The organism is Arthrobacter sp. RT-1 (assembly GCF_003367205.1).
Lineage (GTDB): Bacteria > Actinomycetota > Actinomycetes > Actinomycetales > Micrococcaceae > Arthrobacter.
The window spans coordinates 57,672-221,634 of sequence record NZ_QRGQ01000040.1 but is presented as its reverse complement, the minus strand read 5'-3'; the positions used below and the strand labels follow the sequence as shown (position 1 = coordinate 221,634).

The window sequence follows — 163,963 nt, the reverse complement described above, 5'->3', positions numbered from 1 at the left end:
GGTCGTGGTCCTGGCCCTGAACCTGGTCTCGGTCAAGGTCTTTGGCGAAATGGAATTCTGGTTCGCCCTGATCAAGGTCGCCGCCCTGGTCATCTTCCTCATCGTCGGCACCTACTTCGTCATCTTCGGCACCCCCGTGGACGGCCAACAGGTCGGCTTCAGCCTCATCTCCGACAACGGCGGAATCTTCCCCAACGGCCTGCTGCCCATGATCATCCTCATGCAGGGCGTCCTGTTCGCCTACGCCTCCATCGAACTGGTCGGCACCGCCGCCGGCGAAACCGAAAACCCCGAAAAAATCATGCCCAAGGCCATCAACTCCGTGGTCTTCCGCATCGCCGTGTTCTACGTCGGCTCCGTCATCCTCCTGGCCCTGCTGCTGCCGTACACCTCCTACGAAAAAGGCGTCAGCCCCTTCGTGACCTTCTTCGGCTCCATCGGCATCCAGGGCGTGGACGTCATCATGAACCTCGTCGTCCTCACCGCCGCCCTGTCCTCCCTCAACGCCGGGCTCTACTCCACCGGCCGGATCCTGCGCTCCATGTCCGTCAACGGCTCCGCCCCGCGCTTCGCCTCCCGGATGAACAAAGCAGGCGTCCCCTACGGCGGCATCGCCATCACCGCCGGCGTCTCCCTCCTGGGCGTCCCGCTGAACTACCTCGTCCCCGCCGACGCCTTCGAAATCGTCCTCAACGTCGCCTCCGTCGGCATCATCATGACCTGGGCCACCATCGTCCTGTGCCAGATCCAACTCAAACGCTGGGCCGACAAAGGCTGGCTCAAACGCCCCTCCTTCCGCATGTTCGGCGCCCCCTACACCGGCTACCTCTCCCTGCTCTTCCTGGTAGGGGTCCTGGTCATGGTCTTCATCGAATCGCCCCTCACCATGCTCGTCACCGCCATCGCCTCCATCCTGATGGTCTTCGGCTGGTACGCCTGCCGCAAACGCATCCGCGACATCGCCGAAACCCGCGAAGGCTTCACCGGCATCTCCCCGGTGGTCGCCAACCCGCCGGCGGAGACGTTCAAGAAGTAGTGCACGCCGGCTAACACGCCGCAACGCCCGACGGCGGCACCTTTGGTTCTGGAGCTACAGAACCTCAGGTGCCGCCGTCGGGGTTTTAACGGGAATCGCTGTTATCGCTACTTATGCCATGAGGGCTCCACCACCATCGCCGAACCGCCGCCGCGCCTTGTTGGTTCGGCTGCAGCGACAGTACGCCCGTCCGGCAGGAACTCAATGGCCGTGGCGGCGCCGAGCTCGGCAACTGAGCTGAAGGCCGGGTGTCCGTACTGCTTGAGCTGGTCACCATAGGCGGCAATGAATGCCGGTTCCGCCTGTGGGGTTGCCGAGTTGCGTTGTGAGGCGCGGGGCGCAGCAAGTGCGTCAGAGATGCTCATGCCCAGGTCGATCCGGTTGATCAGCGTTTGCAGCACCGTAGTGATGATCGTTGCACCGCCCGGCGACCCGAGCGCAACGAACGGTTTGCCGTCCTTCAGCACGATGGTGGGCGACATGGAGGAGCGTGGACGTTTACCCGGTTCGATGCGGTTCGCATCCGTGGGGTTGGCGGGGACATTGAAGTCCGTCAGTTCATTGTTCAGGATGAAGCCGCGACCGGGGACTACGATGCCGGACCCGCCGGTCTGCTCGATGGTGAGGGTGTACTCCACCACGTTGCCCCACTTGTCGGAAACGGTGAGGTTGGTGGTTGAAAGCCTCTCAGTATCCGTTTGGTTGCTCTGTGCAGCGGCCGGCAGATCGCACACGCCATTGTAGGAAGAGACGTCTCCGGCTGGCACCGGCTTCGGCGCCGCCTTCAACGGATCAATTTCGCACGCCCGTTCCTTGCCGAAGACCGGGTCGAGGAGTTCTTCCATAGGAACGTCCACGAAGGCAGGATCGCCAACATACTTGCCGCGGTCGGCGAAGGCGAGGGCGCTGGCTTCAAGGTAGTGGTGCAGGACCTTTGGCTTGTCGTTGGCAAGAGCGGGAAGGTCGAACACCTCCAGGATGTTCAAGGCCTCCCCGACGGTCGTGCCGCCACTGCTGGAAGGTGCCATGCCGTAAACGTCATAGCCGCGGTAGTTCACGTGGGTGGGGTCCTGGTCGAGGGCCTCGTAGTCATCCAGGTCTTCAGTGGTCATGACGCCTGCAGGTCCGGGCAGGGTATTCGGATCCGGGTTTGTCGGTGCGTTCCGGACGGTGGAAACGATTTCCTCCGCAATCGGGCCTTCATAAAAGGCGTCCGTCCCTTCCTGGCCCAGAACACGATATGTCTCCGCCAGGTCGGGGTTATTCAGGACGGAACCGACTACGGGAAGCTGTCCTCCGGGGAGGAAAAGCTCCACAGTCGCGGCGAACGGCCTGAAACGCTCATCGTTTTCATCTGTCTGCTGGCGGAATGTCTCGTCCACCACAAAGCCGTCCGTTGCTACTTCAATGGCGGGCTGCAGGGTTTCGGCGAGGCTGAGGCTTCCCCAACGGTCCAGCGCCCGCTCCCAGGTTGCCGGGGTACCGGGTACCCCGACGGAAATTCCGCTAGTTGCCTGCTTTGTGAATGGGTACGGCTCGGTCGTGCCAGGTTTAAGGAAAGCATCTGGAGGCATGGCGGCCGGTGCGGTCTCGCGGCCGTCGATGGTGCTGACCTTGCCCCTCTTCGCGTCGTAGAACACAAAGTAGCCGCCACCGCCGATGCCGGCGCTGTAGGGTTCGGTGACGCCGAGGGTGGCGGCTGCGGCGACTGCGGCGTCGACGGCGTTGCCACCCTTGCGGAGGATTTCGATGGCGGCGGCGGAGGCGTCCGGGTCAACGGTGCTGACGGCGCCTCCGTAGCCGGTTGCTGTAGGCCTTTTTTCGACGTTGTCGGCCTGCCGCGGATGGGCAGAGGCCGGGCTCGCCAGCGCTCCAGTGGTCACGCTCATCGCCAGCGCCGCCGTGACGGCACCGAGCCGGCGTCCCAGATGTGGCATGGTTGCTCCTGATTGGGTTCGGGTGAGGTGCGTCACACGCTACTCCTCGCCCCCTGTACTCTCAACGGCTGCGCCTACCCCTGCTGCATGCCTTCGGAGCTGACGCTCCGTTGTCGTACAGGTCTGTCCTCTTGACGTGCGTGGGGTGCGGGTTTATTCTCGGCCCCATCCTGCCGTTCAACGTTCAAGGGGGAGCGCCAGCAGGGCACGTTTACTGTTCGTCCTGGCTCCGTCAGTTGCCACAGGACGTGTCCAGGCGCACCGGTCAAGGAGGACCGCGATGAGCAATCCGGAAGCAAAAATTGTCGTAGGTGTGGACGGCTCCGATTCCTCGGTCCAGGCCCTGCGACTGGCCGCCCGGCTGGCGCCCGCCCTCAACGCGCGAGTCCATGCTGTGGCTTGCTGGGATTTCCCGCAAATCTACGCTGGCTACGTTCCGCCCGACTTCGACGCATTTGAAGCAGCCGCGCGGCAGACCTTGGCCGAGGCTCTCGGCAAGGCGTTCGGGCCGGATGCCTCCGTAGAGATTACTCAGGCTATAGTCCGCGGCCCGGCGCCGGCCAAACTGGTCGAAGCCGGCGCGGACGCCGCACTCCTGGTGGTGGGGCGCCGCGGGCACGGCGGCTTCATCGGCATGCACCTGGGGTCGGTGAGTTCAGCATGCGTTTCGCACGCCGCCTGCCCTGTCCTGGTGGTGCATGCTGACAGCAACCACCGGCCCCACCATCTCTGGAGAGGCTCCAAGGGCAAGGGCGCCGCGAAGCTCTAGCCCCCGAACCTTCCTGGCGTAATGCAACGCCCCTGCAACTCCCGGCTGGAGCCGATCCCCTATGCTCAGCAGAGTGCCCCTCTGCGCAGGCGCCCGCAGGAGTGGCACTAACTGCGCAGTTCAACGTCGAACCATTCGGGAGAAACAGCATGACCAACTGGCGGATCAGGGATTTCCACTCCTCCGACCTTGACGGGATCCTGCACCTCTGGGAGACCCTGAAGGCAAGCAACGTGGAACCCGTCTATGCCCTTTCCGAGGTCCTGGCATCCTGCGAGAAGGACCACGCCGTGGTGGCGGTGCAGGGCGACCAGGTGGTGGGTGCCGCCGTCGGACGCGCCGCGCACGACCAGGGATGGATCGTTTTCCTCGCCACCCTGCCCGAATACCGCGGCCGGGGGATCGGCACCTCGCTGCTGGCCGCCGTCGAAAACCGCATGGCACCGCACGGCCTCAACAAGCTCTCCGCACTCATGCCCGAATCGGAAACCCGCGTGGAGGCATTCCTGGGCCGCGGCTTCGCCCTGAAGAAGAACCTGCGCTACTTCGAACGGACCATTCCCGTCCAGCGCCAGGAACTCGGCGCCCTGGGCCAGCTGGGCGGCCGCGTCCTCGCCCGCGATCTCTGGGAAAACGTGGCCGGCATGCGCAAGGAGAAGGAACTGCTCGAACGCCGCCTGGTGCTCCCCCTGGCCGAGGCCGACCTCGCCGACGAATTCGGTGTGGTTCCGCCCCGCGCCGTCGTACTTTTCGGCCCGCCCGGCACCGGCAAGACCACCTTCGCCAAGGCCATCGCCTCCCGCCTCGAGTGGCCCTTCGTGGAAGTCTTCCCCTCCCGGCTCGCCGCCGATCCGCAAGGCCTGGCCGGCGCCCTCCGCGAGACCTTCCTGGAGATCGCGGAGCTGGAACATGCCGTGGTGTTCATCGACGAGGTGGAGGAAATCGCGTCACAGCGCTCGGGTGAGCCGCCGTCCCCGCTGCAGGGCGTCACCAACGAACTGCTCAAGATCATCCCGGCCTTCCGCGAACAGCCCGGCCGCCTGCTGGTCTGCGCCACCAACTTCATCCGCGCCCTGGACACCGCCTTCCTGCGCCACGGCCGATTCGACTACGTCATCCCCATCGGCCTGCCGGACCGGCAAGCCCGCGAAGCGATGTGGCAGCGGTTCATCCCCGCTCCCGTGGTGGACGCCGTTGATGTTGACCTGCTGGTGGAGCGCACCCAGGGCTTCTCGCCCGCCGACATCGAGTACGCCGCCCGCAGCGCCTCCCAGCGCGCCTTGGAAAAAGCAGTGTACGACGACGGCGGGCTGGCCTCCGGAGGGCAGCTTTCCGTCCGGGAGGCGGTCCGGAAAGGCCCCGCCACCCAGGACTACCTCGACGCCATCGCCGAAACCCGCACCACCGTCAGCGAGGAAGTCCACCAGGACTTCCTCGAAGACATCGACGCCCTGGGCCGCGTGTAAGGCAGTAACGTGTGAAGCATGTCCTCCAACCCCCTCCGGCATGCCATGGCGCGCATGGGCGGCCGCGATCCGCACGAAAAGCACCGCGCGGCCACACCGCTTGAACTCTTTTTCGACCTGACCTTCGTGATCGCCTTCGGCGTTGCCGGCAGCCAGTTCGCCCATGAAATCGCCGAAGCGCATTTCGTTGCCGGCCTGATGGGGTTCTCCTTCGCGATGTTCGCCGTCATCTGGGCGTGGATCAACTTCACGTGGTTCGCCAGCGCCTACGACACCGATGACTGGATCTTCCGCGTGGTCACGATGGTCCAGATCGTTGGCGTCCTGATCCTTGCCATGGGAATCGAGCCCATGTTTTATTCCCTGGTAGAAGGCAGGCATGTGGACAACGCGGTGATCGTGGGCGGCTACGTGATCATGCGGCTGGCACTGGTTGCCCAATGGCTGCGCGCAGCCAGGCAGGATCCGGCCCGCTGCGAGACATGCCTGCGCTACGCGAAATACCTTGCGCTGGTGCAACTCGGCTGGATCGCGGTGCTGATCATCGAGGCGGACGTTCCCACCACGTTCTTCATGATTGTGCCCCTGATCGTCCTGGAGATGTCCACCCCGTACGCCGCCGAGCGCAAGGCCCGGACACCCTGGCACGCCCACCACATTGCCGAGCGGTACGGGCTGCTGGCCATCATCGCTTTGGGTGAATGCCTTATCGGTGCGATCGAGACGCTCCGCGCCATCGTGGCCAACCACGGCTGGAGCGTGGACGCCGCGCTTGTTGGCTTTGGCGGCACAGCCCTGGCTTTCGGCATGTGGTGGATCTACTTCATGCTTCCCGCCGGACGTGCGCTGCACCTGCGGCGCCACCGGTCATTCCTGTTCGGTTACGGCCACATGCCGATCTTCGCCGCGATTGCCGCCACCGGCGCCGGTCTGCACGTGGCGGCGTACTTCATCGACCACGAGGCCCACATCAGCGGCGCCGTGGCGGTGGCCAGCATCGCGGTTCCGGTGGCGCTGTTCAAGGGCTCACTGACCTGGCTGTACAGCGTGATGGTGGGCCCGGACCGCACCGTCATCACTGTGGCGGCAGGTGTGCTGGCGGCGCTGGCCGCATCAGTTGGCATGGCGGCGGCAGGAGTTTCCGTCCCGGTATGCCTGCTGGTGATCGTGCTGGCGCTCGGCATGTCGATCGTCATCGATGAGCGCCGCGGTTCCGACCGGCTGCATCACGCGCTGGAGAAGCTGGAGACTACTGCTCCCCGCCCGTCCTAGCGTCCAGCGCCGCCCCACCCGCGGCATCCGGCTCCCCGTAGGACAGGTTCTCGTAGTCCGTGGTGTCTTCCTCATCCAACTGGTCGTCCAGCTCCTCGAGCAGCCACGGGTTCACGCGCGCCAGGATCTTCCGGACCTCCTCCACCTCCACGGCCGCGTACAGCACGGGACGGGCATCCCGGTACTTCGTGACCGGCGGCTTGTCCGGCCATTTTTCGGCCAGTGCCTGGACCCGTTCGGGCAGTGAGTTGTGGGCGTTGTCCGCGATCTTGACCAGGGCGGCGTCGTGGTGCTCTGCGATCTCGCGGATCCCGGCCTGGTAATCGTCCGGGTTCTCGTGCAGCCGGTTGGTGACGCGTTCGATAATCTCCACGGCCCGCTCGGACACGCCCATATCCAACAGGGCCTGCCGTGTTATCGGGGTGTCCTCGGCAATGTCGTGCAGATATCCGGCAATCCGGATGTCGTCATCGAAATCGGCAAGGGCATCACCGACGGCAAGGACGTGGTCCTTGTACGGGCGCTTGAGCTTGTCCTTTTGCCGGTTGTGGGCCACCTCGGCGAGGACCTTTGCGGTCTCAACCGTGAATCTGGGCGCCGGGCTCTGCTCCGCGGCATGCTGGTCTGACATGTCCTAAGCCTAGGCTGAACCGGCCGCCGAGGCTCACACAGCACCAACGGTTCCGTGCGATGCTACTGCTTGCCGTACTTACGGTGGACCGCCTGCTTGCTGACTCCCAGGCAGAGCGCGATGGCCTCCCACGAGAGGCCGGCCTGCCTGGCGCTCCGTACCAGCGAGGATTCCGTCCGGTGGACTTCCTTCTGCAGCTCGGCGATTGCCCGCAGCGCTTCCGCAGGCCCCATTCCATCCATCGATCCGACCAGTGTCTTCATCCGGTCCACCTCCATGCCGTCAACATTAGTTGACGAACGTCTTGGCGTCAACAAAGGTTGACGCCGGATCCTGGTTTATGCGCGGCCCGCTTTAGGCGGACCAGATCCACGGCTTCCGGGGGAGCATGTCAGGATCGAACGAATTTAAGGCATGCTCCAGCGTTCCGGCCTGCAGTCCGAGCGATGTGAGCAGCCGGTCGCGGACGGCGGCAACAGGGATACCTGCGCGGGAAAGGTCGCCCAGCGTCACCGCGCCATCGCGCTTGGCCAGGCGGGCGCCGTCGGTATTCACCACCAGGGGGACATGCACATATTCCGGAACGGGAATATTCAAGAGCGATGCGAGGTAAGCCTGCCGCGGCGTGGACGGGAGGAGGTCGTCGCCGCGGACCACCTGGTCGACGCCCTGCTCGGCGTCGTCCACCACCACCGCCAGGTTGTAGGCGGTGACACCGTCATTGCGCCGCAGCACGAAGTCATCCACTACCCCGGCGAATGTGCCGTGCAGGCGGTCCTTGACGGTGTACTGCTGCACATCGGAACGCAGCCGGACGGCGGCCGGCCGGGTGGCACGCTTGAACTCCAGCTCGGCCGGATCGAGGTTCCGGCAGGTCCCCGGATACGCCCCCTGAGGTGCGTGCGGAGCGGACGGCGCCTCCTGGATTTCCCGGCGCGTGCAGAAGCATTCATACGTGAGGCCGGCGTGGTGCAGGCGCGTAATGGCGTCAGCGTAGAGCTGGCCGCGGCCAGTTTGCCGAACCACTTCACCGTCCCAGGTCACGCCGATGGCTTTCAGGTCCCGCAACTGTTCCACTTCCGCCCCCGCCCGTGCCCGGTCCAGGTCCTCGACCCGCAGCAGGAAGGTGCGGCCTGTGGAACGGGCGAAGAGCCATGCCAGGATGGCCGTCCGCAGGTTGCCCACATGCAGCTCGCCGGACGGACTGGGGGCGAATCGGCCGGCGGAGGTCATGGATCCAGCCTAAGGGGAACAGCACAAGAGCCCCTCAGCTACCGATGCCTTCGGAAAATCCGACGATCGGTGGCTCAGGGGCTCTTGCCGTGGGGTGCGGAATGACGATGCGTGAACAAGAGTCAATCAGCGGCGGCTTCCTTGCGGGAAGCGGGGTGCAGCGCCCGGGTGGTGTGCCGGAAAGCCTGTAGCCTGCGGGATCCGGCGGTAGCCTTTGCCCTGTTGCCATCATTTGAGCAGCAGACCTACAGTTGGTGCAACTGCCCGGGATTTTGTTGATCACTCTGACTAACCCCTGGGCGCTAACCAGACGGGAAATGATCAGATTGCAGCAACTGGACGCGACCGATCAGCGCATCCTTCGCGCACTCGACGAGGATCCTCGCGTTCCCATCATGGTCCTGGCCCAGCGGCTGGGCCTGGCCCGCGGAACGGTGCAGTCGCGGCTGGAGCGGATGGCGGCGTCGGGTGCGCTGCGGCCCAACAGCAGCAGGGTGCTCCCCTCGGCGCTGGGGCGTGGGGTGGCGGCCGCCGTGAGCGCGGAACTGGACCAGAGCCACCTCAACGAGGCCATCGCCGCGCTTCGGGAGATCCCGGAAGTTCTCGAATGCCACGCACCTGCCGGGGACACGGACCTGCTGATCCGCGTGGTGGCCACCAGCCCGGACGACCTTTACCGGGTATCCGAGGAGATCCGGCTGTGCCCGGGCATCGTGCGCACGTCCACCAGCATGTTCCTGCGGGAGGTCATCCCCTACCGCACCACCGGGCTGCTCGCGGCAGACTGACGGAAACGGCCACGCCCCGCACCCGCTGCTGCTCCGGGGCGCTGCCTACACGGGTGGTCCCGCGTTGGACTTCAGGTTCTTCATCACCAGCGTGGACGTCAGGCGCTCCACACCCGGCAGGGACGTCAGCTCGGCGTCGTAGAAGCGCTGGTAGGACGGCAGATCCTCCGCGATGACCTTCAGCAGGTAGTCCGGCGACCCGAACAGCCGCTGCGCCTCCACGATGTTGGGATTGTCCGCCACCCTGGTCTCGAAGATCTCCATGGTAGGACGGTCCACCTGCCGCAGCGTGACGAACACAATTGCCTCAAAGCCCAGCCCCACGGCCGCGGGGTCGATGTCCGCCTTGTATCCGCGGATCACCCCCGATTGCTCCAGGTCCCGCAGCCGCCGGTGGCACGGCGCCACGGTCAGTCCCACCTTGGCGGCAAGCGCCGTGGCGGTCATGCGGCCGTCCTCCTTGAGGTGGCGCAAAATATTTCTATCAATATGGTCCAGCACGCAAGAATCCTACTGCCTGAATAGTGGGGCGGGCGAAAAAGGGACAGCACTTCTGCGCCGAAAGTCCCTAAGGTTTCTCCTGAGACATCCGCTGACAGGAGAAACCCATGAATCCGGAGCTGTTCCTGGCCTTTGTGCTGGTGGCCGCCGCCCTGGCCTGCACGCCCGGCGTGGACTGGGCGTACTCCATCACCGCAGGCCTCCGTCAACGCAGTTTCGTCCCCGCCGTTGCCGGGCTTTGCGGCGGGTACGTCCTGCACACCGTCCTGCTGGTGGCCGGGCTGGCCGCCGTCCTGACCGGTATGCCGGGCGTCCTGGGCTGGATCACCTTGGCCGGCGCCGCTTACCTAATGTGGCTTGGCATCAGCACGCTCCGCTCCTGGCGCGGCGCCTCCTTCAGCGCGGCAGACGCCGTCGGCCGCCCTGCCGCCACCCAGCTTCGAACGTTCCTGCAGGGCATGGGCACCAGCGGGATCAACCCCAAAGGCCTGCTGTTCTACGTGGCGCTGATCCCGCAGTTCGTCAGCGCGGAGGCCTCCCTGCCGGTCCCTGTCCAGTCCGGCCTCCTCGGCATGACTTTCGTTGCGCTGGCAGGCGCCGTCTACACGGCCGTGGCACTGCTTTCACGCACCCTGCTGCAGAGCCGGCCGGGTGCGGCTCGGGCTGTCACCCTGGCCAGCGGCATCATCATGGTGGTCCTGGGCGTGGTCCTGGTCAGCGAGCAACTCCTGCCACTGCTCGCCTCCGCGGTTTAATCCTCGCTGAGCTTTTTCCAGTCCTGTTCCCAGATCCGGCGCATTTCTTCGTCCTTGCGGATGGGAACGGGCGCCGCAATCTCCCGCTGCGGCTCGGGGTCAGGGCGACGGCGGCCCCAGTCACGGGGGTTCAGTGAGCGCCGGCTGGACTCCAGGAGCAGCAGCGCCCTGTCAGTCAAGGCGTCGTTCCGCAGCGCGAGGTGCGTCTTGCGCCGCCGCAGGACCTCGGCGATGGCCTGGTGCGCCGCCTCATAACGGCCTTCCCTGCGGAGGGCGCGCGCCCGGACCAGCAGCAGCGCGGCGGACAGGTCATCAGCGTTCAGCAGTCCTTCGGTCCAGTCGATCACCGTGCGGCTGCGGCCCAGCGTCAAGGCAATGGAGCAGCGGGCAAGTGCCATGGGGAGCGACGGCGGCAGGCCGGTGAGGGCGTCCAGCGCCGCCTCCGTGCGGCCGGTTTCCCGGAAGGAGTGGGACAGCGCCAGGAACACCGACTCCTCACTGAAGAGGACGGGGATCTCCACCCGTTCGGCCAGTTCAATCTGAGTGACGATCCTGGTGAGGTACGTGGACGAGTAGCGGTTCGCTTCGTCCTCGTTCCTGGTGGTCAGTCCGCGCTGCAGGAGCTCTGAGGCACGCAGGTACCCGCCGTGCTTGTAAACGAGCAGCCCGGCCATCAGGTAGCACAGGCCCGCCCATCCGGGATAGGCGCGGGCCAGCGTGATCAGCCGCTCGGGTTCCCGGCTGGTGAAGACGGCTTCGTGGACTGCCTTGGCCGGCTTGGGCAGGAGCATCTTCAGGCGCGGGACGTCCCCGTCCACGGACAGCAGTGCCGGGTTCCGTCCGCCCAGCACGCCCGTGAGCAGGCCTCCCACTCCCCCCGCAAGGTCATGGACCGGTGTGCGCAGCTGGGCATGGCCAAAGGGGGTGAGGTCGCGCCTGTCCCAGTAGATCGGTGCAGTATCCCCGGCGGTCATCTTTCCATGCTAACCGGGACAATGCCCGGGCGTTGGCGGCTGCAGCTGTCTGAAGAAGAACGGCCGGAAACTTCCGTTGGGACTTGTCCAACAGCCCGGCATCGGCGAAGGTAGTAAGCACCCTTAGCAGTTGTAGACTATCCAAGGAGAATACTTTGCAGATCGATAAGGCCCAGATCCTCGAGCTCCTCAGGTCCCAGGGCGACACCGATAAGGCCGCACAGGCCGAGACAGAACAGCCGGACCAGGTGGACACCGACCAGCACGCGGGGCTCCTGTCCAAGCTGGGCATTAATCCTGCGGACCTGCTCGGCAAGCTACCCGGCGGGCTGGGCGACAAGCTCGGCGGCCTGGGACTCTAGGAAGCGCCTCAGTGGACGTACGGCCGGTCGGGTTCGGTCGTGGCCGTGACGGAAGACGGTGACAGCAGCAGCTCAACCTTGCTGTCACCGTCCGGGTTGGAGGTGAACTCCCCTGTTGCCGTGACCCAGCTGTCGGCTGCGTGCTGCTCCTGCCAGCCGGGACGGTACACGGGGACGCCCACGGGCTGGGCATCCACGGTGCAGCAGGTGACCACGAACCGGGTGACGTAGAAGACGTTCTGCGGATCGTCCTTTGCCGCGGTGACGAACCCGGTGACGGTTGCGGTCTTGCCGGTGAAGTAGTCGTCCCCGGGGCTGCGCCGGAGCAAGGATGCCCATTCCCTGACACCGAACGACGACGGGTCCTCCTCCACGAGCCTGCTGGTCATGGCCGGCCCCAACGTGCCGGAGAGGTTGAGGTCCCGTTGCCGGGCGGCCTCGGAGGACAGTGTGGCCGGTGGCAGGACCAGCAGCCCCACCACGGCGGCGAGGACGGCCAGGAGGCTGCCCGCCGCACGGAGCCGGCCGGGACTTCCCGTCCCCGCACCAGGGTGACCGTGAGTGTGGCCGTCGGCGGCGCCGTCTTCATGGCTGTGGCCGTGAACGACACCGTCCGCGCCCTCGGGCGGCACAAGGATGAAGGCAGCAACTGATGCCGCGGCGGCCAGCACTGCCATGCCCACGGTGAAGGGAACGTAGCGGGGATGGATGTACAGCTCGAGTTTTCCGGTGAGCGCAAGCCCCAACGTGGCGGCGATCCCGGTCAGGCTGAGCATGACGCCGTGCCTGCCCGTAAAGCCCTTAGCCAGCAAGATTCATCACCACCCCCAGGACGGCCGAACAGGTACCGATTACCAGCACCAGGCGCAGCAGGGTTCCGGCCGTGAACGTGGTGCGGAGCAGTGCCAGCATCTTGACGTCCAGCATGGGCCCGAGGACCAGGAACGCCACGATCGACCCGGGCAGGAACGTGGCCCCAAAGGACAGGATGAAGAAAGCGTCCACCGTGGAGCAGATGGAGATGATGAACGCCAGTGCCATCAGTGCCAGCACAGACCACACGGGATCACTCCCGAGCCTGACCAGGACCTCCCTGGGCACCGCCACCTGGATCAGCCCCGCCAGCGCGGAACCGGCGAACAGGGCCGGCATCATGGCGTTGCTTTCCCGCGAGAACAGCTGCAGGCTGCGCCGCACCTTGCCCCCGGACTCGTGCCGGCCGACCTCCACGGCGCACGCTTCCTCGAAGCTGGGCTTCAGGACCCCGGCCGGCCCGCGTCGGCTGTAAAGCCAGCCCACCAGGTTGGCGATCACCAAACCGCCTGCAAGCCGCCCGGCGAGGATTCCGTTATCCCAGCCGAAGGCCTGGTGGGTGGTGATGATGGTGACGGGGTTCAGGATGGGCGCCGCGAACAGGAACGTCATCGACTCGCCGACGCTCAGGCCCTTCAGCATGAGCCCGCGGGCCATCGGAACGTTCCCGCATTCGCACACCGGCATCAGCATGCCCAGGAAGGACAGGACCAGGCGGCGCAGCACCGGATTCGCGGGAAGCCTGCGGTACAGCACGTCGGGCGGCAGCCATACCTGCACCAGCACCGAGACCAGGATGCCCAGGAAGACGAACGGCAGGGACTCGATCACCACGCTGATGGAGAGGGTGAAGAAGTCCCTCGCCGCACCCTCGAGGCCGGCAAATGCCCCCGGGGCCAGGGAACGGACGGCGAACCCCAGTAGAGCCACGATGGCCAGGGCCAGCAGGATGTTGAGCCGGCGCCAGCCCAGTTCCCTGGCCCCGGCAGCCGGCTCAGGCGGGGCCGGGCGCGTTTCCACGGCGGGCGGCGACGGCTTTGTCGCCCGGGGCTCCCGTCGGGGCTGGCTCATGCAGGAATGCTAGGGGCACTGCCCACACGGCGCAAGGAGGAGGGCGGGGTCAGGCCCGTTCCATGAACCATTCGGTGAAGGAGCTGGCACGGCCCGAGCCGTCGAACCGCACCACCCAGAGGTTGTCGTATGAAGGATTGTCCCCCGAATAGATCGTGACGCCCTGGACGAAGGCCGTATCGCCGTCGGCTCCCAGCAGTTCCCAGCTGAACGTCCAGTCCGCTGGCTGGTCCCGGGCGGCCAGCCAGCCCTCGACAATCCCGTCGTGCCCCAGCCAGGGGTGCGGGTCGCCGGGCCGGGTCTCATAGCGCGCGTCCGGCGTGAACAAGGCGCGGATATCATCAGGCTCGTTGCTCGCCCACGTGGCCTGGTACCTTTCCATCCACTCCGGAACGTGGTCCCGGGCTGAAGCCGTCTCGGTCATCTCCCCGTTCTACGCCGATGCCGGGCGGGCTGCAAGCGCTCAGCCGCTGACGGCCGCGATCCACACCCCGATGACCCAGGTGCTGGCTGCCAGGCAGGCCAGGCCGAATTCGGCGAGCATCCCCAGCCCGGTGGCTTTGAGGGCCGCCCAGCTGGATGTGGCGGCGGTGCCGATGTTCCGGGTGCGGAGGACTTCGCTGAGCAGCAGGCCGGCGGCAAAGCCGACGAAGAGTCCCACCACGGGGATGATGAACATGCCCGCCACGCCGGCCACCAGGGCAACAACGATGCTGCGGCTGGGAATGGCATGCTGCTTCAGCTTCCTGCCCGTGAGCACGGCGCTGGCGGCCATGCCTGCTGCCACGAACAGCATGGCGACCGCGAAGACCACCCAGCCGGCCGTCCCTGCCCCGCCCCAGATGGCCCACGCCAGCAGGCTGGCGCCGATCAGGATGCTGCCCGGCAGGACCGGGATGACCGTCCCCGCCACCCCCACCAGGATGGCCAGGCCGCACAGGATGGTCACCGCCGTCTCGGAATTCATGGTCCCCAGTTTAGGGGGAAGCCGCTCAACGCCCGACGGCGGCGCCTCCTGCGCGAGGAGGCGCCGCCGTCGTTATTTTCCCGGCTGGAAGGGGCGCTTACTCCGCTTCCACCGCGGCCGCAACAGCCGCGGTGACGGCGGGCGCGACGCGCGGATCCAGCGGGCTGGGGACGATGTAATCCGCCGACAGGTCCTCCGCCGCAAGGTCGGCGATGGCCCGCGCTGCCGCGAGCTTCATGGCCGGGGTGATGCGGCGGGCGCCGGCATCCAGCGCACCCCGGAAGATGCCGGGGAAAGCAAGGACGTTGTTGATCTGGTTGGGGAAGTCGCTGCGCCCGGTGGCCACGACGGCGGCGTACTTCACGGCCACCTCGGGCAGCACTTCGGGGTCCGGGTTGGAGAGGGCGAACACGATCGAGTCCTGGTTCATCAGGGCCAGGTGCGCCTCGTCCAGCTTCGACGAGGACACGCCGATGAAGACGTCGGCGCCCGTGAGCGCCTCGGCCGGCCCGCCGGTGATGCCGCGGGGGTTGCTGCGCAGGGCGATGTCGGCCTTTTTGCTGGTGGTGTCCGCGGCAAGGTCCGCGCGGCTGCTGTTGATGACGCCGCGTGAGTCCAGCAGGACAACGTCGGTGATGCCTGCGGCGAGCAGGATTTCGGCGACGGCGATGCCGGCGGCACCCGCACCGGAGACCACCACGCGGAGGCCTTCGAGGGGGCGTCCGGTGACCTTGGCGGCGTTGGTCAGTGCTGCCAGGGCCACGACGGCGGTGCCGTGCTGGTCATCGTGCATGACCGGGCAGTCCAGGGCTTCGATGAGCTTTTCCTCGAGCTCGAAACAGCGCGGGGCGGCGATGTCCTCGAGGTTGACGGCGCCGAAGCTGGGGCGCAGGCGGACCAGCGTTTCCACGATCTCGTCCACGTCGCTGGTGTTCAGGACCAGGGGGATGGAGTCAAGGTCACCGAAGGTCTTGAAGAGGGCGGACTTGCCCTCCATAACGGGCAGGGAGGCGCTGGCGCCGATGTTGCCCAGGCCCAGGACGGCGGTGCCGTCGCTGACCACGACCACCAGGCGCTCGGCCCAGGTCAGGGTGCGGGCAAGTTCGGGCTGCTTGTGGATGGCACGGCTGACTTCGGCCACACCCGGGGTGTAGGCGATGGAGAGGTCGCGCTTGTTGGACAGCGGGACCGTGCTGGTGATGGACAGCTTGCCGCCCTTGTGGGCGTCGAAAATCTCGGCTTCTGTCAGGGCGGTGGCTGCTGAATTGTCAGTAACTGTGGCTGCGTCAATGGACACGTCGTTGTCTCCTGGTGCTCGCCGTGCGCGCACGGCACATGGGGACCCAAGCCCGGGCGGACTCAAGGCAATGGAAATGGTGCGACAGGAAACCCAGGGGTGGCGGGTCCGTGGGAACGTCGGGGATGTTCACTCCCTGTTGCTCCGGTGGACCCATGGTAGGCAGGCGCTCGGCAGGTGATCGGCCGATTTGACCGTCAGAAGCTGGCCTAAACGTTTATCCAGGCCGTACTGTGACGTACGCCACGCAATTATGGCGTACTTATTGCCGGATTGGACTAGACCGGTTACGCAGTCTGATGGAGTGTGAACCCTGCCTGGGCACCGGGGGAAAGCCGTGCGCAGGCCTTTTTGAGGTCTTCTTCGGCTTCGAAGAGGGATAGCCGGCGGTTCCGGACGGACTGGACCAGACCAGTGACGGTCAGCAGCAGAACGCGCGCTGCAATAGCGTCCCCGGATGCGGTGGCCACTACTTTCTCGCTGAGGGCGTCGATCTCGCGCAGCAGCGCCGTGGTGTCGCGGTCCTGAACATAGACGCCGCGGCTAAGGCACTGTTCCACGGCCGGCTGCATGACGCGCATGTGGAAAATTTCCATCACCAGCCCCGCCAGGGCCCGGCCGCGGAAGCGGTCCGAGGCGCCCCGCGAACCGGCCTGCAGTTCGTCGAGCTGCTGGCGGTAGAGGGCAAGCATGAGGTGGGTGGGGGAAGGAAAATACCGGTAAAGGGTGCCCAGCGGCACATCAGCTTTCGCCGCCACTTCCGAGAGTTCCACCGAGTCCAGTCCCTTGCGGGCGAACCCTGCAGCCGACTCCAGGATGCGGGTATAGCGGAGCCGCTGGCGCGGAGCGGACGGCCTTGCGGCCATGGGCGGATGGTCTGAAATGGTCTCGGGCATCAGCATTCCGGGGTTGTGTTCCTATGGTGCAGCAGCCAGGAGCGTCCCATCCCGAACCGCCTGCAGTCCGGTTCAACTATACGGCACAGTAGCGTGCCGTAATTAGTCAGCGGGCTTACTTCCGGGGCAAACCTCGGTCAGCGGACGCCCTTGATCTTGACGACAAACACCGCACCCAGGAGGCCCATGACAGCCGCAGTAATGAACAGCGTGAAGTACCCCCCGAAGTACGTCACCGCGAGGAACGCGAGGCCGGTCGCGAACACCTGCGGCAGCGAGGCGGCCACGTTAATGACCCCCATATCCTTGCCGCGGTCGGCGGCCTGCGGCAGCACCTGCGTCAGCAGCGCAAAGTCAACGGCCTGGTAGGCGCCGAACCCCACGCCGAGGATGGCGGCGCCAACCAGGGCGCCGGTCCAGACCGGGAAAAACGCCATAGTGAGGCCCGCGAGGGCAATGAGGACTGAGGATCCGATCACAAACGGCTTCCGCCGGCCCAGCCGGTCGCTCCACGGCCCCGCGATCACCGCAGTAACCATCACCAACGCCGCATAAATGCCGGTCAGGATCAGGACTCCCAGCGCCGGGTTCTCAAGCTTGAGGACGTCCCTGAGGAAAAAGATCAGGTACACAATGGTCAGCTGGTTGCAGACGTTAACCAGGAAGCGGGTGAGCCATGCCCACGCGAAGTCCGGATGACGGGCCGGGCTGATCCAGAAGCCGCGCAGGAAACTGCCCCATGAGAAAGCCGGCCGGAGCTCCCTGGGCAGTGGCGGATCATTCCGGTGGAACAAGTACGGCAGCACCGAGAACACCAGGGCGGCAGCACACAGGGCGTACCCCACCATATAGTTTCCCGACACAACCGCCCCGAAGACTGCGCCCAGGAGGATGCCCGCTGTTTGGCCCAGGGCCGCAAGTCCCCCCACTCCGCCGCGCTGCAGCACCGGCACCCGGTCCGGGATGGCGGCGGTGATGGCCGCATAGGCCGCGTTGGCGCCGAGCTGGACCAGGCACCAGAACAGGACCATCAGGGCAACAGCCGTGGCCCCGGACAACGCCAGCAATGCTGCCGCGGCCAGGACGGCACCGGCCAGCACCCAAGGGGCGCGCCGGCCGAAACCCGAGACCGTCCGGTCAGACAGCGCCCCGAAGAGCGGATTGGCCACCAGGGATACGGCGGCACCGCACCCGAGTACGAGGGAGGCGATGGCTTCCTTGTTTGTTTCGTCGATGCCAATGGCCTGCTCGGCGATAAAGATGTTGATGGGCCCGAAGAAGGCGGCGTTGATGCCCACGTTGACCAGCACCAGCCCGGCGACCCAGCGCGCGGTGACCTTTTGCGTCGGCTCGGCGAGCGCCGCCGTCGTACTCTGCGCCCCGGCTCCCTGATCCAGCGGTGCGGGAGTATCTGACAGGCTCATGACGTGCTCCCCGGGGACGGCTGATAGGCGACGGGATCAGACTATCGTGGGCGGTACCACTCCGCCGTGTCCGATGGCGGAATAGCACTCTGCAACGTCAGCCCAAGCACTGAGGAGAACCATGAGCGCAGCGTCCACTCCAGCGGAAAGCACCGCCGTCAACACCGCCGACCTCTACGACGAGCGCGGCGACGAACTGGCATCAGTCTCACTGCAGTTCCAGTCCCTCGGCGGGCGTTCCCACTTCAGCGGGCCCGTCCGGACCATCCGCTGCTTCCAGGACAACGGCCTCGTGAAGTCCACCCTGGCCACACCGGGCAACGGCAACGTGCTGGTGGTGGACGGCGGCGGCTCGCTGGGGACAGCCCTGATGGGGGACATGATTGCCGAAAGCGCCGTGGCCAACGGCTGGGCCGGCGTCGTTATCAACGGAGCCATCCGGGACCGTGAAGCGATCGCGGGACTGGACCTCGGCGTGAAAGCCCTGGGCAGCAACCCGAAGAAGAGTGCCAAGGCGGGCGCCGGTGAAGTGGACGTTGACGTGCTAATCGACGGCGTGACCATCCGGACCGGAGCCATGATCTGGTGCGACCCGGACGGCATCCTCGTGGAGCGCTGACGGGACGCCGCCAAAAAAGTTCGTCGGGACGGGGAATAAGAAGCGGGCGTAGGATAGTTACTGAAAGCAACTATCCTGCGCTTTTCCTACTTCCTTTCCCTGGAGTCCTGCATGTCCAAAACCCCCACGGCGCGTCCCGCCGGAGAAGCGCTGACGCAGCGCCAGATTGTCACCGTGATGGTGGGATTGATGCTGGGCATGTTCCTGGCGTCGCTGGACCAGACCATCGTGTCCACGTCCATCTACACCATTGCCAACGACCTGGACGGGCTGTCACTCCAGGCCTGGGCCACCACCGCGTACCTCATCACCTCAACGGTCAGCACGCCGCTGTACGGAAAGTTGAGCGACATCTTTGGCCGCCGGCCGCTGTACCTCACCGCGATCGCCATCTTCCTGGTGGGCTCGCTCTATGCCGGCTCGGTCAACTCCATGACCGAACTGGCGTTCGCCCGCGGCGTCCAGGGCCTGGGCGCCGGCGGACTGCTGGCACTGGCGCTGACCATCATCGGCGACATCGTCTCGCTCAAGGACCGGGCGAAATACCAGGGCTACTTCATGAGCGTGTTCGGCATCTCCTCGGTGCTGGGCCCGGTGGTGGGCGGCGCGTTCGCCGGATCCGCCAACATTTTGGGCTTCGACGGCTGGCGCTGGGTGTTCTTCATCAACCTGCCCATCGGCCTGGCCGCGCTGGCCGTCGTCTTCCTGTTCCTCCACCTGCCCGCGAAGCACGTCAAGCAGAAGATCGATTACTGGGGCGCGGCCGCCATCACCCTGGCGATCGTTCCGCTCCTGCTGGTGGCCGAGCAGGGCCGCAGCTGGGGCTGGACATCCCTGAACTCTTTCCTCTGCTACGGGCTGGGCGTGGCGGGCATCGTCTGGTTCCTGCTGGCCGAGAAGCGCGCGGGCGACTATGCCCTGATCCCGCTGCGGCTCTTCCGCAACGTCACCTTCGGCCTGTCCTCGCTGCTGAACTTCATCATCGGCATCGGCATGTTCGGCGCCATCGCCATGCTTCCCCTCTACCTGCAGCTCGTCAAAGGACTCACGCCCACCGAGGCCGGGCTCATGATGATCACCTTCACCGTGGGCATCCTGACCGGATCCATCACGGCGGGACGCACCATCTCGGCATCGGGCACCTACCGGATCTTCCCCATCATGGGGACCGGCATCCTCACCGCGGCAGCGCTGGTCATGGGACTGTCGCTGCACGTGGATACCGGACTGTGGGTTCCAGGCGTCATCGCGGTCTTCTTCGGCATGGGCCTGGGTTTCTGCATGCAGCCGCTGACCCTTGCGATGCAGACCTCGGTCCCGCCGCGTGACATGGGCGTGGGAACGTCGTCCGCGGCGTTCTTCCGCTCCATGGGCGGCGCCGTGGGAACGGCCGTGTTCATCTCGCTGCTGTTCAGCCTGGCGGCCAGCCGGATCGCCGACAGCATGAAATCCGCCATGACCGATCCCGCCTACCTGGCAGTCCTCCAGGACCCCGCCGTCGCTGCAGACCCGGCGAACGCCAAGCTCTACGAGTTCTTCCAGAACGGCGCCTCGAACGAATCCCTCAACGACACCAGCTGGCTGCACACCGCCAACAGCGTCCTGACGCGGCCCATCACCGAAGGCTTTGCCTATTCCATCGACGTGGTCATGTTCACAGCCGCCGCGCTGACCGGCATCGCCTTCCTCATCAGCTTCGCGCTGCCCAACAAGAAGCTGACGGACCAGAACGCGGCCAAGGAACCGGTGGCAGCCCACTGACGCCCGCCACCCCTTACCGGGGCGGCAACCAAGGACACACGACGACGGCGGCCCATCCGCCGTCGTCGTTTTGCCTTGTGGGGCTGGAGGGTCCCAAGTGGAACCCTGGCCGGTGACGTGCCACACTGTTTAGCGCGTGTGCGCCGGCCCTTCTGGCCGGTACCGCAGCCGACGACGTCCGCACCGCATCCATCAAACCCCCAGACCCAGGGAGAACCATGCCCACTGCACAGGAGCAGACGACCGCCCGGATACCGCAGCGGGTGATCTGGCTGGCCCTCGCGGGGGCGGTGGGCGGATTCCTCTTCGGCTTCGATTCGTCCGTGGTGAACGGTGCTGTGGACGCCATGAAGGATGAATTCGCGCTGTCCGAGGCTGTCACAGGCTTCGCCGTCGCCATCGCCCTGCTGGGCTGCGCCGCCGGCGCCTACCTCGCCGGCAAGGTGGCCGACCGCTACGGGCGCATCCCCGCCATGAAGCTCGGCGCGCTGCTTTTCCTGGTCAGCGCCCTGGGGACCGGGTTCGCCTTCAGCGTCTGGGACCTGATCTTCTGGCGCCTGGTGGGCGGGCTGGGCATCGGCCTGGCCTCCGTGATCGCTCCGGCCTACATCTCCGAGATTTCGCCGCGCAAGGTCCGCGGCCGCCTCGCATCGCTGCAGCAGCTGGCCATCACCACCGGTATCTTCGCCGCGCTCCTGTCCGACGCCCTGTTCGCTACCAGCGCCGGCGGTGCCGGCCAGGCGTTCTGGCTGGGCATCGAGGCCTGGCGCTGGATGTTCCTCGCCGCCGCCCTGCCCGCCGTGGTGTATGGCTGGGTGGCCTTCACGCTCCCCGAATCGCCGCGCTTCCTGGTGTTCCTCGGGAAGGAGGACGAAGCGCGCAAGGTCTTCGACTCAATTGCTCCCGCTGAGGACACGGACCGGCACATCCGCGAAATCCAGGAGGCCATCGAAGAGGACAAACTCGCCGGCCAGAAGGGCTCGCTGCGCGGCCGGACCTTCGGCCTGCAGGCAGTGGTCTGGGTGGGCATCATCCTCTCCGTGCTGCAGCAGTTCGTGGGGATCAACGTGATCTTCTACTACTCCACCACCCTGTGGAAGGCCGTTGGCTTCCAGGAGCAGGACTCCCTCACCATCTCGGTGGCCACGTCCGTCACCAACATCCTGGTCACCCTTGTCGCCATCGCCCTCGTGGACCGGATCGGGCGCCGGCCCATCCTGCTGGCCGGTTCCGTGGGTATGGCCGTTTCGCTGGGTGCCATGGCCCTGGCCTTCGCATCGGCCACCGGCAGCGGCTCCGATATCTCTTTGCCGGGCCCGTGGGGACCCGTTGCCCTGGTTGCTGCAAACGTGTTCGTGGTCAGCTTCGGCGCCTCGTGGGGCCCGCTGGTGTGGGTCCTCTTGGGCGAGATCTTCCCGTCCCGGATCCGTGCCCGCGCCCTGGGCCTGGCCGCGGCTGCACAGTGGGTGGCCAACTTCGCGATTACGCTCAGCTTCCCGGTTATGGCCGCCGGTTCGCTTCCGCTGACCTACGCCATGTATGCCCTGTTCGCCGCGGCGTCCTTCTTCTTCGTGATGTTCAAGGTGCCGGAGACCAACGGCATGTCCCTGGAACAGGCCGAGACGCTGTTCGTAGCCAAGGGTTCCGCCAAGGCCTAGCGACGCCCTCTCACCTTTCGCGGGTTTTTACCTAACGCTCTCTCACCGTTCGCCGCTTAAGCCCAAACCCTCCCTCACATCCGGTGAGGGAGGGTTTGGGCTTCCTGCAGTTCTAGAGGGCGAGCTTCATGCCCTCATGGCTCGCTTCAAAGCCCAGCCGTTCGTAGAACCTGTGGGCCGCTGTCCGAGTCTTGTGAGTGGTGAGTTGCATCAGGGAGCAGCCCTTCCGCCGTGATTCCCCGATGCACCACTGCACCATCAGTTCGCCGATACCGTGGTTCCGGTACGTGGCGGCTACCCGCACGCCCTCAATCTGGGAGCGCCAGGCACCCCGTCTGGAGATGCCGGGAAGGAAGCTCAGCTGGAAGGTGGCGATCACCGTCCCCGCGGCTTCACCCGGCAACAGCATCTCCCCCACTACCAGCAGGTGGGCGGGATCGGCGTCGATCGCTGTGAAGGCCCGCTCGTAAGGGTCCAGGGCGCCGCCCACCTCGCGGCCGGCACCCAAGGCGTCGTCGGCAAGCAACCCCACGATGGCCGGCAGGTCACTCCTGGTGGCGAGGCGGAGACGGAAAGTCCCGCCGTCGACGTCGGCAGTCAGCAAAGGGGGCAGGGCATCAAGGCTGTCGGTCACCTGCCAAGCCTTGCACAGGAGTGCGGGAGGGTTCCCCAAATGGGTGCGAAAGGTGATGGGGCGTCCCCCAAAAGGGTGCGAAAGGTGAGAGAGCGTCTGCCGAAAGGGTGCTGGCGGTGAGAGAGCGTCAGGCGAAGTAGACGCCGATCCGGTTGCCGTCGATCTCCTCGATCCGGATGTCGATGTCGTACACGTCGCGGAGCATGGCCTGCTGCATGATCTGCCGCGGGCTGCCCTGGTGGACCAGCCGGCCGTCCTTCATGGCCAGGATGGTGTCCGAGTAGCACGACGCGAAGTTGATGTCGTGGACCACCAGGACGATGGTCTTGCCCAGGTCGTCGGCCAGCCGGCGCAGGAGCCGCATCATCTCCACCGAGTGCTTCATGTCCAGGTTGTTCAGCGGCTCATCCAGGAGCAGGTACTGCGTGTCCTGGGCCAGCACCATCGCAATGAAGGCCCGTTGCCGCTGCCCGCCGGAGAGCTCGTCCACGAACTTGTCCGCCATGGGTGTCAGGTCCAGGTGGGCGATGGCCTCCTCCACCTTGGCCAGGTCCTCAACGGTGGGCCGGCCGCCGGAATGCGGAAACCGGCCAAAGGCCACCAGGTCGCGCACCGTGAGGCGCATGGTGAGGTGGTTTTCCTGCCGCAGGATGGCCATGGTCCGGGCCAGCTCGCGGCTGTCCGTGGAGGCGATGTCCAGCCCAGCCACGGACACGGCGCCCTCCTCCAGCGGCTGCAGCCGGCTGATCAGCGAGAGGAGCGTGGATTTCCCGGCGCCGTTGGGTCCGATGATCGACGTGATGCCGCCCTGCGGAATGGTGCAGCTGACGTCCTCGAGGACCGCCTGGCCGCCGTAGCTCTTGGAGACGTTGCGGACCGCGATGGTCATTTCAGGGAGCCTTTCAGCAGGAGGTAGAGAAACAGGATGCCGCCGGTGAACTCGATGACAACGCTCAGGGCGGTGCCGAAGCCGAACACCTTCTCCAGGACCAGTTGCCCGCCCACCAGGGCAATGGCGCCGATGAGCACAACGATGGGCAGCAGCCAGGTGTGGCTGAACCCGCGGCACAGCTGGTAGCCCAGGCTCACCACCAGGAGGCCGAAGAAGGTCACCGGCCCCACCAGCGCGGTGGACACGGCCACCAGCAGCGAACAGCCCAGCAGGACCAGCATGACCGCCCGGCGGTGGTCCACGCCCACGTTGATGGCCACCTCCCGGCCGAGCGCCAGGACGTCCAGGGTGTGCCGTCCGCGCCATACCGCTGCGCAGACGGCGGCGATGATCCCCGCGGAGACGCCCAGCAGTGCCGGGTCAACGTTGTTGAAGGATGCGAAAAACAGGTCCTGGAGGATGATGAATTCGCTGGGCTCCATGAGCCGCTGCAGCAGCGAGGAAAAGCCGCGGAACAGGCTGCCCAGGATCACGCCCACCAGCAGGAGCAGGTGCAGGGAACGGGTGGCTCCGGTGAACATCCAGCGGTACAGCAGCGCGCTGAACACCACCATCAGGACCACTTCGACGCCGAACTGAAGGGTGGGCGGGGCTGCCACAACGGACGCCGCCCCGAGGGTGAAGGCCAGCACCGTCTGGATCAGGATGTACAGGGAATCGAAGCCCATGATGGACGGCGTAAGGATCCGGTTGGCGGTGACCGTCTGGAACAGCAGCGTGGACACGCCCACAGCCACGGCCACCAGCAGCATGGCGGCCACCTTGATGGCCCGGCGCGGGAGGATGTAGCCCACATTGCCTTTGAGTTCGAAAAAGAGGAAGAAGCAGACGACGACGGCGGTCAGCGCCAGCAGGATCCCCAGGACCAGGCGCGGCGAGGCGTTCCTGATGCGGCTTCCGAGCGTGGGCTTGGGGACAGGGCTGTGAGCCGTACGGGGTTTGGTGGCGAGCGCTTCAGGCATTGCGCTTCCTCAGGATCAGGACGAGGAAGAGGATGGCGCCCAGCACGGACATGACCATTCCCACGGGGACCTCGTAGGGGTAGCGGATGGTGCGGCCGATGATGTCGCAGACCAGCACGAAGGCGGCGCCAAACAGGGCGGTCCAGGGAACCGCGCGGCGGAGGTTGTCGCCGAAGATGAGCGACACGATGTTGGGCACCACCAGGCCGAGGAACGGCACGGCGCCCACCGTGGTGACCACGACGGCGGAGATCAGCGAGACGATGACGAGTCCCAGGCGCATGGTGCGGGCATAGTTCAGGCCCAGGTTGGTGGTGAAGTCCTGGCCCATGCCGGCCACGGTGAACCGGTCGGCGGCCAGCAGCCCCACGAGCATCAGGACGGCGACGATCCAGAGCAGCTCGTACCGCCCGCGGAGGACGCCCGAGAAATCTCCGATCATCCAGTTGCTTAGGGTCTGCAGCAGGTCGTAGCGGTAGGCGAAGAATGTGGTGACGGCGGCGATGACGCCGCCCAGCATGATGCCCACCAGCGGGATAAGCAGGGTGTTGCGGGCCGGCAGCCGGCGCAGGATGGCCAGGAACAGCGCCGTGCCCAGCATGGCGAAGGCACTGGCAACCAGCATTTTGGCCAGCACGGGAGCGGAAGGCGCAAAAACTGTTACCACCAGGATCCCGAGGGTGGCGGACTCGACCGTTCCCACCGTGGACGGCTCCACGAAGCGGTTGCGGGCCATGAGCTGCATGATCAGCCCGGCAACGGCAACGGCCATCCCGGCCAGGAGCACGGCGAGGGTCCGGGGCACCCGGGAAACCCAGAAGATCTCCACCGTGGCCGGGTCCGCGGCCAGCAGTGCCGGAAGTGACACGTCGCTGACGCCCACGAACATGCTGGCGGCGGCGAGGGAAAGAACGGCAACTGCGGCCGCAGCCAGGCCCGCATGGTGGCGGGCCTGGCTGCGGGTTGCCGGCGCGGCGGGGCGCACGGCGGTGGCGGTCATGGCGTGTTAGCTCAGGAGCGGGGCTTTAGGCCACGGATTCGGCGACGGCGTCAACCATTGCCTTGACGTTGTTCAGCCCGTAACCGACGACGTACCAGCCCATGGGGTCAAGGCTGATGACCTTGTTGTTCCTGGCGGCGTTGGTGGACTGCACCAGTTCGTTATCGAGGATGGGGTTGGCGGCAGACGCCTCGGCACCGACGGCGCTGTCGCGGTTGATGACGTAGAGGATGTCCGGGTTGGCCTGCTTGATGTACTCGAAGGAGATGGCTTCACCGTGGCTGCCGTCCACCTTCACGTCAGCGGCCGTCGGTACGCCCAGGACGTCGTGGATGATGCCGAACCGGGAGCCTGCGCCGTAGGCGGTCACTTCGCCGCCCGAGGTCAGGACGATGAGGCCCTTGCCGGCATTCGCTGCCTTGGCCTTGGTCTCGGACACGGTGGCGTCCACGGCCGCGAGCTGCTCTTCCACTTCCGCGGACTTGTCGAAGATGGTTCCAAGCTTTTGGGCCTGCGTCTTGAAGCTTTCCATCGGGTTGGCCGCATCGATGGACAGGTCGATGGTGGGGGCGATCTTGCTCAGTTCCTCATATGCCCCGGCGGTGCGGCCGGAGATGATGATGAGGTCCGGGTCGCCGGCGCTGACGGCTTCGAAGTCCGGTTCCTTGACCGAGCCGATCTTGGTGTACTTGGCGTCCGAGTACTTGGACAGGGCCTCCGGGTACTGCGCTTCGGGAACGCCTGCAGGCTCCACGCCCAGCGCGTCGAGGGTGTCCAGCACACCAAGGTCGAAGGTGAAGACCTTCTCCGGGTTGACCGGCACGTCGGCGGTGCTGCCCTGCGCGTGCTCTACGGTGATGGTGGCGGCTTCCTCAGCGGGCGTGGCGGTCGCGCTTCCGCCGCACGCGGTCACGGTCAAAAGAGCTGCTCCCGCAGCCAGTGCCCCCAGGTAGCTCGACAGCTTCTTCTTCACGTTTTTCTCCACTCAGGTAATACGTCACAACTCTGTTGCCTAATAGGGCTGAGCCTATAAGTAAGGAAAGGCTAACTTCAAAACGAGAAGGGCAGATTGGGGCCAAAGTGGGGGACATCACACAGGACGACGCCGGCACCTGGGAAAGTGCCGGCGTCGTCCTTATGCAGTGCGTCGTGGAGTGGGACCTTTGGGTCAGACGGGGGTGCGCGCCACCTCTGCCTGCCGCTCCTCCACCAGGGTGGAGACGGCGTTGAACAGCGGGTGGCCGGGCTCCAGGCCCGTGATCCTGGCGGTTGCGTCCGCCGGGCCGGCCGAGGCGAGGATGGCAGCCAGCTCCGTCACCTCGACGTCCGCGGGGTCGTTGAAGCGCAGCGCCGCGGCGATCGCACCGAGGAGCGCCTCAGGTACTACGCCGCGTTCGGCGAGCTCGGCGGCAGGCCCGATGAACCGCTCGTGCCTGCTGAGTTTCCTCAGGGGTGCCCGGCCCACCCGGTTCACCGTGTCCGGCAGATACGGATTGGAGAACCGGACCAGGATCTTCTGGACGTAGGCTTCCTGCTCATCGTTGCTGAAACCGTGCTTGGACACCAGCAGCTGCTTGGTCTCCTCCAGCACCGCCCGGACGTCCTCGGCAACATCCTGGTCCGCCATGGCATCGGAGATCTTTTCCAGTCCGGCCTCGAACCCGAAGTAGGCGGCAGAGGCGTGCCCGGTGTTCACCGTGAACAGCTTCCGCTCAATGTACGGCGAGAGCTCGTCCACGAAGGTGGCACCCGGAATCACCGGCGCCGCCCCCTGGAACGCGGTCCGGTCAATGACCCACTCGTAGAACGTCTCCACCGTGACATCCAGGCCCTGGCCGGCTTCCTGGTTGGGGACGATCCGGTCCACCGCGGTGTTGGCGAACACCGCCTTGCCGTCCAGCGCCCCGGCGGCGGCCCCCGGCTGGGAAGCCACTTCCTTGGCCAGGATGTCCGTTGCGTTGATCGCGTTCTCGCAGGCCATGACCTGCAGCGGAGCGAGTTCTGCGCCCCTTGCAACGATGCCCCGGGCGATCACGGGCGCCACGAACTTCAGGACGTGCGGGCCCACCGCGGTGGTGACGATGTCCGCCGTCGCGATCTCTTTAACGAGCTCCGCTTCCTGGGTGTTGGAGTTCAGCGCCCGGAAGTTGTTGACCGTCCGCACCGCGGGATTCTCCCCCACTTCGTGGACCGCGTAGCTGTCCGCCGCCGCCAGCTGCCCGATCAGGGCGTCCGCGACGTCCGCGAACACCACCTCGTAGCCGGCGTCATGCAGGAGCAGGCCCACGAAGCCGCGGCCGATGTTTCCGGCACCAAAATGTACTGCCTTCACTATGCGTTGACCTTTCCGAAGAGCTCCAGGACTTCGTCCTCGGACGTGGCAGCTTCCAGCCGGGCCACCTGTTCCTTGTTGGTGAAGACCTTCGCGATGGAGGACAGGATGTGCAGGTGTTCGTTGTTGATGCCGGCGACACCCACCACGAATTTGACCTGCTTGCCGTTCCAGTCGATGCCTTCGGGGTAGCGGATCACCGACACCGCGGACTTGCGGATGTGGTCCTTCGCTGCGTTGGTCCCGTGCGGGATAGCGAGGTAGCTGCCCATGTAGGTGGACACCGATTCCTCGCGTTCGTGCATGGCCGCGATGTAGCCTTCATCCACTGCGCCGCGGGCCAGCAGGAGCCGGCCGGCTTCGTCAATGGCGGCGTCCCGGGTGGTGGCTGAGCCGGTGAGGATCACGCTCTCGCGGGCGAGGATTTCGGAGTTGCCTGCTGCCTGGGTTTCAGCGGTTCCGCCGGCTACCGTTCCTGCCGCTACCGCCGTTGCGGGGCCGGAGGCGGAGGCTCCGCCGGGCGTTCCCGCACCGGCGTCCTGCCCTTCGGTTGCCGCGGCGCCGCCGGTGTTGCTCCCCCTGACCAGCTCCACGATTTCGTCGTAGCGGGGGCTGTTCATGAAGTTGTCAACGGAGTAGTGCACGGCACTTGAAGTGGCGGGCTTGGCGCGTTCGGTCAGGTCCTGGTGCGTGACCACCACGTCGTAGCTGTCGTTGAGGTTGGCGATGGAGGCGTTGGTGACCTTGACGTCGGGGAAGCCGGCCGCCTTGATCTTGTTCCGCAGTACGGAGGCGCCCATGGCACTGGAGCCCATGCCGGCGTCGCACGCGAACACGATGTTCCGCACCGGTCCGGCGAGCACGCCCACGCCGCCGCCGGCGGCAGCACCTGCGCCGGCACCCGTGAGGGTGGAAGCAACGGAGCTCTTCTTGCCCTTCATCTGCTCCATGCGCGAGGTGGCATCGTTCAGGTCAACCTCATCGCTGTGCTTGGTGGTCTTCATGATGACCGAGGCCACCAGGAAAGACGCCGCCGTGGCAAGCAGGACCGCCAGGATCACGCCCACGTAGCTGTCCCGGGAGGTCTGGGCGAGCACCGCGAAAATGGAACCCGGCGCGGCAGGCGCCACCAGGCCGGAGTTGGTGATGGCGAGCGTGGCGATGCCCGTCATGCCGCCGGCGATGGCCGCCAGGATGAGCAGCGGACGCATCAGCACGTACGGGAAGTAGATTTCGTGGATGCCGCCGAAGAAATGGATGATCGCGGCACCCGGAGCGGAGGCCTTGGCGGCGCCGCGGCCGAAGAACATGTACGCAAGCAGGATGCCCAGGCCCGGACCGGGGTTGGCCTCCAGCAGGAACAGGATGGACTTGCCCTGCTCCAGGGACTGCTGCACTCCGAGCGGCGTCAGCACGCCATGGTTGATGGCGTTGTTGAGGAACAGCACTTTGGCCGGTTCGATAAAGATGCTGGTCAGCGGGAGCAGGCCGTTGTTCACCAGGAACTGCACCACGTTCCCGGCCCCGGCGCTGAAGGCGGACACCACCGGCGCAATTGCGTAGAAGCCAAGCATGGCCAGCAGCGCGCCCCAGATACCGGCGGAGAAGTTGTTGACCAGCATCTCGAAGCCGGGGCGGATCTTGCCGTCCCAGATCGAGTCGATCTTCTTCATGGTCCAGCCGCCCAGCGGGCCCATGATCATGGCGCCGATGAACATCGGGATGCCGGCGCCAACAATCACGCCCATGGTGCCGATGGCACCCACCACGCCGCCACGGACGTCATAGACCATCTTGCCGCCGGTGTAGCCGATCAGGAGCGGCAGCAGGTACGTGATCATCGGCCCCACAAGGCCGATGTTCTTCACACCATCTGTCTCGCCGAAGCCACCCAGTTGGGGAACCGGCAGCCAGCCCTTTTCGATGAAGAGGGCCGTGATGATGCCCCAGGCGATGAAGGCGCCGATGTTGGGCATGATCATTCCGGACAGGAACGTCCCGAATTTCTGGACGCCAACCCGCATGCTGGTGCGGGGTTTTGCAACTGTCTCTGTTGCCATGTGATTTCCTAACCGTCATTCCTGCTGCTCCGCAGGATGGTCCGTTGATTACGACGACGTACTGCTGGTGGAACGGGGGTACCGCCAAAGTGGTGCTGGCTCACGCCGGGCTGGTGGAGATCCGGTGCAGCCATTCGAGGAAGAGTTTGAGTTCCGAGCTGGAGAGCTGGTCTGAGTGCGAGGCCTGAAGTGCGGCGTTCAGGGCGATCGCAGCCACCACCACCGAGGATTTCCCGGTGTCACCCGGGGCCGTGCCGCTGGCGGGCTCGGCGGACACCGCGAAAATCATGGCGTCCCGGGTCATGGTGGACAGTTCGAGGTTCCGTTCGGAGGCGGGCTCCGCAATCAGCATCAGCGTCACGCCCACGTTGGCCGCCAGGATGGACCTGGCCGCTTCCCGTGGCTGGACGTTCAGCTGGCCCGCCGCCGCTGCCTTGTTCAGCATCTCCTCCATCAGTGCCTCGGCATCGGCAACGATGGCGGGGCGGCTTTCCGGGCGGATGTTGCCGAACATCACCAGGTACAGCTCCGGCTGGTTGAGCCCGAACTGGACGTGGTTGTCCCACATTCTCCGGATATCCTCGAGCGGCTGTCCGGAGGGGGCGAAATCCCTTTCGCCCGCGACATATTCTTCGAATCCCGCGGCGACGACGGCGTCGAAAAGACCTTCCTTGTCACCGAAGTGGTGGTACAGAGTGGGAGCTGTAACCCCCGCCAGCTGCGTGATCTGGCGGGTGGAGACGGCTGCTCCCCCGGAGTTGGCAAGCAGCTCCGCGGCAGCACGCAGCAGCCGCATCTTGGGGGGAAGCTGGCCATCCAAACTCATAACCGCTACCCTAGCACCTATAGCATTGCTATATGAACTGAATCACATACAATTTTTTCAGGCACGTTTCCCGCCTCCGGACGTAGCAGTCCCTGGTGGACCCGGCACGGCGCCGGTTATCCTGACGCGCCTGGCTACCGGCAGAGAATGAGGACCTTCAGTGCAGAACTTCCCAGGAGTAGGCGTCAGCCCAGGCCGCGTCATCGGCACCATCCGCCAGATGCCCAAACCGATCAGCGAACCTCCCGCCGGCGAACAGCTCCCGGCAGGCACCACGCCAGAGGAAGCCACCGCAGCACTGAAAGCGGCCTCCCAGGCCGTTCACGACGAACTGAAGGCCCGTGCGGCCCACGCCACGGGTGACGGCAAGGCGGTCCTGGAAGCCACGGCACTGATGGCCAAGGACACCATGCTGATCAAGGGTGCGGCCAAGCTTGTTGCCCGCGGGACGTCCGCGGAGCGTGCCATCTGGGAGTCCGGTTCCTCCGTTTCCGAAATGCTTCACAACCTCGGCGGCTACATGGCCGAGCGCGCCACCGACGTCCTGGACGTCCGCGCCCGGATAGTCGCCGAACTGCGCGGTGTGCCCGCGCCGGGCATCCCGGCCTCCAACAACCCCTTCATCCTGGTGGCCGAGGACCTGGCGCCGGCCGACACCGCCACCTTGGACCCGAACAAGGTCCTGGCCCTTGTCACCGCAGGCGGCGGCCCGCAGTCTCACACCGCCATCATCGCCCGGTCCCTCGGCCTGCCCGCCGTTGTGGCCGCAGTCGGCGTGGATGAACTCCAGGACGGCACGGAAGTGTACTTGGACGGCGCAGCCGGGGCTGTGACTTCCGAGCCTGACGAGCCCCTTCGCGCTGCAGCAGAGGCCTGGGCGGCCACGGCTTCCCTGCTGGCCGAGTTCAGCGGCACGGGAGCGACGGCGGACGGCCACCTGGTCCCGCTGCTCGCCAACGTGGGCGGCGGCAAGGATGCCGAGGCGGCCGCCAAACTTGGCGCCCAGGGCGTGGGGCTGTTCCGCACCGAATTCTGCTTCCTGGAACGGGACACCGAACCCAGCGTTGAAGAGCAGGCCCTCGCCTACAAGAAGGTCTTTGATGCCTTCCCGGGCAAGAAAGTGGTCCTGCGCACGCTCGACGCCGGCGCGGACAAGCCGCTGCCGTTCCTGACAGACTCCACGGAGCCCAACCCTGCCCTGGGTGTCCGCGGCTACCGCACGGACTTCACCACGCCCGGCGTGCTGGACCGCCAGCTGGAAGCGATCGCATTGGCGGAGAAGCAGTCCGAGGCGGACGTGTGGGTGATGGCACCCATGATCTCCACCGCCGAGGAAGCCGCGCGCTTCGCCTCGATGTGCGCGGACGCCGGCATCAAGACTCCCGGGGTGATGGTTGAGGTTCCCTCGGCAGCCCTGACCGCGGAAGCGATCCTCCGGGAAGTGGGCTTCGCCAGCCTGGGCACCAACGACCTCACGCAGTACGCCATGGCGGCGGACCGCCAGCTTGGCCCCCTCGCCAACCTGAACACGCCGTGGCAGCCTGCCGTCCTGCGCCTGGTGGGGCTGACCGTTGAAGGGTCCCGTGCGGAAGGCAACAACAAACCCGTGGGCGTCTGTGGTGAGGCCGCGGCCGACCCCGCCCTCGCCGTCGTCCTTACCGGGTTGGGCGTGGCCACCCTGTCCATGACCGCCCGTTCCCTCGCGGCCGTCGCCGCGGTCCTGAAGACGGTGACGCTTTCCGAGGCTCAGCAGCTGGCCAAGCTGGCGCTGTCCGCACCGAGCGCCACCGAGGCCCGGGCCTGGGTCCGGGAGAAACTGCCGGTCCTGGAAGAACTCGGGCTCTAAACCGCCAGCGCGGCCATCAGGCCGTGACGCCGAACCCGTCCACCGCCCGGACCCAGCCGCTGATTGTTTCGGCGGCGGTCTCCGGCGCGGTGTACTGGACGACGTGGCCCTGCCCCGGAATCTCCGCCACCGTGCCCTGTGGAGCGGCCGCAGCCAGCGTGTCACACCACGGGCGGCGGGCGATGGGGTCCTTGCCGCCGCGCAGCACTAGCACCGGCTGGTGGACCGCGGCCAGTTTCTCCTCCAGCGGGTACTCCATCATCACCGGCAGCTCCGTCAGGTACCACCGCGGGCCTGCGCGGAAATAGTCACCGAACACGATGATGTTGGAAATCAGCGATTCACTGAACAGTGCGTCGCGGGTGAGCGCCAGCGCCTGCGCGGCCACCGACTTCCGGGCTGTGTCCACCACGGGGCCCATCAGGACTGCCCCGGCCACCAGGTCCGGTGCCTGAAGTGCCATCTCCACCGCGAACTGGGCGCCCATCGAATGGCCCACCGGCACAACACTCCGGACCCCTGCTTCAGTGAGGACGCCGCTCACGAACGCGGCGAAGTCAGCCACCTGCAGCTGCCGCCGGGGACGCGTCGACGCACCGAATCCCGGCAGGTCGAAGGAGTAGACATCCGCGCCCTTGGCCAGTTCCACGTGCAGCCGGGCAAGGTAGCGGTGGGAGACCCCGATGCCATGGAGCAGCACGTAGGCGGGCCTCGCACCGGTCCGCGGCGCAGCGCCCGCAGGCCCGGCGGAAGCGTACAGCCGTCCCTGCAGGCCGTTGTATTCCACGTCGCGGCCGCCACTCAATACCATCAGCCGAGCATACCTCCCGCGGCGGCAGGGCCCGGGTAGGCTGAAATGATGGCACTGATAGCTCCCCGGATGACAGGCGCCCTTCCCCCGGAAGACGCCCACAAGCTAAACCAGGCACTCGCGGGCAGCGATGACATCACTGTTTTTGTGGATGGCACTGTCCACCGGCTGCCGCCCCTGGCGAGGGACGCCGTCGTCGATCTCCTCCACCGGTTCAGCCGCGGCGAAGCGGTGACCGTCAGCAGCGTTGAGGAAATGCTGACAACGTCCAAAGCCGCAGAGCTGGCCGGAATCTCGCACACGTACCTACGCAACATGACGGACCGCGGCGAGATCCCGGTGGAGTACCGGGGCAGCCACCGGCGCATTCCCCTGGCCGCCATCCTGGCCTGGCTGGAGCGGCAGAAAGTGGAGCAGCAGAAGAAGGATGCCCGGAAGAAGGCCGGCGGCCAGGAAGCCCCGGACCTAGAGGTTCGGGAAGGCTAGATCCTGGGGCGGGCCGACCAGCGGCGCATCTTCAACGCGGCATGGAGCTCCAGGCGGGGCAGCCCCTTGAGCGGGTCCACACCCAGGAGCTGGCGGATCCTGCCCAGCCGGTTGTAGATGCTGCTGCGGTGCAGGTGGAGCTTGGCGGCCACATCCTGGACTGACCCGTCGTTGTCATACAGGAGCTCCAGGACCGGAATGAGTTCGCCGTTGCGGTCGTGGTCCTCCAGGATCCGGAAGTAGACGGAGCCTGAGTCTGCCCAGGCGCCAACCCCTCCCCCCGCCGAGGCCAGCAACTGGTAAACCCCTGCGGCCCGGCAATCCACCAGCTCTCCCAGCTGCGGGTCCACCGCCGCGGCCTGCGCCGCCATCTTTGACTGCCGGTACGCCTCCGCCAGCTGGCGGGTGCGCCCGAAGCCTTCACTGATGCCCAGAATGATGCGGTGGACCGGTCGGCCTGACCGTTTGGCCAGCTCCAGCTGGTAGTGCACCAGGACCTGGGCGTGGTTTGCCCGCCCCGTCGATTCGCGGAACAACACCACCGAATGCGTTTCGGTGCCGGCACTGAACAGTACGGCGTCCACCCCCACCGTGGCCTGCAGGGCAGTTGAGCGGTGAATCAGCGTGGAAGCAATCGGATCCGGCCCGGCCGCCCAGCCGTCCGCGTCCAGCACCGTGACCACCTGCCACGGCCCCCGGCCCTGGACTTCCTTCCACCCCGCCACGGCGGCCACCGCGTTGGGTTCGCCGGCGCACGCTGCCAGGAACTCACGCTCGCGAGCGCGCCGGTACTCGGACTCAGCGGTGTTGGAATCGAGCAGCAGCCCGGACAGCATCTCCAGTTCATGGTTAACGCCCGGCAGCTGGGTGAGGATCGCCGTCGGGCTTTCCTCCACGCTGTCCTGCTGCACCCACAGGTACCCCACGCGGAAGCCGCGCACCATCAATGGAACGCACACCCGGCCCAGCATGCCCAGGTCCTCGTTGGCGGGAACCACCACAGGCCGGACCGCCGTTGCGATGCCGTGCGAGAGCTGCCACGCGCTCACGTCCGCCGGCACCTTCTTGCTCAGCAGAAAGTTCACACGCACGCGGTCAGCGTGCGACTGGTTGGAGCTGTAGGCGAGCAGCACACCGTCCAGGTCCTCCAGCGAAAGCCCGCGGCCCAGCTTCTGCGCCACCTGCTCCACGAGTTGCTCCACACCCTGCTGCTGCATGGGCCAACAGTACTGCCTCTGAAGCTGCCGAGCCGAACGGACAGGAGGCGACACCTGACGCTCTGGAACTCGACAAGTGTCGATCCCACCCCAGCAAAAACCGCGGAATCACGCGGTTCCCCTCCGGTTCCCGCACTGCAGCCATGTCAGCTGGCTCACAACCGGATTTATCGTGGAAACACAGAATCCTTCCGCACTTTCCGGCTGATCCGGCCGAGAACCTGGAGCCCACGATGATCATCGGCGTCCCCAAAGAAATCAAGAACAACGAATTCCGGGTGGCCATCACCGCCGCCGGCGTCCACGAGTTCCGCACCCACGGCCACACCGTCCTGGTGGAGCGCGGCGCGGGCCTCGGTTCAGGCATCACCGACGAGGAATACTCGATCGCCGGCGCCGAAATCGTGAACGAGGCGGACGACGTCTGGGCCCGCGCGGACATGGTGATGAAGGTCAAGGAGCCCATCAAGGCCGAGTACCACCGGTTCCGCAAGGGCCTGATCCTCTTCACCTACCTCCACCTCGCCGCCGAGCCCGAACTCACCCGCGAACTCATCAACTCCGGCGTCACCGCCATCGCCTACGAAACCGTCCAGGAAGGCCGCACCCTGCCGCTCCTCGCCCCCATGTCCGAGGTGGCCGGCCGCCTCTCCGTCCAGGTGGGCGCCTCCTCGCTGATGGCCCCCGCCGGCGGCAAGGGCATCCTGCTGGGCGGCGTCCCCGGCGTCCGCCCCGCCAAGGTAGTGGTCCTCGGTGCAGGCGTTGCCGGCACCAACGCAGCAGCCATGGCCCTGGGCCTCGGCGCCGACGTCACCATCATGGACATCAACATCCACCGCCTCCGCGAACTGGACGCCCAGTACCAGGGCCGGCTCAAGACCGTGGCCTCGAACAAGTACGAGATCGAAAAGTCCGTGGTGGACGCCGACCTGGTGATCGGCTCCGTCCTGATCCCCGGTGCCAAGGCGCCCAAACTGGTCACCAACGACCTCGTGGCCCGCATGAAGCCCGGCTCGGTCCTGGTGGACATCGCCGTGGACCAGGGCGGCTGCTTCGAGGACACCCACCCCACCACGCACCAGGAACCCACGTACAAGGTCCACAACACCATCTTCTACTGCGTGGCCAACATGCCCGGCGCCGTGCCCAACACCTCCACCTATGCGCTGACCAACGTCACCCTGCGCTACGCCGTTGCCCTGGCAAACCTGGGCGTCAAGGCCGCCTTCGACCGGGATCCCGCCCTGGCCGCAGGCCTCAACATCGCCGCCGGGCACGTGGCGCACCACTCCGTGTCCGAGGCCCACAACCTGCCGCTCGTAGCGGACTGGCACGAACTGGTCTCTGCGTAGCAGTCCTACGCCAGTTCGCGTGCTTGTTCAATGATTCTTAAGGACTCAATGGCATCCTGAGGGTCTACGGGGAGGGGCAGGCTGGAGGCCGCGCCGCCGTCGAGGATTTTGTCCGCGAGGAGCCGGTAGAACTCGGGATAGGCGCCGCGCTCGGTGGGCAGGGCGTCCAGGTGGCCATCACGGCCCAGGAGCCCTGCCCATTCCGGCGATTCCACGCCGTACTCCTCGTCCAGCGGGCTGCCGCCGGCCACGATGTAGGGTTCCTGGGGGTCCACACCGTGCTTGGTATAGCCTCCGACGGAACCGAGGACGCGGAACCGCGGGGCCTGCTGGGCGCACAGCATGTTCATCGTGAGGTGGCTCAGCACCCCGGTCTCGTGCCGCAGCACCAGGAACACGTCGTCCTCAGCGCGCTCGTCCGACCTCCGAGCCCGCAACTCCGCATGGACCACTGACGCCGGACCGAAAAGCTGGAGGGCCTGGTCGATCAGGTGGCTGCCCAGATCGTACAGCGCACCGCCCCCCTCGGTCGCCGTGGCGCGTGCCTTCCAGGCTTTCGCGATAATCGGGGACCAACGCTCAAACCGCGACTCGAACCTCGTCACAGTACCCACAGCCTCCACCGCCAGCAGCTTGCGCAGGGTCAGATAATCGCCGTCCCACCTGCGGTTCTGGAATACCGTCAGCACCCTGCCAAGTTCCCCGGCGAGCTCAACCAGTTCCCGGCCCTCGGCGCTGGTGACCGCGAACGGCTTGTCCACCACCACGTCCAGCCCCGCCTCCAGGGCGGCTTTGGCCAACGGGTAATGGGTGGCCGGAGGTGTTGCCAGCACTACGAGGTCCAGGTCATCGGCGCGCTTCAGCACGGCCGGACCGTCGGGCACCGTCTTCACCCGCGGAAAGCGGGCCGTGGCAGCCGCCTGCCTGCCGTCGTCGGACGTGGCGATGACATCCAGGGAGTAGCTGCCGTCCGACGCGATCAGCGGCGCATGGAAGACGCTCCCTGCCAGGCCATATCCAACGACGGCGGTACGGATGGTTCGCGGTGCAGCTTCAGTCCCGGTCATGGGACTACGCTACTCCGCAGCAGCGAGGGAGCGTCCGGGAAAAATCGGAAATAAATGCGAGAGCGTCGACGAAAAACCGGCGAAAGGTGAGAGAGCGTCCGGGGGTTTCGGGGTACGGCGAAGGCCGGCACCCCTGGCTCAGGGATGCCGGCCTTTGCGTCAGTGCGGCTGGAAGCCTACTTCTTTTCCCAGCCCAGCGTGGTCCAGTCCGGAACCTGGGACAGGCTCTGGAATAGGGACGGGCCGTAATTGGCCAGGCCGGTGCGGACGAAGGAGATCTGCGGGCCGTTCATGACCACGCCCATGGAGAAGTACTTGGCCATGTGCTCCTTCTCAACCTCCATGGCCGCCTTGTTGCGCTCCGCGTTGTCCTCGATGGAGGCGAGGTCGGCGATCTTCTTGTCCAGTTCTGCGTCACCGAGGCCGTTTTCGTTGGTCTTGGAGTCGTAGTACTGCTTGACCGCCGACGTGGCGTCCGCGCCAACCGTGTAGCCGGAGACGCTCATGTCGAATTCGCGGGCGCCGATGACCTTGCCGAAGTCGGCGGAGGCGCGCTGGTCAATGCCCACGTCCATGCCGCCGGCCTGAAGCTGCTTCTGCAGGGTCTGGGTGAAGGCGAGAGTGGTGGGATCGTCACCGAAGTTGCTGATCTTGAAGGCCGCCGGCTTGCCGTCCTTCTCCATGATGCCGTTGGCGTTCTCGGTGTAGCCGGCGTCGGTCAGGACCTTTTTGGCGGCTTCCGGGCCCGTTTCCTTGACCGGGTAGTTGTCCTGGTAGTACTCCGAGAAGGGCAGGAGCATCATGGAGCCGGAGCTGGGCTCTTCCCAGTTCAGGCCGTTGAAGCGGACCTTGCGGAGGGCTTCACGGTCCACGGCGGCGAAGATGGCCTTGCGGACGGCAACGTCGGTGACCCGCTGCGCATTGATGTTCATGCCGCCGGCGAAGAGGCGCTGGCCGCGGCGGACCTCGGAGTTGCTGGTGCCCTCAAGCTGCTTGTAGAGCGCGATGGTGTTGGCGGACATGGCGTCGATCTCACCGTTTTTGAAGGCCGCGATCTGGGCGCTGGTTTCCAGCTGGCGGAAGGTCACACTCTCCAGCACCGGCTTGTTGCCCCACCACTTCTCGTTGGGGACCAGCGTCACGGTCTTGGCGGCGGCATCGTACTGGTCCACCTTGAACGGGCCGGCCATCCATTCAGGATGCATGTTGCCCACAAAGCCTTCGTTGAAGATCTGGGGCGAGTTCACGGCAGGGTGGATCAGGCCGAAGAAGAGGTCTTCCACCGGATACACCGGCTGGGTCATCTTGACGATGACTTCCTTGTCGCTGCTGCCGGCTTCCACGGACTCCACGAATTCGTAGGCGCCGGAGCTAACGATGTCGTAGCCCGCATCGGGGCTCTTCAGGATGTTCCAGGTGTTCTGGAAGGCCTTGATGTCGATGGGCGTGCCGTCGTTGTACGTGGCCTTCTCGTTGACCTTGATGGTGATGGTCTGCTTGCCGTCCACCACCTCGCTGTCCACGGACTCACAGAAGTCCGGGTTCGGCGTCGCCTTGCCGAGGAAGTCCACCTTCCAGCAGCCGCCGATGCCGCCACCGCTCACAGCCACCGGGTTGATCGGCGCCATCAGGGCGGAGTTATCCGAGCTGTTGCCGTTGTTGGAAAAACCGTTGAAGTCCGGGCCGATGCTTCCCAGCGGGAGCGTGACCTTTCCGCCCTGCTCAAGATCGGCTGCCGGCTTCTCATTGATGCTGATGAGCTTGGACAGGTCGCTGCCTGCCTCCTGGCCCTTGGCCGTCTCGGGCCCGGTGGCACCGCCACCACCGCCACAGGCCGTCAGCGCCAGAGTTGCAGCAATGGCCGCAGCTCCGCCGATCCTGGTCAGATTCCTCATGGTTTTCCCTTCGTTGTTGCTAGTGGTGGTGCTTGTGATGGGTCGGATAATCCTAGGGCGCATGGTGGTCCGCGGGTTCGTGGACCACCAGCATGTCTTCGTCCAGTTCCCCGTCCGGGAAAAAGCAGGCAAAGCGCTGGTCCGGAGAGGGTACAGGAGCCGCTTCCAGGGCCTGCGTGGCCGCCGATGGTGCGACGGGTTCCAGCGGCGGCTCCACTGTGAGGCACTTTTCCTGCTTCGCCGGCGGAAGTGCAGCAAAGACGGGACACCGCGTGGCGAAGTTGCAGCCTTTCGGCGCATCCAGGGGCGAGGGCAGGTCGCCCTGGAGGATGATGCGTTCGCGGGTGCGCTCCAGCTGGGGATCGGGCACCGGGATAGCGGACAGGAGGGCCCGGGTGTACGGGTGGCGCGGGTTGTCGAACACCCGGTCCACCTCGCCGATTTCCACGATCTTGCCCAGGTACATGACGGCTACCCGGTTGGAGATGTGCCGCACCACGGAAAGATCATGGGCCACCAGGAGGTAGCTCAGGCCCAGTTCGGCGCGGAGCTTGTCCAGGAGGTTGATGACGCCTGCCTGGACGGAAACGTCGAGGGCGGAGACGGGCTCGTCCAGCACCACCAGCTTGGGGTTGACGGCAAGCGCCCGGGCTATCCCGATCCGTTGCCGCTGTCCGCCGGAGAACTGGTTGGGGAAGCGGTTGACGTGGTCCGGCTGCAGTCCCACGAGCTTCATCAGTTCCATGATGCGCTTCCTGATGGCCGGCCTGTCCATGCCCACGTTCTGGAGCGGCTCGGCGAGCACCTCGTAGACCGTGAACCGGGGGTCCAGTGCCCCGGTGGGGTCCTGGAACACCATTTGCAGTTCCCGCCGCATGGCGCTCTTGGTTTTGGCATCGACGGCCTGCTTGTTGCTGATCCCGTCGATCACCACCTCGCCGTCCTGGTCCTTGTGGAACTCCATGATTTCCAGGAGGGTGGTGGTCTTTCCCGAGCCGGACTCCCCCACGATGGAAAAGCATTCACCCTCGCGGATATCGAAGCTCAGGCCGTCCACGGCCTTGACGGTGCCGATGCGGCGCTTGAACAAAGCACCCCTGGTCAGCGGGAAGTGCTTGCGGACATCCTTGAGCTGCAGCACGGTTGAGCGTTCGGTCCGGGGGATGGAGTCGAAGCGCGACACCGGAACCGGCGGGGCGGCAAACACGTCCTGCACGTCTACGTCTGCGCCCCCGAGCGATTCCGCCTTGATGCACGCGGCCCGGTGCTGGACCCCTCCCGCCACCGGGGCCAAAGCCGGTTCCCCGGCCAGGCAGGCGTCCGAGACCAGCGGGCAACGCGGAGCGAAGGAGCAGCCGGTGGGCTGCTGGAGCAGGTTGGGCGGCATACCCTCAATGGGCACCAGGGACGTCTTTTCCGCCACATCCACCCTGGGAACCGCGCCCAGCAGCCCCATCGTGTACGGCATCCGCGGGTTGTAGTAGATCTCGTCAACCTCGCCGGTCTCCACCGGCTTGCCGGCGTACATCACCATGATCTCGTCGGCCATGCCAGCCACGACGCCCAGATCGTGCGTGATCATGACGACGGCGGCGCCCGTTTCCTCCTGCGCCGTGTGGAGAACCTCCAGGACCTGCGCCTGGATGGTGACGTCCAGGGCCGTCGTCGGCTCGTCCGCAATGAGGACCCGCGGATTGTTGGCAATGGCAATGGCAATCATCACGCGCTGGCGCATGCCGCCGGAGAATTCGTGCGGGAAGGCTCGCAGCCTGTCCCTGGGGCTGGGGATTCCCACCATGGCCAGGAGTTCGACGGCGCGGGCTTCTTTGGCCTGCCTGCTCATGGTGGGGTTGTGGATGGTGAGCGCTTCGGTGATCTGGGTGCCCACGGTGTAGACGGGCGTCAGGGACGAGAGGGGGTCCTGGAAGACCATGGCCAGCTCGTTGCCGCGGTATTCGCACATGGCCTTGTCACTGAGGCCCAGCAGTTCGCGGCCCTTAAGCCTCACGGAGCCGGAAATCTCGGCCGTGGCGGGCAGCAGCCCCATGATGGCCAGGGACGTCACGGATTTTCCCGAGCCGGACTCCCCCACGATGCCCAGCGTCTTGCCGGGCAGGAGGTCAAAGTCAACACCGCGGACGGCATGCACCACGCCGTTTTCGGTGTTGAAGCGGACGTTGAGGTCCCGGACGGACAGCACGGCATCCGTTGCCGCGTGGAGCCCGGCGATGTGCAGCCGCTCAACCGGCCCGGTGGACTCTGCCGGCCCGGCAGTGGTTTCGCTGCTCATGACGCCTTCTTCTTCATGGTTGCCGTCTCTGCGCTGATTCTCCGGGCTTTGGTTTTCCTGGCTTTGCCCGAGGAACTGGAACTGGGGTCGAAGGCATCCCGCAGGCCGTCGTTCATCATCGCCAGGGAACCGGTGAGGAGGAACATCACCGTCAGGGGTACCCAGAACATCCAGGGGAACGTCTGGACCTGGGAGGTCGCACCGCCGATCAGCACGCCGAGGCTGACGTCCGGAACCTTGATGCCGATGCCGATGAAGGAAAAGGCGACTTCCGCAAGGATGGCTCCGGTGACACCGCGGGTGATGTCCAGAACCAGCAGGGAGCCGATGTTGGGGACCAGGTGCCGCCACACGATCCGGCGCGGCGGGACGCCCATGTACTGGGCTGCCTTGACGAAGTCCCGCTGCATGAGCGACATGGACAGCGAACGGATCAGCCTGGCCGTTCCCATCCAGCTGAAGACCAGCAGGACGATGATCAGCAGCAGCCAGGAGGGCAGGTCCCGTTTCAGGCCTTCCCCTCCCCCGCTGGTGGCAACCGCCACCACCAGCAGAGCGGGCATCATGATGAGCGCTTCAAGGACAAAAAGCATCACCTTGTCCACCTTGCCGCCAAAGTACGCCATGGTGCACCCGTACACGGCGGCGATGAGGACCGACACCAGGCCCACGATCAGGCCGATCAGGATGGAGATCCGGGTTCCTTCCACAGTCATCGCATAGAGGTCGATGCCAGCCTGGGAGGTGCCCAGGTAATGCTCCGCCGACGGCGGCATCCCAATGTTGAAGGGATCGATGGTTTCCTTGTCCCACTGCGTGAAGTAGCCGCCCACAAAGGAGAAGAGCGTCAGGGCAAGGAAGATGGCGAGGCCCGCCACGGCGGTTTTGTTGCGCATGAAGCGGCGGAAGATGATCGTGTTCTTGCCGATCACCACATCGGCGTTTTCCAGGTGCGCGTCCTGCGCAGCGGCAGCGGGGTCGACGGCATTGAGGTTGGTCATGGCTACTGCACCCGCACTCTGGGGTCAACGAGGGTTGTGGCAAAATCAGCCAGGATGGCCCCCAGGGCGAAAATGACGGAACCGTAGGCGAGCGTGGCAGTGGCCGCGTTGACGTCCTGCAGCGAGATGGCATCGATGCTCCACGAGCCGACACCGGGCCAGGCGAAGATTTTCTCCGCGAAGAAGCCGCCGGCAAAGATGGCCGGGATGGTGAAGGCGATGCTTTGGGCAACGGGAATGAACGAGACGCGGAGCGCATGCCGGGTGATGGCCTGGTTGCGGGTGAGCCCCTTGGCGCGCGCGGTGCGGACAAAGTCGGCGTTGACGTTGTCCAAAAGGTACTGGCGCTGCGCTATTTGGTAGGAACCCCAGCCGACCAGCGTGATCGCTATGGTCGGAACCGCGTAGTGCGCCAGCATGTCCACGAACTGCTCCCACCCCGGTTCCATGCCGGGAGTGGAAATGCCGGTGACGAAGAAGATCCGCTGGCCTACTGTTTCGTTGATGTTGATGGCGCCCAGCTGTACGAGGAAGTATGCGATGGGGGCGGGCACAATGTAGGCGAGGTAGCTGTAGGACGTGATCACGCGGTCCTGGAACTTGTACTGCCGGGCGGCCGAATAAACGCCCAGGGCCACGCCGATGATCAGGGTCAGAATGATGGACGCGAGGAACAGCCGCGTGGAGATCCATACCCGGTCACCGAATTCGGCGTTGATGAACGCCCCATTGGGGCTCCTGCCCCAGTCCCACCTTGTCACGATGGCGGTCAACCACTCAACGTACCGCTCCCAGGGGCTGAGCTCCGGGTCCAGGCCCTTCAGGCGCATGGAAGTGGCCACCTGCTCCGGCGTCGGACGCGGAATGCGCTCCTGTTCCAGCAATGCCGGCTTGAGTGTACTGACGGCAAGGAAATATCCGGCCGACGTGGTCAGGAAGATCATGACCAAATAGGTGATGCCGCGCCTGGCGAGGTACTTGAGCATGGTGTGCGCTACTTCGGATTCGCCGCCGCGCGCTGACTGAAGTGGCACGCTTGCTTCCGCCGGCGTGCCGGAGTGCGGGACAGTTCAACAATCACGCGCAGGATCCTTCCGTCTTCCCGGGATTGGCGGGGGTTGTGCCGCCTCACCGGGTGTTGTGCCAGCGGGTAGCTGGCTGTCCCGCAGCCTTGGCAGGGCCGTCCTGACGGACTATGTCGCGGGTCACATTTCTTGAGGAAACTATCACAAGCCTTGAGCCAAAACGTGGGTAACCGCAGGAAAGCTACCCGCGCGTATCAGATTGTTATGAAGAATTCTGTGAAGTCCATATGACTGGACGCCGCGGCTCCGTCCGGCGTAATCTACGCGTCTTTGACCACCCTTGTGACAAGGTCGGCCCAAGAGGCGGCCAGCCTTTCCGGTGCCACGCCGCGGTCCCGTACCAGGTGGAGGAGCCGCTCCGGATCCAGCGTTGCGCTCAAAGACCCTGCCATGAGCCAGGGGTCCGAGTCGAAACCCGCCTCGCGCAGGAGCACCTCGATGTGCCGGTGCCACAGCGCCGCGGCCGGCACGTCAAACCGGCCCCGCGAGGCGTTCTCAGCGGCAAGCACCAGGTCGCCGAACTCCACCACGTAGGCGATCCGCTCAGAACCGAACGCGATCAGCCGCTCACGTCCGGGCGCGCCGGGACCCAGCGGAGGAGGGCCAAACAAGAACCGGGCCTGGAACGCGGATTCGGAATCGTCGAGCAGCGTCAGCATGAGCCCGGCCCTGCTGCCGAAGCGGCGGAACACTGTGCCCTTGCCCACCCCGGCACGTTCCGCGAGGCGGTCCATGGTCAGGGCTTCGGCCCCGCATTCCGATATCAGTTCACGGGCAGCCACCAGCAGGCGTTCCCGGTTCCGGACGGCATCACTGCGCTCGGCGGGCGTTGCCGGCGTCATTCCCGGCCGCAGTGGGATGGAGCTCACAGCCACATTCTAGCCCCTGGGAATAATAAGCGGACCGTGGTCCGTTTAGTCTGGTGAAGGCATGACAAGCCTCAGCTTCAACCGGCACGCGGCCCCTCCCGCTGCCCCTACCCCAGGAGTATTCATGACTAAGAGCACGGTCCTCACCCTCGTCGGCAGCCTGCGCGCCGGGTCCACAAATCAGAAGCTGGCCGAGGCCATCCAACTGAACGCCCCTGAGCAGGTGGAGGTTGTCATCCACGACAGCCTGGGCAACATCCCCTTCTACAACGAGGACATCGACGTCGAAGGCCAGGTTCCTGCCGCCGCCGCCGCCCTGCGTGCCGCTGCCAGCGAAGCCGACACCGTCCTCCTGGTAACCCCCGAGCACAACGGCACCGTTCCCGCAGCCCTGAAGAATGCGATCGACTGGCTGTCCCGCCCCTTCGGCGCCGGAGCCCTCGCCGGCAAGCCCACGGCCGTCGTCGGCACTGCCTTTGGCCAGTTCGGTGGCGTGTGGGCGCAGGATGAGGCGCGCAAGGCCGCCGGCATCGCCGGCGCCCAGGTCCTCGAGGACGTCAAGCTCGCCGTTCCCGGGTCCATGGTCCGGTTCGCCGAAATCCACCCCAAGGATGACGCCGAGGTTGTGGAGCAGATCAAGGGCGTGTTCGATGCCCTTGCCGCCGCCGCTCCCGCAGCCTAGGCACACCCACCGGCGCCCGGTACGCAGCTACGCGTACCGGGCGCTGCTGCATCCAGGTACTGCCGTGACCAACTCTTGTCCCAACCGGTACCTCACGGACACACTCCGCCGGAAAGGCCAGCCGTAACGTTAATCCACGGAACGTACCGGAACGGGATCGCGGTGCAGTCATGGCAGCAGAGTGGAGCGCCGGGAGGCGAAGGACGGGCTTGCGCCTAACGGCAAAAGCCTGCCTGGCACTGCCGCTGCTGCTCGGCGCCTGCATTGGCGCACCGCCTGCAGGTCCAGGCGCGGGAGCCTTCCCTCCATCCGCCCCCGGCAGCAGCGCCCCGGCTGCGGCACCCCCGGCGGCTCCAGCGCCACAGCCCCAGGACCAGCCCTCGGCAGGACCGGAGCCGGAAACGCTCCCTCCTGCCGAGGGCGTACCGCCGGCAGGCCCTTCCACAACGGCGGAAGCGGCGGAGGGCTGGCCCGTTCCCGAGGCCGGACGGGCGCCCGCAACGCAGGCCGCCGCACCACCGGCGCCGGCCCCGGCCACCATTCCTGCCGTGCCGCGCACCGTGACGGCTTACTACGTGCTCCTGGACGACGGCGGCAGCAACGGCGTGCGGTTCGGCTGCAATGACAGTCTGGTGGGCATGGACAGCCCAGCCCCCGATTCCGATCCGCTTCCGGCCGCCATAGGTGCGCTTCTGCAGGGAACGGGTGGAGCGGGAATGCCTGGCCCCGGGGCGGGACCGGTCCGGGAGATGTACAACGCCTTGGCGGACTCCGGGCTGAGGTTCCTCTCCGGCTCTTTCGATGGAACGACGGTCACCGTGTACCTGGCCGGCGCGTTGAGCCTTGGCGGGGTGTGCGACATCCCGCGGGTTGAGGCGCAGTTGACGCAGACAGCGGTTGCGGCAGTGGGTGCAATCCGGGCTGAAATCTACGTCAACGGGCAGCCGCTGAAAGAAGCACTGAGGCAGGACTAGCCACCCGCCCGCAACCTGTCGTACGCGCATTGACAACAAGTGTTGCTTTTGGAGCAACATCCGGCTGTATCCTGTGGATGTGAGCCACGAAACACTTGATGCAGCAGGGACGCTGCCAGCGGAAGCCATCGATGCGATTGAACGGGCTGCAACGTCAGCGCACCGGCATGAGGACCTGTTCTCGGAGCGTGCCGCGAACATCCGGCAGTCGGCGGTGCGGGACGTTTTCGATATTTCCATGCGGCCCGGCCTGGTCTCCCTTGCGGGCGGCAGTCCGTATCTGCAGTCGCTTCCGCTGGACCGGCTTGCGGCCACCGCCGCCAAAATCATTGCCGAGGACGGCCTCACGGCGCTGCAGTATGGCGCCGGACAGGGGACCGAAGAACTGCGCACCCAGATCTGCGAGGTGATGGCCGCTGAAGGTATCCTCGACGCCCTGCCGCAGAACGTGGTGATCACCGCCGGTTCACAGTCGGCCCAGGATGTTGCCACCAAATTGTTCTGCAATCCCGGCGACGTGGTGCTCGTGGAAGACCCTACCTACGTGGGTGCCCTCAACACGTTCGAGGCATACCAGGTGCAGGTGGAAACGGTGGACATGGATGAATCCGGCCTGGTCCCCGAGCTCCTGGAGGCGCGGATCGCGGCGCTTCAACTGGCCGGCAAGAACATCAAGTTCCTTTACACCATCCCGAACTTCAACAACCCGTCAGGGATCACCCTCGCCAAAGAGCGCCGGCAGCAGGTGGTGGATATATGCCGCACTGCGAATATTCTGATCCTCGAAGACAACCCCTACGGTCTGCTGCGCTACTCCGGCGAGCACTTGGCCCCGCTCCGGGCCGACAATCCCGGGGACGTCATCTACATGGGTTCGTTCTCGAAGATCTTCGCGCCCGGCCTGCGCATCGGGTGGGCGCTGGTGCCGGAACACCTGCAGCGGCGCTACTACCTCGCGGCCGAGTCTGTGACGCTGTGCCCGCCCGCCCTGAACCAGATGCTGGTCTCCGCCTACCTTCGCGAGTACGACTGGAGGGGCCAGATCGAGACCTACCGCGGCCTGTACGCCGAGCGGTGCGCGGCGATGCTGGCTGCGTTGCAGGAACACATGCCCGCAGGGGCCACGTGGACCAGCCCGGAGGGCGGCTTTTTTGTCTGGGTGACGCTGCCGGAAGGCGTGGACACCTACCCGCTGCTGCACAAGGCCATCGACGCCGGCGTGGTATTTATCCCCGGCGCCGCCTTCACGCCGTCGGACGAACCGTCCAACAAACTGCGACTCGCCTTCAGCGCCGTGCCTCCCGAAGCCATCGCCGAGGGTGTCCGCCGCCTGGCGCCTGTGCTTCAGGAAGCCATAGCTGCGCTGTAGCGTTGGCCTGACCAGTGCCGCATAAACGAAGCAAAGGAGCATCACATGAGCGGAATCATCGTTGTAGGGGTTGACGGCAGCGGAACCGCGAAGAAGGCAGCCGAGTCCGCACGCGACCTCGCCGCTGCCTTGGACGCATCACTCCACGTTGTGTCGGCCTTCGACAGCGACCGCACCGAGATCTTCGGCAGCGGCAGCGACCAGTGGATCGTCTCAGACGCCGACGCGGCCGAACACGTGGCCCGTACCGTGGCGGAGTCCCTCGGTGGCGGCGTCAAGGTCACGTATTCCGCAGCCCGCGGCCGGCCGGCGGATGCCCTCATCAAGGAAGCGGTCCGGATGGAAGCCCGCATCATCGTGGTGGGCAACCGCAGGATGCAGGGCATAGGCCGCGTCCTGGGCAGCGTGGCCAACAGCGTGGCGCACAACGCGCCCTGCGACGTCTACATCGCGAACACGTACGACGCCGACTAGCAGTAACCCCGGACACTCCCCCGGGTGGCGAAAGTCGCTGCGGGGGGTGTCTGGTTTCACGCCCGATACCCGGGTTCAGCCGTTAGCGCAACGATAAAATTGAATAGGCCCCCAATGGTGCGGCACCCAGCAACCACTATCGAGGGGCATATCTTGATCACTCTCCAGCGCCGGCAGCTCGTAGGCCACGACATCCTCCTGGCCCGCCACGGCAACCACATCTGCTCCATGCGGGTTGACCGCAGCAATGGCACCGTCGTGGCACTGCTGGATGACGGCAGTGTGGACTCCGCGCCGAACCTCATTACGCCCGGGCTGCAGCTTCCCGAAACCGTGGGAAGCGTGCTGCGCGAAGACTGGAAGCTCTTCACGGCGTGGGCCGGCATGGCCGCTGCTATGGGCGTCCTCATGACGGCCGCGGCCGTGCTCCTGGGAACTACCGCAGATCCGGCCACCATCGAGATGTTTTCGGCGTACCCGTATTCCTCGTTCTAGGGCCTGCCCGGCCGGGACTTGTACTGCCTAGGCCACCATCAGGCCCTGCAGGATCCACCAGATGCCTGCCATCACCACTCCGCCGAAGAGTGACCCCGTCACCACCTGTGCCACCGAATGGGCCCGCAGTACCACACGGGACCAGCCGACCGCCGGGATCAGGAGAAGCAACGGAGTCCAGGCCGCCCCGAGCATCAGCACGGCGATGACGGTTGAGCAGGAGATGGCGGCAGCGTGCCCGCTGATCTTCCAGAACGGGCTCACTCCGGCCAGCACCACGACTCCGCCAACCACCGCAAGGACCATGGCAACAACGCTCCGGGGCGCGCCGACAGCCTCCAGGACCACCAGCCCTGCAAGGATCGATGCCAGTGCCATCAGCAGGACAGGAGCCCGCTGCTTCCGGTCACTGACATGATGGTCGGTAACCTTCCCCAGCCGGACCAGGACCAGCAGCAGAAGCAGCGGAAGCACGCAGACAAACAGGGCCGCCAACGCGCCGTACGCCATGGTGGCCGGAAAACCGCCCTCGGTCAGCGGACTGACCAGCAGCTGGATGCTCACCACCACGGGAGGCTGAAACGTCTCCGTCAGCCACCGGGCGGTCCTGTTCTTCGCCCGGATGGTGCCGGCGCTGATGCCCACGCCGTCAGTCAAGGAGGAGCGCAGGCTCTTCCAGGATGGCCGCGACGTCCGCCATGAAGCGGGCGGAGAGGTCACCGTCCACAACGCGGTGGTCGAACGAGCCGCCAAGCGTGGTGATCCAGCGCGGAATCACTTCACCGTCAAGGACCCAGGGTTTCTGCTTGATGGTGCCAAAGGCAACGATGGCCACCTCGCCCGGGTTGATGATGGGCGTTCCCGTGTCGATGCCCAGGGCGCCGATGTTCGTGATGGTCAGCGTGCCGCCCTGCATCTCCGCGGGCTGGGTTTTTCCGGCCCTGGCGGTGGTGGCCAGGTTATTCAGCGCCAGCGCCAGCTCCTTCAGGGACAGGTCCTGTGCGTTCTTGATGTTCGGCACCATCAGGCCCCGCGGCGTGGCAGCCGCGATGCCCAGGTTCATGTAGTGCTTGACGTGGATTTCCGCGGCGTCAGCCCCGTCCGCGTTGTCCACCCAGGTGGCGTTGACGCTGGGGTTGCGCGCCGCGGCCCAGATGACGGCCTTGGCCAGGATGAGCAGCGGGGAGACCCTGATGCCCTCGAAATCCCTGGATGCCTTGAGCCGCTTGACGAACTCCATGGTGCGGCTGGCGTCCACGTCCACAAAGATGCTGACGTGCGGCGCGGAGAACGCGGATTCCACCATCGCCTTGGCCGTGGCCTTGCGGACGCCCTTGACCGGAATCCGTTCAATCCGCTGGTCCTGCGGCTTGCCCGCTTTGCCCCAGAAGCCGTCCGCCTTGTCCAGCTCTGCGTCGCGCTGGGCCTGGTAGCTGACCAGGTCCTCGCGGGTCACCTCGCCCCGTGAACCGGTGGCCACCACGTCCGCAAGGTCGATGCCGAGGTCCCGGGCAATCTTGCGTACGGGAGGCTTGGCCAGGACCCGGTTGACCAGGCCCGTGATGGTGCCGCCCAGGGTGGGGCGGTTGTCCATGTCGCCTGCGGCCGGGCCGGCCGAAACCTCGGGTGCTGCTGTCACGGCGGCCGGCGTGTGTGGCTGGACGGGCTCCACTTCCGGGGCGTTGAGTGTCACGGCAGCGGAGGGCTGGGCTTTCCGCGGGCGGCGCTTGACGGCGTCGGCCTTCGGTCCGGAACCCACCAGCGGACCGCCGGCCAGGGCACTTTCCTGCGCGCCGCCGTCGGCCCTTGCTCCCCCATCGGCGGGCAGCGTGCCGTAGAGGGGCTGCACGGGCGTTTCCGGGGCGCGCACGTCTGCGGGCGTGGGGTCGCCTGCCACGTCATCGCTGACGCTGATGATGGCCGTCCCGACGTCGATGTTCACCCCTTCGGGGACCAGCAGTTCGGTGACTGTCCCGGCAAACGGGGAGGGCAGTTCCACGATGGACTTTGCGGTTTCGATTTCGCACAGGACATCGTTGATGGCGACGGCGTCACCGGGCTTGACCTTCCAGGAGACAATTTCCGCCTCGGTGAGGCCCTCGCCGACGTCCGGCAGGTTGAACTTGTTGAGAGTCATGGTGTCCTCAGTAGGAGAGGGCGCGGTCCAGCGCCTCGAGGATGCGGTCGATGTCCGGAAGGTAGTCTTCCTCCACCTTGGCAACGGGATAGGGCATGTGGAAGCCGCCCACGCGGATCACGGGGGCCTCGAGTGAGTGGAAGGCACGTTCGCTGATCCGCGCGGCAATTTCGCCGCCGATCCCGCCGAACGTCGGGGCCTCGTGGGCGACGATCAGCCGGCCGGTCTTCTGTACGGAGGCCGTCACGGTATCGAAGTCCAGGGGCGAGATGGAGCGAAGGTCGATGACTTCGACGCTGCGGCCGTCCTCCTCCGCGGCATTGGCGGCCGCGAGGGCAACGGGAACCAGGGGGCCGTAGGCCACGATGGTGGCGTCGGTACCTTCCCGGAGGACGTGGGCCTTGAACGGATCCGCTGACGGCCCCGGGTTCTCCACATCCACGTCGCCCTTAAGCCAGTAGCGCCGCTTCGGCTCAAAAATGATCACGGGATCCAGGCATTCCACGGCCTGCTGGATCATCCAGTAGGCGTCATGCGCGTTGGACGGGGTGATGATGCGCAAGCCCGCAGTGTGGGCGAACAGGGCCTCCGGGGATTCGGAGTGATGCTCCACGGAACCGATGCCGCCGCCGTAGGGGATCCGGATGACCACGGGAACCGTGAGGTTGCCGTTGCTGCGGGCATGCATCTTGGCGAGCTGGGTGGTGATCTGGTTGAAACCCGGGAAGACGAAGCCGTCGAACTGGATCTCGCACACGGGGCTGTAACCCCGCAGCGCCAGGCCAATGGCAGTGCCGATGATGCCGGATTCCGCCAGGGGGGTGTCCACCACGCGGTCGGGGCCGAATTCACCGATGAGCCCGTCTGTTACGCGGTAGACGCCGCCCAGCGGGCCGATGTCTTCGCCCATCAGGAGTGATTTCGGGTTGCTGGCCAGGGTGGCGCGGAGGCCTTCGTTGATGGCCTTGGCAATGGTCATGGTGGTCATCAGTGGCCTGCCTTTGCTGCTGCCTGTCCGGCCGGTACCGCCGGGGGTTCCTCACCGGCAAACCCTGCGGAGTATTCCTCGAACCATGCCAGCTCTTCGGCCACCAGCGGGTGCGCCTCTGCGTAGGTGTTGGCGAAGGCGGAGCGGATGTTCGGGGTCTCAAGGTCATGGGTAGTGCGCCGGACGTAGGAGGCGAGTTCGTCGCCGTCGGCCTTGACCTGGGCGAAGAAGGCGTCGTCCGCGAGGCCTTGGGCGCGCAGGTATTTCTCCAGCCGCAGCAGGGGATCCTTAGCCCGCCAGGCGTCCTCTTCGGAGGACGGGCGGTATTTGGTGGGGTCATCGGCGGTGGTGTGGGCGCCGACGCGGTAGGTGAAGGCCTCGATCAGGACCGGGCCCTTGCCTTGGCGTGCGTGCTCCAGGGCCCACTCGGTGACGGCGTGGACGGCGATGACGTCGTTGCCGTCCACCCGGATGCCGGGGAAGCCGTAGCCCTTGGCACGGTTGGACAGCGGAACGCGGGTCTGCACGTTGGTGGGTACCGAGATGGCCCAGTGGTTGTTCTGGCAGAAGAACACCACGGGAGCGTTGTACGAGGAGGCGAAGACCATGGATTCGTGGACGTCACCCTCGGAACTGGCGCCATCCCCGAAGTAGGCGATGACCGCGGCGTCCGGCACCTCCGCCTTGGAGCCGGCGGCTGCGGCAAGCTTCTGGTCCCGCTGGATTCCCATGGCGTAGCCCACGGCATGGAGGGTCTGGGCGGCCAGGACCAGTGTGTAGAGGTGGAAGTTGGTGTCCTTGGGGTTCCAGCCGCCATTGGAGACGCCCCGGAACTGGCGAAGGAGCTCAGCCAGGTCCACGTTCCTCGTCAGCGCCACCCCGTGTTCACGGTAGGTGGGAAAGATGTAGTCCTGCGGCTGGCTGGCCCTGCCCGAACCGATCTGGGCAGCTTCCTGCCCGGTCAGGGGCACCCACAGCGCCAGCTGGCCCTGGCGCTGCAGGGCGGTGGCCTCCACGTCGAACCGGCGGATGGCAGCCATATCGCCGTAAAGCCCGCGCAGGGCATCGGGCGTGAGCTTGTCGGCGTACTCGCTGTACACCGGATCGGAACCCAGCTTTCCGTCGGGACCCAGCAGCTGCACCATCTGCGCCGGGGGCTCGCCCATAACGGCTTCCGCATCAGCTTCCCGCTGGTCGTCAACCGCTGTTCCGTCGAACTCGGTGGAAGGCAGATGTGTGCCCATACCGTCTCCTTGCTTGCCGCATCCGGATGCAATGCAATGTCGCTGGGATATATGCCTCAGAAGGAATACATTCCCGGTGCGGCATATACATTGGCTTACTGATCCTAACTTTATCTTCAGTAGGTAGCCGCAGGACTACTTGTTAAGCGCTAGGAACCCCGCGGGGCCTTTGTATAGTCGGCACATAACCGAAGGAAGCGCGTGTTGGCCTCTTGCTCACCGACGCTAACCCTGACCCCCTCGCCGGGAAAAGCGCGCACCGAGAGCCCCTGGGCTCCCGCCAGCTCTGCAAATTGGCTACTGTCAGCCCCCAGATCCAGCCAGACGAAGTTTCCCTGCGCATCCGGAACAGCCCAGCCAAGGTCCCCCAGACCGGCAGTAACGCGGGCCCGCTCGTCCACCAGCGTTTGTACCCTTTCTACAACCTGAGGGAAATTCTGGAGGGAAACAATGGCCGCCTTTTCGGCAATCTGCGACACCGCGAACGGCGTCGCAGCCACCCGCAGGTGCTGGGTCAGCGCTGGATTGGAGACGCTGTAGCCGACGCGCAGGCCAGCCAGGCCGTGCGCTTTGGAGAAGGTCCGAAGTACCACCACGTTGGGGTATTTCCGGTAAAGGGCGATCCCGTCCACCGCACCGGGTGCCCGGACGAACTCCTGGTACGCCTCATCAATGACCACCACGACGTTGGAAGGCACCGAGCGGATGAAGGCTTCGGTCTCGGCGGCGGTAAGGGCCGGGCCGGTGGGATTGTTGGGCGTGCACAGGAGTACCACCCTGGTGCGGGCCGTAACGGCTGCCGCCATGGCGTCCAGGTTGTGCCGGCCGTCGGAGGTTACGGGAATCCGGACACTCTCCGCCCCGGCCAGGCCCACGCTGATGGGATAAGCCTCAAAGGAGCGCCAGGGATAGATGACTTCATCGGCCTTGCCGTCGTCGTTCTGGCCAGCGAACGCGGCGAGGATCTGGTTGAGGGCACCCAGGCTGCCCGCTCCGGTGACGATGTCCTCGGCGGGGACATTGAGGAAACCCGCGAGCGCCGCCCGAAGCTTGGTGCTGACCGGGTCCGGATAGCGGTTGAAATCGGTCTGCTGCGCGATCGCCTCGATAACTGCGGGGAGCGGCGGGAGCGGGTTCTCGTTCGAGGACAACTTGTAACTGGTGAGTCCGTCGACGGCGGCGGGCGGCTTTCCGGCCGCGTAGCGGGGCAGCCGGCCTACCACCGGACGCGGCGGGATTCCACCGGCCAGGGTCTCTGATGAGGTCATGCGCACTAGCCTACTTCTCGTGCGATAACGGTTCCGGGTGGTGCAGTGGCTTCTTCCGGCGTGGGAAGAAGGCCCTACCGTACCCAGCCCCCGTCCAGCGCGCTGTGCGAGCATGGGGCCATGGGTTCCTTCATTCTTCGGGTCATCATCAACGCCGCTGCCATCTGGGCAGCGAGCTGGGTCCTGCCCGGCCTGGAAATCTCCAGCCAGGCGGCCTCCGAGGCTGTGGCCAGGACCGGTGTTACGGAAGGCACGGACACCATCGGCCTGGTCCTGGCCTACCTCTTTATCGGTGCAATCTTTGGCGTGGTGAACGCGTTTGTCCGGCCCCTGGTGCGGTTCCTCGCACTCCCCATCACCATCCTCACCCTGGGACTCTTCACCATCGTCATCAATGCCGCGATGCTGTACCTGACGTCCTGGATCAGCAGTTACACACCGGTGGAATTCACCATCGATTCCTTCTTCTGGACCGCCGTACTGGCGGCCATCATCATTTCCCTGGTATCGCTGGTGGCAGGTGTGCTGCCCGGGGGGCGGAAGCGTTAGCCTGCCGGATTCCACCGGGGCTACCGGCCGCCATGTCCCCGCCCGTAGGCGCGGGGGTCCTGCGGGGTGAGCGTGGGCATGGGGCCCTTAGCCCTTGACAGGGAAAACCGGGTGGCCGTGGCGGTCCCGCCCGCTCCAAGGACGCCTGTCAGCACTGCGGTGGACTGTAGCAGCGACGGGTCGCTGCTGTCCGCGACCATCCGCGCGGCATCCTGGTACCCCTCGAAGCTGTGGCCAGGGCCCAGCCCCTTATCCTCCTGAGCGGAAACGGGGGAGGCCATGGATACGGTGACCCGGTTGCGGGTTTCGGGGTTCGCCAGACCATCGCTTCCGGGCACCCAGTCGGCCTCGTGTTCAAGGTGCAGTGAGCTTACTCCCGATCCCGGCCTGGTCCCGGCCACCGGCGAGCCGGCTGTCAGCACATACTTGACGTCGTACTGTTCCAGGACGCGGGGATCGGAAGCCAGGTTCATGGCATGGATCCCGCCCTGGCTGTAGCCCACCGCCACCACGGCCGCACCACGTTCTGCCCCGGCGGTTTCCAGAGCAGCAAGGACGGCCCGGTTGATCTCCTCCGAGCCGTACAGCATCGCCTCCGCGATGCCGGCTTCGTCAAAGGGGTTGTCACCGCCCGCGTACATTCCTGCCGCCTGGGTGCCGGGAAGGACCACCACGTACGTTGCAGCACCGCCGTTATCGACCTCAAGGACCTCGATGTGTCCGGGACCGCGGGCATCGACGTTCCGGATGCGCTCCAGGAGGCCGGCCGGTGATGCATCCAGTTCCACCTGGGCGGACTCTTCCTTCCGCGCGGCGAGCGGCCTGGGTATGAAGTTCGCGACCAGGAACATCAGGGCGTCCCGGACGAAGGGTTCCTGATCGATCCTTGCCCGGACATCGGGAGCCGCCAGCCCCAGCATGGTGATGATGGATTCTGCGGTCCGCCGGTCCGGGACTCCTGCTGCGGCCATGGTGGCCCACGAGGTGCTGAACTCCTCCACACTCGTGATTCCGAGGAACCTCCCGGCGTTGGCACGCCACTCCGCGTCCTCATAGTCCCGGAGGCAGGCACGTATCTGGCTGCTGATGCGCTGTAGCTCTGCCCTGGCAGCTTGGACGCGCCACTGGCCGTTCCGCACTGCGGCCAGATGGGCGGACGTGGACCATGCCGGCTGCCGGTCAACCCAGCAAAGGTGGTCCAGGATCCGCCCGGTCTCCTGCTCAACGGCAACGAGGTCAGTGGCCAGGGTATCCAGCTTCTCCGCGCCTGCCGTCAGCTCTTCGAGCTGGACGCTGATGCCAGTGGGGCCGCCCCTGATGCTCAGATGTCCCTCCCTGGAGGGGCCGAACAGGCGAATGCGGTCAGTGTCCATGGGTTGTCCGCCTTGCGTCAGTGCCGGCTATTGGCGAGTGCAGCCGCGACGCTCTCCTGGGCATGCCGTGCAACGGCGGCCTTGGCTTCCGCCAGGCATTCCGAAGCCTGGCGCAGGGCAGCGTCCTGGCGGGCGACGGTGTTCCGGTAGGCCTGCCCCGCCGGTGACTGCCAGTCGAGCAGCTGGATAGCCCTCAGGCCAGCGATGACTTCCTCAACCCTTGCCACGCAGGACCCGAGCCGTCCCGCCAGTGGCATGAGGTCGGCGGCGACATGGTCTGCCGCTCCGGGCATGCCGTCCCCCAATACATTCCACATCCGCACTCCCCACCCTGGGCAGCCCACGGGTTGCTGCCCTCGCATTGCTTTACTGATGCCACAACGCTAAGGAAGACCCGGCAGCAACCCCAGCACCGCCGTCGGCTATGTGGACAAGTAACGTGCAAAGGCAGGCTTAAGGAGCCGCCGGAGTTCGTGAAAGAATCAGCACATGCCTGAAACTGCCGCCACAGCTGATACACGTACGCCCTCAGGACGCCTGGCCCTTGCCGCGTCACCGGAAAAAATCGCGCTCGGTCCCCTGGACGGCCGGTACCAGTCCGCCGTCGCGCCGCTGGTTGATTACCTGTCCGAAGCTGCACTGAACCGTGACCGTGTGGCTGTGGAAGTGGAATGGCTCATCCACCTGACCAGCAACAACGTCCTCCCGGGCGCCGGGAAGCTCACCCCGGAACAGGAGGAGCAGCTCCGCGCCATCGTCACCGAATTCGACGCCGCGTCAGTCGCTGAACTGGCCGAAATCGAAGCCGTCACGGTTCACGACGTCAAAGCCGTGGAGTACTACATCGGACGCCGCCTCCCCGGCATCGGCATTGAAAACCTGACGGCCATGGTCCACTTCGGCTGCACATCCGAGGACATCAACAACCTCTCCTACGCCCTGGGAGTCAAGGGCGCTGTGGAGGACGTGTGGCTGCCCGCTGCCCGCGCGCTCGTGGCCCAGATCAGCAGGATGGCCGAGGACAACCGCGCCGTTCCCATGCTGTCCCGGACCCACGGGCAGCCGGCCACGCCCACCACCCTGGGCAAGGAACTGGCGGTCATCGCACACCGCCTCACGCGCCAGCTGGAGCGGATCGCCCGGACGGAGTACCTCGGCAAGATCAACGGTGCCACCGGCACCTACGCCGCCCACGTTGCGTCGGTTCCCGGCGCAGACTGGCAGCACGTCGCCAAGTCCTTCGTGGAAGGGCTGGGGCTGACCTGGAACCCCCTCACCACGCAGATTGAAAGCCACGACTGGCAGGCAGAACTGTACGCCGACGTCGCGCGTTTCAACCGCATCCTGCACAACGTCTGCACGGACATCTGGAGCTACATCTCCATCGGCTACTTCGCCCAGATCCCCGTGGCCGGAGCCACCGGTTCCTCCACCATGCCACACAAGGTCAACCCGATCCGCTTCGAGAACGCCGAGGCCAACCTCGAAATCTCCAACGGCCTGCTGGACACCCTGGCCGCCACCCTGGTGACCTCCCGCTGGCAGCGCGACCTCACGGACTCCTCCAGCCAGCGCAACATCGGCGTGGCCTTTGGCCACTCACTGCTCGCCATCTCCAACGTCGCCAAAGGCCTGGAACGCCTGGACGTCGCTGAGGACGTGCTGGCCGGGGATCTCGACACCAACTGGGAAGTCCTGGGCGAGGCCATCCAGATGGTCATGCGCGCGGAGGCGATTGCCGGCGTCGAAGGCATGGAAAACCCGTACGAGCGGCTCAAGGACCTCACCCGGGGCCAGCGCGTGGACGCCGCCCGCATGCAGGAATTCGTGCAGAGCCTGGGCCTTTCGGCCGACGCTGAGGCACGCCTGCTCGCTCTGACGCCCGGGAAGTACACGGGCATCGCCGACCAGCTGGTGGACCACCTCAAGTAGGCCGGCCGGCAAACATCAAAGGAAGTACGACGGCGGCGCCGGGCTCTGGCGGGCCCGGCGCCTTCGCGTTGCCAGGCCCTGCATGGTGCCGGTCCGCTGACCTGTTGCCGGGGTGCGAAACTGGAGAGCATGAAGCTGCTGCTGATCCGTCATGGACAAACCCCCGGCAACGTCCTTGGCCAGCTGGATACCGACCATCCGGGGCCCGGGCTCACCGAACTTGGCGAACGGCAGGCCGAGGCCATGGCCAGGTCGCTGGCCAACGAGCCGATCGGCGCGCTGTATGCCTCCACCCTGATCCGCACACAAATCACCGCGGCGCCGCTGGGCAAGCTGCACAGCCTGGACGTGACCGTGCTGGATGGCCTTCATGAGATCGAGGCCGGCGCCTTGGAAAAACTGACAGACCACGAATCCCACAAGCGGTACATGGGGACGGTGTTCGCCTGGGCGGCCGGGGATCTTGATGTCCGCATGCCGGCGGGGCCGGACGGCCACGCGTTCTTCGACCGCTTCGACGCTGCCATCACCCGGGTGGTGGACCAGGCGGCTCAAGGAAACCATGAAACTGCAGCGGTAGTCAGCCATGGTGCCGCCATCCGCACCTGGGCCGGGCGCCGGGCGGAGGACGCTGACCACGAGTTCGCCGCACGCCACGTACTGGCGAACACCGGAATCGTCGCCCTGGAAGGCGACCCCGACGCGGGCTGGAAACTGCTCCACTGGGACGGCAGCCCTGTCGGCGGGCTGGCCCTCGCAGATCCCACGGCAGAAGATCCTACCGGTGGGAACGTAACGGGCCCTTAGCCGTCACGGCTCAATGCCGCGGGACAAGCCGTGCGGCAAACGCCGCAGCCTCCTCCGCCGTCGGACGTTCCCGGCTGTCCATGGCCGTCAGGGACCGCAGGAACGGCCTCCAGCGGGGCGCCACGACATCAGGAACATCAGGGCTGCGAAGCGTCCTCGCCACCAGGGATTCGATGGCAGTCCCGGGAAATGCCTTGGTCCCGGTCAGCAGTTCCAGGAGGACCAGCCCCAGGGAGTAGACATCCCACGACGGCCGGGCGGCCCCGCCTGCTGCCTGTTCCGGGCTCATGTAGTGCACTGTTCCGGAGGAAATGCCCGGCTCGGGCGCTGAGCCGGCTGCCGCTGCGATTCCGAAGTCGATGATCCGGACAGGACTTCTCCGCAGGCCGCTCAGCATCAGGTTGGCAGGCTTGATGTCGCGGTGGACCAGGCCCTTTGAGTGAAGGTGGGCGAGCGCAGTGAACAGCCCGTGGGCCCAGACTGCCACGTCGCCGGGATTGTGGCTGTTGATCCGGACTGCCTCGGACATGCTGGATCCCAGCGCCAGCTCCTGCACCAGGAACGGCCGCCCGCCGTGCGGTCCGTAGTCCGGCAGGGAACCGTGGGCAATGAACCTGATGATGGAGGGATGATCCAGCGCCGCCAGGATGCCGGCTTCGTTGCGGATCCGCTCGTGCTGCTTGGCTGAGTGCACCGAAGCCATCTTGACGGCCACATCCGGTCCGCCTGCGAGGTCCACGGCCCGGAAGACTTCTGCTGCGGAACCGCGCCCAAGGCGTTCCTTGAGGTAAAAGCGCCCCGCCACGACGACGCTTCCGTCAGGGTTCTCGGCGCGGCGAGGCCGGTGCGCACGTCCCCGTTCCGGGTGTCCCTGTTCGCTGGGTGCTTGTTTTGCGGGAGCCAGGGCGGGCGCGGTCATGGGTGCCGTGGCGGGGCGCAGGCTTCGGCCAGGACGGCCGCTTCATCGGCTGAGTCAGCGGGCAGCCAGGCATCGAGCTGGAATCCGCAGCGGCAACGCCATACCGGCGGCAGTTCGATGAGGACGGCATTGTCCGGCGGAAAGCTGTAACCAGCGCCCACCTGCCCGATGGCAGGAGTGGCAAGTTCCATGGGCGTCCCGCAATGGACTTCGGTAAAAGTGGTCAACGCGCTCACGACTCCCTAAGGAAGAAACTTCAAGGTTGATCGTAAGCTTACATATTACTAGCCAGACTAGCTAGTCCGGCTAGTTACTTTTTTGATGCCCGTCCCTGACGGAGAGGGCATCCGTCATCTGCTGCAGGAAGTCGACCACGACGTGGGCCTGGTCCGCCGTCAGACCTTCGGCAACGGTCATCATCCGGCGATGCATCGCACCCAGCGTTTCGCGCACCTCCGTGTCGGATTGCACGGTGGGAATGACGACGATGGAGCGGCGGTCGGAGGGGTGGGCCTCGCGGCGGACGTGCCCGCTGGCCACCAGCCTGTCGATCAGCGAGGTGGTGGACGCGCTGGTGATGCCGAGGAACTGGCTCAAATCCTTGGGAACAACCGCCTTCCCGGAAGCCTGGGCGCGGAGGAGGAAGCGTAGCGCCAGGATGTCCGTTTCGCCCATGCCCATGGAGTCCCTGGTGGAACGGCGGACGGCAGTCTCCGCGGCCCGGTAATCGCGCAGTGACTTCAGCACGGCAGCACCGTAATCCAACTGCCCGTCCGGACCGTACCAGTAGCCGGAGCCTTCGTTACCCGTGGATCCCATGGATTGATCTTAGACCAACTGATAAGTAGGCAAGCTAGCAATATCGGCCCACGTTATCCAACCGCTTACGCAGAAGAAACACCCGCGTAACCGCTGGCTTCTAGCCTTTTAATGCATATCCCTTCGGCGAATCGAGGCAGACATGCAGACCAATCCGCGGCTGAACATCCGGCAGGTATCCTGGTCCAACCCTGTCGGCGCCGACCTGCGCCGCGCGCAGCAGGCTGAACTCGATGCGCGCTTTGGTACCCCTGACCATGAACCCGGCACACCGCCGTCGGGCGCTGACTGCGCCGTGTTCCTCGTGGCGTATGACAAGGGATCAGGCCAGCCCGTGGGCTGCGGCGGCCTCCGGCTCCTGGATTCCACCACCGCTGAAATCAAGCGCCTGTACGTCCTTCCCTACACCCGCGGCTCGGGCGTGGCCAGCTCCATCCTGGCCGCACTGGAGGCAGAGGCACACAAACAGGGGATCACCAGGATCAAGGCCGAAGCCGGTTCCGCACAGCCGGACGGCCGCAATTTCTACCAGAACTCCGGGTTTGAGCCGGTCCCGAATTATGGTCCCTATATCGGGGTGGAACACTCCTACTGCTACGCCAAAAGCATTGATGCACGGAGCGCCGCGCACACGGCCATGGCATAAGGGCCGGGCGTCATAAGTGCGTACGGATTCTGCGCCTCGGCTAATCTCGGCCTATGGAAACAGCAGACATCACCTTCCGCACCCGCAAGTGGGTACGTCCTGAGGACCTCAACGCCAACGGGACCCTGTTCGGTGGAAGCCTGCTGAAGTGGATCGACGAGGAAGCCGCGATCTACGCCATCCTCCAGCTGGGCAACGGCAGGGCGGTGACAAAGTACATCTCGGAAATCAACTTCGTCAGCTCGGCCGTCCAGGGCGACCTCATCGAGATGGGCCTGACGGCCACGCGGTTCGGCAGGACATCGCTGACCATGCGCGCCGAAGTCCGCAACATGATCACCCGGCAGAGCATCCTCACCATCGAGGAGATCGTCTTCGTTAACCTGAATCCCTCCGGAAAGCCCGAACCGCATGGCTACACGGAGATCACCTATGACCGCGACCGCATTCCCACCCACCACCTGACGGAAACAGTGACCCAGGACTGACGTTTCACCCGGCGTTCACCCGCACGCCGCCTACCATTCCCTCCACTGGACCACAGTGAACAGCCGGGCTGTTTATCGAATCGATAGCAAAACAGCCCCACATTCCGCACGGCCGGCTATAGGCTGTGCGGACATGCTCCGGTTCCAGTGCAGAAATGAGTCATGATCGTGCGTAAATTGCAGTCCTTGGTTGCCGCCGCCGTCGCCGCCGCCCTTCTTGCCGGATGCGGCGGTGCCGCAACTCCGCCCGCTTCCTCCGCGGACGCGTCCTCCGCTCCCGCCGCGGGTTCCGGCGAAACCCTGGTGGTGTACACCAACTCCAACGGCGAAGGCCGCGGCGAATGGCTGACCGCCAAGGCAGCAGAGGCCGGCTTCACCATCGAGATCGTGGGTGCCGGCGGTGCGGACGCCACCAACAAACTGATTGCCGAGAAGAACAACCCGATCGCGGACGTGGCCTTCGGCTTGAACAACATGTACTTCTCGCAGATCAAGGCCGAAGACGCCCTGGAACCGTACACCCCCTCCTGGGCAGGCGAGGTGGACAAGGAACTGGGCGACGGCGAAACCTACTGGCCCCTGGTGAAACAGGCCATCCTCTTGGGCTACAACTCAGACAAGATCTCCAAGGACTCCGCCCCGCAGGACTGGACGGACCTGTGGACCAAGGATGAATTCAAGGACCGCTACGAGCGCGTGACCGGACTGGGCACCGCCACCGCCCAGCTCGTGTTCGCCGGCATCCTCAGCCGCTACCGGGACGACTCCGGCGACCTGGGCATTTCCGATGAGGGCTGGCAGCAGGTTGAGCAGTACTTCCAGAACGGCAGCCCGGCCGTTGCCAAGACCGACCTTTTCGCACGCATCGCTTCCGGCGAGGTGGACATGGGACAGATGCCGTCCTCGATCATCGCCGAACGGGAAAAGTCCTTCAAGGTGAACGTTGACACCGTCATTCCCTCCGTGGGCGTCCCGCTCGCGGTGGAGCAGATCGCCCTGGTGAAGGGGACCGGGAAGAAGGAGCAGGCGCAGAAGTTCATCGACTGGTTCGGCAGTGCTGATGTCCAGGGTGCGTTTGCCCAGCAGTTCAACTCCATGCCGGTGAACAAGTCCGCCGAAGCGAAGGCCAACCCCGAGGTGGTGGACTTCTTCGCGGACCTCAAGCAGCAGGACATCGACTGGGAGTTCGTGCAGGAGAACATGGGCGCCTGGGTGGAGAAGATCGAGCTCGAGTACATGACGTAGTCGGGTTTCCCGCCGCCAGCTTTCCCGCTCCACCAGACAGGTTTTGCCATGATCCGCTTGGACAACATTGAAGTTTCCTTTGGTGACTTCACCGCCATACCGCACCTGGACCTGCACGTCCGGCCGGGCGAATTCTTCACCCTGCTGGGCCCGTCAGGCTGCGGAAAGACGACGGCGCTGCGCACCCTGGCCGGTTTCATCCAGCCGTCCGCGGGCACTGTCCACGTGGACGGCAAGGACGTCACCCGGCTGCCGAGTGATAAGCGGCAGGTGGGCATGGTGTTCCAGAACTATGCCCTGTTTCCGAGCATGAGCGTGTGGGAGAACATAGCCTTCGGCCTGCGGGTCCGGAAGGAGAAGCAGGCCGACAGTGACCGGCTTGTCCGGGACATTGCCCGCCGGGTGGAACTCAGTGATGAGCAGCTGGCCAAGAACGTGGCCGAGCTGTCCGGCGGGCAGCAGCAGCGGGTGGCCGTGGCGCGGGCACTGGTGCTGCGGCCCAAGATCCTGCTGCTGGACGAGCCGCTGTCCAACCTGGACGCCAAGCTCCGCCACCAGCTCCGGCAGCAGCTCAAGGACCTGCAGAGCGAGTTCGGCATTACCACCGTGTACGTCACCCATGACCAGGACGAAGCCCTGGCCATGAGCGACCGGGTGGCCGTGTTCAACAAGGGAGTGGTGGAGCAGGTGGGCACCCCGCAGGAAATCTACGACCATGCCGGCACGGAGTTCGTCTGCAACTTCATCGGTGACAGCTCCACCCTGACACCGGAGTTCGTGGCCGAAGTGAACCGTCTTTCCGGCGCGCAGCTCAGCACGGAAGCCACCTCCTACCTGCGGGTGGAGAAGGCGTCACTTGCCGCACCTGCCGGCGGCAGCCCCGCCGTCGGACTTCCCGGTACCGTGGTATCCCGCACCTACCATGGCCTGCACAGCCGGTATGTGGTGCGCAGCCACGGCGCGGAGATCCGGCTGCTGGTCAAAGAGGACGGCGGAGCCCACCCGGAACCGGGAACGGAAACCACTGTCTACCTCCAGCCTGCCCATATCCTGCAGTACCACCGGGAAACAGGCGTCGCCCTGAGGCAGCAGGAGCAGGCGGTCGTCCTGCCATGAGCAGCGCGTCCGTCCGCGGGATGGTCCGCTCCCCGTTCGTCCTGGTGGTGGGTGTGGTGCTGACCTGGTTCATCGCCGCGTTCCTGGTATGGCCCAACGTCAACGTCCTGATGGCCACGTTCTTTCCGGACGGCAGCTTTTCCGGGCGGGCGGCCGAAAAGCTCTTCTCGTCCCAGAGGGCCATGAAGGCGCTGGGCAACAGCTTCCTGCTGGCAGTGGCCCTGTCCATCACGGTCAACCTGGTGGGCATCTTCATCGTCCTGGTGACGCATTACTTCCGGATCCGGGGCTCGCGGATCCTGTTCCTGGGTTACGCCTCCACGTTTATCTATGGCGGCATCGTGCTGGCCGCGGGATACAAGTTCATCTATGGGGACAAGGGAATTGTCACCTCGCTGCTGGTGAAGGTGTTTCCCGGCATGGATCCGGGCTGGTTCTCCGGATTTTTCGCGGTCCTGGTAGTGATGACCTTTGCCACCACCACCAACCACATGCTCTTCGTGGCGAACGCGCTCAAGGGCATTGATTACCAGACCATCGAAGCGGCCCGGAACCTGGGCGCCTCCACCTGGACCATCCTCCGCCGGATTGTGCTTCCCATGCTCAAGCCCACGCTGTTCGCCGTAACCATCCTGTCCTTCCTTACCGGGCTGGGGGCACTGAGCGCCCCGCAGGTGCTGGGCGGGCGCGATTTCCAGACCATCACCCCGATGATCCTGACGTTCACCAACAGCCCCACCTCACGGGACCTCGCTGCGCTGCTGGCCGTGATCCTTGGCCTGGCCACCATCCTGATGCTCGCGGTGATGTCCCGCCTGGAGAAGGGCGGCACCTACTTCTCGGTGTCCAAGGTGTCCTCCGAGCTGCAGAAGCAGGAGATCACCAACCCCGCAGCCAACATTGCCGTCCATGTGCTGGCATACCTGCTGTTCGCCGTGTACACACTGCCCGTGGTGCTGATCGTGCTGTATTCGTTCGCGGACGGCGCCGCCATCCAGACCGGTCAGCTCGCCCTGGGCAACCTGACCCTGGACAACTACGTGCGGGTCCTGACCCAGCAATCCGGGCTGCGGCCGTTCATTGTCAGCGTGGTGTACAGCGCACTGGCCGCGCTCATCGCCGTGGGCGGGCTGCTGTTCGTGGCCCGGCTGCTGCAGAAATACAAAAACTGGGTGGCAACAGCTTTCGAATACCTGCTGCACATTCCCTGGATCCTGCCTTCGGCACTGCTGGCCCTTGGCCTGATCATCAGCTACGACCACCCCAATCCGTTGGTGGGCGGTGCGGTGCTCACCGGCACCACGGTGATCCTGCTGATCGCCTTTGTCACTGTCAAGATCCCGTTCACGCTCCGTATGCTCAAGGCTTCCTTCGCCTCGGTGAACTCCTCGTTGGAGGAAGCGGCGGCCATCATGGGTGCCAGGACGCTGTATGTGTTCCGGCGGATCCTGCTGCCGTTGGTGCTTCCGGCGGCCGCCGCCATCACCGCACTGAACTTCAACAGCCTGCTGGACGACTACGACACCGCCATCTTCCTGGCCCACCCCCTGGTCCAGCCGCTGGGCCTGGTCATCAAAGCCAACACCGACGGCGCCGAAGGCGTGGCGGGGGTTGCCAACACCTTCGTCTACACCGTGCTCCTGATGGTGATCACCGGCGTCACCATGTATCTCGTCTACGGCCGCTCGAGCAGGGGCAAGTCACGGAAGAAGCGGCTGCCGGCCGTTCCGCCCGCCTCCCCGGTTCCCGGTCCGGGTCTTCCCGGAACCCCGGTATCCACAGAGGATGCCGCACAGCCGGCAGCTCCCGTCCGGTGATCAGTCCGCGGAACCGCTGACGACGGCGGAACGTCCGTTCCGCCGTCGGGCGAGGCTGAGGAGGCGGTCACGCAGGGGCTGGCCACCGTCGGCGAGGGCGACGCGCCCCAGCGCCGAGGATGCCAGGCTCAGGACGCGGGTCCGCAGCCGCCGCTGCCGGTCGTAGGCACGCAGTGCCTGGTCTTCGGGCAGCGTGTTGAGAAGGTCAGCCAGTGTCACCGCGTCCACAAGCGACTCGCACGCGCCGCGACCCAGGGTGGGGAGCATGGCGTGGGCGGCATCGCCGACGAGCACGCTCCGCCCGCGGACGTAGGAGCCAAGGCGCGGAACTGTCCAGATCCGCTGGACCAGGCATGCTTCGGGAGTGGCTGCGGCCAGCGTGCGGCGGATGGCGGGGGCGTGGGTGGCATAGCGTTCCCGGGCGTGTTCCAAGGCTGATGCTGCGTCAATCCCGTACGGGCCCACCCCGGACCGGTAGCTGGCGTACCAGAAGGACCCTCCCCGGGCGGCAGCCATACCGAACAGGTCGCCGCGGCCCCAGTACTCTCCCACCTCGCCGGGACTGACCGGAGCTGGGAGAGTGCCGCGGAGGGCGAGGTACGGGGTGAGGCGGGCATCTGTCGCGGCGCCCCAGATCTCCCGGCGGACTGCGCTGTGCACGCCGTCGGCGCCGACCACAAGGCTGCCGTCGGCAGGAAGTGACCTGACGTTGCTGGTAATCCGGAGGACGGTTCCCGGGACGGCGCCGTCCAGCAACCGGAGAAGGTCAACCCGGGATATACCGAACATATCCCCCACGCTGACGGTGACCCACGGCTCGCCCTGGGCGTCACGGACGGATCCGCTGCCGATCACCGGGCTGACCGCCCGCGCCTCTTCAAGGATTCCCAGCCGCTCCAGCGCACGCTGGGCGTTCGGCCACATGCCCAGCGCGTTTCCGACAGCGGGCAGTTCGGGGCGCTTCTCATACACCGTCACCTGGAACCGGGCCGGGTCCAGGCAGGCGGCCAGTGCCAGTCCGGCGATTCCGCCGCCAATGATCGAGATGGTTTCCATGCCCGTGATTCTACTACTTTTGTAGTGGATGGCTAGGGGGCAATTAGACTGTGGCCATGCCCGACAGACGCACCGAATTGATGGACGCCGCCCTCGCCGTGGTGGCGGAGAAGGGCATGAAGGGCCTCACCCACCGGGCAGTGGATGCCGCCGCACACTTGCCCGAGGGCACCACTTCCAACTACTACCGGAACCGCGCGGCCCTCGTGGAAGCGGTGCTTGACCGCATGCTGGAGCTGGACGCCGCACTCCTGCAGGACCAGGGCCCCGCCGGTCCGCCGCAGGACATTGAGGAACTGGCAGACCAGCTGGCCACCCTGATGCTGGCGCTGGCCGGGCGGCACGCGGGGCTCAGCCGCGCCCGCCTGGCCATCTCCCTCGACAGGCCCGAGTCAGTGACAGCGGGACACTTCCGGCTGGTGGGCGGCCTGGAGCAGGCCCTCGCAGCGCTGGGAGTGGCGGATGCGCCGGCCCGGGCACGGGACCTGGCGGACTACGGCGACGGCGTGCTGCTGCACCTGCTCACAGTCAGGCGCGGTGAGCGACCGGACGCAGCAGCCATCGCCGCAGCAGTCCGGCGGCTGCTGGCTTAGCGGGCGCCGGGCCAGCCGGTGTAGGCCTCGGCAAGGTAGGCCAGTCCGTGCCGTGAGGAGACGACGGAGTTGAGTTCGCCGAGCTGGCGTGCACGGGAGAAATCGTCGGCGTCGGCGGGGGTGTGGAGCATGGTGGTCATCCAGTAGGAGAACTGCTGCGCCTTCCAGACCCGTTCCAGGGCGCGGTCGCTGTACGCCTCAAGCAGGCGGTCCGATCCGGAGTTGTAATGGGTGTCAAGTCCTTCGAAGAGGACCTTGACGTCATGGATGGCAAGGTTCAGGCCTTTCGCGCCGGTGGGCGGGACCGTGTGGGCGGCGTCGCCCACGAGGAAGAGGTTGCCGTGGCGCATCGGGGTGTGGACGAAGCTGCGGAACGGCAGGACCATTTTCTCGATGACCGGCCCTTCCTTGAGCTCGAAGCCGTTGCCGTTCACGCGGCTGCGGAACTCGGCCCAGATGCGGTCGTCGTCCCAGTTGGCGACGTTTTCCTTGGGGTCGCACTGGAAGTACATCCGCTGCACGGTTTCGGTGCGCTGGCTGATCAGTGCGAAGCCGTTGGACGAGTTGGCGTAGATCAGTTCGTCGGAGCTGCGCGGAGCCTCGGCCAGGATGCCGAACCAGGCGAAGGGGTATTCGTGGAAGTACCACTTGCGGTGCGCCTCGGGGATCTGGAACCGGCAGTGGCTGCGGGAGCCGTCGGCACCCACCAGGAAGTCTGCCTGGATCTCGTATTCCACGCCGTCGGAGTCGGTGAACCAGACCTTCGGCTTGCCTTCGAGGTCGTGGACGGTGGTGTCCCTGACGCTGTACCGGACGTCGCCGCCGTCGGCCGTCCTGCGCGCGGCGAGGTCCAGGAAAACGTCCGTCTGCGGGTACAGCCAGACGGACTCCCCCACCAGGTCCTTGAAGTCGACGCGGTGGCTTTCACCGTTGAAGCGCAACTCAATGCCGTCGTGCCGGTCCCCGTCCCGCAACACCCGGTCCGAGACGCCGCTGTCCACCAGCAGGTTGACCGTCCCGTGCTCCAGGATTCCGGCCCGGACCGTCTCGGAGATCTCCTTGTGGCTGCGGACTTCAATGACGGTGGACTCGATGCCGGCCTTGGCCAGCAGGTGGGACAGCATCAGCCCGGCGGGGCCGGCGCCCATGATGGCTACCTGGGTGGTGATGATCTTGCGTGCTGCCATGATTCTCTCGCTTCGTTGCGGGGCCGCTGGGGCCGGTTCGGTGCGTCTGGCTAACAGTGTGCGCCGCCAGGGGTGACCGTCGTTACATCGATTCCGTTGAATGGTTCCGGGTCAGGAGTCGGCAAGGTTCCGGGCAATGCCGCGGGCGGCTGTCTGCAGGGCGGGCACCAGCGCCTGCAGACGCATCTCGCGCAGGGGAACCACGACGCCGAGGGATGCCACCGCGCGTTGCCTGCGGCTAAGCACGGGGACGGCGATGCCCCACGTGTCCGGGTCCACGACGCCGGCCAGCTGGGCGAAGCCCTGATGGGACGTTTCGCTGAGCAGCGCGCGGATGGCGTCCCTGGTGACCTTTCCGTCGGGGTCGACGAACTGCTCCAGGTATTGCGCCTGGAGTGCCTTGTCCTGGTGCGCCATCAGCGCCAGCCCCGCAGAAGAGATGTGGACGGGCATCCGCCCGGCCACCTGGGCACGGTTGGCCACGGAACCCCGCCGGGACAGCCGCTCCACGAAGAGCGCCTCCCAGCCGTCCAGCACGGCGAAGTTCACGTTCTGGTTGAGCACCTGCTGGATGTCCTCCATGAACGGCATGGCCGCCTGGCGCAAGGCAAGGGTTGGGGACGTGCGGTTCACCAGCTCCCACAGCCGCAGCCCCGGACGCACCATGCCCTCAGGCCCCGTCTCCAGGAGTCCATGCCCCGCCAACTGCCGGACCAGCCGGTGCGTGGTGGTGAGCGGCAGGTCCGCCCGGACCGCAAGGTCGGACAGCTGGAGCGTGCTGACTTCCGGCGGAAAGGCAGAGATGAGCCGGACGATCCGGTCCACCACCGAATCGCCGGACCTCGAATTCGCCACGCAGCACCAGCTTCCGATGAATGGTTGAAGCCTCAGGGTACCGCCCGCCGCTGCAGGCGGCTAGGCCGTCGTCGTGCGTTGACGCACCCGGCGCCACGCTCCCGGGCAAGCACCACGGCAATCCCGACGGCGGCCCCGATCACCGTTTCGATGATGCGGTCCCGGAGCAGGATGCCGGGCGCCGAAGGCACCACCAGCAGCGTGGAGATCAAGGCCAGCGGGGTGACGAACACCTGGGCCAGCAGGTACTGCCGGATGATGAACATCTCCGCGCCGAACTGGCACAGCGCCATCACGAGCACTGTCTGCCATGGTTGCAGCCCCAGCAGCACGATGCCGGCCAGGATCACCAGGCCCAGCACCGTGCCGATGATCCTTTGGATTCCGCGGCGCACCCGGTGGCGGGTGGTGTGCCCCACGAGCGGAACCACGGCAGCCACCATGGCCCAGTAGTTGTGGCCGAATCCAAGCCGTTCCCCTGCCCAGGTGGCCAGTGCCCCGGCGAGCCCGGCGGCCACCAGGTAGCCAAAGCCTTCCAGCCATGCCGCCCGTTTCTCGTCCGGGGTGCGCCGGATGGGCCGGGGCCTGGCCCACGGCGTGCGGTGGCTGGGCAGCACGCGGGAGGAGAATCCGATCAGCAGGCAGAAGCCGGTAGTGAGGACGGAAACCAGCATGCCCTGCCACAGCGGGGGCTGGTTGGGGATGGAGGCAATGGCGGCGAAGGCAAAGATGTGGAACAGCGAACCCGCCGGGCGCAGCCGCAGCCACGAGATGGCAACCGAGCAGGCCCCGGCAACCACGGTGGTGGCGAGGACCAGGAGCCAGGTGGTGGGGACGTCCAGGCCCCAGGCCGCCTCCGTCCTCGCAGCGAGGGCCGCCAGGAGGATCACCAGCAACATCAGCAGCCCGGCGCGCAGCTGCAGCGCGAAGCGGATGCCGTGCGGCTCGCCGCGGCCGTAGATTCCGGTGAACGCCCCGAAGGACGCGAAGATGGCGAGGTCCAGCCTCCCCAGGAGGACCAGGATGAAGAGCGGAACGAAAACTCCCACGGCGCATCTCAGGGCAGGGTGGTGGTCCTTGTTGGCGGGAGCAATGCTGAACATCTCAGCGAGCATCTTCACGTGGCAATAGCGCCTTTCCTGCGGTACCTGGTTGGACGGGCGGCCGCGCTGACGTTCCTTCACGATCTTACGGCGCCGGCTCCGGAAACTGCCCGCCGCGTTCCCTTGAATGGAATCAGGAGGCAATGCTGCCGAAACAGCACCCGGCGATGCTTATGCCATGACGCCACGCGCACAGAATTCCCCAGCCGCCGAGCTGAGCTGTGAAGTCTGCGGCCTGATGCCCGAACCTCCCAAAACCCGCTTGACCCTGGCCAACGTGGCCGTGATGCTGCCGATCGAACTCCTGGTCCACGCCCTGGTGGTGGACACCCAGCTCCCCTACGTGGCCAAAGTCCTCGTACTGGCCGTCACCGCCACGGTCCTGGTGATCTGGGTGGCGGAGCCGTCCGCTGCCCGGATCCTGCGCGGCTGGCTGCACGCCCCCGCACTCCGCCACCGCCGGAAGCTTGGTACGGCACCGGCTCTGTGGCGGGCACGGACAGTCCTGCGCGACGAGCCGGGGTCGCTGCAGAAAGTCACCAAGGCACTGGCCCGCCTGGACACCAACATCCTCAGCATCCACGTCCATCCGGTGCCGGGCGGGGTGCTGGACGAGTTTGTCCTTGCGGCTCCCGGCTCCGTCAGCGAACGCGAGTTGCTGGAGGCCCTGCACGAATCCGGCGGCACCCGGGCGCACGTCTGGCCCACCACTGCCTTGGCTATGGCCGACGGCCAGACCAGGGCGCTGAGCCTGGCCGCCCGGATTGCCGACGCCCCGGAGGAGCTTCCCCTGGCCGTGGCGGAACTGCTGCGGGCGCGGATCCTCAGCCCGGCAGAGGCCGTCCTGGAAAAGCACGACGCCGGCACCCGCCTGAAGATCCCCACCGCCTGGCACGGGCCCATCATTTTCGTCCGGCCCGGCGAACCGTTCACGCCCGCGGAGTCCGCCCGCGCCCACCGGCTCGCAGAGCTCGCCGAGATCCTGGCGCACCGCCCGGCTGCCTCCGGTCCCAACTAGGTAGCGCTAACTGCCGTATTGAGGCCCCAAAACGGCAGTTCGCGCTACCCAGTTGGGTGCTACATCCGCAGGGTGAGGGCGGAGGGGACCATGGTCATCAGGACGTGCTTGCCCTGTCCCTCATGGTCGCCGTCCAGCTGGTAGTCGTCGTTGTGCTCCAGGCTGATCTCTACTGACTTGCCCTGGAAGTACTCCACCGCGGTGTCCTTGCCCCGTCCCTTTCCGATGATGCCTGCAAGTACGGACAGCCAGCCCAGCCGGCCGTGGTGCGGCGCCAGGACCGCGATGTCCAGCAGCCCGTCATCCATTTTGGCGTCCGGGAAGATCTCCAGGCCGCCCTGGACCTTGCCGCAGTTGCCCACCATGACGCTGCGGACGCCCCGGCGCACCACGGTTTGGCCGTCGATCACCACGGTGGCCTTCACGGGTTTGCCGGGAAGGTTGCGGATACCCGCGTCAACGTAGGCGAGCCAGCCCACCTTGTCCTTGAGGTCCTCGTTGGTGTCCGCCATGATGGTGGCGTCGTACCCCACCCCGGCCATGACAAGGAACAGCTGCTCCTCGTCGGGGTCGCTGCGGCGGGCGCGGACCACGTCGATCTTCCGCTCCGTACCGATCAGCGCACCGGCCATGGCGCCGTCGTAATCCGTGACGTCCATGCCAAGATTGCGGGCCAGCAGGTTGCCGGTACCCAGCGGCAGCAGGCCCATCGGGACGTCGCCGCCGGCAAGGACCTCGGCGACGCACCGCACGGTCCCGTCGCCGCCCGCGGCGATGACGATGTCCGCTCCCGCGGCTAGGGCGTCCTTCGCCTGGCCGACGCCCGGGTCTTCCTTGGTGGTCTCGTACCAGAGCGTCTCGCCCCAGCCGTTTTCGACGCAGTGCTTGGCCACCAGGCCCCGCACGTCGATGTCCACCGGCTTGGCGGGGTTCACGATGATGGCGGCGCGCTGAAGCGTGTTGGAGCTGTGGGTGGTCATGGTGTCCTTCGGGCGTTGATCCGGGCGGAGCGGATGATGGTGAAGATCCCCAGGGCCTCAACCGCGGCGATGACAGCAATCATCCAGTACAAACCCTGTGCCGCCACCAGAACCATGCCGAGCAGGCTGGTGGCAATGCTCACGATGACCGGCAGCAGCCAGGCGGGCCGGGACGAACGGCCCGCGGGAGGCGCGTCGGAGGTGGTCTGGGGGTCGCTCATGCGGTACGGCTCCTTGGGCTGTTTCCGGTGAATCCTGTTCCTTGCAGGCTACAGCGCCTTGACCGCCCCCAGCACCTGGGCCAGCGAGTCCTTTGCGTCTCCGAACAGCAGTGACGTCTGGGGTTCGTACAGCAGGTCGTTTTCGATCCCGGCAAATCCCGGACGCATCGAACGCTTCAGGAACACCACCTGCCGGGCATCCGCCACCTCCAGGATGGGCATGCCGTAAATCGGCGAGCCGGAGGAGGTCTTCGCCGCCGGGTTCACAACATCGTTGGCGCCCACCACCAGCGCCACGTCCGCGGTCTTGAACTCCGGGTTGATCTCACCCATCTCCTTGAGCGACTCGTAGGGCACATTCGCCTCGGCCAGGAGCACGTTCATGTGCCCCGGCATCCGCCCTGCCACCGGGTGGATGGCAAAATCGACGTCGATGCCGCGGGCCTCCAGGGCCTGCGCCAGTTCCGCCGCGGTGTGCTGCCCCTGCGCCACAGCCAGGCCGTACCCCGGGACAATGATCACGCGCTGCGCATAGCCCAGCAGCACGGCCACGTCCTCGGCGCTGGACGACCGGACAGGACGCTCGCTCACGGCGGTGGACCCCGCCGTCGAACCTCCCCGGAAGGCGCCGAAGAGGATGCCTGCCACGCTCCGGCCCATGGCCGCTGCCATGGCCCGGGTGAGGATGGTGCCCGAAGCGCCTACCAGGGTGCCGGCGACCACCAGGAGGACGTTGCCCAGGACCACGCCGGACGCGGCGACGGCCAGCCCGGTGAACGCGTTCAGGAGCGAGATGACGATGGGAACGTCGGCCCCGCCCACGGGCAGCACCAGCAGGACGCCGGCCGCCAGGCCCAGGAGCAGCAGCACCACCGCGAGCGCCGCTGAACCGGTCAGGATGACGCCGACGGCGGTGCCCACGGCGGCGAGCAGCACGGCAGCCATCACCACGGGGAGCCCGGGGAACACCACCGGGCGGGTGGTCATCAGTTCCTGCAGTTTGGCGAAGGTCACCGCGGAACCGGCAAAGGAGACGGCACCCACGAGGAGGGTGAACACGATGGCCAGCCGAACCCAGGGATCGGCCGTGTGGCTGAGTTCCAGAAGCGCCACCAGGGCAGCGGCCCCGCCGCCCACGCCGTTGAAGGCCGCCACCAGCTGCGGCATCTGCGTCATCTTCACGCCCCGGGCCACGGGCGCAGCCACCACGGTACCCACGGCAATGGAACCGAGGATCCAGGGGATGTTGTCCAGGCGCATGGACAGGAACACCGTGATGACGCCGATCAGCGCGCCGAGCGCGCCGATGAGGTTTCCCCGCCGGGCTGTCCGCGGGGAACTCAGGCCACGCAGCGCCAGGATGAAGAAGACCGCTGCGACGAGGTACAGCAGCGAGGTCCAGACGGGATCGAGGATGCTCACTTGCTGTCCGCCTTCGCCGCGGTCCTGGCAACCTCTTTCTTGGCGTGGAACATGTGGAGCATCCGGTCCGTGACCACGAACCCGCCCACCAGGTTGGCGGTGGCCAGCACCACCGCGAGGAGGGCCACGGCCAGGGCCAGGGGATCGGCGGCCTGCCCGGCCACGATGATGGCCCCCACCAGGATGATGCCGTGGATCGCGTTGGCGCCGGACATCAGGGGTGTGTGCAAGGTGCTGGACACCTTGGACACCACCTCGAAGCCAACGAACACGGCCAGGACCGTAATGGTCAGCAGGCTCATCCCGTCCATCAGAGCACCCCTTCCTGCCCGGCCCGGGTTCTGGCGCCGAGGAGTTCCGCCGTGGGCAAGTGCCGGACAGCGCCGTCGTGGGTGAGGCAGGCCCCGGCCACCACCTCATCATCGAAGTCCGGGGTCACCACGCCCTCATGGATCATGAGTGCCAGGAGGTTGGCCACGTTCTTTGCGTAGAGGCGGGAAGCGTCCGAAGCCATCGCCGAGGCGGGGTCCTTCAGGCCCACCAGCGTGACGTGCCCGGCGCCGTCGGCGGTGGGGACGGCGATGTCCTGGCCTGGTACCACGCCCTCCACGTTGCCGCCTGACTCCGCGGCGAGGTCGACGACGACCGAACCGGGGCGCATGCCCTGCACCATCTCGCGGGTCACCAGGAGCGGGGCGCGCCTGCCGGGGACTGCCGCCGTCGTAATCAGCACGTCCGACTGTGCGACGTGCGGTGCCAGCAGCTGCCGCTGTCGCGTGCCGGCATCGGAGCTGAGCTGGCGGGCGTACCCGCCCGCAGCCTCCGCTGTTTCGAGGTCCAGCCGGATGAAAGTGCCGCCCATGGAGGCCACCTCGTCCGCGGAGGCGGGGCGGATGTCGTTGGCGAAGACGCGGGCGCCCAGGCGTTTGGCGGTGCCGATGGCCTGCAGGCCGGCCACGCCGGCACCGAGCACCAGGACGCGGGCCGGCGGAACAGTGCCGGCGGCGGTCATGTACAGGGGAAAGAACCTGGGCAGCCGGATGGCTGCTTCCAGGACGCAGCGGTAGCCGGCCACCAGGGCCTGCGAGCTGAGCGCGTCCATGGACTGGGCGCGGGAGATGCGGGGCACGAGTTCGAGGGCGAACGCCGTGACGCCTGCCTCGGCGAGCGCCTCCACCGTGGGCAGTTCGGACGACGGCGATGCAAGCCCCACGGTCACCGCTCCCCGCTTCAGGGACCTGGCGGTGTCCGGGTCGAGGGGGCGGACGTGGGCCAGGGCGTCCAGCCGGGCAAGGTCCAGCCCAGGGACCACCTGCGCCCCGGCCTGCCGGTAGTCGTGGTCAGGATGTCCGGCGGCGGAACCCGCGCCTTCCTCCAGCAGGACTTCCGCGCCCAGGGCGGTCAGTTGCTTGACGGTTTCCGGCGTGGCTGCAACACGCCATTCACCGTCCCGGCGTTCCCGCGGAATGCCCAGTTTCACCCGCTGACTCCCCTCGCAGACAAGTGCGGCGGCGGCCTGCGAAGCCGGGTCCCGGAATTTGTCCGGAGACGGGACCTTCGCGGAGCGGCGCTGCTGCACGTAGTTGGCTAGAGTCTATGGCCCGCACTGCTGCGGCGGGAGTGGGTCGGCCGGCTTGGATGGGAAACAGTTACATTAGGCGCTTCGCCGCTGATGCGGGCGGGACGGCCCGCCGCCAGCCAGCCGGTAGGAATCCTGGAGCAGTTCCCCGAGGAGCCGGGCGTCGATCCGGTCAAGCCGCACCAGCACTAATTGGGGTGAACGCTCGTGGTGGGGTGTCCAGAAGTAGGTGTCCGGCTCGGTCCCGGCCAGCGCCTCCCGCTCCTCCGTCTTGACCGTGAGGACACCGGGTTCCCAGATCCGGGCCATCAGGGTCCTCGCAAACCACGCCGGCTGGCCCCAGCTCAGCCGCTCGGTGACACCTGGCAGCGCGAGCGCGGCTTCCCGGACATCATCTTCCGTGACCACCCTTTATCCCCGGGCGCCGAGATCTGCTGAGACCAGTTTGGCCGTGGCCACGATCTCGCGGGCAATCGAGGCCAGGTAGGCATCCCTGTCCGGCTGGGCGGCGACGGACTGCGCCTGCAGGGAGACGTTGACGGCGGCCACTACCTTCGTGGGTCCGTCGTAGACCGGGGCCGCAACGGACATCAGCCCCAGTTCCAGCTCCTGGTCCAGCAGGCACCAGCCCTGGGCCCGGACCGTCTCCAGCTCTGCCAGCAGTTCCGGAACGGTTCCCAGGCCCCGCGGAGTAAGGGGTTTGATGTCAGCCGCGGACAGGTAGGCGTCCAGTTCTGCCGGCGGAAGATGTGCGAGCAGGACCCTGCCCATAGAGGTGGCGTAGGCCGGGAAGCGGGTGCCCACGGTGATGCCGATGGTCATGATCCGGCGGGTGGTCACCCGGGCGATGTAGGCGATGTCGGTGCCGTCCAGCACGGCCGCGGAGGTGGATTCGCCGAGCTTCAGCGAGAGCTCCTCAAGGTGCGGCTGCGCGAGCTGGGGCAGCGAAAGCCCGGAGAGGTACGCGTAACCGAGCTGCAGGACCTTGGCGGTGAGCGCGAACGTCTTGCCGTCTGTCCGCACGTAGCCCAGCTCCACCAGGGTGTGCAGGAACCGCCGCGCCGTGGCCCGGGTCAGGTCAGTCCTGCCGGCCACTTCCGTCAGGGTCATCACCGGATGGTCGGTGTCGAACGCGCGGATCACGGCCAGCCCGCGCGCCAGCGACTGTACGTACTGGTCGCTGGCTTGCGGGGCGCCCGCTACTGCTGCTTCGGTCATGGTTACCAATCCTAGGGCCGCCGGGTTTCGACGGGCTCAACCAGCGGCTGGAGCGGCCTTGAGCGGGACGGGGACGAGTTCCTGGAGTTCCTCGAGGGTGCAGCCGAAGGTTTCGCGGACGCTGACGCCCTCGGGTCCGGTGAGGAACACTGCCTTGTCCGTGTAGACCCGGGTCACGCAGCCCACGCCGGTGAGCGGGTAGGTGCAGGACTCCACGATCTTGGACGCGCCCTCGCGGGTCAGCAGGGTCATCATGACGAACACATCCTTGGCCCCGGTCGCCAGGTCCATGGCACCGCCGACCGCGGGGATCGCGCCGGGCGCGCCGGTGTGCCAGTTGGCGAGGTCACCGGTGACGGAGACCTGGAACGCGCCCAGGACGCAGATGTCCAGGTGCCCGCCACGCATCATCGCGAAGGAGTCGGCGTGGTGGAAGTACGAGGCTCCGGGGAGTTCGGTGACGGGGATCTTGCCGGCGTTGATCAGGTCGCCGTCGATTTCGTCACCCTGCGCTTCTGGTCCCATGCCGAGCATCCCGTTCTCCGTGTGGAGGGTGATGTCCTGTTCAGCGGTGAGGTAGTTGGACACCAGGGTGGGCTGGCCGATCCCAAGGTTCACGAAGGACCCGGGGGCGATGTCGCGGGCCACCAGGCGGGCCAGGTCGTCGCGCCCCAGCGGGGTGGCGGAGGTCTGGAGGGACGTTGCGATGCTCATGTCAGGCCGCCTTCTCGGTGGTGCCCGCCGGGATGCGGACAATGGTGTTGACGTAGATGCCGGGGGTGACCACGGTCTCCGGGTCCAGCGACCCGGCGGGGACGATCTCGGACACCTGCACGATAGTCTGCTTCGCTGCGGCGGCCATGATGGGGCCGAAATTCCGGGCGGTCTTGCGGTAGACCAGGTTGCCCTTGCCGTCGGCCTTGAGTGCCTTGATCAGGGCGACGTCGGCGTGGATGGGCGTTTCGAAGACCTGGCCGCGGCCGTCGATGATGCGGGTTTCCTTGCCTTCGGCCAGCATGGTGCCGTACCCCGTGGGGGTGAAGAATCCGCCGATGCCGGCACCGGCGGCGCGGATCCGCTCGGCCAGGTTGCCCTGCGGCACCAGTTCCAGCTCGATTTCGCCGGCTTTGTACTTGGCGTCGAAGTGCCAGGAGTCGGACTGCCGCGGGAAGGAACAGATCATTTTCCGCACCCGGCCTTCCTTGATCAGCAGGGCAAGGCCCTGGTCGCCCTGGCCGGCGTTGTTGTTCACCACGGTCAGGTCCGTGGCGCCGCAGTCCATCAGCGCATCGATCAGTTCGAACGGCTGCCCGGCGTTGCCGAAACCGCCGATCATCACCGTGGAGCCGTCCTTGATGCCGGCCACGGCCTCGTTTACGGAGTCAACAAAAGTCAGCATTGCCTAGCCCTTCACGCCAGTAGTTACGTTTTCGAGCACCACGGCCAGGCCTTGCCCGACGCCGATGCAGATCGCCGCGACGCCCCAGCGCTCCCCGGAGGCCTGCAGCGACCGGGCAAGGGTGCCCAGGATCCGGGTTCCGGACGCGCCCAGCGGGTGGCCCATGGCGATGGCGCCGCCGTGCCGGTTCACGATCGAGGGGTCGATGCCCCAGGCGTTGATGCAGGCCAGGGACTGCGCGGCGAACGCTTCGTTAAGTTCGACGGCGCCCACCTGGTCCCAGCCGATGCCCGCCTTGGCGAGGGCCTTGTTCGCCGCCTCCACCGGGGCGAACCCGAAGTACTGCGGATCGTTGCCGTGCGCACCACGCCCGGCAATGCGGGCCAGCGGTTCGAGCCCCAGCAGCCCGGCGGCAGCCTCGGACCCCACCCAGGCCGCGGAGGCGCCGTCGGACAGCGGGGAAGCGTTGCCGGCCGTGACCGTGCCGCCCACCTCTGCGCCCTCGGGCTCTGAACGGAACACCGTCTTCAAGGCAGCCAGCTTCTCAGCCGTGGAACCGGGACGGATGCCCTCGTCCCGCACCAGGTCCGTGCCCGGAACCGGGGCCACCAGGTTGTCGTAGAACCCCTCGTCCCACGCGGCGGCGGACAGGTTGTGCGAGTTCGCGGCGAACTCATCCTGCGCTTCCCGGGTCACCCCGTATTTTTCACGGAGCCTTTCGGTGGCCTCACCGAGGGAGATGGTCCACTCCTTGGGCATCGCCTTGTTCACCAGGCGCCAGCCCAGGGTTGTGGAGGCCAGGGTCATGTCCCCGGCCGGGTAGGGCTTGTCCGTCTTGGGCAGCACCCACGGCGCACGGGACATCGACTCCGCGCCGCCCACCAGCACCAGGTCCGCGTCGCCGGCGTTGATCTGGCGGGAGGCGATGATCGCGGCATCCAGGGACGAGCCGCAGAGCCGGTTCACCGTGGTGCCCGGGATCGAAACGGGCAGCCCGGCCAGCAAAGTGCCCATCCGGGCGATGTTGCGGTTTTCCTCGCCGGCGCCGTTGGCGTTGCCAAAGACCACCTCGTCGATCCGCTGCGGATCCAGTCCCGGAGCCCGCTTCACGGACTCCCGGATCACATGGGCTGCAAGGTCGTCCGGGCGGACGGCGGCGAGGCCGGAGCCGAACTTGCCGAAAGGGGTGCGCACGGCGTCGTACACAAAAGCCTGGTTCATGACTGTTCCTCTGATTCTGTCCGTTCCCCAACTAGGTCGCAGTAAGTGTCGTTATGAGGGCTCAAAACGACACTTAGTGCTACCTAGTTGGGTGGGGTGTGGGTGTCTGTGGCCGCGGGTGCGGTGTCCATGTCGCGGAACACCTGCTGGGCCGTTTTGAAGGCGGTGTTGGCGGAGGGGACCCCGCAGTAAATGGCGGTCTGGAGCAGGATTTCCTTGATCTCATCCCGGCTCAGGCCGTTGGTGAGGGCAGCGCGGATGTGCATGGCGAGCTCTTCCCAGTGCCCGTGCGCCACCATGGCGGTGATGGTGACGGCGGACCGCATCTGCCGGGAAAGGCCGGGCCGGGTCCAGATGCCGCCCCACGCGATCCGGGTGATCATGTCCTGGAAGTCGTCGGTGAATTCGTCCTTGTTGGCGTTGGCGCGGTCCACGTGCGCATCGCCCAGGACTTCGCGGCGGACCACCATGCCGCCGTCGTAGATCTCCTGGCCGGTGGCACCCGGCTGGACAACACCATGCCGCTCCATGCCGCTCATTTCGCGGCCGCCCGGGACTCGGTCCAGGAGATGAGGTTGCGGAGCAGGTCGGCCACGTGCCCGGGGGCTTCGAACGGGGCCAGGTGGGCCACGCCGCTTAGGGTCGCGGCGTTGGCGATGCCCCCGCCGGCGGTGATGCCCGCGGCAATTTCCTCCGCGAACGACGGCGGCGCAACAGTATCGTCCGCACCGGCCAGGGCCTGCGTGGGGACGCGGATGCTGCCGAGGTCTGCGCGGACATCAAAGGCGGCCAGGGCTTCGCAGCAGAACGCGTAGCTGAAGCGGTCGGCGTCGCGCAGGGCGTGCAGGAGGCGGCTGCTCCGGGCCGGTTCGCGGTCCATGAACCCCTTCGCGAACCAGCGCTCGGCCGAGCCCTGGATCATCACGGGGGTACCCTGGGTGCGGACCGTTTCGGCGCGTTCCAGCCAGCCTTCGGGAGTGCCGAGCTTGGCTCCGGAGCACTGCACGGAGAGGCTCTTGAGACGCTCGCCGTGCTTGATGCCGAGCTGCAGCCCGGTGGCACCGCCCAGGGAAACCCCGGCGTAGTGGAAGGCGGCGCCGGGGGCGATGGAGTCCACGAGGTCCACCACAGCGTCCGCGAGGTCGGCTACGGTGAAGGTTTCGGTTGCGGCCGGCGAGACGCCGTGGCCGGGAAGGTCCCAGGCCACCACGTCGTAATCGGTACCGAGCAGGGTGGCCGCCTCGGTCCACAGGAGGGTGGAGGTGCCGAGGGATGGTCCCGCGACCAGCAGCGGCCTCTCGCCCAGCGCGCGTTGCGGGGACAGCAGCACTGCCTTCAGTGTGGGTTTAGCCACGGTTGGCTCCGTTCGGGGTAGCGGTTGCAAAATCGGCGTAGGCGGCCAGGATGCGGCGTGAGATCCCGCCGGCCTCGCCCAGGTAGCTGGCGGGATCCAGGAGTTCGTCCAGCCGGAGGTCGGGAAGCAGCCCGGCGGGCACGGCCTCGCGGAGCAGTTTGCGGTAGGTGGCGCCCTGTTCCGCCGAGGGTGCCTGGAGGGTCCGGTCCACCACGTCCTGGAGCTGCTGCTTGCCGGTGCGGCCGTCCTTCTCCTCGAGCAGGGGTGAGACCGCGGCGCTGACGCCCTCGGCCAGCAGCAGCGGACCGGCGAGGTCCAGATTGCGGCGCATGGCTTCCGGGAAGACCTGCAGCCCTTCGGTGAGCTCCCGGAGGTGGCCGGCAGCGCCGAGGGTGAGGGCGAGGAGATGCCGGAGTGCGGGCCATTCGGTGTGCCACGCACCGTCGGGGCGTTCGTCGTTGAAGTTTGCGGCGGCGAGGTGCAGCTGTGCCACCAGCTGCGGTCCCTGCAGCGCCGCGCTGCGAACCAGCACGGACAGCACGGGGTTCTGCTTCTGCGGCATGGCGGAGGAGACGCCGCGGCCCGCAGCCCGCGGCTCGGCCAGCTCGGCCACCTCCGGCCTGCTCAGGAACAGCACGTCCGCCGCGATCTTGCCGAAGGCGTCCAGCACCGACGCCAGGGCATGTCCCAGTGAGGTGACGGCCAGCCGGTTGGTGTGCCACGGCGCGGGAGCGGCGGCGAGGCCCAGCTGGGAGGCAAGCGATTCGGCGAGGGTGAACGGTGTGGCGGGGGAATCGGCGGTCAGGACGGTGCCGGCGGCCAGCGTTCCCGCCGCGCCGCCGAACTGGACCGGAAGCTCCAGGTTTTCCAGCTGGCGGCCGGCCGCAGCCACGCCCTGGAACCATTGGGCGGCCCGGAGCCCGAACGTGAACGGCAGCGAGTGCTGCGTCAGGCTCCTGCCCACGCACAGCGTATCCGCATGCTGTTCCGCCAGGGCGGCGAGCGCCGCCGTCGTCCGCTTCACGTCCGCGAGCACCGCCCCCACGGTGGTGTGGGCCATCAGCATCAGCGCGGTGTCCAGCACGTCCTGGCTGGTCAGCGAGGTGTGCACAGCCTTCCCCGCACCGATGCCCTCCGTGTCCAGCGCCGTTACGTGCTTGCGGAGGTCGGACAGCAGGGGGATCACGGGGTTCCCGCCGCCCTGGGCGCGGAGCGCCACATCGGCCAGGTCGTAGCGTCCCGCCTCAGCAGCGGAGGCCACGACGGCGGCGGATCCGGCGGGCGCCAGGCCCGCCTTTTCCAGCACCGCGGCCCAGCCGGACTCGACGGCGAGAATCGCCGCCAGCACCGGGCGGTCCCCGGTCAGCGCAGCCACCAGGGGCGACGCCGAGACAGGGCTCAGGAGTCCGGCGTCGCCACCGGCACCGCTTCCGAAGCTGGCAGGGACGCCGCTGGTCACTGGAAGTCCAGGAAGACTGTTTCGCCCTCACCCTGGAGGCGGATGTCAAAGGTCAGTCCGCCGTCGGGATCCCGCCGGGCGATCAAGGTCTTCCGGCGCTCCGGCTCAAGCGAGGCCAGCAGCGGGTCCTTGGCCAGGGCCTCCTGGTCCTCCGGCAGGTAGATGCGGGTGAAGAGCCGGTTGGTGAGGCCGCGGGCAAAGATGGCCACCGAGATGAACGGCGCGGCGCCCGGCGAGGTGGGGCCGGGGTTGACCGTGGTGAACGTGTACACGCCGGAGTAACCTACGGCGCCGCGGCCCCAGCCCGTGAAGGAGTACCCGTCACGGTGGAACGAACCGGTCTTCTGGACGATGTTGCCCTGGGCGTCGGGCTGCCAGATCTCCAGGATGGCGTCCGGCACTGTCTCCCCGGCGCCGTCGTACACGGTGCCCTGGAGGCGGATGGAGCCGGGCGAGCCGGGGGCGAGGAGTTCGTTGTCCTTTTCGAACGGCAGGGCGTACCCATAGAACGGGCCTACGGTCTGGCCGGGCGTGGGGACAAGCTGCGTGGTCTGGTTGCTCATGTTCCTATTCCTCGTCACCCTCTGCGCCCAGCGCTTCGTTCTCGGTCCAGGTCCGCTTGGGCCCGGTCAGGACGATGTCCCAGTTGTAGCCCAGCGCCCATTCGGGCTCGGTGAGGCTGTGGTCATAGTTGGCCACCAGCCGGTCGCGGGCGTCCTGGTCCACGATGGTCTGGTAGATGGGGTCCAGCGGGAACAGCTGGTCCCCGGGGAAGTACATCTGGGTGATGATGCGCTGGGTGAACTCGGTGCCGAACAGCGAGAAGTGGATGTGCGCGGGACGCCAGGCGTTCAGGTGGTTCTTCCACGGGTAGGCGCCGGGCTTGATGGTGGTGAACCGGTAGGAGCCGTCCGGACCGGTGATGCAACGGCCGATGCCGGTGAAGTTGGGGTCGATTGGCGCGGGGTGCTGGTCCCGCTTGTGGATATAGCGGCCGGAGGCGTTGGCCTGCCAGATTTCCACCAGCTGCCCGGCTACCGGGCGGCCGTCGCCGTCCAGGACCTTGCCCGCGACGATGATCCGCTCGCCCTGGGGTTCGCCGTTGTGCTGGATGGTGAGGTCCGATTCCAGCGCGTGCACGTCCTGGTGCCCGAAGGCCGGCGAGTACAGCTCGATGGTTTCCGGGTCCGCGTGGTGCAGGCTCTTGGTGGGGTGGCGCAGGATGCTGCTGCGGTATGGCGGGTAGTCCAGGCGGGGCTGGGTCTCGGCCGGGGCACCGTCTTTGAGTGCCCGCTTGTAGGCGTCGGCCAGGCCGTTGATCTCGTCGCTGAGGTCCTGCTGTGTTTCCACGGCGCGGTCCAGCTGCGCGTGTCCTGCCTTGGGTTCGGCAGCCGGTACAAGCTCGTCCGTCTGCGCGGTTGTTTCGTGCGGCACGGCTGGCTCCTTTCTGGTGTTCGGTCTTGTTTTGGAAGGTGTGCGGTGGTCAGTGCCGCTGGGGGGACGTGTGCTGGCGGTGGTCGTACTGGACGGCATGCCGGACCGGGGCGTTGGGGGCCCCGTACCCGTCGTAGTTGCCGCGGCGCTCCACCATCTCGAAGAACACGCTGCCCACGGTGGCGGTGTAGAAGTGCAGAAATTCCCCGCTGGCATCGCGGTCGTACAGGAGGTTGAGTTCCTGCAGGGTGGCCAGGAACCCGGGTTCCAGGTCGAACCGGGCATCGAGGTCCTCGTAATAGTTGGCCGGAATCTGCAGGAACTCCAGGCCCCGCTCCCGGGCGGCCCGGGCGGTGGCCACGAGGTTGTCCACGGCGAAGGCGATGTGTTCCTGGTAGGTTTTCCGGACTTCGCTCTGCGCCTGCTGCGCCGGTGCCAGGTTCAGCACCAGCCGCACGGCGCCGTCGGTGGTCTGCATGACCTGCGAGCGGACCAGCCCGCTGGGGCTGGGAACCTCGGCGAAGGGCTGCGGTTCCAGGGCCAGGGCGCTGGTGTAGAAGAGCACGGCTTCGTCAAAGTGCTGCCACGGCTGCGCCAGGTTGACGTGGTCGATGACGGCGCCGGCTCCGCTCGAGGAGCGCTCCAGGCCCTCGCCGAGCTCACCGGCCTGCCCGAATTCCGCAGTCCAGGTGGCGGTGCCGTCCGGGCTGCCCTGGCACAGGAAGATTTCGGTGGAGTCCGGGGCCGAGATGCCCTGGAACACTTCCTCGTCGGCCTGGACCTTGCGGGCCACCACCGGCGCCTTGAGCTGCTGGGCCCGGGCGGAGGCAATGACCGGGGAATCGACGTCGAAGCCTAGCGCGGCGATGGCGGGTTCGGCATGCGAGGCCGCCTGCTCGTTGATGATCACGCGGGCCTGGCCCATGGTCCAGAGCTGGACGTCCTTGGTGCGGTGCCGGCCCTCGAATGCGAAACCGAGCTGGCCCAGGAGCTTTTCGAGCTGCGCGGTATCGTCCGCCTTCACCTCGGCGAAGTTGAAGCCGGCCGGTTCGTTCACCTTGGGCAGGGTGGCCAGTTCCATGGGATACCGACGGCGGATGGCGGCACTGCCGCCCCCTTCGGCTTCGGCCGTGGCGGCGAGCCATTTGGCGCTTTGTTCCTCCAGCCAGATCAGCGAGCGCATGGCGTCCACGGCGGTACGTTCGACATCGGACTGGCGGAAGACGTCGTTGAAGACCTCCAGGGAGACCGGGCCGGTGTAGCCGGCGCGGACCACGTGGCCCATGAATTTGGCGAGCTCGAACTGGCCCTCGCCCGGAAACACGCGGTAGTGGCGGCTCCAGGAGAGCACGTCCATAGTGAGTTTCGGGGCATCTGCCACCTGGACGAAGAAGATCTTGTCCGCGTTGATGTCCTCGATGGGCGCCGTATCCCAGTCGCGGGACAGGATGTGGAAGGAGTCTAGGCAGGTCCCAAGGTTGGGATGGTCCACCATCTCCACCAGGCGGTAGGCGTGCTCGTAGTCGTTGACGTACTTGCCCCAGGCCAATGCTTCGTAGGCCACTTTGATACCGTGGTCGCCGGCCAGCTCGGCAAGCTGCGCCAACTGGGAGGCCCTGAGTCCGTCGTCGTCAATGGTTGCCGTGGCAACGTTGGAGCAGACCAGGATGGTGTCCATGCCAAGGCGGGACATCAGCCCGAATTTTGCCTCGGCCCGCCGGAGGTTGGCCTTGAGCAGGTCCGGGGTGACGCCGTCGAAATCGCGGAACGGCTGGTAGAGGTCAAGCCCCATGCCCAGGTCCGCCGCCATCTTGCAGACGTCCTCGGGACCCAGGGTGGAGGTGACCAGGTCCTGCTCAAAGATCTCGATGCCGTCGAACCCGGCAATCGCGCAGGCCTGCATCTTTTCCTTCAGCGTGCCGGAGAGGCAGACGGTGGCGATTCCGGTGCGCATCAGGCTGCCACCTCCTCGGCGGCCACGAGTTCCAGGAAATGCGAGCGCATGCGTTCCGGATCCGGTTCCAGTCCGGTGAAGATCCGGAAGGCGTCGGCGGCCTGGCCCACTGCCATCCGGCCTCCGTCCAGCACGGCGCAGCCCTTGGCCCGGGCGCCCCGGACCAGTTCGGTGTCGATGGGGCGGTAGACGATGTCCGCAACCCAGTGCCGGGCTTCCAGCAGGCCAAGGTCCAGCGGGACGCCGGGGTGCGCGGCCATGCCTACGGGGGTGCAGTGCACCAGGCCGTCGGTGAGCGGCATCAGCTGCGGCAGCTCCGCCGTCGTATGGGCTGTGACGGTGCTGTCCGGGAAGAAACCGGCGAGTTCGGCGGCGCGCTCGGCGGCGCGCTCAGGAGCCACGTCCACCAGGTCGAGTGCCTTGACGCCGGCGGAGAGCAGGGCGTAGGCGACGGCTGAACCGGCACCGCCGGCACCGAGCTGGACCACGCGGTCCAGCTTCGCGCCGGGCAGGCCGGAGGCGAGGGCGGCGCCGAAGCCGGAGAAGTCGGTGTTGTGGCCGATGAAGCGGCCGTCCTCGATCACCACGGTGTTGACGGCGCCAAGCTTCAGGGCGTCCGGGGAGATGACATCCAGGTACTGCAGGACCAGCTGCTTGCAGGGGTGGGTGATGTTCAGTCCGTTGAAGCCGAGGGTGCGGGCGTTCTGGAGCAGCTGGCCGACGGATTCGCCCGGCAGGCCGAGTTCCAGGAGGTCGATGGGGCGGTAAAGGTAGCGCAGGCCCTGCACATCACCTTCGCGTTCGTGCATGTAGGGGGTGAGTGACGGCGTCACGCCATCGCCGACCAGTCCCACGAGATAGGACTCAGTTCGATTACTCATCCGTGCAGCTCCTTTGGTAACGGCACCGGAAGCGTAGGTCCGCGCGTGGCGGAAGGTGCGGTTCCGGTGTTGGAAATAACAGTACAACAATTGTTCATCTATCGCACTAGTGTTCGTAATGCGAACAGTTAGCGTTGCGGCAGCCGTGCGGCCAGCTCCGCGGCAGCGTCCTGCAGCAGCGGCACGTGCGCTTCCAGTGCCTCCAGGCTCAGGCGGAAGACCGGAACCGCAGTGGCCAGGGAGGCAAAGGCATGGCCCTGGCCGTTCAGCAGGGGCACGGCAACGGCGCGCATGCCGGCCTCGTTCTCCTCGTCCATCACTGCATAACCCCGGCGGCGCGTGCGTTCAATCTCGTCGCGGAACAGCTGCCTGTCGGTGATGGATTTGTCGGTGAGTGCCTCCAGCGGCAGCTCCGCCAGCAGCCGCTCGCGCTCCGCATCCTCCGCGAAAGCCACCAGGGCCTTGCCCACGGCGGTGGTGGAGAGGGAGCCCAGATGCCCGGGGTCGGAGGTGACGCGGAAAATCTGCGGGCCGTCCACCTTGTTGACGGTGAGGTGGTGGTTCCCGTCGCGGACGCTCAGAATGGTCGCCTCGCCCGTCTGCTCGGTCACGCGCCGCAGCACGGGCATGGCCGTGCCGGCAAAGCCGTGGTGGTTTGAAACCCGCTGTCCCAGCTGGAAGATCCGCAGCCCAAGATGGTAGCGGCGGCCATCGGGTTCATAATCCACGAACCCGTCCCGGGCCAGCGAGCCAAGGAGCCGGTAGGTGGTGCTGAACGGCAGCTCCGCGCGGCGTGAAATCTCCGCCGCGCTGGCGCCCCGGGGCTCATCCCCCAGGAGGACCAGGAGGCTCAGGGCCTTGCCCACCATGTCAGTACGGTCGGCCTTTTTCCCTGCCGCCCCGGACTCGCCGGCTTCAGCGGGAACATCATCGGCCACTGTGGTTTGGTTCACACTCATAACTCGATGTTGCCACAATGTGAGAGCTATTTCTAGATCGTGATTATTTTCTTGACAGGTGACAGTCCTCACAGCCATCATTGCTGTATCGCACAAGCAGCTCTCACCATGCGGCTACTTGTCCCGGATCTACTGTTCGATCCAGCGCATAGCGCGCCCCCCGCCCGCACCCAGGCGGCTGCGACCAAGTTTTAATTCGCGACAATGTCGTCACACAAAGGAACTCCATGAGCCAGACACTTCCGTCCGCCGGAGCGGGCACCGCCACCCATGGCGGGACGCCCAAGAAGGCGGCCCTCGCCAGCTTCCTGGGCAGCGCCGTCGAATACTACGACTTCTTCATCTTCGGCTCCGCAGCCGCGCTGATCTTCCCCACCGTCTTCTTCCCGGACGCTGATGCCAACGCCGCCATCATGTCCTTTGCAACCTTTGGTTTCGCCTACGTGGCCCGCCCTGTGGGCGCCGTGATCCTGGGCCACTTCGGCGACCGGGTGGGCCGGCGGAAAGTCCTGATGTTCACCCTGCTGCTCATGGGTGCCTCCACGTTCCTCATCGGCTGCCTGCCCGACTTCAACACCGTGGGCTGGTGGGCTCCGGCACTGCTGGTGCTGGCGCGGCTCTGCCAGGGCCTTTCCGCCGCCGGCGAGCAGGCCGGCGCGTCCTCCATGACCCTTGAGCACGCCCCGGACAACCGCCGCTCCTTCTTCACCTCCTGGACCCTCACCGGCACCCAGGGCGGCCAGATCCTCGCAGCCCTGGTCTTCATCCCCGTCCTCGCCCTCCCGGACGAGATCAAGTACGGCATCGGCTGGCGCATCCCGTTCTGGCTCAGCGCCGTCGTGGTGGTTGTTGCCTTCTTCATCCGCCGCACCCTGCACGAGCCCCCCGCGTTCGAGGAAGCCCAGAAGTCCGCCCAGATTTCCAAGCTCCCCGTGGCCGACCTCCTCAAGGCCCACTGGCGCGACGTCCTGCGCGTTATCTGCTGTGCCTTCATCGCCGCCGTTTCCACCGTGTTCGGCACCCTCGCCATCAGCTACGCCAAGACCGTTGCCGGCGTTGACGGCACCACCACCCTCTGGCTCGTGGTGGGCGCCAACCTGGTGGCCCTGGGCACCCAGCCACTGTTCGGCATGCTGGCGGACAAGATCGGACGCAAGCCGGTGTTCATCTACGGCGCGCTCTCCAGCGCTGCCCTCACCCCGCTATTCCTGCTCAGCCTCGAATCAGGCAGCGTCCCCCTGATGTTCCTCGCCGCCATCGGCTTCTTCTCCTGCGGTTACGCCGCCTCCAACGCCGTCTGGCCGTCCTTCTACGCCGAGATGTTCAGCACCAAGGTCCGCTTCTCCGGACTGGCCATCGGCACCCAGCTGGGCTTCCTGATGGCAGGCTTCGCACCGGCCATCGTTGCAGCCATGGGCGGCATCAAGCCCGGCGGCTGGGTCCAGATCAGCGTCTTCACCGCCGTCATCTGCTCCATCGCGGCCATCTCGGCCCTGACTGCCAAGGAAACCTTCAAGGTTCCCACCCAGCAGCTCGGCCTGAAGTAGGCCGCGGGCGCGCACCTTCCCGCCCGGTTGCTTTTTGAAAGCCCGCCGTTCCGCCTGCACTGGCCCAGGAACGGCGGGCTTTCGCGTGTCCGGGCCGCCGGCCGGGTGGGTACCAACCGGGCAGGAAGGTACGACGACGGGTGGCAGCCGGAGCCGCGGCACACCTTCCCGCCGCTGAACAGGTACTTCATCAATTCTCGAATTAGAGGCAGGGAAGGCTACCCTAAGTAGTCCCCTCTTTTTCCTGCCCTCCCCCGGGCAGCCCTGCTAGGCGGTTTCTGTGCGTTCCTTCCTTCGTCCCCGCGTCCTTGTGGCAGCCCTGGCCACCCTTACGCTGGCCGGCTGCGGCTTCAGCGGCAACCAGGCCCAGCCTGCGCAGAGCACCGCAGCAGCGGACACCAGCCAGCGGATTGTGGTGGACAACTTCCGGGCACCGGTAGCCAACTGGGCCGTCGAATCCGACGCCGCCTACATCCTTTCCCTCTCCGGCTGCCTCGAAACCCTCACCAAATACGACCAGGCCGAGGGCAAAGTAGTTCCCTTCCTGGCCACAGAGTGGAAGCAGACCTCCCCGCTGGACTGGGACTTCAGCATCCGGCAGGACGTTTCCTTCCAGGACGGCAGCGCACTCACCGCGGAGTCCGTGGTGGCCGCACTGAACCACGTCCTGGACGCAAAGGTGCCCGCCCGCGCCTTCAACCGCACCATGATCAGCAGCGTCACCGCGCTGGACGCCACCACCGTCCGGGTGAGCACCCCCGCCGAGAACCCCCTGGTCCCGTACCGCCTGGCCAGCGTCAACACCGGCATCCTGGCTCCCGCTGCCTACAAGGACGCCGAAGTGAACCCGTTCGGCCACTGCACCGGCCCCTTCACCCCGGTGTCCGAAAAGGCCAAGCAGTCGCTGACGCTGGACCGCAACGAAAACTACTGGGGCGGCGACGTCCAGCTGGCCGGCGCAGAAATCAGGTTCATCACCAACGGCGCCACCCGCGCCGCCCAGGTGCAGACGGGCGAAGCGGATATCTCCCTGTCCATTCCCGTGGCCAGCCTCGCCGCCCTGAAAAGCGCTCCCGGCGTCACTGTGCTGGGCGCCGATTCGCCGCGCACCGCCACGCTGTACATGAACAACGGCCGCGCGCCGCTGGACAACGTTGACGTCCGCAAGGCGATCCGGGACTCCCTGGACCTGGATGCCCTGGCTGCAAGCGTCTACGAAGGCGCTGCCCTTCCCGCCACCGGTCCGTTCGCGCCGTCCGAGCCCTGGGCCGGCGAAGACCAGGAGAAGCACAAGCAGGATCTCGACGAAGCCCGCAAGCTGCTGGCGTCCGCCGGCTACACCGCGGACCGTCCATTGGAAATCATCGCCATCGTGGAGCGCGCGGAATTCGCCGACGTTGCCGCGGTCATCCAGGAGAACCTGAAGAACATCGGCATCCCGCTGTCCATCCAGGCCAAGGAATACGCCTCGGCGGAACCGGACGTCATGGCCGGCAACTACGACATGCTGCTCAGCCAGCGGAACCGGCTGATCGACATCGCGGACCCCATCGGCTTCCTCACCGCGGACTACACCTGCAAGGGCACCTACAACCTGAGCCACTTCTGCGACGCGGAGTACGACAGGATCATCGCCGAAGCTGCCACAACCATTGATGCCAACGAACGCTACAAGCTGTACGCGGAAGCAGGCCGGATCCTCAAGGACAAGGCGGTCAACGCCTGGCTCGTGAACGAACAGGCCACCGACGCGGTCCGCACCAACGTCCTCTCCTACGTCCAGGACCCGCTGTCCCGCTACGTCCTGACTGCGAACACAGCAAAGTCCGCCTCCTAGTCCTCCGGGATACACCGCATGCTGCAGTTCATCACCAAACGGACCGCCACCCTGCTGGCCGCCGTTGCCGTGTCCTCCTTTGCGGTGTTCCTGATCCCCTACGTCACCCCGGGCGATCCTGTCCGGAAGATCATCCGCTCGCGGGTGGCGGGGGATGCGGTGGATGAGTCGGCTGTCCGGGGCCTCGCCGAGAGCCTGGGCCTGAACGACCCCCTGGCCGCGCAGTACTTCCGCTGGCTGGGCGATTTCTTCACCGGCGACATGGGGCTGTCCTTTGTCAGCCGGACTCCCGTGGCGGAGCAGGTGCTGCCGGCACTGACCGTCACGTTGAGCCTGGTGGCCATGTCGCTGGCGCTGGCCGCGGCGGTGGCCCTTCCGCTCGGCATCATCTCCGGGCTCCGGCCGGGCAGCATGGCGGACAAGGCGATTACCGCCGTCACCCAGGCCTTCATTGCGATGCCGGAATACTGGGTGGCGCCCGTCCTGGTCCTGGTGTTCGCCCTCAAGCTGTCCGTGCTGCCCACCGCCGGCTGGAACGACCTCTCATCGGCTGTGCTTCCGGCCCTGACCCTGGCCCTGCGGCCCATCAGCTTTTTCACCTCCGCGGTCCGCGCCGGAATCATTGACGCCGCCGGCGCCGATCACGTCTCGGCGGCCCGGGCGCGCGGCCTGAGCCATGCACAATCCATCCTGCGGCACGTCATTCCGAACGGACTGGTGCCCCTGTCCACGCTCTTCGCCGTGTGGTTCGCCGGGCTGTTGGGCGGTTCGGTGATCGTGGAGGTGATCTTCGCCGTGCCGGGCATGGGAAGGCTGCTCTTTGACTCCGTGATCAACAGCGATATCCCGCTCGCCCAGGGCGGGGTGGTAGTGGTTGTGGCCCTCGCCGTCGGCGTGACCACCCTGGCCGACTTCGTCCACCGCTTCCTCAGCCCCACAGTGGGAGACTCCCTTGCGTAGCCGGAGCATAGTCACCACCCTCGCCGCGGCAGTCCTTGCCCTGATCGTCCTGGCGGTGCTGCTGGCGCCGTGGATCTCGCCCTACCCGCCGGCGGAACAGAACCTGGCGCAGCGCCTGGCTGCGCCCTCGGCCGCCCACTGGCTGGGCACGGACAACCTGGGACGGGACACCCTGAGCCGGATCCTGGAGGGCGGCCGGTTCTCCATGTCGGTGGCCGCACTGGCCACCGTGCTGACCTGCCTGCTGGGGGTGGCGGTCGGAATCGTCAGTGCGCGGCGGCGCGGCTGGGTGGATGAATTCCTGACCCGCACCAATGACGTCCTGCTCGCACTGCCGGAAATGGTGGTGGCGCTGTTCATCGTGGCTGCGCTCGGCACCGGGTTCGGTCCCCTGCTGCTGGCGCTCACGGTCACCGGCTGGACGCCCTTCGCCCGGCTGGCGAGGACCCTGGCGTATGACATCTCCGCCCGCGGCTTCGTGGACGCCGCACGCGTGGTGGGCTGCACGCCGTCGTTCATCATTTTCCGCCATGTCCTGCCCCACCTCGCCGCCCCCGTCCTGGGCCAGGCGACGCTGCGGTTCGGGCACCTGCTGATCAGCGTGGGCGCCCTCTCCTACCTGGGGCTCGGTGTCCAGCCGCCGCAGTCCGACTGGGGCTCCATGCTGGCCGCCGCCCAGCCCTTTGCCGACCGCGCGCCGCTCGGCATCCTTGCCCCGGGCCTTGTCATCTTCACCGTGGCCCTCTGCGTCACGCTGCTGGGCCAGCGCGCGGCGCGCATGGCAGCCGCTCCCCTGCTGATTCAGGCGGCGGCAGACGCATGAGCACGCCGCTGGTCCTCGAGGACCTGGAAGTCAGCCTGACAAGGGACGACGGCGGGCGGCAGGGAAGGCCGCTGCTGTCCAGCGCCTCGCTGTCCGTGGATCCGGGCGAGTTCGTGGCGCTGGTGGGCAGTTCAGGATCGGGCAAGACCCTGACCGCCATGTCCTGCCTCCGCCTGCTCCCGCCGCAGCTGGAGATCACGGCCGGTTCCATCCGGCTCGACGGCCTTGACCTGGTGCAAGCCACGGAAGCGGAGCTCAATACGGTCCGCGGGGGCCGGCTGGGAATGCTGTTCCAGCAGCCCAAGCGGATGTTCAACCCGAACCGGACCATCGGCCACCACCTTCGGGAGCCCCTGCGCCTTCATGGCGGGCTCCGCGGGCCGAAGGCCAGGGCCAAGGCAGTGGAGCTGCTCGAAGAGGTGGGCTTTTCCGATCCCGTCAGGGGGTTCCGCGCCTACCCCCACCAGCTCTCCGGCGGCATGGCACAGCGCGCCATGACGGCCCTCGCATTGGCCGGGCAGCCGGAGATGCTGCTCGCCGATGAGCCGACGTCCGCCCTGGACAAGGTGCTGGAACGCCAGGTCCTGCAGCTGCTGGACCGCGAACGCCGCGAACGCGGGCTGGGCATCCTGTACATCACCCACAACCTCGCCTCCGTGGCCGCCTACGCGGACAGGGTCCTGGTCATGAATGCCGGCAGCATTGTGGAGGCAGGCCCGGCCCACGAGCTGCTAACCCGCCCAAAAACCGCGTACGCCCGGGACCTCCTGGCGGCAGCGCAGCTTGCCCCGGAGTCCCGGCGCCGACCGTCCTCGGCGGAGCGTGATGTCCTGGTCCTGGACGGCGTGGGCAAGCGTTTTGGTCCGCGGCGGAAGCCGGGCGGTGCCGCGCTGGACGACGTCTCCCTGTCCCTCCGCCGCGGCGAGATCCTGGGCGTGCTGGGCCAGTCAGGTTCGGGAAAAAGCACGCTGGCGAAAGCCATTGTCGGCCTCGAAGCTGCCAGCACCGGGACCATTACCCGGCAGCTGGACGGCGCCGAAGCCCAGCGGCCCACGGCCGTCCAGCTGGTGTTCCAGGAACCGCACAGTGCCTTTGACCCCCGGATGACGCTGCGGGCCAGCCTGCGGGCGCCACTGCTGCCGCGACGCGGGCTGACACCCGCCCAGCGGGAGGAACGGATCGCCGCCGCCCTGGCCGAGGTGGAGCTGGACGCCGGGCTGCTGGACAAACGCCCCGGCCAATGTTCCGGCGGACAGCTTCAACGGGCCACCATTGCCCGCGCCCTGCTGCTGGAGCCGCAGGTCCTGATCTGCGACGAAGCCACCTCGGCACTGGACGCACTCACGCAGCGGACCATCCTGAACCTGCTGCTGCGGCTGCAGCGGGAGCGCAACCTGTCCCTGATCGTGATCTCCCACGACATGGATGTGGTGCGGTACATGTGCGACAGGGTTGCCGTCCTGCTCGAAGGCCGGGTGGTGGAGGTGGCCGAAACGCGTGACTTCTTCGCGGCACCCCGGCACCCGCACAGCCGGTCCCTGGTGGCAGCCTCCATCCCCTGCCGTGCGGACGGCCTGTGGACCATGCTGGACGCCCGGAACCATGCCGCACGGGCGGGGCTGGAGCGGCAGGCCGCGGAAGGCTAGGACCGGCCGGTCGCCAGCACCGACGCCAGGTCAAAGTTGACGGGCTCCTCCAGCTGCGCGTATGTGCAGGACTCCGGGTCCCGGTCCGGCCGCCAGCGGTTGAACTGCGCCGTGTGGCGGAACCGGTCACCCTCCATGTGGTCGTACCGGACCTCCACCACGAGCTCGGGCCGCAGCGGCACAAAGGACAGGTCCTTGCCGGCGCTCCAACGGCTGCCCTCGGCGTTGCGCGGCGTCCGCCCGCCCTCTTCCTGCTTGCCCCACGCCCAGGGGTGGCCCTCGAAATCCGTGACCAGCGGCTGGAGCTGTTCGTACAGTTCCTTGCGCCGCTTCATGGGGAAGGCGCCGATGACGCCCACACTGGCCAGGCCGCCGTCGTCCTTGTACAGGCCCAGCAGCAGCGAACCGATGCTGTCCGGGCCACTCTTGTGCACCCGGTAGCCTGCCACCACGCAGTCCGCGGTGCGCTCGTGCTTGATCTTGAACATCACGCGCTTGTCCGGCTGGTAGGTGCCGCCCAGGGGTTTGGCCACAATGCCGTCCAGGCCTGCCCCCTCGAACTGGCTGAACCATTGCCCCGCGATGTCCTTGTCAGTCGTCGCGGCGGTGAGGTGGACCGGGGCCTTGCTGCCCGCGAGCGCCTTCTCCAGCGCCGCCCGCCGTTCAGCGAATGGCCTGCCCGTGTAGTCGTCGTCCCCCAGCGCCAGGAGGTCGAACGCCACGAAGGAGGCCGGTGTCTGCCCGGCCAGGAGCTTGACCCGGCTGGCCGCGGGATGGATGCGCTGCTGCAGGGCGTCGAAATCCAGCCGGTCCCCTGAGGCGCCCACCAGCACGATCTCGCCGTCGATCACGCACCGTGGCGGGAGGTTCTCCTTCAGCGCCGCCACCAGCTCGGGAAAGTAGCGGGTCATGGGCTTTTCGTTGCGGCTGCCGATCTCCAGGTCGTCACCGTCACGGAAAATGATTGACCGGAAGCCGTCCCATTTGGGCTCGTAGCTGAGGTCGCCCTCCGGGATGCCGCTGACGGACTTGGCGAGCATGGGCGGGACGGGCGGCATCACGGGAAGTTCCATGCTGCCCATTCTTGCCCGGCGACCGCCCTTCACGGAACCCCGCAGGTGGCCGTGCCAGCGGCTCAGCCGGCCAGCAGCCAGACGATCAGGACCAGCGCCGGCGCGGCGGCCGCCGTCGAGAGGAGGATGGTCTCCCGTGCCACCGCCACTCCCCGGCCGTACTTGCTGGCGAAGAGGAACGCGTTCTGGGCGGTGGGCAGCGCGGCCATGAGCACCACGCCCAGGAGCGTCTGCTGGTCCAGGTTGAACAGGAAGCGCCCGACGACGAACGCCACCGCCGGCATCACCAAGGACTTGAGTGCCGTGGCTGTAAGGATCTCCGCCGTATGCCCGCCGCTTTTCAGCATGCGCGTGCCGCGCAGCGACATTCCGAATGCCAGCAGCACCACCGGCACGGCGGCTCCGCCCAGGAGGGTCAGCGGTGCCATCACCGGCTCGGGAAGCTCCACGTTGAAGGCAGCGAGGACCACACCCAGGAGGGAGGCGATGATCATGGGGTTCCGGAACGGCTGGGTGAGCAACAGCCGCGGCGAGAAGCGGCCCGCGGCAGAAAGATCCAGCAGCGTCAGGACCAGCGGGGCCAGCAGGAGCAGCTGGACCAGCAGCACCGGCGCCACCGGGGTTGCGTCGCCCAGGGCGTAAAGCGTGATGGGAATGCCGATGTTGTTGGCGTTGACATAGGAACTCGCCATGGCGCCAATGGCCGTTTCCGCCAACGGACGGCGGAACCACAGGCGGCTGACGATGACGTACAGCAGGGCGGTGGCCGCGGCCGTGATCAGCGCGAGCGGCACGTAGGCGGAAAAGACCACCGAGATGTCCGATTCCAGCACCACCGTGAAGAGCAGGACGGGATTGGTGATGAAGAAGGCGGTCCGCGTCAGCGCCGACACCGTCGCCTCGCCACCCAGCCCGCACCGGGCGGCAAAATATCCCACGGCAATAACGACGCCGATCACCGCCAGCCCGATCAGCACGCCGCCCATCAGAGGCACTTCCTTCCCGTCGATCCGCCTCCCGCCGGGAAGGCGGGAGGCAGTACTACAAGTTACAAACTTATCCGACAAGCAGGCGCGCGCAGGCACCGCTGGACCCGGGCCCTCGACACGGCACCACTACGGACGGTAGAGGTTAACGATGGTTACCCTCGGTTTTCACGCATCGCATGAACAGATCAGTCCCGGCCAGTTGCTCAAGGACGTCCAGCACGCGGAGCGCGCCGGCTTCGATGCCGCCATGTGTTCGGACCACATTGAGCCCTGGTCGGCACGCCAGGGGCATTCGGGCTTCGCCTGGTCCTGGCTGGGCGCCGCCTTGGCCACCACCAATTTGAGGTTCGGGGTGGTGACGGCACCGGGCCAGCGCTACCACCCGGCCATCATCGCCCACGCCTCCGCCACGTTGTCCAGCATGTTCCCGGACCGGTTCTGGTTCGCGCCCGGCAGCGGGGAGAACATGAACGAGCACATCACCGGTGACGGATGGCCCGCAAAGGATGTCCGCCAGCGGCGCCTGGAGGAGTGCGTGGACGTGATCCGCCGCCTCCACCGCGGCGAGGAGGTCACCCACCGCGGGCTGGTGACCGTGGAGCAGGCACGGATCTGGGACGTTCCGGAGAATCCGCCGCCGCTGATTGCTCCCGCTGTCAGCGTGGACACCGCCCGCCGTGCCGCCGCCTGGGCCGACGGCCTCGTCACCGTCAACCAGCCGGCCGCGAAACTACGGGAGATGCTGGCCGCGTACCGGGACAACGGCGGGCGGGGAAAGGCAGCGCTGCAGGTCCACCTGTCCTGGGCTCCGCGTGAAGCTGACGCCGCAGCCATCGCCCTGGACCAGTGGCGGACCAACACCTACGATCCGCCCATCCCCTGGGACCTGCCCACCGCCGGGCACTTCGACCTCGTGGGCGAACACGTGACAGAGGACCAGGTCCGCAAGACCGTAAACGTGTCATCGAGCCTCGACCAGCACGTTGAGTGGCTGGCGGAGTACGCCGGGCTGGGCTTCGACGAGCTGTACCTGCACTTCGTGGGGCAGGAGCAGGCTCCCTTCATCGACGCGTTTGCGGCGGAGGTCCTGCCCCAGCTGCGCGCAACCGGTGTCCCGCAGCTTGCCGGCGCCTCCAGCGAACCGGCCGCCGGGGCGTCCGCATGAGGATCGCCGAGACTTCCGACCTCTGGTGGAAAAACGCTGTCATCTACTGCCTGGACGTGGAGACATTCTTTGACGACGACGGCGACGGCCTGGGTGACTTCGCGGGCCTCACCCAGCGCGTGGACTACCTGGCCGCCCTGGGCGTGACGTGCATCTGGCTCATGCCGTTCTACCCTTCCCCCGACCGGGACGACGGCTACGACGTGACCGACTTCTTTGGCGTGGATCCCCGGCTTGGCACGCTGGGAGACGTGGTGGAGTTCATCCGGGCCGCCAAGGACCGCGGCATGCGCGTAATTGCCGACTTCGTGGTCAACCACACTTCGGACCAGCACCCATGGTTTGTCGAGGCACGGAAATCAACCGACAACCCGTACCGGGACTTCTATGTGTGGCGGAAGGACACTCCCCCGGACACGTCCTCCGAGGTGGTGTTTCCCGGGGAGGAGGACTCCCTCTGGACGCAGGACGAGGCCACCGGCGAGTGGTACCTGCACATGTTTGCCAAGCACCAGCCGGACCTCAACGTCACCCATCCCGGCGTGCGCGACCAGATCGCCAAGGCCATGGGGCTGTGGCTGGAACTGGGGCTGGACGGTTTCCGACTGGACGCCGTGCCGTTCTTCCTGGAGACCCGGGGCCAGCCCAAGGACGAGGCGGCCAACCTGGATCCGCACGAATACCTCGCCGCGCTGCGCAGCTTCGTCAGCCGGCGCAACGGCAGCGCCGTGCTCCTGGGCGAAGTGAACCTGCCGTACAAGGAACAGGTGGAGTACTTCGGCGGGCCGGAGGGCAATGAGCTGAACATGCAGTTCGACTTTATGTCCATGCAGCACATCTACCTGTCGCTGGCCCGGCAGGACGCCCGTCCGCTGGCGGAAACGCTCAAGAGCCGCCCGCCGCTCCACCCGGACAACCAGTGGGCCATGTTTGTGCGCAACCACGATGAACTGACGCTGGACAAGCTCAACGACGGCGAGCGGGAAGAGGTTTTTGCCGCCTTCGGGCCGGAGAAGAACATGCAGATCTACGGCCGTGGCCTGCGACGGCGGCTCCCCCCGATGCTCGGCGGCGACCAGGAGCGCCTCCGGATGGTGTATTCCCTGATGTTCTCCCTGCCCGGCACCCCCGTGCTGTTTTACGGCGAAGAGATCGGCATGGGCGAGGACCTTCGGCAGAAAAGCCGTGCTGCGGTACGTACGCCCATGCAATGGACCAGCGAAAAGAACGGCGGATTCTCCACCGCAAAGGCCTCCGACCTGGTGGCACCCCTGGCCAGGGACGAGTACGGGCCGGAGCACGTCAACGCCGCAGCCGCGAAGCGGGATCCGAACTCGCTGTTCAACTTCATGTCCACCCTGATCCACCGGTACCGCGAATCCCCGGAACTGGGGTGGGGGGAGTTCGCCGTCCTCGACCAGCCGGAACCCGCCGTGTTTGCGCATACGTGCAGTTCCGACGGCGGCACGCTGGTCCTGCTGCACAACCTGGGCGAAGGCGCGGCAAACATCCAGGCCTGCCTCAGCCCGCCGGACGGCTCCGGGCGGGGGTACAGGGACGCTGTCCTGCTGGACCTGTTCGACGGCGACAATATTCCCCTGGAGCCCGACGGCAGCTTCAGCGTCAAGCTGGAACGCTACGGCTACCGCTGGTACCGCCTGCACCGGAAAGGCGACCGGCTGGCTCCCTAACGCTCCGGCACTTAACGGGGACGCCCGGCGTCGGCCTTTATGAAAAGATCAACCATGCGCGCCATGCAACACTCCAGCAAACTCCAGAACGTCCGGTACGAACTCCGCGGGCCCATCCTCCAGGCTGCCAAGAACATGGAGGCCGAGGGGCACCGGATCCTCAAGATGAACCTCGGGGACACCGCCCCGTTCGGACTGGAGACGCCGGAGTCCGTGGTGGTGGACATGATCCACCACCTGCGGGGCGCGCAGGGCTACAGCGATTCCAAGGGCATCTTCTCGGCCCGGACGGCCATCTCGCAGTATTACCAGACCCGGGGCCTGATGCAGATCGGCGTGGAGGACATCTTCATCGGCAACGGCGTCAGCGAGCTCATCTCCATGTGCCTGCAGGCGTTCATGGAGAACGGGGACGAAATCCTGGTCCCCGCACCGGACTATCCCCTCTGGACGGCCGCCGTCACCCTGACAGGGGGCGTGCCCGTGCACTATCTCTGCGACGAGGCCGAGAACTGGTGGCCTGATATGGCCGATGTCGAGGCCAAGATCACCAGCCGCACCAAGGGGATCGTGATCATCAACCCCAACAACCCAACGGGTGCCGTGTACCCCCGGCACGTGCTGGAGCAGTTCGCGGCGCTGGCCCGGAAGCACAACCTGGTCCTGTTCTCGGACGAGATCTACGAAAAGGTGCTGTACGAAGACGCCCAGCACATCCACACCGCATCCGTGGCCGAGGACGTGTGCTGCCTGACGTTCAGCGGCCTGTCCAAGGCCTACCGCATGCCCGGCTACCGGGCGGGCTGGGTGGCGGTCACCGGGCCGCTGGCCGCCACCGCCGCCTACCGAGAGGGCCTGGAGTTGCTGGCGTCCCTGCGGCTGTGCCCGAACGTTCCCGCCCAGCACGCCATCCAGACGTGCCTTGGCGGTTACCAAAGCATCGAGGCGTTGGTCCGGCCGGGCGGGCGGCTGCGGGAACAGCGGGACCTGGCGTTTAAGCTCCTCACGGCCATTCCCGGCGTTACCTGCGTCCCGGCGTCGGGGGCCATGTACCTCTTCCCCCGCCTGGACCCGGACCTGTACCCAATCGCAAGCGACGAGCAGTTCGTCCTGGACCTCCTGCAGGAACAGAAGATCCTGGTCTCCCACGGTTCGGCGTTCAACTGGCCGGCGCCGGACCACTTCCGGTTCGTGATCCTGCCGTCCGTGCTGGACATCGAGGAGGCAGTGGGCCGGATCTCCACGTTCCTGTCCGGCTACCGCAACCGCGCGGCGGCCTAGCCGGAGCGCTGCCTGCGGGCGTCGGCCAGCTGCAGCAGGGTCCCGGCTTCCGCCACGATTAGTTCCTGGGTGGAGGCGGAAACGGTGACGCTGCGCCTGCTGTCCTGCTCCTGGTTCCGGATGCCGACGGCGATGGCGCTCATCAGGTCCGCATCCTCTGCAGTGGCCAGGTCACTGCCGATGAGCTGGACCAGCACCTTCAGCCCCGCCAGCCGACGCTGCGGATCAGCGTCACTAAGGGCTGAATCAATGGCCCATTGCGCGCGTTTCCACCACTGGTCCCGCCGGTCTGCCCGGTCCCGCTGCCGGTACGCCAGGAAGGCGACCAGCACCACACCGAACGTTGCCAGCGGCGCCAGCGCCGCCGCAGCCAGCACCGACGTCCAGATCCCCTGCACGATCTCCATGGGACTACCTTAGGGCCGCCCCCGCCGGCCCCGCGGACAACTGCCGTGCCGGAGAAACACCGCCGATTCGAAGAACTAACCGGTACCTAACCGCGGGGAAACCAGCACGCAACATTGCCCGGCCACACTGGTAGTGCAGGCAAGAGCCGGCACCAGCCCCAGCCAGGAGGCCCGCCATGATGAAGAAAGCGACCACGCATGTAACCAGAGTCCGCGCGCTGGACCAGCTCCACCGCGGTGATGAAATCGAAGCCCGCCTTTCCGTTGGGCCTTCCTACGACGATGTGGTGATCCGCCGCGGCAGCGTCCAGGAAACGGCGCCGGGCATCGGCGTCGTCTGGATCATGGACCGGGTCACGGGCCTGCGGAAAGCGATCAATACGGACGAATGCAGCGTGTGGCGGGTCGCCTGAGGCCGGCCGCCTTTAAACCTTTCCGGGGCACTACACACCGCGGAGGCGGGCGCAGTCAGTAAGGACTGCCCGCAACCGCGGCGGAGTGACGCTCAGCCGCCGGCCACCGACTGGACGATCAGCACCTCCTGGCCCGGCACTACCTCGGTGTCCAGCCCCCGCAGCCGCCGCACCTCATCGCCGTCCACGTAAACATTGACGAAGCGGCGCAGTGCGCCGGTTTCGTCGCGCAGCCGCCTGGCAAGCACCGCGTAGCCGGAGGTCACGGAATCCAGCAGCTTTTCCACCGTCATCGGCCCGTCGGCGGGCGCAGTCAGTACGGACTGCCCGCCGGCCAGTGGCTGCAGGACGCCGGGCAGCACCACCGTGATGTCAGTCACCGGCCACCGCTGCGGCCCGCACGCAGAGAACGTCCGGCAGGTGGGCTGCCACTTCCCTGAACGTTTCGCCCTCGTCAGCACTTGCGTAGACGCTGCCGCCGCGCGTGCCGAAGTACACGCCGGCAGGCTCCGCCGTGTCTACGGAGGCAGCGTCGCGCAACACGCTGTTGTACTCCGCCGTGGGCAGCCCGGAGGACAGCCGCTTCCAGGTGGATCCGGCGTCGTCCGTGCGGTGGACGGCGAGTTCGCCGTCGGGTGGAATGCGTTCCCCGTCTGCTTTCAGCGGCACAACCCAGGCCGTTCCCTCGCGGCGGGGATGGGTCAGCATCACAAAGCCGAAGTCGGCCGGCAGCCCGTCGGCGATCGAGGTCCAGGTGTCCGCATTGTCGTCCGTGCGGTACACGCCGTGGTGGTTCTGCGCGTACAGGCGTCCGTCCACGGCGTGGTCGGCCGCGATTTTGTGGACGCATTGGCCGAACTCGGGATTGGGGTCCGGCATGAAGTAGGCGGAGATCCCCTTGTTGCGGGCCTCCCAGGAGGTGCCGCCGTCGAGCGAGCGGTACACGCCGCCCGTGCTCATGGCTACGTGGACTGTTTCCCCGGCCGGGTGGACCACGATGGAATGGGCGGCCGCGCCGCCGTAGCCTGCACCCCATTCGCTGCGGTGCGGATGGTCCCACAGGCCCCGGTTCAGTTCGAAGTGTTCGCCGCCGTCCGTCGATTTCCACACGGAGATGGGTTCCGCTCCGGCCCACACCACTCCCGGACGGGAAGCGGCATCGGGATAGATCTGCCAGATGCGCTCCAGCGCGGCGCCGGTGTCCTCCGGAAATTTGATGGCGCCCTGTTCCGGCTCGGACCAGGTGGCACCGAGATCATCGGAGTGTGCAACGGTGGGACCCCAATGCTCGTTCCGGACGCCCACCATGATCCGGGTTCGGCCGTCCCTGGTGTCAATCCCGATGCTGGGAACCTCGCTCATGAGGAAATGCGGGCCGGTAAACGACCAGTCGCGCCTGTCCTGGCTGGTGGCCAGCCACAGGCCTTTTTTGGTGCCGATCGCTAAGACAAAACTCTCTGCGGTTGCCATGCCCACCATGCAACCACCGCGGTGGGCTGCCCGCAACGACTTTTGGCTAGTCCACGAACTCCGACTGCGTCTCGATAAAGTCCCAGTCATCCTCCGTCAGCACCGCTGCCGGATTGTCCGGGTGGGGCCCGCCCGCTTCGGCGATACCCTGCAGCACCGGAAGCGGCAGTTCCTCCGCACGAAGGTTCTCCCGCAGCCATTCCTTGGTCTCAAGATCCAGGTCCAGCCACCACATGTAGATTTCCATGACGTCCACGCACCCTTTCGTTTGCTTCAACGTTAGGCGCGGCGCTTTTCGTGGACAAGGCTCATCCTGTCCGGCAAGTAGCCCGGGCCAATGTTCGGGTATTCACAAGTAACCGGGCCTCCGGACGCACGCAAAAGACGAGTACCACCTACTGGCGACCGGGCCCCACCGTCGCTCCTAGCCTGAAACCTCAAGCAAGCTGACCGTGTGCTGGGGCATCGGCGTCACCGCTGGCCCTCCTCAACATGGTCCGTTTCACATCACACTGGGGAGAAGAATTATGAAACGCACCATCATCACTGCGGGGGTGTTGGGGCTGGGGCTGGTCGGCCTGACCGCCCCCGCCATGGCAGCATCCGACAACGTCAGCCTTTGTCACGCGAAAGCAGGGGGCGGTTACACCTCCAACAGCATTGACGATTCCGGGCTCCATGGCCACGATCGCCACGGCGATGACATCATCCCGCCTAACGAGCACCTGTGGGGCGGACAGAACTGGGACGCTGCCGGGATCGCAATCCATGCCGGCGGTTGCGTTGCCGCCGCCGTCGTAGTGCCTCCGGTCGTCGTGCCGCCGGTTTTGCCTCCTGTGGTGGTGCCGCCGATCGTCGTCGAGCAGCCGCCCGTCGTCGAACCGCCCGCCGTCACGCCGGTGGTGGACCCGCCTGTTGAGGTGCCGGCCGTCGTCGTTGAACCGCCCACAGCCGCTCCGATTGTCAATCCTCCGGCTGCTGCCGTGGTGGTTCCCGCACAGCCGGCCGCCGCCGCGCCGCAGGCAGCTCCGCGCGGTGGTGCTGCGGCAACCGCAACCACCAGCCTCGGAACCAACCAGGGGTACAACGCCCAGACTGCGGTCGGCGGCGCTGAAAGCTCCCCTGCGTGGCTTGGCGGGCTCGGTGCGCTGATGGCGGCGGGAGCGGCTGTGGCATTGCGCCGCCGTTCCGGCTCCTCCATGGCGAACTGACTCCGCCCGTGCCGCAGCCAGCGGCCACCTGACAAGGAAGGCGTTCCGCCAGTGCCCGGCGGGACGCCTTCCTTCCTTTTCATTCCGAGAACAGCGATGAGGAGCACAATGTCCCGGGAACGCAGCCGGCACTCCGCCCCGGTCCAGCCCCGCTGGCGCCGCTGGAACCGCGGCGACCTCGCCATCCTGCTGTGCGGCGTCCTTGCCTTCCTGTCCATCACGTTCGGCGGGCCGCTGCTCCAGCTGACCCAACCGGCCGCCGTCGGCAGTTCAGCGCCCACTGCCGCCGACGTTCAGTTTTTGGAGCCGGCGCCCGTCGCGGTAACCGGCCCGCCGGAAGGAACGGTTGCTGCCCCGGTTGCTCCCGCGACGCCGGGGGAAGGCACGACGGCGGCACCGCCTGTGCAGGAGCCGGCCCTTCCAGCCGCGGCAGCCCCGGTACGCATCCGCTATCCGTCTGCAGGCTTCGATGTGCCGGTGCACCCTTTGCAGCCCGACAGTGCCGCACAGGCGAGCCAAACGATTGTGCCGCCCGAGACGAAGGACGGTTACTGGCTTACACCGTTCGGGATGCCCGGAGCCGGGTCGGCCAACACAACCTATGTGATCGGCCATAGTTGGGATGGCGCCGAGGCGCCTTTCAACCACCTGAGTTCCGCCGCCGCGGTGGGCCACCGCTTCGACGTCGACACGACGGCTGGAACCATGACGTACCAGGTGGAGAACGTCACGACGTACCTGAAGTCCAGCCTGAAGGACAGTCCTGTCTGGGACATCGTGCCCAACCGCCTGGTCCTCATCAGCTGCTACACCGAGGACCCGTGGGGAAAGAACGTGGTGGTGACGGCCTCACCTGCGGTTTCTTAAGGAATCGAGGTTCCGTACCTGTTCAGCGGTCTGTCACCGGGCGGACAATGGGCTATGACATCCGAACGATTCAGCGGCACGGCCCCGCTGCTGGTGGGGATCATGCCCCAGCAGCACCCGGAGGTCCTGCAGACCGCGGCGGTCCTCGCCGCCCGGTTGGGCACACCGCTGGTGTGCGCCTACGTGGATGAAGCCAGCTACCTGGTGGAATGGGACCCGGCGCGCTCAGCACACCGGCTTTCCCTGCACCCGGATGCTGACGATGATGACATCCGCGCCCTGACAACCGGACTGAAGGCGGACGTCCAGGCCGCGGTGGAAAAGGTGCCGTCCGGGAGCGGCACCGTAGAGTGGACGCTCCGCACGCTTTCCGGCGATCCGGCCCGGGCATTGGGCCGATTGGCGGCGGAAACCAACGCGCCGATGATTATTGTCGGTACTTCGGAACGCGGCTTTTCCCATCGCCTCTCGGAAGCGCTGAACGGATCGGTGGGGGCCTGGCTGAGCCATCACCAAAGCAGGCCGGTACTGGTGGTCCCGTACAAAATGCCCGCCCACGAGGACAGGCCTTAGGCACTGTCGGCACCGCTTTTCAGGCCCTCGAATAATAAAGCGAAAGTAGTTATTCGCAGTGCTGGCGGAGGGCGCTACCAGCCAGTAAGCTGATTCAAGCAGGCCGGATCCACCTGAGGTGGATCCCGCGTTTGCCCAAAAGCTGCTCCGGAGTGCGTATCCCCCAATAACGCACTCCGGAGCTTTTTTGTGCCCAAAACCGGGGTTATAGGACAAAACGTGTGTAAATCCCGGGTGTGTCATGTGCGACCTGCCCATCCTTTGCGGTGCCAGAGGCCTTCGTCTGCGGTGAGGCCGGTGCTGTAGAGCTCGGGCCCGGGATCTTGGTCGGTGGTGGTCCCGGCTTCGGTCTTGGCCGGGCGGTAGTGCTTGGCTTTGATGAGTTTGACCGGTGGCAGGGGTTGTGCGCTGTGGAGGTAGAGGTACCACTCGATCGCGCGTTTGCGGTGCTCTTCGCTCATGCCCCGGTGTGCGCGGAGCAGTAGCCGGAGTTGGGCGTTGGTGCCGCCTTCGATGCGGTTGGTTGTTGAGGCGATCTGCAGGCCGGCGAACTCGGCGCGCAGGTAGGTGAACAGTGTCCCGGCCTGGCTGAGCCGTTCCAGCAGCCGGTAGGCCTTACGGAGCCGGTCGTGGGTGTACCACCAGGCCTGATTGGCCCTGACCCACGCCGGCACGACGGCGTTGCCGTTGCGGTAGGTGCGGGCTTTGACCAGGTGCCCATGATTCTGGTGCCAGTCATTCAGACTGCCCAGCCAGGCCGCGGCTTCGGCCGCGGTGGTGATCCGGGTCAGGGCCCGCCCGAGGCGCAGCAACGCCTTGCCCGCCTCGGTCCGGGGGCGGCCGGTCAGGTACGTGCGGACGTTCCGTTGGACGTGCACCAGGCACCGCTGGATCGCGGTCTCACTCCAGCACTCGGACAGGGCCGCTGCGATCCCGGAGCCGCCATCGGTGACCACCACGGTGGGGGCGGGGAACCTGGCGAGCAGGGCAGCCCACGCGGCCTTTTTCTCGGTGTCGCACCACTGCCAGCCCAGCACGTAATCCCCGGCCACAGCGATCAAGCAGCACCACGAGCCCACATAGATCCCGTCGACCTGAATCTGGTCATGGACCTCACCGGTGACCGGGATCTCGGGGGTGATGTTCCAGCACCACCCGGTGCGGCGCCGGAAAGAACGCGCCGTTCCGAACGAGGTGGCCGCGGACTGATTCGACGTTCCCAGCAGCCAGCCCAGAAACGCATCCAGTTCGGCCCGCCGGCTCACATCAGGACGCTCACCCGAACGGCTCGCCCCGCACTCCAGACACCGGTACCGCTGCTTACCCGCAGCCGTTTTCCCGTTCCGAACCAGCCAGCGGCCACAAATCAAACACTCCAGAGATATGCAAGCACCCCAGCCACCCTAAGCTTCAAAAGCTTAGCCACCCCGGATATCCCGCACGCTCGCTGGGAACTAAGCCCCTCCCATACACACGTTTTGTCCTATAACCCCAAAACCGGCGACCCCCCGCATACCCCCTAGGGGTACTTGCCGTTATACCCCCGAGGGGTATAACGTGGACGTATGAACCCTACGGAAGAAGCAGTCGCCGCGCCCGAGGCGGACTCCGCACCGGACCACGGGTACACCGGCAACAAGGAGGCCTACCTCCGGCGCCTGAAGCGCATTGAAGGCCAGGTGCGCGGAATCGCCCGGATGGTGGATGAGGACAAATACTGCATCGACATCCTCACCCAGGTCTCCGCCGTCACCAAGGCCCTGCACGCCGTCAGCCTGGGCCTGGTGGAAGAGCACATCGGCCATTGCGTGGTGGGTGCCGCCTCCGAACCGGACCCGGCCGCCCGCGCCGAAGCCATTGATGCCAAAGTCAAGGAAGCTGCCGACGCCATCGGCCGGCTGCTTCGCTGAAGCTACCCCCAACGCCATCGCCGGCTACCGCCGGCCAGACCCAAAGGAGCCAGCCATGAGCACCACCTCCCCCACCACCACAACCGTCAGCGTCTCCGGAATGACCTGCGGCCACTGCATCTCGGCGGTCAGTGAAGAACTCGAAGCCCTCGCGGGGGTGGAAGCCGTGGACGTCGAACTCAATGCCGGCGGCATCTCCACCGTCACCATCACGTCCGCGCAAGAGCTTTCGCCCTCCGAAATCGGCGAGGCGGTGGCAGAGGCCGGCTACCTGGTCGTCGCCAACGAAGCCTAGAAAGGTCCCGGGACAACGGATATGAGTTCCCAGGAACTGCTCCACCCGCCGGGCACCCGGGTGGTGGAGCTGGATATCGAGGGCATGACCTGCGCCTCCTGCGTCAACCGCGTGGAAAAGAAGCTCGGCAAACTCGACGGCGTGCAGGCCTCAGTCAACCTCCCGCTGGAATCCGCCCACGTAACGGTGCCCCCAGGAATCACCGACGAGCAACTGATCAACACGGTCAACGCGGCCGGGTACAAGGCAAGGTTGCACTCGCCCAGCTATCCGAGCCATAGCGCCGGCCAGGCCACCGATGCCCGAGAAGTAGTACCTGCCGCTGAGGACCACATGGCCCACGCCGCTGCATCACGGCTCCGGCCCCGCCTGATTTTGGCTGCCGTCCTGACGGTGCCCGTGTTCCTGGTCTCCATGTTCCCGGCGTTCCAGTTTCCGCACTGGGGCTGGGTGGCGGCTGCCTTGGCGCTGCCGGTGGTGACGTGGGCGGCCTGGCCCTTCCACCGGGCGGCCGCCATCAACGCACGGCACCTGGCCTCCACCATGGACACGCTGGTATCCATCGGTGTTGCCGCGGCATACCTGTTCTCCGCCTGGCAGCTGTTCCTGGATCCCCGCATGACCGAACACCCGGGCATGGAGGGGATGGAGACCGGTGGCCTGTACTTCGAGGTAGCGGCGGTGGTCACCACCTTCCTGCTGCTGGGCCGGTACCTGGAGGCCACCGCCAAGCAGAAGGCAGGCGACGCCCTGCAGGCCCTCCTCAACCTGGGCGCCAAGGATGCCACCGTGCTGCGCGGCGGCATGGAACACCGAATCCCGGCGGACCAGCTCCAGGTGGGTGACGTCCTGGTGGTGCGGCCAGGCGAAAAAATTGCAACCGACGGCCTAGTGGTCGATGGGCATTCGGCGGTGGACGCGTCCCTGGTGACAGGTGAGTCAGTACCGGTGGAAGTGGGACCGGACAGCCCCGTGACCGGCGCAACCATCAACACCTCCGGCAGGCTGCTGGTCAAGGCAACACGGGTCGGCTCAGAAACCACCCTGGCGCAGATGGCACGCCTCGTGTCCCAGGCGCAGACCGGCAAGGCACCCATCGCACGCCTCGCCGACCGCATCAGCGCCGTCTTCGTTCCGGTGGTCCTGGCCATCGCCGCGGCCACCTTCCTGCTGTGGCTCCTGCTGGCCGGCCCGGACCTTGCGGACGGGCTGCGGCCCGCGTTCACCGCCGCCGTCGCCGTCCTGGTCATCGCCTGCCCCTGCGCCCTGGGGCTCGCCACTCCCGTGGGTCTGCTGACGGGCACGGGACGGGGTGCGCAGCTGGGCATCCTCATCAAGGGACCGCAGGTCCTTGAGGACACCCGGTCCGTGGACACCATCCTGCTGGACAAGACCGGGACCGTGACCACGGGCGTCCTCGCCGTTGATGCCACGGTGGCATTCGAGGGCTTCCGGGAAGATGAGGTCCTCCGGCTGGCCGGAGCCGTGGAATCGGCGTCGGAGCACCCCGTGGCCCACGCCATTGCGGCAGCGGCCAGGGACGTACAGGCAGCGAACGACGGCGGTTTCCTGCCTCCCGTGCAGGACTTCCGTTCCGCCCCGGGCGGGGGAGTGTCGGGAATCGTGGGCGGGAAGATGGTGACCGCCGGCAGAACCGGGTGGCTGCAGCACAACGGCATAACGCCCGCCAGTGGTCACCAGGCGGTACTGGCGGCAGCGGAATCCGCCGGCGCCACCGCCGTCTGGGTTGCCGTGGATGGGACTCCTGCCGGCATCATCAGCCTGCGGGACACCATCAAGGAAGGCTCGGCCGCAGCGGTGGCCAGGCTGAAGCAACTGGGGCTGCGCCCCATCCTGCTGACGGGTGACAACGCTGCAGTGGCCGCCCAGGTGGCGACCGCCGTCGGCATCGATCCAAAGGACGTCCATGCCGGTGTCCTGCCGGAAGGGAAAGTCGAGGCGGTCCGCACACTGCAGGCCCAAGGCGCCACCGTGGCCATGGCCGGTGACGGCGTGAATGACGCTGCCGCCCTGGCCCAGGCGGACCTCGGCATTGCCATGGGTTCGGGAACGGACGTGGCCATCGAGGCGGCGGACCTGACGGTGATGGGCAACGACCTCGCGCAGGTGGCCCAGGCCATCGAGCTGTCCAGGAGGACCCTGGCCACCATCAAGACCAACCTTTTCTGGGCGTTTTTCTACAACGCCGTGGGCATCCCGGTGGCCGCACTGGGGCTGCTCAACCCCATGATCGCCGGGGGCGCGATGGCAGCCAGTTCCGTCCTGGTGGTGGCCAACTCGCTGAGGCTGCGCAGCTTCGGAAAGCAACAACAGGGCGCGGCGAAAAACTAGTCAGGCCGCGCCGTACCGCACTGCGGCGCGGGCCTTGGCTTTGGCTGCCTCGGCTTCCCGGTCCTTGGGAGGCGCCTGGGAGACCAGGGAATCCAGGAGGTGCTGGGTGATGTGGGCGATCTCGTGCACCGCCTCCTCGAAGGCTTCCTGGTTGGCCTTGGAAGGCTTGGTGCTGCCGCTGACTTTCCGCACATACTGCAGCGCTGCGGCGTGCACTTCCTCGGAAGTGGCGTGCGGCTCGAAGTTGTGGAGGGTTCGGATATTCCGGCACATAAGGCCATGCTAGGCTCTGGAGCGCCTGGGATCGACCCCTCCTGCACAGGATGCGGGCACCTGGCCATGGGGAGCACGGCATGGGCAGGGGTGCCCATCGACACTGTTTTGACGGCCGGGGTAGGTTTTAGGCAATGGATCTTCCGGACAAGCCGGGGGCCGCTGGGGATGCCGACCTGGTTCGGATCCACTCACCACACAAGGAGAAATTGATGGCTATTTGGGGTGCAGACGTTGAGCAGCTTCGTACGCTCGGCAGCAGGCTACAGCAGGGCGCGGATGTCATCGAATCGCAGCGCAGCAATCTCACCGCTCTTCTGGACAACACACAGTGGCTGGGACCGGATGCTGACAAGTTCAAGGAGCAGTGGAGGGGCGAGCACACCACCAGGCTGAACCAGGTCGCTGAAGCACTCAAGGAAGCCAGCAACCGGGCAAAGCAGAACGCCGACCAGCAGTTCCAGGCCTCCCAGGGCTAGCCTTCGCGTTGGAAACACTTGGCAGGGCCGGACACCGCGTGGTGTCCGGCCCTGCTGGTTTTAACCCTCCGGCCGGCCCTCGCGGTGCGGCACTTAGGGGACGGGTTCGACGTCGTTGGCGTGCTCCAGCGGTGACGTCGCCCGTGCCCTGGCTTCCTTGTTCGCCGTGGTTGTGACTGCACCGGGCAGGGGCGGCACCGGGGCCCGCAGTTCGTCAAGCCGGACCAGGATGACACCGCCCACAATGAGGACGCCGCCCAGGAGCTGGACAGCCCCCGGCAGTTCCCCCAGCAGCAGCCAGGCCCAGATGACGGCAAAGAGGACTTCGGTCAGTGACACGAAGGACGCCACCTTGGAACCCAGCGCCCGCGCGGCCATGATGCCCGAGACGTAGGCCAAAACCGTCGCCAGGACCACCAGGCCGGCCAGCGGGACCCACCACGGGGTGGTCCAAGGACCAAGTTTCGTGTCTGCGGCGGTGAAGGCCATGGGGAGCAGGCCGGTGGCTGCGGCTAGCCACATCACAGCTGCACCCACCATCAGGCCGCCCGAGGCCAGCACGATGGGCGGCAGGGTGTCGTTTTCCTTCGCGGTGATGAAGAAGTAGATGGCCAGGCAGACCGCCGCTGCAATGCCCCAGAGCACGCCCACCGGATCCACCTTGACCGCACCGGTGAGGTCCAGGACCAGTACCAGGCCGGCCAAGGAGAGCAGGGTTCCCCCGAAGGTGAGTGCCCGGGGACGCTTCCGGCTGGCGGCCCAGAGCCACAACACGATGATGACGGGTGCCAGGTACTCGAGGAGGAGGGCAACACCCACGGACAAACGGGCCACGGCATTGAAGTAGAACAACTGGCATGCGGCCACGCCGATCAGTCCGAACAGGAGGATGGTCACCCAGTTGTCCCGCAGCTGGTGCCAGCGCCCCCGCAGTGCGGGAATGGCCGGAATGGCGAGGATCAACGCGGCGCCCGTGAGCCGGGCCGTCACGGCGGCTCCCGGCGTCCATCCGGTTTCCAGCAGCGCCTTGGCGAATGAGCCGGAAAGCCCGAAGACGGCGGAGGAGAACAGCGCCACCCCGAGCCCGGATGCCAGGAACCCCCGCCGGGCAGTGGGCGTTTGGTGGTTCTGGGCGTGGTTGTTGGCGGCAGGCACCGTCGCCTCCTGTCAGGAGTAAAGTGGGGTAATGGTCATGACATTACGCTTCCGCACTGTAAGGAGTCAAGATGGTTTTTGCCCCTGACACTGAGGTGGCACTGCGCACCGTGGTAAATCTCATCAACTCCGCGGCGAACGGCAGGGAAGAGCTTGCGGCACAGGCGGACCTGGACAGTTTTTTGGCCGCCGAAGGCTTTTCGGGTTCCAGGACCCGGGACGAGGCGGAGCTCGCGAGCGTCCGGGAGCTTCGGCGCCAGTTGGCGGCAGTGTGGACCGCCAGTGAAGATACTGCGGTGGAAACTGTGAACCGGCTGCTGCGCGAGGCGAACGCCTTGCCCCAGCTGGTCAAGCACGATCGCTGGGATTGGCACCTGCACGCCACTACGCCGGAGGCGCCGCTGGCAGACCGGATGAGCACGGAAGCGGCCATGGCGCTGGCGGACGTCATCCGCGGCAAGGAGATGGACCGGCTGCGCACATGCGAGGCCGAAGACTGCGACGCCGCCGTGCTGGATCTCAGCCGGAACCGGTCAAAGCGTTACTGCGACACCGGTAATTGCGCCAACCGGATGCACGTGGCTGCCTACCGGGCGCGGCAGGCAGCAGCAGGCTAGCAGTACTGCCATTCAGGGTGGCGGGTCAGCGGTCCGAGGGCGCTTCGGGTCCGGCCTCGGAAGCGGGCGGATTCTGTGCTCCAGGGGCGCCGAAGCCGTGGGATGGCTTTTTCGAGCTGAGGTTGACGCCCGAGCCCTTGCCCAGGTGCTCGGCATTTTCCTTGTAGCTCATGGACAGCATGGCCGCTATCACCAGGGTGACGATGAACGCGATGCCGGCGCCGGTGAAGGCAAGGTCGAAGCGCGGGGTCTTGGCGCTGCCACCGGAGGCAAAGATCAGGACTGCCACGAAGGTGACGACGGCCCAGAACGCGGAGAACATCAGCGGCCCCTTCACCGAGGTCCGCAGCCTGCGCGGTTTTCCTGGATGCTGGTCTGCCACGGTGAATCCTCCCTGCAGGCGGCACGCTGCCGTCCTGGTTTACGTAGTGCGGTGGTTCGCCCGGCCCTATTTTTCTACAACGAGTAGAACCGCGCCTTCCTAGTTTACGGCTTCCCGGCCCCGCCCCGGGCATCGTGCTTGAGCGTCAGGCCGGAGAGTACCCACAGGACGCCCGAAATGATTGCCCCGCCGCCGGCCACTCCGAGCAGGGCATGCGCACCCAGGTTGATGAAGAAGGGCAGGACGGCGGCGGTTCCCAGGCCAATGATGCCGGACGCAATCCAGTCCCGTGCCAGGACGTGCCGGCCGCGGAACCGCAGGCCGCACCACAGCTCCAGGGCTCCGGCCACGCCTAGGCCGAGAGCTGCTATGACACCAAAAAGCAGGTCGCTGTGCATCAGCACCAGGGCGAAACCTGCACCCGTCAGCACTGAACCCGCAGCGGAGAGCAGCTTGCCCGGCGTGGATTCCCGGGCGAACCCGGTGGCGGGAGCGCCCCAAAGGGAAACAACGCCGGTGGCCAGCAGGTACAGTCCACCGGCCCAGCCCATGACCTCGACGGAGGGCGATGGCCAGAAAATGGTCACTGCACCAAACACGAGGGCCGCCGCCGAGCGGAGCAGCACCGGCTTCCACAGGTCGGGCCGGGGTGCAGTTCCCGCTGCTGCGCCTGCGGGTGTTATTGGTTGCGTCACCGGTCCAGTTTAGTGGGGCGGACCGCTAGGCCGAACCCAGGACCATCCACCGGTCCGACCTCGCGCGCACCCCGAGAGTGACGGCGCGGGCCGCCATATAGCCCACCGCGAAAGCGGCCCACAGCCAGCCCAGGCCCGCTGCGCCCGCGGCACCGGACACGGCAACAGCGGCGAGCAGCGGCGCATACACGGCAAGGTTGACAAGCCCCGCCAGGGCCAGGTACTTGGCATCACCTGCGCCGATCAGCACGCCGTCCAGCACAAAGACGTAGCCGGCGATTGGCTGCCCGGCCGCAAGGATCCATAAAGCGACAGCCAGCACGGACTGGACCTGCTGGTCGGACGTGAACAGGGCTCCTGCCCAGGGGGCCACCGCGGCGAGCAGCAGGCCCGTCGCCACTCCAAAGCCGGTTCCCCAGCGGATCATGGTGCCGGTGAGCAGGCGCGCCTTGCCCGCGTTGGAGGCGCCCAGTTCCTTGCCGATCAGTGCCTGCGCGGCGATGGCCAGGGCATCCAGTGCGAAGGCCAGGAACGAAAAGATGGTCATTGCGAGCTGGTGGGCAGCGAGGTTGACTGCGCCCTGCGCGGTAACCACCAGCACGGTCACGAGGATGGCTGCGCGCAGGCTCAGCGTGCGCAGCATCAGCCAGGATCCCACGCGGGTCATGCTGCGGATGCCCCGCCAGCTGGGCAGGAGGCTGACGCCGTGGCGGACCGCGTTGCGGCGCACCATTACGAGGTAGACCGCCGCCATGGCCCACTGCGCCACGCTGGTTCCCACCGCCGAGCCCGTGACAGACCAGTCCAGTCCGTAGACCAGCCACAGGTTCAGGACGATATTCAGGCCGAAGCCGGCGGTGGCCACCACCAGCGGGGTCCGCGTATCCTGCAGTCCGCGGAGAACGCCCGTGCCGGCAAAGATGAGCAGCATGGCCACCAGGCCAGGCATGGACCAGCGCAGGTAGTCCACGGCGAAGGCCCGCACCTCGCCTTCCGCGCCCATCAGTCCAATCAACGGCTCGGCAGCCACGAAGCCGGCAACCGCAAGGCCCACGCCGAGCAACAGTGCCAGCCACACGCCGTCGCGCCCGGCCGCCAGGGCCTTGCCCAGTTGCCCATCGCCAATGGCACGGGCGACGGCCGGGGTGGTGGAATACGCGAGGAAGACCATCAGCCCGACGGCGGTGTGCAGCACCGCGGACGCCAGTCCGACGCCGGCCAGCTGCGCCACGCCAAGATGCCCCACGATGGCGGAATCCGCCAGCAGGAACAGCGGCTCGGCCACGAGTGCCCCGAAAGCAGGGACGGCGAGGCGGAGTATTTCCCGGGCATGGCCACTGCGGGACTCCACGGGAAGGGAGGGCGATTGTTGCGGCACCGTGCCAGCTTAACCTTCCGTGACATTCACCCGCCGGTCGTGCGGCCGGACATGACAAAGCCCACAGTTCCACCTGGATAGTTGACTCTTCAACCTTTCGTGCGGAAGACTGGATACCTCAAGCCGCTGTGATCCGTCCCTGCTTGCACACCTGTCCAGCTCCGACCAAAATCCGAAACGGTGGATCTTCCATGAACCAGTCCCGACTTACCACTACCGCCATCACCGCCCTCCGCATCGTCCTGGGCTTCCTCTTTGCCGCCCATGGCTGGCAGAAGTTCAGCGAGTGGACCATCGCAGGCACCCAGGCCTCGTTCGCCAAGATGGGCGTGCCGGCCGCCGAGATTGCAGCCCCGGCCGTCGCCGTCCTGGAACTGGCCGGCGGAATCGCCCTGATCCTGGGCATCCTCACCCGGGTGGTTGCCGCCCTCCTGGCCCTGGATATGCTCGGCGCCCTGTTCCTGGTGCACGCCTCAGCCGGCGTCTTCGCCACCAACGGCGGCTACGAACTGGTCCTGCTCCTGGCCGCTGCCGCATTCGCACTGGCACTCACCGGCGCGGGCCGCGTCTCCGTGGACCGCGCCCTCTTTGGCCGCAGCAACTCCAAGCTGGCAGTCCTGGCCTAACCACGGCCACCAAAACACCGCTCGACGGCGGCTGAGCACCTAGGGTGCCTGGCCGCCGTCGGCGTTTAGGCGGCGAAATATCGAACATTGAGGAACAGCCCGGACCATTAAGGCGCAGGAAAGATTGGGAAAACGCTTGCCAGCCTGCTGTTGCTGCTGGTAAACCTGTGACTGTTGCAGTGAGAGCTGCATCACCGCACCCCAGGTCTCAGCCTTTCTTCAACTGGTCACTTCCGGGAACCTTCTCCTGCGTCGCGCGCATCTGCACTGCTGCGCTTTTCTTTTGAATCGTTCCAAAGTAAGGCCGGGGCCGCTTCACCACCGCTCGTCGAAGGAGATGTCCGTGAAGAAACCCCCGCAAGCAAAACCAGGCCCCGAGGCAGGGCCGCCGCAGCGCCGCAGGATCCTTACCTCGGGCACCAAGGCTGCCACCGCGGCTGTTGCCTCTGCCGCGATCGCTTTGACCGGCCTCCCGCCGGTCCACGCGGACACCACCGCACTGCCGCCCGTGGGCAGCGGGTTCAAGTTTGATTTTGGCCCCGGTTCCACGGCTGAGGGCTACACGCACGTGGACGCCGACAGCCAATACTCCGCAGCCGGGAAGTTTGGCTTCACCGATACCGCCGTCACCTCGGGAGCAGACCGCGGCACAGGTGACCCCCTCCGCTCGGACTTCGTCCAAGCCCAGGGCAGCACCTTCCTGGTTGACCTGCCGAATGGCGACTACACCGTCAAGCTGACAGCAGGCGACGCTGCGGAAGCAACCAACATCGCCATCACCGCCGAGAAGATGGCCAAAGTCCAGCTCACGGACAAGCCGGCAGGCCAGTACCTGGAAATGGAATTCCCCATCTCGCTGGTGGACGGCCAGCTGAACCTCGATTTCAGCGGCACAGCGGCCAAGATCAACTCACTGGTCATCTCCGCCCGGGCTCCCCGTACCGCCACCACCGATCCGGGCGTCTACCTGGCCGGTGATTCAACCGTGCAGACCTACGACCCCGGCTTCGTACCGCAGGCCGGCTGGGGCCAGATGATCGACCGGTACTTCGACGGTGCGGTGACCTTCCGCAACCACGCCATCGGCGGCCGGAGCTCCAAGAACTTCATCAGCCAGGGACGGCTCGATGAGATCCTCCGGGTCATCAACCCCGGCGATTACCTCATGGTCCAGTTCGGGCACAACGATGCCACCATCGGCGTGGACGACCGCTACGCCTCCCCCGAGGACTACAAGGAGTACCTGCGGACCTACGTCCATGGTGCCCGGCAGCGCGGTGCCACCCCCATCCTGGTCACCCCCGTGGGCCGCCGCGACTTTGACGAGGCCACCGGCAAGTTCCGGGTGAGCTTCCCCGAGTACGTAGCCAAGATGCAGGCACTGGCCACCGAGGAGAATGTGGCCCTGGTGGACCTCTCCGCCTCGAGCCGCGCCTACTACGACGCGATCGGTCCGGAGGACACCAAGTCCGTGTTCCTCCACGTCGACGCCGGCGTCTACCCCAACCGCCCCACCGGAACAGTGGACAACACGCACTTCCAGGAATACGGCGCCATCCAGATCGCCCGCCTGGTGGCCGGCGGAGTGAAGCAGCTCAGCGTTCCGCTGGCCTCCCGCGTCAAGGAAATCGCGCCGCCGTCGTCCGTTCCCGCCACGCCGCAGGGACTCGTGGCCGGCAGCGTTTCCAACGCGGGGGCGCTGCTGAAATGGCAGCCCGTTGAGGGTGCGGACATCTACAAGGTGTACCGCAAGCTGGCATCCGAGCCGGACAGCGCCTACAAGCTCACCACCACCGCAACTGTGCCCACCGCCAACCTGGCGGGACTGGCCGAAGGCACCGCCTACAGCGTCCGCGTCGCGGCCATGAACGGCAAGGGTCTTTCCGAACCCAGCGATGCACTGTCCGTGACCACGAAACAGGCGAAGTATAAGTTTGACTTTGGCCCCGTGGGCGCGCCCGTCGAACCCGGCTATAACGAGGTGAACCGGACCATGGGCTACACCCCGGAACGCGCCTTCGGCTTCAAGGACATCTCGGTCCTCAGCGACCGGGACCGCGGCGCCGTCACCACCAACCTGCTGCGGGACTTCGTCCTGAGCGGCTCGAGCTTCGAGTTCCAGCTGGACGTGCCCAACGGCACCTATGCCCTGAAGACGTACCACAGCGACTGGATCGGCTCCACGCGGACCGATGTGGCCGCCGAAGGCATTCCCTTCGGCCAGGTCTCCTCCAGCCGCGCTTCCTCCGCCACCAAGATCATCAACCAGGTCCTGGTCTCGGACGGGCAGCTGAACCTGGCCATCAGCGGCTCGGGCCAGCGGCTTAACGGCCTGGAGGTCACCCCGCTGCTGGTGGGCCCGACGAACCTGCACACCACAGCGGTCGACGCGGCGGCCGAACCCCCTGCTGTCGACCTGGCCTGGGATGCCGTGGCCGATGCCGCCAGCTACAAGGTCTTCCGCCAGGCATCCTTCGAGTCCGAACCCCAGGTCATCGCGGAAAACGTGGCCGCCCCTGCCTTCCAAGACACCACAGCCTTCGCCGGCCTGGCCTACAAGTACTTCGTCACCGCCGTGGACAGCACCGGCCTCGAATCGGTCCCCTCCAACATGCTGGAGACCGCCCTTGTGGACCCCGGCACGCCCGTCCCCGCGCCCACAACCAAGGTGGACATCAAGGCTGTGGAGAAGACCAGCGTGACCTTGAAATGGCAGAAGGTGGCCAACGCCGCCGCCTACCAGATCTACCGTTCCACCTCACCTGACGGCCCGTTCGAATACGTGGGCCGGGCCACCGAGGTGAACTACACCGACTACACGGTCCTGACCACCATCAAGTACTACTACCGCGTCACCACCGTGAACAAGGGCGGTGAATCCGCGCCTTCGCACGTTGTGGGAACGGAAAAGGTCACCGTGGTCAACCGGCAGATGGAGCAGCTTGACCGGGCACCCGTGGCACTTCTGACGGACGGCGGAGTGCGCGTTGGCTGGCGCATGCTGGGCCTGGACCCGGAGCAGGTGGGCTTCCACGTGATCCGCGACGGCGTGCAGCTCACCGACGAGCCCATCCGCAACAGCACCACCTTCCTGGACCCCTCGGGCACAGCCGCCTCCCGCTACGTCATCAAGAGCGTGGGTAACGGCGGGGAACAGCTCACGGGCGAGTTCACGCCGCTGGCCCGGGACTACCTGTCCGTGAAGCTGGACAAGCCGGCAGACGACTACACCAAGGACGGGCAGCCCTACAGCTACTCGGCGGGTGACGCGAGCGTCGCCGACCTTGACGGCGACGGCACCTACGAAATCCTCCAGATGTGGTCCCCGTCCAACGCCAAGGACAACTCCCAGGCGGGCTACACCGGTCTTGTCTACGTGGACGCCTACCGGATGGACGGCACCAAACTCTGGCGGATCAACATGGGCCCGAACATCCGTGCGGGCGCCCACTACACCCAGCTGCTGGCCTACGACTTCGACGGCGATGGCAAGGCCGAGGTTGCCATGAAGACGGCGGACGGAACGCGGGACGGTGCCGGCACCGTCATCGGGAACGCCGGGGCCGATTACCGGAACAGCAGCGGCTACGTGCTGACCGGGCCCGAGTTCATCACCGTCTTCCACGGCGCCACCGGCACCGTCATGGACACCGTGGCGTATGAGCCGCCGCGGGGAGACGTGGGGGCCTGGGGTGACACCTACGGCAACCGTGTGGACCGGTTCCTGGGAGCCGTGGCCTACCTCGACGGCGAGCGTCCGTCCATGATGTTCAGCCGCGGCTACTACACCCGCGCCGTCCTGGTCACGTACGACCTCTCCGGCGGCAAGCTGGTCAAGCGCTGGACGTTCGACTCGGACATCAGCGGACCGCAGTACCGGGGCCAGGGCAACCACAACCTGTCCGTCGCGGATGTGGACGCCGACGGCAAGGACGAGTTCGTCTTCGGATCCATGACCATCGACGACAACGGCAAGGCGCTCTACAGCACGGGCCTGGGCCACGGCGACGCGATCCACACCAGCGATCTCGATCCGTCCCGGCCGGGACTGGAGACCTTCGCCGCCCACGAGGATATGGGCTCAAGCGGCAACAAGGGTGCTACGTTCCGGGATTCACGGACAGGTGAAGTGCTCTGGAGCATCCCGGCCACCAAGGACACGGGGCGCGCTGCTGCCGGAGACATCGACCCCCGCCACCCGGGTGCCGAAGGCTGGGCCGTCGGCGGGGATGCGGCGTGGAACTCCCCCGTTGGTGAGCTCCGGTCGGCCAAGGGCCAACTGATCGCCAACAAGATCCCTGCAGCCAACTTCCTGGCCTGGTGGGACGGCGACCTGCTGCGCGAAATCGTCGACCACGACTGGGATGCCACCACCAACACAGGTACGCCCAGCATCGCCAAGTGGAACTGGGAGACCGCCTCCAGCGACCGGCTGCTGACAGCAACCGGTGCCAAGACCAACAACAGCACCAAGGGCAACCCGGCCATCCAGGCCGACTTGCTGGGTGACTGGCGGGAAGAGATCGCCTGGCCGTCAGCAGACAGCACCGAACTGCGGATCTACACCACCTCTTCCGGTACTGACGTCCGCCTGCGGACGCTGATGCACGATCCGGTGTACCGCCTCTCCGTGGCACGGGAGAACATCTCCTACAACCAGCCGCCGCACCCGGGCTTCTTCATCGGGGAAGGCATGGAGCTTCCTGCCCAGCCGGACATCGTCTACACCCGCGCCGGTTAGTCCCAATAAACACTGATCTGCCCCGTCCGCCGATTCGGCGGGCGGGGCAGTTCTGTTTGTCTCTTTGCCGGGGCGACCGGCGGGTAACCGGGGGCGTCAGTATGATCACAGCATGACGTCCACCGGCACCCCGAATTCCGTAACCCTCCGCTTCCTGGCCGCGCCGATGGACGTGGGCCACAGCGGGTCGGTGGACGCCGGCACGGTCCTGGAGTGGGTGGACAAGGCGGCTTATGCGGCGGCCGTGGGCTGGGCGAAGTCCTATTGCGTCACGGCCTACGTGGGGAACATCCACTTTGCGGATCCCGTCAACAGCGGCGACATGGTGGAGGTGGAGGCGACCATCGTGTACACCGGGCGGTCCTCCATGCACATCCGGACTGTTGTGTCCTCGGGAGATCCCAAGGGCGGCGCGGCCACCATGCGCAGCCAGTGCATGGTCATCTTCGTGGCTGTCGGAGAGGATGGCAAACCGATCCCCGTGCAGCAGTTCGAGCCCGTCACGCCCAAAGAGATTGAGCAGCGGGACCACGCGCTGGCCCGGATCAAGGTCCGCGAGCAGATCGTCGAAGCGATGAACCGGCAGGAATATACCGATGCCGGCACGGCCGAGCGGGTGACACTCCGGTTCATGGCCGCCCCGACGGACGTGAACTGGGGAGGCAAGGTCCACGGCGGAATCGTCATGAAGTGGATCGATGAAGCCGCCTACGTTTGTGCCACCCGCTACTGCGGCCGGGACACCGTGGCGGTGTTCTCGGGCGGAGTCCGTTTCTACCGGCCCCTGCTGATCGGGCACGTGGTGGAGGTGGAGGCCCGCCTCGTGTACACCGGAACCAAGGGTATGCACATTGCGGTACACGTCCGCTCCGGCGACCCCAAGGGCGGCGGGCTCAACCTCACGACGTACTGCCTCACCGTGATGGTGGCGCGCGACGACGAAGGCAACTCAGTGCCGATTCCCGCCTGGGTGCCTGTCAGCGACGAGGATAAGAGGCTGCACGCCCACGCGCGGGAACTTCTCGAGATCAGGGGTACGGCGCCGGGCAACCGGCTCCCCAACCACTTACTGACCCAGGGCTGACCCGGTTCCCTAGAAGCCGCCACCGCCGGCGTCAGCCGCCATGTTGGCGAACCGGGAGTAGTGGCCCTGGAAAGCCACCACGATGTCCTTGGTGGGGCCGTTACGGTGCTTGGCCACCAGGATGTCCGCTTCGCCGGCGCGCGGGGATTCCTTGTCGTAGACATCCTCGCGGTGGAGCAGGATCACCATGTCGGCGTCCTGCTCGATCGAGCCCGATTCACGGAGGTCCGACACCATGGGCCGCTTGTCCGAGCGCTGCTCGGACCCACGGTTCAGCTGGGACAGCGCGATGACGGGGACCTGGAGCTCTTTGGCCAGCAGCTTCAAAGCACGGGAAAACTCGGAGACTTCCTGCTGCCGCGACTCCACCTTCTTGCCGGAACTCATCAGCTGCAGGTAGTCGAGGATGACGAGCTTGAGATCGTGCTGCTGCTTCAGGCGGCGGCACTTGGCGCGGATTTCCATCAGGGACATGTTGGGACTGTCGTCGATGAACAGCGGGGCATCATTCATGCGCCCCATGGTGGTGGCGATCTTGGACCACTGCTCGTCCTTGATGGTGCCCTTGCGGAGGTCCTGCAGACCGATGGTGGCCTCGGCCGAGAGGAGGCGCATGGCGATCTCGTTCCGGCCCATTTCGAGCGAGAACATGACCGTGGACAGGTTGTTCTTGATCGCGGCGGAGCGGGCAAAGTCCAGGGCGAAGGTGGATTTACCCACGGCCGGACGGGCGGCAATAACGATCATCTGGCCCGGGTGGAGCCCGTGCGTGAGCTCGTCGAGTTCAAAAAAGCCCGTGGGCACACCGGTCATGCCTTCACCACGGTGGCCGGACGCTTCGATCTCGTCCACGGTGGACTCCATGACGTCCTTGAGGACCACGTAGTCCTCAGCCGTCCGGCGTTCCGCCACAGCGTAGACCTCGGCCTGGGCCTGGTTGACCAGGTCCTCCACCTCGCCGTCCGAGCCGTAGCCCAGCTGGACGATCTTGGTGCCGGCGTTCACGAGGCGCCGGAGGACGGCCCGTTCGGCCACGATCTCGGCGTAGTACCCGGCATTGGCAGCGGTGGGAACGGTCTGGATCAGCTCGTGCAGGTAGGCAGGGCCGCCGATCCTGTTGATTTCTGCGCGCTTGGTGAGCTCATCGGAGACCGTTACGGCATCGGCTGGTTCGCCCCGGCCGTACAGGTCAATGATCGCTTCGTAGATGGTCTCATGGGCAGGCCGGTAAAAGTCCTGGCCGCGGAGGATTTCCACAACATCGGCGATGGCATCCTTGGAGAGCATCATGCCGCCCAGCACCGATTGCTCGGCGGCGATGTCCTGGGGAGGCTTCCGGCTGGTGTCTGATCCGCGGGTGGTCTCGACCTGGTCCAGATGCGCGATTGACAAAGCTGCCGTCCTCCATTTGTACCGGGGCCTGGGTTGCCCGGTTATTGCTGTCCTGTTGAGGCCTCATCCGGAAAAGTCCGTGCTCCGCCACCCGTACAGGTGTATCGGCAGGGTCTGACAATGCTGCCGCCAGTCCCTGGAACCGGAAATTATGGAGTTATCCCCACTGTCCACAGGTTTTCCACAGAGGCCTGTTCCGTGGGCCCACACAGGGCCCGGGACTGCAGTTTTCCCGGGGATCCCGGAGCCGCTGACTGCCCTAAGAACAGGTACCCCGCTACGCTAGCCCCCCGGGACCCGGCAGCAAAGCCGGAAGCCCCGAAGGACTGTGGATAACCTGTGCAGTAACCGGCATAGCTTGTGCACAGCCTGTGCGAAAGGCTGTGGATAATAAAAAAGTTTGCCTCCCTGCACCGCGCTGACCTGCGGAAACGCTCATCGGGGGATGTGGAGTAAATATTTCTTCTGTGGAATTTCATCCACAGGCCACGACGCGCCGGGGGCCCTCTACTCAGCCCGATCCATACCCGTGACCAAGTTCATGCCGGGGAAGTGGCCGTCCTCATATTCCCCGTCAAGCGTTTGCCCTGCAGCCTTTCCTCCTGTATGCGCACCGGTGAATATTGCTGTGGATAAAGTGGATCTGGCATAAGCTCTATGTATGGGCGAACTACTGCTGGTGCTGTTGCCTGCGATTGTGTTGGTGGCGCTCATTTGGGGGCTCTTCACGGCGCTGAGCCCCCGCGACGCCGGCATGTCGGACGCGGAAAAATACCAGCGCGACCTCGCGGAGCGCTCAGCCCGGCACTATGCAGCCCAGGTCGAGGCTGCCACTGCAGCGCGTGCAAGGCTGGAGGCCAAGACCCGCCCCAGCCAGAACACGCAGCAGCACACCCAGCAGCAGGACCATGCCCGGATGGACATGCTGAACCAGGCGGCCACCGCGGGTTCGGGCCATAACGGAGTAATGCCTGCCGGGGGTGCCCAGCTGAACCATCAGCTGGCCATGCAACTGCAGGCCATGGTCCGGAGCGGCCAAAAGGTGCAGGCCATCAAACTGCTCCGCCAAGCAACGCAATCAGATCTGGCCACCGCCAAAAAATACATAGAACGGCTCTAGAACAATGGAATCGCTTGTGGTCCCTGTCCTCATCCTCCTGGCTGTTATCGCCGGAGTTGCACTGGCAGTCCGCGCCATGGGCAGGCGGAAGGCAACACGCACGGCCGAACCGGCACAGCCGGCGGCGACGTCCGCAGAGTTGGCGCGCACTGCCGCCGCGAAGCTGTCAGAGGACGAACACCGGCGGCTCTATGCGCTGATAGCGCAGGGGCAGGCCATGGCCGCCATCAAGCTGTACTACGAAGCCACCGGCGATGGCCTGCGGGCTTCCCGCGATGCGGTGGGCGCACTGGCAGCCCACCCGCAGCCTTACCGAAGCCCCGAGGTGGCCGGCCCGGAGCAGGACGATGACGAGGACGATGAGCCCCAAAGGTTCCCGTACCGGTACCGGGCCATCGCCAGCAAAGGCGACGTGACCCGCGAGGTGAGCAGCAACATGCTCAATGACGAGATCTACGGCAGGATCCGCACCCTGGCACGCAACGGCGACACGGAGGCCGCGGCCACGGCACTCACCCGGCACTCCGACATTTCCATGAAGCAGGCCCGGGAGTTCATCGAACTGCTGGACGACTAAGGCCGGCGCCCGGAGGGGCCGGGACGCCGCGCCTAGAAGTCGAACAGCTCGCCCAGCCAGCCTTCCTTCTTCTTTTGCTGGTGCCGGCGGTCATAGTCACGGTCGTGCCCCTGTTTCCCGTACTTGCGGTCGTCGTAGCGGGGCTGCTCCCGCCGGGGCTCGAAGTTGGGGTAGAGCGGTGGCGGCGTGGGCCCGGGTGCCGGACGCGCCGGCATTCCCGGAGATGCAGCAGGCATGTCCGCGGCCCGGTCAAGGATTTTGTCGAGCTCGCCACGGTCCAGCCAGACGCCGCGGCACTGCGGGCAGTAATCGATCTCCACCCCGCTGCGCTCGGTCATCAGAAGGTCTACGGAATCCACTGGGCATTTCATGTCCCGCACAACGACCGGCGCCTCCCGAAAGTTCGCCACCGCCAGGCGTCAGCGATTTCCGGAAATGCCGGCCAATAGCTGCTCGAAGGGCAGGGACTCCATCGGAGCCGCCTTACGGCCTGGCTGGGGTCCTTCCAATAGCCGGGTGAACTCGCCGGCCGCACGGTTGATTCGCTCCCCCAGGGACGATCCGCCGCCGTCCACACTGCCCCAGTCCTGGGGGCCGGCGAAGACACCGGTTGCCGCCATTCGCGTGCGGAGGTAGGTGAACAGCGGGCGCATGGCGTAGTCCAGGACCATCTGGTGGCGGTCCGTACCGCCGGTCGCGCCGAGCAGGACCGCCTTGCCGTCCAGGGATTTGGGGTCCAGGACGTCGATGAATGACTTGAACAATCCGCTGAAGGATGCGCTGAATACCGGGGTCACGGCGATAATTCCGTCGGACGCCTCCACGCCGGCTATCACGTCGGCGAGGCGGGGAGCCGCGTAGCCGGTCACGAAGTTGTTGGCGATGTCCACGGCCAGGTCCCGGAGCTCCACGACGTCCACTTTCACGTCGTATCCGGCCGCGGCCAGTTGCCGCTCAGCCGACGCGGCCAGCTGGTCAGCCAGCAGGCGGCTCGACGACGGTACGCCAAGTCCTGCGGAAAGAACTGTGATGCGGCGGGTTTCCATGGCATTCTCCTGTTGCTCGTTCACTTCACCTTACATGCATTTGCATCTATACCGTGAACTGTTGCTGCCCCGGAAGTATTCCCGCGGGGATTGTTCCCTGTGCTGCCGCGCGTCTGCCAGACTACCTGGATGAATGAGAACAAGACCGGGCCCACGGAAGTGCCCGTGGAGGAGTTCCTGGCGTCCGTGGAACACCCGGTCCGGCGCGCTGACGGGTTTGAACTGCTGGAGTTAATGAAGTCCGTTACCGGGCAGGACCCCGTCATGTGGGGTCCCAGCATCGTCGGCTTCGGCAGGTACCACTACCGGTACGGCAGCGGACGGGAGGGCGATTCCGCCGCGGTCGGATTTTCACCGCGCAAGGCGAACCTCGCCCTCTACGGCCTCACCTACGGCCCGGACACGGACAGGCTGCTCCCGGTGCTCGGCAAGCATAAGACGGGGGCGGCGTGCCTCTACATCAACAGGCTGGACGACGTTGACCGTGACGTCCTCGCCGGGCTGATCCGGAGCGGGTACCAGCATGTGATGGCAGAACTTCATACCCCGTGAAACAGCAAGAGAAAACCCCCGCCACCGGGTTACGGCGACGGGGGTCTTTCCTGCAGTCAGCGACTACTTGCCAGCTACGACCTCAAGGTCGATCACAGCAGCAACGTCGTCGTGCAGACGGACGTTGGCCTGGTAGGAACCTACCGACTTGATGTGTGCCGGCAGTTCAACCTTGCGCTTGTCGATGCGGCCAAGGCCTGCGGCCTCAACAGCGTCAGCAACGTCGGCCTGCTTGACCGTGCCGAACAGGCGTCCGGTCTCGCCGGCCTTGACGACCAGCTTGACCGGCTTGGCGGAGAGTGCAGCGGCCTGCTTCTGAGCGTCTTCCAGGGAAGCGTGCTCGCGGGCGGCGCGGGCAGCCTTGATGGACTCAACCTGCTTTTCGCCACCCTTCGACCAGGTCAGGGCGAAGTTGCGGGGCAGCAGGTAGTTACGTGCGTAACCGTCCTTGACCTCGACAACGTCGCCAGCAGCACCGAGACCGGTTACTTCGTGGGTCAGAATGAGCTTTGCCATGTTAGTTAATCCCTTCCTTAGCCGCGGCCAGCGCCGGAGTAAGGCAGCAGAGCAACTTCGCGGGCGTTCTTGATTGCCTGTGCGATCTTGCGCTGTTCCTGGACCGTAACGCCGGTGACGCGACGGGCGCGGATCTTTCCGCGGTCGGAGATGAACTTGCGCAGCAATGCTACGTCCTTGTAGTCGATGACAGTGATGTCAGCGGCCTTCAAGGGGTTGGACTTTGGTTTGGGCTTACGGAGTTCAGCCTTAGCCATCGTGGAGCTCCTAATCTAGGGAGCCCGTGGATGTTGATCCACGGGATGGTGGTGGTCCGACGGCGGCAGCCGCTCAGGTGCCGTGAGGCACTTGGTGCGGTCCCGGCGTCGGGCCTTTATTGGTTTTGTTTAGAAGGGAGGTTCGGAGTCGGGGCCGTTGCCCCAGCCGCCTGCGTTGGAGACACCGGGCGTCGCCCAGGGATCGTCCTGTGCAGCCTGCTGGTTGCCGCCGCCCCAGCCGCCACCGGAGTTGCCGCCCTGGTTTCCACCAGAGTTGCCGCCTCCGAAGCCACCACCGCTGTTGCCGCCGCCGAAGCCGCCCTGTCCACCCTGGCCGCCGGAGCGCTGGGTGCGGTTGACCTTGGCATTGGCGTAGCGCAGGCTGGGGCCGATTTCGTCGACCTCAAGCTCGATAACGGTGCGCTTTTCGCCTTCTTTTGTTTCGTAGGAACGGCTCTTCAGGCGGCCGGTAACAATCACGCGCATGCCCTTGGTGAGGGACTCGGCGACGTTCTCGGCTGCTTCACGCCAAACGGCGGCGCGGAGGAACAGGGTTTCCCCGTCCTTCCACTCGTTGGACTGGCGGTCAAAGGTACGCGGGGTGGAAGCGATGGTGAAGTTCGCTACTGCCGAACCGGACGGTGTGAACCGCAATTCCGGGTCATTGGTGAGATTACCGATGACCGTAATGGTGGTCTCGCCTGCCATCTACTGCCTCCTTGTTCGATCCTGGGTGAAGAGTGCGTTTCCTGCGGGGTAAAGAATGAAAATCGGTGCTGAAATTACTCAGCAACAACCTTCTGCTCTTCGGGGCGGGTGATCTTGGTGCGCATGATGGTCTCGTTAAGAGACAGCTGGCGGTCAAGTTCCTTGGCGGTTTCCGGCTTGGCGGTGAAGTTCACCACGGCGTAGATACCTTCGGACTTCTTCTTGATGTCGTAAGCCAGCCGGCGACGGCCCCAGATGTCAACCTTTTCGATGGTTCCACCATCGTTGGTGATGACGTTCAGGAACTTCTGAAGCGACGGCTCAACGGTACGCTCTTCGACCTCGGGGTCGATGATTACCATCAATTCGTAAGGACGCATATGTGAACCCACCTCCTTTGGGCTAAGCGGTTACGGCATTTCCGTAACAGGAGGTTCATTTGCGATGCCGTGCGATGCCCCGCCGCCGGAACGGAGGCAGGACGCAGCACAGACTTCAATATCTTAGTGCATTTGGACCGGATAGGCGATTCGCGCTTGACACGAGCCTAGGGCGGAAGCTTGCCGAACGGCAGCAGGGGCAGCCCGTATGTGGAAAACCGTCCGCCCGGGGCCGAGGGCGGCTCCGGGCGGGCGGTTTTCAGTCAGGGTCAGGCAAGGTGGGCGGGAATTACGACGCCGGGCCCGCCTTCACGGGCACGTCCTGCGGTTCGCCGGCATCCCCGGCGGCAGCGGCCGGACCGGACCTGCGGTAGCGCCATACCCCGATGGCCACCACAACCGCGGCCAGGGCGACAGACAGCAGCAGCGATTCCCGGGTGGACTCCAGGATGACCATGCCGATGAGCAGAGCCACGATACTGCCGATCGCCAGCCACGTCAGGTAGGGGAACAGCCACATCTTCAGTGCAAGGTCCTTGGCGGCACTGCCCATACGCTTGCGGAGGACCAGCTGGGATGAGGCGATGACCAGCCAGACGAACAGGGCGATGGCACCTGAGGTGTTCACCAGGAACAGGAAGACAGTGTCCGGTGCAATGTAGTTCAGGCCGACTGTCACGAAACCGACCACCGTGGAGGCCAGGACTGCCGAAGCCGGCACGCCCCGCCGGGAGATTTTGGTCCAGGAGGCCGGCGCATCTCCGCGCTTGGACAGCGAGAAGAGCATCCGGCTGGCCGTGTAAAGGCCCGAGTTCAGGCAGGACAGGACGGAGGTGAGGACCACGACGTCCATGATGGTGCCGGCACCGGGGATGCCGAAGAGTTCGATGACGGCAACGTAGGGGCTCTTGGCGACACTCGCATCGTTCCACGGCAGCAGGGTGACAACGATGGCAATGGAACCGATGTAGAAGACCAGGATGCGCCAGACCGTGGACTTCACGGCCTTCTTGACGGCGTCCACCGGGTTCTCGGATTCGCCGGCTGCGATGGTGGCGATTTCCGCGCCGAAGAAGGAGAAGACCACAACCAGGATGCCGGCCAGGACCGCGCCGGGACCGTTCGGCATGAACCCGCCGTTATCGAGCAGGTTGGTCAGGCCGGGCGCCGGGACGCCGGGCACCAGGCCAAGGATGGCCGCGGCACCGAACAGCAGGAACAGCACGATGGCCGCAACTTTGATGGAGGCAAACCAGAACTCGAACTCGCCGTAGGACTTCACCGAGCCGAGGTTGGTCAGCGTGAGCAGGACCATCAGGATCAGGGCCCAAATCCACTGGTCAATGCCGGGCACCCACCGGTGCATGATCGCTGCGCCGGCCGTAGCCTCGATGCCCAGCACGATGATCCAGAACCACGCGTAGAGCCAGCCGATGCTGAATCCCGCCCAACGGCCCAGCGCCTTGTCTGCGTAGGTGGAAAACGAGCCGGTTTCGGGGTTCGCTGCGGCCATTTCGCCCAGCATGCGCATCACCAGGATCACCACGACGCCGGCGGCCATGTAGGCCACCAGGATTCCGGGACCAGCCTGCTGGATGGCCGCGCCGGAGCCCACGAAGAGGCCGGCTCCGATGACTCCGGCTATCGCGATCATGGAAAGGTGCCGCGGCTTGAGCGACTTTGCTAACTGTTGGTCAGCGGGCATGGGTGCGCCGTCCTTTGGGTCATTGCGAATGGATGGGAACCTGCGCCGGGGGCAACAGGCTGGGGGGCCTCCGGGCAAGGCGGCGTCCAGTGCTGCGGGTCACATGTTTCTCCCACCCTAGACGCGGGGGAGGCGGGGAGCTCATGTGCATCGGCACAGACGGCGGGAGGCCAAATCAGATCTTCCCACAGGCGCAGGCAGTTCCGTGAACCAAAAGATTACCGGGAGGCAACTGCGAAACGTCGAGGAAACGAATGCGCGAATCTTGATGGAATCCAGCAGTTATTCAACTGCCAGCCCGTCCTTGCGCGGCGCTATATTCACTTCTAACGGCTGGGTACCGTGCTGGAGGTGATGAGCCGACAGCTTGCCGAACCCCCGGTCACGGAAGTGACCGGACGGCGCGGCTTCGTATTGGAACTAGTAGCGCTGGATAACGGTCTCCTTCTGATGGGGAGACCGCATGTCCTTAATTGGCCGAAGCAACGAACTGGACCGGATCCTTTCGGTCATCCGGGGCCCCAAGGAGTCCGCCCTGGCGGTGGTGGGTGGACGCGGGGCGGGAAAGTCGGCCCTGCTGTCCGAGATTCCCACCCTGGGCGATTACCGAACGGTCTTCCTGGGCGCCAGTGCTGCAGAGTCGGACTGGCCGCTCTCGGGGCTCACGGCCCTCCTCAACGGCATGGACGAGCCCGTCCTGAACCGGATCAGCGATGAGCTCCTGCGCGACGCCGCCGGAACCATGACCGTGCCAGTGGTGTCGAGCATGCTCCTCAACGCCCTGTGCCAGCGCTCATCGTCCCGGACCGTCATCGTGATCGATGACGCAGACCAGCTGGATCCCGGCAGCCAGGCCGTCATCGGTTTCCTGGCCCGGCGGCTTGCCGGAACGGACATCGCACTGTTTCTCAGTGTCCGCGAAGACATCCAGGACAGCCCCTTCAGCGGGCTGCCGACCCTGCAGCTTGCTGCCCTGAGCTACTGCGACAGTGTGCGGATGCTGGAGGCAATGCCCGGGCGGCACACCACGACGGCGGCGGCCCACGCGGTTGCCGCAGCCACCCTGGGAAACCCGCTCGCCGCCGTCGAGCTTTACCACCGGCTGCTGGAACGGCAGGCGGAGGGCAAATATGCCCTGCCCGTCCCCTTGCCCTGCAAGGGCAGCTTTGAAGCCGAATACGCGTCAGCCGTGGGCACGCTGACGCCGGGCGCGCGCCACGTCCTGGACCTGCTCTCGCTGTCCTGCCGCAGCGACATCGCCACCCTGGAGAAAGTCAGCCCGGATGCCTGGGCCGGGGTGGACGAACTGCTGGCCACCGGTATGGTCAGCAGGTCCGGGCCACACCTGGCGATCCGGGACCAACTGCTCCGCGGTTATGTCTTCGCCGGCATGACGCCGGCCGTCCGCACAGCCGGCCACCGGGCCCTGGCGCAGGCCTCCGAAGCCACCGACCCCTACGCGCGCCGCTGGCACCTGAGCTTCACCACCCTCGAACGGCAGACCCCCTTTGGGCTGCTCCGCAGCGCGGTTGGCCTGATCCGGGGAGGGGAAGTGCCCTTCGCGGTGGAGTACATCGAACGGGCCCTCACCATCAACCCGTGGGAAGCCGAAACCGCTGCCCGCCTCACCACCCTGGCGGAGCTTCTGTTCCACCGGGGCGAGTTCGTCTACGCCCGGCGTTACCTGGACTGGGCGCAGCGGGTCACGCACCACCCCGCCTTGATCCTCCGGCTGACCGGCCTGTCATTCGAGATCGAGTTCATCCAGGGCGGGACCGTCCGTTCGAGCATGGTGCAGCGCCTGGTGAAGGAATGTGGCCAGCATGACCCGGCATATGCGGCCGGCCTGCTGGCCGGCGCCGCCCTCTACTATGCCGAACGCTGGGAGCCGAAGGACGCCGCAGAACTTCTCCGCTTAGGGGCGGACTTCCACGGGTCAGCATCGGCTGAGAGCCTGGCCATTGCTGACCGGGCCAAACTGCTGACAGCTGCCGCGGGCGGAGACACCGGCAACGTCAGCAGGAGGCACGAGCCGGCGGGAAGCGCCCGCATGCCCAGCCTCCTCGTTCAGGGGCGTTCCCTCAGCTACGCGGAGCGCTACGATCATGCGCAGGAAGCACTCGCCATGGTGCGGAGCGATGTGGGGGCAAGCAACACCATCTGGCGGGAAACCGCACTGTTCCTGGCGGTGGACAATGAGATCCGGGCGGGAAACGTGCGTGCGGCAGTCAAACTCATTGATGACCTCGAACGCCATGAACCTGAAATGAAGTACCACCGTGGCATGCGTCATGTCTTCCGGCTCTGGCGTGCCCATGCCCTGGGCGACGAGGCGCTGGCGCAGGGGTACGCCCTTGAGGCGCAGCGCTACTCGGGCGCGGAAAGCCACCCGGCCATCAGCGCCCAGCTGGCTGCCTGCCAGGGCCACTTTGCCCTCCTGCGGGGAGACCTCGCGGAATCCTTTGCCCAGCTGTCCCGCGCGACGGAGATCGGCATGGGTTTTGGCAATCCAACGCTGCTGCGGTGTGAGCCGGACCTTGTGGAGGTCCTCATCCGGCTGGGCCGGCACCGCGAGGCCACGCAGGCCCTGCAGCGCCTGGAAAGCCGATCCGTTGGGCTGCGGTCACCCTGGCTGTTCAGCGCTGTTGCCCGCAGTCGCGCGATGCTGGCCGACGGGGAGCAGTCGCTTCAGCTGTTCAACCAGGCCCTGGAGAGCAGAACCGGCCACGACTCGCTCCTGGAACGTGCCCGGACTTTGTTGTGCTACGCCGAACGGCTCGGTGCCTTGGGCCAGCTGCGGGAGGCCAGGGACCGGCTGTTGTGCGCAAAGGTGCTGTTTGACGAGGCCGGAGCGCATGCCTGGACCCACCTTGTTGACGCCCTCCTTCTGGACGAACGGGTGGAGCCGTCCCGCAGTGCCGGCAACCCGGCGTTGCTGATGCTCGCAGACCATGAACGTGCCCTTGCACACATGGTGGCCCGCGGCATGCGCAATAAGGAAATTGCCGCCAAGCTGTTCGTCTCCGTCCGGACCGTGGAAGTGCGCCTTACTGCCATCTACCGAAAGCTGGGAGTGGAATCGCGGGCACAGTTGACCGCCTTGGCGGCCAGCAAGGAGACGCCGTCCCGGCAACAGTACGTCTTGCCGGTTCTCTAGTCCCATCCTTCCCGGCCGCAGGACGCGGGAGAGTCGCTCGAAAGTGTCACCTCACGCGTGGACGTGATTGCCGCCGTCGCCGTCCAGTCCCTGCCGGCAGGGTAGAAGGCACAGGCTGATCCGGAACGATGTTTTCCATAACAAGGGGCGCCACCTGCTTGGCGAAGGCCCATCCCCGGTCAAAGTCGGTCTTGTGCTGCCACAAGAATGCCCCCCGGATGGTCGGGAACTCCTTCTCGACCATCCGCCATGCTGCACGGACCTCATCCAGGGAGGAGTAGTTCGTCCCGCTGTCCATGCCGAAGCCCACCACGATCTTGCTCGCGTCCCCACCGGCGACTTTTTCCACCCATTCGCGCGTGCTCTTGATGATGTACGCCGGGTCCGCCAACTCCCGGCCGTCGTAGAACTGGGGCCCGGCGTAGGTCATGAGGTCCTTTGACAGGGCTTCCTGGATCATGGCCTTGTCCTGGGTCTTCCAAGGGGCAGGTGGGCAGGTGATGCCGAACTCCTGGCCGAACCGGCGCTTCAGCTCTCTGAACATCCACAGGTATTCGTCGGTGTTCGGCGTGGCGTCGGATTCGAAGGTGTTGAAGTCCACGCCGTCGATCGCCGGCCGGGCCGTGGTACCTCCCAGCTCGGTGTTGATACGCACCACACTGTCAACGAAGCGCCGGCTCACCTCACGGGAGGAAAAACTGATCTCCTGGCCCGCGCCACCAGCGGAAAGCACCACACGCTGACCCCTGGCGCGGACAGTCCGGATGTCGGCGGCGATCTCATTCATTCCCCACGCGATGCCCCCAACGTCACCGGAGCGGCCGGCCGCAAACAGGTAAAGCACGTTGTACGCCTGGGGTACCTGCGTGAGGTGGATGCCGAAATTCCAGCGTGTCCAGTAGACGCCGACGACCTTGCTGGGCAATTCGGCTATGACGCCCTCCTCCTGGTTTCCGCCCGGACGGGCGCCCGGAGCTCTTCAGCCGTCCATTTCCAAGGCTGTGCTGACAGCATCCCCGCGCACCTCTGTGGTGGCGCACAGGCCCCTCTCGTTCATTGCGTCCACGATGGCCTGCAGCGCATCAAGGGATTCGATTCCCGGCCCGTCGTGCATCGTGATGATCGAGCCATCCCGCATCGATCGGATCGTAACATCGGCTATTTCCTTTGTGGTCGCACCCTCGTTATCCCGTGTGTTCACGATGTTGTCGTCAGCGTTTCCCCAAGACATCACGAGACGCAAGCCGAGATCCCGGGCGATCCCGTCCACCCGGCTGTTGACCGCGCCGTAGGGCGGGCGGTACAGCGTGGGGCGGGGGACGCCGGCAGCCGTGAGCGCCGCGTTTGTCCGCTCCAGCTCGCTACGCACCCATTGCGTCCCCCAGGTTTCCTTGCTGCCATCGGGTTTCTCACCGGTGGTGAGGTTGGCGTGGTCCCAGGTGTGATTACCGATGACGTGGCCCTCGGCAAGGGCGCGGGCCACGATGCGCTCACGCCCCTTTACTTTGTTACCGTTCCAGAAAAGGACAGCATCAATGCCGAAACCATCAAGCGCATCGAGCACCCTCCCGGTGTTCTCGCGGGGGCCGTCATCGAAGGTAAAGGTGACGTGGCCGGCCGAGCAGCTGCTGTTCAGTGGGCGCTCGACAAGAGGGGCGCTCTGCGATGCATTGGTGGCAGCAGCAGCCGGGGTTGAGTGTTCCTGGACTACCGTATGGATTGCTCCGGCAAGGGCAAGGGCGAAGGCAACCGAAGCGGCCACAGCCGTCGTCGTACGACGGGTTCGAGTCATGGCGTGTCGCCCTCCCCACAGGCCACGCCATCCCTATTGCTGTCCAGCTTCAGCGTGTCCTTGCCCGGGTCAACCTTGATGCCTTTCACGAATATGGTGCGCGTCTCCCGGCAGGTCCAGGTGCCCACCATGCCGTGGGCGGCGTGGCTGGGTGGAACGACCGGCAGGCACTGACCGGGGTCCCCATAGCCGACCACGCAGCCGCCGTTTCCGCCGGCCTTCAGTTTCTTGGCGTCGACCTCTGGTGCCTCGCGCATCTTCACGCCGGTGGCCTGCCCCTGGTGGCCGGCATTCACTGCCTGGGCCTCAGGCTCGACGACGGCATGCGGCCTGGTGACGGGCTCGCTGACAGCCCCTTCGCTGCCCGGCGGCGGCGCGGCCGTTGCCAGCATTCCGCCTGCGGTGGCCCAGGTGGCGAGGAGCGTTACGACGCCGACCAGGGTTCCGGCCGCACTCCTGCGCCAAGTGCTCGTGCGCTGCTGCTTAGTCACGGTTTGTCCACTCATGGTCTTCTTCCTCATCGGATGTTGATCCAGCGAGCCACCGAGGGGACTCCCTTGTCGTCCAGGACTGTGAGCATGTACGGCCCCGGCGGCAGGAGCGCCCGGTTGGTGGGGATGGTGGCGGTTTTAGCGGCCCCGCCTGACAGAGGCAGGTCCACAAGACGGGAGTTGGTGTCCGTCTGGTGCGTGGCCGACCCCGGGCTCGTGAGGGAGGCGCTGATGACGTTGCCCGTTGTGCCCAGCGCGAAGGCCTGCCCATACTTTGCGTTGGCCGGGGCACCTGTAATCGTCGGGCGAGCACCCTTGAACAGATAGGGCGGCTCGTAGACGCTGAGCCGCTTCTCGTAGGAGTTGTCGACCGGATTGGACCCGATGGCGACGACGCGGCCGTCGGGCAACAGGAGCGTCGAGGAGTGGTAGTTCCTCCCCACCGGGTCGGCAGCCACCTCAGCCCAGCTGTTGCCGGCCGGCGAGTAGATCGCGGCGCGCCGGACGTCACCGGTCCGGTTGCCTGTGGATCCATGGCTTGCCAGGACGCTGCGATCCGGGAGGTTCGTAAGGTTCACGTACATGCGGCCCTCGGTCCCAGGCAGATTGGGGCCAGGTACCCAGGCCGGGTTGGCCTGGTTCATATCCACAATGTCCACGGTGTTGGTGGCACCGCCGAATTCCGTGCTGCCACCACCTGCGATCATGAACTTCTGGTTCTGGGCCGGCGGCAGCAGCACGGAGCCTGCCTGGTCACGCAGCTGCGGCACGCGCAAGCCGGGGATGTCGCCGATCCGCGCCCGGCGCCAGTCGTAGATAAAGGACCCTGAACCGGGCTGTGCATCACCGAAAGTATGGCCTCCGGTGTAGAACATCCGGCTGTCCGCCATCAGGAACATGTGCGGGTACGTGCCCAGGTACCGGTTGGTCTGAGGGACTTCGTTGCGTGCGAGCCAGCGGTTCTGCGAGAAGCTGAAGATCTCGGTCGCGGTCGAGCCGCCGCCGTTCTGGTCGTAGCCGCCGGCCATCCAGATGTCACCGGTCTCGAGCTTGGTGAGCGTGGGGTACCAGTGGCCGTCGATCGCGTCGTTCGTCTTTGTGTAGGCATTCGTGGCCGGGTCGAAGACGTACGACGACTTCAAGCCCTTGTACGACGCGCTTTCCGGGGTACCCGCGTAAGCTTCCGTGCCGCCCTGGACGAGAATCTTCCCGTCCGGAAGGGTCACATGCCCGGAGCAGAACATGTCCGACGGCGTGGGAATGCTGGTGTAGGTGTTGGTCGTCGGATTCCAGATGTGCGTCTGGAACGTGCCCGGCAGGAATTGGCCCTCCCAGTCGTTGCCCGAGCCCGAGATCAGCAGGATCCGGTTGTCGCGCAGGAGGGTGGCGTGCATCGCGCGTCCCGGCATGCTCGACGGAGTGGTCCAGCGGCCCGTGGCTGCGAAGCCGGTGGTCGGGGGTGGCGTCGCTGCCCCGCCTGTCATGGTGAACCGCGCGGCGGCGTCGCCATAGCGCTCGTAGTGCTCCACCACCACTGTGTGGGGACCAGCGGCCACGTTCCGGGTGGCCATGTAGGTGGACGCGCCCTGGTCTTTCCAAGCGTCGATGATGGTTGTCCCGTCCAGCTTCACGCGCACGCCGTCGTCACTGGTAATCGTGAACGTCTGGTCGCCGGCGGGGAGGTCGAGCGTCCGGGTCCACCGGGTCGAGTCCTCTGTCCCATCCAGCCCCGCTCCGGCCCCGGTTGCTCCGGGCCAGGAGAAATTGATCTCGGCGTCACACCGGGTCAGGGCGGGAGTGCCGCCCAAATCGATGTTATTGAAGTACTGGCCGGTGAAGCCGGTGCACTCACCGGGCGGCGGGGGTGGTGGCGGCGGGGGCGGCGGGGCGCCGCCGGAGGCAGGAGAAGTCACCGTGGCACCAATCTTGGCGTTGGCGATGAGCCAGTTGCGCGACTCCCCGTGGCCTGACAGCACGAAGCCGCCCTCGGGAATCGCCAGGCCCGGCGCACCGGTGGCCTGGCGATCATTGAAGTCCGTGACCTTGCCACCGACGACCGCTGCCTCGGCACCCCACTGGTTGGCAGGAGAAGCGGTCTGGCTCGCAGTCCTGGTGTACCGGACCAGGAAGTCCGCCGCACGATAAATATTGGTGCCGTTGATGGCATGGGACTGGCCGTTGATGGTGGCCGTCGAGTCGTTGACCTCCGTCGGAGGGGGAGGGGGTGGCGCAGTCCCGTCGCCCGGGACAGTCACCGTGATGGGCGGCGTGCGACCGGCAGGGCCACCGGCGGTGCGGGTCCACTCCTCGTCCAGGACGTGGGACTCGATCTTGTAGGTGCCGGTGGTGGGCAGCGTATAGGTCCTGGTGCCGGGGTGCTCGTAGTCCCCGTCACGCGTCGTGACCGTGCGGTTGGCCGGCACGGTCCAGGTGCCGCGCCAGGTCCCGTTGAGCCGGGTTCCGGTCGACGGCGCGAGGGTCTCTGCCATGAGGACCTTGCCCTCATGGTTGTTCGGGTTCTGCTCGATGAAGCTCGGGTGGTACAGCCACCACTCGACCTTCACGATGTTGCCACGCGCCTCCTGAAGTTGGCGCGCCGTCGACTCCAGGGCGACGGCTCCGGCGAGAACAGCACCATCCTTGGGGGCGACCAGCTGGACGTCGATACAGACGGTGGGGCCTACCTCCACCCAAGGGCACGGGGCCGCGTGGGCTGACGTGACCAGCGCCGACGGCACGGTCAAAACCGCCAGGCTCAGTACGGCAGCGAACGCGGCGGCTCGCTTTGGACGCGTGTTCATTTTGTCTCTTTCTTGGTGAAGACGAGCCACATATCCGTCTCGGAGTGCTCGCGGGCGGGCATGGTTGCGGTGAGCTTGTAGTGAGGGCTGTCCCGCAGGGCCTGGAGCAGCACGGCCTGTCCTGCATCCTGGTCGGGTGCACCGGTGCTGGCGGAGCGAAGGATGACGGATTGGAACCGCTGATCCTCCACAGCCACCCTGATGGCCTCCTCCCCTTGGGGGTAAAGGGAGAAGGTGGTTTCCCAGGTGATCTCCGGGCGGTCACGCAGGTGGTACTTCAGGGAGTCCGTCGCCGAGGAGATGTAGATGCCCGGCCTGGGGCTGTCCCCCATTACGTTAAGTACGGGCTGGACGCTGACCCAGGAGGCGAACATGGCCTCAGAGCGGGAAACGCCGAACAGCAGGGCCGCCAGCAGCAGCACCGAGACCGGGAGCAGCTTCCATGTGCGCCTGGACAGCTTGGCCAGCGCGTAGCCGGCCAGCGGAGCCAGGAAGAGCGCGGAGTAGGCCATGTGCTTGTCGAAGGAGACGCCCTCGCCAAGAATCAGCTGCGCGGCGGGCAGCGCCATGCCGCCACCGAGCAGCCCCAGTCCCAGCAGGGCGTGACCCTTCCCGCGCCGGGCAAGCATAAGTCCTCCCGCCAGTGCGACAAGGATCAGGATGCCGATGTCGAGCGCCATCCACGCCAGGAGATCCTCCGTGGAGTGGGGGCTGAGCGCGGATCGATCGGCGGTGGTGAAGGCGATGCCTGCCGCGATTTGGGCGGACCAGGCGAGCCATGCGGCAGCAGGGATCGCCGCCGCAATGATCCCAGCCACCCCTGCCCGCCAGCGCGGCGAGGTCAGGAACACCACGCCGAGCACCACCGGGATGAAGATCGCGCCGGTGTACTTCATGACGGGGACCAGGCCGAGGATGGCGCCGGTGGCCACTGCCGATGGCCAGCCCTTCTGAACGCCTGTCCAGAAGGCGCCGGCGAGCATGGCGATGACCAAAGCGTCAAAGGTGGCCAGTGCGCCAGCGAACACGACCGGCCCGGTCAGAGCGAAGACGGCAGCGGCGAGCATGCCCTCACTCCGGTATCCCAGGTCGGCCAGCGCCCGGTAGACGAAGATCGTCGCCGCCAGCACGCAGAGCAGGCTGAACACCCTCACCAGGAGGAGCCCTCCGAGGGTGTCCAGGACGGCAGCGAGCACGGGGTAGACAAACGGTACGCCGGAGAACGAGTCGCCGTACGCCTCGACGCCGTCGCCTGTCAGCCAGTGCCTGAGGTAGTCGTGCCCGGCGTTGATGTAGAGCGCTTCATCGATGAAGGCTGTGTTGGACAGCCGCAGGCTGAGTGCGGCCAGCAGGGCCAGCAGCGCGATGAGCGGGGCAAGGCCCACCCACCGTGGTGTGCCCGCGACCCGCAGCCTGGGCGGCAGGGCCTGGCTGACGGCCTCGTTCCAGGGTGGGCGGCGGTAGGCGTCGACCGTGCGGGTGAGGGCCTCAGTCACGTGGATTCCCTCCTCGGAGGCAGAGTGCTGTCGTGCTTGTGCTTGGGCAGGATGCGGCGGATGGCGATCGCGAGGATCAACAGCGTGAGAGCTGTCAACGCAGCGACCCCAGCCATGAAGCCGTCGTGTGTGACCTCTTCAAGGAGGCCCAGAAATGTGTCCATCAGGTCAGCCACTCCTTCTCGCCACCGCGCAGCGCAAGGCGAAGTGCCTGCCAGTACGCAACCGATTGGTATGTTTCGTAAATCCACAAAGGAATGATGAGGGTGGCGTAGATGCGCGCTCTCCATCCCGCGTTCCAGGTGGCTACCAGCTGGTCAAGCATGAATACCGGGATGATGAGCAGCCAGAATGGGTAGAACGCCACCCCCTCAAAGGCCAGGGCGTAGCCCCAGGTCATCAGCATCAGCAGGGGGATGACGCTGCGGAAGTATGTCCACGCCTGCACCGCCCAGGCCTTGCGGGTATGTTCCACGAACCCATACGTGAACAGGGTCTCCAGCGTTCCCCGCTGCCAGCGCAGTCGCTGGACCATCCAGTCGTGCCACGTTGGCATTACGTCGGTGACCACGACGCAGTCGATGGCACAGCGGGGGTCGTAGCCCACCCGCTTCAGCGCCACGGTCAGTTCATAGTCCTCAGTAAGGGAGGATTCGTCGTAGACCAGTCCCTTCACTCCGGGGATGAGAGTGCTGCCTCGCATCCCGGCCACCTTGCGCAGGGATTCGACTGTGAACATGGTGGCGGCGCCCGATAGCACATGGATGCGCCCGGCACGGCGGTGCACTGTGCGAAGCCCCTGCGTGTACTCGATCTTTTGAAGGAGGGCCACGCGGGATGGGTGGTCGGCGGCAACATAGGAGCCACTGATCCCGCCCCTTAACGGCCAGCACTCAAAGTAGGCCATGCCGGCAGACACGAAATCATGGTTTAGGCGGCTGTCTGCATCCATCATCAGTACGACGTCATGAGGCAGAAGAGCAGGAAGGACCATGGCAAGCCCCTGATTGAGCGCGCCCGCTTTCCTGGCGGTGTTGTCCCGCGTTTCCAGGACCTCCACCCCCATTGCCCTGGCGATGTCCACGGTGCCGTCGGTGCAGTTGTCTGCGGCCACGAGGATACGGTCCGGGGCCTGGGTCTGGCGGCGCAGGCTGTCGATCGTCTGTGCGATCCCGATCTCTTCATTGTGTGCAGGGATGATCGCTATCACCCGCGCAGGCGGCCGCAGCTTGTCTGTCGCTTGGGCGAGTGGGCTTTCGCTGCGGTCATTGCCCAGGTTCACGACGGCATCGTTGGTGGTGGTCATGAGAGCTGCTCCTCGCGAACTGAAGGGGCGGGCAAGAGGCGGCCCGCATCCGGACGAATGCGATAGATGACCCGGGACGTAAAGGCGAAGCGGATCAGGAACGCGGCCGCGAGGGTGGCGGCCTGCGCGACGAGGCCGGGAACGAGCAGGACGCTCACCAGGAGTACAAGCACCGGCATCCGCACGAGCGTCTCGATGTTGTTGAAGCCGAAAGCCGCCAGGATGCGCTGCCGCAACGGGCGGCCCCCGCGATTGTCCTGGAAGACCAGCCGCTCCTGCATCAGGAAATTACTCAGGATGGTCAGCTCGGTGGCCACGATCGCAGCCGGAAGGTAATGCGAGCCCAAGCCGAGCATCGCCGCCATGATCGCCAGGTTCAGGACAGTGCCGAAAGCACCCACGGCCGCGAATCTGGTCATCCGGCCGACCAGAGGATTCGTGGTCATTTTTCTCACTTGTGGGAAGACCCTCACAGCTGCAGGGACGGGGCCGCTGTGCGTGTCCTGAAAGAGAGGAGGAGCCATTTTCACCGTAGTCCTGAGCTCGAAAATGCTGCCGGGCAGTCTTACTGCCTCCAAGCTAGGCATGGCAGGAGCCCAATCATCCGCGCGGGTGGACCACGGTGCGGGTAATAGGTGGTTCATTGGGGAAGCTGCGGAAACTGCGGGAATCGGCCCGACACGAACGGCGCTGGTCAGTCCTCAAACAGCGGGGAAAGCCGGGTGTCGCCTGAGCAGAACCTCACGAGGGCAAGGCAAGGCACCGCTTATCCAAAGAGGGAGCGTTTGAGGATGCCCATGCGCACGGCCGTAGGACACCGCACTCAAACGCCTGGTGCGGCGCGTTGTGGCTACCCGCACTCGGCGAGCTGTTGGCCCCACATCATTTTGGAAAGTTACTGGCCGGGGGAACCGTAAGCCGTCCGGAAAAACAGCTCCGTCACGGCCGCCAGCCGCCGCGGATCCTCCACGCCGCACAGCTCCCGGGCGGAGTGCATGGACAACAGCGGAACCCCAACGTCCACCGTACGGATTCCCAGCCGCGTGGCCGTCAACGGACCAATGGTGGAACCGCAGGGAATCGCGTTGTTGGAGACGAATTCCTGGAACGGCACGCCGGCCTCGGAGCAGAGCCGGGCCCAGAACGCGGCGCCAGGCGCGTCCGTCGCATACCGCTGGTTCGCATTGATCTTCAGCAGCGGCCCGCCATTGAGCACCGGGTGGTTGGCGGGGTCGTGCCGTTCCGCATAATTCGGGTGTACCGCATGCCCGGCGTCTGCCGAGACGCAGAACGACGCCGACATCGCCTGCCGCCGCTGGCTCACCGAGGCCCCCAGGCCGTCGGAGATGCGTACCAGAACATCCTCCAGAATGGGCCCGCAGGCGCCGGAGCGGGAGTTGGAGCCGATCTCCTCGTGGTCAAAGGCGGCAAGGACGGCGATGGGCCCGGAAGCAACCCCACCGGAGGCGTGCGAAATCAGCGCAGCAAGCCCCGCATGGGTGGACGAAAGGTTGTCCAGCCGCCCGGATGCGAAGAACTCACCTGAACCCCCGAAAACCGCAGGGGCCTGCGTGTCCGCAACAACGACGTCGTACCCGCCAATGCGTGCAGGATCCACGGAAGCATCAGGCACAGAAGAAGCCAAAACGTCCAGCAGGTCAAAATCAGCCGGGTTGCCCAGCCCCCACACGGGGTTCATGTGCCGCTGCTTATCAAGGGTGAGCCCCTCGTTGACGGCCCGGTCCAGGTGGATGGCCAGCTGCGGAAACCGGAGCAGGGGGCCGGTTTCCGTCAGGTGCTCGGTGCCGTCCAGCATCACCAGCCGGCCCGCAAGCTGCAGTTCCCGGTCAAGCCAGGAGTTCAGGAGCGGACCGCCGTACACCTCCACACCGGCCTGGAGCCAGCCGTGGGCGCCGGTGGTCGGCTTGGGTTTGAGCTTGAAGGACGGCGAATCGGTGTGGGCCCCCAGGATGTTGAATCCGGTGGTGGGTCCTGCGCCCCCCGGAACCACCCACGCGATCAGGGCGCCGTCGCGGATGATGAAGAACGAGCCCGGCCCGCCCTCCCACGGCTCCAGCTCATCAAGCCGCGTAAACCCCGCCTCCTCCAGCCGCCGGCCCGCCTCGCGGACCCCGTGAAAGCTCGACGGCGATGCGCTGACATAGGCGCCAAGGTCCCTGATGTGGTCTGCGGCGGAGGAATCGAAAGGCATGCTCCCGAGTCTAGATGGTTACGTTAAGCCCCGCCGTGTACCCCTGCGCCGCCGATCCGGTCATCGTGGCGAGCTGGTAAATGCCGCCGTCGTTCCGAAAGACGCTGTCCGACTGCAGGGTGGTGCGACGCATCGCGGCCACGCTGTCCTCGTACCCGGACGTGGCGTAAACGTCTTCACAGGCCGCCTGCGTGAGGGCAATCTGGGAAACGGCCAGCACCTGCCCTGCCGTGGTGGCATTGCTCATGGACTCGAACACCTCAAAGTGGATGTGCGGCCAGCGGCGCGGATAGGCGCCGGGGAAGATCGATATGAAGGTGGCCTGACCGTTGGTGTCCGCTTCCTGGACCCCGCGAAGGTAGTTTTCATTGGCCAAACCGGAGTCGTACATGGAGTACTTCCCGTCCCGGTCGCAGTGCCAGGCATAAACGGCCGCCCCGGCCAGCGGCCGGCATCCGTTCGCGTTGTCCAGGAGTGTCAGGGTGAAGGTCAGCGGGACGCCTTCCGCCTTGCCGGAAAAGGCACCGAAACTTGACGTGATGTCGCGGCGGACCACTCCGGAGGCTGTCAGTGCATCCGGTCCGTTGGAGCCATCGGCCGGGAAGGGCCCTGCCGTTTCCTTTGGAATGTCAACGCCGCACTCTGTAATCGCCCGGGTAACCGTGGGGCTGGCCGGGGCGGAGGATATCCCGCCAGGTGCCGGGGCGGCCGGGGAGAGGGAAACGGACGACGGCGACGGGCCGGCGGGTGTGCCTTGCCCGGGCGTGCAGGCAGCCAGGGCTGCCACGGCGCCGCCCGCGCCAAGGAACCTCCCCAGGAAACGGCGGCTCATCATCGTTGACAGGTCGAAGTCGAGTCCCCGGTCATGGTTCGGATGCGGCTGCCTGGCGTCCGCGCCGGGATCTTCGGGCGTGCGGAAAGTGGTCATGACTCCATCAAAGGCCACCACGCGTGCCTTGCATAGGTCCGTATCAGCCGTGCATAGATCTGTATCAGTAGTCCGGGTTGCTGGGGACCACCAGGCCGGTCTCATACGCATAGACCACTGCCTGGACGCGGTCGCGGAGGTGCAGCTTGGTGAGGATCCGGCGGACATGCGTCTTGACGGTGGCCTCGGACAGGAAGTAGCGGTGGGCAATTTCAGCATTGGAAAGACCTTCAGCCATCGCCTCCAGCATTTCCGTCTCCCGCGGCGTGAGGTCTGCCAGCAGGGGGTCCGGTGCGGGCGCGGCAGGTGCCGGCCGGGCCGAGCCGCGGACGTACGTTTCGAGCAGGCGCTGGGTGATCCGGGGCGCCACCACGGCGTCGCCGCTCGCCACTACGCGGACGGCATTGATCAGGTCCGACGGCGCCGCATCCTTCAGGAGGAACGCGGACGCACCTGCCTGGAGACCGGCGAAGGCATACTCGTCCACATCGAACGTGGTCAGGATGATGATCCGGGCGCAGGAGCCGGTGGCGGTAATGGCCCTGGTTGCCTCGATGCCGTCCAGGACAGGCATCCGGACGTCCATCAGCACCACATCCGGGTTCAGCTCGCCCACCAGCCGGATGGCCTCGGCGCCGTCGGACGCCTCACCCACAATCCGCAGGTCCTCCTCGCCTTCCAGGATCAGGCGGAAACCCATCCGCAGCAGGGGCTGGTCATCCACCAGCAGGACGGTGATCGGGGCGTTTTCGGTCATACCTTGCCTTGCAGTTCGTGCGGATAGGGACTGAGTTCCGGCTGGTCATCGCCCGGCCAGCACAGCACGGCGTGGACGCGCCAGCCGCGGCCGGTTGGACCGGCCTCCACCGTGCCGGCGTAAATGCGCGCACGCTCCGCCATCCCCGCCAGCCCCTGGCCGGTTCCGTAGGAGCCGGCCTGGACGCCTCCCTCACTGGGCTGCTGCCCCGGAAACCCCGCGCCGTCGTCGAGCACTTCAATGGTGACCGTGGAACCGGACCGGACGATGCTGACGTCCACCCGGCCCAGCGACCTGGCGTAGCGGAGCACGTTGGTGAGCGACTCCTGGACGATTCGGTAGACCGTGAGCTGGAAGGCGGCGTCATCGGGCAACGCCGGGCCGCTGTGGGAGTAGTGCAGCGGCAGCCCGGCCGTGCGGAACCCTTCCAGCAGCTTGGCCAGGCTGTTCCCGGCGGCGATCGGCAGCCTGGGGGCGGTTGCGCCGGCATCATCCCGGAGGACGCCCAGTACGCGCCGCATGTCGGCAAGGGCGGTGCGGCCGGTCCGGGACAGCTCGCCCAGCACGTCACCGGCGCGTCCCGGGTCTTTCCGGACCACGACGGCGGCGCCGTCCGACAGACTGATCATCACCGTCAGCGAGTGGGCAACGACGTCGTGCATTTCCCGGGCGATCCGGTTCCGTTCGTTGACCGAAGCCAGGCGGGCTGTCCGTGCCGCCCAGGCCGCCACCTCCTGCTCGTGTTCCCGCCGTTGCTTCACGCCGATGCCGATGCCGGTGGCGATGACGTTGGACAGCGCGATGCTGGCACCGGTGGCAATGCTGGTCAGGAGGTTGAAGTCGCCCTGGTTGGCCCCCACGTCGTGGACGAAGGAGCTTTCCATGGGGTGGGTGTGGGTACCCACGGCGGCCAGCAGGTAGAGGAGAGCCAGCGGCGCGGTGGCCACCGCCATGGTGATCAGCGCGAACCGGCGGGTGTGGACCACGGCCACGGCATAAAGCGAGAACCACAGCCCGGCGGAGACGTTGGAGCCCCAGGGATGCAGCAGCGTAACGGCCACCTCCACCACCGCCACGAAGGCCACCAGGCCTACCGGGTGGGCCCGGCGAAGGAACATCGCCGCCGCCACCGCCGCCAGCAGGGCTGCCGCGGGCCAGTTGCCGGAGATGACGGCATCAACCACTGTCGGCGTCACCAGCAGTGCATAACCCAGCGCCACCACCGCATCCATGACGCGCGGGTGCTGGTAGAGATACCGCCGGACAAGTCCCCGGCGGCGGGCCGTGAGCTCGGCAAAGGACGCGTCAGCCTGTCCGGCTGCCGCGTCCATTGCAGGTCCCCCCTGGTTCATACGGGTCAGACGTCGCGTTTCTTCAGCACGATCATGGCCGGAATGAGGAACAGCAGCACGTAACTCAGGAAGATCAGGCCGCCCTGCCATGGATCGATCACGCCGTCCGTGTGGCCAATGGACAGGAACCGTCCGCCGGCGTCGCTCGGAATGTACTGCGGGACGTACTTCCAGAAGTCGCCGGGGATGAGCGTGAGGAAACTCGCGGCAATGGACAGGACGAAGAAGATGCCCACCAGGACGGTGATGCCGCCGGCCGAGTTCCGCAGCAGGGTTCCCAGCGAGAGTCCGATCAGGGCAACGCCCGCCACATAGAGGCCGCCGGTGAAGATGCTGTACAGCACACCGTCGGTGGACCAGTCCAGGTCGAAGCCGATGCCTTGGAACACCGGCATGGCGATCAGGAACGTGGCCACGCCCGCGATGGTGGTGATGACGTACGAGATCACGGCAAGAATGATGGCCTTGGCCACGAAGGCCGGTGTGCGGCGCGGAACGGCATTCATGGTGGAACGGATCATGCCGGTGGCGTATTCGGAGGACATGAACAGGACTGCCAGGGATCCGAGGACCAGGATGCCGATCTGCAGGCCGGCGTTGGGCAGGTTGTAGAGGTCGAATCCGGATCCCGGCGGGAACGTCTGTTCCATCATTTCAGGGGTCAGGGTCTGGCCCTGGTCCCTGGCATTGCGGATCATCTCGTCCAGGAATGTGTAGCGGATCAGGACGGCCAGGGCTCCCACGCCCACGATGGCCACCAGTGTGAGCAGCAGCAGGATGCGGGTGGACATCAGGGACCAGAGTTTGATCCATTCGGAGCGGAGTACGCCGCCGAAAGTGACGCCGTGGGACCCTGCCGAGGAACGGGCGGGGGCGGCAGCGGTTGGTGTTTGGGTGCTCATGGTCCTTACTTTCCTGCCGTCGCCGGGGAGGCCAGGGCAGGCCCTCCGGTCAGGTGCGAGTGGTATTCAACTTCATCCTTGGTGAGGTCGAAGTAGGCGTCTTCCAGGCTCGAAACCTGCGGCGTGAGTTCGTACACCAGGACACCGTTGCGGAGCGCCACCTCCGCGATTTCGCGCGGCCCGATGCCGGTCACCGTCAGGGTTTCCGGTTCGCTTTGGTCCACGGTGACGCCGTCTCCTGCCAGCAGTGAAGAAAGCTGCGGGGCGGAGTCCGTGCGGACCAGCGTCCTGGACTGGCGGGTGCCGGCGATGATTTCCTGGACAGGGGCGTCGGCGATGATGCGGCCGCGGCCGATGACGATCAGGTGGTCGGCGGTCTGGGCCATTTCGCTCATGAGGTGCGAGGAGAGGAAGACGGTTTTGCCCTGGTTCGCCAGGTAGCGGACCAGGTTCCGTACCCAGAGGACGCCTTCGGGATCCAGGCCGTTGACCGGCTCATCCAGGATGAGCGTTTGCGGGTCGCCAAGGAGGGCGGCGGCGATGCCCAGCCGCTGGCCCATGCCCAGCGAAAAGCCGCCGGCTTTCTTCTTTGCCACGGCATCAAGGCCGGTCATCTCAATGACCTCATGGACCCTCGCCTTGGGGATGCCGTGCGTGGCAGCCATGGCCAGGAGGTGGTTGTATGCGCTGCGGCCCGTGTGGACGGCCTTGGCATCGAGCAGGGCACCCACCTCGTGGAGCGGCGCCTTGTGGTGTGCGTAGGGCAGCCCATTTACCGTGACGGATCCCGACGTCGGCCGGTCCAGTCCCATGATCATGCGCATGGTGGTGGATTTACCGGCGCCGTTGGGGCCCAGGAAGCCGGTGACTTGCCCTGCCCTGACAGTGAAACTGACTCCGGCCACGGCGGTTTTCGCGCCATAGACCTTGGCCAGGTCTTTTGCCTCAATCATGGATATGTTCCTTCGGACGGCAGCGCAGGGCTGCGGATGGGTTCAGGTACGCGGTGTACCCCTTACGCTACCGATGCCGATGCCCCATTTCGCCTGTCTCAGGGATGATTCAGGGGCAACTCAGGGTAGTCCCCGTGGATGACCGTCAGCCCAACAGGCGGCCCGCTCTCCTAGGAGTGGGGCGTGTAATAGGCCAGGGCCCGGGGAACCACGCTGTACTTCACGCTGCGCACACCGGCCAAGGCCTCGCCGTCCACCGCCAACGCCATGGGCGCCCCGCCGGCATCGATGCGGACCTCTGTTGCCTCCCTCAGGTGGGTGATCCGCGAACCTGCCACCGTTCCGGTCAGTACCGACCACAGGAGCCGGAGCCGCGCGAACGATTCATCGGCCGTGATCAGCCTGACGTCCAGGACCCCGTCGTCCAGGACCGGGCGGAGCAGCGGCGCGTGGTCCCGGGGATAGTAGCGGCCCCGCCCCACGTAGGCGATCCACACCTTGTGCAGGACACCGTCCACCGTGAGAGTGACGGGCGTCCCCGCGGCGAAGGTCCTGATCATCGCCACGACGCCGGCGAGCGGTTTCCCGAGCGTTGGCTGCAGCTGCTCGCGCCGCCGCACCAGGTCCGGGTAGAGGCCGATGCTGGACGTGTTCAGCATGATCAGCTCCGCAACTTCAGGCTGTCCCGCCAGCCCGCGCTCCACGGCGACAATGCCGATGTCCGCCAACGCGGCCTCGCCCCTGGAGGCAGCCGCAACGGCTTCCTTGAGGCTTCCTGTTCCTGCATCGCGGGCAAAATGGTTGAGCGTCCCGCCCGGCAGGACCAGGAGGGGGATGGACCGTTCGACGGCGGCCGCGGCCGCTGCGCCCACCGTGCCGTCGCCTCCCCACACACCGAGGGCGCGGGTGCCCGGCCAGTCCGCAGTTGCAGCGATTTGCGCCAGCAGCTCATCCTCGGGCTGAACGGTGTTGATATGCGCCTTCGGGAATACTTCTTTGAGTGCGGCGGCCGTCTCTTCCCTGAACGAGCCACCCAGGGTGTTCACTACGATGCTCAGGCCCTCGCCTCCCGGCAATTCGGGCGCAGGCGTCCAGGTCCGCGCGGGCTGCGGGAACGGTGGACGGACCGGCCACCACCTGCGGGTTACCAACGCTGCTCCTGCCCCCAGCGCTGAGCCAAAGAAGACGTCCGAGGGCCAGTGCGCCCCGGTGTGGACCCGGGAGTAGGCCACCCCCAAGGCGGCCGGCGCCAGGGCAGCGCCTAGGGCGGGCCGGACCAGGCCCACTCCCACGGCAAACGCCACGGCTGACGCGGAGTGTCCCGACGGCATGGAGGAGCTGGTGGGTTGGGGATGGACAAACCTGAACACCGGGAGGTGCTCTGGCAGCGGCCGGGTGCGGGGAAGCAGCGTTTTGAAGACGCCGTTGGTCACAGCCGATGCCACAGCCTGGGCCAGCAAACCATGCAGGGCTGCCCGGCGGGTCTTTCCCGGGAAAGCGGCCATCACGGCGGCCGCCGCAATCCAGAGCTTCCCATGATTGCCCGAAGCCGAGAGCCTGCGGAAAAAGTCGTCGTGGTTGCCGCCCGGCAGATCGGAAACATGCTTTACAAGGTATTTATCCAGCCGGCCGATCCATCGATGGCTGTTACGCCATGTGCTGTGCATGCCCTCACCCTACCGCCACCGCCGGCACGGACGCCCCATCACCTTTAGGGCTTAAAACCCCAACGCTCCATCACCTGTTGCGGCGAAACCCGGAACGCTCTCTCACTTATGGCGGCGAAACTCGGAACGCTCTCGCAGGTCCAGCGGCTTACGTGGTTTCAGCCGCCTGCTTCGTTTTGAGCGGCTTGGCTGCACCGGCGAGCAAGAGTGCCAGGAGAATCGGGGCCAGGATCGCAAGCAACGCCAGGTGGATGCCAGTGAGGTCCCCGAGGTACCCCAGTAGGGGAGGACCGGCGAGGAACGAGATATAACCGAGGGTGGATACAACGGATACCCTTGCGGCGGCGTGCTTCGGGTCGTCGGCCGCGGCGGACATTCCCATTGGGAATGCCAGCGCTGCTCCGACGCCCCACAGCGCGGCACCAGCTGCGGCCAGCCAAACGTTCCCGGCGAGGACGAAGAGGCAAAGACCGGCGGCGGCCGCCGCCATGCTGGCCCGCAGTACGGCGACGCGGCCGTACCTGTCGATGACCTGGCCGCCGAAGAACCGCATGGCTGTCATGGCCAGGACGAAGAGGGCAAACATCAGTGCACCGGTTGACTCTGAGGTTCCGAGTCCGTCGACCGATGCTTTGGCAATCCAGTCGTTGCCGGCGCCTTCTGTCAGGGTCGCCCCCAGGACCACAACACCGATGAGCAGGGTGCGGCTGTCCCGCCATGCAGAGGGTCCCTTGGCGGGCTTGGCTTCGCCGGCGGGGGTGGCAGTTGGGATGTGTGGCAGGAAGTAGCGGGGAGCGATCATGGTGACCACAACGACGATGCCGACGATGACCAGCAGATGCACGGGAAGGTCCACCCCCAGGTTAGAAAGTCCCGCGCCGATAAGCGCGCCCACGAAGGCGCCGCCGCTGAATGCTGCGTGGAACTGCGGCATGATGGTGCGGCGCATTTTGTGTTCAACGTCGGCCCCCTCAATGTTCTGGGACACATCCCACAGGCCGATGGCGATGCCGAAGAAGAACAGGGAGACGGCCGTGCCGGGAATCGATGCGACGGCCAGTGACAGGGCGATGCCGGTACCCGCTGCGGCGGCCAGCAGCCCGCCTAAACGGACAGTATTGGCCGTTCCCAGCCGGCCCACCACCAGGCCGGCCGTGGGCAGCGCGAGCAGTGAGCCGACGGCGGTGCACAGCAGGAGCGTCCCCATCTGGCCGGAGGTGATCTGCAGCGTTTCGGTGACTGCCGGAATTCGTGCAGCCCAGCTCGCAAAGACCAGGCCGTTGATGCCAAAGACCACGAATGTGGCCACCGCTGCTGCCTTTAATCCCGCTTCATGTGCCGTGCCGGTATTCAGGCTCATACATTCACTACTTCCACTGAGTATTTATCGAGTTGTGCGCGCTCTTCGGCGCTGAAATCTTTGTCCGTCACCATTACATCTACCCGCTCCAGGCTTGCCACAAGTACCCTTGCTTGCGCGCGCCACTTGGCCGCAGCGGCTGCCAGCACCACACGTGCGCCGGCTTCGAGGCCTGCGCGTTTCACCGCCGCATCCTCCAGGTCGTGCGCAAGCAGGCCGTCCTTGAAATCCACCGCGCAGGGCGTAACAACGGCGGTGTCAAAACGCAGGGACCGGATGTTTGACTCTGCCAGCGGGCCGCGGAAGCACAGTTCCCCGGGGACCAGGTTTCCGCCGGGCAAGAGGAGCGATGGGCGGACACCGGCACCGCCTTCCTCACCGGCTGCAGCATTGAGCGACCGCAGAGACATGGGCATCAGCGTCAGGTCCCTGCCAGCCACGGCGCGTGCCACCTCCGTGGCCGTACTGCCGCTGTCCAGCCATACGTGTTCACCGTCCCGCAAAAGCTTGGCAACGGCCGTTGCAATCCGCTTCTTGACGTCCTGGTCCTCCAGCTCACGCTGGCCGTAACCCGGGTGCCCGCCGTGGGCTATGAGGCTCCTGGCTCCGCCGTGGATGCGCCGCAGGACACCGTTGGCGGCCAGGACTTCAAGGTCGCGCCGGATCGTCGCCCCGGACGCATCACAGGCGAGGATCAGCTCATCCACGCTGACCTCGGATCGTTTGCGCAGCATCTCTGCAATGGTGCGATGCCGCTCGTCCGTCTTCATGATCAAATGATAGCAACCAATGATTGTTTAATCATCAGCATGCGCAAGTCCGGTGTCGGTACAAAAACCTGCGAAAGCTGAGAGGGCGTCGCGGGAAAACCCGCGAAAAGTGAGAGAGCGTCCGGGGTTAGCGGGCGCGCACCACCCGTTGCTCGTCCCAGACCGGCTCGTCTGATTCGTACACTTTTCCGTCGGAGCCGAACACCAGGAAGCGGTCGAACGTGCGGGCGAACCAGCGGTCGTGCGTGACCGCCAGGACCGTCCCCTCGAAGTGGTCAATGGCCCGCTCCAGCGCCTCCGCGGAGTGCAGGTCCAGGTTGTCCGTGGGCTCGTCCAGCAGCAGCAGGGTGGCTCCGCTAAGCTGCAGCAGCAGGATCTGGAACCGTGCCTGCTGGCCGCCCGAGAGGGACTCGTACTTCTGCTCCGACTGTCCTGCCAGCCCGTAACCGTCCAACGCCCCGGCGGCGGCCTCACGGCCAAGACCGGAACGGTGCTCGTCGCCGCGGTGCAGGATCTCGAGGAGTGTCTTGCCCAGGAGATCCGGGCGCACGTGGGTCTGGGCAAAGAATCCCGGCCGGATGCGGGCCCCGAGTTTTACCGTGCCCTCGTGGGGAACTTCGGCGATCTCGACGTCGGACACCGGCAGGTGCTCGCGCTCGGGGTCGGTGCCCCCAGTGGCCAGCAGGCGGAGGAAGTGGCTTTTGCCCGAGCCGTTGGAGCCGAGGACGCCCACGCGGTCGCCGAACCAGACTTCTGTGGAAAACGGCTTCATGAGCCCGGTCAGTTCCAGCCGTTCGGCCACGATGGCGCGTTTGGCAGTCCTGCCGCCCTTGAGCCGCATGTGCACGTTCTGCTCAATGGGCAGCGCCTCGGGCGGGCCCGCCTCGAGGAACTTCGCGAGGCGGGTCTGGGCCGCGTGGTAGCGGTTGGCCATGTCCGAGCGGAAGGCAGCTTTGTTCTTGTACATATTGACGAGTTCCTTGAGCTTGACGTGCTCCTCGTCCCAGCGTTTGCGGAGCTCCTCGAAACGGGCGTTCCGGTCAGCGCGCGCCTCCACGTAGGAGCCGAATCCGCCGCCGTGGATCCAGGCCGCAGCGCCGTTGATTCCGGGCTCCAGGGTCACGATGCGCCCGGCGGCGTTGTTCAGCAGTTCACGGTCGTGGCTGATGAAGAAGACGGTTTTCCTGGACTCGTTGAGCTTGTCCTCGAGCCAGCGCTTACCGGGCACGTCCAGGTAGTTGTCCGGTTCGTCCAGGAGCAGGAGGTCGTCCGGTCCGGCGAAGAGTGCCTCCAGGACCAGGCGCTTTTGCTCACCGCCGGAGAGGCTCGACGCCGGGCGGTGCTGCGCGCGGTCAAAGGGGAGTCCCAGCGCGGCCATGCAGACCTCGTCCCAGACGGTCTCCACGTCGTAGCCTCCGGCGTCGCCCCAGTCCACGATGGCCTGCGCGTAGCGCATCTGCGTGGGTTCGTCGTCGTGCTCGATCATGGCCAGTTCGGCCTCGTCAACCTCGCGGGCGGCGGCAGCCAAGGCAGGCGGTGCTGCGGACACGAGCAGGTCACGCACGGTGGATTCGTCCCGGACCTGGCCCACGAACTGGCGCATGATGCCCATGTTTCCGGACCGTCCGATGACGCCCTCGTCCGGGGTGAGGTCGCCGGCGATGATCCGAAAAAGAGTGGTTTTTCCCGTCCCGTTGGGTCCGATCAGCGCCGTCTTGGTGCCGTCCGGAACCTTGAAGGTCACCCCGTTCAGCAGCTGCGTGCCGTCGGAGAGAAAGTAATCGATACCGGAAACGTCAATATGGGCCACGCAGTCCATCTTCCCACGCGGCCCGTCGGGTTGACGGTCAGCCGGCGGCGGTGAGGAACTCCTTCAGCAGCGGCCCGGATGTTGTTGCTCCCAGTCCGCCATCCTCCACGAAGACGGCCACGGCAAGGTCTCCGTGCACGGCCACAATCCAGGCGTGGGTCTTGGGCGGATTCTCTTTGCCGAACTCGGCGGTGCCGGTCTTGGCGCCCACGGGCTCACCCGGAACGGACGAGAGGAACCCGGCGTGTCCGGAGGTGACGACGGCGCGCATCATGTCCGCGAGGGAAGCGGCCTCGGCCGCCGTGATCGGCTGGCCGGACGCCGTCGAGGGTGCTTCAGCTGTCGCCGTCGCAGACGGCTGGGCGGCCGGAGCTGTGGAACCGCTGGTGGTCCCGGCGGCGGCAGCACCGCCGTCGGGGTTCAGGACCAGCTGCGGCGAGACAGGCGCGCCCTTGGCCACAGAACCTGCCATCATCGCCGCCGCCAACGGCGACAGAAGTACCTTGCCCTGGCCGATCATGGAGGCGGCATGCTCGGTTCCGGCTGCTTCGGCGGGGACGGAACCGAGGAATGCCTCCGCCCCAAGTGCGGGTGCCTCCACGGCCAGGCCCATGGCCATGGCTGCCGCTTCGAGCTGCCCCTGAGACACCTTGTCACGCGCGGCAATGAAGGCGGTGTTGCAGGAATGCGCGAAGGCATCGCGGAGGGTGACGGAACCGAGGGAACCCTCGGGATACCCCTCCGCATTCTTGAACGTCCGGCCGTCCACCGTGAGGGTAGGCGTGCATTCAACCTTGGATTCGGGAGTGAGGCCGTTGCGGAACATCGCCAGCGAGTCCACCATCTTAAAGATCGAGCCCGGGGCGTACTGCCCCAGCATTGCGGTGTTGTAGCCGTTGCTGCCCGGCCCGGAGGCGGCCGCAAGGACCGCTCCGGTGGAGGGGCGCAGGGCCACAATGGCGGAGGCGGGACCCACTTTTTCCAGGGTGCTTTCGGCGAGCGTCTGCAGCCCCGGGTCCAGGGTGGTCTTCAGGGGCGTCCCCGGCGTCGGCGCCACCTCAAAGAGCACGCGCCTGGGGTCGGTGGCTGACGACTGGATCTGTTCGCGGGTCAGGTCTGCACGCTGGGCGCGGATGACGACGGCGTCCGTCCCCCTCAGCTGCTCGTCGTACTGTTGCTGCAGGCCGCCGATGCCCGTCACATCGCCCGGCGTCAGCGCTCCTTCCGAGGCTTCGATCTGCTCAGCGGTCGCCTCACCAACGGAGCCGAGCACAGCGCGGGCAAAAGTCCGGCTGGGCGCCAGCGGCATGGACGCTGGAATGGCCCGTGCGCCCGGGATGGCGGCAATCTGCTCATTCGTGATGGTCCGGCCCTCTTCACGCAGGGTGATTGCCGGCACGAAGGCGGAGGCACCGGATGCCTTGACCTGCTCCACATATCCGGCGGGATCGACACCCACCAAAGCGGCCAGCTTTCCAGCTGAATCGGCAGGATCGGCGGCACCCAGCTGCGGCTTGTCGATACCTACATTCACCACGGGGCGGTACGTGACCAGCGGGACGTCGCCGGCACCGAGGATATCGGCGCGCTGCGGAGACTGGGCACCCTTGGTCAGGATTTCGGAATCCGCGAGGCCCGGCACCAGGAGGGCTGGCTCCCAGACCGTGAGCCACTTGTCGCCGGACTTCTTGAATTTGGCCGACACCGTGTACTTCCACTGCGCGTCACCGAATGACCAGGTGTAGTTCAGGGGCGACGACGCGTTGTCGCCGTCCAGGGTGAGTTCGCCGGCTTCGACGGTGGGCTTTTGCGGATCAAGGGCAGCAAAAACGGTCTTGAGCTGGTCGTTGGCAGCTCCGGCATCCTTGCCGTCGAACTCCACCGACGCGATATCCAGACCCGAAACGGCGGTGGCCAGCTGTGAGGCTGCCGCCTCGGCACCACTGCGGCCGTCGTCGCACGCTACCAGCGATGTTCCGAGAATGAGCGCAGCTACGGCTGCCGAAAGTTTTGTTTTTTTCCCCATCGCGCCATTATGCCCCGGTTTCGCCACTCCTTTTGCCCACATTGGGGCGGGTGCCTTTCGGCTCACTTTCCTCGCGAAGCCGACATTCCCAGCGCCGGCACTCCCATCCCGAATATGTCCTTAAGGGCATGTGTCGCGGCGTGCAGTCCGGGCATTCCGGTGACCCCCGGACCCGGCGGAGTGGATGACGAACATAGGTACACGCCGTGCAAGGGGGTGCGCCATGGGGCACGGGAAACCACCGGCCTTTGGACCAGGCCCCGCAGGTCCATGGTCCCCACGCTGAAATCACCGCCAATGTAGTTCCGGTTGTATTCGGCCAATCCAGCGGCGGTGACCGCATTCGTCTGCACTATGAGGTCGCGGAAGCCCGGCGCGTAGCGCTCCAGCTGCGCGGTGATGGCCTCGGTCATGTCCTTGGTTGAACCTGCCGGAACGTGGCAGTAGGTCCACACTGTGTGGCGTCCTTCCGGCGCCCGGCCGGCGTCGAACCGTGAGGGCTGTGCCACCAGGACGTACGGCCGTTCCGGATGGCGGCCCGCATTGACCTCATTCTCTGAATGGGCCAGGTCCCTCCTGGTACCGCCTACATGGACCGTGCCGGCGTCGGCCAGTTCGGGCGCCTGCCAGGGCACGGGCCCGGACAGGATGAAGTCCACCTTGCACGAGCCGTTTCCGTAGCGGAATGACTCCAAGGCCCGCCGGTAGCCGTCAGGCAGCGACTGGCCGGCCATGGCGACCAGTCCGCGCGGCGAAACGTTGAGCAGCGTGGCCTTGGCAGGGGGAAGGTCTGCAAGCCTGTCTATCGGAGCGTTCGTATGGATGGCGCCCCCGTGCGCCTTAACATCCTCGGCAAGTGCGGCAGCGATTGAAGCGGAGCCTCCCAACGGGATGGGCCATCCCTGCGCGTGCCCGAGGGCGCCCAGCATGAGTCCGGCGCCGGCGCCGGCGAGGGAGGGCTGGCGGGAGATGGCGTGGGCGGCAACGCCGGTGAGCAGGGCGGGAGCGTACTCCTCGCGGAACCTGGCGTTCCAGGCCCCCGTTCCCTGTTCCATGGTCCGCAGCCCAAAAATACCGGCGGCTGCAGGGTTGCGCGGTATCCGAAAGAGCTGGTTTTGCGTAAAGTCCATGATCCCGTCCACGTTCCGGACCAGGGGCGCCATGAGCCTGCGATAGGCGGCGCCGTCCCGCCCGAGTTCCGCTGCCGTCCGGTCCAGGGACCGGTAGGCAAGTGCGGCGCGTCCCCCGTCCAGCGGCGAACCGTAGGAGATCTCCGGGGTGACCATTTCCACCCGGCGGGCCAGTTCGAATGCCCGGAAGAAGGGCGAGGCGAGGGCCATCGGATGGACAGCCGAGCACACGTCGTGGAAGTGGCCGGGCTGCATCAGTTCGGTGGTGCGTGTCCCGCCGCCGATGGAAGCGGCTGCCTCGAAGACCTCCACCGAAAGTCCGGCGCGGGCCATGACTGCCGCTGCCGACAGCCCGTTGGGGCCGGCTCCCACCACCACAACATCAGGCATTCGAAGGTTCCTTCCAGGGCAGGAGTGAATCCGCCGGCCGGCGCAGGCTCAACCGAATCCGGTCCGGCGCGCCGGCAAAGGGCCCGCCATGGGGATCATCGGTGTGGTGCCGCCGGATGGGATCATAATTCGGGTCATAAATGTCCCACGTAACGCGGGCCATGAGATAGGCCACCGCAAACATGTGGGCAGCCACGGCGAGGACGTAGTAGGGCATATCCAGGTTGTGCTGGGAGGAGCCTGCGCTGGTCACCTGTCCAAGGTACATCCACACGGCGGCCCAATGCAGGCCCTCAATTCCCTGCCAGACAAGGAAGTCGCGCCACCGGGGCCGCGCCAGCGCCAGGAGCGGGATCAGCCACACCACAAACTGCGGGGAATACGCCTTGTTGGTGAGGATGAGGGCGCCCACCAGAAGAAAGGCCACCTGGGCAAGGCGGGGCCGCCGGGGAGCGCTGAGGACAATAACGGCAATGGCGGCACATGCCACCACCAGGAGTGCGGGCGAGAGCAGGTCCACAGCGGCCGGACTCAGCTCTGGCCAGCGCAGCCTGCCGGCCACCAGGTTGTAGGCGAACCAGGGCGAACTGTAGCCCGCATCGCGGTCAGCCGTGTACCGGAAATAGTGGGCCCAGCCGTCAAAGTTTGTGGCCGCGAACGGCAGGTTCACTGCAATCCAGCTGCCGGCCGCCGCCCCGCCCGTGACCAGCAGGGCGCGCAGCCGGCCGGTGCGAAGGGCGAGCAGCAGGATGGCTGCCAGGAACAGCAACGGGTACATGTTGCTGGCCGTGGCCAGTCCGATCAGGATCCCGGCCGGCACCAGCCGCTGCTGCGCGAAAAAGTACATGCCCACAGCGAGCAGGCAAACCGTCCACAGGTCCCAGTTCACGGCGCCCGCGAGAATGATCCCCGGGGCCAGTGCCACCATCGCTGCGTCCCAGGGCCGGCGGGCTGACATCCTCGCTGTTGCCAGGACGGCGATCATGGCCGCCCCTGCCAACAGTGCCGCGTTGATGTCGAAATACGCCAGGACCCGTCCGTCCGTCACGCCGGTTCCCGGGACCAGCCACGCCGTCAGCCCGGCGATCAGTCCTATGAGGACGGGGTATTCGAACTGATTGGTGAGGATGGGGAAGCCTCCCTCAGCCAGGCCGCGGTGTGAGAAAAGCTCGGGAAAATCCGAATAGCAGGTGGCGTAGAACTGGGTGGGGGACTCCCAGCCATGGGCGCGGCAATAGCCTTTAAGCAGGACACCGACGAGCGCGGCGGCAAGGGTGAGGAGGATCAGGACCCGTTCCACGGTGAATATCCCGGGTGAAATAACGCCGGGGTCCGATCTGCGGCCCAGCGGACCGCCAATGACTTCCGTGAAGTTCCGCAGCAGCATGTCGCTGCGGCTGGGAACCACCAGTCGGGACCGTCCTCGGCGCCCCGGGGGCTGGGTCTCCTCCATGGAGTTGAGCTTACCCGTGTGGCTGCAGGATGAGGTTTAACGCCGGAAGGGCCTGTATCGTCGCAAGGTGTGCCGGGCAGTATTTTGCCGGCAATTGTCCTTCCAATCGTGAACGAATGTACGGCTGCTTGCCGCAGGGAACCAGCAGTCTTCAGGGGGTTATAGGTGGAGAGCCAAAGGGTCAGCGGCCATGCTGCCGGACGACGCTCCGGGCTGGCCGCAGTGCCGGGCCCGGCTGCTGCGCAGTGGTGGATGCCGGTGTCCCTGGGCCTGCTGGGCTTCTGCGCGGCGTTCCTAGGATCGTGGATTCCCTCGTTCTGGGATGACGAGATCGCCACCATTTCCGCGGCCGGCCGGTCTCCGGGAGAGCTGCTTCTGCTGCTGCAGTCGGTGGACGCGGTTCACGGCCTCTACTACCTGATCATGCATTTCTGGACGTCCGTCTTTGGTTTCTCGGAAATTTCCATGAGGATGCCGTCGGCGTTTGCGGTGGGGCTTGCCTGCGCCGGGACGGCCCTCATCGGGCGGAAACTGGCGTCCGAATCCCTGGGTTTTGCCGCCGGCCTGGTGCTGGCCGTCCTTCCCCGCATGGTGTGGGCCGGAACCGAGGCCCGGCAGTCTGCTTTCACCGCCCTGCTGGCCGTGGCCCTCACGCTCTTGCTGCTCCGGGCATGGGAGTCCAACCGGATCCTCGACTGGGTCCTCTACGCTCTCTGCGCAGTGGTGGGCGTATGGATGTTCATGTTCTTCGGCTTGGCCGTCGCGGCGCACGCAGCCGCAGCAGTCATACTCCGGCGCCGGGTGCTGGCCACTCTGGTGGCCTGCTCCGCGGCCGGGGCTTGTGTGCTGCCATTCCTGATCTACGCCCTGGGGCAAAAGGCACAGGTGGACTGGATCCAGAACCGTTCCCTGCTGCAGAACCTGATGACCGCGGCCGTCAAACAGTACTTTTACGGCGACGACCGTCCCACCGGGAACATGCCTCCGCAATGGGTTCTGGCGTTTGTGGTGCTCCTCGGCGTGGTGGAGATTGCCTTGCTGGCGTGGGGCCTTTGGTCCGCCCGGCACAGCACTGCCCTGCGTCCCCTTCTGGTCCTGTGCTTGGCAGGCGTAGCAGTCCCCGTTGCCGGGCTCCTGCTGGTCAGCGTCGTGGCCCAGCCCGTCTACGTCGCCCGGTACCTGACGTTCACCGCCCCTGCGTTTGCCCTGCTGGTAGGACTGGGCATTTCCAGGCTTCCCGCCAAGCACACATGGCTCCGCCCCATGGTGGTAGCTGGAGTTATCTGCTGCAGCCTGGTCCCGCAGCTCACACTCAAGAGCCTGGTGAATGAGCCGGCCGATACCGAACGCCGGATTGCGGCGCTGCTGGATCAGCAGGCGCCGCAACCCGCCGCCATGGTGTTCGGCGAGCCGTACCTCCGTGACATGGTGCTTGCCTATCCGGAACGTTTCGACGGCATCCAGGACCTGTCCCTGGAGGAAACGCCGGCAGAGTCAGGGACGTTGTGGGGCCTGGACGCCCCCGTCACCGCCGCTGAACTGTCCGGCCGCGGCGAAGTGCTGTTTGTCGGGCTCGGAAATGCCGCCCCCAGCGACCTCTCCGCCTTCACCGCCGCGCAGTGCCGGGAGACCGGCAACCGGCCCTTCCAGCGGCTGGTCCTGATCTCCTTCACCTGCTCCTGAAAGTCCCGGCCGCAGAGGTCCCGCCGCACATGCGGCAGGACCTTCGCGGCCGTACATGTCAGCGCAGCCCGCTCATCTGTTGGTGCATCAGGACAAATACGTCATTCCGCTGCCGCTCCAAGAGGTCTTGGTTGAACAGCATCCTGCTCCTGGTCCGCCGTGGCGCAGTGAACAGCAACTTCCGGAGTTTTCGGATCATCGGTTCTCACCTCCCTACGGGGTGACAGCCAGCCTTATAAATGGGCATAACAAAATAAGGCCGCGTTGAAAAGGAATTAGCGCCCACATAATTGCGCTACAAATTCGCCGAACCATTCGAGGGTATTTTGGCGGAAACGGGATTTCCGGCAGGCGACCGAGACCCATCGGAAAACTGGTTCCGAATTATGGGATGCGGGAGTCCGCGCTCACAGGAAATGCCCGGAACCGCCGCAAGCTGCACGCCACCCAGAAAGGGGAGGCAGGCCTAGGGACGCGAAATTCCGCCAGATATACCGTGAATACCTTGCCGCCCCACCAGGGGACGGAGGACAAGGGCAGGCGTCAGCAGCCTGGCTGGCCCCCGAACAGGTGCGCATTGTGCGCGGGGGCCGGGTGCGCGGTGATGGTGGTCTTCCGTCCGCCAGTCAAAGTCATCATTTCTCCCAACCTCCTTTTCCTCTGTTCGCTGCAGACAAAGCGTGCAACCGGGGCGCTGACCCCGGCAGTTGGCTCTGGGGTCAGGAATAAAAGTACACCAGGATTCTTCCGGTGACTACTGCTTTTGGGGAATTCAGCAACCCTAATTTACAAAAAGGGAATTAAAGGCCCCAGCGGACAATTGCGGGCGTCCTCTTATCCCACCCCAGTGTGCAGACTTTTGCGGTCCCCAGGATGAAGTGCCGGCCCTCCGTGGGCGCCAGTTCCAGCCACCGGGCCGTGAGGATCCGCGAGAAATGGCCATGCGCAACGATCAGCACATTGTCCATTCCCGATTCCAGGACCCGGCCAATGATCTTATCCGCCCTGGCCGCAACCTCGTCCAGCGTCTCGCCGTTGGGAACACCGTGCGTCCAGATGAGGTAGTCAGGGTTGTCCTTGCGGATCAGGTCCGAGCTGATGCCTTCGTAGTCGCCGTAGTTCCACTCCACTGCCAGCGGTTCGTGCTGCGCGTCCGGAAATCCCGCCAGTTCCGCGGTCCGCCGGGCACGCCGCAGCGGCGAGGTGAGCACCAGGTCGAAGTCGACGGCGTCGAGCACTTTACGGGCTTCCACAGCCTGCTGTTCGCCTTCGACCGTGAGCGGGAGGTCCGTGAGCCCGGTGTACTGGCCGCTCTTGGACCACTCGGTCTCGCCGTGCCGGAGGATCCAGAGCTGGGGGCGGGGGGCAAGGGCGGGATCGGTCACTTGGTCTCCTCAGACGGGGAAGGTTCGACGGCGGCGGGAGACTTTCCGGCCTCCGCCGCGGCAGGAGCTGATTCGGGCTGTTCGGCCCACCAGCGGAGCAGCCGTGCCTCCGCGTCCTCGACGGGCAGGGGACCGTGTTCCATCCGCTCATTGAGCAGGAACTTGTACGCCCTGCCCACCACGGGTCCGGGCTTGAGGCTGAGCAGTGCCATGATCCGGGCGCCGTCCAGGTCCGGCCGCACAGCATCCAGGGACTCCTGCTCCCGCAATGCGGCGATGCGGTCTTCAAGGTCGTCGTAGGCAAAGGCCAGACGCTCGGCCTTCCTCTGGTTCCGTGTGGTGACGTCTGAGCGGGTGAGCCGGTGCAGGCGTTCCAGCAGGGGCCCGGCGTCTGTGACGTAGCGGCGGACCGCCGAATCGCTCCAGCCGGCGTCGCCGTAGCCGTAGAAACGCATATGCAGCTCCACCAGCCGGGCCACGGCCTTGGTGGTGTCGTTGTCGAAACGCAGGGCCTTCATGCGTTTGGTGGTGAGCTTTGCCCCCACCATGTCGTGGTGGCGGAAGCTGACCGCCCCGCCAGGTTCGAAGCGCCGCGTCGCCGGCTTGCCGACGTCGTGCATCAATGCTGCGAACCGCAGCACAAAGTCGGGCCCGGGCACCGGGCCGTCACCGTCCGTCTCCAGCTCCGCTGCCTGTTCCAGCACCTGCAGGGAGTGCTGGTAGACATCCTTGTGGCGGTGGTGCTCGTCGGACTCAAGGCGGAGGGCGGAAACTTCGGGCAGCACGAACTCGGCGAGGCCCGTGTCCACCAGCAGGTCCACGCCGACCCGGGGCTGTGCCCCGCAGATAAGCTTGACCAGTTCGTCGCGCACCCGCTCGGCGGAAATGATGGTAATGCGTTCTGCCATGCGGGTCATGGCTTCCCGGACGTCGTCGGAAACTGACACGCCCAGCTGCGCCGCGAACCTGGCGGCCCGCATCATCCTCAGCGGGTCATCGGAGAAGGAGGCCTCGGGCGCTCCCGGGGTGGCCAGCACGGAGGCGTGCAGGTCGCGGACGCCCCCAAAGGGGTCCACGAGCTCCATGGCGGGCAGTTTCAAGGCCATGGCATTGATGGTGAAGTCCCGCCGCAGCAGGTCGTCGGTCAGGGATGAACCGAATGCCACCACGGGTTTGCGGGATTCGGGATCGTACGCCTCCGCCCGGTAGGTGGTGATCTCAATCTGGAATCCGTCCTTGCGCATGCCGATGGTTCCGAAGGCACGCCCGATCTCCCAGAAGTTGTCAGCCCACTTCTTGATGAGGGCCACGGTCTGGTCCGGGGTGGCGTCCGTGGTGAAGTCCAGGTCGGGGGAGGTCCGCCCCAGGAACAGGTCCCGCACCGGCCCGCCCACCAGGGACAGTTCGTGGCCGGCGTCCACAAAGCGCTGGCCGAGCTCCAGGACCACCGGGTCCACCTGGAAATCGACGGTGTGGGAATCAGTCTTGTGATGTGCGTGCGCCATAGTTACTTAAGCTTGGCAGAAACCTGCGGCCCGGCAGGCCAAAAAAGCGTCAAGATCCCGTGGATTCGGTCCGCCGCCGGGAAACTGCGTCATATGCCGTCCATGTTGGTGTCATGTTCCGGTCATCACGAGCGGGCAACAGTCGTTAGAGTGGACTCCATGGCCCATCCAGTACCGAGCGCTCCAGGCAGGAGGACGAACGCACCATTGCCGTCGGCAATCGGTGCGCACGTTGCGCCTGCCCAGCATTCGGCGCCGGCTTCACTGCCGACGGTGGAGGAAGTCTCCGCCGGC

Annotated in this window: 156 protein-coding genes and 3 pseudogenes (1 of these 159 running past the window's edge); 55 read left to right on the top strand and 104 right to left on the bottom strand. The window is 66.2% G+C overall.

Annotation, left to right across the window (positions count from 1 at the left end; genetic code table 11):
* Positions 1-1,036, top strand: a 1,036-nt coding sequence (locus DXK94_RS19210; RefSeq protein ID WP_147294407.1) for an amino acid permease, incomplete at its 5' end; no start/stop codon positions are given.
* A gap of 107 nt (positions 1,037-1,143) precedes the next feature.
* Here the strand turns inward: DXK94_RS19210 and ggt are convergent.
* The gene (ggt, locus tag DXK94_RS19205; RefSeq protein WP_115526140.1) at positions 1,144-2,973 is read right to left on the bottom strand and encodes a gamma-glutamyltransferase; all 1,830 of its coding nucleotides are present in this window, start codon (positions 2,971-2,973) and stop codon (positions 1,144-1,146) included.
* A 280-nt stretch (positions 2,974-3,253) separates the two neighbouring features.
* On the opposite strand from ggt, the gene DXK94_RS19200 reads away from it, so the two are divergent.
* From DXK94_RS19200 to DXK94_RS19190, 3 genes are all read left to right on the top strand, one after another.
* Complete coding sequence (locus DXK94_RS19200; protein WP_115526139.1) at positions 3,254-3,742, top strand: universal stress protein; 489 nt, start codon at positions 3,254-3,256, stop codon at positions 3,740-3,742.
* A 149-nt stretch (positions 3,743-3,891) separates the two neighbouring features.
* The gene (locus DXK94_RS19195) at positions 3,892-5,208 is read left to right on the top strand and encodes an ATP-binding protein (RefSeq protein WP_079597983.1); all 1,317 of its coding nucleotides are present in this window, start codon (positions 3,892-3,894) and stop codon (positions 5,206-5,208) included.
* An 18-nt stretch (positions 5,209-5,226) separates the two neighbouring features.
* Positions 5,227-6,480: a low temperature requirement protein A gene (locus tag DXK94_RS19190; protein ID WP_115526138.1), complete on the top strand. Its 1,254-nt coding sequence runs from the start codon at positions 5,227-5,229 to the stop codon at positions 6,478-6,480.
* Here the strand turns inward: DXK94_RS19190 and DXK94_RS19185 are convergent.
* The 3 genes from DXK94_RS19185 to gluQRS form a co-directional block, all read right to left on the bottom strand.
* A complete protein-coding gene (locus DXK94_RS19185) occupies positions 6,458-7,111 on the bottom strand; it encodes an HD domain-containing protein (RefSeq protein ID WP_115526137.1) in 654 nt (217 codons plus the stop codon). The genes DXK94_RS19190 and DXK94_RS19185 overlap by 23 nt on opposite strands.
* Positions 7,112-7,173: 62 nt before the next feature.
* Positions 7,174-7,389: an AsnC family protein gene (locus DXK94_RS19180; RefSeq protein ID WP_115526136.1), complete on the bottom strand. Its 216-nt coding sequence runs from the start codon at positions 7,387-7,389 to the stop codon at positions 7,174-7,176.
* A gap of 76 nt (positions 7,390-7,465) precedes the next feature.
* Entirely contained in the window at positions 7,466-8,344 is an 879-nt protein-coding gene (gene gluQRS, locus DXK94_RS19175; RefSeq protein WP_115526135.1) for a tRNA glutamyl-Q(34) synthetase GluQRS, read from the bottom strand.
* 317 nt (positions 8,345-8,661) lie between these two features.
* Here gluQRS and DXK94_RS19170 point away from each other — a divergent pair, with 317 nt between their 5' ends.
* Entirely contained in the window at positions 8,662-9,132 is a 471-nt protein-coding gene (locus DXK94_RS19170; protein WP_115526134.1) for an Lrp/AsnC family transcriptional regulator, read from the top strand.
* 45 nt (positions 9,133-9,177) lie between these two features.
* Here the strand turns inward: DXK94_RS19170 and DXK94_RS19165 are convergent, their stop codons facing one another.
* Entirely contained in the window at positions 9,178-9,633 is a 456-nt protein-coding gene (locus DXK94_RS19165; protein ID WP_079597989.1) for an Lrp/AsnC family transcriptional regulator, read from the bottom strand.
* Between the two features lie 107 nt (positions 9,634-9,740).
* Here DXK94_RS19165 and DXK94_RS19160 point away from each other — a divergent pair, with 107 nt between their 5' ends.
* Entirely contained in the window at positions 9,741-10,388 is a 648-nt protein-coding gene (locus DXK94_RS19160; RefSeq protein WP_079597990.1) for a LysE family translocator, read from the top strand.
* Here the strand turns inward: DXK94_RS19160 and DXK94_RS19155 are convergent.
* Positions 10,385-11,362, bottom strand: a complete 978-nt coding sequence (locus tag DXK94_RS19155) for a hypothetical protein (protein ID WP_079597991.1) — start codon at positions 11,360-11,362, stop codon at positions 10,385-10,387. The two genes, DXK94_RS19160 and DXK94_RS19155, sit on opposite strands and share 4 nt — an antisense overlap.
* Positions 11,363-11,517: 155 nt before the next feature.
* On the opposite strand from DXK94_RS19155, the gene DXK94_RS19150 reads away from it, so the two are divergent.
* Complete coding sequence (locus DXK94_RS19150; RefSeq protein ID WP_115526133.1) at positions 11,518-11,724, top strand: hypothetical protein; 207 nt, start codon at positions 11,518-11,520, stop codon at positions 11,722-11,724.
* 8 nt (positions 11,725-11,732) lie between these two features.
* Here the strand turns inward: DXK94_RS19150 and DXK94_RS19145 are convergent, their stop codons facing one another.
* The 7 genes from DXK94_RS19145 to DXK94_RS19115 all read right to left on the bottom strand — a co-directional run bounded on the left by DXK94_RS19145 (position 11,733) and on the right by DXK94_RS19115 (position 18,192).
* Positions 11,733-12,500, bottom strand: a complete 768-nt coding sequence (locus DXK94_RS19145; protein WP_115526132.1) for a TIGR03943 family putative permease subunit — start codon at positions 12,498-12,500, stop codon at positions 11,733-11,735.
* A 25-nt stretch (positions 12,501-12,525) separates the two neighbouring features.
* The gene (locus DXK94_RS19140; RefSeq protein ID WP_115526131.1) at positions 12,526-13,608 is read right to left on the bottom strand and encodes a permease; all 1,083 of its coding nucleotides are present in this window, start codon (positions 13,606-13,608) and stop codon (positions 12,526-12,528) included.
* 49 nt (positions 13,609-13,657) lie between these two features.
* Positions 13,658-14,032 (bottom strand): nuclear transport factor 2 family protein, encoded by a 375-nt coding sequence (locus tag DXK94_RS19135; RefSeq protein WP_115526130.1) that lies wholly within the window; start codon positions 14,030-14,032, stop codon positions 13,658-13,660.
* Positions 14,033-14,071: 39 nt separating this feature from the next.
* Complete coding sequence (locus DXK94_RS19130) at positions 14,072-14,575, bottom strand: DUF456 domain-containing protein (RefSeq protein WP_079597996.1); 504 nt, start codon at positions 14,573-14,575, stop codon at positions 14,072-14,074.
* Positions 14,576-14,672: 97 nt separating this feature from the next.
* Positions 14,673-15,872, bottom strand: coding sequence for an NADP-dependent malic enzyme (locus DXK94_RS19125; RefSeq protein WP_079597997.1), 1,200 nt, complete (start codon positions 15,870-15,872; stop codon positions 14,673-14,675).
* A gap of 287 nt (positions 15,873-16,159) precedes the next feature.
* On the bottom strand, positions 16,160-16,768 hold the full coding sequence (locus tag DXK94_RS19120; RefSeq protein WP_115526222.1) for a TetR/AcrR family transcriptional regulator: 609 nt from the start codon (positions 16,766-16,768) through the stop codon (positions 16,160-16,162).
* Between the two features lie 137 nt (positions 16,769-16,905).
* Entirely contained in the window at positions 16,906-18,192 is a 1,287-nt protein-coding gene (locus DXK94_RS19115) for an MFS transporter (RefSeq protein WP_115526129.1), read from the bottom strand.
* 121 nt (positions 18,193-18,313) lie between these two features.
* Between DXK94_RS19115 and rraA the strand changes: the two genes are divergently transcribed.
* The 3 genes from rraA (at position 18,314) to DXK94_RS19100 (ending at position 22,230) form a co-directional block, all read left to right on the top strand.
* Positions 18,314-18,811, top strand: coding sequence for a ribonuclease E activity regulator RraA (gene rraA, locus DXK94_RS19110; protein ID WP_115526128.1), 498 nt, complete (start codon positions 18,314-18,316; stop codon positions 18,809-18,811).
* A 111-nt stretch (positions 18,812-18,922) separates the two neighbouring features.
* Positions 18,923-20,572 (top strand): MDR family MFS transporter, encoded by a 1,650-nt coding sequence (locus DXK94_RS19105; RefSeq protein ID WP_115526127.1) that lies wholly within the window; start codon positions 18,923-18,925, stop codon positions 20,570-20,572.
* Between the two features lie 218 nt (positions 20,573-20,790).
* The gene (locus DXK94_RS19100) at positions 20,791-22,230 is read left to right on the top strand and encodes a sugar porter family MFS transporter (RefSeq protein WP_115526126.1); all 1,440 of its coding nucleotides are present in this window, start codon (positions 20,791-20,793) and stop codon (positions 22,228-22,230) included.
* A 112-nt stretch (positions 22,231-22,342) separates the two neighbouring features.
* Here the strand turns inward: DXK94_RS19100 and DXK94_RS19095 are convergent, their stop codons facing one another.
* The 8 genes from DXK94_RS19095 to DXK94_RS19060 all read right to left on the bottom strand — a co-directional run bounded on the left by DXK94_RS19095 (position 22,343) and on the right by DXK94_RS19060 (position 30,996).
* A complete protein-coding gene (locus tag DXK94_RS19095) occupies positions 22,343-22,864 on the bottom strand; it encodes a GNAT family N-acetyltransferase (RefSeq protein ID WP_258868619.1) in 522 nt (173 codons plus the stop codon).
* A 127-nt stretch (positions 22,865-22,991) separates the two neighbouring features.
* Complete coding sequence (locus DXK94_RS19090) at positions 22,992-23,753, bottom strand: ABC transporter ATP-binding protein (RefSeq protein ID WP_079598002.1); 762 nt, start codon at positions 23,751-23,753, stop codon at positions 22,992-22,994.
* Positions 23,750-24,778: an iron chelate uptake ABC transporter family permease subunit gene (locus DXK94_RS19085; protein ID WP_258868618.1), complete on the bottom strand. Its 1,029-nt coding sequence runs from the start codon at positions 24,776-24,778 to the stop codon at positions 23,750-23,752. The genes DXK94_RS19090 and DXK94_RS19085 overlap by 4 nt, the downstream gene beginning before the upstream one ends.
* Positions 24,771-25,778 carry an ABC transporter permease gene (locus tag DXK94_RS19080; protein ID WP_115526125.1) on the bottom strand — a complete coding sequence of 336 codons (1,008 nt, stop codon included), beginning with the start codon at positions 25,776-25,778 and terminating at the stop codon, positions 24,771-24,773. The genes DXK94_RS19085 and DXK94_RS19080 overlap by 8 nt, the downstream gene beginning before the upstream one ends.
* Positions 25,779-25,803: 25 nt before the next feature.
* Positions 25,804-26,751, bottom strand: coding sequence for a siderophore ABC transporter substrate-binding protein (locus tag DXK94_RS19075; RefSeq protein WP_115526124.1), 948 nt, complete (start codon positions 26,749-26,751; stop codon positions 25,804-25,806).
* A gap of 195 nt (positions 26,752-26,946) precedes the next feature.
* Positions 26,947-28,110, bottom strand: a complete 1,164-nt coding sequence (locus DXK94_RS19070; RefSeq protein WP_079598006.1) for a mannitol-1-phosphate 5-dehydrogenase — start codon at positions 28,108-28,110, stop codon at positions 26,947-26,949.
* A complete protein-coding gene (locus tag DXK94_RS19065; RefSeq protein WP_115526123.1) occupies positions 28,110-30,170 on the bottom strand; it encodes a PTS mannitol transporter subunit IICBA in 2,061 nt (686 codons plus the stop codon). The genes DXK94_RS19070 and DXK94_RS19065 overlap by 1 nt, the downstream gene beginning before the upstream one ends.
* A 100-nt stretch (positions 30,171-30,270) precedes the next feature.
* Positions 30,271-30,996: a TetR/AcrR family transcriptional regulator gene (locus DXK94_RS19060; RefSeq protein ID WP_079598008.1), complete on the bottom strand. Its 726-nt coding sequence runs from the start codon at positions 30,994-30,996 to the stop codon at positions 30,271-30,273.
* 160 nt (positions 30,997-31,156) lie between these two features.
* Here DXK94_RS19060 and ptsP point away from each other — a divergent pair, with 160 nt between their 5' ends.
* Positions 31,157-32,842: a phosphoenolpyruvate--protein phosphotransferase gene (ptsP, locus tag DXK94_RS19055; RefSeq protein WP_115526122.1), complete on the top strand. Its 1,686-nt coding sequence runs from the start codon at positions 31,157-31,159 to the stop codon at positions 32,840-32,842.
* Positions 32,843-32,858: 16 nt separating this feature from the next.
* Here ptsP and DXK94_RS19050 read toward each other — a convergent pair whose 3' ends face one another.
* Positions 32,859-33,653, bottom strand: coding sequence for an alpha/beta fold hydrolase (locus tag DXK94_RS19050; protein WP_115526121.1), 795 nt, complete (start codon positions 33,651-33,653; stop codon positions 32,859-32,861).
* A 48-nt stretch (positions 33,654-33,701) separates the two neighbouring features.
* On the opposite strand from DXK94_RS19050, the gene DXK94_RS19045 reads away from it, so the two are divergent.
* Positions 33,702-34,139, top strand: a complete 438-nt coding sequence (locus DXK94_RS19045) for a helix-turn-helix domain-containing protein (protein WP_115526120.1) — start codon at positions 33,702-33,704, stop codon at positions 34,137-34,139.
* On the opposite strand, the gene DXK94_RS19040 is transcribed toward DXK94_RS19045, so the two are convergent.
* A complete protein-coding gene (locus DXK94_RS19040; protein ID WP_115526119.1) occupies positions 34,136-35,356 on the bottom strand; it encodes a CdaR family transcriptional regulator in 1,221 nt (406 codons plus the stop codon). The two genes, DXK94_RS19045 and DXK94_RS19040, sit on opposite strands and share 4 nt — an antisense overlap.
* A 233-nt stretch (positions 35,357-35,589) precedes the next feature.
* Here DXK94_RS19040 and ald point away from each other — a divergent pair, with 233 nt between their 5' ends.
* Positions 35,590-36,708 (top strand): alanine dehydrogenase, encoded by a 1,119-nt coding sequence (gene ald, locus DXK94_RS19035; protein ID WP_115526118.1) that lies wholly within the window; start codon positions 35,590-35,592, stop codon positions 36,706-36,708.
* 5 nt (positions 36,709-36,713) lie between these two features.
* Here the strand turns inward: ald and DXK94_RS19030 are convergent, their stop codons facing one another.
* The 6 genes from DXK94_RS19030 to DXK94_RS19005 form a co-directional block, all read right to left on the bottom strand.
* The gene (locus DXK94_RS19030) at positions 36,714-37,775 is read right to left on the bottom strand and encodes a Gfo/Idh/MocA family oxidoreductase (protein ID WP_115526117.1); all 1,062 of its coding nucleotides are present in this window, start codon (positions 37,773-37,775) and stop codon (positions 36,714-36,716) included.
* Between the two features lie 176 nt (positions 37,776-37,951).
* Positions 37,952-39,670, bottom strand: coding sequence for an ABC transporter family substrate-binding protein (locus DXK94_RS19025; protein ID WP_079598016.1), 1,719 nt, complete (start codon positions 39,668-39,670; stop codon positions 37,952-37,954).
* 52 nt (positions 39,671-39,722) lie between these two features.
* Positions 39,723-41,960, bottom strand: a complete 2,238-nt coding sequence (locus DXK94_RS19020) for an ABC transporter ATP-binding protein (RefSeq protein ID WP_115526116.1) — start codon at positions 41,958-41,960, stop codon at positions 39,723-39,725.
* Complete coding sequence (locus tag DXK94_RS19015; protein ID WP_079598018.1) at positions 41,957-42,961, bottom strand: ABC transporter permease; 1,005 nt, start codon at positions 42,959-42,961, stop codon at positions 41,957-41,959. Before DXK94_RS19015 ends, DXK94_RS19020 begins: the two co-directional genes overlap by 4 nt.
* A gap of 2 nt (positions 42,962-42,963) precedes the next feature.
* Positions 42,964-43,947 carry an ABC transporter permease gene (locus DXK94_RS19010; RefSeq protein WP_079598083.1) on the bottom strand — a complete coding sequence of 328 codons (984 nt, stop codon included), beginning with the start codon at positions 43,945-43,947 and terminating at the stop codon, positions 42,964-42,966.
* 359 nt (positions 43,948-44,306) lie between these two features.
* Positions 44,307-44,915, bottom strand: a complete 609-nt coding sequence (locus tag DXK94_RS19005) for a TetR/AcrR family transcriptional regulator (protein WP_115526115.1) — start codon at positions 44,913-44,915, stop codon at positions 44,307-44,309.
* A gap of 124 nt (positions 44,916-45,039) precedes the next feature.
* On the opposite strand from DXK94_RS19005, the gene DXK94_RS19000 reads away from it, so the two are divergent.
* From DXK94_RS19000 to DXK94_RS18980, 5 genes are all read left to right on the top strand, one after another.
* On the top strand, positions 45,040-45,597 hold the full coding sequence (locus tag DXK94_RS19000) for an NAD(P)H-dependent oxidoreductase (RefSeq protein ID WP_079598020.1): 558 nt from the start codon (positions 45,040-45,042) through the stop codon (positions 45,595-45,597).
* A 209-nt stretch (positions 45,598-45,806) separates the two neighbouring features.
* Complete coding sequence (locus tag DXK94_RS21745) at positions 45,807-46,571, top strand: hypothetical protein (RefSeq protein WP_258868616.1); 765 nt, start codon at positions 45,807-45,809, stop codon at positions 46,569-46,571.
* Positions 46,572-46,650: 79 nt separating this feature from the next.
* Positions 46,651-47,940 carry a PLP-dependent aminotransferase family protein gene (locus DXK94_RS18990; protein WP_115526218.1) on the top strand — a complete coding sequence of 430 codons (1,290 nt, stop codon included), beginning with the start codon at positions 46,651-46,653 and terminating at the stop codon, positions 47,938-47,940.
* Positions 47,941-47,985: 45 nt separating this feature from the next.
* Positions 47,986-48,414 carry a universal stress protein gene (locus DXK94_RS18985; RefSeq protein WP_079598023.1) on the top strand — a complete coding sequence of 143 codons (429 nt, stop codon included), beginning with the start codon at positions 47,986-47,988 and terminating at the stop codon, positions 48,412-48,414.
* Between the two features lie 153 nt (positions 48,415-48,567).
* Positions 48,568-48,909, top strand: coding sequence for a hypothetical protein (locus tag DXK94_RS18980; protein ID WP_115526217.1), 342 nt, complete (start codon positions 48,568-48,570; stop codon positions 48,907-48,909).
* 27 nt (positions 48,910-48,936) lie between these two features.
* Here DXK94_RS18980 and DXK94_RS18975 read toward each other — a convergent pair whose 3' ends face one another.
* The 5 genes from DXK94_RS18975 to DXK94_RS18955 form a co-directional block, all read right to left on the bottom strand.
* Positions 48,937-49,554: a phosphatase PAP2 family protein gene (locus tag DXK94_RS18975; RefSeq protein ID WP_115526216.1), complete on the bottom strand. Its 618-nt coding sequence runs from the start codon at positions 49,552-49,554 to the stop codon at positions 48,937-48,939.
* A 4-nt stretch (positions 49,555-49,558) separates the two neighbouring features.
* Entirely contained in the window at positions 49,559-51,046 is a 1,488-nt protein-coding gene (locus DXK94_RS18970) for a dihydrolipoamide acetyltransferase family protein (RefSeq protein ID WP_115526114.1), read from the bottom strand.
* Between the two features lie 7 nt (positions 51,047-51,053).
* Positions 51,054-52,034 (bottom strand): alpha-ketoacid dehydrogenase subunit beta, encoded by a 981-nt coding sequence (locus DXK94_RS18965; RefSeq protein WP_079598025.1) that lies wholly within the window; start codon positions 52,032-52,034, stop codon positions 51,054-51,056.
* On the bottom strand, positions 52,034-53,278 hold the full coding sequence (gene pdhA, locus DXK94_RS18960) for a pyruvate dehydrogenase (acetyl-transferring) E1 component subunit alpha (RefSeq protein WP_079598026.1): 1,245 nt from the start codon (positions 53,276-53,278) through the stop codon (positions 52,034-52,036). The genes DXK94_RS18965 and pdhA overlap by 1 nt, the downstream gene beginning before the upstream one ends.
* A 149-nt stretch (positions 53,279-53,427) precedes the next feature.
* The gene (locus DXK94_RS18955) at positions 53,428-54,546 is read right to left on the bottom strand and encodes a histidinol-phosphate transaminase (RefSeq protein WP_115526113.1); all 1,119 of its coding nucleotides are present in this window, start codon (positions 54,544-54,546) and stop codon (positions 53,428-53,430) included.
* A gap of 120 nt (positions 54,547-54,666) precedes the next feature.
* Here DXK94_RS18955 and DXK94_RS18950 point away from each other — a divergent pair, with 120 nt between their 5' ends.
* Entirely contained in the window at positions 54,667-55,095 is a 429-nt protein-coding gene (locus DXK94_RS18950) for a phage holin family protein (protein ID WP_079598028.1), read from the top strand.
* A 20-nt stretch (positions 55,096-55,115) separates the two neighbouring features.
* Here DXK94_RS18950 and DXK94_RS18945 read toward each other — a convergent pair whose 3' ends face one another.
* Both DXK94_RS18945 and DXK94_RS18940 read right to left on the bottom strand, forming a co-directional pair.
* Positions 55,116-56,468: a hypothetical protein gene (locus DXK94_RS18945; RefSeq protein WP_115526112.1), complete on the bottom strand. Its 1,353-nt coding sequence runs from the start codon at positions 56,466-56,468 to the stop codon at positions 55,116-55,118.
* 17 nt (positions 56,469-56,485) lie between these two features.
* A complete protein-coding gene (locus tag DXK94_RS18940) occupies positions 56,486-56,785 on the bottom strand; it encodes a hypothetical protein (RefSeq protein ID WP_115526111.1) in 300 nt (99 codons plus the stop codon).
* A 172-nt stretch (positions 56,786-56,957) separates the two neighbouring features.
* Between DXK94_RS18940 and purB the strand changes: the two genes are divergently transcribed.
* Positions 56,958-58,400: an adenylosuccinate lyase gene (gene purB / locus DXK94_RS18935; protein ID WP_115526110.1), complete on the top strand. Its 1,443-nt coding sequence runs from the start codon at positions 56,958-56,960 to the stop codon at positions 58,398-58,400.
* 129 nt (positions 58,401-58,529) lie between these two features.
* Positions 58,530-59,207 (top strand): histidine phosphatase family protein, encoded by a 678-nt coding sequence (locus DXK94_RS18930; protein WP_115526109.1) that lies wholly within the window; start codon positions 58,530-58,532, stop codon positions 59,205-59,207.
* Positions 59,208-59,217: 10 nt separating this feature from the next.
* On the opposite strand, the gene DXK94_RS18925 is transcribed toward DXK94_RS18930, so the two are convergent.
* The 3 genes from DXK94_RS18925 to DXK94_RS18915 form a co-directional block, all read right to left on the bottom strand.
* Complete coding sequence (locus DXK94_RS18925; RefSeq protein WP_115526108.1) at positions 59,218-60,126, bottom strand: serine/threonine-protein kinase; 909 nt, start codon at positions 60,124-60,126, stop codon at positions 59,218-59,220.
* Positions 60,123-60,362, bottom strand: a complete 240-nt coding sequence (locus tag DXK94_RS18920) for a hypothetical protein (RefSeq protein WP_147294406.1) — start codon at positions 60,360-60,362, stop codon at positions 60,123-60,125. The genes DXK94_RS18925 and DXK94_RS18920 overlap by 4 nt, the downstream gene beginning before the upstream one ends.
* A 70-nt stretch (positions 60,363-60,432) precedes the next feature.
* Positions 60,433-60,945 (bottom strand): MarR family winged helix-turn-helix transcriptional regulator, encoded by a 513-nt coding sequence (locus DXK94_RS18915; protein WP_115526106.1) that lies wholly within the window; start codon positions 60,943-60,945, stop codon positions 60,433-60,435.
* A gap of 142 nt (positions 60,946-61,087) precedes the next feature.
* Between DXK94_RS18915 and DXK94_RS18910 the strand changes: the two genes are divergently transcribed.
* The 5 genes from DXK94_RS18910 to DXK94_RS18890 all read left to right on the top strand — a co-directional run bounded on the left by DXK94_RS18910 (position 61,088) and on the right by DXK94_RS18890 (position 66,257).
* Positions 61,088-61,591: a GNAT family N-acetyltransferase gene (locus DXK94_RS18910; RefSeq protein ID WP_079598036.1), complete on the top strand. Its 504-nt coding sequence runs from the start codon at positions 61,088-61,090 to the stop codon at positions 61,589-61,591.
* 53 nt (positions 61,592-61,644) lie between these two features.
* Entirely contained in the window at positions 61,645-62,079 is a 435-nt protein-coding gene (locus DXK94_RS18905; protein WP_079598037.1) for an acyl-CoA thioesterase, read from the top strand.
* Positions 62,080-62,247: 168 nt separating this feature from the next.
* Positions 62,248-63,324, top strand: coding sequence for an extracellular solute-binding protein (locus DXK94_RS18900; protein ID WP_115526215.1), 1,077 nt, complete (start codon positions 62,248-62,250; stop codon positions 63,322-63,324).
* A 48-nt stretch (positions 63,325-63,372) separates the two neighbouring features.
* Positions 63,373-64,440, top strand: a complete 1,068-nt coding sequence (locus DXK94_RS18895; protein WP_115526105.1) for an ABC transporter ATP-binding protein — start codon at positions 63,373-63,375, stop codon at positions 64,438-64,440.
* Positions 64,437-66,257 carry an iron ABC transporter permease gene (locus tag DXK94_RS18890; protein WP_079598040.1) on the top strand — a complete coding sequence of 607 codons (1,821 nt, stop codon included), beginning with the start codon at positions 64,437-64,439 and terminating at the stop codon, positions 66,255-66,257. The genes DXK94_RS18895 and DXK94_RS18890 overlap by 4 nt, the downstream gene beginning before the upstream one ends.
* Here the strand turns inward: DXK94_RS18890 and DXK94_RS18885 are convergent, their stop codons facing one another.
* The gene (locus DXK94_RS18885) at positions 66,258-67,313 is read right to left on the bottom strand and encodes an FAD-dependent monooxygenase (RefSeq protein ID WP_115526104.1); all 1,056 of its coding nucleotides are present in this window, start codon (positions 67,311-67,313) and stop codon (positions 66,258-66,260) included.
* A 56-nt stretch (positions 67,314-67,369) separates the two neighbouring features.
* Here DXK94_RS18885 and DXK94_RS18880 point away from each other — a divergent pair, with 56 nt between their 5' ends.
* Positions 67,370-67,906 (top strand): TetR/AcrR family transcriptional regulator, encoded by a 537-nt coding sequence (locus tag DXK94_RS18880; RefSeq protein WP_115526103.1) that lies wholly within the window; start codon positions 67,370-67,372, stop codon positions 67,904-67,906.
* Here DXK94_RS18880 and DXK94_RS18875 read toward each other — a convergent pair.
* The 3 genes and pseudogenes from DXK94_RS18875 to DXK94_RS18865 all read right to left on the bottom strand — a co-directional run bounded on the left by DXK94_RS18875 (position 67,903) and on the right by DXK94_RS18865 (position 71,069).
* Positions 67,903-69,093 carry a 4-hydroxybenzoate 3-monooxygenase gene (locus tag DXK94_RS18875; protein WP_115526102.1) on the bottom strand — a complete coding sequence of 397 codons (1,191 nt, stop codon included), beginning with the start codon at positions 69,091-69,093 and terminating at the stop codon, positions 67,903-67,905. The two genes, DXK94_RS18880 and DXK94_RS18875, sit on opposite strands and share 4 nt — an antisense overlap.
* Positions 69,094-69,204: 111 nt before the next feature.
* On the bottom strand, positions 69,205-69,948 hold the full coding sequence (locus tag DXK94_RS18870) for an IclR family transcriptional regulator (protein WP_115526101.1): 744 nt from the start codon (positions 69,946-69,948) through the stop codon (positions 69,205-69,207).
* 60 nt (positions 69,949-70,008) lie between these two features.
* A pseudogene (locus DXK94_RS18865) lies at positions 70,009-71,069 on the bottom strand (FUSC family protein).
* A 160-nt stretch (positions 71,070-71,229) separates the two neighbouring features.
* Here DXK94_RS18865 and DXK94_RS18860 point away from each other — a divergent pair.
* Positions 71,230-72,069, top strand: a complete 840-nt coding sequence (locus DXK94_RS18860) for an ACT domain-containing protein (RefSeq protein ID WP_115526214.1) — start codon at positions 71,230-71,232, stop codon at positions 72,067-72,069.
* 59 nt (positions 72,070-72,128) lie between these two features.
* Here DXK94_RS18860 and DXK94_RS18855 read toward each other — a convergent pair whose 3' ends face one another.
* The 18 genes from DXK94_RS18855 to DXK94_RS18770 all read right to left on the bottom strand — a co-directional run bounded on the left by DXK94_RS18855 (position 72,129) and on the right by DXK94_RS18770 (position 88,150).
* A complete protein-coding gene (locus DXK94_RS18855; RefSeq protein WP_115526100.1) occupies positions 72,129-73,049 on the bottom strand; it encodes a diacylglycerol kinase family protein in 921 nt (306 codons plus the stop codon).
* Positions 73,046-73,270 (bottom strand): hypothetical protein, encoded by a 225-nt coding sequence (locus tag DXK94_RS18850; protein WP_115526099.1) that lies wholly within the window; start codon positions 73,268-73,270, stop codon positions 73,046-73,048. Before DXK94_RS18850 ends, DXK94_RS18855 begins: the two co-directional genes overlap by 4 nt.
* A gap of 48 nt (positions 73,271-73,318) precedes the next feature.
* Complete coding sequence (locus DXK94_RS18845) at positions 73,319-74,692, bottom strand: NAD(P)(+) transhydrogenase (Re/Si-specific) subunit beta (protein ID WP_115526098.1); 1,374 nt, start codon at positions 74,690-74,692, stop codon at positions 73,319-73,321.
* Positions 74,689-75,003, bottom strand: coding sequence for an NAD(P) transhydrogenase subunit alpha (locus tag DXK94_RS18840; RefSeq protein ID WP_115526097.1), 315 nt, complete (start codon positions 75,001-75,003; stop codon positions 74,689-74,691). Before DXK94_RS18840 ends, DXK94_RS18845 begins: the two co-directional genes overlap by 4 nt.
* The gene (locus tag DXK94_RS18835; protein WP_115526096.1) at positions 75,003-76,172 is read right to left on the bottom strand and encodes a Re/Si-specific NAD(P)(+) transhydrogenase subunit alpha; all 1,170 of its coding nucleotides are present in this window, start codon (positions 76,170-76,172) and stop codon (positions 75,003-75,005) included. The genes DXK94_RS18840 and DXK94_RS18835 overlap by 1 nt, the downstream gene beginning before the upstream one ends.
* 174 nt (positions 76,173-76,346) lie before the next feature.
* The gene (locus DXK94_RS18830; RefSeq protein ID WP_079598050.1) at positions 76,347-76,679 is read right to left on the bottom strand and encodes an MmcQ/YjbR family DNA-binding protein; all 333 of its coding nucleotides are present in this window, start codon (positions 76,677-76,679) and stop codon (positions 76,347-76,349) included.
* Positions 76,680-76,682: 3 nt separating this feature from the next.
* Entirely contained in the window at positions 76,683-77,489 is an 807-nt protein-coding gene (locus tag DXK94_RS18825) for an IclR family transcriptional regulator C-terminal domain-containing protein (protein WP_115526095.1), read from the bottom strand.
* Between the two features lie 36 nt (positions 77,490-77,525).
* Positions 77,526-78,203 carry a 3-oxoacid CoA-transferase subunit B gene (locus DXK94_RS18820; protein WP_115526094.1) on the bottom strand — a complete coding sequence of 226 codons (678 nt, stop codon included), beginning with the start codon at positions 78,201-78,203 and terminating at the stop codon, positions 77,526-77,528.
* Position 78,204: 1 nt separating this feature from the next.
* Complete coding sequence (locus DXK94_RS18815; RefSeq protein ID WP_115526093.1) at positions 78,205-78,888, bottom strand: 3-oxoacid CoA-transferase subunit A; 684 nt, start codon at positions 78,886-78,888, stop codon at positions 78,205-78,207.
* A 3-nt stretch (positions 78,889-78,891) separates the two neighbouring features.
* Entirely contained in the window at positions 78,892-80,109 is a 1,218-nt protein-coding gene (locus DXK94_RS18810; protein WP_115526092.1) for a thiolase family protein, read from the bottom strand.
* 83 nt (positions 80,110-80,192) lie between these two features.
* The gene (gene pcaC / locus DXK94_RS18805; RefSeq protein WP_115526091.1) at positions 80,193-80,648 is read right to left on the bottom strand and encodes a 4-carboxymuconolactone decarboxylase; all 456 of its coding nucleotides are present in this window, start codon (positions 80,646-80,648) and stop codon (positions 80,193-80,195) included.
* The gene (locus DXK94_RS18800; protein ID WP_115526090.1) at positions 80,645-81,463 is read right to left on the bottom strand and encodes an alpha/beta fold hydrolase; all 819 of its coding nucleotides are present in this window, start codon (positions 81,461-81,463) and stop codon (positions 80,645-80,647) included. The genes pcaC and DXK94_RS18800 overlap by 4 nt, the downstream gene beginning before the upstream one ends.
* Positions 81,456-82,922, bottom strand: a complete 1,467-nt coding sequence (locus DXK94_RS18795; RefSeq protein ID WP_115526089.1) for a lyase family protein — start codon at positions 82,920-82,922, stop codon at positions 81,456-81,458. The genes DXK94_RS18800 and DXK94_RS18795 overlap by 8 nt, the downstream gene beginning before the upstream one ends.
* Positions 82,919-83,485 carry a protocatechuate 3,4-dioxygenase subunit alpha gene (gene pcaG, locus DXK94_RS18790; RefSeq protein ID WP_115526088.1) on the bottom strand — a complete coding sequence of 189 codons (567 nt, stop codon included), beginning with the start codon at positions 83,483-83,485 and terminating at the stop codon, positions 82,919-82,921. Before pcaG ends, DXK94_RS18795 begins: the two co-directional genes overlap by 4 nt.
* 4 nt (positions 83,486-83,489) lie before the next feature.
* Complete coding sequence (gene pcaH / locus DXK94_RS18785) at positions 83,490-84,356, bottom strand: protocatechuate 3,4-dioxygenase subunit beta (protein ID WP_079598059.1); 867 nt, start codon at positions 84,354-84,356, stop codon at positions 83,490-83,492.
* A gap of 49 nt (positions 84,357-84,405) precedes the next feature.
* Positions 84,406-86,310 (bottom strand): bifunctional sugar phosphate isomerase/epimerase/4-hydroxyphenylpyruvate dioxygenase family protein, encoded by a 1,905-nt coding sequence (locus DXK94_RS18780; RefSeq protein ID WP_115526087.1) that lies wholly within the window; start codon positions 86,308-86,310, stop codon positions 84,406-84,408.
* A complete protein-coding gene (locus DXK94_RS18775; RefSeq protein ID WP_115526086.1) occupies positions 86,310-87,191 on the bottom strand; it encodes a shikimate dehydrogenase in 882 nt (293 codons plus the stop codon). Before DXK94_RS18775 ends, DXK94_RS18780 begins: the two co-directional genes overlap by 1 nt.
* A gap of 128 nt (positions 87,192-87,319) precedes the next feature.
* Positions 87,320-88,150 (bottom strand): IclR family transcriptional regulator, encoded by an 831-nt coding sequence (locus DXK94_RS18770; RefSeq protein ID WP_176156888.1) that lies wholly within the window; start codon positions 88,148-88,150, stop codon positions 87,320-87,322.
* Positions 88,151-88,377: 227 nt separating this feature from the next.
* Between DXK94_RS18770 and DXK94_RS18765 the strand changes: the two genes are divergently transcribed.
* The 5 genes from DXK94_RS18765 (at position 88,378) to DXK94_RS18745 (ending at position 94,963) form a co-directional block, all read left to right on the top strand.
* Positions 88,378-89,697, top strand: a complete 1,320-nt coding sequence (locus DXK94_RS18765) for an MFS transporter (protein ID WP_079598062.1) — start codon at positions 88,378-88,380, stop codon at positions 89,695-89,697.
* 280 nt (positions 89,698-89,977) lie between these two features.
* Complete coding sequence (locus DXK94_RS18760; protein WP_115526085.1) at positions 89,978-91,534, top strand: ABC transporter substrate-binding protein; 1,557 nt, start codon at positions 89,978-89,980, stop codon at positions 91,532-91,534.
* A gap of 18 nt (positions 91,535-91,552) precedes the next feature.
* Positions 91,553-92,494, top strand: a complete 942-nt coding sequence (locus DXK94_RS18755) for an ABC transporter permease (RefSeq protein WP_115526084.1) — start codon at positions 91,553-91,555, stop codon at positions 92,492-92,494.
* The gene (locus tag DXK94_RS18750; protein ID WP_115526083.1) at positions 92,487-93,317 is read left to right on the top strand and encodes an ABC transporter permease; all 831 of its coding nucleotides are present in this window, start codon (positions 92,487-92,489) and stop codon (positions 93,315-93,317) included. The genes DXK94_RS18755 and DXK94_RS18750 overlap by 8 nt, the downstream gene beginning before the upstream one ends.
* Positions 93,314-94,963 (top strand): ABC transporter ATP-binding protein, encoded by a 1,650-nt coding sequence (locus DXK94_RS18745; protein ID WP_115526082.1) that lies wholly within the window; start codon positions 93,314-93,316, stop codon positions 94,961-94,963. The genes DXK94_RS18750 and DXK94_RS18745 overlap by 4 nt, the downstream gene beginning before the upstream one ends.
* On the opposite strand, the gene DXK94_RS18740 is transcribed toward DXK94_RS18745, so the two are convergent.
* Complete coding sequence (locus DXK94_RS18740) at positions 94,960-96,036, bottom strand: ATP-dependent DNA ligase (RefSeq protein WP_115526081.1); 1,077 nt, start codon at positions 96,034-96,036, stop codon at positions 94,960-94,962. The genes DXK94_RS18745 and DXK94_RS18740 overlap by 4 nt on opposite strands.
* A 62-nt stretch (positions 96,037-96,098) precedes the next feature.
* Positions 96,099-97,022, bottom strand: a complete 924-nt coding sequence (locus DXK94_RS18735; protein WP_115526080.1) for an AEC family transporter — start codon at positions 97,020-97,022, stop codon at positions 96,099-96,101.
* 151 nt (positions 97,023-97,173) lie between these two features.
* On the opposite strand from DXK94_RS18735, the gene DXK94_RS18730 reads away from it, so the two are divergent.
* Genes DXK94_RS18730 through DXK94_RS18720 form a run of 3 tightly spaced genes read left to right on the top strand, consistent with a single transcriptional unit; the run spans position 97,174 to position 101,162 of the window.
* Positions 97,174-98,190, top strand: coding sequence for a TIGR03885 family FMN-dependent LLM class oxidoreductase (locus tag DXK94_RS18730; protein ID WP_115526079.1), 1,017 nt, complete (start codon positions 97,174-97,176; stop codon positions 98,188-98,190).
* A complete protein-coding gene (locus tag DXK94_RS18725) occupies positions 98,187-99,881 on the top strand; it encodes an alpha-amylase family protein (protein ID WP_115526078.1) in 1,695 nt (564 codons plus the stop codon). Before DXK94_RS18730 ends, DXK94_RS18725 begins: the two co-directional genes overlap by 4 nt.
* A 54-nt stretch (positions 99,882-99,935) precedes the next feature.
* A complete protein-coding gene (locus DXK94_RS18720; protein WP_115526077.1) occupies positions 99,936-101,162 on the top strand; it encodes a pyridoxal phosphate-dependent aminotransferase in 1,227 nt (408 codons plus the stop codon).
* Here the strand turns inward: DXK94_RS18720 and DXK94_RS18715 are convergent.
* Positions 101,159-101,569 (bottom strand): hypothetical protein, encoded by a 411-nt coding sequence (locus DXK94_RS18715; RefSeq protein ID WP_115526076.1) that lies wholly within the window; start codon positions 101,567-101,569, stop codon positions 101,159-101,161. The genes DXK94_RS18720 and DXK94_RS18715 overlap by 4 nt on opposite strands.
* Before the next feature lie 176 nt (positions 101,570-101,745).
* On the opposite strand from DXK94_RS18715, the gene DXK94_RS18710 reads away from it, so the two are divergent.
* Positions 101,746-101,982 carry a hypothetical protein gene (locus DXK94_RS18710; protein WP_079598073.1) on the top strand — a complete coding sequence of 79 codons (237 nt, stop codon included), beginning with the start codon at positions 101,746-101,748 and terminating at the stop codon, positions 101,980-101,982.
* Positions 101,983-102,074: 92 nt separating this feature from the next.
* On the opposite strand, the gene DXK94_RS18705 is transcribed toward DXK94_RS18710, so the two are convergent.
* Genes DXK94_RS18705 through DXK94_RS18695 form a run of 3 tightly spaced genes read right to left on the bottom strand, consistent with a single transcriptional unit; the run spans position 102,075 to position 103,699 of the window.
* On the bottom strand, positions 102,075-102,362 hold the full coding sequence (locus DXK94_RS18705) for a MoaD/ThiS family protein (protein ID WP_115526075.1): 288 nt from the start codon (positions 102,360-102,362) through the stop codon (positions 102,075-102,077).
* A complete protein-coding gene (locus DXK94_RS18700) occupies positions 102,355-103,461 on the bottom strand; it encodes an exo-alpha-sialidase (protein ID WP_115526074.1) in 1,107 nt (368 codons plus the stop codon). Before DXK94_RS18700 ends, DXK94_RS18705 begins: the two co-directional genes overlap by 8 nt.
* Before the next feature lie 37 nt (positions 103,462-103,498).
* Complete coding sequence (locus tag DXK94_RS18695) at positions 103,499-103,699, bottom strand: hypothetical protein (RefSeq protein ID WP_079598089.1); 201 nt, start codon at positions 103,697-103,699, stop codon at positions 103,499-103,501.
* Between the two features lie 280 nt (positions 103,700-103,979).
* On the opposite strand from DXK94_RS18695, the gene DXK94_RS21475 reads away from it, so the two are divergent.
* From DXK94_RS21475 to DXK94_RS18675, 3 genes are all read left to right on the top strand, one after another.
* Positions 103,980-104,663, top strand: coding sequence for a hypothetical protein (locus tag DXK94_RS21475; protein WP_258868614.1), 684 nt, complete (start codon positions 103,980-103,982; stop codon positions 104,661-104,663).
* A 108-nt stretch (positions 104,664-104,771) separates the two neighbouring features.
* On the top strand, positions 104,772-105,530 hold the full coding sequence (locus tag DXK94_RS18680; protein ID WP_115526072.1) for a class F sortase: 759 nt from the start codon (positions 104,772-104,774) through the stop codon (positions 105,528-105,530).
* A 54-nt stretch (positions 105,531-105,584) separates the two neighbouring features.
* Complete coding sequence (locus DXK94_RS18675; RefSeq protein ID WP_115526071.1) at positions 105,585-106,103, top strand: universal stress protein; 519 nt, start codon at positions 105,585-105,587, stop codon at positions 106,101-106,103.
* Positions 106,104-106,342: 239 nt separating this feature from the next.
* Here the strand turns inward: DXK94_RS18675 and DXK94_RS18670 are convergent, their stop codons facing one another.
* Entirely contained in the window at positions 106,343-107,473 is a 1,131-nt protein-coding gene (locus DXK94_RS18670) for an IS1249 family transposase (RefSeq protein ID WP_181884881.1), read from the bottom strand.
* Positions 107,474-107,668: 195 nt separating this feature from the next.
* Here DXK94_RS18670 and DXK94_RS18665 point away from each other — a divergent pair, with 195 nt between their 5' ends.
* Genes DXK94_RS18665 through DXK94_RS18655 form a run of 3 tightly spaced genes read left to right on the top strand, consistent with a single transcriptional unit; the run spans position 107,669 to position 110,660 of the window.
* Positions 107,669-108,013, top strand: coding sequence for a metal-sensitive transcriptional regulator (locus DXK94_RS18665; RefSeq protein WP_079598078.1), 345 nt, complete (start codon positions 107,669-107,671; stop codon positions 108,011-108,013).
* A 55-nt stretch (positions 108,014-108,068) separates the two neighbouring features.
* Complete coding sequence (locus tag DXK94_RS18660) at positions 108,069-108,308, top strand: heavy-metal-associated domain-containing protein (RefSeq protein WP_115526069.1); 240 nt, start codon at positions 108,069-108,071, stop codon at positions 108,306-108,308.
* A gap of 21 nt (positions 108,309-108,329) precedes the next feature.
* A complete protein-coding gene (locus DXK94_RS18655) occupies positions 108,330-110,660 on the top strand; it encodes a cation-translocating P-type ATPase (protein WP_115526068.1) in 2,331 nt (776 codons plus the stop codon).
* On the opposite strand, the gene DXK94_RS18650 is transcribed toward DXK94_RS18655, so the two are convergent.
* Entirely contained in the window at positions 110,661-110,933 is a 273-nt protein-coding gene (locus tag DXK94_RS18650) for a DUF2277 domain-containing protein (protein ID WP_115526067.1), read from the bottom strand.
* A gap of 212 nt (positions 110,934-111,145) precedes the next feature.
* Here DXK94_RS18650 and DXK94_RS18645 point away from each other — a divergent pair, with 212 nt between their 5' ends.
* A complete protein-coding gene (locus tag DXK94_RS18645) occupies positions 111,146-111,412 on the top strand; it encodes a WXG100 family type VII secretion target (protein ID WP_079597892.1) in 267 nt (88 codons plus the stop codon).
* A gap of 93 nt (positions 111,413-111,505) precedes the next feature.
* Here the strand turns inward: DXK94_RS18645 and DXK94_RS18640 are convergent, their stop codons facing one another.
* Entirely contained in the window at positions 111,506-112,567 is a 1,062-nt protein-coding gene (locus tag DXK94_RS18640) for a DMT family transporter (RefSeq protein WP_115526066.1), read from the bottom strand.
* Positions 112,568-112,638: 71 nt separating this feature from the next.
* Here DXK94_RS18640 and DXK94_RS18635 point away from each other — a divergent pair, with 71 nt between their 5' ends.
* Positions 112,639-113,184: a CGNR zinc finger domain-containing protein gene (locus DXK94_RS18635; RefSeq protein WP_115526065.1), complete on the top strand. Its 546-nt coding sequence runs from the start codon at positions 112,639-112,641 to the stop codon at positions 113,182-113,184.
* A gap of 25 nt (positions 113,185-113,209) precedes the next feature.
* Here DXK94_RS18635 and DXK94_RS18630 read toward each other — a convergent pair whose 3' ends face one another.
* The 3 genes from DXK94_RS18630 to DXK94_RS18620 all read right to left on the bottom strand — a co-directional run bounded on the left by DXK94_RS18630 (position 113,210) and on the right by DXK94_RS18620 (position 115,639).
* On the bottom strand, positions 113,210-113,566 hold the full coding sequence (locus tag DXK94_RS18630; RefSeq protein ID WP_115526064.1) for a hypothetical protein: 357 nt from the start codon (positions 113,564-113,566) through the stop codon (positions 113,210-113,212).
* A 104-nt stretch (positions 113,567-113,670) separates the two neighbouring features.
* Positions 113,671-114,261, bottom strand: coding sequence for a DUF308 domain-containing protein (locus tag DXK94_RS18625; RefSeq protein WP_176156885.1), 591 nt, complete (start codon positions 114,259-114,261; stop codon positions 113,671-113,673).
* A 25-nt stretch (positions 114,262-114,286) separates the two neighbouring features.
* Positions 114,287-115,639, bottom strand: a complete 1,353-nt coding sequence (locus tag DXK94_RS18620; protein ID WP_258868612.1) for an MATE family efflux transporter — start codon at positions 115,637-115,639, stop codon at positions 114,287-114,289.
* Between the two features lie 191 nt (positions 115,640-115,830).
* Here DXK94_RS18620 and DXK94_RS18615 point away from each other — a divergent pair, with 191 nt between their 5' ends.
* The 4 genes and pseudogenes from DXK94_RS18615 to DXK94_RS18605 all read left to right on the top strand — a co-directional run bounded on the left by DXK94_RS18615 (position 115,831) and on the right by DXK94_RS18605 (position 122,090).
* Positions 115,831-116,265 carry a DoxX family protein gene (locus tag DXK94_RS18615; protein ID WP_115526062.1) on the top strand — a complete coding sequence of 145 codons (435 nt, stop codon included), beginning with the start codon at positions 115,831-115,833 and terminating at the stop codon, positions 116,263-116,265.
* A gap of 337 nt (positions 116,266-116,602) precedes the next feature.
* Positions 116,603-118,561, top strand: a pseudogene (locus tag DXK94_RS21985) (GDSL-type esterase/lipase family protein); the annotation flags it as partial.
* A gap of 630 nt (positions 118,562-119,191) precedes the next feature.
* Positions 119,192-121,006, top strand: a pseudogene (locus tag DXK94_RS21980) (rhamnogalacturonan lyase); the annotation flags it as partial.
* A 112-nt stretch (positions 121,007-121,118) separates the two neighbouring features.
* On the top strand, positions 121,119-122,090 hold the full coding sequence (locus DXK94_RS18605) for an acyl-CoA thioesterase (RefSeq protein WP_115526060.1): 972 nt from the start codon (positions 121,119-121,121) through the stop codon (positions 122,088-122,090).
* Positions 122,091-122,099: 9 nt separating this feature from the next.
* On the opposite strand, the gene dnaB is transcribed toward DXK94_RS18605, so the two are convergent.
* A complete protein-coding gene (dnaB, locus tag DXK94_RS18600; RefSeq protein WP_079597900.1) occupies positions 122,100-123,482 on the bottom strand; it encodes a replicative DNA helicase in 1,383 nt (460 codons plus the stop codon).
* Between the two features lie 661 nt (positions 123,483-124,143).
* On the opposite strand from dnaB, the gene DXK94_RS18595 reads away from it, so the two are divergent.
* Positions 124,144-124,602 carry a hypothetical protein gene (locus DXK94_RS18595; RefSeq protein WP_079597901.1) on the top strand — a complete coding sequence of 153 codons (459 nt, stop codon included), beginning with the start codon at positions 124,144-124,146 and terminating at the stop codon, positions 124,600-124,602.
* 4 nt (positions 124,603-124,606) lie between these two features.
* Positions 124,607-125,179, top strand: a complete 573-nt coding sequence (locus DXK94_RS18590) for a hypothetical protein (protein WP_079597902.1) — start codon at positions 124,607-124,609, stop codon at positions 125,177-125,179.
* A gap of 32 nt (positions 125,180-125,211) precedes the next feature.
* Here DXK94_RS18590 and DXK94_RS18585 read toward each other — a convergent pair whose 3' ends face one another.
* Together DXK94_RS18585 and DXK94_RS18580 are read right to left on the bottom strand one after the other, a co-directional pair.
* Positions 125,212-125,538 (bottom strand): zf-TFIIB domain-containing protein, encoded by a 327-nt coding sequence (locus DXK94_RS18585; protein WP_258868611.1) that lies wholly within the window; start codon positions 125,536-125,538, stop codon positions 125,212-125,214.
* 60 nt (positions 125,539-125,598) lie between these two features.
* A complete protein-coding gene (locus tag DXK94_RS18580; protein WP_115526059.1) occupies positions 125,599-126,225 on the bottom strand; it encodes an FMN reductase in 627 nt (208 codons plus the stop codon).
* Positions 126,226-126,354: 129 nt separating this feature from the next.
* Between DXK94_RS18580 and DXK94_RS18575 the strand changes: the two genes are divergently transcribed.
* A complete protein-coding gene (locus tag DXK94_RS18575) occupies positions 126,355-126,777 on the top strand; it encodes a DUF1801 domain-containing protein (protein WP_115526058.1) in 423 nt (140 codons plus the stop codon).
* Between the two features lie 63 nt (positions 126,778-126,840).
* Here DXK94_RS18575 and rplI read toward each other — a convergent pair whose 3' ends face one another.
* From rplI to DXK94_RS18550, 5 genes are all read right to left on the bottom strand, one after another.
* Positions 126,841-127,293 carry a 50S ribosomal protein L9 gene (gene rplI / locus DXK94_RS18570; RefSeq protein WP_079597905.1) on the bottom strand — a complete coding sequence of 151 codons (453 nt, stop codon included), beginning with the start codon at positions 127,291-127,293 and terminating at the stop codon, positions 126,841-126,843.
* A gap of 17 nt (positions 127,294-127,310) precedes the next feature.
* Entirely contained in the window at positions 127,311-127,550 is a 240-nt protein-coding gene (gene rpsR / locus DXK94_RS18565) for a 30S ribosomal protein S18 (protein ID WP_003800144.1), read from the bottom strand.
* Positions 127,551-127,679: 129 nt separating this feature from the next.
* The gene (locus DXK94_RS18560; protein ID WP_079597906.1) at positions 127,680-128,258 is read right to left on the bottom strand and encodes a single-stranded DNA-binding protein; all 579 of its coding nucleotides are present in this window, start codon (positions 128,256-128,258) and stop codon (positions 127,680-127,682) included.
* A gap of 74 nt (positions 128,259-128,332) precedes the next feature.
* Positions 128,333-128,638, bottom strand: a complete 306-nt coding sequence (gene rpsF / locus DXK94_RS18555) for a 30S ribosomal protein S6 (protein ID WP_015939036.1) — start codon at positions 128,636-128,638, stop codon at positions 128,333-128,335.
* Between the two features lie 289 nt (positions 128,639-128,927).
* A complete protein-coding gene (locus DXK94_RS18550) occupies positions 128,928-130,343 on the bottom strand; it encodes an amino acid permease (protein WP_115526057.1) in 1,416 nt (471 codons plus the stop codon).
* Between the two features lie 463 nt (positions 130,344-130,806).
* On the opposite strand from DXK94_RS18550, the gene DXK94_RS18545 reads away from it, so the two are divergent.
* Complete coding sequence (locus tag DXK94_RS18545) at positions 130,807-133,500, top strand: LuxR family transcriptional regulator (protein WP_115526056.1); 2,694 nt, start codon at positions 130,807-130,809, stop codon at positions 133,498-133,500.
* Between the two features lie 46 nt (positions 133,501-133,546).
* Here DXK94_RS18545 and DXK94_RS18540 read toward each other — a convergent pair whose 3' ends face one another.
* From DXK94_RS18540 to DXK94_RS18445, 21 genes are all read right to left on the bottom strand, one after another.
* Positions 133,547-134,425: a glycosyl hydrolase family 18 protein gene (locus DXK94_RS18540; RefSeq protein WP_181884880.1), complete on the bottom strand. Its 879-nt coding sequence runs from the start codon at positions 134,423-134,425 to the stop codon at positions 133,547-133,549.
* A 54-nt stretch (positions 134,426-134,479) separates the two neighbouring features.
* Positions 134,480-135,292: a polysaccharide deacetylase family protein gene (locus tag DXK94_RS18535; RefSeq protein WP_115526054.1), complete on the bottom strand. Its 813-nt coding sequence runs from the start codon at positions 135,290-135,292 to the stop codon at positions 134,480-134,482.
* Positions 135,289-135,783, bottom strand: a complete 495-nt coding sequence (locus DXK94_RS18530; protein ID WP_147294405.1) for a hypothetical protein — start codon at positions 135,781-135,783, stop codon at positions 135,289-135,291. Before DXK94_RS18530 ends, DXK94_RS18535 begins: the two co-directional genes overlap by 4 nt.
* 26 nt (positions 135,784-135,809) lie before the next feature.
* Positions 135,810-138,584: a galactose oxidase-like domain-containing protein gene (locus DXK94_RS21730; protein WP_115526052.1), complete on the bottom strand. Its 2,775-nt coding sequence runs from the start codon at positions 138,582-138,584 to the stop codon at positions 135,810-135,812.
* A complete protein-coding gene (locus DXK94_RS18520) occupies positions 138,581-140,080 on the bottom strand; it encodes a glycosyltransferase family 39 protein (RefSeq protein ID WP_115526051.1) in 1,500 nt (499 codons plus the stop codon). Before DXK94_RS18520 ends, DXK94_RS21730 begins: the two co-directional genes overlap by 4 nt.
* Entirely contained in the window at positions 140,077-140,244 is a 168-nt protein-coding gene (locus tag DXK94_RS21465; protein ID WP_181884879.1) for a hypothetical protein, read from the bottom strand. The genes DXK94_RS18520 and DXK94_RS21465 overlap by 4 nt, the downstream gene beginning before the upstream one ends.
* Complete coding sequence (locus DXK94_RS18515) at positions 140,244-141,386, bottom strand: glycosyltransferase family 2 protein (protein WP_115526050.1); 1,143 nt, start codon at positions 141,384-141,386, stop codon at positions 140,244-140,246. Before DXK94_RS18515 ends, DXK94_RS21465 begins: the two co-directional genes overlap by 1 nt.
* On the bottom strand, positions 141,383-141,832 hold the full coding sequence (locus DXK94_RS18510) for a GtrA family protein (protein WP_181884878.1): 450 nt from the start codon (positions 141,830-141,832) through the stop codon (positions 141,383-141,385). The genes DXK94_RS18515 and DXK94_RS18510 overlap by 4 nt, the downstream gene beginning before the upstream one ends.
* Positions 141,833-142,281: 449 nt before the next feature.
* Complete coding sequence (locus DXK94_RS18505; RefSeq protein WP_115526048.1) at positions 142,282-143,598, bottom strand: M18 family aminopeptidase; 1,317 nt, start codon at positions 143,596-143,598, stop codon at positions 142,282-142,284.
* Positions 143,599-143,608: 10 nt separating this feature from the next.
* Positions 143,609-144,526 carry an intradiol ring-cleavage dioxygenase gene (locus DXK94_RS18500; RefSeq protein WP_115526047.1) on the bottom strand — a complete coding sequence of 306 codons (918 nt, stop codon included), beginning with the start codon at positions 144,524-144,526 and terminating at the stop codon, positions 143,609-143,611.
* A gap of 64 nt (positions 144,527-144,590) precedes the next feature.
* On the bottom strand, positions 144,591-145,283 hold the full coding sequence (locus DXK94_RS18495) for a response regulator transcription factor (RefSeq protein WP_079597917.1): 693 nt from the start codon (positions 145,281-145,283) through the stop codon (positions 144,591-144,593).
* Positions 145,280-146,614 (bottom strand): sensor histidine kinase, encoded by a 1,335-nt coding sequence (locus tag DXK94_RS18490; RefSeq protein ID WP_258868609.1) that lies wholly within the window; start codon positions 146,612-146,614, stop codon positions 145,280-145,282. The genes DXK94_RS18495 and DXK94_RS18490 overlap by 4 nt, the downstream gene beginning before the upstream one ends.
* 26 nt (positions 146,615-146,640) lie before the next feature.
* Positions 146,641-147,537, bottom strand: coding sequence for an ABC transporter permease (locus tag DXK94_RS18485; RefSeq protein ID WP_115526045.1), 897 nt, complete (start codon positions 147,535-147,537; stop codon positions 146,641-146,643).
* 5 nt (positions 147,538-147,542) lie between these two features.
* Positions 147,543-148,490: an ABC transporter ATP-binding protein gene (locus DXK94_RS18480; protein WP_079597920.1), complete on the bottom strand. Its 948-nt coding sequence runs from the start codon at positions 148,488-148,490 to the stop codon at positions 147,543-147,545.
* A gap of 170 nt (positions 148,491-148,660) precedes the next feature.
* Positions 148,661-150,157 carry a bifunctional phosphatase PAP2/diacylglycerol kinase family protein gene (locus DXK94_RS18475; protein WP_115526044.1) on the bottom strand — a complete coding sequence of 499 codons (1,497 nt, stop codon included), beginning with the start codon at positions 150,155-150,157 and terminating at the stop codon, positions 148,661-148,663.
* Between the two features lie 148 nt (positions 150,158-150,305).
* Positions 150,306-151,517, bottom strand: coding sequence for an MFS transporter (locus tag DXK94_RS18470; protein WP_115526043.1), 1,212 nt, complete (start codon positions 151,515-151,517; stop codon positions 150,306-150,308).
* Positions 151,514-152,287, bottom strand: coding sequence for a DeoR/GlpR family DNA-binding transcription regulator (locus DXK94_RS18465; RefSeq protein WP_115526212.1), 774 nt, complete (start codon positions 152,285-152,287; stop codon positions 151,514-151,516). The genes DXK94_RS18470 and DXK94_RS18465 overlap by 4 nt, the downstream gene beginning before the upstream one ends.
* A 127-nt stretch (positions 152,288-152,414) precedes the next feature.
* Entirely contained in the window at positions 152,415-154,097 is a 1,683-nt protein-coding gene (locus DXK94_RS18460; RefSeq protein ID WP_079597976.1) for an ABC-F family ATP-binding cassette domain-containing protein, read from the bottom strand.
* A gap of 37 nt (positions 154,098-154,134) precedes the next feature.
* A complete protein-coding gene (locus tag DXK94_RS18455; RefSeq protein ID WP_115526042.1) occupies positions 154,135-156,123 on the bottom strand; it encodes a penicillin-binding transpeptidase domain-containing protein in 1,989 nt (662 codons plus the stop codon).
* A gap of 62 nt (positions 156,124-156,185) precedes the next feature.
* Entirely contained in the window at positions 156,186-157,643 is a 1,458-nt protein-coding gene (locus tag DXK94_RS18450; protein ID WP_115526041.1) for an NAD(P)/FAD-dependent oxidoreductase, read from the bottom strand.
* Complete coding sequence (locus DXK94_RS18445) at positions 157,636-159,096, bottom strand: glycosyltransferase family 87 protein (RefSeq protein ID WP_115526040.1); 1,461 nt, start codon at positions 159,094-159,096, stop codon at positions 157,636-157,638. The genes DXK94_RS18450 and DXK94_RS18445 overlap by 8 nt, the downstream gene beginning before the upstream one ends.
* Positions 159,097-159,261: 165 nt before the next feature.
* Between DXK94_RS18445 and DXK94_RS18440 the strand changes: the two genes are divergently transcribed.
* Positions 159,262-160,779, top strand: a complete 1,518-nt coding sequence (locus tag DXK94_RS18440) for a glycosyltransferase family 39 protein (RefSeq protein ID WP_115526039.1) — start codon at positions 159,262-159,264, stop codon at positions 160,777-160,779.
* An 800-nt stretch (positions 160,780-161,579) separates the two neighbouring features.
* Here DXK94_RS18440 and DXK94_RS18435 read toward each other — a convergent pair.
* Together DXK94_RS18435 and DXK94_RS18430 are read right to left on the bottom strand one after the other, a co-directional pair.
* On the bottom strand, positions 161,580-162,164 hold the full coding sequence (locus DXK94_RS18435) for a histidine phosphatase family protein (RefSeq protein ID WP_079597928.1): 585 nt from the start codon (positions 162,162-162,164) through the stop codon (positions 161,580-161,582).
* Entirely contained in the window at positions 162,161-163,669 is a 1,509-nt protein-coding gene (locus DXK94_RS18430; protein ID WP_115526038.1) for a CCA tRNA nucleotidyltransferase, read from the bottom strand. Before DXK94_RS18430 ends, DXK94_RS18435 begins: the two co-directional genes overlap by 4 nt.
* Positions 163,670-163,876: 207 nt before the next feature.
* On the opposite strand from DXK94_RS18430, the gene DXK94_RS18425 reads away from it, so the two are divergent.
* Positions 163,877-163,963, top strand: partial view of an NUDIX hydrolase gene (locus tag DXK94_RS18425; RefSeq protein WP_058269716.1) — the start only. It continues 414 nt past the right edge of the window; 87 of the gene's 501 nt are visible here — the first part of the coding sequence; the start codon lies at positions 163,877-163,879; the stop codon falls past the right edge of the window.

Bases quoted from the DNA above. Each gene is read 5' to 3' on its own strand.
- ggt (WP_115526140.1), bottom strand. From the start codon at position 2,973: ATGCCACATCTGGGACGCCGGCTCGGTGCCGTCACGGCGGCGCTGGCG.
- DXK94_RS19200 (WP_115526139.1), top strand. From the start codon at position 3,254: ATGAGCAATCCGGAAGCAAAAATTGTCGTAGGTGTGGACGGCTCCGAT.
- DXK94_RS19195 (WP_079597983.1), top strand. From the start codon at position 3,892: ATGACCAACTGGCGGATCAGGGATTTCCACTCCTCCGACCTTGACGGG.
- DXK94_RS19190 (WP_115526138.1), top strand. From the start codon at position 5,227: ATGTCCTCCAACCCCCTCCGGCATGCCATGGCGCGCATGGGCGGCCGC.
- DXK94_RS19185 (WP_115526137.1), bottom strand. From the start codon at position 7,111: ATGTCAGACCAGCATGCCGCGGAGCAGAGCCCGGCGCCCAGATTCACG.
- DXK94_RS19180 (WP_115526136.1), bottom strand. From the start codon at position 7,389: ATGGAGGTGGACCGGATGAAGACACTGGTCGGATCGATGGATGGAATG.
- gluQRS (WP_115526135.1), bottom strand. From the start codon at position 8,344: ATGACCTCCGCCGGCCGATTCGCCCCCAGTCCGTCCGGCGAGCTGCAT.
- DXK94_RS19170 (WP_115526134.1), top strand. From the start codon at position 8,662: ATGATCAGATTGCAGCAACTGGACGCGACCGATCAGCGCATCCTTCGC.
- DXK94_RS19160 (WP_079597990.1), top strand. From the start codon at position 9,741: ATGAATCCGGAGCTGTTCCTGGCCTTTGTGCTGGTGGCCGCCGCCCTG.
- DXK94_RS19155 (WP_079597991.1), bottom strand. From the start codon at position 11,362: ATGACCGCCGGGGATACTGCACCGATCTACTGGGACAGGCGCGACCTC.
- DXK94_RS19145 (WP_115526132.1), bottom strand. From the start codon at position 12,500: ATGCTCAGCCTGACCGGGATCGCCGCCACGTTGGGGCTTGCGCTCACC.
- DXK94_RS19140 (WP_115526131.1), bottom strand. From the start codon at position 13,608: ATGAGCCAGCCCCGACGGGAGCCCCGGGCGACAAAGCCGTCGCCGCCC.
- DXK94_RS19135 (WP_115526130.1), bottom strand. From the start codon at position 14,032: ATGACCGAGACGGCTTCAGCCCGGGACCACGTTCCGGAGTGGATGGAA.
- DXK94_RS19130 (WP_079597996.1), bottom strand. From the start codon at position 14,575: ATGAATTCCGAGACGGCGGTGACCATCCTGTGCGGCCTGGCCATCCTG.
- DXK94_RS19120 (WP_115526222.1), bottom strand. From the start codon at position 16,768: ATGCCCGAGACCATTTCAGACCATCCGCCCATGGCCGCAAGGCCGTCC.
- DXK94_RS19115 (WP_115526129.1), bottom strand. From the start codon at position 18,192: ATGAGCCTGTCAGATACTCCCGCACCGCTGGATCAGGGAGCCGGGGCG.
- rraA (WP_115526128.1), top strand. From the start codon at position 18,314: ATGAGCGCAGCGTCCACTCCAGCGGAAAGCACCGCCGTCAACACCGCC.
- DXK94_RS19105 (WP_115526127.1), top strand. From the start codon at position 18,923: ATGTCCAAAACCCCCACGGCGCGTCCCGCCGGAGAAGCGCTGACGCAG.
- DXK94_RS19100 (WP_115526126.1), top strand. From the start codon at position 20,791: ATGCCCACTGCACAGGAGCAGACGACCGCCCGGATACCGCAGCGGGTG.
- DXK94_RS19090 (WP_079598002.1), bottom strand. From the start codon at position 23,753: ATGACCATCGCGGTCCGCAACGTCTCCAAGAGCTACGGCGGCCAGGCG.
- DXK94_RS19085 (WP_258868618.1), bottom strand. From the start codon at position 24,778: ATGCCTGAAGCGCTCGCCACCAAACCCCGTACGGCTCACAGCCCTGTC.
- DXK94_RS19080 (WP_115526125.1), bottom strand. From the start codon at position 25,778: ATGACCGCCACCGCCGTGCGCCCCGCCGCGCCGGCAACCCGCAGCCAG.
- DXK94_RS19065 (WP_115526123.1), bottom strand. From the start codon at position 30,170: ATGGCAACAGAGACAGTTGCAAAACCCCGCACCAGCATGCGGGTTGGC.
- DXK94_RS19060 (WP_079598008.1), bottom strand. From the start codon at position 30,996: ATGAGTTTGGATGGCCAGCTTCCCCCCAAGATGCGGCTGCTGCGTGCT.
- DXK94_RS19050 (WP_115526121.1), bottom strand. From the start codon at position 33,653: ATGGTATTGAGTGGCGGCCGCGACGTGGAATACAACGGCCTGCAGGGA.
- DXK94_RS19045 (WP_115526120.1), top strand. From the start codon at position 33,702: ATGGCACTGATAGCTCCCCGGATGACAGGCGCCCTTCCCCCGGAAGAC.
- DXK94_RS19040 (WP_115526119.1), bottom strand. From the start codon at position 35,356: ATGCAGCAGCAGGGTGTGGAGCAACTCGTGGAGCAGGTGGCGCAGAAG.
- ald (WP_115526118.1), top strand. From the start codon at position 35,590: ATGATCATCGGCGTCCCCAAAGAAATCAAGAACAACGAATTCCGGGTG.
- DXK94_RS19030 (WP_115526117.1), bottom strand. From the start codon at position 37,775: ATGACCGGGACTGAAGCTGCACCGCGAACCATCCGTACCGCCGTCGTT.
- DXK94_RS19025 (WP_079598016.1), bottom strand. From the start codon at position 39,670: ATGAGGAATCTGACCAGGATCGGCGGAGCTGCGGCCATTGCTGCAACT.
- DXK94_RS19020 (WP_115526116.1), bottom strand. From the start codon at position 41,960: ATGAGCAGCGAAACCACTGCCGGGCCGGCAGAGTCCACCGGGCCGGTT.
- DXK94_RS19015 (WP_079598018.1), bottom strand. From the start codon at position 42,961: ATGACCAACCTCAATGCCGTCGACCCCGCTGCCGCTGCGCAGGACGCG.
- DXK94_RS19010 (WP_079598083.1), bottom strand. From the start codon at position 43,947: ATGCTCAAGTACCTCGCCAGGCGCGGCATCACCTATTTGGTCATGATC.
- DXK94_RS19000 (WP_079598020.1), top strand. From the start codon at position 45,040: ATGACTAAGAGCACGGTCCTCACCCTCGTCGGCAGCCTGCGCGCCGGG.
- DXK94_RS18985 (WP_079598023.1), top strand. From the start codon at position 47,986: ATGAGCGGAATCATCGTTGTAGGGGTTGACGGCAGCGGAACCGCGAAG.
- DXK94_RS18970 (WP_115526114.1), bottom strand. From the start codon at position 51,046: ATGACTCTCAACAAGTTCAACCTGCCGGACGTCGGCGAGGGCCTCACC.
- DXK94_RS18965 (WP_079598025.1), bottom strand. From the start codon at position 52,034: ATGACCACCATGACCATTGCCAAGGCCATCAACGAAGGCCTCCGCGCC.
- pdhA (WP_079598026.1), bottom strand. From the start codon at position 53,278: ATGGGCACACATCTGCCTTCCACCGAGTTCGACGGAACAGCGGTTGAC.
- DXK94_RS18955 (WP_115526113.1), bottom strand. From the start codon at position 54,546: ATGACCTCATCAGAGACCCTGGCCGGTGGAATCCCGCCGCGTCCGGTG.
- DXK94_RS18950 (WP_079598028.1), top strand. From the start codon at position 54,667: ATGGGTTCCTTCATTCTTCGGGTCATCATCAACGCCGCTGCCATCTGG.
- DXK94_RS18945 (WP_115526112.1), bottom strand. From the start codon at position 56,468: ATGGACACTGACCGCATTCGCCTGTTCGGCCCCTCCAGGGAGGGACAT.
- DXK94_RS18940 (WP_115526111.1), bottom strand. From the start codon at position 56,785: ATGTGGAATGTATTGGGGGACGGCATGCCCGGAGCGGCAGACCATGTC.
- purB (WP_115526110.1), top strand. From the start codon at position 56,958: ATGCCTGAAACTGCCGCCACAGCTGATACACGTACGCCCTCAGGACGC.
- DXK94_RS18930 (WP_115526109.1), top strand. From the start codon at position 58,530: ATGAAGCTGCTGCTGATCCGTCATGGACAAACCCCCGGCAACGTCCTT.
- DXK94_RS18925 (WP_115526108.1), bottom strand. From the start codon at position 60,126: ATGACCGCGCCCGCCCTGGCTCCCGCAAAACAAGCACCCAGCGAACAG.
- DXK94_RS18915 (WP_115526106.1), bottom strand. From the start codon at position 60,945: ATGGGATCCACGGGTAACGAAGGCTCCGGCTACTGGTACGGTCCGGAC.
- DXK94_RS18910 (WP_079598036.1), top strand. From the start codon at position 61,088: ATGCAGACCAATCCGCGGCTGAACATCCGGCAGGTATCCTGGTCCAAC.
- DXK94_RS18905 (WP_079598037.1), top strand. From the start codon at position 61,645: ATGGAAACAGCAGACATCACCTTCCGCACCCGCAAGTGGGTACGTCCT.
- DXK94_RS18895 (WP_115526105.1), top strand. From the start codon at position 63,373: ATGATCCGCTTGGACAACATTGAAGTTTCCTTTGGTGACTTCACCGCC.
- DXK94_RS18890 (WP_079598040.1), top strand. From the start codon at position 64,437: ATGAGCAGCGCGTCCGTCCGCGGGATGGTCCGCTCCCCGTTCGTCCTG.
- DXK94_RS18885 (WP_115526104.1), bottom strand. From the start codon at position 67,313: ATGGAAACCATCTCGATCATTGGCGGCGGAATCGCCGGACTGGCACTG.
- DXK94_RS18880 (WP_115526103.1), top strand. From the start codon at position 67,370: ATGCCCGACAGACGCACCGAATTGATGGACGCCGCCCTCGCCGTGGTG.
- DXK94_RS18875 (WP_115526102.1), bottom strand. From the start codon at position 69,093: ATGGCAGCACGCAAGATCATCACCACCCAGGTAGCCATCATGGGCGCC.
- DXK94_RS18860 (WP_115526214.1), top strand. From the start codon at position 71,230: ATGACGCCACGCGCACAGAATTCCCCAGCCGCCGAGCTGAGCTGTGAA.
- DXK94_RS18855 (WP_115526100.1), bottom strand. From the start codon at position 73,049: ATGACCACCCACAGCTCCAACACGCTTCAGCGCGCCGCCATCATCGTG.
- DXK94_RS18850 (WP_115526099.1), bottom strand. From the start codon at position 73,270: ATGAGCGACCCCCAGACCACCTCCGACGCGCCTCCCGCGGGCCGTTCG.
- DXK94_RS18840 (WP_115526097.1), bottom strand. From the start codon at position 75,003: ATGGACGGGATGAGCCTGCTGACCATTACGGTCCTGGCCGTGTTCGTT.
- DXK94_RS18825 (WP_115526095.1), bottom strand. From the start codon at position 77,489: ATGACCGAAGCAGCAGTAGCGGGCGCCCCGCAAGCCAGCGACCAGTAC.
- DXK94_RS18820 (WP_115526094.1), bottom strand. From the start codon at position 78,203: ATGAGCATCGCAACGTCCCTCCAGACCTCCGCCACCCCGCTGGGGCGC.
- DXK94_RS18815 (WP_115526093.1), bottom strand. From the start codon at position 78,888: ATGCTGACTTTTGTTGACTCCGTAAACGAGGCCGTGGCCGGCATCAAG.
- DXK94_RS18810 (WP_115526092.1), bottom strand. From the start codon at position 80,109: ATGAACCAGGCTTTTGTGTACGACGCCGTGCGCACCCCTTTCGGCAAG.
- pcaC (WP_115526091.1), bottom strand. From the start codon at position 80,648: ATGAGCGGCATGGAGCGGCATGGTGTTGTCCAGCCGGGTGCCACCGGC.
- pcaG (WP_115526088.1), bottom strand. From the start codon at position 83,485: ATGAGCAACCAGACCACGCAGCTTGTCCCCACGCCCGGCCAGACCGTA.
- DXK94_RS18780 (WP_115526087.1), bottom strand. From the start codon at position 86,310: ATGCGCACCGGAATCGCCACCGTCTGCCTCTCCGGCACGCTGAAGGAA.
- DXK94_RS18775 (WP_115526086.1), bottom strand. From the start codon at position 87,191: ATGAGTAATCGAACTGAGTCCTATCTCGTGGGACTGGTCGGCGATGGC.
- DXK94_RS18770 (WP_176156888.1), bottom strand. From the start codon at position 88,150: ATGAGTGTGAACCAAACCACAGTGGCCGATGATGTTCCCGCTGAAGCC.
- DXK94_RS18765 (WP_079598062.1), top strand. From the start codon at position 88,378: ATGAGCCAGACACTTCCGTCCGCCGGAGCGGGCACCGCCACCCATGGC.
- DXK94_RS18755 (WP_115526084.1), top strand. From the start codon at position 91,553: ATGCTGCAGTTCATCACCAAACGGACCGCCACCCTGCTGGCCGCCGTT.
- DXK94_RS18745 (WP_115526082.1), top strand. From the start codon at position 93,314: ATGAGCACGCCGCTGGTCCTCGAGGACCTGGAAGTCAGCCTGACAAGG.
- DXK94_RS18740 (WP_115526081.1), bottom strand. From the start codon at position 96,036: ATGGAACTTCCCGTGATGCCGCCCGTCCCGCCCATGCTCGCCAAGTCC.
- DXK94_RS18735 (WP_115526080.1), bottom strand. From the start codon at position 97,022: ATGGGCGGCGTGCTGATCGGGCTGGCGGTGATCGGCGTCGTTATTGCC.
- DXK94_RS18730 (WP_115526079.1), top strand. From the start codon at position 97,174: ATGGTTACCCTCGGTTTTCACGCATCGCATGAACAGATCAGTCCCGGC.
- DXK94_RS18725 (WP_115526078.1), top strand. From the start codon at position 98,187: ATGAGGATCGCCGAGACTTCCGACCTCTGGTGGAAAAACGCTGTCATC.
- DXK94_RS18720 (WP_115526077.1), top strand. From the start codon at position 99,936: ATGCGCGCCATGCAACACTCCAGCAAACTCCAGAACGTCCGGTACGAA.
- DXK94_RS18715 (WP_115526076.1), bottom strand. From the start codon at position 101,569: ATGGAGATCGTGCAGGGGATCTGGACGTCGGTGCTGGCTGCGGCGGCG.
- DXK94_RS18710 (WP_079598073.1), top strand. From the start codon at position 101,746: ATGATGAAGAAAGCGACCACGCATGTAACCAGAGTCCGCGCGCTGGAC.
- DXK94_RS18700 (WP_115526074.1), bottom strand. From the start codon at position 103,461: ATGGTGGGCATGGCAACCGCAGAGAGTTTTGTCTTAGCGATCGGCACC.
- DXK94_RS18695 (WP_079598089.1), bottom strand. From the start codon at position 103,699: ATGGAAATCTACATGTGGTGGCTGGACCTGGATCTTGAGACCAAGGAA.
- DXK94_RS21475 (WP_258868614.1), top strand. From the start codon at position 103,980: ATGAAACGCACCATCATCACTGCGGGGGTGTTGGGGCTGGGGCTGGTC.
- DXK94_RS18680 (WP_115526072.1), top strand. From the start codon at position 104,772: ATGTCCCGGGAACGCAGCCGGCACTCCGCCCCGGTCCAGCCCCGCTGG.
- DXK94_RS18675 (WP_115526071.1), top strand. From the start codon at position 105,585: ATGACATCCGAACGATTCAGCGGCACGGCCCCGCTGCTGGTGGGGATC.
- DXK94_RS18665 (WP_079598078.1), top strand. From the start codon at position 107,669: ATGAACCCTACGGAAGAAGCAGTCGCCGCGCCCGAGGCGGACTCCGCA.
- DXK94_RS18660 (WP_115526069.1), top strand. From the start codon at position 108,069: ATGAGCACCACCTCCCCCACCACCACAACCGTCAGCGTCTCCGGAATG.
- DXK94_RS18655 (WP_115526068.1), top strand. From the start codon at position 108,330: ATGAGTTCCCAGGAACTGCTCCACCCGCCGGGCACCCGGGTGGTGGAG.
- DXK94_RS18650 (WP_115526067.1), bottom strand. From the start codon at position 110,933: ATGTGCCGGAATATCCGAACCCTCCACAACTTCGAGCCGCACGCCACT.
- DXK94_RS18645 (WP_079597892.1), top strand. From the start codon at position 111,146: ATGGCTATTTGGGGTGCAGACGTTGAGCAGCTTCGTACGCTCGGCAGC.
- DXK94_RS18635 (WP_115526065.1), top strand. From the start codon at position 112,639: ATGGTTTTTGCCCCTGACACTGAGGTGGCACTGCGCACCGTGGTAAAT.
- DXK94_RS18615 (WP_115526062.1), top strand. From the start codon at position 115,831: ATGAACCAGTCCCGACTTACCACTACCGCCATCACCGCCCTCCGCATC.
- DXK94_RS18605 (WP_115526060.1), top strand. From the start codon at position 121,119: ATGACGTCCACCGGCACCCCGAATTCCGTAACCCTCCGCTTCCTGGCC.
- DXK94_RS18595 (WP_079597901.1), top strand. From the start codon at position 124,144: ATGGGCGAACTACTGCTGGTGCTGTTGCCTGCGATTGTGTTGGTGGCG.
- DXK94_RS18590 (WP_079597902.1), top strand. From the start codon at position 124,607: ATGGAATCGCTTGTGGTCCCTGTCCTCATCCTCCTGGCTGTTATCGCC.
- DXK94_RS18580 (WP_115526059.1), bottom strand. From the start codon at position 126,225: ATGGAAACCCGCCGCATCACAGTTCTTTCCGCAGGACTTGGCGTACCG.
- DXK94_RS18575 (WP_115526058.1), top strand. From the start codon at position 126,355: ATGAATGAGAACAAGACCGGGCCCACGGAAGTGCCCGTGGAGGAGTTC.
- rplI (WP_079597905.1), bottom strand. From the start codon at position 127,293: ATGGCAAAGCTCATTCTGACCCACGAAGTAACCGGTCTCGGTGCTGCT.
- rpsR (WP_003800144.1), bottom strand. From the start codon at position 127,550: ATGGCTAAGGCTGAACTCCGTAAGCCCAAACCAAAGTCCAACCCCTTG.
- DXK94_RS18560 (WP_079597906.1), bottom strand. From the start codon at position 128,258: ATGGCAGGCGAGACCACCATTACGGTCATCGGTAATCTCACCAATGAC.
- rpsF (WP_015939036.1), bottom strand. From the start codon at position 128,638: ATGCGTCCTTACGAATTGATGGTAATCATCGACCCCGAGGTCGAAGAG.
- DXK94_RS18550 (WP_115526057.1), bottom strand. From the start codon at position 130,343: ATGCCCGCTGACCAACAGTTAGCAAAGTCGCTCAAGCCGCGGCACCTT.
- DXK94_RS18545 (WP_115526056.1), top strand. From the start codon at position 130,807: ATGTCCTTAATTGGCCGAAGCAACGAACTGGACCGGATCCTTTCGGTC.
- DXK94_RS18535 (WP_115526054.1), bottom strand. From the start codon at position 135,292: ATGACTCGAACCCGTCGTACGACGACGGCTGTGGCCGCTTCGGTTGCC.
- DXK94_RS21730 (WP_115526052.1), bottom strand. From the start codon at position 138,584: ATGAACACGCGTCCAAAGCGAGCCGCCGCGTTCGCTGCCGTACTGAGC.
- DXK94_RS21465 (WP_181884879.1), bottom strand. From the start codon at position 140,244: ATGGACACATTTCTGGGCCTCCTTGAAGAGGTCACACACGACGGCTTC.
- DXK94_RS18515 (WP_115526050.1), bottom strand. From the start codon at position 141,386: ATGACCACCACCAACGATGCCGTCGTGAACCTGGGCAATGACCGCAGC.
- DXK94_RS18510 (WP_181884878.1), bottom strand. From the start codon at position 141,832: ATGACCACGAATCCTCTGGTCGGCCGGATGACCAGATTCGCGGCCGTG.
- DXK94_RS18505 (WP_115526048.1), bottom strand. From the start codon at position 143,598: ATGCCTTTCGATTCCTCCGCCGCAGACCACATCAGGGACCTTGGCGCC.
- DXK94_RS18500 (WP_115526047.1), bottom strand. From the start codon at position 144,526: ATGACCACTTTCCGCACGCCCGAAGATCCCGGCGCGGACGCCAGGCAG.
- DXK94_RS18495 (WP_079597917.1), bottom strand. From the start codon at position 145,283: ATGACCGAAAACGCCCCGATCACCGTCCTGCTGGTGGATGACCAGCCC.
- DXK94_RS18490 (WP_258868609.1), bottom strand. From the start codon at position 146,614: ATGGACGCGGCAGCCGGACAGGCTGACGCGTCCTTTGCCGAGCTCACG.
- DXK94_RS18485 (WP_115526045.1), bottom strand. From the start codon at position 147,537: ATGAGCACCCAAACACCAACCGCTGCCGCCCCCGCCCGTTCCTCGGCA.
- DXK94_RS18480 (WP_079597920.1), bottom strand. From the start codon at position 148,490: ATGATTGAGGCAAAAGACCTGGCCAAGGTCTATGGCGCGAAAACCGCC.
- DXK94_RS18475 (WP_115526044.1), bottom strand. From the start codon at position 150,157: ATGCACAGCACATGGCGTAACAGCCATCGATGGATCGGCCGGCTGGAT.
- DXK94_RS18470 (WP_115526043.1), bottom strand. From the start codon at position 151,517: ATGAGCCTGAATACCGGCACGGCACATGAAGCGGGATTAAAGGCAGCA.
- DXK94_RS18465 (WP_115526212.1), bottom strand. From the start codon at position 152,287: ATGAAGACGGACGAGCGGCATCGCACCATTGCAGAGATGCTGCGCAAA.
- DXK94_RS18455 (WP_115526042.1), bottom strand. From the start codon at position 156,123: ATGGGGAAAAAAACAAAACTTTCGGCAGCCGTAGCTGCGCTCATTCTC.
- DXK94_RS18450 (WP_115526041.1), bottom strand. From the start codon at position 157,643: ATGCCTGATGTTGTGGTGGTGGGAGCCGGCCCCAACGGGCTGTCGGCA.
- DXK94_RS18445 (WP_115526040.1), bottom strand. From the start codon at position 159,096: ATGGAGGAGACCCAGCCCCCGGGGCGCCGAGGACGGTCCCGACTGGTG.
- DXK94_RS18430 (WP_115526038.1), bottom strand. From the start codon at position 163,669: ATGGCGCACGCACATCACAAGACTGATTCCCACACCGTCGATTTCCAG.